The sequence below is a fragment of the Streptomyces sp. NPDC055966 genome (assembly GCF_042269865.1).
Lineage (GTDB): Bacteria > Actinomycetota > Actinomycetes > Streptomycetales > Streptomycetaceae > Streptomyces.
Genome location: NZ_JBHJYK010000014.1, coordinates 113,437 through 289,542 on the forward strand (window position 1 = coordinate 113,437; position 176,106 = coordinate 289,542).

171 protein-coding genes, 1 pseudogene and 1 riboswitch (1 of these 173 only partly in view) are annotated in these 176,106 nt (G+C 72.0%); of the genes and pseudogenes, 94 read left to right on the forward strand and 78 right to left on the reverse strand.

Annotation, left to right across the window (positions count from 1 at the left end; genetic code table 11):
* A protein-coding gene (gene uvrA, locus ACFC8N_RS27975; protein WP_376290807.1) for an excinuclease ABC subunit UvrA crosses the window boundary here: on the forward strand, positions 1 to 162 show its end. The gene continues 2,874 nt to the left of window position 1, outside the view; the window shows 162 of its 3,036 coding nt (coding positions 2,875-3,036); its start codon lies beyond the left edge, outside the window; it ends in the stop codon at positions 160 to 162.
* A gap of 172 nt (positions 163 to 334) precedes the next feature.
* Here the strand turns inward: uvrA and ACFC8N_RS27980 are convergent, their stop codons facing one another.
* The gene (locus ACFC8N_RS27980; RefSeq protein WP_376290810.1) at positions 335 to 1,246 is read right to left on the reverse strand and encodes a carbohydrate kinase; all 912 of its coding nucleotides are present in this window, start codon (positions 1,244 to 1,246) and stop codon (positions 335 to 337) included.
* Complete coding sequence (locus ACFC8N_RS27985) at positions 1,243 to 2,373, reverse strand: LacI family DNA-binding transcriptional regulator (protein ID WP_356021300.1); 1,131 nt, start codon at positions 2,371 to 2,373, stop codon at positions 1,243 to 1,245. The genes ACFC8N_RS27980 and ACFC8N_RS27985 overlap by 4 nt, the downstream gene beginning before the upstream one ends.
* Before the next feature lie 305 nt (positions 2,374 to 2,678).
* Here ACFC8N_RS27985 and ACFC8N_RS27990 point away from each other — a divergent pair, with 305 nt between their 5' ends.
* Positions 2,679 to 3,104 carry a Rieske (2Fe-2S) protein gene (locus tag ACFC8N_RS27990; RefSeq protein ID WP_376290813.1) on the forward strand — a complete coding sequence of 142 codons (426 nt, stop codon included), beginning with the start codon at positions 2,679 to 2,681 and terminating at the stop codon, positions 3,102 to 3,104.
* A 91-nt stretch (positions 3,105 to 3,195) separates the two neighbouring features.
* Here the strand turns inward: ACFC8N_RS27990 and ACFC8N_RS27995 are convergent, their stop codons facing one another.
* Positions 3,196 to 4,143: a hypothetical protein gene (locus tag ACFC8N_RS27995; RefSeq protein WP_362819021.1), complete on the reverse strand. Its 948-nt coding sequence runs from the start codon at positions 4,141 to 4,143 to the stop codon at positions 3,196 to 3,198.
* A 284-nt stretch (positions 4,144 to 4,427) separates the two neighbouring features.
* On the opposite strand from ACFC8N_RS27995, the gene ACFC8N_RS28000 reads away from it, so the two are divergent.
* The 11 genes from ACFC8N_RS28000 to pgi all read left to right on the forward strand — a co-directional run bounded on the left by ACFC8N_RS28000 (position 4,428) and on the right by pgi (position 17,313).
* On the forward strand, positions 4,428 to 4,646 hold the full coding sequence (locus ACFC8N_RS28000) for a hypothetical protein (RefSeq protein ID WP_376290816.1): 219 nt from the start codon (positions 4,428 to 4,430) through the stop codon (positions 4,644 to 4,646).
* A gap of 216 nt (positions 4,647 to 4,862) precedes the next feature.
* On the forward strand, positions 4,863 to 6,947 hold the full coding sequence (uvrC, locus tag ACFC8N_RS28005) for an excinuclease ABC subunit UvrC (protein WP_356021309.1): 2,085 nt from the start codon (positions 4,863 to 4,865) through the stop codon (positions 6,945 to 6,947).
* Complete coding sequence (rapZ, locus tag ACFC8N_RS28010) at positions 6,944 to 7,963, forward strand: RNase adapter RapZ (protein ID WP_356021311.1); 1,020 nt, start codon at positions 6,944 to 6,946, stop codon at positions 7,961 to 7,963. The genes uvrC and rapZ overlap by 4 nt, the downstream gene beginning before the upstream one ends.
* Positions 7,960 to 9,027 carry a uridine diphosphate-N-acetylglucosamine-binding protein YvcK gene (gene yvcK / locus ACFC8N_RS28015; RefSeq protein ID WP_376290820.1) on the forward strand — a complete coding sequence of 356 codons (1,068 nt, stop codon included), beginning with the start codon at positions 7,960 to 7,962 and terminating at the stop codon, positions 9,025 to 9,027. Before rapZ ends, yvcK begins: the two co-directional genes overlap by 4 nt.
* Positions 9,018 to 10,007 carry a DNA-binding protein WhiA gene (whiA, locus tag ACFC8N_RS28020; protein ID WP_356021315.1) on the forward strand — a complete coding sequence of 330 codons (990 nt, stop codon included), beginning with the start codon at positions 9,018 to 9,020 and terminating at the stop codon, positions 10,005 to 10,007. Before yvcK ends, whiA begins: the two co-directional genes overlap by 10 nt.
* Before the next feature lie 1,377 nt (positions 10,008 to 11,384).
* Positions 11,385 to 12,392: a type I glyceraldehyde-3-phosphate dehydrogenase gene (gap, locus tag ACFC8N_RS28025; RefSeq protein WP_071381538.1), complete on the forward strand. Its 1,008-nt coding sequence runs from the start codon at positions 11,385 to 11,387 to the stop codon at positions 12,390 to 12,392.
* Positions 12,393 to 12,526: 134 nt separating this feature from the next.
* Complete coding sequence (locus ACFC8N_RS28030) at positions 12,527 to 13,738, forward strand: phosphoglycerate kinase (RefSeq protein ID WP_362819018.1); 1,212 nt, start codon at positions 12,527 to 12,529, stop codon at positions 13,736 to 13,738.
* A gap of 6 nt (positions 13,739 to 13,744) precedes the next feature.
* Entirely contained in the window at positions 13,745 to 14,521 is a 777-nt protein-coding gene (gene tpiA, locus ACFC8N_RS28035) for a triose-phosphate isomerase (protein ID WP_376290825.1), read from the forward strand.
* 122 nt (positions 14,522 to 14,643) lie between these two features.
* Positions 14,644 to 14,880, forward strand: a complete 237-nt coding sequence (secG, locus tag ACFC8N_RS28040) for a preprotein translocase subunit SecG (RefSeq protein ID WP_356021321.1) — start codon at positions 14,644 to 14,646, stop codon at positions 14,878 to 14,880.
* Between the two features lie 227 nt (positions 14,881 to 15,107).
* Positions 15,108 to 15,443 carry an RNA polymerase-binding protein RbpA gene (locus ACFC8N_RS28045; RefSeq protein WP_003976875.1) on the forward strand — a complete coding sequence of 112 codons (336 nt, stop codon included), beginning with the start codon at positions 15,108 to 15,110 and terminating at the stop codon, positions 15,441 to 15,443.
* Positions 15,444 to 15,660: 217 nt separating this feature from the next.
* The gene (gene pgi, locus ACFC8N_RS28050) at positions 15,661 to 17,313 is read left to right on the forward strand and encodes a glucose-6-phosphate isomerase (RefSeq protein ID WP_356021324.1); all 1,653 of its coding nucleotides are present in this window, start codon (positions 15,661 to 15,663) and stop codon (positions 17,311 to 17,313) included.
* Positions 17,314 to 17,455: 142 nt separating this feature from the next.
* On the opposite strand, the gene ACFC8N_RS28055 is transcribed toward pgi, so the two are convergent.
* The 3 genes from ACFC8N_RS28055 to ACFC8N_RS28065 are packed head-to-tail and all read right to left on the reverse strand — an operon-like array spanning position 17,456 to position 21,011.
* Positions 17,456 to 19,738 (reverse strand): FtsX-like permease family protein, encoded by a 2,283-nt coding sequence (locus ACFC8N_RS28055; protein ID WP_376291006.1) that lies wholly within the window; start codon positions 19,736 to 19,738, stop codon positions 17,456 to 17,458.
* A 20-nt stretch (positions 19,739 to 19,758) separates the two neighbouring features.
* Entirely contained in the window at positions 19,759 to 20,508 is a 750-nt protein-coding gene (locus ACFC8N_RS28060; RefSeq protein WP_362819016.1) for an ABC transporter ATP-binding protein, read from the reverse strand.
* Positions 20,505 to 21,011 (reverse strand): PadR family transcriptional regulator, encoded by a 507-nt coding sequence (locus ACFC8N_RS28065; RefSeq protein WP_356021327.1) that lies wholly within the window; start codon positions 21,009 to 21,011, stop codon positions 20,505 to 20,507. Before ACFC8N_RS28065 ends, ACFC8N_RS28060 begins: the two co-directional genes overlap by 4 nt.
* Positions 21,012 to 21,143: 132 nt before the next feature.
* Between ACFC8N_RS28065 and ACFC8N_RS28070 the strand changes: the two genes are divergently transcribed.
* From ACFC8N_RS28070 to ACFC8N_RS28090, 5 genes are all read left to right on the forward strand, one after another.
* Positions 21,144 to 22,415 (forward strand): ABC transporter substrate-binding protein, encoded by a 1,272-nt coding sequence (locus ACFC8N_RS28070; RefSeq protein ID WP_376290829.1) that lies wholly within the window; start codon positions 21,144 to 21,146, stop codon positions 22,413 to 22,415.
* Between the two features lie 135 nt (positions 22,416 to 22,550).
* On the forward strand, positions 22,551 to 24,395 hold the full coding sequence (locus tag ACFC8N_RS28075; protein ID WP_376290831.1) for a glycoside hydrolase family 13 protein: 1,845 nt from the start codon (positions 22,551 to 22,553) through the stop codon (positions 24,393 to 24,395).
* 39 nt (positions 24,396 to 24,434) lie between these two features.
* On the forward strand, positions 24,435 to 25,760 hold the full coding sequence (locus ACFC8N_RS28080; protein WP_376290834.1) for an ABC transporter substrate-binding protein: 1,326 nt from the start codon (positions 24,435 to 24,437) through the stop codon (positions 25,758 to 25,760).
* A gap of 13 nt (positions 25,761 to 25,773) precedes the next feature.
* Entirely contained in the window at positions 25,774 to 27,126 is a 1,353-nt protein-coding gene (locus tag ACFC8N_RS28085; RefSeq protein WP_356021337.1) for an ABC transporter permease subunit, read from the forward strand.
* Positions 27,123 to 27,962, forward strand: a complete 840-nt coding sequence (locus ACFC8N_RS28090) for a carbohydrate ABC transporter permease (protein WP_356021339.1) — start codon at positions 27,123 to 27,125, stop codon at positions 27,960 to 27,962. Before ACFC8N_RS28085 ends, ACFC8N_RS28090 begins: the two co-directional genes overlap by 4 nt.
* A gap of 48 nt (positions 27,963 to 28,010) precedes the next feature.
* Here the strand turns inward: ACFC8N_RS28090 and pgl are convergent, their stop codons facing one another.
* Genes pgl through tkt form a run of 5 tightly spaced genes read right to left on the reverse strand, consistent with a single transcriptional unit; the run spans position 28,011 to position 34,603 of the window.
* Positions 28,011 to 28,793, reverse strand: a complete 783-nt coding sequence (gene pgl, locus ACFC8N_RS28095; protein WP_362819009.1) for a 6-phosphogluconolactonase — start codon at positions 28,791 to 28,793, stop codon at positions 28,011 to 28,013.
* Complete coding sequence (gene opcA, locus ACFC8N_RS28100) at positions 28,790 to 29,827, reverse strand: glucose-6-phosphate dehydrogenase assembly protein OpcA (protein ID WP_356036395.1); 1,038 nt, start codon at positions 29,825 to 29,827, stop codon at positions 28,790 to 28,792. Before opcA ends, pgl begins: the two co-directional genes overlap by 4 nt.
* Positions 29,824 to 31,362 (reverse strand): glucose-6-phosphate dehydrogenase, encoded by a 1,539-nt coding sequence (gene zwf, locus ACFC8N_RS28105; RefSeq protein ID WP_356036398.1) that lies wholly within the window; start codon positions 31,360 to 31,362, stop codon positions 29,824 to 29,826. The genes opcA and zwf overlap by 4 nt, the downstream gene beginning before the upstream one ends.
* 1 nt (position 31,363) lies before the next feature.
* Positions 31,364 to 32,482: a transaldolase gene (gene tal / locus ACFC8N_RS28110; protein ID WP_362819004.1), complete on the reverse strand. Its 1,119-nt coding sequence runs from the start codon at positions 32,480 to 32,482 to the stop codon at positions 31,364 to 31,366.
* A 33-nt stretch (positions 32,483 to 32,515) separates the two neighbouring features.
* A complete protein-coding gene (gene tkt, locus ACFC8N_RS28115; RefSeq protein WP_356036403.1) occupies positions 32,516 to 34,603 on the reverse strand; it encodes a transketolase in 2,088 nt (695 codons plus the stop codon).
* Between the two features lie 403 nt (positions 34,604 to 35,006).
* Between tkt and ACFC8N_RS28120 the strand changes: the two genes are divergently transcribed.
* The 4 genes from ACFC8N_RS28120 to ACFC8N_RS28135 all read left to right on the forward strand — a co-directional run bounded on the left by ACFC8N_RS28120 (position 35,007) and on the right by ACFC8N_RS28135 (position 38,325).
* Positions 35,007 to 35,963 carry a heme o synthase gene (locus ACFC8N_RS28120; protein WP_356036477.1) on the forward strand — a complete coding sequence of 319 codons (957 nt, stop codon included), beginning with the start codon at positions 35,007 to 35,009 and terminating at the stop codon, positions 35,961 to 35,963.
* Between the two features lie 58 nt (positions 35,964 to 36,021).
* Complete coding sequence (locus ACFC8N_RS28125; protein WP_158919707.1) at positions 36,022 to 36,342, forward strand: hypothetical protein; 321 nt, start codon at positions 36,022 to 36,024, stop codon at positions 36,340 to 36,342.
* 117 nt (positions 36,343 to 36,459) lie between these two features.
* Positions 36,460 to 37,566, forward strand: coding sequence for an amidohydrolase family protein (locus ACFC8N_RS28130; protein WP_356036406.1), 1,107 nt, complete (start codon positions 36,460 to 36,462; stop codon positions 37,564 to 37,566).
* 18 nt (positions 37,567 to 37,584) lie between these two features.
* Entirely contained in the window at positions 37,585 to 38,325 is a 741-nt protein-coding gene (locus tag ACFC8N_RS28135) for a nucleotidyltransferase (protein WP_376290842.1), read from the forward strand.
* Positions 38,326 to 38,380: 55 nt separating this feature from the next.
* Here ACFC8N_RS28135 and ACFC8N_RS28140 read toward each other — a convergent pair whose 3' ends face one another.
* The 4 genes from ACFC8N_RS28140 to ACFC8N_RS28155 all read right to left on the reverse strand — a co-directional run bounded on the left by ACFC8N_RS28140 (position 38,381) and on the right by ACFC8N_RS28155 (position 42,020).
* The gene (locus ACFC8N_RS28140; protein WP_356036412.1) at positions 38,381 to 39,391 is read right to left on the reverse strand and encodes a COX15/CtaA family protein; all 1,011 of its coding nucleotides are present in this window, start codon (positions 39,389 to 39,391) and stop codon (positions 38,381 to 38,383) included.
* An 82-nt stretch (positions 39,392 to 39,473) separates the two neighbouring features.
* A complete protein-coding gene (locus ACFC8N_RS28145) occupies positions 39,474 to 40,253 on the reverse strand; it encodes an ABC transporter permease (protein ID WP_376290844.1) in 780 nt (259 codons plus the stop codon).
* On the reverse strand, positions 40,250 to 41,173 hold the full coding sequence (locus ACFC8N_RS28150) for an ABC transporter ATP-binding protein (RefSeq protein ID WP_362818994.1): 924 nt from the start codon (positions 41,171 to 41,173) through the stop codon (positions 40,250 to 40,252). Before ACFC8N_RS28150 ends, ACFC8N_RS28145 begins: the two co-directional genes overlap by 4 nt.
* A 46-nt stretch (positions 41,174 to 41,219) precedes the next feature.
* Entirely contained in the window at positions 41,220 to 42,020 is an 801-nt protein-coding gene (locus ACFC8N_RS28155) for an aminoglycoside N(3)-acetyltransferase (RefSeq protein ID WP_376290847.1), read from the reverse strand.
* Positions 42,021 to 42,203: 183 nt separating this feature from the next.
* Between ACFC8N_RS28155 and ACFC8N_RS28160 the strand changes: the two genes are divergently transcribed.
* The 8 genes from ACFC8N_RS28160 to ACFC8N_RS28195 are packed head-to-tail and all read left to right on the forward strand — an operon-like array spanning position 42,204 to position 48,776.
* Positions 42,204 to 42,938, forward strand: coding sequence for a metalloregulator ArsR/SmtB family transcription factor (locus ACFC8N_RS28160; protein ID WP_071370874.1), 735 nt, complete (start codon positions 42,204 to 42,206; stop codon positions 42,936 to 42,938).
* The gene (gene sufB, locus ACFC8N_RS28165; protein WP_071381563.1) at positions 42,935 to 44,356 is read left to right on the forward strand and encodes a Fe-S cluster assembly protein SufB; all 1,422 of its coding nucleotides are present in this window, start codon (positions 42,935 to 42,937) and stop codon (positions 44,354 to 44,356) included. The genes ACFC8N_RS28160 and sufB overlap by 4 nt, the downstream gene beginning before the upstream one ends.
* A gap of 57 nt (positions 44,357 to 44,413) precedes the next feature.
* The gene (gene sufD / locus ACFC8N_RS28170) at positions 44,414 to 45,598 is read left to right on the forward strand and encodes a Fe-S cluster assembly protein SufD (RefSeq protein WP_356036423.1); all 1,185 of its coding nucleotides are present in this window, start codon (positions 44,414 to 44,416) and stop codon (positions 45,596 to 45,598) included.
* Positions 45,595 to 45,924 (forward strand): non-heme iron oxygenase ferredoxin subunit, encoded by a 330-nt coding sequence (locus ACFC8N_RS28175; protein WP_356036426.1) that lies wholly within the window; start codon positions 45,595 to 45,597, stop codon positions 45,922 to 45,924. Before sufD ends, ACFC8N_RS28175 begins: the two co-directional genes overlap by 4 nt.
* Positions 45,925 to 45,931: 7 nt before the next feature.
* Entirely contained in the window at positions 45,932 to 46,696 is a 765-nt protein-coding gene (sufC, locus tag ACFC8N_RS28180) for a Fe-S cluster assembly ATPase SufC (RefSeq protein WP_356036429.1), read from the forward strand.
* On the forward strand, positions 46,693 to 47,961 hold the full coding sequence (locus tag ACFC8N_RS28185) for a cysteine desulfurase (protein WP_356036431.1): 1,269 nt from the start codon (positions 46,693 to 46,695) through the stop codon (positions 47,959 to 47,961). The genes sufC and ACFC8N_RS28185 overlap by 4 nt, the downstream gene beginning before the upstream one ends.
* An 18-nt stretch (positions 47,962 to 47,979) precedes the next feature.
* Positions 47,980 to 48,447 (forward strand): Fe-S cluster assembly sulfur transfer protein SufU, encoded by a 468-nt coding sequence (sufU, locus tag ACFC8N_RS28190; RefSeq protein ID WP_356036434.1) that lies wholly within the window; start codon positions 47,980 to 47,982, stop codon positions 48,445 to 48,447.
* Complete coding sequence (locus ACFC8N_RS28195; RefSeq protein ID WP_037743875.1) at positions 48,444 to 48,776, forward strand: metal-sulfur cluster assembly factor; 333 nt, start codon at positions 48,444 to 48,446, stop codon at positions 48,774 to 48,776. The genes sufU and ACFC8N_RS28195 overlap by 4 nt, the downstream gene beginning before the upstream one ends.
* Before the next feature lie 59 nt (positions 48,777 to 48,835).
* Here ACFC8N_RS28195 and ACFC8N_RS28200 read toward each other — a convergent pair whose 3' ends face one another.
* Positions 48,836 to 49,633 carry an AbfB domain-containing protein gene (locus tag ACFC8N_RS28200; protein WP_376290853.1) on the reverse strand — a complete coding sequence of 266 codons (798 nt, stop codon included), beginning with the start codon at positions 49,631 to 49,633 and terminating at the stop codon, positions 48,836 to 48,838.
* Between the two features lie 106 nt (positions 49,634 to 49,739).
* Between ACFC8N_RS28200 and ACFC8N_RS28205 the strand changes: the two genes are divergently transcribed.
* The 3 genes from ACFC8N_RS28205 (at position 49,740) to dapD (ending at position 51,656) form a co-directional block, all read left to right on the forward strand.
* Positions 49,740 to 50,063 (forward strand): multidrug efflux SMR transporter, encoded by a 324-nt coding sequence (locus ACFC8N_RS28205; protein WP_362818982.1) that lies wholly within the window; start codon positions 49,740 to 49,742, stop codon positions 50,061 to 50,063.
* The gene (locus ACFC8N_RS28210; protein ID WP_356036442.1) at positions 50,063 to 50,596 is read left to right on the forward strand and encodes a TetR family transcriptional regulator; all 534 of its coding nucleotides are present in this window, start codon (positions 50,063 to 50,065) and stop codon (positions 50,594 to 50,596) included. Before ACFC8N_RS28205 ends, ACFC8N_RS28210 begins: the two co-directional genes overlap by 1 nt.
* Positions 50,597 to 50,669: 73 nt before the next feature.
* The gene (gene dapD / locus ACFC8N_RS28215; RefSeq protein WP_356036445.1) at positions 50,670 to 51,656 is read left to right on the forward strand and encodes a 2,3,4,5-tetrahydropyridine-2,6-dicarboxylate N-succinyltransferase; all 987 of its coding nucleotides are present in this window, start codon (positions 50,670 to 50,672) and stop codon (positions 51,654 to 51,656) included.
* A gap of 58 nt (positions 51,657 to 51,714) precedes the next feature.
* Here the strand turns inward: dapD and ACFC8N_RS28220 are convergent, their stop codons facing one another.
* Together ACFC8N_RS28220 and dapA are read right to left on the reverse strand one after the other, a co-directional pair.
* Entirely contained in the window at positions 51,715 to 52,236 is a 522-nt protein-coding gene (locus ACFC8N_RS28220; RefSeq protein ID WP_376290858.1) for a hypothetical protein, read from the reverse strand.
* Positions 52,237 to 52,281: 45 nt separating this feature from the next.
* Positions 52,282 to 53,184, reverse strand: coding sequence for a 4-hydroxy-tetrahydrodipicolinate synthase (gene dapA, locus ACFC8N_RS28225; RefSeq protein WP_376290860.1), 903 nt, complete (start codon positions 53,182 to 53,184; stop codon positions 52,282 to 52,284).
* A 188-nt stretch (positions 53,185 to 53,372) separates the two neighbouring features.
* On the opposite strand from dapA, the gene ACFC8N_RS28230 reads away from it, so the two are divergent.
* From ACFC8N_RS28230 to ACFC8N_RS28245, 4 genes are all read left to right on the forward strand, one after another.
* Positions 53,373 to 53,531 (forward strand): hypothetical protein, encoded by a 159-nt coding sequence (locus ACFC8N_RS28230; RefSeq protein ID WP_362818976.1) that lies wholly within the window; start codon positions 53,373 to 53,375, stop codon positions 53,529 to 53,531.
* A complete protein-coding gene (locus tag ACFC8N_RS28235) occupies positions 53,528 to 54,211 on the forward strand; it encodes a hypothetical protein (protein WP_376290862.1) in 684 nt (227 codons plus the stop codon). Before ACFC8N_RS28230 ends, ACFC8N_RS28235 begins: the two co-directional genes overlap by 4 nt.
* Positions 54,212 to 54,292: 81 nt before the next feature.
* Positions 54,293 to 54,925 (forward strand): ArsR/SmtB family transcription factor, encoded by a 633-nt coding sequence (locus ACFC8N_RS28240; protein WP_376290864.1) that lies wholly within the window; start codon positions 54,293 to 54,295, stop codon positions 54,923 to 54,925.
* 14 nt (positions 54,926 to 54,939) lie between these two features.
* Positions 54,940 to 55,692 carry an SRPBCC domain-containing protein gene (locus ACFC8N_RS28245; protein WP_376290867.1) on the forward strand — a complete coding sequence of 251 codons (753 nt, stop codon included), beginning with the start codon at positions 54,940 to 54,942 and terminating at the stop codon, positions 55,690 to 55,692.
* Positions 55,693 to 55,705: 13 nt separating this feature from the next.
* Here the strand turns inward: ACFC8N_RS28245 and ACFC8N_RS28250 are convergent, their stop codons facing one another.
* Entirely contained in the window at positions 55,706 to 57,532 is a 1,827-nt protein-coding gene (locus ACFC8N_RS28250; RefSeq protein WP_362818970.1) for an endonuclease/exonuclease/phosphatase family protein, read from the reverse strand.
* A 275-nt stretch (positions 57,533 to 57,807) separates the two neighbouring features.
* Here ACFC8N_RS28250 and ACFC8N_RS28255 point away from each other — a divergent pair, with 275 nt between their 5' ends.
* From ACFC8N_RS28255 to ACFC8N_RS28265, 3 genes are all read left to right on the forward strand, one after another.
* Positions 57,808 to 59,235: a hypothetical protein gene (locus ACFC8N_RS28255; protein ID WP_356036459.1), complete on the forward strand. Its 1,428-nt coding sequence runs from the start codon at positions 57,808 to 57,810 to the stop codon at positions 59,233 to 59,235.
* 170 nt (positions 59,236 to 59,405) lie between these two features.
* Positions 59,406 to 60,857, forward strand: a complete 1,452-nt coding sequence (locus tag ACFC8N_RS28260; protein ID WP_376290871.1) for an alkaline phosphatase PhoX — start codon at positions 59,406 to 59,408, stop codon at positions 60,855 to 60,857.
* 127 nt (positions 60,858 to 60,984) lie between these two features.
* Positions 60,985 to 61,551 (forward strand): helix-turn-helix domain-containing protein, encoded by a 567-nt coding sequence (locus ACFC8N_RS28265; RefSeq protein ID WP_362818964.1) that lies wholly within the window; start codon positions 60,985 to 60,987, stop codon positions 61,549 to 61,551.
* 48 nt (positions 61,552 to 61,599) lie between these two features.
* Here the strand turns inward: ACFC8N_RS28265 and ACFC8N_RS28270 are convergent, their stop codons facing one another.
* From ACFC8N_RS28270 to ACFC8N_RS28300, 7 genes are all read right to left on the reverse strand, one after another.
* A complete protein-coding gene (locus tag ACFC8N_RS28270) occupies positions 61,600 to 62,793 on the reverse strand; it encodes a TerD family protein (RefSeq protein ID WP_376290874.1) in 1,194 nt (397 codons plus the stop codon).
* Positions 62,794 to 62,857: 64 nt separating this feature from the next.
* Positions 62,858 to 63,847 (reverse strand): zinc-dependent alcohol dehydrogenase family protein, encoded by a 990-nt coding sequence (locus tag ACFC8N_RS28275; protein WP_376290876.1) that lies wholly within the window; start codon positions 63,845 to 63,847, stop codon positions 62,858 to 62,860.
* The gene (locus tag ACFC8N_RS28280) at positions 63,844 to 64,680 is read right to left on the reverse strand and encodes a carbohydrate ABC transporter permease (protein WP_356036469.1); all 837 of its coding nucleotides are present in this window, start codon (positions 64,678 to 64,680) and stop codon (positions 63,844 to 63,846) included. The genes ACFC8N_RS28275 and ACFC8N_RS28280 overlap by 4 nt, the downstream gene beginning before the upstream one ends.
* Positions 64,677 to 65,615, reverse strand: coding sequence for a carbohydrate ABC transporter permease (locus ACFC8N_RS28285; RefSeq protein WP_376290878.1), 939 nt, complete (start codon positions 65,613 to 65,615; stop codon positions 64,677 to 64,679). Before ACFC8N_RS28285 ends, ACFC8N_RS28280 begins: the two co-directional genes overlap by 4 nt.
* Complete coding sequence (locus tag ACFC8N_RS28290) at positions 65,612 to 66,982, reverse strand: sugar ABC transporter substrate-binding protein (protein WP_356036473.1); 1,371 nt, start codon at positions 66,980 to 66,982, stop codon at positions 65,612 to 65,614. Before ACFC8N_RS28290 ends, ACFC8N_RS28285 begins: the two co-directional genes overlap by 4 nt.
* Before the next feature lie 99 nt (positions 66,983 to 67,081).
* On the reverse strand, positions 67,082 to 67,852 hold the full coding sequence (locus tag ACFC8N_RS28295) for a DeoR/GlpR family DNA-binding transcription regulator (protein WP_356036475.1): 771 nt from the start codon (positions 67,850 to 67,852) through the stop codon (positions 67,082 to 67,084).
* Between the two features lie 288 nt (positions 67,853 to 68,140).
* The gene (locus tag ACFC8N_RS28300; protein ID WP_356030976.1) at positions 68,141 to 68,950 is read right to left on the reverse strand and encodes an NAD(P)-dependent oxidoreductase; all 810 of its coding nucleotides are present in this window, start codon (positions 68,948 to 68,950) and stop codon (positions 68,141 to 68,143) included.
* Between the two features lie 212 nt (positions 68,951 to 69,162).
* Between ACFC8N_RS28300 and ACFC8N_RS28305 the strand changes: the two genes are divergently transcribed.
* Both ACFC8N_RS28305 and ACFC8N_RS28310 read left to right on the forward strand, forming a co-directional pair.
* Positions 69,163 to 70,104, forward strand: coding sequence for a 5-dehydro-4-deoxyglucarate dehydratase (locus ACFC8N_RS28305; RefSeq protein ID WP_356030977.1), 942 nt, complete (start codon positions 69,163 to 69,165; stop codon positions 70,102 to 70,104).
* The gene (locus ACFC8N_RS28310) at positions 70,101 to 71,282 is read left to right on the forward strand and encodes a hypothetical protein (RefSeq protein ID WP_362818953.1); all 1,182 of its coding nucleotides are present in this window, start codon (positions 70,101 to 70,103) and stop codon (positions 71,280 to 71,282) included. The genes ACFC8N_RS28305 and ACFC8N_RS28310 overlap by 4 nt, the downstream gene beginning before the upstream one ends.
* Here ACFC8N_RS28310 and ACFC8N_RS28315 read toward each other — a convergent pair.
* The gene (locus ACFC8N_RS28315) at positions 71,201 to 72,451 is read right to left on the reverse strand and encodes an MFS transporter (RefSeq protein ID WP_362818951.1); all 1,251 of its coding nucleotides are present in this window, start codon (positions 72,449 to 72,451) and stop codon (positions 71,201 to 71,203) included. The genes ACFC8N_RS28310 and ACFC8N_RS28315 overlap by 82 nt on opposite strands.
* A gap of 167 nt (positions 72,452 to 72,618) precedes the next feature.
* On the opposite strand from ACFC8N_RS28315, the gene ACFC8N_RS28320 reads away from it, so the two are divergent.
* The 6 genes and pseudogenes from ACFC8N_RS28320 to ACFC8N_RS28345 all read left to right on the forward strand — a co-directional run bounded on the left by ACFC8N_RS28320 (position 72,619) and on the right by ACFC8N_RS28345 (position 78,333).
* Complete coding sequence (locus tag ACFC8N_RS28320) at positions 72,619 to 73,209, forward strand: TIGR03086 family metal-binding protein (RefSeq protein ID WP_356030980.1); 591 nt, start codon at positions 72,619 to 72,621, stop codon at positions 73,207 to 73,209.
* A 62-nt stretch (positions 73,210 to 73,271) separates the two neighbouring features.
* Complete coding sequence (locus ACFC8N_RS28325; RefSeq protein ID WP_376290883.1) at positions 73,272 to 74,024, forward strand: MBL fold metallo-hydrolase; 753 nt, start codon at positions 73,272 to 73,274, stop codon at positions 74,022 to 74,024.
* A 150-nt stretch (positions 74,025 to 74,174) separates the two neighbouring features.
* Positions 74,175 to 74,840: a GntR family transcriptional regulator gene (locus ACFC8N_RS28330; RefSeq protein ID WP_356030982.1), complete on the forward strand. Its 666-nt coding sequence runs from the start codon at positions 74,175 to 74,177 to the stop codon at positions 74,838 to 74,840.
* Complete coding sequence (locus ACFC8N_RS28335; RefSeq protein WP_362818945.1) at positions 74,837 to 75,748, forward strand: dihydrodipicolinate synthase family protein; 912 nt, start codon at positions 74,837 to 74,839, stop codon at positions 75,746 to 75,748. Before ACFC8N_RS28330 ends, ACFC8N_RS28335 begins: the two co-directional genes overlap by 4 nt.
* Positions 75,736 to 77,478 carry an L-arabinonate dehydratase gene (gene araD / locus ACFC8N_RS28340; RefSeq protein WP_376290887.1) on the forward strand — a complete coding sequence of 581 codons (1,743 nt, stop codon included), beginning with the start codon at positions 75,736 to 75,738 and terminating at the stop codon, positions 77,476 to 77,478. Before ACFC8N_RS28335 ends, araD begins: the two co-directional genes overlap by 13 nt.
* An 80-nt stretch (positions 77,479 to 77,558) precedes the next feature.
* Positions 77,559 to 78,333 (forward strand): annotated as a pseudogene (locus ACFC8N_RS28345) (carbohydrate ABC transporter permease).
* A gap of 203 nt (positions 78,334 to 78,536) precedes the next feature.
* Here the strand turns inward: ACFC8N_RS28345 and ACFC8N_RS28350 are convergent.
* Together ACFC8N_RS28350 and ACFC8N_RS28355 are read right to left on the reverse strand one after the other, a co-directional pair.
* A complete protein-coding gene (locus ACFC8N_RS28350; protein WP_376291011.1) occupies positions 78,537 to 78,998 on the reverse strand; it encodes a hypothetical protein in 462 nt (153 codons plus the stop codon).
* Positions 78,968 to 79,438 carry a hypothetical protein gene (locus tag ACFC8N_RS28355; protein ID WP_376290890.1) on the reverse strand — a complete coding sequence of 157 codons (471 nt, stop codon included), beginning with the start codon at positions 79,436 to 79,438 and terminating at the stop codon, positions 78,968 to 78,970. Before ACFC8N_RS28355 ends, ACFC8N_RS28350 begins: the two co-directional genes overlap by 31 nt.
* Before the next feature lie 239 nt (positions 79,439 to 79,677).
* Between ACFC8N_RS28355 and ACFC8N_RS28360 the strand changes: the two genes are divergently transcribed.
* Positions 79,678 to 80,475, forward strand: coding sequence for an HAD family acid phosphatase (locus ACFC8N_RS28360; RefSeq protein WP_376290893.1), 798 nt, complete (start codon positions 79,678 to 79,680; stop codon positions 80,473 to 80,475).
* Between the two features lie 31 nt (positions 80,476 to 80,506).
* Here the strand turns inward: ACFC8N_RS28360 and ACFC8N_RS28365 are convergent, their stop codons facing one another.
* Both ACFC8N_RS28365 and ACFC8N_RS28370 read right to left on the reverse strand, forming a co-directional pair.
* Positions 80,507 to 81,352 carry a hypothetical protein gene (locus tag ACFC8N_RS28365; RefSeq protein WP_376290896.1) on the reverse strand — a complete coding sequence of 282 codons (846 nt, stop codon included), beginning with the start codon at positions 81,350 to 81,352 and terminating at the stop codon, positions 80,507 to 80,509.
* Positions 81,349 to 81,918: a SigE family RNA polymerase sigma factor gene (locus tag ACFC8N_RS28370; protein ID WP_376290899.1), complete on the reverse strand. Its 570-nt coding sequence runs from the start codon at positions 81,916 to 81,918 to the stop codon at positions 81,349 to 81,351. Before ACFC8N_RS28370 ends, ACFC8N_RS28365 begins: the two co-directional genes overlap by 4 nt.
* 168 nt (positions 81,919 to 82,086) lie before the next feature.
* On the opposite strand from ACFC8N_RS28370, the gene ACFC8N_RS28375 reads away from it, so the two are divergent.
* Positions 82,087 to 83,484, forward strand: a complete 1,398-nt coding sequence (locus ACFC8N_RS28375; protein WP_356030991.1) for an NCS2 family permease — start codon at positions 82,087 to 82,089, stop codon at positions 83,482 to 83,484.
* Between the two features lie 18 nt (positions 83,485 to 83,502).
* Here ACFC8N_RS28375 and ACFC8N_RS28380 read toward each other — a convergent pair whose 3' ends face one another.
* Positions 83,503 to 84,957 (reverse strand): penicillin-binding transpeptidase domain-containing protein, encoded by a 1,455-nt coding sequence (locus tag ACFC8N_RS28380; protein ID WP_362818933.1) that lies wholly within the window; start codon positions 84,955 to 84,957, stop codon positions 83,503 to 83,505.
* Positions 84,958 to 85,052: 95 nt separating this feature from the next.
* Entirely contained in the window at positions 85,053 to 85,826 is a 774-nt protein-coding gene (locus tag ACFC8N_RS28385) for an IclR family transcriptional regulator (RefSeq protein WP_356030993.1), read from the reverse strand.
* A gap of 173 nt (positions 85,827 to 85,999) precedes the next feature.
* On the opposite strand from ACFC8N_RS28385, the gene ACFC8N_RS28390 reads away from it, so the two are divergent.
* The 5 genes from ACFC8N_RS28390 (at position 86,000) to ACFC8N_RS28410 (ending at position 90,698) form a co-directional block, all read left to right on the forward strand.
* Positions 86,000 to 87,529: an aldehyde dehydrogenase (NADP(+)) gene (locus ACFC8N_RS28390; protein ID WP_376290902.1), complete on the forward strand. Its 1,530-nt coding sequence runs from the start codon at positions 86,000 to 86,002 to the stop codon at positions 87,527 to 87,529.
* A gap of 47 nt (positions 87,530 to 87,576) precedes the next feature.
* Positions 87,577 to 88,185: a DUF1349 domain-containing protein gene (locus ACFC8N_RS28395; RefSeq protein WP_362818929.1), complete on the forward strand. Its 609-nt coding sequence runs from the start codon at positions 87,577 to 87,579 to the stop codon at positions 88,183 to 88,185.
* 63 nt (positions 88,186 to 88,248) lie between these two features.
* Positions 88,249 to 88,752: a GNAT family N-acetyltransferase gene (locus tag ACFC8N_RS28400; RefSeq protein ID WP_356031109.1), complete on the forward strand. Its 504-nt coding sequence runs from the start codon at positions 88,249 to 88,251 to the stop codon at positions 88,750 to 88,752.
* 78 nt (positions 88,753 to 88,830) lie between these two features.
* Complete coding sequence (locus ACFC8N_RS28405; protein ID WP_356030996.1) at positions 88,831 to 89,550, forward strand: DsbA family oxidoreductase; 720 nt, start codon at positions 88,831 to 88,833, stop codon at positions 89,548 to 89,550.
* A gap of 95 nt (positions 89,551 to 89,645) precedes the next feature.
* The gene (locus ACFC8N_RS28410) at positions 89,646 to 90,698 is read left to right on the forward strand and encodes an aminotransferase class V-fold PLP-dependent enzyme (protein WP_356030997.1); all 1,053 of its coding nucleotides are present in this window, start codon (positions 89,646 to 89,648) and stop codon (positions 90,696 to 90,698) included.
* Between the two features lie 91 nt (positions 90,699 to 90,789).
* Here the strand turns inward: ACFC8N_RS28410 and thpD are convergent, their stop codons facing one another.
* The 6 genes from thpD to ACFC8N_RS28440 all read right to left on the reverse strand — a co-directional run bounded on the left by thpD (position 90,790) and on the right by ACFC8N_RS28440 (position 96,195).
* Positions 90,790 to 91,677: an ectoine hydroxylase gene (gene thpD / locus ACFC8N_RS28415; protein ID WP_356030998.1), complete on the reverse strand. Its 888-nt coding sequence runs from the start codon at positions 91,675 to 91,677 to the stop codon at positions 90,790 to 90,792.
* A gap of 5 nt (positions 91,678 to 91,682) precedes the next feature.
* A complete protein-coding gene (locus ACFC8N_RS28420; protein ID WP_362818925.1) occupies positions 91,683 to 92,087 on the reverse strand; it encodes an ectoine synthase in 405 nt (134 codons plus the stop codon).
* 40 nt (positions 92,088 to 92,127) lie between these two features.
* Positions 92,128 to 93,399, reverse strand: a complete 1,272-nt coding sequence (ectB, locus tag ACFC8N_RS28425; protein ID WP_356031000.1) for a diaminobutyrate--2-oxoglutarate transaminase — start codon at positions 93,397 to 93,399, stop codon at positions 92,128 to 92,130.
* Positions 93,400 to 93,455: 56 nt separating this feature from the next.
* Entirely contained in the window at positions 93,456 to 93,974 is a 519-nt protein-coding gene (gene ectA, locus ACFC8N_RS28430) for a diaminobutyrate acetyltransferase (RefSeq protein WP_356031001.1), read from the reverse strand.
* A 266-nt stretch (positions 93,975 to 94,240) separates the two neighbouring features.
* Positions 94,241 to 94,777, reverse strand: a complete 537-nt coding sequence (locus ACFC8N_RS28435) for a DinB family protein (RefSeq protein WP_356031002.1) — start codon at positions 94,775 to 94,777, stop codon at positions 94,241 to 94,243.
* Between the two features lie 308 nt (positions 94,778 to 95,085).
* The gene (locus tag ACFC8N_RS28440; protein WP_376290907.1) at positions 95,086 to 96,195 is read right to left on the reverse strand and encodes a pyridoxal-phosphate-dependent aminotransferase family protein; all 1,110 of its coding nucleotides are present in this window, start codon (positions 96,193 to 96,195) and stop codon (positions 95,086 to 95,088) included.
* 167 nt (positions 96,196 to 96,362) lie between these two features.
* Between ACFC8N_RS28440 and ACFC8N_RS28445 the strand changes: the two genes are divergently transcribed.
* From ACFC8N_RS28445 to ACFC8N_RS28465, 5 genes are all read left to right on the forward strand, one after another.
* Entirely contained in the window at positions 96,363 to 97,217 is an 855-nt protein-coding gene (locus tag ACFC8N_RS28445) for a basic amino acid ABC transporter substrate-binding protein (RefSeq protein ID WP_356031004.1), read from the forward strand.
* A 4-nt stretch (positions 97,218 to 97,221) separates the two neighbouring features.
* Positions 97,222 to 98,058: an amino acid ABC transporter permease gene (locus ACFC8N_RS28450; RefSeq protein WP_362818917.1), complete on the forward strand. Its 837-nt coding sequence runs from the start codon at positions 97,222 to 97,224 to the stop codon at positions 98,056 to 98,058.
* Positions 98,055 to 98,846 carry an amino acid ABC transporter ATP-binding protein gene (locus ACFC8N_RS28455; RefSeq protein ID WP_356031006.1) on the forward strand — a complete coding sequence of 264 codons (792 nt, stop codon included), beginning with the start codon at positions 98,055 to 98,057 and terminating at the stop codon, positions 98,844 to 98,846. Before ACFC8N_RS28450 ends, ACFC8N_RS28455 begins: the two co-directional genes overlap by 4 nt.
* Positions 98,847 to 98,864: 18 nt before the next feature.
* Entirely contained in the window at positions 98,865 to 99,956 is a 1,092-nt protein-coding gene (locus ACFC8N_RS28460) for an amidohydrolase family protein (RefSeq protein ID WP_376290909.1), read from the forward strand.
* 164 nt (positions 99,957 to 100,120) lie between these two features.
* Positions 100,121 to 101,071: an SCO1860 family LAETG-anchored protein gene (locus ACFC8N_RS28465; RefSeq protein ID WP_356031110.1), complete on the forward strand. Its 951-nt coding sequence runs from the start codon at positions 100,121 to 100,123 to the stop codon at positions 101,069 to 101,071.
* 78 nt (positions 101,072 to 101,149) lie between these two features.
* On the opposite strand, the gene cobC is transcribed toward ACFC8N_RS28465, so the two are convergent.
* Genes cobC through cobM form a run of 6 tightly spaced genes read right to left on the reverse strand, consistent with a single transcriptional unit; the run spans position 101,150 to position 107,617 of the window.
* Positions 101,150 to 102,223, reverse strand: a complete 1,074-nt coding sequence (gene cobC, locus ACFC8N_RS28470; RefSeq protein ID WP_376290912.1) for an Rv2231c family pyridoxal phosphate-dependent protein CobC — start codon at positions 102,221 to 102,223, stop codon at positions 101,150 to 101,152.
* Positions 102,213 to 103,148, reverse strand: coding sequence for a sirohydrochlorin chelatase (locus ACFC8N_RS28475; RefSeq protein ID WP_376290914.1), 936 nt, complete (start codon positions 103,146 to 103,148; stop codon positions 102,213 to 102,215). Before ACFC8N_RS28475 ends, cobC begins: the two co-directional genes overlap by 11 nt.
* Complete coding sequence (locus ACFC8N_RS28480; protein WP_376290916.1) at positions 103,145 to 103,732, reverse strand: precorrin-8X methylmutase; 588 nt, start codon at positions 103,730 to 103,732, stop codon at positions 103,145 to 103,147. The genes ACFC8N_RS28475 and ACFC8N_RS28480 overlap by 4 nt, the downstream gene beginning before the upstream one ends.
* Positions 103,729 to 105,441 (reverse strand): precorrin-3B C(17)-methyltransferase, encoded by a 1,713-nt coding sequence (cobJ, locus tag ACFC8N_RS28485; RefSeq protein ID WP_362818908.1) that lies wholly within the window; start codon positions 105,439 to 105,441, stop codon positions 103,729 to 103,731. Before cobJ ends, ACFC8N_RS28480 begins: the two co-directional genes overlap by 4 nt.
* A complete protein-coding gene (gene cbiE / locus ACFC8N_RS28490) occupies positions 105,438 to 106,790 on the reverse strand; it encodes a precorrin-6y C5,15-methyltransferase (decarboxylating) subunit CbiE (RefSeq protein ID WP_376290918.1) in 1,353 nt (450 codons plus the stop codon). Before cbiE ends, cobJ begins: the two co-directional genes overlap by 4 nt.
* Positions 106,787 to 107,617, reverse strand: coding sequence for a precorrin-4 C(11)-methyltransferase (gene cobM, locus ACFC8N_RS28495; RefSeq protein ID WP_356031013.1), 831 nt, complete (start codon positions 107,615 to 107,617; stop codon positions 106,787 to 106,789). The genes cbiE and cobM overlap by 4 nt, the downstream gene beginning before the upstream one ends.
* Before the next feature lie 117 nt (positions 107,618 to 107,734).
* Between cobM and ACFC8N_RS28500 the strand changes: the two genes are divergently transcribed.
* Positions 107,735 to 108,469, forward strand: coding sequence for a ZIP family metal transporter (locus ACFC8N_RS28500; RefSeq protein WP_362818904.1), 735 nt, complete (start codon positions 107,735 to 107,737; stop codon positions 108,467 to 108,469).
* A 527-nt stretch (positions 108,470 to 108,996) separates the two neighbouring features.
* Here the strand turns inward: ACFC8N_RS28500 and cobI are convergent.
* The 10 genes from cobI to ACFC8N_RS28550 form a co-directional block, all read right to left on the reverse strand.
* Positions 108,997 to 109,746 carry a precorrin-2 C(20)-methyltransferase gene (gene cobI, locus ACFC8N_RS28505; RefSeq protein WP_356031015.1) on the reverse strand — a complete coding sequence of 250 codons (750 nt, stop codon included), beginning with the start codon at positions 109,744 to 109,746 and terminating at the stop codon, positions 108,997 to 108,999.
* Positions 109,743 to 111,119: a cobyrinate a,c-diamide synthase gene (locus tag ACFC8N_RS28510; RefSeq protein ID WP_376290921.1), complete on the reverse strand. Its 1,377-nt coding sequence runs from the start codon at positions 111,117 to 111,119 to the stop codon at positions 109,743 to 109,745. The genes cobI and ACFC8N_RS28510 overlap by 4 nt, the downstream gene beginning before the upstream one ends.
* On the reverse strand, positions 111,119 to 111,718 hold the full coding sequence (gene cobO, locus ACFC8N_RS28515) for a cob(I)yrinic acid a,c-diamide adenosyltransferase (protein WP_356031017.1): 600 nt from the start codon (positions 111,716 to 111,718) through the stop codon (positions 111,119 to 111,121). The genes ACFC8N_RS28510 and cobO overlap by 1 nt, the downstream gene beginning before the upstream one ends.
* Positions 111,718 to 113,727 (reverse strand): putative cobaltochelatase, encoded by a 2,010-nt coding sequence (locus tag ACFC8N_RS28520; RefSeq protein ID WP_376290923.1) that lies wholly within the window; start codon positions 113,725 to 113,727, stop codon positions 111,718 to 111,720. Before ACFC8N_RS28520 ends, cobO begins: the two co-directional genes overlap by 1 nt.
* A complete protein-coding gene (gene cobN, locus ACFC8N_RS28525) occupies positions 113,724 to 117,374 on the reverse strand; it encodes a cobaltochelatase subunit CobN (RefSeq protein ID WP_376290925.1) in 3,651 nt (1,216 codons plus the stop codon). Before cobN ends, ACFC8N_RS28520 begins: the two co-directional genes overlap by 4 nt.
* On the reverse strand, positions 117,371 to 118,879 hold the full coding sequence (locus ACFC8N_RS28530) for a cobyric acid synthase (protein ID WP_362818896.1): 1,509 nt from the start codon (positions 118,877 to 118,879) through the stop codon (positions 117,371 to 117,373). The genes cobN and ACFC8N_RS28530 overlap by 4 nt, the downstream gene beginning before the upstream one ends.
* Positions 118,876 to 119,838, reverse strand: coding sequence for a cobalamin biosynthesis protein (locus ACFC8N_RS28535; RefSeq protein WP_376290928.1), 963 nt, complete (start codon positions 119,836 to 119,838; stop codon positions 118,876 to 118,878). Before ACFC8N_RS28535 ends, ACFC8N_RS28530 begins: the two co-directional genes overlap by 4 nt.
* A gap of 97 nt (positions 119,839 to 119,935) precedes the next feature.
* A riboswitch (cobalamin riboswitch) is annotated at positions 119,936 to 120,070 on the reverse strand.
* 144 nt (positions 120,071 to 120,214) lie between these two features.
* The gene (locus tag ACFC8N_RS28540) at positions 120,215 to 120,442 is read right to left on the reverse strand and encodes a hypothetical protein (RefSeq protein WP_356031024.1); all 228 of its coding nucleotides are present in this window, start codon (positions 120,440 to 120,442) and stop codon (positions 120,215 to 120,217) included.
* Between the two features lie 34 nt (positions 120,443 to 120,476).
* Positions 120,477 to 121,748: an inorganic phosphate transporter gene (locus ACFC8N_RS28545; protein WP_356031025.1), complete on the reverse strand. Its 1,272-nt coding sequence runs from the start codon at positions 121,746 to 121,748 to the stop codon at positions 120,477 to 120,479.
* A gap of 156 nt (positions 121,749 to 121,904) precedes the next feature.
* The gene (locus ACFC8N_RS28550; protein WP_356031027.1) at positions 121,905 to 122,648 is read right to left on the reverse strand and encodes a lysozyme; all 744 of its coding nucleotides are present in this window, start codon (positions 122,646 to 122,648) and stop codon (positions 121,905 to 121,907) included.
* Positions 122,649 to 122,916: 268 nt separating this feature from the next.
* On the opposite strand from ACFC8N_RS28550, the gene ACFC8N_RS28555 reads away from it, so the two are divergent.
* The 3 genes from ACFC8N_RS28555 (at position 122,917) to ACFC8N_RS28565 (ending at position 126,445) form a co-directional block, all read left to right on the forward strand.
* Positions 122,917 to 123,579 (forward strand): class II aldolase/adducin family protein, encoded by a 663-nt coding sequence (locus tag ACFC8N_RS28555; RefSeq protein WP_376290932.1) that lies wholly within the window; start codon positions 122,917 to 122,919, stop codon positions 123,577 to 123,579.
* Positions 123,580 to 123,714: 135 nt separating this feature from the next.
* Complete coding sequence (locus tag ACFC8N_RS28560) at positions 123,715 to 124,842, forward strand: alpha/beta fold hydrolase (RefSeq protein WP_356031030.1); 1,128 nt, start codon at positions 123,715 to 123,717, stop codon at positions 124,840 to 124,842.
* A 181-nt stretch (positions 124,843 to 125,023) separates the two neighbouring features.
* On the forward strand, positions 125,024 to 126,445 hold the full coding sequence (locus tag ACFC8N_RS28565; protein WP_356031031.1) for a hypothetical protein: 1,422 nt from the start codon (positions 125,024 to 125,026) through the stop codon (positions 126,443 to 126,445).
* 32 nt (positions 126,446 to 126,477) lie between these two features.
* Here the strand turns inward: ACFC8N_RS28565 and ACFC8N_RS28570 are convergent, their stop codons facing one another.
* Positions 126,478 to 126,891: a VOC family protein gene (locus ACFC8N_RS28570; RefSeq protein WP_356031033.1), complete on the reverse strand. Its 414-nt coding sequence runs from the start codon at positions 126,889 to 126,891 to the stop codon at positions 126,478 to 126,480.
* 217 nt (positions 126,892 to 127,108) lie between these two features.
* On the opposite strand from ACFC8N_RS28570, the gene ACFC8N_RS28575 reads away from it, so the two are divergent.
* The 3 genes from ACFC8N_RS28575 to ACFC8N_RS28585 all read left to right on the forward strand — a co-directional run bounded on the left by ACFC8N_RS28575 (position 127,109) and on the right by ACFC8N_RS28585 (position 130,190).
* Complete coding sequence (locus ACFC8N_RS28575) at positions 127,109 to 128,707, forward strand: ABC-F family ATP-binding cassette domain-containing protein (RefSeq protein ID WP_376290936.1); 1,599 nt, start codon at positions 127,109 to 127,111, stop codon at positions 128,705 to 128,707.
* Between the two features lie 323 nt (positions 128,708 to 129,030).
* Positions 129,031 to 129,252, forward strand: coding sequence for a helix-turn-helix domain-containing protein (locus tag ACFC8N_RS28580; RefSeq protein ID WP_004002281.1), 222 nt, complete (start codon positions 129,031 to 129,033; stop codon positions 129,250 to 129,252).
* A 134-nt stretch (positions 129,253 to 129,386) separates the two neighbouring features.
* Positions 129,387 to 130,190, forward strand: coding sequence for an enoyl-CoA hydratase/isomerase family protein (locus ACFC8N_RS28585; protein WP_376290938.1), 804 nt, complete (start codon positions 129,387 to 129,389; stop codon positions 130,188 to 130,190).
* 54 nt (positions 130,191 to 130,244) lie between these two features.
* Here ACFC8N_RS28585 and ACFC8N_RS28590 read toward each other — a convergent pair whose 3' ends face one another.
* Positions 130,245 to 130,961, reverse strand: a complete 717-nt coding sequence (locus tag ACFC8N_RS28590) for a nucleopolyhedrovirus P10 family protein (RefSeq protein ID WP_376290941.1) — start codon at positions 130,959 to 130,961, stop codon at positions 130,245 to 130,247.
* An 87-nt stretch (positions 130,962 to 131,048) separates the two neighbouring features.
* Here ACFC8N_RS28590 and ACFC8N_RS28595 point away from each other — a divergent pair, with 87 nt between their 5' ends.
* From ACFC8N_RS28595 to amaP, 5 genes are read left to right on the forward strand one after another with little or no spacing between them, the layout of a single operon-like run.
* A complete protein-coding gene (locus ACFC8N_RS28595; protein WP_356031038.1) occupies positions 131,049 to 131,531 on the forward strand; it encodes an Asp23/Gls24 family envelope stress response protein in 483 nt (160 codons plus the stop codon).
* A gap of 50 nt (positions 131,532 to 131,581) precedes the next feature.
* Complete coding sequence (locus tag ACFC8N_RS28600; RefSeq protein WP_356031039.1) at positions 131,582 to 131,776, forward strand: hypothetical protein; 195 nt, start codon at positions 131,582 to 131,584, stop codon at positions 131,774 to 131,776.
* Between the two features lie 6 nt (positions 131,777 to 131,782).
* Positions 131,783 to 132,154 (forward strand): hypothetical protein, encoded by a 372-nt coding sequence (locus ACFC8N_RS28605; RefSeq protein WP_356031040.1) that lies wholly within the window; start codon positions 131,783 to 131,785, stop codon positions 132,152 to 132,154.
* Entirely contained in the window at positions 132,154 to 132,765 is a 612-nt protein-coding gene (locus ACFC8N_RS28610) for a DUF6286 domain-containing protein (protein WP_376290944.1), read from the forward strand. Before ACFC8N_RS28605 ends, ACFC8N_RS28610 begins: the two co-directional genes overlap by 1 nt.
* A 5-nt stretch (positions 132,766 to 132,770) precedes the next feature.
* Positions 132,771 to 133,352, forward strand: a complete 582-nt coding sequence (gene amaP, locus ACFC8N_RS28615; protein WP_376290946.1) for an alkaline shock response membrane anchor protein AmaP — start codon at positions 132,771 to 132,773, stop codon at positions 133,350 to 133,352.
* A gap of 6 nt (positions 133,353 to 133,358) precedes the next feature.
* Here the strand turns inward: amaP and ACFC8N_RS28620 are convergent, their stop codons facing one another.
* The 5 genes from ACFC8N_RS28620 to ACFC8N_RS28640 all read right to left on the reverse strand — a co-directional run bounded on the left by ACFC8N_RS28620 (position 133,359) and on the right by ACFC8N_RS28640 (position 138,156).
* Positions 133,359 to 134,114, reverse strand: coding sequence for an SDR family oxidoreductase (locus ACFC8N_RS28620; RefSeq protein ID WP_376290948.1), 756 nt, complete (start codon positions 134,112 to 134,114; stop codon positions 133,359 to 133,361).
* A gap of 5 nt (positions 134,115 to 134,119) precedes the next feature.
* Complete coding sequence (locus ACFC8N_RS28625) at positions 134,120 to 135,904, reverse strand: glycoside hydrolase family 15 protein (protein WP_356031047.1); 1,785 nt, start codon at positions 135,902 to 135,904, stop codon at positions 134,120 to 134,122.
* A 78-nt stretch (positions 135,905 to 135,982) separates the two neighbouring features.
* Complete coding sequence (locus ACFC8N_RS28630; RefSeq protein ID WP_376290951.1) at positions 135,983 to 136,777, reverse strand: SURF1 family protein; 795 nt, start codon at positions 136,775 to 136,777, stop codon at positions 135,983 to 135,985.
* 47 nt (positions 136,778 to 136,824) lie between these two features.
* Positions 136,825 to 137,058: a hypothetical protein gene (locus tag ACFC8N_RS28635; RefSeq protein WP_356031049.1), complete on the reverse strand. Its 234-nt coding sequence runs from the start codon at positions 137,056 to 137,058 to the stop codon at positions 136,825 to 136,827.
* Between the two features lie 114 nt (positions 137,059 to 137,172).
* Entirely contained in the window at positions 137,173 to 138,156 is a 984-nt protein-coding gene (locus tag ACFC8N_RS28640) for a DEDDh family exonuclease (protein ID WP_356031051.1), read from the reverse strand.
* A gap of 190 nt (positions 138,157 to 138,346) precedes the next feature.
* Between ACFC8N_RS28640 and ACFC8N_RS28645 the strand changes: the two genes are divergently transcribed.
* Both ACFC8N_RS28645 and ACFC8N_RS28650 read left to right on the forward strand, forming a co-directional pair.
* The gene (locus ACFC8N_RS28645; RefSeq protein ID WP_356031052.1) at positions 138,347 to 139,057 is read left to right on the forward strand and encodes a VIT family protein; all 711 of its coding nucleotides are present in this window, start codon (positions 138,347 to 138,349) and stop codon (positions 139,055 to 139,057) included.
* A gap of 200 nt (positions 139,058 to 139,257) precedes the next feature.
* On the forward strand, positions 139,258 to 140,304 hold the full coding sequence (locus ACFC8N_RS28650; RefSeq protein ID WP_356031054.1) for a zinc-dependent alcohol dehydrogenase family protein: 1,047 nt from the start codon (positions 139,258 to 139,260) through the stop codon (positions 140,302 to 140,304).
* Between the two features lie 51 nt (positions 140,305 to 140,355).
* Here ACFC8N_RS28650 and ACFC8N_RS28655 read toward each other — a convergent pair whose 3' ends face one another.
* The 3 genes from ACFC8N_RS28655 to ACFC8N_RS28665 form a co-directional block, all read right to left on the reverse strand.
* Positions 140,356 to 141,366, reverse strand: coding sequence for a CopD family protein (locus ACFC8N_RS28655; protein ID WP_376290954.1), 1,011 nt, complete (start codon positions 141,364 to 141,366; stop codon positions 140,356 to 140,358).
* A 100-nt stretch (positions 141,367 to 141,466) separates the two neighbouring features.
* Entirely contained in the window at positions 141,467 to 142,879 is a 1,413-nt protein-coding gene (locus ACFC8N_RS28660; RefSeq protein ID WP_376290956.1) for a CoA transferase, read from the reverse strand.
* Positions 142,880 to 142,956: 77 nt separating this feature from the next.
* Positions 142,957 to 144,486, reverse strand: a complete 1,530-nt coding sequence (locus ACFC8N_RS28665; RefSeq protein ID WP_376290958.1) for a S8 family serine peptidase — start codon at positions 144,484 to 144,486, stop codon at positions 142,957 to 142,959.
* Positions 144,487 to 144,749: 263 nt separating this feature from the next.
* On the opposite strand from ACFC8N_RS28665, the gene ACFC8N_RS28670 reads away from it, so the two are divergent.
* The 3 genes from ACFC8N_RS28670 to moaA all read left to right on the forward strand — a co-directional run bounded on the left by ACFC8N_RS28670 (position 144,750) and on the right by moaA (position 147,889).
* On the forward strand, positions 144,750 to 145,106 hold the full coding sequence (locus ACFC8N_RS28670; RefSeq protein ID WP_376290961.1) for a DUF485 domain-containing protein: 357 nt from the start codon (positions 144,750 to 144,752) through the stop codon (positions 145,104 to 145,106).
* Positions 145,103 to 146,728 carry a cation acetate symporter gene (locus ACFC8N_RS28675; protein WP_362818870.1) on the forward strand — a complete coding sequence of 542 codons (1,626 nt, stop codon included), beginning with the start codon at positions 145,103 to 145,105 and terminating at the stop codon, positions 146,726 to 146,728. The genes ACFC8N_RS28670 and ACFC8N_RS28675 overlap by 4 nt, the downstream gene beginning before the upstream one ends.
* Positions 146,729 to 146,899: 171 nt before the next feature.
* Positions 146,900 to 147,889, forward strand: coding sequence for a GTP 3',8-cyclase MoaA (moaA, locus tag ACFC8N_RS28680; protein ID WP_362819174.1), 990 nt, complete (start codon positions 146,900 to 146,902; stop codon positions 147,887 to 147,889).
* Here moaA and ACFC8N_RS28685 read toward each other — a convergent pair whose 3' ends face one another.
* Both ACFC8N_RS28685 and ACFC8N_RS28690 read right to left on the reverse strand, forming a co-directional pair.
* Positions 147,890 to 148,108 (reverse strand): hypothetical protein, encoded by a 219-nt coding sequence (locus ACFC8N_RS28685; protein WP_362818868.1) that lies wholly within the window; start codon positions 148,106 to 148,108, stop codon positions 147,890 to 147,892. It abuts the gene before it with no gap.
* 218 nt (positions 148,109 to 148,326) lie between these two features.
* Positions 148,327 to 148,716, reverse strand: a complete 390-nt coding sequence (locus ACFC8N_RS28690; protein ID WP_356031065.1) for a DUF3099 domain-containing protein — start codon at positions 148,714 to 148,716, stop codon at positions 148,327 to 148,329.
* A gap of 241 nt (positions 148,717 to 148,957) precedes the next feature.
* Here ACFC8N_RS28690 and ACFC8N_RS28695 point away from each other — a divergent pair, with 241 nt between their 5' ends.
* The gene (locus ACFC8N_RS28695) at positions 148,958 to 149,239 is read left to right on the forward strand and encodes a GlsB/YeaQ/YmgE family stress response membrane protein (RefSeq protein WP_356031067.1); all 282 of its coding nucleotides are present in this window, start codon (positions 148,958 to 148,960) and stop codon (positions 149,237 to 149,239) included.
* 96 nt (positions 149,240 to 149,335) lie between these two features.
* On the opposite strand, the gene tyrS is transcribed toward ACFC8N_RS28695, so the two are convergent.
* Genes tyrS through ACFC8N_RS28710 form a run of 3 tightly spaced genes read right to left on the reverse strand, consistent with a single transcriptional unit; the run spans position 149,336 to position 153,575 of the window.
* Positions 149,336 to 150,604, reverse strand: coding sequence for a tyrosine--tRNA ligase (tyrS, locus tag ACFC8N_RS28700; protein WP_356031068.1), 1,269 nt, complete (start codon positions 150,602 to 150,604; stop codon positions 149,336 to 149,338).
* A gap of 56 nt (positions 150,605 to 150,660) precedes the next feature.
* Positions 150,661 to 152,055 carry a metallopeptidase TldD-related protein gene (locus ACFC8N_RS28705; RefSeq protein ID WP_376290965.1) on the reverse strand — a complete coding sequence of 465 codons (1,395 nt, stop codon included), beginning with the start codon at positions 152,053 to 152,055 and terminating at the stop codon, positions 150,661 to 150,663.
* Positions 152,052 to 153,575, reverse strand: coding sequence for a TldD/PmbA family protein (locus tag ACFC8N_RS28710; protein ID WP_362818866.1), 1,524 nt, complete (start codon positions 153,573 to 153,575; stop codon positions 152,052 to 152,054). Before ACFC8N_RS28710 ends, ACFC8N_RS28705 begins: the two co-directional genes overlap by 4 nt.
* A gap of 249 nt (positions 153,576 to 153,824) precedes the next feature.
* Between ACFC8N_RS28710 and fabG the strand changes: the two genes are divergently transcribed.
* The 3 genes from fabG (at position 153,825) to ACFC8N_RS28725 (ending at position 155,860) form a co-directional block, all read left to right on the forward strand.
* On the forward strand, positions 153,825 to 154,529 hold the full coding sequence (gene fabG, locus ACFC8N_RS28715; protein WP_356031073.1) for a 3-oxoacyl-[acyl-carrier-protein] reductase: 705 nt from the start codon (positions 153,825 to 153,827) through the stop codon (positions 154,527 to 154,529).
* A gap of 5 nt (positions 154,530 to 154,534) precedes the next feature.
* Positions 154,535 to 155,302 carry an enoyl-ACP reductase FabI gene (fabI, locus tag ACFC8N_RS28720; RefSeq protein ID WP_356031074.1) on the forward strand — a complete coding sequence of 256 codons (768 nt, stop codon included), beginning with the start codon at positions 154,535 to 154,537 and terminating at the stop codon, positions 155,300 to 155,302.
* A gap of 207 nt (positions 155,303 to 155,509) precedes the next feature.
* Positions 155,510 to 155,860, forward strand: coding sequence for a hypothetical protein (locus ACFC8N_RS28725; protein WP_362818864.1), 351 nt, complete (start codon positions 155,510 to 155,512; stop codon positions 155,858 to 155,860).
* On the opposite strand, the gene ACFC8N_RS28730 is transcribed toward ACFC8N_RS28725, so the two are convergent.
* Positions 155,838 to 156,530, reverse strand: coding sequence for a FadR/GntR family transcriptional regulator (locus tag ACFC8N_RS28730; RefSeq protein WP_356031077.1), 693 nt, complete (start codon positions 156,528 to 156,530; stop codon positions 155,838 to 155,840). The two genes, ACFC8N_RS28725 and ACFC8N_RS28730, sit on opposite strands and share 23 nt — an antisense overlap.
* An 82-nt stretch (positions 156,531 to 156,612) precedes the next feature.
* Between ACFC8N_RS28730 and ACFC8N_RS28735 the strand changes: the two genes are divergently transcribed.
* From ACFC8N_RS28735 to ACFC8N_RS28750, 4 genes are all read left to right on the forward strand, one after another.
* Positions 156,613 to 157,989 carry a CynX/NimT family MFS transporter gene (locus tag ACFC8N_RS28735; protein ID WP_376290970.1) on the forward strand — a complete coding sequence of 459 codons (1,377 nt, stop codon included), beginning with the start codon at positions 156,613 to 156,615 and terminating at the stop codon, positions 157,987 to 157,989.
* A gap of 117 nt (positions 157,990 to 158,106) precedes the next feature.
* Positions 158,107 to 158,226 carry an SGM_5486 family transporter-associated protein gene (locus ACFC8N_RS28740; protein ID WP_256255592.1) on the forward strand — a complete coding sequence of 40 codons (120 nt, stop codon included), beginning with the start codon at positions 158,107 to 158,109 and terminating at the stop codon, positions 158,224 to 158,226.
* 182 nt (positions 158,227 to 158,408) lie between these two features.
* Positions 158,409 to 158,615 (forward strand): hypothetical protein, encoded by a 207-nt coding sequence (locus tag ACFC8N_RS28745; protein WP_376290973.1) that lies wholly within the window; start codon positions 158,409 to 158,411, stop codon positions 158,613 to 158,615.
* 78 nt (positions 158,616 to 158,693) lie between these two features.
* On the forward strand, positions 158,694 to 159,212 hold the full coding sequence (locus ACFC8N_RS28750; RefSeq protein WP_356031082.1) for a histidine phosphatase family protein: 519 nt from the start codon (positions 158,694 to 158,696) through the stop codon (positions 159,210 to 159,212).
* 82 nt (positions 159,213 to 159,294) lie between these two features.
* Here the strand turns inward: ACFC8N_RS28750 and serB are convergent, their stop codons facing one another.
* Together serB and ACFC8N_RS28760 are read right to left on the reverse strand one after the other, a co-directional pair.
* Complete coding sequence (gene serB / locus ACFC8N_RS28755; protein ID WP_356031083.1) at positions 159,295 to 160,518, reverse strand: phosphoserine phosphatase SerB; 1,224 nt, start codon at positions 160,516 to 160,518, stop codon at positions 159,295 to 159,297.
* A gap of 156 nt (positions 160,519 to 160,674) precedes the next feature.
* Entirely contained in the window at positions 160,675 to 162,579 is a 1,905-nt protein-coding gene (locus ACFC8N_RS28760; protein ID WP_376290977.1) for a streptophobe family protein, read from the reverse strand.
* A 262-nt stretch (positions 162,580 to 162,841) separates the two neighbouring features.
* On the opposite strand from ACFC8N_RS28760, the gene ACFC8N_RS28765 reads away from it, so the two are divergent.
* Positions 162,842 to 165,436, forward strand: a complete 2,595-nt coding sequence (locus ACFC8N_RS28765) for an FHA domain-containing protein (protein WP_362818855.1) — start codon at positions 162,842 to 162,844, stop codon at positions 165,434 to 165,436.
* A gap of 83 nt (positions 165,437 to 165,519) precedes the next feature.
* Here ACFC8N_RS28765 and ACFC8N_RS28770 read toward each other — a convergent pair whose 3' ends face one another.
* Positions 165,520 to 166,245: a transglycosylase SLT domain-containing protein gene (locus tag ACFC8N_RS28770; RefSeq protein ID WP_376290980.1), complete on the reverse strand. Its 726-nt coding sequence runs from the start codon at positions 166,243 to 166,245 to the stop codon at positions 165,520 to 165,522.
* Between the two features lie 668 nt (positions 166,246 to 166,913).
* On the opposite strand from ACFC8N_RS28770, the gene ACFC8N_RS28775 reads away from it, so the two are divergent.
* From ACFC8N_RS28775 to ACFC8N_RS28790, 4 genes are all read left to right on the forward strand, one after another.
* Positions 166,914 to 168,059 carry a GAF domain-containing sensor histidine kinase gene (locus tag ACFC8N_RS28775; protein ID WP_356031090.1) on the forward strand — a complete coding sequence of 382 codons (1,146 nt, stop codon included), beginning with the start codon at positions 166,914 to 166,916 and terminating at the stop codon, positions 168,057 to 168,059.
* Positions 168,052 to 168,693, forward strand: a complete 642-nt coding sequence (locus ACFC8N_RS28780; protein WP_356031091.1) for a response regulator transcription factor — start codon at positions 168,052 to 168,054, stop codon at positions 168,691 to 168,693. Before ACFC8N_RS28775 ends, ACFC8N_RS28780 begins: the two co-directional genes overlap by 8 nt.
* A gap of 194 nt (positions 168,694 to 168,887) precedes the next feature.
* A complete protein-coding gene (locus ACFC8N_RS28785; protein WP_356031093.1) occupies positions 168,888 to 169,133 on the forward strand; it encodes a chaplin in 246 nt (81 codons plus the stop codon).
* Between the two features lie 180 nt (positions 169,134 to 169,313).
* Positions 169,314 to 169,553, forward strand: coding sequence for a chaplin (locus ACFC8N_RS28790; protein ID WP_376290982.1), 240 nt, complete (start codon positions 169,314 to 169,316; stop codon positions 169,551 to 169,553).
* A gap of 62 nt (positions 169,554 to 169,615) precedes the next feature.
* Here the strand turns inward: ACFC8N_RS28790 and ACFC8N_RS28795 are convergent, their stop codons facing one another.
* Positions 169,616 to 170,404 carry a hypothetical protein gene (locus ACFC8N_RS28795; protein WP_376290984.1) on the reverse strand — a complete coding sequence of 263 codons (789 nt, stop codon included), beginning with the start codon at positions 170,402 to 170,404 and terminating at the stop codon, positions 169,616 to 169,618.
* Between the two features lie 150 nt (positions 170,405 to 170,554).
* Here ACFC8N_RS28795 and ACFC8N_RS28800 point away from each other — a divergent pair, with 150 nt between their 5' ends.
* The 3 genes from ACFC8N_RS28800 to ACFC8N_RS28810 all read left to right on the forward strand — a co-directional run bounded on the left by ACFC8N_RS28800 (position 170,555) and on the right by ACFC8N_RS28810 (position 172,914).
* Positions 170,555 to 171,352, forward strand: coding sequence for an ABC transporter ATP-binding protein (locus ACFC8N_RS28800; protein WP_356031098.1), 798 nt, complete (start codon positions 170,555 to 170,557; stop codon positions 171,350 to 171,352).
* 61 nt (positions 171,353 to 171,413) lie between these two features.
* Positions 171,414 to 171,845, forward strand: coding sequence for an NfeD family protein (locus tag ACFC8N_RS28805; protein ID WP_356031100.1), 432 nt, complete (start codon positions 171,414 to 171,416; stop codon positions 171,843 to 171,845).
* Positions 171,846 to 171,954: 109 nt separating this feature from the next.
* Positions 171,955 to 172,914 carry an SPFH domain-containing protein gene (locus ACFC8N_RS28810; protein WP_356031101.1) on the forward strand — a complete coding sequence of 320 codons (960 nt, stop codon included), beginning with the start codon at positions 171,955 to 171,957 and terminating at the stop codon, positions 172,912 to 172,914.
* Between the two features lie 39 nt (positions 172,915 to 172,953).
* Here the strand turns inward: ACFC8N_RS28810 and ACFC8N_RS28815 are convergent, their stop codons facing one another.
* The 3 genes from ACFC8N_RS28815 to ACFC8N_RS28825 all read right to left on the reverse strand — a co-directional run bounded on the left by ACFC8N_RS28815 (position 172,954) and on the right by ACFC8N_RS28825 (position 174,995).
* A complete protein-coding gene (locus ACFC8N_RS28815; RefSeq protein WP_356031102.1) occupies positions 172,954 to 173,460 on the reverse strand; it encodes an HNH endonuclease in 507 nt (168 codons plus the stop codon).
* Between the two features lie 167 nt (positions 173,461 to 173,627).
* Positions 173,628 to 174,167 (reverse strand): YbhB/YbcL family Raf kinase inhibitor-like protein, encoded by a 540-nt coding sequence (locus tag ACFC8N_RS28820; RefSeq protein ID WP_376290987.1) that lies wholly within the window; start codon positions 174,165 to 174,167, stop codon positions 173,628 to 173,630.
* Positions 174,168 to 174,212: 45 nt separating this feature from the next.
* Positions 174,213 to 174,995, reverse strand: a complete 783-nt coding sequence (locus ACFC8N_RS28825; RefSeq protein WP_356031105.1) for a sporulation protein — start codon at positions 174,993 to 174,995, stop codon at positions 174,213 to 174,215.
* Between the two features lie 100 nt (positions 174,996 to 175,095).
* Between ACFC8N_RS28825 and ACFC8N_RS28830 the strand changes: the two genes are divergently transcribed.
* Positions 175,096 to 175,746, forward strand: a complete 651-nt coding sequence (locus tag ACFC8N_RS28830; protein WP_376290989.1) for a DNA-3-methyladenine glycosylase — start codon at positions 175,096 to 175,098, stop codon at positions 175,744 to 175,746.
* The last annotated feature ends 360 nt before the right edge of the window (positions 175,747 to 176,106 follow it).

A 176,106-nucleotide genomic window follows, 5' to 3' on the forward strand; every position in this document is an offset into this window, starting at 1 on the left:
CGGAGCACCCCGGCCCGGAAGACGGCCGCGGCCAGGTCGACGGCGAAGAAGACGGTGACGGCCAAGGCCAACAACACGGCGACCAAGAAGGCCGCCGGGGCCGCCAAGAAGGCCCCCGCGGCGAACCCGGCGAAGAAGACGACGCGAGCCCGCAAGGCCTGACGACACATCACCACATGGGCTGACGCAATACCAAAAAAACGGCGCCCCGCGGGAACTCCCCGCGGGGCGCCGTTCGTTCATCCATCAGCCAGCCCGGTTCTGCAGTGCAGCAGGCCCCCGCACATCACAGTCCCGGCCGCACCTTGTCAACAGCACAGAGAAGACGGGGCGTTCACCACTCACCCAGCTCGGCCGCATAGGGCGGCTCGGCCCCGGCCCGTGAGCAGGTGATCGCCGCAGCCCGTGCCGCGAAGCGCAGCAGCCGTGCCCAGCCCTGTGCCCCCAGGGCGGCGAGCGCTTCCGCGGACAACGCGTCCTGGGCGGAAAGCCCGTGCAGCAAGGCCGCGTTCACCGTGTCACCGGCGCCGATGGTGTCCACCACGGCGACCTTCTCACCCGGCACGGAGTGCTCCCCTCCGTCACGGGTGAACACGGTCAGCCCGTCCCCGCCCCGGGTCACCACGACGGCCGACGGTCCCGAGGCCAGCCACTCGCGCGGCGTGCCGCCCAGCCACGCCGCGTCCTCCGCGGACAGCTTCAGCAGCGTCACCGAGGGCAGCCAGCTCTTGAAACGTGCCCGGTAGGCGTCCGCGTCCGGGATCAGTCCCGCCCGGATGTTGGGATCGAGCGCGGTGAACAGCCCCTGCCCGGCCGCCGCGCGCATCAGCTCCTCATAGGCGCTCGCCCCCGGTTCCAGGACGAGCGAGCAGGTGCCGAACGACACCGCGCGCGTGCCGGCAGGCAGTGCGGCGGGCGCGGTGAACAGACGGTCGGCGGTGCCGTCGACATAGAAGGAGTACGCGGCGGAGCCGGTGGCGTCGAGCGTGGCCACCGCGAGGGTCGTCGGCTCCGGCCCGCGCTGGACGGCCGACACATCGACCTCCGCCCGCCGTAGCCCGTCGAACAGCGCCGCACCGAAGGCGTCGTGCGAGGCCCGCGAGCAGAAAGCGGTGCGGGAGCCGAGCCGGCCCAGGGCCACGGCGGTGTTGTACGGGCCGCCGCCGAGCGCCGGCTTCAGGTCCGCGAGGGCACCGGGGCCCTGCGGTACCAGGTCGATCAGTGCCTCACCGGCGACGACGATCACGAGACGGTTCCCTTCTCGGACAGCGTGAATGGTTCGCGGTGCTCGGGTCTCCCGGCCGCGCCGGGCTGCTCCGGGCAGCCGCAGGACGTGCGATGCACGAACGTGCACGGCAGTCGCACCGTCCGGGCCGGACGCCGGGGCTCGCTCAGCCGGTCCAGGAGAACCCGCACGGCCCGCGCGCCCAGTTCTCTGCTGGGCTGGGCGACGGCGGTGAGCCGTGGCGAGAACAGGTCGGCCCAGGCGAAGTCGTCGAAGCAGCACAGGGCGAGGTCGTCCGGGACGGACCGGCCGAGTCGGCGCAGTGCGCGCAGTGCCCCGATGGTCATCGCGTTGTTGGCGGTGACGAGGGCCGTGGGCGGATCGGGCAGCGTGAGCAGGGCCACCGTCGCCTGCTCGGCACCGGCGGACTCCGAGTCGCCGGACACGAGGAGCCGCTCGTCAAGCGCCAGGCCGGCGGCGGCGAGGCCGTCCCGATAGCCGGCGACGCGCTCTTCGGTGGTGCTCAGCCCGGGCAGACCCGCGACCATGCCGATCCGCCGGTGGCCCAGGGCGGCGAGATGAGCGACGAGGCGGGAGGTCGGCCCGGCGCTCTCGGCACAGACCTGGTCGCACCACGACACGCCCCCGTCGGGGGACGCACCCTCGTCACCGCCGGCCGGGGTGCCGTCCAGCACGCGCGCGTCGATCACCCGGTCGAGGAACACGGTGGGGACGGCGTGGCGGCGGAGGTAGCCGACGAGATCGTGCGGATGTGCGGAGGGGGCGACGATCATGCCGTCCACGCGGCGCTCATGGAGGAGCTGAGCGACCTTGCGTTCGTGCCCGGGGTCGTCGTGCGGGTCGGCGATGAGCAGGCTGTACCCCGCTTCCAGGGCGGCCGCCTCGACTCCCTGGAGGATCTCCGTGAAGTAGGGGTTGCTGATCGCCGACACGGCGAGCCCGATGGAGCGGGTACGGGAGGTCACCAGGGAGCGGGCCAGGGTGTTGGGCGTGTAGCCGAGGTTGTCGACGGCGTCCAGCACGGCCTGGCGGGTGTGCGGCAGCACCGGCCGCGTGCCGTTGAGGACGTGGGAGACGGTCGCCACGGAGACACCGGCGCTGCGAGCGACGTCCGCCATGGTGGCCATCGGCTTTTCCTCCCTGAGCCGACGAGGCCGGGCGTTCCCGGCCCCTGTTGCGGGGGCTCCGGCCGGGAACGTATCCCATCGACCGGCCCCGCGTAAACGCTTGCGCAAGCGTTTACGTCCTCCGCCCGGGCAGCCCCGGCCCAGCTCCCTCCCCGGCTCCCCGTCCCCTGGCCTGGCCCCCACCCACCGAGCGTTCCACTCCAGGGCACCCTCGCCGTCCCTCCGGGGTGCCACCCCTGCCGCAGAACCTGCCCCCTTGCCCGGGTATGGTCGCCCTGCCCAGCCCTTGATCCGTGGAGTTCCAGATGCCCGCCCGACCGTCCGCGAGCCGTCGTACCGTCCTTCGAGGGGCCGCCGTGGCCCCGGTCGCCGGGCTCGGCCTGGCCGCGTGCTCGGCGCCGGGCGGTGCCTCGGCGGCGGCCACCCCGACCGCGCCCGTCGACCTCGGTGCCGAGAGCGAGGTCGCCCAGGGCGCAGCCAAGCTCTACCAGGATCACAACGTGGTCGTCAGCCGTGACAGGAACGGCGCGCTGAAGGTGTACAGCACGATCTGCACGCACGCGGGGTGCCCCATCAACAAGCTCCAGGGGACGACCTTGATCTGCCCCTGCCACGGCAGCGAGTTCGACGCCACGACCGGCAAAGTGGTCCAGCAGCCGGCCACCGAGCCCCTCGCCGAGCTGCCGGTGAAGACCACCAACGGCAGGATCGTCGCCGGCCCGGGCGCCTGACCGGAAGCCGACGCCGGCCGAGCCGCCGTCCTGACGGTCGCCAGTGGCCAACAGGCCTACGACTGCCAACAGCCCTACGGCGTAGGGGATTTCACTCCCAGTCCCACGTGATGCCGATGATGCCCGGCCGGATCCGTGGCTCGACCACGTGGACGCAGTGGTGCGGTCCGGTGACCGGCAGTTCCTGCCGGCCGCTGCGGGGGGCCGCCGCCGAGGGCTGGGTGAAGCGGTGGCAGCGCGCCGGGAGTGCGGCCGTGTCGAAGCGCACCTGGAGTGCGTACTGGCCGCCGGGGGAGCAGAACCGGTGAAGATGTTCACGGGAGGTTCCGGCAGTGCCGTCCTCGATGCCGTACCGGAAGAGGAAGGTGTCGCCGGAGCGCAGCCGGGTGCCGAAGAGCAGCTCGGCCACCAGCAGGCCGGCGTCCTGGTCCCAGCGGACGCGTCCCGTGCGGCAGTTCTCCAGGGCCCGCACCCTGATGTCCGGCGGGCGGCAGCCGGGGTCGCCGTGGTGCACGGCGAGGAAGCGGTCGACGCCGTCGTGGTGGGCCCGCACGATGTGCTGGGCCTCGCGGGCCGCCAGTTCGCGCCGGGCGCCGATCCGGACGTATTCGTGATGGCCGAGGGTGTGCAGTCCGCCGTCGGCGGACCAGCCGAGGCCGGCCCGGAGCCGGTCGAGGACGTCCGAGGCCTCGATCAGGGAGCGGTAGGAGCGGGCCCCGGGGCGGCCGGACACCCTGTGCTCGTGGGTGTCGGCGAGCAGCCGGATCAGCGATTCGTCCGGCAGTTGGAGGATCTCCTCCAGCGCGCGCACGGCCCGCAGTGACTCGGGGCGCTGCGGGCGGCGGGCGCCCTGCTGCCAGTAACTCAGGCTGGTCACACCGACCTTGACCCCGTGGCGGGACAGATGGTGCTGGACACGCTGGAGCGGCAGCCCGCGTGCGGCGATGGCGGCGCGCAGCGCCGCATGGAAGGGGCCGCCCCGAAGGACCATGTCCAGTTCCGTGGTGAGGACATCCGCGTGCTCGGTGGCATGCCGCATGCCGAGGCGCCTTTCTATGAGGTGTCGCTACGGCTGGTCGGGCCGTCTGCGCTGGTGTGCGGGACCACCCCCGTGGGCGCTGTGAGCACCCCTGACTGCGCACGCCGCATCCCGTTGTGCGGGCGTGCCCGGCCCCGAGTTCCCCCGCATTGAAGCGTGTTGACCTGGCCCCGACAACACCTCGAACCCGCCATGGCCCCGCCCGGCCGGACTGCGGCGCGCCGCCGGAACCGTCGCACCCCCGGGCCGTGCCGGTGCCCGTCGCGCCATGGGAGGATCGGCGCGTGGCGGAGACCTGGGCATTCGCCGGTGACGACATCGCTGTGCCGCCGGAAGAGGCGGTCGCCGGGCTGCGGCGTCGGATCGCAGCGGGGTGTTTCGGAGCCTGGTTCACCGGTTCCGCCGGACGCCTGCTGAGCGTGCTGACCAACACCGAGCGCGCGCTGGTGATGCTCCTCGACGCGGACGGCGGTCCGCGGTCACCCCTGGGGCCGCGGGCGTGAGGGTGGGGGCTTCCGGCTCGCGAACGGGCAGTGCGACACGTGTCCCGACGAGGACACCGTGCCGCTCGACGAGGCGCTCAGGACCGTCCGGCAGGTGATCGGCACCGGTGCGTCCCCGGCCGGCGTGGGATGGTGCCGGGACGGGTGAACGGCGCGGGCGCGGACGTTGTCCACAGGCCCGACGCGGTGTCGGCGCTCGCCAGTAGGGTGTGAGACATGGCCGACCCCTCCAGCTACCGCCCCAGGCCGGGTGAGATCCCGGACTCTCCGGGGGTGTACAGGTTCCGTGACGAGCACCGCCGGGTGATCTACGTCGGAAAGGCGAAAAGCCTGCGCCAGCGCCTGGCGAACTACTTCCAGGACCTGGCGAACCTGCACCCGCGCACCCGGACGATGGTGACCACCGCCGCGTCCGTGGAGTGGACCGTGGTGTCCACGGAAGTCGAGGCGCTCCAGCTGGAGTACTCCTGGATCAAGGAGTACGACCCCCGGTTCAACGTCAAGTACCGCGACGACAAGAGCTATCCGTACCTCGCGGTGACGATGAACGAGGAGTTCCCGCGTGTGCAGGTGATGCGCGGTCACAAGAAGAAGGGCGTGCGGTACTTCGGGCCCTACGGGCACGCGTGGGCCATCCGGGACACCGTCGACCTGCTGCTGCGCGTCTTCCCGGTGCGCACCTGCTCGGCCGGTGTCTTCAAGAACGCCGAACGCACCGGCCGGCCGTGCCTGCTCGGCTACATCGGCAAATGTTCGGCACCCTGTGTCGACCGGATCAGCCCCGAGGAGCACCGGGAGCTGGCCGAGGAGTTCTGCGACTTCATGGCGGGCCGCACGGGCACGTACCTCCGCCGCCTGGAGAAGCAGATGATGACGGCGGCCGAGGAGATGGAGTACGAGCGGGCCGCCCGGCTGCGCGACGACATCGAGGCCCTGAAGAAGGCCATGGAGAAGAGCGCGGTCGTGCTCGCCGACGCGACCGACGCCGACCTCATCGCCGTCGCGGAGGACGAGCTGGAGGCGGCCGTCCAGATCTTCCACGTGCGCGGGGGCCGGGTGCGCGGCCAGCGCGGCTGGGTGACCGACAAGGTCGAGGACGTCACCACCGCGGCCCTCGTCGAGCACGCGCTCCAGCAGCTGTACGGCGAGGAGACCGGGGACGCGGTCCCCAAGGAGGTCCTGGTCCCGGCGCTGCCCGAGCCCGTCGCACCGGTCCAGGAGTGGCTGGCCGGCCGCCGCGGCTCGAACGTGTCGCTGCGCATCCCGCAGCGTGGCGACAAGAAGGCGCTCATGGAGACCGTGCAGCGCAACGCCCAGCAGGCCCTGGCGCTGCACAAGACCAAGCGCGCCTCCGACCTGACCACACGCTCGCGTGCCCTGGAGGAGATCGCCGAGGCCCTCGACCTGGACAGCGCCCCGCTCCGGATCGAGTGCTACGACATCTCGCACCTCCAGGGGGACGACGTGGTCGCCTCCATGGTCGTCTTCGAGGACGGCCTCCAGCGCAAGAGCGAGTACCGCCGCTTCCAGATCAAGGGCTTCGCGGGCCAGGACGACGTCCGCTCCATGCACGAGGTGATCAGCCGGCGCTTCAGGCGCTACCTCGCCGAGAAGGAGAAGACGGGGGAGTGGTCCGACGGCGAGGAGGCCGCCGCCGACGGGTCTCTCCCCACCGGTGCGGACGAGATCACCGACTCCCTCAAGGACGACGACGGCCGGCCCAAGAAGTTCGCCTACCCGCCGCAGCTCGTCGTCGTAGACGGTGGCCAGCCGCAGGTCGCGGCGGCCCGGCGCGCCCTCGACGAGCTGGGGATCGACGACATCGCCGTCTGCGGCCTCGCCAAGCGCCTGGAGGAGGTCTGGGTGCCGGGCGAGGACGACCCGGTGGTCCTGCCGCGCACCAGCGAGGGCCTCTATCTCCTCCAGCGCGTACGGGACGAGGCCCACCGCTTCGCGATCACCTACCAGCGCGTCAAGCGGGCCAAGCGCTTCCGCGCCGGCCCCCTGGACGACGTGCCCGGCCTCGGCGAAACCCGCAAACAGGCGCTCATCAAGCATTTCGGCTCGGTGAAGAAGCTCCGGTCCGCCACAATCGAACAGATCCAGGAGGTGCCCGGGATAGGCCGGAAGACGGCCGAGACCATCGCCGCGGCCCTCGCCCAGGCGGCCCCGGCCGCACCCGCCGTGAACACGGCGACCGGAGAGATCATTGAAGACGAGGAACCCGACACGACGGGCGGTTCCTCGGGGGAGCCCGCGATCGCGGGTCTCCCGGACGAACGACGGGGGCAGGAGACATGACCGAGCACGAGACACACCCCACGCCCGAGCGAGATCGGGCGCACAAGGAAGCGGGCCGGGACCGGCCACAGCCCGCGGCGGGCGATCAGCACGCGGTCCAGGAAAACGGAGCACAGGTGAGTACGGACGTCACGGCGGCCGCGGCCCCCGAAGCGGCCATCCCCGAACTGGTGATCATCTCCGGCATGTCCGGAGCGGGCCGGTCGACGGCCGCGAAGTGTCTGGAGGACCTCGGCTGGTTCGTCGTGGACAACCTCCCGCCCGCCCTCATCCCCACCATGGTGGAGCTGGGTGCCCGCTCGCAGGGCAACGTGGCGCGGATCGCGGTCGTCGTGGACGTGCGCGGCCGGCGCTTCTTCGACAACCTCCGCGAGTCCCTCGCGGACCTGGACACCCGGGGCGTCACCCGGCGCATCGTGTTCCTGGAGTCCTCCGACGAGGCGCTGGTGCGCCGCTTCGAGTCGGTGCGCCGCCCGCATCCGCTCCAGGGCGACGGCCGCATCGTGGACGGCATCGCCGCCGAGCGAGAGCTGCTGCGCGAGCTGCGCGGGGACGCCGACCTGGTGATCGACACCTCCAGCCTCAACGTGCACGAGCTGCGCGCCAAGATGGACGCCCAGTTCGCCGGCGAGGAGGAGCCCGAGCTGCGGGCCACCGTCATGTCGTTCGGCTTCAAGTACGGTCTGCCGGTCGACGCCGACCTGGTCGCGGACATGCGGTTCCTGCCCAACCCGCACTGGGTCCCCGAGCTGCGCCCGTACTCGGGCCTCAACGAGGAGGTCGCCGCCTACGTCTTCAACCAGCCCGGCGCCAAGGAGTTCCTCGACCGCTACGCCGAGCTGCTGCGCCTCATCGCGGCCGGCTACCGGCGCGAGGGCAAGCGGTATGTGACCATCGCCATCGGCTGTACCGGCGGCAAGCATCGCTCGGTGGCGATGTCGGAGAAGCTCGCCGCGCGCCTCGCGGCCGAGGGCGTGGAGACGGTGATCGTGCACCGGGACATGGGACGGGAATGACGGAACGTACACCGCGGCTGAGCAGACTGCGCCGGATGGTGCCCGAGTCGCGCACCGGCCGCCCGGCCGAGTCGCGCGGCGCCCGGCCCCGCCGCCGGGGCGCCCAGCCCAAGGTCGTCGCGCTCGGCGGCGGCATGGGCCTGTCCGCCTCGCTCGCCGCACTGCGCCGGATCACCGGCGACCTCACCGCCGTCGTCACCGTGGCCGACGACGGCGGCTCCAGCGGCCGGCTGCGTGACGAGCTGGGCGTGCTCCCGCCCGGCGATCTGCGCAAGGCGCTGGCCGCGCTCTGCGGTGACGACGACTGGGGCCAGACCTGGGCCCGGGTCATCCAGCACCGCTTCCAGTCCCAGGGCGACCTGCACGAGCACGCGGTCGGCAATCTGCTGATCGTCGCCCTGTGGGAGCAGCTCGGCGACCATGTGCAGGCCCTGGACCTGGTCGGCAAGCTGCTCGGCGCACACGGCCGCGTGCTGCCCATGTCGGCCGTGCCGCTGGAGCTCCAGGCCCTGGTCAAGGGGCACGACCCGGAGCGCCCGGACGACGTGGACACCGTGCGCGGGCAGGCGACGGTCGCGCTCACGCCCGGGGAGGTGCAGTCGGTGCACGTCGTGCCGAACGACCCGCCGGCCGTGCCCGAGGCCGTGGCGGCGGTCCAGGACGCCGACTGGGTGGTGCTCGGCCCCGGTTCCTGGTTCTCCTCGGTGATCCCGCACCTGCTCGTCCCCGAGCTGCTGGACGCCCTCACCGAGACCAAGGCGCGCAAGGTGCTCTCCTTGAACCTCGCTCCGCAGCCGGGAGAAACCGAGGGCTTCTCCCCGCAGCGTCATTTGGAGGTTTTGGGGCGACACGCCCCTAAACTCGCCCTGGACGTGGTGCTGGCCGACGAGGCCGCCGTACCCGATCGCGACTTGCTCACCGAGGCCGCCAAGCGGCTGGGGGCCGCGGTCGAGCTGGCGCCCGTGGCCCGGGCCGACGGTTCACCGCGGCACGACCCGGAGCTGTTGGCCGCCGCGTACGACCGTATTTTTCGGATGCATGGAAGGATCGGCCCATGGCGATGACGGCAGCGGTGAAGGACGAGATCTCCCGGCTCCCCGTCACCCGGACCTGTTGCAGGAAGGCGGAGGTCTCCGCCATTCTGCGGTTCGCCGGCGGCCTTCACCTGGTGAGCGGGCGCATCGTGATCGAGGCGGAGCTGGACACCGCGATGGCGGCTCGCCGCCTCAAGCGGGACATCCTGGAGATCTTCGGCCACAGTTCCGAGCTGATCGTGATGGCGCCCGGCGGACTGCGCCGCGGCTCGCGCTATGTCGTACGGGTCGTCGCGGGCGGTGACCAGCTGGCCCGCCAGACCGGTCTGGTCGACGGCCGGGGCCGCCCGATCCGGGGTCTGCCTCCGCAGGTGGTCTCCGGGGCCACCTGCGACGCGGAGGCGGCCTGGCGTGGGGCCTTCCTGGCGCACGGCTCGCTGACCGAGCCCGGCCGTTCCTCCTCCCTGGAGGTGACCTGCCCGGGTCCGGAGGCCGCGCTCGCGCTGGTCGGCGCCGCCCGCCGGCTGTCGATCGCCGCGAAGGCCCGTGAGGTGCGGGGCGTGGACCGGGTGGTCGTACGCGACGGTGACGCGATCGGCGCGCTGCTGACCCGGCTCGGCGCGCACGAGTCGGTGCTGGCCTGGGAGGAGCGCCGGATGCGCCGCGAGGTGCGGGCCACGGCGAACCGGCTCGCCAACTTCGACGACGCCAACCTGCGCCGCTCGGCCCGCGCCGCCGTGGCAGCGGGGGCGCGGGTGCAGCGGGCCCTGGAGATCCTCGGCGAGGAGGTGCCCGAGCACCTCGCGGCCGCCGGCCGGCTGCGCATGGAGCACAAGCAGGCCTCGCTGGAGGAGCTGGGCGCGCTCGCCGACCCGCCGCTGACCAAGGACGCGGTCGCGGGCCGGATCCGCCGCCTGTTGGCGATGGCCGACAAGCGCGCCGCCGACCTCGGCATCCCGAGCACGGAGGCCAACCTCAGCGAGGAGCTGGCGGACAACCTGGCCGGCTGACCGGCGCACGCTCAACACGCCGGTGCCGGGCTCCAGTCGAGACCCCGGCACCGGCTTTTTCACACCCACCGACCCGTACGAAACCGCCCCTCGTGAAGTGCCATGACCTTGACGAGTTTGTTCGCCGTCATGGCGGGCCATCGCGGGTCACCGTCGTCCCGGCGAAGGAGCCGGCAAGGAGCGGGATGTCAACGGTGACGAAGTGGGGCTACGACGACGAGGATTCGTCCCCGGACCCCGCAAGTGAGACCTGCCAGGGCGACGACCTCTGCAAGGCGCTCGTCGGCACGCCCGGCGATCCGGCGATCCAGTCATCCCCGGCGCCGTTCCCAGGTCCCCTCGGCGCTTCACACCACCGACGGCGAGGCGGACGGGCACGCCTCCGACGCCAACGGCGTCGCGATGTTCACTACGTCCGCTTCGCGCTCGCCGTCGCCGAGTCCGCCGTACAACCGGACCAGCCGTCCTCCACGGTCGGTCTGAGCGCCGCCGACTTCGCCCCGGCCGCGTTCCCCACGGCGTACGCCCGGGGCGCGCGTCGGCGGCGGCGAGGGCGATCTGTCCTTCGACGAGTACCGGGCCACGGTGCGGGACGGCGTTCCGGGCGACCGGGTGGGTGTGGTTCACGGGGGAGAGCGGCGACGGGCGGAAGGTCTCCAGAGCGCACGGCCCCGGCAGTGCCGTCAACTCAGGCTTCACTCCTTGGAGTGGCGGCGGCGCATCCGTGCGGGCAGCGATGCCTACGTTCGTTTTCCCGGCGCCTGAGCCCCTGAAGGCGCCACCCCGGCCGGCGTCCAACTGCCGCTGTAGCAGAGGGGATTGACCGCACCCCGCACCCGCACGCGCTCGACGCCTGCAAGGGCCTCACCCCCACTGACGACCTCACCGGTGTCAGCGCCGCCGGCGAGACGTCGCCGGGCGCCCGGCACGTTGCCGGACCGCCCGTGGGCAGCCCGGCCGCGTGGAAGGAGCGGACGCGTACCGGGCGCTGTTCCGGACGTAGGCGGCGGCGCTCGGGGCGTGAGGGCCGCCACGTTGACAGATCTCGCTCGCCTTGTTCCAACAGGTGAGCGGAAGTCCTCTCAACGGTGCGCAAACGCGCCCCACGAGGGCGCTGATCAAGTGAGCCGACCCGCTCACGAACGAGTGAAGTCGGAGTAAAAATCGACCGGCATTTCATATCAAATACGGGCGAAACCCCAGTCGATCCGAGGCGGTCCGTACCTCTACTGGCGGGTACGGAACGCCTGCCCGTGTATGGGGCATCTCGATGTCACCCCAGGGCTTCCAGGGAGGTAGGGTCGGTGGTGGTCGGGGACATCCCAAACAGAGCTCGCCGGCACCGCATGGCCGGCGTACCAACGAGGAGATCGGTTCGTGACGATCCGCGTAGGCATCAACGGCTTCGGCCGCATCGGTCGTAACTACTTCCGCGCGCTGCTGGAGCAGGGTGCCGACATCGAGGTTGTGGCTGTCAACGACCTGGGTGACACGGCGACCACCGCGCACCTGCTCAAGTACGACACGATCCTGGGCCGCCTCAAGGCAGAGGTCTCCCACACCGCCGACACCATCACCGTGGACGGCCACACCATCAAGGTGCTCTCCGAGCGCAACCCGGCCGACATCCCCTGGGGCGAGCTGGGCGTCGACATCGTCATCGAGTCGACCGGCATCTTCACCAAGAAGGAAGACGCCGCCAAGCACATCGCCGGCGGCGCGAAGAAGGTCCTCATCTCGGCCCCGGCCAAGGACGAGGACATCACCATCGTGATGGGCGTCAACCAGGACAAGTACGACCCGGCGAACCACCACGTCATCTCCAACGCCTCCTGCACCACCAACTGTGTGGCCCCGATGGCGAAGGTCCTCGACGAGAACTTCGGCATCGTCAAGGGTCTGATGACCACGGTGCACGCGTACACGAACGACCAGCGCATCCTGGACTTCCCGCACAAGGACCTGCGCCGCGCCCGTGCCGCCGCCGAGAACATCATCCCGACCACCACCGGTGCCGCCAAGGCCACCGCCCTGGTGCTCCCGCAGCTCAAGGGCAAGCTGGACGGCATCGCCATGCGCGTCCCGGTCCCGACCGGCTCGGTGACCGACCTGGTCGTCGAGCTCGGCCGCGAGGTCACCAAGGAAGAGGTCAACGCCGCCTTCCAGAAGGCCGCCGAGGGCGAGCTGAAGGGCCTCCTCGACTACACCGAGGACCCGATCGTCTCCTCCGACATCGTCAACGCCCCGGCGTCCTGCACCTTCGACTCCTCCCTGACCATGGTCCAGGAGGGCAAGAACGTGAAGGTCATCGGCTGGTACGACAACGAGTGGGGCTACTCCAACCGCCTCGTGGACCTCACGGTCTTCGTCGGCAACCAGCTCTGATCGTCGAAGCACACCTTGAAGTGAGAGCAGGGCCCGGGCAGCGCAGGGACGCGCTGTCCGGGCCCTGCTCTCACGCCCGGACCGCGTCCTTTTACGATCAGGTGCACCACGAGCCCTCCTTTGGAGTCCACTCAATGAAGACGATCGACGAACTTCTCGCCGCCGGCGTGAGCGGCAAGCGGGTCTTCGTCCGCGCCGACCTCAACGTGCCGCTGGACGGCGTGACCATCACCGACGACGGCCGTATCCGAGCCGTCCTGCCCACCATCAAGGCCCTTGCCGAGGCCGGCGCCAAGGTGGTCGTCGCCTCGCACCTGGGCCGGCCCAAGGGCGCACCGGACCCCGCCTTCTCGCTGCTGCCCGCCGCCGAACGCCTCGGCGAGCTGCTCGGCGCCCCGGTCGCCTTCGCCCAGGACACCGTCGGCCCCGCCGCCCACGACGCGGTCGACGGCCTTCAGCCCGGCCAGGTCGCGGTCATCGAGAACCTGCGCTTCAACCCCGGCGAGACGTCCAAGGACGACGCCGAGCGCGACGCCTTCGCGGACCAGCTGGCCGCCCTCGCCGACGCCTACGTCGGTGACGGCTTCGGCGCCGTGCACCGTAAGCACGCCTCGGTCTACGACCTGCCGGCGAAGCTGCCGCACTACGCCGGCTACCTCATCGCCACCGAGGTCGGCGTCCTGAAGAAGCTCACCGAGGACGTCAGGCGCCCCTACGTCGTCGCGCTCGGCGGCGCCAAGGTCTCCGACAAGCTCGCCGTCATCGACGAGCTCCTCGGCAAGGCCGACCGCCTGCTCATCGGCGGCGGCATGGCGTACACCTTCCTCAAGGCCAAGGGCCACGAGGTCGGCATCTCCCTCCTCCAGGAGGACCAGATCCCGGTCGTCACGGAGTACATGGAGCGCGCCGAGAAGAACGGCGTCGAGCTGGTGCTCCCCGTCGACGTCCTCGTCTCGCCGGAGTTCCCGGACCTGAAGACGAAGGCCCCGGCCAACCCCACCACCGTCGCCGCGGACGCCATCCCCGCCGACCAGGAGGGCCTGGACATCGGTCCGGAGACCCGCAAGCTCTACGCCTCGAAGCTCGCCGACGCGGCCACCGTCTTCTGGAACGGCCCCATGGGCGTCTTCGAGCACCCCGACTACGCCGAGGGCACCAGGGCGGTCGCCCAGGCCCTCGTCGAGTCCAAGGGCTTCACCGTCGTCGGCGGTGGTGACTCCGCCGCGGCCGTGCGTACGCTCGGCTTCGACGAGAACGCGTTCGGCCACATCTCGACCGGTGGCGGCGCCTCCCTCGAATACCTTGAGGGCAAGACGCTCCCCGGTCTCGCCGCACTGGAGGACTGACCCCGTATGACCACCCGCACGCCGCTGATGGCGGGCAACTGGAAGATGAACCTCAACCACCTGGAGGCCATCGCACACGTCCAGAAGCTCGCTTTCGCCCTGGCCGACAAGGACTACGAGGCCGTCGAGGTCGCCGTCCTGCCGCCCTTCACCGACCTGCGCTCCGTGCAGACTCTGGTCGACGGCGACAAGCTCAAGATCAAGTACGGTGCCCAGGACATCTCGCAGCACGACTCCGGTGCCTACACCGGCGAGATCTCCGGCCCGATGCTGTCCAAGCTGAAGTGCACGTACGTGGTCATCGGCCACTCCGAGCGCCGTCAGTACCACGACGAGACCGACGACGTCGTCAACGCCAAGGTCAAGACCGCCTACAAGCACGGCCTCACCCCGATCCTGTGCGTCGGCGAGGAGCTGGACGTCCGTGAGGCGGGCAACCACGTCACCCACACCCTCGCCCAGCTGGAGGGCGGTCTGAAGGACGTCACGGCCGAGCAGGCCGAGACGATCGTGGTCGCCTACGAGCCCGTGTGGGCCATCGGCACCGGCAAGGTCTGCGGCTCGCAGGACGCGCAGGAGGTCTGCGCCGCCATCCGCGCCAAGCTCGCCGAGCTCTACTCGCAGGACGTGGCCGACAAGATCCGCATCCAGTACGGCGGTTCCGTGAAGTCGGGCAACGTCGCCGAGATCATGGCGCAGGCCGACATCGACGGAGCCCTGGTCGGCGGTGCCTCGCTGGACGCCGACGAGTTCGTCAAGATCGTGCGCTTCCGCGATCAGTGACACCCGCTGTGAGTAGGCGGTAGCGGCGATACGTCGTACCCTTGCGGGGGCACAGCCGGTGCGCTGTGCCCCCGTCGTCCCTCCGAAGTCGTCCATCCGTATCCGAGGAAGTTGGTCCAGCCGTGGTTTTGGGGTTCTCGATCGCCCTGATCGTCTTCAGCCTGCTGCTGATGCTGCTGGTGCTGATGCACAAGGGGAAGGGCGGCGGCCTCTCCGACATGTTCGGTGGCGGCATGCAGTCCTCCGTCGGCGGCTCCTCGGTCGCCGAGCGCAACCTCGACCGGATCACCATCGTGGTCGGCGTGTGCTGGTTCGCGTGCATCATCGTCCTCGGCATGCTGATGAAGTCGAACAGCTGACGCGTCCGTGCGCCCGCGCACAGCACACACATCACGCCTATTCGGCAGGTAAGGCCCCATGTTCGGTACGCGCTCCTGAGCGCGGCCTATCATGGGGCTTGCGTCTTGGTGTGGGGCTTGTAACTCCAATCACTGGACGCGCGTTGGGCCTTACGTAGACTGAGGCGCTCGCAGCGAAGCGGAACGCCGACTCGCTTCGCGGCACCATCACGCAGGGAGTTACGACCGTGGCAAGTGGCAACGCGATCCGAGGAAGCCGGGTCGGGGCGGGGCCGATGGGCGAGGCCGAGCGTGGCGAGTCCGCGCCCCGTCTGCGCATCTCCTTCTGGTGCTCCAACGGACACGAGACGCAGCCGAGCTTCGCCAGCGACGCGCAGGTTCCCGAGACTTGGGACTGCCCGCGCTGCGGCTTCCCCGCCGGCCAGGACCGGGACAATCCGCCGGACCCGCCCCGCACCGAGCCCTACAAGACGCACCTCGCCTATGTGCGGGAGCGGCGCAGCGACGCGGACGGCGAGGCGATCCTCGCCGAGGCGCTCGCCAAACTGCGGGGCGAGATCTAGGCATTGCGACCGGCCGGGCACCTGCGCTGGTGCCGGGCCGGAGCTGCCTCCTCCCGCTCTGCCTCCTCCTGTGCCGTCTGTACGCGGTACCGACACCGGCGCGTCGTACGGACGTACCTGTTGTTGACCGTGCGGACAGCGTTGTGTCCGCTCGTCCCATGTCCTGATCAACTAGGTTGGGACGCGACAGGTGCAGGAAAGAAGGCTGAGGTCGGAAATGAACGCAGACGGCCGGACCAGGCTCAACCAGACGCCCGAGTGGACGGCTCTCGCCAAGCACCGGGAGGAGCTGGCCGACACCCATCTCAGGGAGCTGTTCGCCGCGGAACCCGGGCGCGGTGCGGGATACACGCTCCAGGTCGGCGATCTGTACGTCGACTACTCGAAGCACCTGGTCACCGACGAGACGCTGCGGCTGCTGCGCGAGCTGGCCGACGCCACGGACGTCTTCGGCCTGCGGGACGCCATGTTCCGGGGCGAGAAGATCAACGTCACCGAGGACCGTGCCGTGCTGCACACCGCGCTGCGCGCCCCGCGCGACGCGGTGATCGAGGTCGACGGCGAGAACGTCGTCCCCAAGGTGCACGCCGTCCTCGACAAGATGAGCGACTTCGCCGACCGCGTCCGCTCCGGCGCGTGGACCGGCCACACCGGCAAGCGCATCAAGAACGTGGTCAACGTCGGCATCGGCGGCTCCGACCTCGGCCCCGCGATGGCCTACGAGGTGCTGCGCAGCTTCACCGACCGTGATCTCACGGTCCGCTTCGTCTCCAACGTGGACGGCGCCGACCTGCACGAGGCCACCCGCGACCTCGACCCCGCCGAGACGCTGTTCGTCATCGCCTCCAAGACCTTCACCACGATCGAGACGATCACCAACGCCACCTCCGCCCGCAGCTGGCTGGTGGCCGCGCTCGGTGACGATGCGGCGGTGGCCAAGCACTTCGTCGCCCTGTCGACCAATGCCGGGAAGGTCGCCGAGTTCGGCATCGACACGGCCAACATGTTCGAGTTCTGGGACTGGGTCGGCGGCCGTTACTCGTACGACTCCGCGATCGGCCTGTCCCTGATGATCGCGATCGGCCCGGACCGCTTCCGCGAGATGCTCGACGGCTTCCACCTGGTCGACGAGCACTTCCGCACCGCCCCCGCCGAGACCAACGTGCCACTGCTGCTGGGCCTGTTGGGCATCTGGTACGACAACTTCCACGACGCCCAGTCGCACGCCGTCCTGCCCTACAGCCACTACCTCTCGCGGTTCACCGCGTATCTCCAGCAGCTGGACATGGAGTCCAACGGCAAGTACGTGGCGCGCGACGGCAAGGAGGTGGAGTGGCAGACCGGGCCGGTGGTGTGGGGCACGCCGGGCACCAACGGGCAGCACGCCTACTACCAGTTGATCCACCAGGGCACGAAGCTGATCCCGGCGGACTTCATCGGCTTCGCCGAGCCGGTGGCCGAGCTGAGCGGTGAACTCCGGGCGCAGCACGACCTGCTGATGGCCAACTTCTTCGCCCAGACCCAGGCCCTCGCCTTCGGCAAGACCGCCGAGGAGGTCCGCGCGGAGGGGGTGGCCGAGGAACTGGTCGCGCACAAGACCTTCCAGGGCAACCGGCCGACCACGACCATCCTGGCCCGGGCACTCACCCCGTCCGTCCTCGGCCAGCTCGTCGCCCTCTACGAGCACAAGGTCTTCGTGCAGGGCGCGGTGTGGAACATCGACTCCTTCGACCAGTGGGGCGTGGAGCTGGGCAAGGTCCTCGCCAAGCGCGTCGAGCCCGCCCTGACCGAGGGCGCGGAGGTGCCGGGCCTGGACGCCTCGACCAAGGCCCTGGTCGCCAAGTACCGCGCCCTGCGCGGCCGCAGCTGACCGGCGTACAGCCGGCAGGCCCACACAGCTGAACCGGCTACACACAGCCGACCCGGTACGCACGGGAGCCGACCGCGCCGCGGTCGCCCGGCTCCCGTGCGCCCCCGGTGATCGCCGGGTCCGCGCAGGACCGGGCGCCGGCTCAGGCCACCGCGCTCAGCGTGTCCGCGAGTCGTCGGCGTGCCGTGCGGGTGGCGGGGAGTGCGGCGAGTCCGGCTGCTCCCAGGACGGTGGCCGTGCCCAGCGCGAGCAGCAGTCCGGGGGAGGGAAAGCGGGCGATCCCCGCGCCGATTCCGCTGGAGGCGCCCTGGGCGTCGATGAGCCGGCGGGCCAGTGGCAGGCCGAGGGCCGTGGCGGTGAGCGTCGCGGCCAGGGCCGTGGCGCTCGTGGCCGTGACGGTGATCGCGGTGATCTGCCGCGGGGACATGCCGATCGCCTTGAAGGCGAGCACGTCGCGCTCGCCCTCGCGGACGCTGCCGCCGATCGCGGTCAGCAGTTCCACCAGCCCGATGAGGGCGAGTACGGCGATCAGCCCGGCGACGACCGCGCGCAGCGGGGATAGCCCGTCGGCCGGGTTGGTCACGGCGTGCACGTCCAGGTGGCCCCGGCCGGCGGCGGTGAGCGCGGCGGCCACCCGGTGCGGGTCGGCGTCCGGGCGCAGCCGCAGCTCGTAGAAGGCCGGGGCCAGTTGCGGGTCGTTCTCGCGGAGGGTGTCCAGGGAGGCCGTCACGACCCGGCCGGCGTTCTGCGGTTCGATGCTGCGGCCGACGATGTGCAGGATCTGCGGCCGGTCGCCGACCGTCATCCGTACCCAGTCGCCGACCCGCGCGTGCAGCAGGTCCAGCAGCCCCTGCCCGGCCACCGCCTCGTCCGGTCCGTGCGCGGCCCGGCCCTCGGCGAGGGCGTAGGGGTAGGGGCGGGCGTCGGTGCCGAGACCGCGCAGGGCGATGGTCGCGGTCTGCCCGGGTACCAGCGCGGCCAGTTCGACGCCCGGATAGACGGCGGCGACGCGGGAGTCGCCGGCCAGCAGGGACCGCAGGTCCGCCGGCGCCGGTGTGCCGTCCGTGCGGACCGTGAGCGAGGTGGGCAGACCGACCCGGGCCGGGTCGGTGTGGAACCGGTCGATCGTGGTCCATGCGCTGAGCGCCACCACGATCAGCAGCAACGGCAGGGTGAGACGGGCCACGGTGGTCAGCGAGCGTCCGCGCCCTGTCAGCAGCTTGTGAAAGCCGAGGACCAGCGCGGCCGGCAGACGCATTCCGAGCGCCCGCCGGGCCGGGCCGGTGAGCCGTCCGCCTGTCGCCGCGGCCGGGCGCGGCACCGGGACCGGCGGCACCCGTCCGGCCCGCCAGGCCGCGAGGCCCGTGGTCAGGCCGATGAACAGCACCGCGCCGAGGGGCACCGCCAACAGCGCCATGGCGTGTCCGGGCAGCCCCTGCCACACGCCCACGGCGTCGCCGAGCCGCCCGGGGATCCGGCTGCCCAGCGTCCGGGTGAGGGCGGCGGCGGCCACGGCGCCGAGCAGGGCGTAGGCGAGGTGCTGGAGCAGGAAGATCCGGACGACCTGGCCGGGGGTGAAGCCGATCGCCTTCAGCACCGACAGGTCGCGCAGATGGCCACGGATCCGGGTGGCGATCGCCCCGTGCACGGCGAGTCCGGCGGCGATCAGCGCGCCGAGTCCGAACAGGCCGAGCACCTGCCCGAGCAGGCGGTTGTCCCCCTGTGCCGCGGCGCGGGCCTGCTGCCAGGTGGAGACCTCGCCGACCGCGCCCGCGCCCAGCACGGTGACGGCGCGCTGCACCGCGTAGTCCGTGTCGGCCGGATCGCCGAGCCGCAGCCCGATGACCTGGCCGCCGGGCGCCCGCAGCGCGGCCGGCCGGGCCCAGACCAGGCCCGGCTGCTCGCCGGGGCTGTAGGACGGCTCGGCGCTGTCGGCGATGCCCTCAACGGTCAGGGTGCGACGGGTGCCGGGCAGCGTGAGGGTGTCTCCGGGCTCGGCCAGCAGGGCACGGGCGAGGCCGCTCTCCAGCACCACGCCGTCCGGCTCGGCCGGATCCAGCCAGTGTCCGGCGGTGAGCAGCGGCCGGCCGACGGAGGGCAGCTGCGCGGTGCCGCGCAGCTCCACGGAGGCACGGGCGCCGCGCGAGGCGACGGCGACGGACTCGGTGCGATAGGGGCCGGCGACGGACGCGACGCCGTCCAGCCGGGCGAGCCTGCCGGTGTCCGCGGACGACGCGGTGTGGATCCACACGTGCGCCCCGCGCGCCTCGGCGAAGGTCCGCTGCCAGGGGTTGGTCGCATAGCCGAACAGGGCGGCGGCCAGCAGCAGCGAGGCGACGATGCCGGCGGTGGCCAGCACGAGGAACAGCGCCTCGCCGCGATGCGTCCGCAGGTCGGAGTGCGCCCAGCGCAGGGTGGCCCGCACGTCCCTGAGATCGAGCACGGTCAGTCCTTCAGCTCCAGCACGCCGGAGATGCCGGCGCGGCGCGGCGGCGCACCGTCCAGCGCGGCGTCGTCGACTATCCGGCCGTCGAAGAAGCTGATCACCCGGTCCGCGGCGCTCGCCAGCCGGGCGTCATGGGTGACCAGCACGATCGTCTGGCCGCGTGCGTGGAAGCGGGACAGCAGCCGCATCACCTCGCGGGTGCCCTTGCTGTCCAGGCTGCCCGCGGGCTCGTCGGCCAGCAGCAGCGGCGGATGGTTGACCAGGGCCCGGGCGAGGGCGACCCGCTGCTGCTCACCCCCGGACAGCTCGCCCGGCATGCCGCGCTCCTTGCCCGCGAGGCCCAGCTCGGCCAGCAGCGCCTCGCGCTCGGCGCGGGCCTGCTTCGGCGGGGTGCCGGCGAGCAGGGCGGGCAGTTCGACGTTGTCGGCGACGGACAGGTTCGAGACCAGGTTGAAGAACTGGAAGACGATCCCGATGGCCTTGCGGCGTTCCACCGCCCAGCGCGCCTCGCCGAACGAGTCCGTGCACCGGCCGTCCAGCCAGATGCTGCCCTCGTCCGGCCGCTGGAGCCCGCCCAGCAGGTGCAGCAGTGTCGACTTCCCGGCGCCGGACGGACCGGTGATCGCCACGAACTCGCCCCGGGCCACGCTCAGGTCGACCCCGCGGACGGCGTGCGCGGGCGCGCCCTCGCCGTGGTGTGTCTTGACCAGCCCCTCGGCGCGGAGCACCGGAACACGGTCCTCGCTCATTCCAGTTCCTCCTGGCACCGCTCCAGCCAGTCGAGGTCGGCCTGCAGATGCAGCATCGCGCCCTCGATCAGCAACTGGGCGATTCGATTGTCCCGGTTCTCGGCCGCGGCCAGCTTCGACAGGCTGCGCATGGTGTTGAGGTACTGGCGCCGCTGCTTGTTGATGAGGGCGATCTGGTCGGCGAGACCGGTCTGCGGGGCGAGGGCGAGCTTCATGAAGAACTCGTCCCGCACCCGCGGCTCGTCCTCGGTCTCCTCGAACCAGACGTGCAGCGCCTCCCGCCCGGCGTCGGTGAGGTGGTAGACCTTCTTGTTGGGCCGGCTGGACTGCTCGACGTCCTCGCCCTCGATCAGCCCGGACTTCTCCAGGCGGCCGAGGGTGACGTAGATCTGGCCGACGTTGGGCTGAGGGTACGCGGAGCCGAGCAGTTGCTCAAGGTCCTGCTTCAGCTCGTAGCCGTGGGCGGGGCCGCGGGCGAGGAGTGCCAGGAGGGCAAGGCGCACTCGTGCTGTCCTCCTGTCTGCTCACAATGTGCTCCAGGCCCTAGTATCGCCCATACCTAACAGGTATACATGGCCTCTGACTCCCAGGGCGAGGGTGCCCGGAGCCGTGTGTACGTGTTCAGGGAGGAACCTATGCGGTGGATACGCGCCGCCGGTAGGGGCCTCCTCGTTCTCGCCGTGATCACGGCCGGGTACGTCACCTCCGGTGCCCGCGCCGAGGAGGGCACGGACGAGGGGCGCGGCCCGCTCACCCTGGCCACCGCCGGCGACCTCACCGGCTATCTCGGCCCGCTGCTCCAGGGCTGGAACCGCACCCACCCCGGCGAGAAGGTCACCCTCGTCGAGCTGCCGGACTCCGCGGACGAGACCCATGCGCAGATGACGACCGATCTGCGCGGCGGCGACCGCAGCCGCTTCGACGTCCTCAACATCGACGTCAACTGGACCCCGGAGTTCGCGGCGGCCGGCTGGATCCGCCCGCTGCCCCCGGACCGCTTCCCGCTGAAGAGCTTCCTGCCGCCCGTCGTGAACACGGCCACCTACGAGGGACGGCTGTACGCGGTCCCGTACGTCACGAACGCCGGGCTCCTGCTGTACCGCAAGGACGTCCTCGCCGAGGCGGGCGTGCCGCCGCCGCGCACCTGGGCCGAGCTGGAGCGCGACGCGAGGACCATCGCGCCGAAGTACGGGCTCGACGGCTACGCGGGCCAGTTCCTGCCCTACGAGGGCCTCACCGTCAACGCGGCCGAGGCCGTGTACTCGGCGGGCGGCACCATCCTCGGCGACGAGGGCACCCGGGTCACCGTCGACTCGGCCGCCGCCCGCGAGGGCATCGGCTTCCTCGCCCGCGGGGTCCGTGAGGGCTGGATCCCGAAGGCGGCGCTGACCTGGAAGGAGGAGGAGTCCAAGCAGGCCTTCCAGGACGGCAGGCTGCTCTTCCTGCGCAACTGGCCCTACGCCTACGCCGTCGCCTCCGCCAAGGGCTCCCGGGTCGCCGGGAAGATCGGCGCCGTACCCCTGCCCGGCCCCGACGGGCCGGGGACCAGCGTCCTCGGCGGCTCCAATCTCGCGGTCAACTCCCATGCCCGGCACCCCGATTCCGCCGCGCGCCTGATCGCCTACCTCACCAGCGCGCAGGTCCAGCGCCAGGTGCTCGTCCGGGGCGCGCTGCCGCCCGTACGCGCCGCGCTGTACCAGGATCCGGCGCTGATCCGGCGGTTCCCCTATCTGCCGACCCTGCGCACCGCCGTGCTCACCGCCGCGCCGCGCCCCAAGAGCGCGCACTACGACCAGGTCAGCCTGGTGGTGCAGGCGGTGGTGTACAGCGCCCTGACCGGCCGCGAGACGCCCGAGCAGGCCGTGCGCCGGCTGGCCGGCGAACTCGACGCCGTCGCCCGTCGCTAGTTACTTGTTAGGTAACGCCGTCATCACGACTGACGGCTCATTGCGGCGATTTGCCCCATTATCTTCAGGCAACTGGCCAGTAGTTTCCGTTCACTTCGTTGACACCCTCGCGAGACTCCTACCTAACATGCATGCATGTTGAGTAAGTACGACGGCTGGTGGCGTGACGCGGTGATCTACCAGGTCTACGTCCGCAGCTTTCTGGACAGCACCGGCGACGGCATCGGCGATCTCGCCGGGGTCCGCGCGGGGCTGCCGTACCTGAAGAAGCTCGGCGTCGACGGCATCTGGCTGAGCCCGTTCTACCCCTCGCCGCAGCACGACCACGGCTACGACGTGGCCGACTACCGCGCAGTCGACCCGCTCTTCGGTGACCTCGCCGAGTTCGACCTGCTGATGACGGCCGCCCACCGGCTCGGCATCAAGGTGCTCCTCGACATCGTCCCCAACCACTGCTCCAGCGAGCACCCCTGGTTCCGCGAGGCCCTGGACGGCGCACCCGGCAGCCCGGCCCGCGCCCGCTTCCACTTCGCCGACGGCCGCGGCCAGGGTGGCGCCGAGCCGCCCAACAACTGGCACGCCATGTTCGGCGGCCCCGCCTGGAGCAGAGTCGGCGACGGCCAGTGGTACCTGCACATGTTCACGCCCGAACAGCCGGACTGGAACTGGCGTCATCCCGAGATCCCCGCCGAGTTCGACCGGACCCTGCGCTTCTGGCTCGACCGGGGCGTGGACGGCTTCCGCATCGACGTCGCCGCCGGCCTGTTCAAGCACCCCGAACTGCCCGACTCCGACGACCCCGAGGCCGACGCCCGCACCCGCGACTCGGTCAACCCGCTCGCCTGGAACCAGCCCGAGGTGCACGAGGTGTGGCGGCAGTGGCGCGCGACATGCGAGGAGTACACGGCCCGCGACGGCCGCGAACGCCTCCTCGTCGGCGAGGTCTCCGTGCCCACCGCCCGCGAACACGCCCTCTACGTCCGCCCGGACGAACTCCACCAGGCCTTCTTCTTCGACCTGCTCGGCGCCCCCTGGGACGCCGACGCCTTCCGCAAGGTCGTCTCCGAGGCCATGCAGGACATCGCCGGCACCGGCTCCACGGTCACCTGGGTCCTCAACAACCACGACCAGGTCCGCACCGTCACCCGCTACGGCGAACCCGCCACCGAAGGCAGCGGTCCAGGGGCTGCGTCGGAAGTGGCGCCTGCCGGGCGACTCCTTGCACGCTCCCCCACTGCCTCAAGGGCGTGGGAGGTGCCCCCACTCGCCGCACCGGGCGAAAGCCCAAGTACGTCCAGTACGAGTGCTTCCGCCCGGCACGCCGAGAGCACGCTCCCCCACCCTCGAACCGAGCTCCGCCCGGCTCCGGCGGGAGGTACCCCCACGACGACGCCACTTCCGACGCAGCCCCTGGGCGCCGCCCGCGCCCGCGCCGCCGCGCTGCTGATGCTGGCGCTGCCCGGAGCCGCGTACATCTACCAGGGCGAGGAACTGGGACTGCCCGAGGTCGTCGACCTGCCCGACGATGTGCTCACCGACCCGATCTTCCGCCGCACCGGCAGCCGCGCCCGCATCCGCGACGGCTGCCGGGTGCCGCTGCCCTGGTCCGGGCAGGCCTCGCCGTTCGGCTTCACCTCCGGCGCCGAGTCCGCCAAACCCTGGCTGCCGCAGCCGGACTACTTCGCCGCCTACGCCACCGACCGCGCCCTCGCCGACACCCGCTCCTTCTGGCACCTGTACCGCGACGGCCTCCAACTGCGGCGCTCACTGCCCCAGTTGGGCGAGGGAACCCTGCGCTGGCTGGACACCCCGCCCGGCGTCCTCGCCTTCGCCCGCGGCGACGACCTCGTCTGCGCCGTCAACTTCACCACCGCCCCCGTGCCCGCGCCGGTCTCCGGCACCCCTCTGCTGTCCAGCGGCCCCTGCCCGCCCGGCGTCCTGCCCGGCTCCACGGCCGCCTGGTGGCTGAACGACCTGTAGATCCTTCGCCGACTTCCCCGCACGAAAGGCCCGTCAACGATGATGCGACGACGTACGACCCTGCTCACCAGCTGTACCGCCCTCGCCCTCGCGCTCGGCGCCACCGCCTGCGGCGGCGGACCGGTCGCGGCCGGCGGCGGCGACAAGGCGCTCAGCGGCCAGACCGTCACCGTGGCCGGTGTCTGGTCCGGAGCCGAACAGAAGAACTTCCAGAAGGTGCTGGACGCGTTCACCGCGAAGACCGGCGCCAAGACCCAGTTCGTCTCCACCGGCGACAACGTCTCCACCGTCGTCGGCAGCAAGATCGAGGGCGGCAACGCACCCGACGTCGTGATGGTCCCGCAGGTCGGCGTGCTCCAGCAGTTCGCCAAGAAGGGCTGGCTCAAGCCGCTGTCGCCGACGGCCCGGCAGACGATCACCGCCGACTACGCGCCCGTGTGGCAGAACTACGGCAGCGTCGGCGGCACCCTGTACGGCCTCTACTTCAAGGCCGCCCACAAGTCCACCGTGTGGTACAGCCCCGGCGCGCTCGCCCAGGCCGGCGTCAAGCCGCCGAGGACGTACGACGAGATGCTCAAGGACGGGCACACGATCTCCGACTCAGGGCTCGCCGCCTTCGCCGTCGGCGGCGAGGACGGCTGGACCCTCACCGACTGGTTCGAGAACGTCTACCTCTCCCAGGCCGGACCCCGGAAGTACGACGCCCTCGCCACCCACCAGCTCAAGTGGACCGACCCCTCCGTCGTCAGGGCGCTCACCACCCTCGGCACGCTCTTCAAGGACAAGCAGCTCGTCGCGGGCGGCCAGAAGGAGGCACTGAACACGGACTTCCCCGGCTCGGTGGAGAAGGTGTTCGGACCCAAGCCCGAGGCCGGCATGGTCTACGAGGGCGACTTCGTGGCCGGCGTCGCCCACGACCAGTTCGGGAAGAGCATCGGCAAGGACGCGGACTTCTTCCCCTTCCCCGCGGTCGACGGCGGCACGGCACCGGTCGTCAGCGGCGGCGACGCGGCGGTCGTCCTCAAAGACGCCAAGAACGCCACGGCCGGCATGAAGCTGCTGGAGTACCTCGCCACCCCCGAGGCGGCGGCCGTCTGGGCGAAGGCGGGCGGCTTCCTGTCCCCGAACAGGAAACTCGACCCCGCCTCGTACGCCGACGACGTCACCCGCGCCACCGCCAAGTCCCTCGTCGGCGCGGGCGACTCGGTCCGCTTCGACATGTCCGACCAGGCGCCCGCCGCTTTCGGCGGCACCAAGGGCGCGGGGGAGTGGAAGCTGCTCCAGGACTTCCTGCGCGACCCCTCGGACCCGAAGGCGACCGCGGCGCAGCTGGAGTCCGCCGCGGCCAAGGCCTACGGGAACTGAGCGGCGACCGCACATGACCGCCACCACCCTCGTGAAACAGCAGGCGGGCCCGCGGGCCGCCGGCCCGGCGCGCGGGCGCCGCGGCCGGCGGCGCGCCCGGCTGATCGCCCTGCTCTTCGTCTTCCCGGCGCTGCTCCTGCTCGGCGCGCTCGTCGTCTACCCGGTGCTGTTCTCCGTCGGCCGCAGCTTCTTCGACGCCTCCGGCACCCGCTTCGTCGGCGCCGGCAACTACACCGGGATGTTCCGCGACCCGGCCACCCTGAAGGCCATCCGCAACACCGCGATCTGGGTCGTCGTGGCCCCGGCCCTGCTGACCGGGCTCGGCCTGATCCTGGCCGTGCTGGTGGAGAAGGTCCGCTGGGCCACCGCCTTCAAGCTCCTGCTCTTCATGCCGATGGCGGTGTCCTTCCTCGCCGCCGGCATCGTCTTCCGCCTCGCCTACGACGAGGACCCGAACAAGGGCGTGCTCAACGCGGCCGTCGTCTCCGTCCACGACGCCTTCCGGAGCACGTCGGCCTACCCGACGGCCCGCGGGCGCGCGGGTCTGCTGACCGAGGACCGCGACGGCTCCTGGCGGACGACGGCCCGGGCGGGCGAGTCCGTGACGCTCCCGATGGTCGGCGTGCTGCCGGGGGACCTGCCGAAGAACGCCGCGCCCGCGTACCCGGCCGCCGCGAAGCAGGCGGCCCCGGGCGAACTGCGCGGAGTCGTCTACCTGGACTTCACCCCCGGCGGGGGCGGCCGGCAGGGCAAGGTCGACCCGAAGGAGAGCGGCCTGCCCGGGATGACGGTCCAGGCGGTGCGCGACGGCAAGGCGGTCGCGAGCGCGACCACCGCGGCCGACGGCTCCTTCCGCCTGCCCGGGCTCGCCGCCGGGTCGTACACGGTGCGGCTGCCGCAGTCCAACTTCGCCCAGCCCTACCAGGGCGTCTCCTGGCTGGGCCCGGCCCTCGTCACCCCGGCGATCATCGGCGCGTACCTGTGGATCTGGACCGGCTTCGCGATGGTGCTGATCGGCGCGGGGCTCTCCACCCTGCCCCGGGACGCGCTGGAGGCGGCCCGGATGGACGGCGCGAACGAGTGGCAGATCTTCCGCCGCATCACCGTGCCGCTGCTGGCCCCCGTGCTGACCGTGGTCTTCGTGACCCTGGTGATCAATGTGATGAAGGTCTTCGACCTCGTCTACATCATCGCGCCCGGACCGGTGCAGGAGGACGCCACCGTCCTCGCGACCCAGATGTGGCTCGTGTCCTTCGGCGGCGGCAACAACCAGGGCCTCGGCAGTGCCCTCGGCGTGCTCCTGCTGCTCCTGGTCATCCCCGCGATGGTCTTCAACGTCCGCCGATTCAGAAGGAGTCAGCGATGAACGCGGTCAGGAGGGGGCTCGGCAACGGCCTCGTGCAGGCCTTCCTGGTGGTGATCGGCCTGGTCTGGCTGACCCCGCTGGCGGGACTGTTCGTGTCCTCGCTGCGATCGTCCGAGGACAGCGCCAAGGGCGGCTGGTGGACGGCCCTGACGAGTCCCGGCCGGCTGTCCTTCGACAACTACACGGCGCTGCTGAAGAACTCCGGCATCACCCAGGCCTTCTGGAACACGGTGCTGATCTCGGTGCCGGCGACCACCCTGGTCGTCGTCATCGCGGCCCTCGCCGGATACGCCTTCGCCTGGCTGGACTTCCCGCTCAGGGAACCGCTCTTCCTGCTGGTGGTGGCCCTGTTGGTGGTGCCGGTGCAGATCGGTCTGCTCCCGGTGGCCAAACTCTTCGGCGCGCTGGGCCTGTTCGGCACCATCCCCGGAGTCGTCCTCTTCCACGTCGCCTACGGCCTGCCCTTCGCGGTGTTCCTGCTGCGGAACTACTTCGCGGAGATGCCGAAGGAGATGCTGGAGGCGGCACGGATGGACGGCGGCAGCGAATGGCGCATCTTCACCCGGCTGGTCCTGCCGGTCGGGCGCCCGGCGCTCGCCTCGCTCGCCATCTTCCAGTTCCTGTGGGTGTGGAACGACATGCTGGTCGCCCTGCTCTTCGCCGACAGCTCGTCCCAGCCGCTGACCGTTCAACTCCAGTCCCAGATACGCCAGTTCGGCAGCAACATCGACGTCCTGGCCCCGGGTGCGTTCCTGTCCCTGATCGTTCCGGTCGTGGTGTTCTTCGCGTTCCAGCGGCACTTCGTGCAGGGCGTGATGGCGGGTTCCGTGAAATGAGAAGCGGCGGGGACCGAGGTCCCCGCCGCCCCTACCCACAGCCGGTCGTCACGGCGACGACGGCGGATACAGCGACCGGGGCAGCTGCGAAGCCGCCGCGGAGTCCAGCAGCCACAGGGTGCGCTGCCGCCCGTACGCGCCCGCCGCCGGAGCCTGGATCTCGCCCGCGCCCGACAGGGCGATGGCCGCGGCCTCCGCCTTGTCCGCACCGGCCGCGAGCAGCCACACCTCGCGGGCCGCGCGGATCGCGGGCAGGGTCAGACTGATCCGGGTCGGCGGCGGCTTGGGCGCGCCGTGCACGCCGACCACCGTGCGCTCGGTCTCCCGTACGGCCGGCAACTCCGGGAAGAGCGAGGCCACATGGGTGTCCGGGCCGACGCCCAGCATGAGCACGTCGAAGGTGGGCACCGAGCCGTGGTTCTCCGGCCCGGACGCCTTCGCCAGCTCCGCCGCGTACGCCTCCGCAGCCGCCTCGACGTCCCTGCCGTACGGGCCGTCGGAGGCGGGCATGGCGTGCACGCGCTCCGGGTCCAGCGGTACCGAGTCCAGCAGCGCCTCGCGGGCCTGCGTGACATTGCGCTCGGGGTCGCCCTCGGGGAGGTAGCGCTCGTCGCCCCACCACAGGTCGAGCCGGCCCCAGTCGATGGCGTCCCGCGCGGGCGCCGCCGCCAGCGCGGCCAGCAGGCCGTTGCCGTTGCGGCCACCGGTGAGGACCACGGACGCGGTGCCCCGGGAGGCCTGCGCGTCCACGATCTTCGTGATCAGACGGGCCGCGGCGGCCTGCGCCATCAGCTCCTTGTCGCGGTGGACGACCAGCTGCGGAGTGCTCACTTCGCCGCCGCCTTCCGTGCCGGGGCCTTCTTGGCGGTCTTGGCCGCCGCCTTCTTCGCGGGCGCGGGCGCCTCGGCGGCCTCCGGCTCGGAAGCCGTGGGTTCCGGCGCCGTGTTCAGCCGCTCCACGCCGTAGCGCAGCGCCGACGCGTAGGTGTCGTCCGGGTCGAGCCGGCGCAGCTCCTCCGCGATCAGCTCGGCGGTCTCCCGCCGCTTCAGCGCCACCGCGCGGGCCGGCTGGCCCTCGATGGCCAGCGTGGCCAGCGAACCGTCCGCGCGGTCCAGCACGATCGGGCCGCAGGTGGTCTCCATGCGCACGGCCGTCAGACCGGGGCCGGAGGACAGGGAGCGCCGGACGGGGACGTCCAGCCGGTTCGCGAGCCACATCGCCAGCAGCTCACAGCTCGGGTTGAACTCCTCGCCCTCCACCTCGACGCCCCGCACCTCGCAGGTGACCTGGTCCAGGGCCGCCGCGAGCATCGAGCGCCACGGCGTGATCCGGGTCCAGGACAGGTCGGTGTCGCCGGGCGTGTAGGCCTCGGCGCGGGCCGACAGCTCCCGCACCGGCTGCTCGGCGGTATAGGTGTCGGTGACCCGGCGCTGGGCGAGCGCGCCCAGCGGGTCCTTCGCCGGGTCCACCGGGGCGTTCACCGGCCACCACACCACGACCGGGGCGTCCGGCAGCAGCAGCGGCAGCACGACCGAGTCGGCGTGGTCGGACACCTCGCCGTACAGCCGCAGGACGACCGTCTCGCCGGTACCCGCGTCCGCGCCCACCCGCACCTCGGCGTCCAGCCGGGACGTCGTACGGTCGCGCGGGGTGCGGGAAACCCGCTTGATGACCACGAGCGTGCGCGAGGGATGCTCGCGCGACGCGTCGCCCGCGGCCTTCAGCGCGTCGTAGGCGTTCTCCTCGTCGGTCACGATGACGAGGGTCAGGACCATGCCCACGGCCGGCGTGCCGATGGCCCGGCGGCCCCGGACGAGCGCCTTGTTGATGTCGCCGGCGGTGGTGTCGGTCAGGTCTATCTTCATGGCCGCCGCCAGCTCCGTCCGTCTCGTGCGAGCATCTCGTCCGCCTCGGCGGGGCCCCACGTGCCCGACGGGTACTGCGCGGGCCTGCCGTGCTTGTCCCAGTACTGCTCGATCGGGTCGAGGATCTTCCAGGACAGCTCGACCTCCTCCGTGCGCGGGAAGAGGTTGGCGTCGCCCAGCAGCACGTCCAGGATCAGGCGCTCGTACGCCTCCGGGCTCGACTCGGTGAACGACTCGCCGTAGGCGAAGTCCATCGACACGTCCCGGATCTCCATCGAGGTGCCCGGCACCTTGGAGCCGAAGCGGACCGTGATGCCCTCGTCGGGCTGGACACGGATGACGATCGCGTTCTGGCCCAGCTCCTCCGTCGCCGTGTGGTCGAAGGGGGAGTGCGGGGCCCGCTGGAAGACCACCGCGATCTCGGTGACCCGGCGGCCCAGGCGCTTGCCGGTACGCAGATAGAAGGGGACGCCCGCCCAGCGGCGGTTGTCGACCTCCAGCTTGATCGCGGCGTAGGTGTCGGTCTTCGACTTGGCGTCGATGCCGTCCTCTTCGAGGTAGCCGATGACCTTCTCGCCGCCCTGCCAGCCGCCCGCGTACTGCCCGCGCACGGTCGAGGCGCCCAGGTCCTTCGGCAGCCGTACGGCGCCGAGCACCTTCTCCTTCTCGGCGGCCAGCGCGTCCGCGCCGAAGGAGGCGGGCTCCTCCATGGCGGTGAGCGCCATGAGCTGGAGGAGGTGGTTCTGGATGACGTCACGGGCGGCGCCGATGCCGTCGTAGTAGCCGGCGCGGCCGCCGATGCCGATGTCCTCGGCCATGGTGATCTGCACGTGGTCCACGAAGGACCGGTTCCAGATCGGCTCGAACATCGTGTTGGCGAAGCGCAGCGCCAGGATGTTCTGGACGGTCTCCTTGCCGAGGTAGTGGTCGATCCGGAACACCTGGTCCGGCTCGAACACCTCGTGCACGACCTTGTTCAGCTCCTCGGCCGACTTCAGGTCGTGGCCGAAGGGCTTCTCGATGACGGCGCGCCGCCAGGAACCGCCCGACTGGTCGGCCAGCCCGTGCTTCTTCAGCTGCTGGATGACCACCGGGAAGGAGCGCGGCGGTACCGACAGGTAGAAGGCGAAGTTGCCGCCCGTGCCCTGTGCCTTGTCCAGCTCCTCGATGGTGGCGCGCAGCCGCTCGAAGGCGTCGTCGTCGTCGAAGGTGCCCTGGACGAAGCGCATCCCCTGGATGAGCTGCTGCCAGACCTCCTCACGGAACGGCGTGCGGGCGTGCGCCTTGACGGCGTCGTGGACCTCCTGGGCGAAGTCCTCGTTCTCCCACTCGCGGCGGGCGAAGCCCACCAGCGAGAAGCCCGGCGGCAGCAGACCCCGGTTGGCGAGGTCGTACACCGCGGGCATCAGCTTCTTGCGCGACAGGTCGCCCGTGACGCCGAAGATCACCAGGCCCGACGGCCCCGCGATACGCGGGAGCCGTCGGTCGGCGGGGTCACGAAGCGGGTTCGCTCCGGATCCGACGAGGGGTGACAAATCAGCCCTCCGAGGGGGTGAGGCGCTTGAGCTCCGCCTCGGTCGACTTCAGCAGGTCGATCCAGGACGCCTCGAACTTCTCGACGCCCTCGTCCTCCAGCACCTGGACCACGTCGTCGTACGAGATCCCGAGCTTCTCCAGCGCATCGAGGTCGGCGCGGGCCTGCTCGTAGGTGCCGGTGATGGTGTCGCCGGTGATCTCACCGTGGTCCTCGGTGGCCTCCAGGGTGGCCTCCGGCATGGTGTTGACCGTGTTCGGCGCGACCAGGTCGGTGACGTACATCGTGTCCTGGTACGCCGGGTCCTTCACGCCGGTCGACGCCCACAGCGGACGCTGCTTGCGGGCGCCCGCGTTCTCCAGCGCCTGCCAGCGGTCGGAGGAGAAGACCTCCTCGTACGCCTGGTAGGCGAGGCGCGCGTTGGCGACGGCGGCCTTGCCGCGCAGCGCCTTGGCCTCGTCGGTGCCGATGCCGTCCAGCCGCTTGTCGATCTCGGTGTCCACACGGGACACGAAGAACGACGCCACGGAGCGGATGAGCGACAGGTCGAGGCCGCGCTCCTTCGCCTTCTCCAGACCGGTGAGGTAGGCGTCCATCACCGCGCGGTAGCGTTCCAGCGAGAAGATCAGCGTCACGTTGACGCTGATGCCGAGGCCGATGACCTCGGCGATCGCCGGCAGACCCGCCTTGGTGGCCGGGATCTTGATCAGGGTGTTGGGGCGGTCCACCAGCCAGGCCAGCTGCTTGGCCTCGGCGACCGTCGCCCTGGTGTGGTGGGCCAGACGGGGGTCGACCTCGATGGAGACCCGGCCGTCCTGGCCGTCGGTGGCGTCGAAGACCGGGCGCAGGATGTCGGCGGCGTCACGGACGTCCGCCGTCGTGATCATGCGGATGGCCTCGTCGACGGTGACCTTGCGGGCGGCGAGATCCGTGAGCTGCTGCTCGTAGCCGTCGCCGCCGCTGATCGCCTTCTGGAAGATCGTCGGGTTGGTGGTGACGCCCACGACGTGCTGCTGGTCGATCAGCTCGGCGAGGTTGCCGGACGTGATCCGCTTGCGCGACAGGTCGTCCAGCCAGATCGCGACGCCTTCCTCGGAGAGGCGCTTGAGTGCGTCTGTCATGGAATTACATCTCCTACGTGTCGTATATGAGCGTCAGCGCTGGGCGGCGGCGAGGGATTCCCGGGCCTTGGCGGCCACGTTCTCAGGCGTGAAGCCGAACTCGCGGAAGAGCACCTTGCCGTCGGCGGAAGCACCGAAGTGCTCCAGGGAAACGATGCGGCCGGCGTCCCCGACGTACTTGTGCCACGTGAGACCGATACCCGCCTCGACCGACACGCGGGCCCTGACCGACGGCGGCAGGACGGAGTCCTTGTACGCCTGGTCCTGCTCCTCGAACCACTCCACGGACGGCATCGACACCACGCGCGTGGGGACACCGTCGGCCTGGAGCTGCTCACGCGCCTCGACGGCCACGTGCACCTCGGAACCGGTGGCGATCAGGATCACCTGCGGGGTGCCACCGTCCGCCTCGAAGAGGACGTAACCACCCTTCGCCGCATCCTCGTTGGGCTCGTACGTCGGCACGCCCTGGCGGGTGAGGGCGAAGCCGTGCGGCTGTCCCTTGCCGAACTCCTTGGTGTAGCGCCCCAGGATCTCGCGCCACGCGATCGCGGTCTCGTTGGCGTCGGCCGGGCGGACGACGTTCAGGCCCGGGATGGCGCGCAGCGAGGCCAGGTGCTCGACCGGCTGGTGGGTCGGGCCGTCCTCGCCGAGGCCGATCGAGTCGTGCGTCCACACGAACGTCACCGGCAGGTGCATCAGCGCCGACAGACGCACGGCGTTGCGCATGTAGTCGGAGAAGACGAGGAACGTGCCGCCGTAGATACGGGTGTTGCCGTGCAGGGCGATGCCGTTCATCTCGGCGCCCATGGAGTGCTCGCGGATGCCGTAGTGGACGGTGCGGCCGTAGGGGTTGGCCTCCGGCAGCGGGTTGCCCTCGGGCAGGAACGAGCTGTCCTTGTCGATGGTCGTGTTGTTCGACCCCGCGAGGTCGGCGGAGCCGCCCCACAGCTCGGGGACGACCGCGCCGAGCGCCTGGAGCACCTTGCCGGACGCGGCACGCGTCGCGACGCCCTTGCCGGGCTCGAAGACCGGGAGCTTGTCCTCCCAGCCGGCGGGCAGTTCGCCCTTGCTGATGCGGTCGAACTCGGCGGCCCGCTCGGCGTTGTCGTCGCGCCACACCTGGAGCGACTTCTCCCACTCGGCCTTCGCCTGCGCGCCGCGCTCCAGCGCCTTGCGGGTGTGGGCGATGACCTCGTCCGCGACCTCGAAGCTCTTCTCGGGGTCGAAGCCGAGGACGCGCTTGGTGGCCGCGACCTCCTCGTCGCCCAGCGCCGAGCCGTGCGCGGCCTCGGTGTTCTGCGCGTTCGGGGCCGGCCAGGCGATGATCGAACGCATCGCGATGAACGACGGCCGGTCGGTGACGGCCTTGGCCTTCTGGACCGCGTCGTAGATGGCGGCCGGGTCCAGGTCGCCGTTGTCCTGGGCCTCCACGCGCTGCACGTGCCAGCCGTAGGCCTCGTACCGCTTCACGGTGTCCTCGGACACGGCCGTCTCGGTGTCGCCCTCGATCGAGATGTGGTTGTCGTCCCACAGCAGGATCAGGTTGCCGAGCTTCTGGTGGCCGGCCAGCGAGGACGCCTCGGCGGAGATGCCCTCCTGGAGGCAGCCGTCACCGGCGATGCAGTAGACGAAGTGGTCGAACGGGGACTCGCCCTGCGGCGCCTCGGGGTCGAACAGACCGCGCTCGTAGCGGGCGGCCATCGCCATGCCCACCGCGTTGGCGACACCCTGGCCCAGCGGACCGGTCGTGGTCTCCACGCCCTTGGTGTGCCCGTACTCCGGGTGGCCCGGGGTCTTGGAACCCCACGTCCTGAAGGCCTTCAGATCGTCCAGCTCCAGGCCGAAGCCGGCCAGGTACAGCTGGGTGTAGAGGGTCAGGGACGAGTGGCCGGCGGACAGCACGAAACGGTCGCGTCCGACCCATTCGGGGTCGGCCGGGTCGTGCCGCATCACCTTCTGGAAGAGGGTGTACGCGGCCGGAGCCAGGCTCATCGCCGTACCGGGATGGCCGTTGCCGACCTTCTGTACGGCGTCGGCGGCCAGGACACGGGCGGTGTCGACGGCCCGCTGGTCCAGCTCGGTCCACTCAAGGTCTGTGGTGGTCGGCTTGGTGCTCACCCTGGGTCAGGGCTCCTCTCCACATGTCGGTCGCCGGTCTGTCGGGGCATGCGCCCACCCGGCTTCCGGCGGGCTTGCCGCCCACCGGACGCTGTCGAGCCTACCCTCGCGAAGACGTGCGTTTTTTCGACTCATTCCAGACTGCCGGGAGTCCGTGCGATCCGCCTCCCGACTGGCCGAGACGGCATTTGGCACATGAATACGGAGCCGGTCATCTGAGCGCTCAATCGAGGGGTGGGTCCCCTCTTATGGGGGGCCTCCGGGAGGCCTCTCATGCGGGGCCGCCAACACGACCCCACCCCCGCGAAGGTCGGGGTATGGGCAACGTCTAAAGTGGCGTGGTACGCGCGAGCCTTTACCGGGACTTCACAGGGGGAGGCTTGCTGGGATGTCTCTGTCAGGGGTGTGCGTGACGGCCGTCGAATCACGTCCAGCGGGCGTGCTGGGTGGTGCGAGCCAGGGCCCGGTTCACCGGCCGTTCGGGGCCCGTGTCAAGGCGTTCGTGGCTCTGACCAAGCCGAGGATCATCGAGCTGCTGCTCATCACCACCGTTCCGGTGATGTTCCTGGCGCAGAAGGGCGTGCCGGACCTCGGTCTGGTCCTGCTCACCTGCGTCGGCGGCTACCTGTCGGCGGGCGGCGCCAACGCGCTGAACATGTACATCGACCGCGACATCGACGCCCTGATGGACCGCACCTCGCAGCGGCCGCTGGTGACCGGCATGGTCAGCCCGCGCGAGTGCCTCGCCTTCGGCATCACCCTGGCGGTCGTCTCGACGCTGCTGTTCGGGCTCACCGTCAACTGGCTGAGCGCCTGGCTCTCCCTCGGCGCACTCCTCTTCTACGTCGTCGTCTACACGATGATCCTCAAGCGGCGCACGTCGCAGAACATCGTGTGGGGCGGCATCGCCGGCTGCCTGCCGGTGCTGATCGGCTGGTCCTCGGTCACGAACTCGATGTCCTGGGCGCCGGTCATCCTCTTCCTCGTCATGTTCTTCTGGACCCCGCCGCACTACTGGCCGCTGTCCATGAAGGTCAAGGAGGACTACGCGCGCGTGGGCGTGCCGATGCTCCCCGTCATCGCGTCCAACAAGGTCGTCGCCCGGCAGATCGTCATCTACAGCTGGGTGATGGTCGCCGTCTCCCTCCTGCTGACCCCGCTCGGCTACACCGGCTGGTTCTACACGGTGGTCGCCCTCGCGGCCGGCGGCTTCTGGCTCTGGGAGGCGCACGGCCTGCAGAACCGGGCGAAGGCCGAGGTCACCGGCGGGAAGCTGAAGGAGATGCGGCTCTTCCACTGGTCGATCACCTACGTGTCGATCCTCTTCGTCGCGGTCGCGGTGGACCCCTTCCTGCGCTGACGCACGTCACAACGGCCTGCTCTCGCCAGTCGATCTACTCGTGAGTAGCATCGGGGTCATGGCAGACACGCAGCAGGTTGACGCGCGGGCCGAGCGCAAGGTGTCCCGGCTCGCCCACCAGATCAGCGCCTTCGCCAAGGCACACGGCGGGGCCGAGGGCCAGGTGGCCCACATCGGCGAACGCGGCGCCCGCATCGTCCTCGTCGGCGAGGACGGCGGCTGGGGCGACCTGGTGGCCCCCAGCACCGAGATCGCCGAGAAGGCCGTCGAGAAGTCCGGCATCACCGTCCACGAGTCCTTCGACGGCGAATTCGCGGCCAAGGTGAAGACGGGCCCGTACGAGTGGAAGAGGATGGCGGGCATTCAGATCGGGGGTTGACCACATACGGTCCGAAGCCGCCGAATAACCCGCAGTCCCGGGCTGTTCCGCGACCTCGATACCCGTTCCCCCGTTAGGACGTGCAAGGCAGCGCACGTCTTCACGGGGGAGTCCCGGATGATCGAAACGCCGTCCCTGGTGGACCAGTACTGCCACGGAGTGCTCCGCACGGAACTGGGCCTCGGCACCTTCGAGGCCCAACTCGCCCGCACCGAGGGCCCGCCCGCGGCCGGCACCACCCTCTTCGACACCCAGACGGGCTTCGCCGTACGGCGCTGGTGCCCGCCCCTGCTCGGCCTCGAACCCCACTGCGCGCCCGCCCGGTATCTGGCCCGGCGCCGGGAACTGGGCGTCCTGGAAGCGGGCCGGCGGCTGCTGCGCGGCAGCGGCATCACCACCTACCTCGTCGACACCGGCCTGCCCGGCGACCTCACCGGCCCGGCCGAGCTGGCCTCCGCCGGATTCGCCGAGGCCCACGAGATCGTCCGGCTGGAGCTGCTCGCCGAGCAGGTCGCCGACACCTCCGGCACCGTCGAGTCCTTCCTCGCCAACCTCGCCGAGTCCGTGCACGGCGCCGCCGCGCACGCCGTCGCCTTCACCTCCGTCGCCGGCCTGCGCCACGGCCTCGCCCTCGCGCCCGAGCCGCCGGGGCCGGGGGAGGTGCGGGGCGCGGCGGGCCGCTGGCTGGCCGGGCGCCCGGTCGGCGGCGCGCTGCGCGACCCCGTACTGCTGCGGCACCTGCTGTGGATCGCCGTCGCCTCCGGACGGCCCCTGCAACTGCACGCGGGACTCGGCGAGCCCGGCTCCCGCATCGACCGCACCGACCCGGTGCTGCTCACCGACTTCGTGCGGGCCACGGCGGGACTCGGCACCGATCTGATCCTGCTGCACGGCTATCCGTACCACCGGCACGCCGCCCATCTGGCCGGTGTCTTCGCGCACGTCTACACCGACTCCGGCGCCGCGCTCGTGCGCACCGGGGCCCGGGCCGCCACCGTCCTCGCCGAGATCCTGGAGCTGGCCCCCTTCGGCAAGATCCTCTTCTCCACCGGCGCCCACGGCCTGCCCGAGCTGCACGTCGTCGGGGCCCGGCTGTTCCGCGAGGCGCTGGGCCAGGTCCTGGGCGGCTGGGTCGGCGAGGGCGCGTGGTCCCTGGAGGACGCCCAGCGGGTGGCCCGGATGGTCGCGTCGGACAACGCGCGCCGGGTGTACAGGCTGGGCTGAACTGCTCAGACTGAGCGGATGCAGACGGAGTCCCTGCTCGCCCGGTTCCTCACCGGCCTGGCACCCCTGCGCCCCCGCGCCGTCTGGGCGCACGGCTCACTGGCCGGCGGCGACTACCAGGAGGGCCGCAGCGACCTGGACCTCATCGCCGTACTGCCGGACGCGGTGGACCTCACGACCGTACGGCGGGTCGTGGCGTTGCACCGGCGCCTGCGCACGGAGCCGCTCGCCGCGAAGCTCCACTGCAGCTACCTGACGCCAGCGACCCTGGACGATCCGGACCGGTCCCACCTCACCTGGGCGCACCGGCGGGTGATGCGCCGCCCGGTCGCCCCCGTCACCCGGCGCGAGCTGCACGACTTCGGGCGGGTGCTGCACGGGGAGACACCGGCCGGCCTGCTGCCGCCGGTGCCGCAGCGGCAGCTGACCGCCTTCGTCGTCCGCGACCAGCGGGACTTCTGGCGGCCCCATGTCGACAGGGCCCGGTTGTGGAAGCAGGACGTCTGGGTCGACCTGGGCCTGGTGACCTTCGCCCGCGCCACCGTGACCCTGCGGGACGGGCGGCTGATCTCGAAGCGGGAGGCGCTCGCCGAACTCCCCTCGCTCGGCGCTCCGGCCGAGGTCGTCGAGGACATCACCCGAAGGCGGTACGGCGCGGCCGCGCCCACGGCGGACGACGCGTGGCTCACCCGCCGCGCCGAGTCGACCCGTGCCTACCTCGCCCCGGCGATCGACACCCTGGTCACGACGTACGGATGACGCACGCGCGTGCCGCCGAAAAACGCACCACGCGCGCGTACCGATGGGAAACGCGCTACGCGCGCGTGCCCACCGTCACCTCGGCGGCCGGGCCGGGCAGGTCCACGGCGGCATCCGCACGCTCCCGAAGCGCCAGCAGGACACGCAGGACGCCGATCCACACGAGGCAGGAGCCGAGCATGTGGAGGCCGACGAGCAGCTCGGGCAGGTGGGTGAAGTACTGGACGTAGCCGATGACGCCCTGGCCCAGGAGGATCAGGAACAGGTCCCGGGTGCGGTGCAGCGGGCCCTTCGGCGCGTCGACCGCCTTGAGGACGAACCACAGGGCGAAGGTGAGCGTGACGACGATCCAGGCGAGCACGGCGTGCAGCTTGGCGACGGTCTCCCAGTCGATCGGGATGCGCTTGACGTCGCTGGAGTCGCCCGCGTGCGGGCCCGCGCCCGTCACCACCGTGCCGGCCGCGATCAGCAGGACCGAGGCGACGGCGAGGAACCACACCAGCTGCTGCACGGCCTTGCCGACCAGCGGCCGGGGCGCGCCGTCGCCCTCGCGGGTGCGCTGCCACATCACCGCGGCGACCGTCATGAGAACAGTGGCCAGCAGGAAGTGCGCCGCGACCGTGTACGGGTTGAGGCCGACGAGCACCACGATGCCGCCCAGTACCGCGTTGCTCATCACGAGCCAGAACTGCGCCCAGCCCAGCCGGGTCAGGCTGCGCCGGTACGGCTTCTCGGAGCGCGCGGCGATGATCGCCCAGCCGACCGCCGCGCACAGCACGTACGTCAGCATGCGATTGCCGAACTCGATGGCGCTGTGATAGCTCAGCGCGGTCGTCGGCGTCAGCGAGCCGTCGGTGCACTCGGGCCAGGTCGGGCAGCCGAGGCCCGAGCCGGTCAGGCGCACGGCACCGCCGGTGACGACGATGACCACCGACATGACGAGCGCGGCGAGGGCCGCCCGCTGCACGGTCCGGGGTTCCGGCGTCCAGCGTGCGGCGATGAAGGCGAGCGGGTTGCGCAGGGCGGCTACGGCGTCGGCGCGGGTCAGCTTGGGCACGGGCACCATGGTAGGACGCCGCTTGTGCACGCTTTCACGAGGGTCGGCCCCCACGCGTGCGTGCAGGTCGCCGCGCGGCTCACGGCCCGGCTCACTCCCAGCGGAAGAGCTTTCCGGCCGCGGCCAGCCCCACGACCGCCCACACGGCGAGGATCCCGAGGTCGCCCCACGGCATGCCGGCCCCGTGCTGGAGGACGTCCCGAAGACCGCCCGACAGCGCCGAGATCGGCAGCAGCCCCAGGACGTGCTGCCCGGCCGAGCCGAACTTGTCCAGCGGGACGACGACCCCGCCGCCGACGAGCAGCAGCAGGAAGACCAGGTTGGCCGCGGCCAGGGTGGCCTCCGCCTTCAGCGTGCCCGCCATCAGCAGGCCGAGCCCGGAGAACGCGGCCGTGCCGAGGACGAGGAGGAGCAGGACGGCGGCGGGGTTGCCGTGCGGGTGCCAGCCCAGCGCGAACGCGATCACCGTCAGCAGGATGACCTGGAGGACCTCCGTGACCAGCACCGACGCCGTCTTGGCTGCCATCAGCCCCCAGCGGGGCAGCGGCGAGGAGGCGAGCCGCTTGAGCACGCCGTAGCGGCGCTCGAAGCCGGTCGCGATGGCCTGCCCGGTGAACGCGGTCGACATCACGGCGAGGGCCAGGATGCCGGGCGCGAGGAAGTCGACGGCCTTGCCCTTGCCGGTGTCGACGATGTCCACGGAGCTGAACAGCACCAGCAGCAGGGTCGGGATGACGACCGTCAGCAGCAGCTGCTCGCCGTTGCGCAGCAGCATCCTGGTCTCCAGCGCCGCCTGGGCCCCGATCATGCGGGGGAGCGGCGCCGCACCCGGCTCGGGGGTGTAGGTACCGGTACCGGTGGCGGTCGTCATGAGCGCAGCTCCTTGCCCGTGAGCTCCAGAAAGACGTCTTCGAGCGTGTGCCGCTCGACCGAGATCCGGTCCGGCATCACCCCGTGCTGGGCGCACCACGAGGCCACCGTGGCCAGCAGCTGCGGGTCGACCTTGCCGACGACCCGGTAGGCGCCCGGGGTCAGCTCGGCGGCGGTGCAGCCGTCCGGGAGGGCCTTGAGCAGGGAGCCGACGTCGAGGCCGGGGCGGCCGGTGAAGCGCAGGGTGTTCTCGGCGCCGCCCCTGCACAGCTCCTCGGGGGAACCCTGGGCGATGACCCTGCCGCCGTCGATGATCGCCACGTCGTCGGCGAGCTGCTCGGCCTCTTCCATGTAATGCGTGGTGAGGATCACCGAGACGCCGTCGGCGCGCAGGTCCTTCACCAGGTCCCAGGTGGCCCGGCGGGCCTGCGGGTCGAGGCCGGCCGTGGGCTCGTCCAGGAAGACCAGCTCCGGGCGCCCGACGACGGCCATGGCGAGCGCGAGACGCTGCTGCTGGCCGCCCGAGAGCCGGCGGTAGCTCGTCCGTCCGCAACTGCCCAGCCCCAGCCGCTCGATCAGCGCGTCCACGTCCAGCGGATGCGCGTGCAGCCTGGCGACGTGCCGCAGCATCTCGTCGGCCCGCGCGCCGGAGTAGACGCCGCCGGACTGGAGCATCACGCCGATACGGGGACGCAGCTCGGCGGAGTGCCGCACCGGGTCGAGGCCCAGGACGCGCACCGTTCCGGCATCCGGCTTCCGGTACCCCTCGCAGGTCTCGACCGTGGTCGTCTTCCCCGCTCCGTTGGGACCGAGGACGGCGGTCACACCCGCCCGGGCCACCAGGTCGAGGCCGTCCACCGCGGTCTTCGTGCCGTACCGCTTCACCAGGGCCTGGACCTGGACCACAGGGTCGCTTCGCATGGATCCAGAGTCTAGGGAGAGCGCGGGGCGCCGCGGAGCCGGGGTGCTAGAACTCCTCCGCACGGGGCCGGTGCAGCGGCAGCCAGCGTTCGGCGTAGGCCACGGCGTCCGCCACCGGGAACAGCCGTACGTCCGCCGCGCCCGCTCTGCCCCGTACGACGTCCCGGTCCCGCTCGAAGTCGTGCCCCAGCTCGTCGAAGCGGTCCGAGGTGATCGAGACCTCGGTCACGGTCTCCCAGCCGCCGCCGGGCGCGGGCCGGCCGACCGGCACGCGGGGCGCGGGTATGCGGTACTCGGCGAGGTGGAAGCTCGTGCAGGCCTCGTATCCGGCGCCCAGCAGCAGGACCCGGGCACCGCGTTTCTCCAGGCGGGCCAGCGGGCTGTGCTCGCCGAGGCGGCAGTCGGGCGCGTGGCCGTCGGTGATCTCGCGCGCGTGCGGGCCGACGGCCGCGAAGGACGTCTGCGGGTGGGCGCTGCGCAGCGCGCCGGGCCAGGTCCGCACGGTCTCCGGGATCACCCCGACCCCGCGCGTGGGCGTGATCAGCGGGTCGTAGGCGGGCATGGTGGCCCGGATCCGGTCCCACCACTGCGCGGGCACCGGCGGGTTCGACCACACCGCCGGGTCGGACAGATCGCCGGTCTGCGTCGGGACGACGAGCGTGCCGTCCGGGCCGAGGGCGTCGAGCAGGCCCTGCACGACGGCGACCGCGCCTCCGTTGACCCAGCCGAGCGCGCTGAGCGAGGAGTGGACGAGGAGGATCTCGCCGGGTTCGACGCCGAGCAGCCGCAGCTGGGCGGCGAGGGTGTCGCGGGTGACGAGCGGGCCGGTCGGAGCGGGTGTCGGCATGGTGGGTGAGTCTTCCGGACGGACCCGCACGGCGCCACCGAATTGCCTGTTCAGCACCCTGTGGATGATCGATCAAAGATCGTTTGCGCAGGTCGGATTAGGTATGCCTAAGTGATGCAGGGCACCGTCCGATGATCCGGACGGCGCTTGTCAGGCCCCGCGGAATTACGCAACAATGGCGTTGTGAAAAACGTCGACGAGGCTCGGGAGACCCCCCTGGGGGCCCCGCAGGAGGAACTCGCGACCGGTGAGCGCTCCACGCGCAACCGCGTCGCCCGCTCCATCCTGGACCACGGCCCGTCGACCGTCGCCGAGCTGGCCGGCCGGCTGGGACTGACCCAGGCCGCCGTCCGGCGCCACCTGGACGCCCTCGTCGCCGACGACGTCGTGGAGGCGCGCGAGCAGCGGGTGTACGGCACGCGCACGCGTGGCCGCCCCGCCAAGGTCTTCGCGCTCACCGACTGCGGCCGCGACGCCTTCGACCAGTCGTACGACAAGCTGGCCGCCGACGCGCTGCGCTGGATCGCCGAGCAGGGCGGTGGCCCCGAGGCCGTCGCCGCGTTCGCCCGCGCGCGGATCACCGCCCAGGCGAGCGCCTACCGCAGGGCGATCGAGGCGGTCACGCCCGACAAGCGCGCCGAAGCACTGGCCAAGGCCCTGAGCGTGGACGGGTACGCTGCAACGGCGCGCACCGCACCGGTCGGCGAGCAGCTGTGCCAGCACCACTGCCCGGTCGCCCACGTCGCGGAGCAGTTCCCCCAGCTGTGCGAGGCGGAGACGGAGATCTTCGCCGAACTGCTGGGGACACACGTCCAGCGACTGGCGACCATCGCGCACGGCGACGGCGTCTGCACGACGTTCATTCCCAAGATTTCCACTGACGCACCTGCAAGCACGGCCGGGAGGAACCCCGCATGACTCTCCCCACGGAGACTGCCCACCCTGAGCTCGAGGGCCTGGGCAAGTACGAATACGGCTGGGCCGACTCCGACGTGGCCGGTGCGTCCGCGCGCCGTGGCCTGAACGAGGACGTCGTCCGGGACATCTCCGGCAAGAAGTCCGAGCCGGAGTGGATGACCAAGCTCCGCCTCAAGGGTCTGAAGCTGTTCGAGAAGAAGCCGATGCCCAACTGGGGCTCGGACCTCTCGGGCATCGACTTCGACAACATCAAGTACTTCGTGCGCTCCACGGAGAAGCAGGCGGAGTCCTGGGAGGACCTGCCCGAGGACATCAAGAACACCTACGACAAGCTGGGCATCCCGGAGGCCGAGAAGCAGCGCCTCGTCGCCGGTGTCGCCGCCCAGTACGAGTCGGAGGTCGTCTACCACCAGATCCGCGAGGACCTGGAGGAGCAGGGCGTCATCTTCCTCGACACCGACACCGCGCTGAAGGAGCACCCGGAGCTCTTCAAGGAGTACTTCGGCACGGTCATCCCCGCCGGCGACAACAAGTTCGCGTCGCTGAACACCGCCGTCTGGTCGGGCGGCTCCTTCATCTACGTCCCGCCGGGCGTCCACGTCGAGATCCCGCTCCAGGCCTACTTCCGCATCAACACGGAGAACATGGGCCAGTTCGAGCGGACCCTGATCATCGTCGACGAGGGTGCCTACGTGCACTACGTCGAGGGCTGCACCGCCCCGATCTACAAGTCGGACTCGCTGCACTCCGCGGTCGTCGAGATCATCGTCAAGAAGAACGCCCGCTGCCGCTACACGACCATCCAGAACTGGTCGAACAACGTCTACAACCTGGTCACCAAGCGCGCCGTGGCCTACGAGGGCGCGACCATGGAGTGGATCGACGGCAACATCGGCTCCAAGGTGACGATGAAGTACCCGGCCGTCTACCTGATGGGCGAGCACGCCAAGGGCGAGACCCTCTCCATCGCCTTCGCGGGCGAGGGCCAGCACCAGGACGCCGGCTCCAAGATGGTCCACATGGCGCCGAACACGTCGTCCAACATCGTCTCGAAGTCCGTGGCGCGTGGCGGCGGCCGCACGTCCTACCGCGGTCTCGTCGAGATCGGCGAGGGCGCCGCCGGATCCAAGTCCAACGTGCTGTGCGACGCGCTGCTCGTCGACACCATCTCCCGCTCGGACACGTACCCCTACGTGGACGTCCGCGAGGACGACGTGTCGATGGGCCACGAGGCGACCGTCTCCAAGGTCTCCGAGGACCAGCTCTTCTACCTGATGAGCCGCGGTCTCACCGAGTTCGAGGCGATGGCGATGATCGTGCGCGGCTTCGTCGAGCCGATCGCCAAGGAGCTGCCCATGGAGTACGCCCTCGAACTCAACCGGCTGATCGAGCTCCAGATGGAAGGCGCGGTCGGCTGAGCGCCAACCGCCCACCCCATCAAGCCACTTACGCAAGAAAGCGAGCAGACCGCAGCCATGGCTGAGGCTCAGAACATCCCCGTGGGCTCCACCACCGCGGGCCAGATCGCGGTGGCCGCCGAGTCGACCGTCGCCACACGCATGAGCGCGCCCCCGTCCTTCGACGTGGCGGACTTCCCGGTCCCGCACGGCCGCGAGGAGGAGTGGCGGTTCACCCCGCTGGAGCGGCTGCGCGGGCTGCACGACGGCACCGCCGTCGTCACCGGCGCGGGCGTGAAGGTGGTCGTGGAGGCCCCGGAGGGCGTCACCGTCGAGACCGTCGACCGTGACGACGCCCGGATCGGCAGGGCGGGCACCCCGGTGGACCGCGTCGCCGCCCAGGCGTACTCGGCGTTCGAGAAGGCCGGCGTGGTCACCGTCCCCAAGGAGACGGTGCTCGGCGAGCCGATCCGCATCGCCGTGCACGGCGAGGGCGGGGTCGCCTACGGCCACCAGGTCGTCGAGCTGGGAGCCTTCGCCGAGGCCGTCGTCGTCATCGACCACACCGGTGACGCGGTCCTCGCCGCCAACGTCGACTACGTCCTGGGCGACGGCGCCAAGCTGACCGTCGTCTCGGTGCAGGACTGGGACGACAAGGCCGTGCACGTGGCCCAGCACAACGCCCTCGTCGGGCGCGACGCGAGCTTCAAGTCGGTCGTCGTCACCTTCGGCGGCGACGTCGTCCGCCTGCACCCGCGCGTCGCGTACGCCGGCACCGGCGGCGAGGCCGAGCTGCTCGGGCTGTACTTCACGGACGCCGGCCAGCACCAGGAGCACCGCCTCCTGGTCGACCACAACGTCCCGCACTGCAAGTCCAACGTCGTCTACAAGGGCGCGCTCCAGGGCGACGAGGCGCACGCGGTGTGGATCGGCGACGTGCTCATCGAGGCCGCGGCCGAGGGCACGGACACCTACGAGATGAACCGCAACCTGGTCCTCACGGACGGCGCGCGCGTCGACTCCGTGCCGAACCTGGAGATCGAGACCGGCGAGATCGTCGGCGCCGGCCACGCCTCCGCCACCGGCCGCTTCGACGACGAGCAGCTCTTCTACCTGATGGCCCGCGGCATCCCGGAGCACGAGGCCCGCCGCCTCGTGGTCCGCGGCTTCTTCGCCGAGCTGGTCCAGCAGATCGGTGTCGCCGACATCGAGGAGCGCCTGCTCGCCAAGATCGAGGAGGAGCTGGAGGCGTCGGTCGCATGACAGCTTCGTCCACGTTCGTCCGCGCCTGTGCGCTCAGCGAGCTGGAGACGGACACCCCGAAGCGGGTGGAACTCGACGGCACGCCGGTCTCGGTCGTCAAGACCGACGGCGAGGTCTTCGCGATCTACGACATCTGCTCGCACGCGAACGTCTCCCTCTCCGAGGGCGAGGTGGAGGACTGCCAGATCGAGTGCTGGCTGCACGGCTCCTCCTTCGACCTCCGCACCGGCAAGCCGTCCGGCCTCCCCGCGACGCGCCCCGTCCCCGTATACCCCGTAAAGATCGAAGGGGACGACGTTCTCGTCTCCCTCACCCAGGAGTCCTGAGGCACCCATGGCAACGCTTGAAATCCGAGACCTGCACGTCACCGTCGAGGCCGACAACGCCACGAAGGAGATCCTCAAGGGCGTCGACCTCACCGTGAAGCAGGGCGAGACGCACGCCATCATGGGCCCCAACGGCTCCGGCAAGTCGACTCTCGCCTACTCCCTCGCGGGTCACCCGAAGTACACGGTCACCAGCGGCACCGTGCTGCTCGACGGCGAGGACGTCCTGGAGATGTCCGTCGACGAGCGCGCCCGCGCGGGCCTGTTCCTGGCGATGCAGTACCCGGTCGAGGTCCCCGGCGTCTCGGTCTCCAACTTCCTGCGCACCTCCGCCACCGCCGTCCGCGGCGAGGCCCCCAAGCTGCGCACCTGGGTGAAGGAGGTCAAGGAGGCCATGGAGCGCCTCAACATGGACCCGGCCTTCGCCGAGCGCAACGTCAACGAGGGCTTCTCCGGCGGTGAGAAGAAGCGCCACGAGATCCTCCAGCTCGAACTGCTCAAGCCGAAGGTCGCGATCCTCGACGAGACCGACTCCGGCCTCGACGTCGACGCGCTCCGCATCGTCTCCGAGGGCGTCAACCGCGTCCGCGAGACCGGCGAGGTCGGCACCCTGCTGATCACGCACTACACGCGCATCCTGCGCTACATCAAGCCCGACTTCGTCCACGTCTTCTCCGGCGGCCGGATCGTCGAGTCCGGCGGTGCCGAGCTCGCCGACAAGCTGGAGGACGAGGGCTACGAGGCGTACACGAAGGGTGGCGTATCCGCGTGACCCCTTCCCGCCATGGGCTCCCCGGCCTCCTCGACACCGAGGCGATCCGCAAGGACTTCCCCGTCCTGGACCGACTGGTCCACGACGGCAAGAAGCTCGTGTACCTGGACAACGCGGCGACCTCGCAGAAGCCGCGCCAGGTACTGGACGCCCTGAGCGAGTACTACGAGCGCTACAACGCCAACGTCCACCGCGGTGTGCATGTGCTCGCCGAGGAGGCCACGGCGCTGTACGAGGGCGCGCGCGACAAGGTCGCCGAGTTCATCAACGCGCCCAGCCGCGACGAGGTGATCTTCACCAAGAACGCCTCCGAGTCGCTGAACCTCGTGGCGAACATGCTGGGCTGGGCCGACGAGCCCTACCGCGTGGACCACGAGACCGAGATCGTCATCACGGAGATGGAGCACCACTCCAACATCGTGCCCTGGCAGCTGCTCGCGCAGCGCACGGGCGCGAAGCTGAAGTGGTTCGGCCTGACGGACGACGGCCGTCTCGACCTCTCGAACATCAACGAGATCATCACCGAGAAGACGAAGATCGTCTCCTTCGTGCTGGTGTCGAACATCCTGGGCACCGTCAACCCGGTCGAGGCGATAGTGCGCCGCGCCCAGGAGGTCGGCGCGCTGGTCTGCATCGACGCCTCCCAGGCCGCCCCGCACATGCCGCTGGACGTGCAGGCCCTCCAGGCCGACTTCGTGGCCTTCACCGGCCACAAGATGTGCGGCCCGACCGGCATCGGCGTCCTGTGGGGCCGCCAGGAGCTGCTGGAGGACCTGCCTCCGTTCCTGGGCGGCGGCGAGATGATCGAGACGGTGTCGATGCACTCCTCGACCTACGCTCCCGCTCCCCACAAGTTCGAGGCGGGCACGCCCCCGATCGCCCAGGCGGTCGGTCTCGGCGCGGCGATCGACTACCTCAACTCCATCGGCATGGACAAGATCCTCGCCCATGAGCACGCGCTCACGGAGTACGCGGTCAAGCGCCTCGCCGAGGTTCCGGACCTGAGGATCATCGGCCCGACCACGGCCGAGGACCGGGGCGCGGCGATCTCCTTCACGCTCGGCGACATCCACCCGCACGACGTGGGCCAGGTCCTCGACGAGCAGGGCATCGCGGTCCGCGTCGGCCACCACTGCGCGCGCCCCGTCTGCCTGCGCTACGGAATTCCTGCGACCACGCGAGCGTCGTTCTATCTGTACTCCACGCCGGCCGAGATCGACGCACTGGTCGACGGCTTGGAGCACGTACGGAACTTCTTCGGCTGAGAGGCGTGAGCTGAGACCGTGAAGCTGGATTCGATGTACCAGGAAGTCATCCTGGACCACTACAAGAACCCGCACGGGCGTGGTCTTCGGGATGGCGACGCCGAGGTGCACCACGTGAACCCGACGTGCGGCGACGAGATCACCCTTCGCGTGAAGTACGACGGCACGACGATCAAGGACGTGTCGTACGAGGGCCAGGGCTGCTCCATCAGCCAGGCGAGCGCGTCGGTCCTCAACGAACTCCTCGTCGGCAGGGAACTGGCCGAGGCGCAGAAGATCCAGGAGACCTTCCTGGAGCTGATGCAGTCCAAGGGCAGGATCGAGCCCGACGACGCCATGGAGGAGGTCCTGGAGGACGCGGTCGCGTTCGCGGGCGTCTCCAAGTACCCCGCGCGGGTCAAGTGCGCCCTCCTGAGCTGGATGGCGTGGAAGGACGCGACGGCCCAGGCGCTGGGTGGCGCCGAAGCCGAAAGGAAGACGGCATGAGCGAGACCGTTGAGATGAAGCCGGCCTCGGAGGAAGAACTCCGCGAGGCGCTGTACGACGTCGTAGACCCCGAGCTGGGCATCGACGTCGTCAACCTCGGCCTGATCTACGGCATCCACATCGACGACGCGAACATCGCGACGATCGACATGACCCTGACCTCGGCGGCCTGCCCGCTGACCGACGTCATCGAGGACCAGGCCAAGTCCGCCACGGACGGCCTCGTCAACGAGCTGCGCATCAACTGGGTCTGGATGCCGCCGTGGGGCCCCGACAAGATCACCGACGACGGCCGCGAGCAGCTGCGGGCGCTGGGGTTCAACGTCTGACGTCACCGTGTGCGTGAAGCGGCGGCACCCGATGCGGGTGCCGCCGCTCTTTCGTGCGGTCAGGCCGGTGTGTCCACGAGCAGGAACGCCGAGTCCGCCCGGTACAGATCGGTGTTCTGGTACGGGTCCAGCTTCAGCCGGAAGTTCTGGTGGCGCAGGAAGCGGCCGGGGTAGTTGACCGACTCCAGCATGGTCGCGCCGGGGCAGGGGGACGGGCGGGGGCAGAAGGTGGCGTCCTGGCGGAACAGGGCGGTGCCGTCGTCCTGTTCCGCACGCAGCAGGAAGTTCCGGTGGCGGAGGTAGCCGCCGTCCGAGGTCGTGAACGAGTAACAGGAGCTGTCCGCGAGGCCCTTGACGACCGTGAAGCTCGCGGCGCTGCGGTCGGCGGCGGGGACGACGGGGTCGAGGTTCACGTAGTCACCGCTGATGTGCCAGTAGCGGTCCGGGTAGTTGACGGAGCGGACGGAGGTCCCCCTCGCGGCCGACTTCGGCGGATGCTGTGAACTTCCATGGCCGGGCGGGGACTTGGCGGGGGAGGCCGGCGGTTCGGCGGAGGGGGAGACGGCCGACTGCGGGGCCGTCGAGGGCGCGGTGCCCGTGCCCTTCGGCGGTGAGGCCGTGCGCGCCGACGGGGAGGCGAAGGAGAGCAGCCCCGGACCGTGGTCGGTCGGCGCCCCGGCCGCAGCCGGGGCCGTCGCCGGACCGGGGTCCGTGCCGTCCAGGGCTATGGCCGTCACGCAGGCGACGACCGTCGCGAGTGCCAGCGCGCCGGCCAGCCAGAGTCTTCGGGTGCCAGGGGTCCGGGAGGTGTCGGCGTTCCAGCCGTTCTCCCAGGGGCGGGGGGTGTGGTCGGGCATGAGCCCGCACATTAGTGGCCCGAGGGCTCCTAGTGAGCGGTTTCTGTGAAAGTGAAACTTTCTCGTTGTGTACGCCCGTACGCATGCGTTGTGTACGCTCGTACACATGGGATATCTCTTGCTCGCCGGCGCCATAGCCGCCGAGGTCGCCGCGACGACGGCGATGAAGTACAGCGCCGGGTTCAGCCGGCTGTGGCCCTCGCTCGCGACGACGCTGGGCTACGTCGTCTCCTTCGCGCTGCTCGCCCAGACGCTGAAGACCGTGCAGATCGGCACCGCGTACGCGATCTGGTCCGGGGTGGGCACCGCGACCATCGCCGTCCTCGGGCTGCTGCTGTTCGGCGAGGGGCTGAGCGCCACCAAGGTCGCCGGGATCCTGCTGATCATCGGGGGCGTGGTCGTGCTGAACCTCGGCGGGGCGAGCCACTGATGGCCCGGCGCTACGACCCCGAGCGGCGCCAGCGGATCATCGACGCCGCGATCCGCGTGGTCGGCCGGGACGGCATCGCCGGGCTGAGCCATCGCAGCGTCGCCGCCGAGGCGGACGTGCCGCTCGGCTCCACCACGTACCACTTCGCCACCCTCGAAGAGCTGATGGTGGCCGCGCTGCGGCAGGCCAACGAGGGCTTCGGCCGCAGGCTCGCCGAGCGGCTGCCGGAGGGCGGCCAGGGGGATCTCGCCGCCGAACTGGCCGCCGAGCTCGGTGCGTGGCTGGCCGGCGAGCGCAGCGGCGTGGAGCTGGAGTACGAGCTGTATCTGGCCGCGCTGCGGCGCCCCGCGCTGCGTCCCGTCGCCGCCGAGTGGACCGAGGACGCGGCCGCCCTGCTCGCCCGGCGCACCGACCCGGTCACCGCCCGCGCGCTGCTCGCGCTCATGGACGGCATCGGTCTCCAGGTGCTGCTGACCGGCGGTTCGTACGACGAGGAGTACGCGCGCACCGCGCTCGCCCGTCTGATCCCCTGAAGCCGCGCCCGGCACGTGAGACGCCCCGGTGCCGGTTCGCCTCCGCGAGGCCGCTCACGTTAGGTTTTGGTACATGACCGACACCGCTTCCCGCACCACCGGCGCCGTCGCCGCCGGCCTCGCCACGATCGCCTCCGACGGCACCGTCCTCGACACCTGGTTCCCGGCCCCCGAACTGGTCGAGCAGCCCGGCCCGGCCGGCACCGAGCGGCTCACCGCCGAGCAGGCGGCACAGCTGCTGGGCGACGGCGCGACCAAGGCGGTCGGCCCGGACGCCCGCCGGGGCGTCGAGGTGGTCGCGGTCCGCACGGTCATCGCCTCGCTGGACGAGAAGCCGATCGACGCGCACGACACCTACCTGCGCCTGCACCTGCTCTCGCACCGCCTGGTCAAGCCGCACGGCCAGAGCCTGGACGGCATCTTCGGCCACCTCGCCAACGTCGCCTGGACCTCGCTCGGCCCGGTCGCCGTGGACGACATCGAGAAGGTGCGTCTGAACGCCCGCGCCGAGGGCCTGCACCTCCAGGTCACCTCGATCGACAAGTTCCCGCGCATGACGGACTACGTCGCCCCGAAGGGCGTCCGCATCGCCGACGCCGACCGGGTCCGCCTCGGCGCGCACCTGGCCGAGGGCACCACGGTCATGCACGAGGGCTTCGTCAACTTCAACGCCGGCACGCTCGGCACCTCGATGGTCGAGGGCCGCATCTCCGCCGGTGTCGTGGTCGGCAACGGCTCGGACATCGGCGGTGGCGCCTCCACGATGGGCACCCTGTCCGGCGGTGGCAACGTGATCATCTCGATCGGCGAGCGCTGCCTCATCGGCGCCGAGGCGGGCGTCGGCATCGCGCTCGGCGACGAGTGCGTGGTCGAGGCCGGACTCTACGTCACCGCGGGCACCCGGGTCACCATGCCCGACGGCCAGATCGTCAAGGCCCGCGAGCTGAACGGCGCCTCCAACATCCTCTTCCGCCGCAACTCCGTCACCGGCGTGGTCGAGGCCCGCCCGAACAACGCGGTCTGGGGCGGCCTGAACGACATCCTGCACAGCCACAACTGACGCGCGCAGCATGCCCGGTAGCGCCCTTCACCCTCCGGTGAGGGGCGCTTCTCTTCTGTCAGGTGCCGGTCTCTCCTGTGCCGACGCCCGCCGCGAACTTGCGCAGCACCGCGAAGTCGCCCTCCCGCAGACCGACCCGCGGATCGACGTGGTGCAGCAGGGCCGGACCGGGGTGACGGGCCCTGACGTACAGCGTGTCCGCCGGGCTCTGCTCGTCGTCCACCCAGGCGAACGGCCGGCCCGCGGCGTACGCCACGATCGCCTCCGTCTTCCAGTGGACGCCGTCCGGGCGCTCGGCGAACAGGCCGTGGCCGAAGTCGACGTACGGCAGGTCGGCGGGCAGGCCGACGACCGGCGCGATCCACACGTTGGCCTCCGCCATCCAGCTCGTCGCCCAGACCAGCTCGTAGCCGAGCCGGAGCAGCGCCGGGCCGTGGGCCGGGTTCAGCCAGACCCGCAGGGGCCGCCGGTAGGCGAGGGGCACCCGGATGGTCGTGTAGCCCGCGGGCCGGCGTTCCGGCTTCGCCGCGTACGGGTTCAGGGGGCCGTCGATGTCCAGGAACAGCAGGGGGCGGCTCACGGGGACACCGTACGGCAGTCCCCGGCCGGGTCCGCCGGCCGCTGATCAGGCCGCCGCCAGCTCCTCGTACCGGGCCAGCAGCCCGTCGGCGGTCTCCCGGCCGGCGGGCAGCAGCGGGGGGCGGACCGGGCCCGCGGGCAGGCCGAGCCGGGAGAGGAGGGCCTTGGCGGTGACCGTGCCCGGCAGGCCCGCGCCCGTCATCGCCTCGATCAACGGCGTGGCGCGCAGCTGGAGTTCGCGCGCCCGCGCGGTGTCGCCCGCGTCGAAGGCGTCGAGGATCGCCGCGATGTGGCCGGGGACGGCGTTGCCGACCGTGCTCACACAGCCCGCAGCGCCGATCGCGTACAGCGCCAGCACGTGCTCGTCGCAGCCCGCGTAGTACGCCAACTCCGTGCGGGCCAGCACCTTCTGGGTGCCGAGGAAGTCGTAGGAGCAGTCCTTGACCGCCACGATCCGCGGGTGTGCGGCCAGCCGGATCATCGTGTCCGGCTCGATCCGGGTGCCGGTGCGGCCCGGGATGTCGTAGAGCATCACGGGCAGCCCGCTCGCGTCGGCGACCTGGCGGAAGTGCGCCTCGACCGCTTCCTGCGGGGGCCGGCTGTAGTACGGCGTCACCACCAGCACCCCGTCGGCGCCCGCCTTCTGCGCCCCGAGCGCCAGCTCGACGGTGTGCCGGGTGTCGGCGCTGCCGACACCCGCGACCAGGGCCACCCGGTCGCCGACCGCGTCCCGTACGGCCGCGACCAGTTCCGCCTTCTCGGCGTCCGAGGTGGTGGGCGACTCGCCCGTGGTGCCGTTCAGCACCAGGCCGTCGCAGCCCTCGGCCACCAGGCGCACGGCCAGACTCCGGGCCCCGTCCAGATCGAGGGCGCCCGCCTCGGTGAACGGCGTGATCATCGCGCAGAGGGTGCGGCCGAAGGGCCGGGCGGTGTCGCGTGTGCTCGTCATGGGAGTAGTCTCGGCAGCGCGATCGCGAAGCTCTACTTAATTCTTCTAAGGGGTATTTCTAAGTATCTCTGATGAATGGGTGGGCGGCCGAAGGCACGGTGTCCAACTCGGGCCCTCATGGGTCACTATGGCCGAAGGGGCACAGTGACGTCCGTCAGTCCGTCAGTCAGTCCGTCATGGGAGGCACCATGAAGCTCGGCAAGGCACTGGCCACCGGGGTCGCCGAGGAGCGGCCGCTCGTCGGCGAAGAAGAGATCCCGCTCCCCGAGGACACCGCCACCGGCACCGCCACCGTCCACGTCGAACCGGCCGAGCCGGCCCGCGAAGAGGTCCCGGCCGCCCGATGAGACTGCGGCTCCCGGCGGAACGCCCGACGGAGCCGCCGACCGGATACAAGATCGCCCACCCGGTGCTGTCCCAGGACGGCACCCGGGCCGGGTTCACCGGGGTGTCGCTCGGCGGCGCGCTGCCGTACGGCGTGCTCGACGACGCCTCCTGTGTCTACGGCCGACGGCACCGCCCGCCCGCGCGGCTGTGCGACTGCGGCTTCCACTGCGTCCACGACCGCGCGGCCGCCGAGGCCATGCTGTGCACCGCCGAGCACCGCACCGCGCTCCTGCTGGAGATCACCGTGCTCGGCGCCTACATCCGCTTCGAGCGCGGATTCCGCTACGCCCGCCAGCGGGTGCGCACGGCCGCCGCCGGTCCCTGCGCCTGCGGGGCCGGGGCCGTCGCGCTCGCCGACGCCGGCTGGGGCCGCCCCGGCTGGCTCGCCCTCGTCCCCGTCTGCGCCGGCTGCGTGCGCGGGCGTACGTCCGTCTCGCTCGCCGGGTTCGCGCGGCTGGCCGGGGAGGGGCTGAAGGTCGTGGCGCGCGGCGGCACTGCGGCGCTCCCGGAGCCCGCCCCGGTATCCGGCGCGGAGCCGGGCGTGCCCGAACTCGTCGCCGAGGCCGCGCTGTTGCAGGCACGCCTCGACTGGTTCCAGACCCAGCTCGCCCGGCTCGGCGAACAGGGGGACACCCCCTAGCCGTCAGGTGCCGTGCGCCGCCTTCTCACCGAAAACTCGATCCGTCTGGACAAAAAAAGTTTTCGGTGCGAGGGTGGACGCATGCTGGACGTGACCGTGATCGAGGACCCCGAGGCGGCGGCCGTGTCGCTGGACCCCGTGCGGGCCCGGCTGCTCGCCGAGCTGGCCGCCGAGCCCGCGTCGGCGGCGATGCTGGCCGGCAAGGTCGGACTGCCCCGGCAGAAGGTGAACTACCACCTCAAGGCGCTGGAGCGGCACGGCCTGGTCGAACTGGCCGGGGAGCGCCGCAAGGGCAATGTCACCGAGCGGGTGATGCGCGCGACCGCCGCGTCGTACGTCATCTCGCCGGCCGCCCTGCCCGCCGTGCAGCCGGACCCGGAGCGCTTCCGGGACCAGCTGTCCGCGCGCTGGCTGCTCGCGCTCGGCGCGCGTCTGGTGCGGGACGTCGGCGCGCTGATCACCGGCGCCGCCAAGGCCCGGCAGCAGCTGGCGACCTATGCCCTGGACGGCCAGGTCCGCTTCGCCTCGGTCGCCGACCGTGCGGCCTTCGTGCAGGAGCTGACGGCGGGCGTGAGCGCCCTCGTCCGCAAGTACGACGCCCCGGGCGCCGAGGGCGGCCGGGACCACCGGATCGTCGTCGCCCTCCATCCCGCGCTCAAGGACCCCACGGTCAAGGACCCCATGGTCAAGGACCAGCCCCCTACAGAGAGTTGAGCAGGAGTCCCGTCATGTCCCAGGAATCGCCCAAGGAATTCGAGATCGTCCGCGAGTTCGAGGTCGACGTCCCGCCCGAGCAGGTGTGGGACGCGGTCGTCAACGCGCCCGGCGCCTACCTCTGGCCGATGGACCCGCCCGAGCCGCGTGTCGGCGGCTCGGGACCCTTCGGCTCCACCGTCACCGCCTGGGACCCGCCCCACCGCTACACCAACCGCAGCGAGAACGTGGGCATGCCCACCCAGTCGGCCAACCAGCTCGACTACACCATCGAGCCCCGCGACGAGGGCCGCCGCGCCTGGGTGCGCTACGTCCACAGCGGCGTCTTCACCGACGACTGGAACAACCAGTACGACGGCGCGAGCAAGCACACCAACTTCTATCTGCACACCCTGTGCGAGTACCTCACGCACTTCGCGCCCCGCCCGGTCACCTTCGCCCAGGTCGACGGGCCCGCGGCCTCGGCGACCCAGCAGGCGCTCGCCGCCGTCGCCCACGCCCTCGGCCTGCCGGACGACGCGGCCGCGGGCACGAAGACCGGCCTCCGGGGGCCCGGCGGGCGGACCCTGGACGCCGTGGTCGACTACCGCAACCCGTATTTCCTCGGCCTGCGCACCGAGGGCGCGCTCATCAGGTTCTTCGGGCGCGGTCACTGGGGCGCCCCGCTCGGCATCAGCGTTCACGACTTCGCGCCGGACGCCGATGCCGAGGCGAACGAGACCGCCTGGCAGGCCTGGCTGAACGGGGTGTTCAGCCGCCAGGCCTGAAACCCCTGGCGGCTTACGGGCGGAAGCGCAGCACCTGCGGGTCGTGGTCGCTGATCTGGTCGTTGAACTCCGAGTTGATGTGCACGCTGTCGTACGCGAAGTCGCCGTCGCGCCGGATCCGCGGGCTGATCAGGATCTGGTCCAGGACCTGCTCGTTGCCCTGGTAGTCGTAGGTGTAACGCTCGCTCCTCGGCAGGGACTTGATCGCCGACCACAGCTCGCCGTCGCCTTCGAGGATCTTGGCGGTGCCGGAGAACTCGAAGTCGTTCATGTCGCCGAGCGCGAGGACGTCCGCGTTCTTCTGGACCTTCAGGATGTCCTTGACGAACGCGTTCACCGCCGTGGCCTGCGCGTGGCGCTGGACCTCGGAGCTGCGCGTCACCGGCTGGTACTGCGCGGTCAGCGGCTGGTCGCCGCCCTTGGAGACCAGGTGGTTGGCGATCACGAAGACGGTCTTGCCGTGGAAGACGAACTGGCCGGCCAGCGGCTTGCGGCTGTCCTTCCATGCCGCGTTCGCCGGGTCGACCCGGCCCGGCGAGGCCGTCAGCTCCGCCTTGCCGTTCACCTTGGTGACGCCGACCGCGGTGGTGGAGTCGCCGCCCGCGCGGTCCACGAAGGACACCCGCGCGGGGTTGAACAGGAACACCTGGCGGATGTTGCCGCCCGGCTCGCCGCCGTCCTGGTCGTTGACCGGATTGATGGAGCGCCAGTCGTACTTCGGGCCGCCCGCCGCGACGATCGCGTCGATCAGCTTGTTCACGGTGACGCTCGCGTCGACGGTGCCGTCGTCGGTGGCGCCGTTGTCGTCCTGGATCTCCTCCAGGGACACGATGTCCGGCGACCGGAGGTTGTTGACGATCGCGGCGGCGTGCTGGTCGAAGGTGTGGTCGGACGGGTCGAGGTTCTCGACGTTGTACGTCGCCACCGCCAGCTCGCGGCCCGACTGCCTGCGCGTGGTCTCGCGCTCCAGGCCGCCGCTCCTCAGCGTGCCGAGCCTGCTCGCGACCAGCGTGTAGCCGCCGTACTGGTTGAAGTCCAGCGGGCCGGTGGTGGCGCCGGTGAGCGTGTCGCCGACGTTCGCCTTCGGGAAGTCGGCGGTCGCGCCCAGCGACTGTATCTGGAGCCGGCCGGTGTTCTGGGAGTCGTAGGAGCCGTAGACCGTGCCGCCGCGGCGGTTGCGGTGCTCGTGCGGCTTCACCGTGACCCACAGCTCGCTGTACGGGTCGGTGCGGCCGACCACGCGGGCGTCGGCGACCTGGACGTTCATGCCCTCCAGGGACTCGTAGTAGTCCAGGGCGTACGTCGACGGCTCCAGCGTCAGGCCGTTGACCGAGCCGTTCGCGGCCGTGTCACCCGCCGGGGTGTACCGGCTCGGGACCGACTTCGCGTCGATCACGACCGGCGCCGGGACCGGGTTGCCGGTGGAGACCGTGGTGACCGTCGGCCTGGTGATCTCCGTCAGGGACTGGTTGCCGGACGAGGTGCCGCCCGGGACGTACTCGGAGACCGTGCCGGTCACCGTCACCGAGTCGCCGACCGCGACCTTCGGCGTGGAGCCGGTGAAGACGAACACGCCCTCGCTGGTGCGCGGGTCGTCGTCCGGGTTCGGATCCTGCATCCAGAAGCCTCTGGAGGAGCCGTACGCGCGCGTGGCCGTGACGATGCCGGGCACGTCCGCCACCTGCTGGCCGGCGAGCGGCGAGATCCGGGTGGTGCCCTGGATGTCGTGGATGCGCACGGAGTCGGCGTGCGCGGGGGAGGTGAGCACCACGGCGGACGCGGCGGAACAGACGGCGGCGACGGTGAGCGCGGCGAGGCGCGCGGAAGACCTGCTCGGCAAGGGATCCCTCCGGGGATGTGACGAAGCGCCGGGACGAGGTGGGGCACGGGCGGATCGGGAGCGTGGGGGGCCGGTCGCCCTCCGTGACACGCGTAGAGCCGAGTGAACAGTTGTCCCCCCAACTTCTACGCGCGTCAATCTCCAGCTTGTGCAAGGGAGTTGTCAAGGTTTCAGCCATGTACGACGGCCGACGGGGAGATGAACCGGGCGGCATGGGTGGAAATCCGTCTAGGCTGAGCGGTCGAGCCCGTTCACGGTCCGAGGAGAACCAGCCGATGTCAGACAGCTCCCCCCTGCCGCCCGTACGGCTGCGTCCCGAAGCGGAGCTGGCGCGCGCCGCGCTGTCCACGCCGTTGCTCTCCCGCGCCGCCCGCCTCGCCCGCTGGGCCGGGCCCGACACCCGTGTGGACGCCGGCGGCGGACTGGCCGAGGAGCAGCTTCCGGCCGCCGCCGAACTGCTCGGACTGACCGGGGACGACGCCGCCGCCCACGCCGGGGAGGCCTGGCGGGTCGCGGTGGACACCGGGCTGGTCGAGATCGTGGACGAGGAGGAGGGAACGGTCCGGGCGGGGGAGGAGCTGACGCTGCTCACCGGCGGTTCCCCGCACGACGTGCTCACCGTGTGGCTCACCGCCGTCGAGACCGTCCTCGCCGACGCCGCCGTGCCCGACCTGGACGATCTGGTCGGCGCGCTGGACGAGGGCGGCGAGGTCGATTTCTCGTCACTCGACTGGGACCCCGAGGCCGAGGCGGAGTTCCTCGACGGCGTCCTGGGCAACCTCTACCTGCTGACCGTGAGTGAGGACGGTCCCGGCGACGGTCCCGTCCCGCTGCCCGCCCTCGCCGCCTCGATGATCGTCCCCGACGACATGGGCGAGCCCACCAACGACGTCCTGGAGCAGGTCTCGGACGCGATGATGCGGCTGGACGACCAGTTCCGGGTGCTGGAGCCGGTCGGGCTCGTGGAGTACCAGCCCGTCGACGAGGCCCTCATGGCCGACGCCGAGGAGGAACCGGCGGAGCCGGTCGACGACACCGACGTCTCCCGCTACGGCATGGTCCGGCTCACCCCGCTCGGCGCGTACGGGCTGCGGGCGCGGCTGCTGGACGCCGGGTTCGAGGCGCCTGCCGTCGGGGAGCTGGCCGACAAGGGCGCGGACGCGCTGCTCGACGGCACGGCCGGATTCGGTCCGTCGGCGGCCCAGGCCGAGACCGAGCAGTGGCTGACGCGGCGTGAAGCGCTGGTCGCGGCACGGGAGTTGCTCGCCGCCGCGCGCGGCGGCGACGAGGGCGCGCCGCTGCGCCGGCTGCGCTGCCAGCAGGCTCTGTCGCTGATCGGCGGGGACGCCGAGCCGGCGCTGCGCGAGGTGCTGGACGATCCGGAGCTGGGCGGCCTCGCCCGGGTGTGGCTGACCGAGCAGGGCGCCGCCGGGGTGCCGGCGCCGTCCGAGGACATGGTCTTCTGGCTGACCATCGACACGGTTGCCGCACAGCTCGCCGCCGAGGGCAACTCCGAGGAACTGCAGGCCCTGGTCGAGGGGCTGGCCGCACAGCACAGCGGGTTCTTCGCGGCAGCGTGGCGGGTGGAGCACCCGGCCACCGCCGACGTGCTGGAGGCGATGGGGCGGCTGCACCCGGACAAGAAGGTGGCGAAGGAGGCCCGGAAGGCGGCGTTCAAGGCGCGTTCCCAGCAAGGGAGTTGAGGACGGCCGAAGAAGCCCTTGGGTTCGGCATGGGGCAGTGCATACGGATTCTTGAACAAAGGGCTTCGAAGTCGCCCGGTGTTCAGCCGGTGTTCAGAAGCGGGCGTGAGCGTGGGCGCCGGACCGAGGACGCCACCCTCCACGGCACTCCCACCGTCTCAGGAGACACCATGTCGCTCACCCGCAGGGACTTCGCCAGGACATCCGCGATCACCGGCGCCGGGGTGGCGCTGGCGGGCAGCGTCGGCGCCCTCGCCAGCGCCCCCGGCGCCCTCGCCGCCACGGACGACGCCGAGACCGCGGCTGCGGACGGCACGGCGGCAGGCGGCCGGCGCGGCATCGGCTACGGCCCCCTGATCGCCGACCCGGCCGGCCTCCTCGCCCTGCCCGAGGGCTTCACCTACCGCGTCATCACCTACAGCGGCCGCACCACGCTGGAGTCGGGCGAGTTCACCCCGTCCAACCACGACGGCACCGCCACCTTCGACGGCCCGCGCGGCGCCACCCTGCTCGTCAACAACCACGAGCTGGCGGGCCCCCGCGCCAAGTGGCCCCACCCGGTGCCGCTCACCGAGGGCCTGGTCTACGACCCGGCGGCGGCCGGCGGCTGCACGGTGGTCGAGGTCCGCCGCGACCACGTGGCCGAGTGGGTCGGCATCGCGGGCACCGCCACCAACTGCGCGGGCGGCAGCACCCCGTGGGGCACCTGGCTGACCTGCGAGGAGACCGAGGACAAGGCCGGCCAGAACGGTATGACCAAGGACCACGGCTACGTCTTCGAGGTCGACCCCGCCGACCGCCGGGCGGGCCGCGACCCCAAGCCGATCAAGGCGCTCGGCCGCTACGCCCACGAGGCCGTCGTGACCGACCCCGGGCGCGGCCACCTCTACCTCACCGAGGACGCCTCCGGCCCCAACGGCCTGCTGTACCGCTGGACTCCGCCGGAGGGCTTCCGCCACGGCCGCGGCAGGCTGCGCACCCTCGCCGACGACGCGGGCGTGCTCCAGGCGTTCAAGTGCTTCGACTCCGGCGGGAAGTTCGTCGACGACCTCTCCCGCGCCACGAGGACCGGCACGGTCTACGGCGTCGACTGGGCGGACGTCCCCGACCGCGACGCCAGGTCCGTCTCCGTCCGCAAGCAGTTCACCACCGGCCAGGTCACCCGCGCCCGCAAGCTGGAGGGCATGTGGTGGGGCGACGGCGGTGCCTACGTCGTCTCCTCCTACGCCCGCGAGGAGAGCCCGGTCCCCCACGACGGCCAGGTCTGGTTCTACGACCCGAAGCGCCGCACCCTCACCCTCAAGGTGCTGCTCGGCGTCAACCCCGCCCCCGCCGAGGACGGCCCCTTCGACGGTCCCGACAACATCACCGTCTCCCCCTACGGCGGCCTCGTCATCGCCGAGGACGGCGAGGGCGTCCAGCACCTGTTCGGCGCCACCGAGAGCGGGCGCACGTACCCGATCGCCCGCAACGAACTCAACATCGGCACCGAGGCGTCCCCGGAATACAGCGAGTTCACCGGCGTCACCTTCTCGCCCGACGGCAGGACCCTGTACGCCAACATCCAGACCCCGGGCATCATGCTGGCCATCACGGGGCCGTGGAAGCGGCAGAAGCGGTAACCCGTTCCTTCGCTCGCACCGCGGCTGCCTGCCGCGACTCCACACGCATGCCGCTGAGGCGCGGCCGACTCCGACCTGGCGTTCGGTAGCATGCGCGGAGAGTCCCCGGTGGGCGAGGAGTAGCTGGATGGCGCAGGTCAGGCCCATGCGCGCGGACGCTCGGCGCAACTATGAGCGGTTGCTGAAGGTGGCGGCGCAGGCCTTCGCCGAACATGGGGAGAGCGCGTCGCTGGACGACATCGCCAAGCGGGCGGGTGTCGGCACCGGCACGCTCTACCGGCACTTCCCCACGCGGCAGGCGCTGCTGGAGGCCGCGTACGTGGACCGCATCGAGGCGCTCGGGGCACGGGCCGACGAGCTGGCGGCGCAACTGCCGCCGGGCGAGGCGCTGATGGAGTGGCTGTACGAGCTGTGCGTCGGCACGATCCAGGTGCGCGGACTGAAGGCGCTGCTCGGATCGGCGGTCACGGACGGCAGCACGGCGGCGCTGCCCGCGTGCGGGACGCCCGTGCGCGGCGCCGCGGGCCGGCTGATCGAGGCCGCGCGGGCGGAGGGCTTCCTGCGGGCCGACCTGGAGCCGGTCGAACTGCTGCGGCTGGCCCACGGGGTGGCCACGGCATCGGAGCTGGCGGACGGGGAGGGCACGCAGATCCGGCGCTATCTGGCGCTGTTGACAGAAGGGCTGCGGGCGTAGGGGGTGCCCCGCGCCCTGGAGGGCGCGGTGGCTGCGTCGCGACAGGGACTACAGGGCCCTCGCCCCCGGGTCCACCATGTTCCGGACCGTGCGGGCCTTGACGAAGTCGCCCAGCGCCGTCATGTCCCACTCGCCGGAGAACTGGCGGACGAGCTTGGCCATCATGACGCCCGTCTGGGGCTCGGCGTTGGTCAGGTCGAAGCGGACCAGCTCCTCGTCGGTGGCCGCGTCGACCAGGCGGCAGTAGGCCTTGGCGACCTCGGTGAACTTCTGGCCGGAGAAGGAGTTGACCGTGAAGACCAGGCCGGTGACCTCCGGCGGGACGCGGCCGAGGTCGACCACGATCACCTCGTCGTCGCCCCCGCCCTCACCGGTGAGGTTGTCGCCCGAGTGCTTGATCGCGCCGTTCAGGATCGTCAGCTTGCCGAAGTAGCAGCTGTCGATGTGGTTGCGCTGCGGGCCGTACGCGATGACCGAGGCGTCCAGGTCGATGTCCGCGCCGCGGAACGCCGGCTCCCAGCCGAGGCCCATCCTCACCTGCGAGAGCAGCGGGCGGCCGGACTTGACCAGGGACACCGTCTCGTTCTTCCGGAGGCTGACGCGGCCCTTGTCCAGGTTCACCTTCCCGGCGCCGGGGACGGGCGCGGGCGGCGTGGGCGGGGCCGGAGGCATCGGGGGAGCCGCCGGGGCGGACATCGGCGGGGCCGCCGGGGTCACCGGCTGCGGCGGGGCCGCGGGCGCCGCGGCCGGTTCCTCCACCGTCACGCCGAAGTCCGTCGCGATGCCGGCCAGGCCGTCGGCGTACCCCTGGCCCACGGCGCGGGCCTTCCAGGCGCCGCCCCGGCGGTAGAGCTCCACGACGACCAGCGCCGTCTCCGCGCCGAGCCGGGGCGGGGTGAACGTGGCCAGCGCGGCGCCGGTGTCCGCGTCGCGGATCGTGGCCGTCGGCTCGACGCCCTGGAAGGTCTGGCCGGCCGCGTCCGGGCTGGCGGTGACCACGATCTTCTCGATGTCCGGCGGGACGGCGGGGGTGTCGACCGTGATCGAGTCGGGGGCCGCGCCCCCGCCGGACGTGTAGGTCACGCCCGGGCCCGTCGGCTGGTTGTAGAAGATGAAGTCGTCGTCCGAGCGCACCTTGCCGTCGCCCGTGAGCAGCAGGCCCGATACGTCGAGCCGCACGGGCGCGGACACGTCCACCGTGACACGGGCGGCCGACAGAGGGATGTTCGAGCCAGGGGTCATAGCTGTCATACCGGGTGAACGAACGACATCGCTTTACCGTTCCCTTACCCAGCCCCCAAGTGGCTCAGGGCACCACCACGATCTTCCGGCCCACCCCCGCCGCGAACTGCTCCAGCGCCTGCGGGTAGCGCTCCAGCGGGATCCGGTCGCTGATGAAGACCTGCGGGTCCAGCACGCCGTTGGCGAACAGCTCCGCCGCCCGCTCGAAGCTGTGCAGCACCGCCATGGAGCCGGTGATGGTGATCTCCTGGTTGTAGATGCGGTACGGGTCGATGGTCACCCGGGTCGCGTAGTCGGCCACCCCGAACTGCAGGAAGGTGCCCGCCTTCGCCACCCGGTCCAGGCCGTCCTGGATCGCCGCCGCGTTGCCGGTCGCGTCCACGACCACGTCCCAGCCCTGCGGCCGCTCCAGCTCGTCCGCGTTCGCCGCCGAGCCGGACACGCCCAGCCGCCGAGCCGTCTCCAGCCGCGCCGGGTTCACGTCCACCACGTCCACGCTCGCCGCGCCCGTGCGCTTGGCCAGCTCCAGCATCATCAGACCCATGGTCCCGGAGCCGTAGATCAGGACGTGGGCGCCGAGGCGGCTGCTGAGGATGTCGTAGCCCCGCACCGCGCAGGACAGCGGTTCCACCAGGGCCGCGTCCTCGGTGCGCACGTGCTCCGGCAGTTTCACGCAGTTCGCCACGGGGGCGACCGCGTACTGCGCCGCCCCGCCCGCCGTGGTCACGCCGATCGCGGCCCACCGCTCGCACAGGTTGTTGTGGCCGCTGCGGCAGTGACGGCACTCGTAGCAGTACAGCGAGGGGTCCACGGCCACCCGGTCGCCGATCGCGACCTCGGTGACCTGGCCGCCGACCGCGACCACCTCGCCCGCGAACTCGTGTCCGGGGACGATCGGCAGCTTGGGCGCGAACTCGCCCTGGAGGATGTGCAGATCGGTGCCGCACAGGCCGCAGGCCGCCACCTCCACGACGACCTCGCGCGGGCCCGGTGTCGGGTCGGGCACCTCCGTGACCACGGCGCGGCCCACGGACTCGATGACGGCGGCCTTCATTTCACGGCTCCCAACGACAAGCCCTGGACCAGTTTGTCCTGGGCGGCGAATCCTGCGGCGAGCACCGGCAGGGAGATGACGAGCGACGCGGCGCACACCTTGGCCAGGAACAGGCCCTGGCTGGTGATGAAGCCGGTCAGGAAGACGGGGGCGGTCTCGGCGACCACGCCCGTCAGCACCCGGGCGAAGAGCAGCTCGTTCCAGCTGAAGATGAAGCAGATCAGGGCGGTGGCGGCGATGCCGGGCAGGGCGATCGGGGCGACCACGCGCGCGAGGATGGTCGGCAGCCGGGCGCCGTCCACGCGCGCGGCCTCGATGACGGCGACCGGCACCTCGGCGAGGAAGGACTGCATCATCCACACCGCGATCGGCAGGTTCATGGAGGTGTAGAGGACGACCAGGAGCCAGATGTTGTCGAGCATCCCGGTGTTCCTGGCGAACAGGTAGATCGGCAGCAGGCCCGCCACGGCCGGCAGCATCTTCGTGGACAGGAAGAAGAACAGCACGTCCGTCCACTTCTTCACCGGCCGGATCGACAGCGCGTAGGCCGCCGGGAGGGCCAGGAGGAGGACACAGAGCGTGGAGACCACCGACGCCACCGTGGAGTTGATCAGCGCGGGCCACGGGCTGGCCCCGCCGCCGCTGCCGAAGAACTCGCGGTAGCCGTCGAGCGTCAACGACGCCGCGAAGGACGGCGGGTTGGTCGCCGCGTCCGCCTCCGAGTGGAAGGAGGTGAGGGCCATCCAGGCGATCGGCAGGAAGAACACGATCCCGGCCAGCCAGGCCACGAGGCCCAGTCCGTTCCGGCGCAGTATGCGCGATACGGCGGTCATGCGCGGGACACCTCCTCGCGGAACAGGGACGACACCACGCGCAGCGCGAAGGTCGCGATGATGATCGAGCCGATGACGACCAGCACGCCGGCCGCCGAGGCGAGGCCGTTCTCGTGGGCCTGGTAGAAGCTCTGGTAGACGGTGTAGGGGAGGTTCGCCGTCCCCAGGCCTCCCGAGGTGATCGTGAAGACCGCGTCGAAGTTCTGCACGATGTAGATCGAGCCGAGCAGGGCGCCGAGTTCGAGGTAGCGGCGCAGGTGGGGGAGGGTCAGATGGCGGAAGACCTGCCAGTCGTTCGCGCCGTCGACCCGCGCGGCCTCGATCTGCTGCTGGTCCCGGCTCTGCAGCCCGGCGAGCAGGATCAGCATCATGAACGGCGTCCACTGCCACACCAGGGAGGCCTCGACCGCGAGCAGCGGGGTCTGGGAGATCCAGTCCGGCTGGGGGCCGCCCACATAGTGCAACAACCCATTGAGCAGGCCGTATTCAGGGTTGTAGAGCACATGCTTCCAGAGCAGCGCCGCGGCCACCGGCACCACCAGGAAGGGTGCGATCAGCAGGGTGCGGACGATGCCCCGGCCGCGGAACCTCCGGTCCAGCAGCAGGGCGAGCACCAGCCCCAGCACCAGGCTGGCCAGCACCACCGCCACCGTGAGCAGCACGGTCGTCCAGACCGACTGGCGCAGGTCGGCGTCGGTCAGCACCTGGCGGTAGTTGTCCAGGCCGGTGAAGTGACGGGCCTTGGGGTAGAGGGCGTTCCAGTCGAAGAAGGAGATCACCAGCGTGGCCACGAACGGCAGTTGGGTCACGGCGATCATGAAGACGAGGGCCGGCAGCAGCGGGGCCCGGGTGGCCCAGGCGCGCAGCCGGGCCGAGGGTTGTTTCACCATGTGTGCGGGGGAGGCCGCGAGGGCGGCCGTGGTCGTGGCTGTCATCGTCCCTCGTACTCCTTGGAGATCTTCTCGGCGAGCTGTTGGGACTTCTTCAGGGCCGAGCCGACGGACTGGCGTCCGGCGATGGCCGCGCTGATCTCCTGGGAGACCTTGGTGCCGAGGTCGGTGAACTCCGGGATGCCGACGAACTGGATGCCGGGTGCGGGCCGCGGCTGCACCCCGGGGTCGTCCGGACGGGCGCTCTCGATGGCCTGCCTGGTCATCTCCTGGAAGGAGGCGGCCGACGCGCGGTAGTCGGCGTTCTCGTACGTCGACGCCCGCTTGCCCGCCGGGACGTTCGGCCAGCCGCTGGTCCGGCCGACCAGTTGCTCATAGCCCTTGCTCGACGCCCAGGAGACGAACTTCCAGGCCTTGTCGGGGTTGCGGGAGGCCTGCTGGATGCCCCAGGCCCAGGTGTAGAGCCAGCCGGAGGACGGGGTCCTCTCGACGGGAGCCGGGGCGTAACCGAGCTTGCCCTTGACCGGTGAGCCGTCGGCCTCCAGCAGTCCGGCGGCGCTCGTGGCGTCGTACCACATGGCGACCTTGCCCTGGGTCATGTCGTTCAGGCACTCGGCGAAGCCGGACTGGGCGGCGCCGGACTCGCCGTGCGCACGGACGAGATCGACATAGAACTTTGTCGCCTTCTCGAACTCGGGCGCGTCCAGGTGGGCCTTCCACTTCGTGTCGAACCAGGTGCCGCCGAAGGTGTTCACGACCGTCGTCAGCGGCGCCATCAGCTCGCCCCAGCCGGGCAGTCCGCGCAGACAGATGCCCTTCATCCCGGGCGTCGCGCCGTCCGCCTTCGCGGCGAGGCCGGCGACCTGCTGCCAGGTGGGGTGGGCGGGCATGGTGAGGCCCTTCGCCGCGAAGACGTCCTTGCGGTACATCAGGAACGACGACTCGCCGTAGAAGGGCTGCCCGTAGAGCTTGCCGTCGTCGGCGGTGAGGGACTGGCGCATCGGTTTCAGCACGTCGTTCTCGTCGTACGACGGGTCCTTCGCGACGTACGAGTCCATCTCGTGCAGCCAGCCGTTGCGGGCGTAGATCGGTATCTCGTAGTTGGACAGGGTGGCCACGTCGTACTGCCCGGCCTGGTTGGCGAAGTCCTGGCTGATCTTGTCGCGGACGTCGTTCTCGGGCAGGACCGTGAAGTTGACCTTGATGCCGGTCTCCTTGGTGAAGTGCGCGGCGGTCAGCTTCTGCAGCTCGGTCATCTGCGGGTTGTTGACCATCAGGACGTTGATGGAGTCGCCGCCGGAACCGGTCCCGCCCGCGCCGGCCCAGCAGCCGGAGAGCAGCGGGGCGAGCAGCGTTCCCGCGGCGGCCATGGCGAGCGTGGCTCGCGGCCTCCGTCGGCTCGGGGTGCGCATGGGTCGCTCCTGGAGGTATGGGGAGATAAGGGGCACTCCTCGGCGTGAAGAGCCCCTGGAGGAGGAGAGTTTGATTTTCGGACCTGGACGGTTTGTTTTTCAGACCCTGATGACCTGTGGGCCCAGCAGGGAGTAGCGGTGGGCCTCGGCGGCCGGGAGCAGGGTGCTCGTCACGATCGCCTCCAGCGCGCCGACCTCGGCGAACCGGCAGAAGCTGACCGCGCCGAACTTGGTGTGCACACCCGCGAACACGGTGCGCCGGGCGGCTCGCAGCGCCTGTGCCTTGACCTCGCTGACCGCCGGGTCGGGCGTGGTCAGGCCGTACTCGCGGGAGATGCCGTTGGCGCCGATGAAGGCCAAGTCGAGGACGAAGCCGGCGAGCATCTTCGTCGTCCAGTGGTCGACGGTGGCCAGCGTGCCCGCCCGGACCCGGCCGCCGAGCAGCAGCACCGAGACCTGTTCGGCCTCGGCGAGGGCGGCCGCGACCGGCAGCGAGGCGGTGACCACGGTGAGCGGCCGGTCGGTGGGCAGGGCCTCGGCGATGAGCTGCGGGGTGAAGCCCTCGTCGACGAAGACCGTCTCGGCGTCCCCGAGCAGCCCGGCCGCGGCGGCCGCGATCCGGCGTTTCTCGGGCACATGGCTGGTGGCCCGGAAAGCGAGCGTCGTCTCGAAGCCGGCGCTCTCCACCGGATAGGCGCCGCCGTGCGTACGGCGGACCAGACCGTGGTCCTCCAGGGCCCGCAGATCGCGCCGGATGGTCTCCTTGGCCACGCCCAGCTCCTCGGCGAGCGCGGCGACGTCGACCGAGCCGGTGGCCCGCGCCGCCAGCACGATCTCGCGCTGGCGCTCCTCGGCCGTCCTCGTGCTCATGTCGTCACCCGCTTTCCCGTGGGACTGCCCGTTCGGGCCCATGGGGGAAGTTCTACAGCGGGGGCGCGGTGCCGACCAAGCCTGTCGCGGGCCCGTTTCTGCCCGTGTGGGCCCGTTTGCCGGGCGTGGTGCCCGCCGTGGACCTGCGAGGCCGTGTCCGGCGGGGTGGGAGCGGGCGGCCCGGATGCCCGGACACGGCGGCGGGCGGGCCCGTTCGGTGCCCGCCCGCGCGCGTGGGCGACGGTTTTCCGCCGCCGGGAGCCTTCGTTCCGGACACCTTGCCCGGGGTCAGTACGGCCAGATCGGCGGGTCGCTCACGAAGTGCCCGCCCAGGTGGCCGTGGGCCGGGTTCGCCGGGTCCAGCTCGCCCTGCTCGGCGATCAGCTTGCCGGCGTACGGCTCGGAGTCGTCCTGCGGCGCGTAACCGAGCGCCCGCGCGGTGCTCAGGTCCCACCACAGCCGGGTGTTGGCGGAGGAGCCGTAGACGACCGTGTGGCCGACCTCCTCGGCGGTCAGGGCCGCGTGGAAGAGACGGGCGCCGTCGGCCGGGCTCATCCACACCGAGAGCATGCGCACGCTGGTCGGCTCCGGGAAGCAGGAGCCGATGCGCACCGAGACGGTCTCCAGGCCGTGCTTGTCCCAGTACAGCTGGGCGAGATCCTCACCGAAGGACTTGGACAGGCCGTAGAAGGTGTCAGGGCGGCGCGGGGTGTCGACCGGGATGAGCGGCTCGCCCGCGCGTGGGGCGGGGGTGAAGCCGACGGCGTGGTTGGAGGAGGCGAAGACGATCCGGGGCACCCCTTCCTGGCGGGCCGCCTCGTAGAGGTTGTAGGTGCCCTCGATGTTCGCCTTCAGGATCTTCTCGAACGGGGCTTCCAGGGAGATGCCCGCGAGGTGGAGGACCGCGTCCACGCCCCGCACCGCCTCGCGCACCGCCGCCGTGTCGGCGAGGTCGGCGGTGATCGCGTCCGGCGCGCCCTCGACGGGGCGCACGTCGAACAGGCGCAGCGTGTAGCCGTACTCCGGCAGCAGGGACCGCATCAGGGTGCCGAGCCCGCCGGCGGCGCCGGTGAGCAGGACGGTGCGGGGAGCGGGCATCCTGGGTTCTCCTTGTGGCCGACATTCACATACATGGACAAGTTAGAGAGCCGTAACCGTCAGCGTCAAGTGTCGCGTGAACGCGGCGAATCCACCCCGGAGTTGCGCGTTTGGCTGCTTGACCTGCCGTAAGAGGGCCCCTTAGCGTGGTCGCGTTCAGAAATGTAGACGTTAATCAGAAACATGCACCGGTGTTTCTCAAGGGAGAGCTCGTGACGCCAGCCCCTCTCACCGAACGGCTCAGCGACCCGAGCGGGCCGCTCTTCTTCCCCGTCACGGCCTACGGCCCGGGCGGCGCCCTCGACCTCGACGTCTACCGCACCCATGTACGCCGCGGTGTCGAGGCCGGCGGCGCCGCCGTGTTCGCCTGCTGCGGCACCGGAGAGTTCCACGCGCTGCTGCCGGAGGAGTTCCGGGACTGCGTCCGGGCGGCCGTCGAAGCCGCCGAGGGGCGCGTGCCGGTGGTCGCGGGCGCCGGGTACGGCACCGCGCTCGCCGTCCGCTACGCGCGCCTGGCCGAGGAGGCGGGCGCCGACGGCCTGCTCGCCATGCCGCCGTACCTCGTCAGGGCCGGCCAGGAGGGCCTGCTGCGGCACTACCGCGAGGTCGCCGCCGCCACGGCCCTGCCGGTCATCGTCTACCAGCGCGACAACGCCGTCTTCACCCCGCCCACGGTGGTCGCACTCGCCCGCACCGACGGGATCATCGGCCTCAAGGACGGCCTCGGCGACCTCGACCTCATGCAGCGCATCGTCAGCGCCGTGCGCACCGAGGCCCCCGGCGACTTCCTCTACTTCAACGGCCTGCCCACCGCCGAGCAGACCCAGCTCGCGTACCGCGCGCTCGGCATCACCCTGTACTCCTCGGCCGTCTTCTGCTTCGCCCCCGAGATCGCCCGCGCCTTCCACCGCGCCCTCGCACAGGGCGACACGGGGACCGTGCGGCGCCTCCTGGACGGCTTCTACCGCCCGTTCGTGGAACTGCGCGCCCAGGGCCACGGCTACGCCGTCTCCCTCGTCAAGGCGGGCGTACGACTGCGCGGCCTGGACGTCGGCGAGGTCCGGCCCCCGCTGCACGAACCGTCGGAGGACCACGTCAAGCAGCTCGCCCAGCTGATCGAGCGCGGGTACGCACTCCTGGAGGAGGGCCGGTGAAGGCGTCGGCGTTCGTCTACCCCTGGGACGTCAACGGCGACCCCGCGGCCCCCGCGCGCGTGGCCGGGCTCGGGGTGGAGCAGGTGACCCTCGCCGCCGCCTACCACTCCACCCGCACCCTGACCCCCCGCCACCCCCGCCACCGCATCGTCACCGCCGAGTACGCGGCCGCCCTCTACCCGCCCGGCGACCGCTGGACGGGCCGCGGCCTGCGCCCCTACCCCGCCGGCCGCTGGGCCCCGGGCGACGCCTACGGCGAGGCGGCACGGGCCCTGGCCGCGACCGGGCTGGAGGTGCACACCTGGGTCGTGCTCGCGCACAACTCCCGCCTGGGCGCCGAGCATCCGGACATCTCCGTCGTCAACGCCTACGGCGACCGCTACCCCTGGGCGCCCTGCATCGCCCAGCCCGCCACGCGCGCGTACCTGGTCGACCTCGCCGCCGAGGCCGCCGTACGTCCGGGTGCGCACGGCACCGAGCTGGAGTCCCTCGGCTGGTACGGGCTCCAGCATCTGCACGCCCACGACAAGACCGGCGGGGTCGGCCTCGGCGAGGCCGGGCAGTACCTGATGGCCCTGTGCTTCTGCCCGGCCTGCCGCGACGGGTACGGCGAACAGGGCCTCGCCCCCGACCGGTTGGCGGCATCCGTGCGCGACGCCCTGGAGCCGCTGTGGCGGGGCACGGCGGACGACGAGGGCTGGCCGACTGTCGTCAAGCTGCTCGGCGAGGAGCCGGCCGCCCGCACGCGCGCGTGGCGCGAGGAGACCGCCGGCAGCCTTCAGGAGGAGGCCGTCGCCGCCGTCCGCGCCGCCGCACCGGCCGGCTTCCGGATCCTGCTGCACGCCGACCCGGTCTCCCACCACTGCGGCGCCAACGCCGGCGTCGACCCCGCGCGCGTGCTCGCCGTCGCCGACGGCGTCGTGGTGCCGTGCACCGGCGGCACCGGCCTGCTGGCGCCCTTCGCCGCACACGCCCGCGAGGGGACGGTGATCGCCGCCAACCTCACCGTGGTGTCCGGGATGGGCGGCAGCCCCGGCACCCTCGCGCAGGACGCGGCACGCGCGCGTGCGCAGGGCGCGACGGAACTGCGGCTGTATCACGCCGGGTTGGCGTCGGACGACGACCTCGACGCGGTACGGGAGGCGCTGTCCGCGCTGTCCGGGCCGGCCGCGCGCTGAGCCGTCGCGGCCGCCGTCAGCAGCAGCGCGAGGCCGTAGAGGGGCAACAGCAGTGCGGGGGAGGCCAGTTCGACCAGGCCCGCGCCGACGCCCAGCCCGATGACGTTGGGCGTGAAGACGAGGGTGTTGGCGGTGGCCGTCGCCCGGCCCAGCAGCGGGCCGGGCGTCTCCCGCTGGACGGCGGTGAACACCGCGACGAGCACACAGGGCAGCGCCAGCCCGGTCGCCGCGGCGGACACGAGGGCCACCGCGTCCGAGGGCACCGCCCGCGCGGCCACCGCGACCGCGTTCAGCGCGATGCCCGCCGCCGCGAGCCGGCGTCCGCCGAGGCGCCGCAGCGCGGCCCCCGCCACGAGCCCGGCCGCCACCGACCCCGCGCCCTGGACGGCGTACAGCACGCCCGTGTAGGCGGGGGAGCGGCCGAGCCGGTCCACGACGGCGTACACCGTCGTGGCGCTCAGCGAGCCGAGCAGCATCGTCGTACCGCCGGCCGCGACGAGCGGACGCAGCCCGGGGTGCCCCCACAGGTGCCGCGCCCCGTCGGCGGTCTCCCGCCACCAGCCCTGCCCGGACCGTACGGGCCGCTCCTCGCGCACCCGCAGCAGGGCGACCAGACCGGCGCAGACCACGAAGGTGGCCGCGTCCAGACAGGCGACCGCCGGACCGCCGAGGGCCGCGTACAGGCCCGCCCCGGTCAGCGGGGCGACCAGCTTCATGCCCTCCGTGACGGTCATCCGCAGCCCGTTGAAATCGCCGAGGAGGTCCTCGTCGACGGCGGCGGTCACCAGCCCCGCCACGGCGGCCTCGGCGACGACCGCCACCGTGCCGTACAGCAGCAGGACGGTGAACAGCAGCCACAGCCCGCCGGGGGAGCGGACGGCGAAGAGCGTGAGGAGGACGGCGGCGAGTCCCAGGTCCATGCGGACCAGCAGGGGCCCCCGGCGCACCCGGTCGGCGACGGTGCCGAGCACCGGGCCCGCGAGGGTGGGCGCCCACATGGCGAGCATGCACAGGGCGGCCAGGCCGTCGGACCCGGTGAGGTCCTTGACCCACACACCCGAGGCCAGCCACAGCGAGGAGGTGCCGAAGGCGGACACCGTCAGGGCGGTGAGATACAGCCCCGCGTTGCGGTCCCGCAGGACGCGCGGCAGGGTCCAGGAAGTCGTCATGCCTGGTCATCGTGGAGCTAAGGGGGGTCGGCGGGGATCGGTGAGGTGCCCTATTTCCCTCGCGGACGCGAACGGGAACGGGCGGGACCGATGAGTTTCCGCGCGCCGGCCGGTCTGTCCTTCGTACGGGAGCACAGGTATCGCGACCCTGAAGGAGTGAGGCAGACATGACCACGTTCGACCTCGGACCCCAGACCAGAGCCGTGGCGCGGCTCGCCGAGTCCGTGACCGACGAGCAGCTGGCCGGCCCGACCCCCTGCCCGGACCTGGCGGTGCGCAACCTGCTGGGCCACCTGCTGGGACTGTCCGTGGCCTTCCGCGACGCGGCGCGCAAGGACCTCGGCCCCACGACCGACACCAACCCGAACGCCGCCGTCCCGGACATCGGCCCCGGCTGGCGCGAGGAACTGCCCAAGGCGCTGGACGAGCTGGCCGACGCCTGGCGCGACCCGGCCGCGTGGACCGGGGACACCCGGGCCGGTGGCGTGGACCTGCCGGCGGCGGTCGCGGGCGCGGTCGTCGCCGACGAACTGGTCGTCCACGGGTGGGACCTGGCGCGCGCCACGGGCCAGGACTACGCCCCCGACCCGGCCGCGCTGGGCTCGGCGCTCACGTTCCTGCGCGCCGCCGCGAATGATCCGAACCGCGGGAACGGGCTGTTCGGGCCGGTGGTCGAGGTGCCGGAGTCCGCGACGCTGCTGGACCGGACGATCGGGCTGAGCGGCCGGGACCCCGGGTGGCGGCCGGTACCGGCCTGACAACACGCAGGAGGGCCCGAGTTGCCGCGTGTCCGGTTCACCCGGCGCCGTACTCTCGTCCCATGCCCCTCACCCTCACCGTCCTCGGCACCGCCTCCCCGCACCCCGGGCCCGACCGGCCGTGCTCGGGGTACCTGCTGGCCGGTGGGGGCGCGGAGGTGTGGGTGGATGCGGGGCCCGGGTCGTTCGCGGAATTGCAGCGGCACACGGATCCGGCGCGGCTGACCGCGATCTGGATCTCCCATCTGCACGCGGACCACAGCGCCGATCTGCTCGCCGCCGCCTACGCCTTCGCCTTCGGCGGGGCGACCCCGCACGCGCCGGTCCCCGTGTACGCCCCGCAGGACTGCGCCCAGAGGCTGGCCGGCTTCCTCGGGCGGGCGGACGTCGACTTCCTCAAGGGCGTCCTCGACTTCCGCGCCCTGTACGACGGCCACGACGTCCGGCACTGGAACCTGCGGCTGACCGCCCGTGCCGTCGCCCACGACACCGAGGCGTACGGACTGCGCGCCGAGTGCCAGGGCAGTGTCCTCGCGTACTCCGGGGACAGCGGGCCGTGCGCGGCGCTCGGTGAACTCGCCTCCCGCGCCGACCTGTTCCTGTGCGAGGCCGACATCGACGTCCATCGCGAAGGCGAACAGGTGCACCTCACGCCGGAGGACGCCGGGCGCATCGCCCGGGAGGCGCGGGTGCGCGAGCTGCTCGTCACCCACGTCGGTCCCACGCTCACCCGCGAGGCGGCCACCGCGCGCGCCGCCGCGGTGGCGGGCCGGCCCACCCGCGCCGCCGTCGAGGGCGACACCCGCACCTGCTGAGGCACCCCGGCCCGGAACCCCGACGTCCTCCGAGGCCCCCGGCTTCCTTTGTCAGAAGCATTGACGAAACACGGGCCCCCTCCTACCTTCAACGCGTCGTACTTCATACGTCATATATGAGACGCGATATGTGAGATCCGAGAGGGCCGCATGACCTCAGTGCCCACCCCGATCCCGTCCCGCACGCAGTACGTGCTGGACGCGATCAAACACCGCATCCTCACCGGGCAGTTGACGCCCGGTCAGGCTCTGGTCGAGACGGAGCTGGCCGCGCAGTTCGGGGTGTCCAAGACCCCGGTGCGCGAGGCGCTGAAGACCCTCGCCGGGACCGGGCTGGTCGTGATGAGCCAGTACAAGGGCGTCACGGTGCGCATGGTGGACGCGGACATGGCACGCGAGGTCTACGACGTACGGCTCCTGCTGGAGCCCGAGGCGCTGCGCAGGGCCGTCCGGCGCGGCGCCCGTCTCGACGCCGCGCGCGACGCGCTGGCCCGTGCCGACGGCGCCACCGACACCGCCGAACGCTCCCTGGCCAACCGGGAGTTCCACCGCGCGCTGTACCTGCCGTGCGGCAACCCGCTGCTCGGCCGGATGCTCGACGAGGTCCGCGACCAGGCCGCCCTCGTCTCCGCCGTCGCCTGGGCCACCGACCCCTCCTGGGAGCGGGAGGCCGCCGAGCACCGGGAGATCCTGCGGCTCGCGCTCGCCGGCGACGCCGACGCGGCCGCCGGCGCCCTGCACGCCCACATCGCGTCCTTCGTCCAGCGCGCGTTCCCCTCGGACGGCGACCCCCACTCAGAGGAAGGCCATGCATGAGCAGCGTGACGTTCGAGAGCAGGCGGGCGGCCCTGGCCGACGTGGTGGCCATCCCGGTGACCCCGTTCGCCGCGGACGGCTCCGTCGACACCGGCGCCCACCGGGCCCTGCTGCGCCGCCTGCTCGGCGGCGGGATCACGACCCTCACCCCGAACGGCAACACCGGCGAGTTCTACGCCCTCGCCCCCGAAGAACGCCGTCTGGTCGCCGAGCTGACCGTCGAGGAGGCCGGGGAGCGCGCGGCGGTCCTCGTCGGCGTCGGACACGACCTGCCCACCGCCATCGCCTCCGCCCGGCACGCGCGCGACCTCGGCGCCGGGATGGTCATGGTCCACCAGCCCGTGCACCCCTACGTCTCGCCGGCCGGCTGGGTCGACTACCACCGAGCCATCGCCGAGTCCGTGCCCGAGCTGGGCGTGGTGCCGTACCTGCGCAGCGCCCAGCTGCCCGGCGCCCGGCTCGCCGAACTCGCCGACCACTGCCCGAACGTCATCGGCGTGAAGTACGCCGTACCGGACGCCGCCCGCTTCGCCGCCTTCGCGCGCGACGCCGGTCTCGACCGCTTCGTCTGGGTCGCCGGACTAGCCGAGCCGTACGCCCCCTCCTACTTCTCGGCGGGCGCCACCGGCTTCACCTCCGGCCTCGTGAACGTCGCCCCGGCCGTCTCGCTGAACATGCTCGAAGCGCTGAGATCCGGCGACCACCCGGCCGCCATGAAGGTCTGGGAGCAGATCCGCCGCTTCGAGGAACTGCGCGCCGCCCACGGCTCGGCCAACAACGTCACCGTCGTCAAGGAGGCCCTCGCCTCGCTCGGCCTGTGCCGCCGCGACGTGCGCCCGCCGAGCCGGCCGCTGCCCGAGGACGAGCGTGCCGAGGTCGCCGCCATCGCCGCCGGATGGCCGATATGAGCGCCCCGCGCAAGCGCCCCGAGGACCTGAGAAGCCACCGGTGGTACGGCACCGACGGCCTGCGCTCCTTCAGTCACCGCGCCCGCACCCGCCAGCTCGGCTACCTCCCCGAGGAGCACCTCGGCAAGCCGGTCATCGCGATCCTCAACACCTGGTCCGACATCAACCCGTGCCATGCGCACCTGCGCGACCGTGCGCAGGCCGTGAAGCGGGGGGTGTGGCAGGCGGGGGGCTTCCCGCTCGAATTCCCGGTCTCCACGCTCAGCGAGACCTTCCAGAAGCCGACCCCGATGCTCTACCGCAACCTCCTCGCGATGGAGACCGAGGAGCTGCTGCGCTCCTACCCCGTCGACGGCGCGGTCCTCATGGGCGGCTGCGACAAGTCGACGCCCGCCCTGCTCATGGGCGCGGCGAGCGTCGACCTCCCGGCCGTCTTCGTCCCGGCCGGGCCCATGCTCCCGGGCCACTGGCGCGGCGAGGTCCTCGGCTCCGGCACCGACATGTGGAAGTACTGGGACGACAAGCGCGCCGGCCTCATCGGCGACTGCGAGATGGCCGAGCTGGAGAGCGGTCTGGCCCGCTCGCCCGGCCACTGCATGACCATGGGCACGGCGTCCACGCTGACGGCCGCCGCCGAGGCCCTCGGCGTGACCGTGCCGGGCGCGTCCAGCATTCCGGCGGTGGACTCGGGGCACGACCGGATGGCGGCGCGGGCGGGCCTGACCGCCGTCGAACTCGTGCACCGGGACCGCCGGTTGAGCCACCTCCTCACCCGGGACGCCTTCGAGGACGCCGTCACCACCGTGCTCGGGCTCGGCGGCTCCACCAACGCCGTGATCCATCTGATCGCCATGGCCGGCCGGGCGGGCGTGCGGCTCACCCTGGACGACTTCGACCGGATCGCCCGCACGGTGCCCGTCCTCGCCAACGTCCGCCCCGGCGGCCGGACCTACCTCATGGAGGACTTCCACTTCGCCGGCGGGCTGCCCGGCTTCCTCTCCCGGATCCCGGACCTGCTCCACCTCGACCGGCCGACGGTCGCGTACGACACCCTGCGCGAGCAGCTCGACGGCGCCCGGGTGCACCACGACGACGTCATCCGGACCCGCGACAACCCGGTCGCGCGCGAGGGCGGGGTCGCCGTACTGCGCGGCAACCTCTGCCCGGACGGCGCGGTCATCAAGCACATCGCCGCCGAGCCCCACCTGCTCAAGCACACCGGCCCGGCGGTCGTCTTCGACGACTACCGGACCATGCAGCGCACCATCAACGACCCCGCGCTCGGCATCACCGCCGACAGCGTGCTGGTGCTGCGCGGCTCGGGCCCCAAGGGCGGTCCGGGCATGCCCGAGTACGGCATGCTGCCCATCCCGGACCACCTGCTGAAGCAGGGGGTGCGCGACATGGTCCGGATCTCCGACGCCCGGATGAGCGGCACGAGTTACGGCGCCTGCGTGCTGCACGTCGCCCCGGAGTCGTACGTCGGCGGACCGCTGGCGCTGGTGCGCACCGGCGACCTCATCACCCTCGACGTCGCGGCACGCACCCTCCGACTCGACGTCGACGACGAGGAGTTGGCGCGCCGCCGGGCGCAGTGGACAGCGCCGCCCGTGCGCCACGAGCGCGGATACGGCGCGCTCTACGCCGAGCAGATCACCCAGGCGGACACCGGCTGCGACTTCGAGTTCCTCGCGCGGCCGGGCACGGTGCGGGAACCGTACGCGGGCTGAGCCCGGCCTCGTTCACGCCTTTCCGTGGCCGAGATCTCGAACAACGATCGGCAAGCGCTTACTCGGAACGGAGAACAGTCATGGCCCAAGCCGCAGCCGTGGCGAAACCGCCCGCGCCACCCCGGCGGCGCCGTGCCTCCGCGACCCCGCGCAGGCTGCCGTACCTGCTGATCGCCCCGGCGGCCCTGCTGATGCTGGGCTTCATCGCCTACCCGGTGCTCAGCGTCTTCTCCTACAGCCTGCAGAACGACAACCCCACCAAGCCGTGACGGAACGGCTTCGCGGGCCTCGGCAACTTCACCCAGGCCTTCGCCCACGACCCCCAGTTCTGGGACACGCTGACCTTCAGCGCCAAGTGGGTCGTGGTGGAAGTCGGGTTGCAGCTGCTGTTCGTACTCGCGCTCGCCCTCATCGTCAACCAGACCTTCGTCGGACGGTCGCTGGGCCGCGCCCTGGTCTTCTCCCCGTGGGCCGTCTCCGGCGTGCTGACCTCCGCGATCTGGGTGATGCTCTACAACTCCCAGACGGGCACCACCCGTTACCTCGCCGACGCGGGGCTCGGGTCGTACGGCACCAGCTGGCCCTCGGACACCTAGACCGTCTTCCCGGCGGCGGTCGTCGCCGACCTCTGGCGGGGCGTGCCCTTCTTCGCGATCCTCATCCTCGCCGACCTCCAGTCCGTCTCCGAGGACCTGCTCTACACCCTGACCGGCGGCGGCCCGGCGGGGGGGGAGAGAGACCACGACCCTTCCCGTCTGCATCGCCCGCACCAGCGTCGACGTGGCGTTCGTGATCCTGCGCTTCTGCTCGATCGTCTATCTGCGGCTGAGCAAGTTCGGAGGTGAGACCAAGTGATCACCGAGATCGCTCCCGCGGCGGAGCAGCGCACGGCGCCCGCGCCGGCCCGGCCCCGCGGCGGACGCCGCGCCTGGGACGAGGTCCCGCGTCGGCAGAACCGTCTACAACGCCCGTAAGCCGGACGGCTCACTGCCGGCCACGACGTTCCTGACGACGGGCGGCACGGCGATCGGCGCGACCATGAACTGAACGCCTGAGGACTACCGGGACGCCACGAAGGGGCGGAACCGCGCCAGGGCGTCCCGGTAGTCCCCGGCGACGGGATCGCCGGGAGGCAGGGGGTGGACCCGCAGAAGGTCCTCGGCGGCGTCCAGTGCCGCGGCGGCGAGTTCGGGCCCGGTGGTCCGACCGAGGAGCCCGTCCCGCCCGGACACGGACACATGGTGCTCGGCCCGCCGCAGAACGAGCGTGAACGACGTGTCGACCCCGTTGTACCGGAGGTACCGGACGTCGCCCCGCAGAAAGCCGCGGAGCTGGTCCAGCAGGGTGACGACCGACAGGTGGATCATCATGCCCTGATCCGGAACACGGCCGGCCGAGTCGGCCGTGCCGAGGTCCCCGGTGACGACCATGTCCCCCAGGTCGAAGCCGGTGGCCTCCCCCTGCCCCGGCCGCACACTGCACCGCACGGTCACCGGGCCCAGCCCGTGTCGCCGCCCCACACCGCCTCCAGATCGTCGCACCGCACCGTGACGGTAGCGTCGGTCAACTCGATCTCGTGGACGCAGCCGCCGTTCTCGTCGGGAAGCACCTCGTCCAGGAGCACCGTGTCGACCGCCATCCAGTCGATGGCACGGTGGTAGTCGACGGCGAAGTGCCGCACCCCCGAGTAGCTGACGCGCAGCCCGGAGTCGTGCTTCCACCGGTTGGGCGCGAACTCCAGCACCAGCCCCCCGCTCCTGTCGGTCGCGAGCCGCACCCCGGCCAGTTCCAGGTCCTTCACACAGCGGGCGGCACCGGGAATGTCGTAGTGCCCGGGATCGGACACGAAGGCCCAGGCGCCGGGCGGCAACTCGCCTCGCAGGCGCGGCAGTTCATGGAGATAGGCGCGGGGGTCGAGGAAGAACCCGTGCTGTTCCCAGTGCACGTCGACGAATTTCATGCTCACGATCCTCCCCCCTCGACCGGACCGCTCGGGTCACCCCGAGGGCGCTCGGCGGTCACCTCCGTGACCTGGGCCCGGAGTTGGCGCGCGGCGGGGAAGTCCGCCGCAAGGAGGGTGGCGTGTCGTGGGACCGTCATCGTATCGATCGGGTAACACCGCTCGCCCAGCAGGGTGTGATGCGCGTAGACAGTCCGTGACCTGGTACATCACTCTCAACAACCGGATCCGGAGTTTTCATGCGGAAGTCCCACAGAGTCGCCGCCGTCGGAGCCGCCTGCGCCATCGCCGGTGCCGCGCTGTACGGCGCGGGTGCGGCCGGTGCCCGGCAGTCGACCGCCGACTCGACCCACGAGCCCTACAACATCGGGCAGTTGGTGAAGGACATCGACACCTACTACGGCACCACCGCCGACAGCAACGGTGTCTACCAGGCGTCGCCCGACAGCCCGTACGCCAAGGACCTGGCGCGCATCGACGCCGACGCCAGGGCCTACATCGACAGGGCCGCCCGCAAGGCGCACCGGCACGGCGAGAAGCCGGCCGTCATGTTCGACATCGACGACACACTGCTGCTCAGCCTGGACTACGAGAAGCGGTACAACTACACGTACAACTCCACCACGTGGAACGACTACGTGAACCGCGCCGACCGGCCGGCCGTCTTCGGCAGCCCCGAACTGGTCCGCTACGCGCAGTCCAGGGGCGTCGAGGTCTTCTACAACTCCGGTCTCACCGAGGCCCAGCGCACCGCCGCCGTCGCCAACCTGAAGAGGGTCGGCGCCGATGTGAACCTCGACGCCGACCACATGTTCCTCAAGAACGCCGCCAACCCGCCCGCTTACCTGAGCGGTTGCGCCACGCAGGGCAGCTGGAAGTGCACGACCGTGCAGTACAAGTCCGGCACCCGCCGGCACATCGAGGACGACCTCGGCTACGAGATCATCGCCAACTTCGGCGACCAGTACTCGGACCTGGACGGCGGCTTCGCCGACCGGACGTACAAGCTGCCGAACCCGACGTACTTCGTGTCCTGACGGCCGTACCGCGTTTCTCCCGGGGGCGCGGTCAGCCGTGCTTCGCGAAGTCGCCCTTCACCGCATAGCCGGTGCCGTCCGCGGTGCCCGTGACGGTGTAGCCGTCGGCCTTCGCGTCCCGGCCGCCGCGCCCGTGGTCGTACTGTCCCGCGAACACCCACTCGCCCGCCGGGACCGTACGGCCCTCCTTGAGGGTCCAGGTGTAGACGAGGAAGCCGCCCCGCTCCTCGACCGTCTGCGTGAAGTCCGTCTCCGGCAGGGAGCGCCAGTCGCCCGTGGAGGACACTCCACCGGTCTGAGCAACCTTCAACTCGACCGTGAGCGAGCTCAGTTGCTTCGACGTCCTCAGGGTCAGATCGCTCTGTGCCCAGAAGTCGTTGCTGTGCGGGTCGACCGAGCCGTCCGACCACAGGGGGCCCTGCTGTTCGCTGCGGGCCACGGGCGGCCGCGCGGAGGCGTCCGGCGTGCGGGACGGGGAGGAAACCGGCGCGCGCGTCGCGTGGGTGGCGCCCGCGCCGGGCGCCGGGTTCGTGGTGCCCGCCGACGGGTGAGCGGTCGTCGCGTGCGGCGTCGGCGTCGGGGTCGGGGTCGGCGAGACCGCGACCGTCTGTTGCGCGGGAGACCTGTCCCGCACGGCGGACGCCACCGCGTACCCGCCGACCGTCAGCACGCTCGCGACCGCCGCGGTGGCCCCGACCACCCGGGCCCAGCCCCACGCCGGCGGGCGGGTGGCCCGGCGGTCGGGGCGGGGGGAGCCGGCGGGCGCGGTCATGCCGCGCTCCACGCGGGCCAGGATGCGCGCACGGTCCGGCTCGTGGACCCCGGCCGCCTCGTGCAGCCGGGCGCGCAGCTCGTCGTGCACGTCCTGCTGCCTCATCGGTTTCTTCCTCCGCTCTCGCCGGTCCGGGCGGCCGTCGCCGCGTGCACCCGCCGCGGATCGCCCCGGGGGCCGAGCAGCCGTTGCAGCTCGGCCATGCCCTTGGACGTCTGGCTCTTCACCGTACCCACCGACACCCCGAGTGCGAGGGCGGTGTCCTTCTCCGAGAGGTCGAACGCGTGCCGCAGCACCACACAAACCCGTTTGCGGAACGGCAGTCCCCGCAGCGCCTCCCGCACGTCCACCACACCGGCCACGTCCGGGTCCTCGGTCCGCTCCTCGCGGTGCGACCAGAACAGCGCGATCCGGCGCCGCTCGCGCACGGCGCTGCGGATCCGGGTGCGGGCCAGGTTGGCGACCACGCCGCGCGCGTACGCCACCGGGTGGTCGGCGGCGCGGACCCGGTCCCAGCGGTGCCACAGCGCCAGCAGCGCTTCCGCCGCGAGATCGTCCGCGGCGTCGGACTCGCCGGTCAACAGGTAGGCCAGACGGGAGAGTTCGGCGTAGTGCTGTTCGAAGAAGGCGCGGAACTCCACGGAGGCGGCGTCGTCGACGACTGTGCCCACGGGTGACCTCTTCTCGGTGCGGCTCTCGGGTGACGGTACGGGGTGTCGGACAACGTATGGTCCACCGAACCAGATTCCGTAACACAGGGAAAACCTGAAACAGGTTGAACAGGGGAACAATCCAGCCAGCATCCGCAAGCCGATCACCAGGTCACGAGGAGTGGCACGATGTCAGTGGACCGGTATTTCCGGATCTCCGAGCGGGGATCCACGTTCGGCCGGGAGATACGCGGCGGCTTCGCCACGTTCTTCACCATGGCCTACATCCTTGTCCTGAATCCGATCATCCTGGGAAGCGCCAAGGACAAGTACGGGCACACGCTCGACACCGGCCAACTCGTCACCGCCACCGCGCTGGTGGCGTGTGTGATGACGATCATCATGGGCGTCGGCGGCAACCTGCCGCTCGCGATCGCCGCCGGCCTCGGCCTGAACGCCGTCGTCGCCTTCCAGCTCGCCCCGCTGATGAGCTGGCCCGACGCGATGGGCCTCGTCGTCCTGGAAGGCCTGATCATCTGCCTCCTGGTCCTCACCGGGCTCCGGGAAGCGATCATGAACGCGATCCCGCACCAGCTGAAGCAGGCCATCGGCGTCGGCATCGGCCTGTTCATCGCGTTCATCGGCTTCGTCGACGCCGGGTTCGTCAGCCGCATCCCGGACGCCGCGAACACCACCGTGCCCGTGCAGCTCGGCGCCGTCGGACGCCTCACCGGCTGGCCCGTGCTGGTCTTCTGCCTCGGTGTGCTGCTGACCATCGCCCTGCTCGCCCGCAAGGTGAAGGGCGCGATCCTCATCAGCATCGTGACGATGACCGTTGTCGCGATCGTCATCGACTCCGTCGCCGGCATCAAGAGCTGGGGCCTGACCACGCCCAAGGTCCCGGACCGGATCGTCGCCGCCCCGGACTTCGGACTCATCGGTCACTTCAGCGTGTTCGGCGGCTTCGGCAAGGCCGGCGTGCTCACCGCCGTCCTGCTCGTCTTCACCCTGATCCTGTCGGACTTCTTCGACGCCATGGGCACGATCGTCGGCATCAGCGCCGAGGCCGGGCTGCTGGACGAGCGGGGCCAGGTGCCCGGCATCGGCCGCGTGCTGTTCATCGACGGCGCCGCCGCCGTCGCGGGCGGCCTCGGCTCCGCCTCCTCCAACACCGCCTACATCGAGTCGGCGGCCGGCGTCGGGGAGGGCGCCCGCACCGGCCTCGCCAACCTCGTCACCGGCGGCCTCTTCGGCCTCGCCCTCTTCCTCACCCCGCTGCTCACCATCGTCCCGCTCCAGGCGGCGGCGCCCGCGCTGATCGCGGTGGGCTTCCTGATGATGACCCACGTCAAGCACATCGACTGGGACCGGTACGAGATCGCGATCCCGGCGTTCCTCACGATCGCCGCGATGCCGTTCACCTACTCCATCACCGACGGCATCGGAGCCGGTTTCGTGGCCTACGTGCTCATCAAGACGGTGCTGGGGAAGGCGAAGGAGGTCAACTGGCTGCTGTGGGGGGTCTCGGCGCTGTTCCTCGTGTACTTCGCCATCGACCCCGTGGAGCAGATCCTCGGGGTGAAGTGAGGGGTGAGGCGCGGCGGCCTACGTCAGCGCCGCCCGCATCATCGCCTTCGCCACCGGTGCCGCCAGGCCGTTGCCGCTGACTTCCGACCTCGCCGCGTCCGACTGCTCGACCAGCACCGCGACGGCGACTTCCTTGCCGCTGCTGTCGGACGTGCCGAAGGACGTGAACCAGGCGTACGGCGTCTTGCTGTTGTTCGGGCCGTGCTGGGCGGTGCCGGTCTTGCCGCCGACGGTGACGCCGTCGATCAGGGCGTTCGTGCCGGTGCCGTCCTTGACCACCGTCTCCATCGCCGACTGGAGCTGCTCGGCGGTGGAGGAGCTGACGATCTCCTTGGTCCCGGCGTCGGAGTCGTAGTCCTTCACCACATCGCCGCCGCTGTCGGTGATCTGGGACACCATGTGCGGCGAGACCAGCTTGCCGCCGTTGGCTATGGCCGCGGACACCATGGCCATCTGGAGCGGGGTCGCCGTGACGTCGAACTGGCCGATGCCGGACAGTCCGGTCTGCGCCTTGTCCATGTGCGACGGGTAGACGCTGGCGTAGGCCCGCACCGGCACATCGAGCTTGTCGTCGTTGAAGCCGAACTTCTCGGCCATGGCCCTCACCTTGTCCTGCCCGAGGTCGACGGCCATCTTGCCGAAGACGTTGTTGCAGGAGTACTGCAGGGCGACCCGGATGGAGGCGTTCTCGCACGGGGCCGACGGGTTCTCGTTGGCCAGCGGCCGCACCGTGCCCGGCAGGGTGTACGGGTTGGGGCTGGCGGTGTGTTCGTCCACGTTCTTGTAGAGCCCGTCCTCCAGCGCGGCAGCCGCCACGACCAGCTTGAACGTCGAACCCGGCGGCAGCGGCTGGCGCAGCGCCCGGTTGGTCAGCGGCTTGTTCTTGTCCGCGTTGAGCTGCTTCCAGGCGGCACCGGCCGTGTCGGCGTCGGTCAGCGAGGAGGGGTCGTACGACGGCGTCGACACCGCCGCGAGGATCTTGCCGGTCTTCGGGTCGATCGCGACGGCCGCGCCCTTCTTGTCACCGAGGGCCTGGTAGGCGGCCTTCTGGACGGCCGGGTCGATCGTGGTGAGCACGTTGCCCGGGTCGGCCCGCTCGCCGGTGAGCGTGCTCAGCACGGTCTTCAGCTTGGGATCCGTGCCGTTGAGCAGGTCCTGGTAGATGCCCTCCAGTTGGGTGGGGGCGTAGGCCTGCGAGGCGTAGCCCGTCACCGCGGCGTAGAGCTTGCCGTCCGTGTACGTCCGCTTGTAAGCGAGATCGCTCCCTGTCGTCCGCGTCGAGCCGGTGATCGCGTTTCCGGCCACGATGATGTTCCCGAGCGGCCGCGAGTACGTCTCGATCGCGCCCCGTCGGTTGTCGTTGTCGTCCGCGAGGGCCTTGCCGTCGTAGAACTGCACCCACGTCGCCCTGACCAGCAGAGCGAGTACGAGCAGCATCGTGAAGACGGACGCCCGCCTGATCGTCTTGTTCATCCCGCTCAGGAGGACGAGCGAGAAGGGGCCGATCGTTCCCGTACGCCCGATTTCTTATCGAACGCTCAGGAACACCGGCCCCGCACGGCGTCCGGTCAGAGCCTGCGCGTCGCGAGCGTCAGCCGGTCGCGGGCGTCGAACAGCGCGTCCTTGATCATCTGCTCGTGGGCGGGCGTGAGCCGGGCCACCGGCACCGAGCAGCTGATCGCGTCCCGGGCCGGGGTGCGGTACGGGATCGCCACGCCGAAGCAGCGCAGGCCGAGCGTGTTCTCCTCGCGGTCGACCGCGAAGCCCTGCTCCCGCACCTGGTGCAGCTCCTCGATGAGCCTCTCGCGGTCGGTGATCGTGTGCTCGGTCAGCGCCGGGAGGGTCTCCGGGAGGAGCTTGCGTACCTGCTCGTCGGCGTACGTGGCGAGGATCGCCTTGCCGAGCGAGGTGGAGTGCGCGGGCAGCCGGCGGCCGACCCGGGTGAAGGGGCGCAGATAGTGCTGGGACTGGCGGGTGGCCAGATAGACGACGTTCGTGCCGTCGAGACGCGCCAGGTGGATCGTCTCCGTGGTGTCGTCCGACAGCCGGTCCAGCGTCGGGCGGGCCGCGGCCACCACCTCGTCGCCGTCGATGTACGACGTGCCGACCAGCAGCGCCCGCACCCCGATGCCGTACCGCGTGCCCGTCGCGTCCGTCTCCACCCAGCCCAGCTCCACGAGGGTGCGCAGCAGCATGTACAGGCTGGACTTGGGGTATCCCACGGCCTCCTGGACCGCCGCGAGGGAGTGCATGCCAGGGCGGCCGGCGAAGTACTCGAGCAGCTCAACGGTCCGTACCGCGGACTTGACCTGCGCCCCGCCCCCTGCGTCGCCTGCCGTCATCGCCCTTGACCCCTTCGTTCGACGAGACCTGGATGTTCGGGGCCCTGGATATTCAGGACCCGGGATATGTAGTCTCCGAGCATTGAATTCATCATCAGAGACAGCGTTCAGTATATCGAACGCGGCTGATGGGTGACCCAGTTAAGCGCAGTCTCGTCTGGAGAGGACCCGCGGTGGCAGCAGCACCAGTCTGGAGTGTCGACCCGCGCACCGGGAAGCAGCGTGAACAGGTTGCGGTGGAGGCCACAGCCCAGGAGGTGGACGCCGTGGTCCGGGCGGCACACGCCGCGCGCGGCGCCCTCACCGACCGCACGGTCCGCGCCGCCTTCCTGCGCTCCGCCGCCGACGGCCTGGACGCGGCCAGGGACGGCCTCGTCGAGACCGCCGACGCCGAGACCGCGCTCGGCCCGGTCCGGCTCACCGGCGAACTCGCCCGCACCAGCTACCAGTTGCGGGCCTTCGCCGGCATCGTCGACGAGGGCGCCTTCCTCGACGTCGTCATCGACCACCCCGACGACACCGCCACCCCGCCCGTCCCGGACCTGCGCCGCTACAAGGTGCCGCTCGGCGTCGTCGCCGTCTACTCGGCCTCCAACTTCCCCTTCGCCTTCTCCGTCGCCGGCGGCGACACCGCGAGCGCGCTCGCCGCGGGCTGCCCCGTCGTCGTCAAGGCCCACCCCGACCACCCGGCCCTGTCCGAGCTGGTCGCCAAGGTGCTGCGCCGGGCCGCCGCCGGACACGGCATCCCCGAAGGCGTCGTCGGCCTCGTGCACGGCTTCGAGGCGGGCATCGAGCTGATCAGGCACCCGCAGATCGCGGCCGCGGGCTTCACCGGTTCCGTACGGGGCGGGCGGGCGCTCTTCGACGCCGCCGCCGCGCGCCCGGTGCCGATCCCGTTCCACGGCGAACTCGGCTCGCTCAACCCGGTCCTCGTGACCGAGGCGGCCGTCGCCGAGCGCGCCGAGGCGATCGGCACCGGGCTCGCCGGCTCCATGACCCTCGGGGCCGGGCAGTTCTGCGTCAAGCCCGGCCTGGTGCTCGTACCGTCCGGCGCGGCCGGGGACCGGCTGGTCAAGTCCCTCACCGACGCGGTCAGCGACACCGACGCGGGGGTCCTGCTCGACCACCGCATGCGGGACAACTTCGTCGCCGGGGTCGAGGAGCGGGCCCGCCTCGCGGACGTCGACTCGCCCGTCACACCCGGCGCGGGCGGCGAGCACACGGTCAGCGCGGGGTTCCTCACGGTGCCGGCGGCGAAGCTGACCGAGGAGGGCGCCTACGACCTGCTGCTGGAGGAGTGCTTCGGGCCGGTCTCGGTCGTGGCCCGCTACGCGGACGAGGCCGAGGCGAGCGCCGTGCTCTCGCGGCTGCCGGGCAACCTGACCGCCACGGTCCAGGTGTCCGCGGAGGAGGCCGCCGGGCAGGGCCGGGGACCGGAGCTGCTCGCCTCGCTGACCCCGCTGGCCGGGCGCGTGGTCGTGAACGCGTGGCCGACGGGCGTCGCCGTGGCGCCGGCCCAGCACCACGGCGGACCGTACCCGGCCACGACCTCCACGTCCACGTCCGTGGGCGGTACGGCCATCGAGCGCTGGCTGCGCCCGGTGGCCTACCAGAACGCGCCCACCGCACTGCTGCCCGCCGAGCTGACGGACGAGAACCCGCTGGGGCTTCCCCGGCGGTTCAACGGGGTCCTGGAGCGGTAGGCGGGAAGACCCGGGCCGGCTCGGAAGTCCCCTGACACAATCGGACGATGGACGTGGAACTCCCCGAACTCCCCTTCCCCCTGCGCACCTACGGCCCCGAAGGACACTGGTCCTACGAGGACGGCGTGCTGACCGGCTGGGCCGGTCCCCGCCAGGACCGGTTCGTCCCGCCCACCGGTGCGGCCCTCGACCCCGCCGCCGACGCGCCCCGGCTGCTGGGGGCACCCGAGGGGGACTTCCAGCTGATCGCCCGGGTGACCGTGGGGTTCCGGGCGGCCTTCGACGCCGGCGTGCTGTACGTGCACGTCGGCGAACGGGCCTGGGCCAAGCTGTGCCTGGAGTACTCCCCGGACGTGCCCACCGTCTGCACGGTGGTCACCCGGGGACACTCCGACGACTGCAACTCCTTCACGGTGGACGGAAGTTCGGTCTGGCTGCGGATCAGCCGCACCGGCCGGGCCTTCGCCTTCCACGCCTCCCGGGACGGCGAGACCTGGACCTTCGTCCGGCTCTTCACCCTGGGCGACGAGAAGGAGACCGGCGACGCGCTGGTCGGGTTCATGACGCAGTCGCCGATGGGGGAGGGGTGTGTGGTGACGTACGACCACATCGAGGTCAGACCGAGCTGGCCCCAGGACCTGAGGGACGGGAGTTAGCGGGCACCTCCGGCGTGCCGGCGGGCACGGAACCGCACCGTGGGAGAGCGCGTCCTCAACGGCATGATCAGTGACCGAGTGACGGGCGCCCGCGTGATCCGCACCGCCCTGCCCGCCGAGGCCGAGGTGATCGCCGCACTGCATCACCGGGCGCGCTCGACGTACTACCCGGACGGTCTCCCGGACGACGGCATCGACTGGACCGCCGCCTGGCGCGGCGCCGTCGAGCGCCCCGACGGGCAGGTGCTGTGCCTCGTCGACCGGGGCGCCATCACCGCCGTCGCCTCCTTCCGGCCCCCGGCGGACGGCCCCGACGGCACGGTCAAGCTGTTCCAGTTCCACGTCGACCCCGACCGCTGGCGCTCCGGAATCGGCACCGATCTGCACGCGGCCTGCGTGGAGCAGTGGCGCGCCGATCGCAGGCGGAGCGCGGTGCTCGACGTGCACGTGGACAACGCGCGCGCCCAGTCCTTCTACGCCCGTCAGGGCTGGCTCCCCGACCCGGAGAACCCGCCGGCCGACGGCGACCACCATCTGTTCCTGCGCTTCTCCGTGCCCGGGGAATGAAACGGGCTGTTTGAACGTTCACGTACCGGGAGCGGGGAGAGCCCTCGCGCCCGTACGACCCGGAGAAGAGCCGTGAGCATGCGCGTCGAGATCTGGACGGACATCGCCTGTCCCTGGTGCTACGTCGGAAAGGCACGGTTCGACAAGGCCCTCGCCGCCTTCCCGCACCGCGACGAGGTCGAGGTGGTGCACCGCTCCTTCGAACTGGACCCGGGCCGCGCCAAGGGCGACGTCCAGCCGGTGATCACCATGCTCACCAGGAAGTACGGCATGAGCGAGGCGCAGGCCGAGGCCGGCGAGGACAACCTGGGCGCCCAGGCCGCCGCCGAGGGCCTGGACTACCGCACGCGCGGCCGCGACCACGGCAACACCTTCGACATGCACCGCCTGCTGCACTTCGCCAGGGAACAGGGCGTCCAGGACCAGCTGATCCAGATCCTGTACCGGGCGAACTTCGCCGAGGAGCGGTCCGTCTTCACCGAGGGCGACGAGCGCCTGGTCGAGCTGGCCGTGGAGGCGGGGCTGGACGCGGAGGCCGTCCGCGCCGTGCTCGCCGACCCGGCCCGCTACGCCGACGAGGTCCGCGCCGACGAGCGCGAGGCCGCCCAGCTCGGCGCGAACGGCGTGCCGTTCTTTGTCCTCGACCGCACCTACGGCGTCTCCGGCGCCCAGCCCGCCGAGGTCTTCGCGCAGGCCCTCAGCCAGGCCTGGGGCGAGCGGTCCCCGCTGAAGCTGGTGGACCAGGGCGGGGCGCAGGCCTGCGGGCCGGACGGGTGCGCCGTACCGCAGCAGGACTGAAACCGCAGGTCGGGGCGGACGTATAAGGCTTCCTAAGCGAATCCACGTACATTTTCGCAATGGACGGGGGATGCCCTGCCCCGCACAGTAGGGGCATGGAGACCTTCGAGAGCCTCGTCCGTGCCGAGTTCAGCCCGAAGAACACCTTTCTGAACACCGCGAGCAGCGGCCTGCTGCCCGCCCGTACCGTCGCCGCCCTGCACGAGGCGGTGGCGATCAGGGCGGCGGGCCGGCCGCTGGACCCGCTGTTCGAGGACGTGGAGCTGGCCCGCGCCGCGTTCGCCCGGCTCGCCGGGGTGCCGGTGGCCCGGGTGGCGGCCGGTGCGTCGGTCGCCTCCCAGACCGGGCTGGTCGCCGCCTCGCTGCCCGCCGGCGCCGAAGTCCTCACCGCCGAGAACGACTTCACCTCCGTGCTCAACCCCTTCTACACGCGCGGCGACCTCAAGGTCCGTGCCGTACCGCTGGAGCGGCTCGCCGAGTCCGTGCGGCCCGGCACCGCGCTCGTCGCGGTCAGCGCCGCCCAGTCCGCCGACGGACGGATCGCCGACCTGCCCGCCCTGCGCGAGGCGGCCCGGGCGCACGGCACGCGCACCTACGTCGACTTCTCCCAGGCCGCGGGCTGGCTGCCGATGGCGGCCGGGGCCTACGACTTCACCGTCTCCACGACCTTCAAGTGGCTGCTCGGCCCGCACGGCGCCGCCTTCCTCGTCGTCCCCGAGGACTTCGGGGGCCTCGCCCCGCTGCTGGCGGGCTGGGTCGCGGCCGAGGAACCCTGGGACAGCTGCTACGGCCCGGTGGCCGAACTCGCCCGCTCGGCACGGCGGTTCGACGTCAGCCCCGCCCTGTTCACCTACACCGGCGTGCGCCACTCCCTCGCCCTGATCGAGGAGCTGGGCGTGGCCGCCGTGCAGGCCCACGACCTGGCCCTCGCCGACCGGTTCCGGGCCGGACTCGCCTCGCTCGGCCACGCGCCCCTGCCCGCCCCCGGCTCGGCGATCGTCTCCGTCCCCGGACTGGGCGGGCGGCAGGGCGAGTTGAGCCGCGCGGGCATCGAGGTGTCCGACCGGGCCGGCAACCTGCGGGCCTCGTTCCACCTCTACAACACGCCCGCGGACGTGGACCGGCTGCTGGACGTGCTGGCCGGCTGACGGCGCCGGTGACATGACCGGGCCGGAGCCTCCCGTCCCACACAGGAGGCCCCGGCCCGGGGTTCGCAGGCGTACTCCGGTACGCCGGGGGCTACTTCACCGGCGTGAAGTCCCGCGCCCCGATGAACTCCGGCCGCCGCACCGGTGCCGCGAAGGGCTCGACGGCCGCGTTGTCCACGCTGTTGAACACGATGAAGACGTTGCTGCGCGGGAACGGCGTGATGTTGTCGCCGGAGCCGTGCATGCAGTTGCAGTCGAACCAGGTCGCCGAACCGGCCCTGCCCGTGAAGAGCTTGATGCCGTACGCGCCCGCCATCTTCGTCAGCGCCTCGTCGGACGGCGTGCCCGCGTCCTGCATCTGGAGGGACTTCTTGTAGTTGTCCTTGGGCGTGGCGCCGGCGCAGCCCAGGAACGTGCGGTGCGAGCCCGGCATGATCATCAGGCCGCCGTTGGTGTCGTGGTTCTCGGTCAGCGCGATCGAGACGGACACCGTGCGCATGTTCGGCAGGCCGTCCTCGGCGTGCCAGGTCTCGAAGTCCGAGTGCCAGTAGAAGCCGCTCGCGCCGAAGCCCGGCTTGACGTTGATCCGGGACTGGTGGACGTACACGTCCGAGCCGAGGATCTGCCGGGCCCGGCCGACGACGCGCTCGTCGCGCACCAGGTTCGCGAACAGCTCGCTGATCCGGTGCACCTCGAAGACCGAGCGGATCTCCTGCGACGTCGGCTCGATGATCGAGCGCTCGTCGGCGCGGATCGCCGGGTCGGCGATCAGCCGGTCCAGCTCCTGCCGGTAGACCTCGACCTCGTCGGGGGTGATCAGCTGGTCGATCGCGAGGAAGCCGTCACGCTCGTACGACTGGAGGTCGCCGGTCGCGATCGGACCGGGCGTGTCCGGGGAGCCCCAGACGACCGGGTCCTGCCGGGGGACGCTCACCTCGGTGGCTCCGCGGCTGGGGTACAGATCGGTCAGGGTGGTCATGTCTGTCACACCTCCTCGGGCTCCGTCAGGAGCGGGTAGACGCCGTTCTCGTCGTGGTCCTCCCGCCCGGTCACGGGCGGGTTGAACACGCAGAGGCAGTGGAAGTCCTCCTTGACCTTCAGCGTGTGCCGCTCGTGGCCGTCGAGGAGGTACATGGTGCCGGGCGTGATCGTGTACGACGTCCCGGTCTCGTGGTCGGTGAGTTCGGCCTCGCCCCGGGTGCAGACGACGGCCTCGATGTGGTTGGCGTACCACATCGACGTCTCCGTGCCGGCGTAGAGGATGGTCTCGTGCAGGGAGAAGCCGACCCGCTCCTTGGCGAGGACGATCCGCTTGCTCTCCCAGGTGCCGGACTTCGCCTTCACGTGCCGGTCGGTGCCTTCGATGTCCTTGAACGATCGGACGATCACGGTGCTGTTCTTCCTCCTGGTTCGTGCGCTGGCGCGCCGGTCAGACGGTCTCGCGGACGGCGCGGGCGAGGATCCGCAGGCCCTCGTCCAGCTCGTCCGGTGTGATGGTGAGCGCGGGCAGCAGCTTGACGACCTCGCCCTCGGGGCCGGACGTCTCGATGAGCAGCCCGAGTTCGAAGGCCCGCTTGGCGACCCGGCCGGCCCGCGCCTTGTCGTGGAACTCCATGCCCCACACCAGGCCGCGCCCGCGGTACTCCTTGACGTCGGCGAGGTTCTCCTCGGTGATCGAGATCAGCGCCTGCTCGACCTGCTCGCCCCGGGACCGGGTCTGCTTCTCCATCGCCGAGCCGTCGGCCCAGTACGTCTCCAGCGCCGCGGTCGCGGTGACGAACGCGGGGTTGTTGCCGCGGAAGGTGCCGTTGTGCTCGCCGGGCTCCCACACGTCCAGCTCCGGCTTGAACAGGCACAGCGACATCGGCAGCCCGTAGCCGCTGATCGACTTGGAGACGGTGACGATGTCCGGGGTGATGCCCGCCTCCTCGAAGGAGAAGAAGGCGCCGGTGCGGCCGCAGCCCATCTGGATGTCGTCGACGATCAGCAGCATGTCCTGCCGCTCGCACAACTCCGCCAGCGCGCGCAGCCATTCGGGCCGGGCCACGTTGATGCCGCCCTCGCCCTGCACGGTCTCCACGATCACCGCGGCGGGCTTGTTGAGCCCGGAGCCCTGGTCCTCCAGCAGCCGCTCGAACCACAGGAAGTCCGGGACCGTGCCGTCGAAGTAGTTGTCGAACGGCATCGGGGTGCCGTGCACCAGCGGAATGCCGGCGCCGGCCCGCTTGAAGGCGTTGCCGGTGACGGCGAGGGAGCCCAGGGACATCCCGTGGAAGGCGTTCGTGAACGACACGATCGCCTCCCGGCCCTTCACCTTGCGGGCCAGCTTCAGCGCCGACTCCACGGCGTTGGTGCCGGTCGGGCCCGGGAACATGACCTTGTACGGCAGGTCGCGCGGGCGCAGCACCAGATCCTGGAAGGCCTGGAGGAAGGACCGCTTGGCCGTGGTCGACATGTCCAGGCCGTGGGTGACCCCGTCCCGGTCCAGATAGTCGATCAGCGCCCGTTTGAGCACCGGGTTGTTGTGGCCGTAGTTGAGTGATCCGGCACCGGCGAAGAAGTCGAGGTACACATGGCCGTCCTCGTCGAACATCCGGCTGCCCTGTGCGCGGTCGAAGACCGTGGGCCAGCCGCGGCAGTAGCTGCGCACCTCGGACTCGAGGGTCTCGAAGACACTGAGGTCGGGCTGGGTGATGGTCACGGTGAATCGCTCCTCGGGAGGGGGCTCGGTGGGGGGCTCGGCGGGAGGTACGGGGATCAGCGGGCGGTGACGCCGGTCAACGGGCTGATGCGGTACAGGACTTCGGGGTCGTGCGGGCCGTCCGGGAACAGCTCGGTGGGGAACAGCACCTCGCGTGCGAGGCGCGCCCCGTGCCGCTCGGCGAACGACGTGAACAGCCGCTCGGAGGCCGTGTTGCCGGGGGTGATGGTGGTCTCCACCTCGGTGACGCCGCGCTCGGCGGTCAGCCGGGCGGTCAGCCCGTCCAGCAGTGCGGCGGCGATGCCGAGACCCCGGTGGGCGGAGTCCACCGCCACCTGCCAGACGAGCAGGGTGTGCGGGCGGTCGGGCCGCACGTAGCCGGTGACGAAGCCGACCGGCGCCCCGCCCGCGCCGCGCGCCACCGCCGAGGTGCCGGCGAAGTCCCGGCACCACAGCAGATAGCTGTACGAGGAGTTCAGGTCGAGGGTTTTCGAGTCCTTGGCGAGACGCCAGAGCGCGGCTCCGTCGGTCACCGCCGGCTGGTCGATGAGCAGGTCTGCGGGTGCGGCAGTCATGCGGCACGAATTTAGCGAGGCGAATTAGGAAATGCACGGCGGCCGTTGCCGGGCTGCGCAGAGAGCTCGGCGTTTTGCCCGGATTGCCCCACGGCAAATCCGGGCAAATCTACCTCGGTGTGGAGTGCGTCACAGCTAGGAATCCGTCAAGTGGCCGTACGAAACCTGTTGGAAAACTCCCCCGTTTAGCCTTGAAAAAAGCGGGCAGAAGAAGACGGGAAGCTGTCGTCCGGGAAATAGGAGGGAATTGTGAAAGGAAATTGAATTCAGGCGCCGGTGGTTCCGTCGATTCGTTCACGCAGAATGTCGGCGTGTCCGTTGTGCCGGGCGTACTCCTCGATGAGATGGATGAGCACCCAGCGCACACTGACCTCGGCGCCGGTCATCGGCCCGTCGGCGATCCGCCCGGTGTCCTCCAGGCTCCGCCCGGCGAGCAGCTCCCGCCCGCGCGCGATCTCCCGTCGCCAGACGCCCAGGGCCTCCTCCAGCCCGCGCCCGGGATCGAGCGCGTACCCCGCCCCCGCCTCGTCCCCGAACACCAGCGGCACGTCCAGCCCGCCCACCACCCGCTGGAACCAGTTCCGTTCGACCTCGGCGAGGTGCTGCACGAGCCCGAGCAGCGTCAGGGACGACGGCTCCGCCGGGGCGAGCCGGACCTGCTCGTCGTCCAGCCCGCGGCACTTCAGCTCCAGCGTGCCCCGGTGGAAGTCCAGCCAGCTTTCCAGCATGGGTAGTTCGGGCCCGGTCAACAGGGGGACGGGCCGGCCGTCGGGAAGGGTCTGCGGTGCCTGAGGTGTGGTCATGGCGGCAGCATGCCAGGCGGGTACGACAACGCCCCGCACGCGGCACGCGGTTGCGCCGGACACGGCCTTCGGCCGGGCCTCCTGCCTCGCTCGGCGTGGCGGTGAGAGGCGGGCCGGGCGCCGGTGCCGCGGGGCGGCCGGGGCCGGGTTCCTGTGGGCGGTCCGGAGATTCGGTACGTCGGCGGTCGGCCGTGGGTGGTCGGCGCAGGCGGAGGGCTGGGGCGTGGAGGTGTCGGGGGTGCGGTGTGACCGTCGGCTGCCGTGAGGAAGCTTGTGGCCGCGCGGCGGAGCAACGCGGCGGCGGAGCGCTACCGTCCCTCGGTCCAGGCCTTGTCCACGGCCCGCCGTGCCGCCTCCAGGTCCACGCCCAGGCCCTGCTCGGCGAGCGCCCCGCCCAGGGCCGCGAGGGAGCCCTGGACCGCGCCCGGCGTGGCATCCGCCCCGTAGTGGTTGACCCGGATCATCTCCTTCGCCAGCGCGCCCCCGCCCGCGACCAGCGGCAGCGTGGGGTCGCTCGCCAGCGCCCGGGCCACCAGCTCGGAGGCCACCACGCCCGCCGGCACCCGCAGGGTCGTCGCGACCGGCGCCGCGTCCCTCTCCTCGTACACGTACGGCTCCAGGCCGCCGCCCAGCGCCACCGCACCGGCCCGCGTGGCCAGCGCCGCGCCGCGGTGCCGGCCCATCACGGCGTCGAGGCCCGCCGACTCGATCCGCTCCAGGCACGCCTGAAGCGCCAGCATCTCCAGCTGGGCCGGAGCGTGCGGCAGCACCGCGCGGCCCGCGTCGGTCCAGCGCTCCTTCCAGTCCAGCAGGGACAGGTAGGAACGGCGCGGCGCGTGCGGGTTGGCCGCCATCCGGGTCCAGGCCCGCTCGCTCACCGAGATCGCCGACACGCCGGCCGGACCGCCCATCGCCTTCTGCGCCCCGATCACGCACAGGTCCACGCCCCACGCGTCCGGCAGCACCGGCTCCGCGCCCACCGAGGCGACCGCGTCCAGGTAGAAGAGCGCGCCGTGCTCCCGTACCACCTCGCCGATCTCCGCGACCGGGTTGGTGTTGCCGGTCGCCGCCTCGGCGTGGACGAGGGACACGAAGTCGATCCCGGGGTGCTCGGCGAACGCCTCGCGGACCTGCTCGGCCGTGACCGCCGTGTGGAAGGGGACCGTGATGTCGTGCACGGTCGCGCCGCAGGAGCGCAGCCAGTCGCCGAAGGTCTGCCCGTAGGGGCCTGTGATCACGTTCAGGGCCACCGTGCCCGGACCGGCCGCGCCGCGGATCGCGCCCTCCAGCGGCAGCAGCGCCTCGCCCTGGGTGACCAGCACGTCCTGTCGGGTGTCCAGCAGCCGGGCCACCCCGTCCTCGATGGCGGCGAAGCGCTCGGCACTCAGCGGGGGCAGGTCGAGGAAGGGGTGCGTCACGGCGGGCTCTCTCTTCGTTCTCGGGTGGTTCCCGGATCTTCGGCCGGTGGGGTCGACTCCATCGATCTTAAGTGGAATGCCCCCGTTACCATCAGTTTGGTTTGAGGTACTCAAACTCTTCCTTATAATCGGAACCCAAAGGTCCCCCACAGAGAAGATCACTCCCCATGAAGACGTTCCTCGGGCGCCGGTCCCGCTTCCTGGCCGCCACCACCGCGACCGCCGCGCTGGCGCTCGTGGTCGCCGGCTGCTCCTCCAGCGGCTCGGGGGGCGGTCCGACGACCGTCAAGGGGGTCCACCTCGTCAAGGGCGGCCAGCTGACCACCTGCACCCACCTGCCGTACCCGCCGTTCCAGTCGGAGGTCGACGGCAAGGTGCAGGGCTTCGACGTCTCCCTGATCGACCTCGTCGCCAAGAACCTGGGCGTCAAGCAGCAGATCCTGGACACGCCGTTCGAGAACTTCAAGACCGGCGCCTTCCTGAACTCCGGCCAGTGCGACCTGGCCGCCGCCGGCATGACGATCACCGCCGAGCGCAAGAAGAACGTCGACTTCTCCGACCCGTACTTCGAGGCCACGCAGGCCGTGCTCGTCGCCAAGAACAGCGGCATCACCTCGTTCGCCGGCCTCAAGGGCAAGAAGCTCGGCGCGCAGGCGCAGACCACCGGTGAGGACTACGCCCGCGGCAAGGGCTACGACCCGGTCTCCTTCGCCTCCTCCGACGCGGTCCTCAACGGCCTGCGCACCGGCCAGGTCCAGGCCGTCGTCATCGACTACCCGGTGGTCCAGGGCTGGCTGAAGGACAAGGCCAACGCGAACGCGTTCAAGGTCGTCGACAACCTCAAGACCGGCGAGCAGTACGGCTTCACGGTCAAGAAGGGCAACAAGGCCCTGCTCGACGCCATCAACACGGCCCTGAAGGACGCCAAGGCCGACGGCACGTACAAGAAGATCTACGAGAAGTGGATCGGCCCGTACAACGCCTCCGTCGCCTCCCCGGCCGCCTCCGCCTCCGCGTCCTGACCCCATGGCCATCGACACGGACGCAGAACTCCAGCCGAGGAGAAGCGGTCTGACGCCCCGTCAGAGGCGTCGGCTGTCGCGCGGGGCGCAGTACGTCGTCTTCGTCGCCGCGGTGGTCGCGCTCGCGGCCGGCGCGGACTGGGGGCGGCTGAAGAACCAGTTCGCGCAGGCCCACATCGCGCGCCAGCTGTTCCCGGACCTCATCACGGTGGCCCTGAAGAACACCGTGCTGTTCACCCTGTCCGGGTTCGTGGTCGGCCTCGCCCTCGGCATGGTCATCGCCCTGATGCGCCTGTCGTCCGTGGGGCCGTACCGCTGGCTCGCCGGCGTCTACATCGAGATCTTCCGCGGCCTGCCCGCGCTGCTGATCTTCATCTTCGTGGGCACCGGCGTGCCGCTGGCCTTCCCGAGCATCGAGTACCCGGGCGGCATCTACGGCAAGGTCGCCGTCGCGCTCGGACTGGTCTCGGCCGCCTACATGGCGGAGACGATCCGCGCGGGCATCCAGGCCGTGCCCAGGGGGCAGATGGAGGCGGCCCGCTCGCTCGGGTTCTCGCCCGCCAGGGCCATGGTCTCCATCATCCTGCCGCAGGCCTTCCGCATCATCCTGCCGCCGCTGACCAACGAACTCGTCCTGCTCTTCAAGGACTCCTCGCTGGTGCTGTTCCTCGGTGTCACCCTGGAGCAGCGCGAGCTGTCCAAGTTCGGCAACGACCTGGCCAGTACGACGGCCAACTCCACGCCGATCCTGGTCGCGGGCCTGTGCTACCTGCTGATCACGATCCCGCTCAGCCTCGTCGTGCGCAGGATGGAATCCAAGGCCAAGAGGGAGATCAGGTGAGCCGCCCCGAGATCCGCGTCCGGGATCTGCACAAGTCCTTCGGCGACAACCAGGTGCTCAAGGGCATCGACCTGGAGATCGACCAGGGCGAGGTCGTCTGCGTCATCGGCCCCTCCGGCTCCGGCAAGTCCACGCTGCTGCGCTGTGTGAACCTGCTGGAGGAGCCCACCAAGGGGCAGGTCTTCGTCGGCGGCACCGAGATCACCGACCCCGACGTGGACATCGACGCCGTACGCCGCCGGATCGGCATGGTCTTCCAGCAGTTCAACCTCTTCCCGCACCTCAGCGTCACCGAGAACCTCACGCTGCCCCAGCGCCGGGTCCTCGGGCGGGACAAGGCGAGCGCGGCGAGGACCGCCGCCGAGAACCTCGCCCGCGTCGGCCTGTCCGAGAAGGCGGAGGCGTATCCCGCCTCCCTCTCCGGCGGCCAGCAGCAGCGCGTGGCCATCGCCCGGGCCCTCGCCATGGGCCCCCAGGTGATGCTGTTCGACGAGCCGACCTCCGCGCTCGACCCGGAACTGGTCGGCGACGTCCTCGCGGTCATGCGCCGGCTCGCCCGCGAGGGCATGACCATGATGGTCGTCACGCACGAGATGACCTTCGCCCGCGAGGTCGCCGACCGGGTCGTCTTCATGGACGGCGGCGTGATCGTCGAGGACGGCACCCCGGCCCAGGTCATCGGCAACCCGCGGCACGAGCGCACCCGCCACTTCCTGTCCCGGCTGCTCGACCCGGCGATGGCCGAGGTGGAGGAGACCTCCGACCAGGTGGGCGGGCCCGCGCAGTAGCTCATTAAGGTGCAGTACATGAGCGATGGCGCCGTGCTGCACGTGAAGGGGCGGGTCCTCGTCGGGCCCGAGGACGTCCGCGACGAGCTGTGGGTGGTCGGGGGCAGGATCTGCCACGACCGCCCCGTCGGGGCCCGGGACGTCACCACCGTCGAGGGCTGGGTGCTGCCCGGCCTCGTCGACGCGCACTGCCACGTCGGCCTCGACGCGCACGGCCCGGTCGACGCGGACACCGCCGAGAAGCAGGCGCGCACCGACCGGGAGGCGGGCGCCCTGCTGCTGCGGGACGCCGGCTCGCCCTCCGGCACCCGCTGGATCGACGACCGCGCCGACCTGCCGAAGATCATCCGGGCCGGCCGGCACATCGCCCGTACCCGCCGCTACATCCGCAACTACGCGTGGGAGATCGAGCCCGAGGACCTGGTCGCCTACGTCGCCCAGGAGGCGAAGCGCGGCGACGGCTGGGTCAAGCTCGTCGGTGACTGGATCGACCGCGACCTCGGCGACCTGTCCGCCTGCTGGCCGCGCGAGGCGGTTGAGGCCGGTATCGCGGAAGCCCACCGCCTCGGCGCCCGCGTCACCGCGCACTGCTTCGCCACGGACTCCCTGCGCGACCTGGTGGAGTCGGGCATCGACTGCGTCGAGCACGCCACGGGCCTCACCGACGACCTGATCCCGCTCTTCGCCGAGCGGGGCGTCGCGATCGTCCCCACCCTCGTCAACATCGCCACCTTCCCGCAGCTCGCGACCGGCGGCGAGAGCAAGTTCCCGCGCTGGTCCGCGCACATGCGCCGGCTGCACGAACGCCGCTACGACACCGTGCGCAGTGCCTACGACGCCGGCATCCCGGTCTACGTCGGCACCGACGCCGGCGGCTCACTGGCCCACGGTCTGGTGGGCGCCGAGGTCGCCGAACTGGTCACCGCCGGCATACCGCCCGTGGCCGCCCTGTCCGCCACGACCTGGGGCGCCCGCGCCTGGCTCGGCCGGCCCGGACTGGAGGAGGGCGCACCGGCCGACCTGGTGGTGTACGAGGGCGACCCGCGCGCCGACGTACGGGTGCTGGCGGCGCCGCGCCGGGTCGTGCTGAACGGGAAGGTTGTGGAGTAGGAGAGGCGCCGGGGAACGCATGTGCTTCACGATTCGAAGAGGCGTGCGGAAACGGCCCGATTGAGTGAAGTAACCGGGGAACGCTGACCGTTCACCCGTAGTGCGTACAAGGTTGACGGGTCCCAAGCACGTTTCTTCCGGGGAGTCCCACCGCCTTGAACACCTTGACCAGAGCGAACTTCCGCATGCCCGCCCGTCGTCTCGCCGCCGTGGCGACGGTCACGGCCCTCGCCGCGGCACCCGCGGTCCTGGGCGCGGGCGCCGCGCACGCGACCGGTGACCACGGTCGCGCCTCCGCCGTCGTCCTGCGCACCGGGCTCGACGTGTCCCTGCTCAACAAGACCGTTGACGTTCCGCTCGCCCTCTCCCTCAACGAGGTCCGGGCGCCGCAGAGCGCCGACAGGACCGCGCTGTCCGCCCGGCTCGACGGGGTGGACGGCGGCCGGCCGTTCACCGTCCTCGGCGCGGACGTGGCCTCGGCGAAGGCCACGGTGACCGCGCGGCGCGCCGAGGGCTCGGTCCGGCTCGCCCACGCCCGGCTGCACGTCCCCGGCCTGCCCCTGCTGTCCCTGATCGAGGCCGACGCGGTCACCGCACAGGCGGTCTGCGAGGCGGGCAGGACGCCCGTCGCCGCCGCGAACGTCCTCGGCGTCACGGTCCTCGGCAAGCGCGTCACCCTCACCGCCGACGGCCCGACCGAGGTGAAGGTGCCCGGCGTCGGCGAGGTCCGCCTCGATCTGTCCCAGCGGCGCACCACGACCCGTACGGCCGCCGCCACCGCCCTCCAACTCAAGGTCTCCGTCAACCCGTTGAAGCTCAACGTCGCCGACGTCGAGGGCACGGTCACGCTCGCCGGGGCGACCTGCGAGTCCCCGACCGCCGCGTCCTCGGGCGACCCGGCGCCGAGCCACGACCCGGCCGCGGGCACGACGTCCGAGGACGCGCCCGGCAAGGCCGCCCCCGCCTCCGACGTGAAGCCCCAGGGCGGCACGTCGAAGAGCGACCTCGCCGAGACCGGCGGCAGTTCGGCGACCCCTTACCTGGCGGGCGGCGCGCTGGCGCTCGTCCTGGCGGGCGGGGGAGCGGTGGCCGTGGCCCGGCGCCGCAGGAGCTGACGCAGGGCTGAGGCAGGGCTGACGCCCTGGTGCCGCCCCCTTCCCGGCTGTCCCACCGGGAAGGGGGCGGAGCCCCGCTCACGGGAGTGCGGCGGACAGGGCCGAGAGGAACCCGTTGGCCGTGGCCCGGTCGCGCACGGCCACCCGCACCCACTGATCGCCGAGCCCCGGAAACGTGTCACCCCGGCGCACGGCGTAGCCGGCCTCGCGCAGCCGTCGTCGTACCTCCGCCGCCCCCGCCATCCGGACCAGCACGAACGACCCCTCCGCCGGACCGGCCACCGAGACACCCCGGTCGGCGAGCGCCGTCAGCCCCGCCACCAGGTGGGCCCGGTCGGCCGCGATGCGATGCGCCGCGTGCCCCGCCTCCGCCAGCGCCCGCGGTGCCACGCACGCCTCGGCGGCGGCCAGCGCCGGCGTCGACACCGGCCACAGCGGCTGGGCCTGCTCCAGCGAGGCGATGATCTCCGGCGCGGCCAGGACGTACCCGATCCGCAGCCCGGCCAGCCCCCAGGTCTTGGTCAGGCTGCGCAGGACGACCAGCCCGGGCACGTCCGTGCGCCCGGCCAGCGCCTCCCGCTCGCCCGGCACCGCGTCCATGAACGCCTCGTCGACCACCAACGTCCGTCCGGGACGGGCGAGTCGGGCGATCCCGTCCGCCGGATGCAGGACCGACGTGGGGTTGGTCGGATTCCCGATCACCACCAGATCGGCGTCCTCCGGCACCGCCGCCGGATCCAGCCGGAACCCGTCCGCCTCCCGCAGCAGCACCCGGTCCACGGTGTGCCCCGCGTCCCGCAGCGCGGCCTCCGGCTCGGTGAACTGCGGGTGCACGACCACCGGCCGGTTCAGCTTCAGGGCCCGGGCCAGCAGCACGAACGCCTCCGCCGCCCCGGCCGTCAGCAGCACCCGCTCCACCGGCAGCCCGTGCCGCGCCGCCACCGCCGCCCGCGCGGCCCGCCCGTCCGGGTAGGCCGCGAGCGAGCCCAGCGACGCGGCGATCCGCTCCCGCAGCCAGGCCGGGGGCGTGTCCGCGCGCACGTTGACGGCGAGGTCGACCAGCTCCGATCCGTCGTCCCGCACCTCGGCGTCGCCGTGATGCCGCAGATCGTGCCCGGTGTCCCCGGTCTCCCCGGTGTCCTCAGTGCGCATGGCTGTGCGTGTGCCCCCCGTGATGGTGATGCCCGTGTCCGTGGTCGTGCCCGTCGTCGTCCGGGTGGAAGTGCGGCTGCTGCGGCAGCCCCACCTTGTCCTCGAAGCCGGGCAGCGCGATCCGGTACACGCACGAGTCGCAGTTCATCCGCAGATCGCCCTCGACCGCCTCCGCGTACCGCTCCATCACCAGGTCCAGCAGTTCCGGCTCGGGCCCGATGACATCGGCGGACCGCACCTCGACCTCCGGGTGCGCGGCCGCCCAGCCCTCGGTCTGCTGTCGCACCCGGTCCGGCAGGATCCCGGTGAACAGGAAGTAGGGCAGGACGACGATCCGCTTCGCCCCCAGCCGCGCGCACCGGTCCAGCCCGCTCGGCACGTCCGGGGCCGCCAGCGACACGAACGCCGTCTCCACCCCGGCGTACCCCCGGCCCTCCCACAGCAGCCGCGCCGCCTTGTGCACCTCGGCGTTGGCGTCCGGGTCCGTCGAGCCGCGCCCGACCAGCAGCACGGTCACATCGGCCCGGTCCCCGGGCGTACGGGCGCCGCCCCCGAGGGCCTCGTCCAGCCGCCGCTCCAGCACGCCCAGCAGCGAGGGGTGCGGGCCCAGCGGACGGCCGTAGGTGTACGAGATCCCCGGGTGCCGTTCCTTCTCGCGGGCCAGTGCGGCCGGGATGTCGCCCTTGGCGTGCCCGGCGGACACCAGCATCAGCGGCACGGCCGCGAACCGGCGTACGCCCTGCTCGACCAGCTCGGTGACGGCGTCGCCGAGCGGCGGCGGGGACAGCTCGATGAAGCCGCCCGCGACGGGCAGTTCGGGGTGGCGGCGGCCCAGCTCCCGCACGAAGTCGCGGAACGCCTCGGCTCCGGCCTCGTCCCGGGTGCCGTGGCCGGCGATGAGCAGGGCGGGCGGCGGGGTGGTCACGGGGTCTCCTCGGGTGAAGTGGGGTGGTACAACAGGGCGTTGAGCGCGGCGGCGGCGACCGCCGACCCGCCCTTCTCGGACACGTTGCTCACGGCGGGCAGCCCGCTCTCGCGCAGCGCGGCCTTGGACTCGACCGCGCCGACGAAGCCGACGGGCAGCCCGATGACGAGCGCCGGGGCGGCGTCCAGGGTGAGCAGCTCCTCCAGCGCGGTGGGGGCGTTGCCGATCACCCACAGGGCGCCGGGCCCGACCTGCTCGTACGCCAGCCGGATCGCGTGGGCGGAGCGGGTGAGCCCCGCGACGGACCCGGCGTCCCTGAGCCGGCACACGGTCTCGCGGCGGGTGATCCCGGCGCCGACCATCTCCACGTCCACGACGACGGGCGCCCCGGCGTGCAGTGCGGCATGCGACCTGACCAGGTCGTCCTCGTCGGTCACGAGGTCGGTCGCGTACTCCAGGTCGGCGGCGGAGTGGATGACCCGCTCCACCACCGCCCGGGTCAGCGGCGGGAAGTGCGACGTGTCCAGGCGGGCGCGCAGCCGCCGGTAGGACTCCTGCTCGATGGGGTGGACGATCCGGTTCACTCGGCTTCCTCCTGCTCGCCGGGCTGCGCCGCCTGCCAGCGGTAACCGCGCGGGGTCACCATGCGGCCCGCGACGATCCGGGTCGCGGTGTTGCCCACCGTCACGACCGTCATCATGTCGACCGTCGCCGGGTCGAGCGCACCGAGCGTGGTCACCCGGCTCGACTCGTCCGGCCGGGTCGCGCTCCGGACGACACCGACCGGCGTCGCCGGCTCCCGGTGTCCGCCGAGGATCGCGAGCGCCTCGGGCAGCTGCCAGTCGCGGCCCCGCGAGCGCGGGTTGTAGAAGGTGACGACGAGGTCCGCCTCGGCCGCCGCCCGCACCCGCCGCTCGATGACCTCCCACGGCGTGTGCAGGTCGGACAGGCTGATGGACACGTGGTCGTGGCCCAGCGGCGCGCCCAGGATCGCCCCGGCGGCCAGCGCGGCCGTCACACCGGGCACCCCGACCACGTCGATGTCGTCGGACGCCTCGGCCAGCGCCGGGGACGCCATCGCGTACACACCGGCGTCCCCGCTGCCGATCAGGGCCACCGCCTGCCCCTTGCGGGCCTCCGCGACCGCCGTACGGGCCCGCTCCTCCTCGGCGCCGAGCCCGGACTCCAGCACCCGGGTGCCCGGCCGCAGCAGATCGCGGATCTGGTCGACGTACTGGTCGAGCCCCACCAGCACGGAGGCGCGCCGGAGTTCGGCCGTGGCGCGCGGGGTCAGCAGGTCCCGGGCGCCCGGCCCGAGCCCGACCACCGCGAGCCGCCCGCGCCCCGGACGCCGTACGACGGCACAGGTGGCCATGGCGGGCCGGCCGTCGGCGCGCACCGACTTCCGCTTGGGGACGAGGAGTTCACCGCCGCGCACCAGAGCGGCCGCCTCCGCCACGGAGGGCGTGCCGACCGCCGCGAGCGGCGCGTTCGACGGATGGGGCACCTCGACGCCCGCCAGCTCCCCGGCCGCGTACGTCACCAGCGGGACCCCCAGCCGCTCGGCGGCCGCGACGATCCCCGGCTCCGCCGACTTGGCGTCCACGGTGGCCAGTTCGGCGACCGACCGCGCCGAGAGTCCCGCCTGCGCGAGCGCCTCCTCGACCAGCCCGAGCACCTCCTCGACCGGCGCCCCCGCGGACGCGCCGACGCCGACCACCAGCGACGGCGGCCGCAGCAGCACCTCGCGCTCGCCGGGCACGACGGCCCGGTCGGTCAGCCGGACGGTGTACGCCCCGTGCGCGGAGGTGGGCAGGGGCGGCAGCGGCCAGGCGACCTCGGCCTCCAGCGCGACCGGCTCGCCGTCCAGCAGGGCCCGCGAGACCACGGCCACCGAACCCTCGTACGGCAGCCCGAGCGTGTCCAGCCCCGGCAGCCCGGCGGAGTCCGTCGCGGTCGTCACGACGGGCTCCGCGCCCAGCAACTCGCCTACTTCGCGGGCGAGTTCGTTGGCGCCGCCGCCGTGTCCGCCGACGAGCGACACCGCGTACCGGCCGCCCTCGTCCACGCACACCACGCCCGGGTCGGCGGTCTTGTCGCCGAGCAGCGGCGCGAGCAGCCGCACGGTCGCGCCCGTCGCGAGGAAGCACACCAGCTGCTCGCACTCCGCGAACGCCGCCCGCACCGCCTCCCCGACGGGACCCTCGTACACCCGCGTCCGCTCCGGCCACGCCGCGGCCAGCCGGTCCCGCGCCGCCGCCCCCGCCGCGGTGGCGGAAATGAGGCCGATCACTCGTCAACTCCCTTACTCGATGTCTGGGTTCGCACGCCCCAGAGCAGAAACACAGGATTGGCCGCCGCCAGCCGGGACACCTCGCCCGGCAGCGGTGCCAGGCGCGACGACTGCAACAGCACCCCGTCGCAGCCGAACCCGGCGGCCGTGAGCGCAGCGCGCGCCGCCGGTACCCGGTCGAGCGCGGCCATGGCGACGACGACGGTCCGCCGCGCCCGCCGCGCGCAGGCGCCGATGATGTCCGGCAGCTCCCGGCCGCCACCGCCGACGAACACCGCGTCGGGATCGTCGAGCCCGTCCAGCGCCGTCGGCGCCGCGCCGTGCACCACGGCCACGTCCACGCCGTGGGCGCGGGCGTTGGCCCGCACGCGCTCCACACCGTCCGCCGTCTTCTCCACGGCGACGACGGCCGCGCCGAGCCGCGCGCACTCCACGGCGACCGAGCCCGACCCGGCGCCCACGTCCCAGACCAGGTCGCCGAGCCGGGGCCCGAGCCGGGCCAGGGCCAGCGCGCGCACCTCGAACTTGGTGATCATCGAGTCCCGGTGCGTGAACGCGTCCTCGTCCAGCGCCCACCCGCCGGGCTGCTCCGGCACCCCGGCGACCGTGCGCACCGCGCCGAGCGCACGCGTCTCGTCCAGGCAGAGCACCACGCTGACGTCCGTGCCCCAGTCCCGGGCGGCGGCCTCGGCGGGCGTGACCCGTTCGACGCGCTCGTCCACGGAGCCGAGGGCGGAGGCGACGACCAGGACACGCCCGCCGGACGGGTGAGCCGACGCCGACGCAGACGCCGTCTCCGGTCCGGGGGAGTCGTGCGCGGCCACCGGCTCGGCCGACATGCTCCCCGGCACCCGTGGGCCGTGCCGCAGCAGCGCCGCCCCCAGTTCCGCCGGACCCGCGCCCGGACCCGTCAGCACCGCCACCTTGGGCCGCGCCCGGCAGACGTTGACGGCCGTGCGCAGATCCCGGCCGTGCGCGCTGACCACGACCGCGTCGTCCCAGGGCAGCCCGGTCCGCGCGAACGCCGTCGCCACGGAGGAGACGCCCGGCCGTACGTCCAGCCGCCCGGCCCCGAACCGCTCGGCCAGCGCCCGCACGATCCCGAAGAACCCGGGATCCCCGGAGGCCAGCACGAGTACCGGCAGCTCCTTGCCGACGTACTCCGCGATCGTGTCCAGGGCGGGCGCCAGCGGCCCGAGGACGACGCGCTCGGCGCCGTCGGGCAGCCGTACGGCGTCCAGGTGCCGCCGCCCGCCGACGACGAGCGCGGCCCCGGCGAGGACCTCTTCGGCAAGCGGCGCGCCCGTCCCCGTCGCTGTCCCCGTCCCGGTCCCGACGACCGTGATCAACTCTTCGCCCTCTGCTCGCGCAGGGCCCGCCGGGCCTCCGGGTCGGCCTTGCGGAAGCCGTGGAAGTGCCCGGGGTGGTACAGGTGCGAGCGGGTGCCGTGGGCGTCGAGCGCCGGGCCGACCAGGAAGAGCGTGTGCTTCCAGAGCTTGTGCTCCTTGACCGTCTCCTCCAGCGTGCCGATCGTGCACTTCACGACCAGCTCCTCCGGCCAGGTCGCCTGGTGGGCGATGACCACCGGGGTGTCGGTCGGGTAGCCGCCCTCCAGCAGTTCGCGCACCAGCTGGCCGCTGCGGGCGGCCGAGAGGAAGATCGCCATCGTCGTGCCGTGCCGGGCGAACTCCCGGACCTCCTCCCCGGGCGGCATCGGCGTCTTGCCGCCGCCCAGCCGGGTGAGGACGACGGACTGCGCGACCTCGGGGATCGTCAGCTCGCGCTGCGCGAGGGCGGCCACGGCGGAGAAGGAGGAGACACCGGGGACGACCTCGGTGGCGATCCCGATCTCCGCGCACCGGTCGAGCTGCTCCTGCGTGCCGCCCCACAGCGCAGGGTCGCCGGAGTGGATCCGGGCCACCTTCAGGCCCTCGGCGTGGGCCCGCGCGTAGACGGCGACGACGTCCTCCAGGGACATGGCCGCCGAGTCCAGGATCTCCGCCTCCGCGCGCGCGTGTTCGAGGACCTCCGCCTGGACCAGGCTGGCCGCCCAGATCACCACGTCCGCGTCCGCGATGGCGCGCGCGGCGCGGAACGTCAGCAGGTCGGCGGCGCCGGGGCCGGCACCGACGAACGTCACCTTGCCGGTGGTGGCATCGATGGGGGCATCGGCCATGAGAAAGATCCTCTCGTACGGAAAACACACAGCAGAAGCAGTGAAATGTCAGGGTGTGAGGCGATATGGGAGGTGCCGGATGTGCGCGAAGGCGCCTCGATCGGATAGCAAGTCCCTATGGCGGTCTTCGTCGCGCTCGGCGCGTTCCTGATGACGCTGGCCGGCGGCTGGACGGCTCAGCGCGTGACCGACCGTCGGCACCTGGTCCTGGGCCTCGCCGGCGGTCTGATGCTGGGCGTGGTCGGCCTGGACCTGCTGCCGGAGGCGCTGCACGCCGCCAACCGCGAGATCTTCGGCGTACCCGCCGCCCTGCTGCTCTTCGTGGCCGGCTTCCTGCTGGCCCATCTGGTGGAACGCACCCTGGCCGCGCGCCAGGCCGCCCACGGAGGCGACGAGTCTCACCACCACCGGGCGCCCGAGGTGGGCCTGGCGGCGGCCGGCGCGATGGTGGGACACAGCGCCATGGACGGCGTGGCGATCGGCGCGGCCTTCCAGGTGGGCGGCGGCATGGGCGCGGCCGTCGCGCTCGCCGTGATCGCGCACGACTTCGCCGACGGCTTCAACACCTTCACCCTCACGAGCCTGTACGGCAACGCCCGCCGCCGGGCCGTGGCGATGCTGGTGGCCGACGCCTGCGCACCGCTGGTGGGCGCGCTGTCGACGGCCTTCGTCCACATCCCCGAACCGGTGCTCGGCGGCTATCTGGGCCTCTTCGGCGGCGTGCTGCTGTATCTCGCCGCCGCCGAGATCCTGCCCGAGGCCCACCACGAGCACCCGGCGCCCGCCACCCTGCTGTGCACGGTGGCGGGCGCGGCCTTCATCTGGCTGGTGGTCGGCATCTCCGCCGGCTGACCCGACGCCCGCCCCACCGGGACGTGCGAACGGCCGACCGCCTGCCGGGTTGACCGGGTGTCCGGTGGCTGGGTCGGCCGGGTGTCCGTCGGAGGGGACGGCCGGGTGCGCGTCGGCCTGGCAGGCCGGGTTTCCGGTGGCCTGGTGAGCGACGTTCGGGCTGACCGGATGACCGACGGCTCGGTTGACCGGGTGTGCGTCGGCCTGGCGGACTGGGTGCCCGGCGTGCTGGTGATCGAGGTCTCGGCCGGGCCGGTGTCCGGTAGGGCCGACGGCTTGGCAGACCGGGTGCTCGTCGGCCTGGCCACCGACGTCCGTGCTGTCCGAGTGCCCGCCGGCCGGGCCGACCGGGTGTCCGGCGGCACGGTGGCCGACGTCGAGGCTGTCCGAGTGCCCGCCGGCCCAGCCGCCCGTGCGTCCGGCGGCCTGCCGACCGACAGCCCGGCAGGCCCCGCAGGCCCGGCTGGCCCCGCCGATCCGGCTGGCCCCGCAGGATCGGTGGTCGGGCCGGTGGCCGGCCGGAGGGGTCACAGTTTGCCGCCTCGGCCGGCGTCGCGGCGCGGGGGCGCGATCAGCGTGGAGAGGTACGGCAGCGGCTCCGCGCCCAGCTCGGCGGCCGGCCGCACCGACTCCTCCGGCAGCCCGAGCGCCGAGCCCCACACGGCGTCCCCGATCCGCCCGGTCTCCGCGAGGGCCTCGGCCACCTCCGCGGCCTGCCGGCCGAACTTGTACGCCACGACCGTTCCCGGCCCGGCCAGCGCGTCCTTGAGCACGGCGGACCCGGCCGTGACCGGTACGAGGGTCAGCGGCTCGGTGCCCTCGGTCAGCACCGCACCCGAGCGCGCCGCGAGATCCTGCATCGCGGTGATCCCGGGCACGGTCTCCACGATCACCTCCGGCACCAGCTCCACGATGGTCTGCGCGAGATACGTGAACGTCGAGTACACGTTGGGATCGCCGATCGTGGCGAAGGCGACGGAACCGTGTTCCCGCAGCAGCGCGGCGACCCGCCCGCCCGCCGCGTCCCAGGCCGCCTCCCGGCGCGCCCGGTCGGTCCGCTCGTTCAGCGCGAACACCACCCGGACGACCTTCTCGACGGGCACGTAGTGCAACACGGTCGCCTCGGCGCGGCCCGGCTCGCCCACGTCCCTTCCGTCAGGCGCAGCCATGACGGGTACGACGACGACGTCGGCCGCACGCAGCGCGTTGACCCCCTTGACCGTCACCAGCTCCGGGTCACCCGGACCGACCCCGACTCCGATCAGCCTGCTGCTCATGACGTCCGGCACCTCTCCACGAACCGATGGGCCACACCGGGCTCGGCCGCCCAGTGCGTGTGCAGATAACTCGCGTGCACGCCCCGCTGTACGAAACCTTCCACCCGCCGCACGGGCGTCCTGACCCCCCACGCGGGAGCCGCACCGGCACCCGGCTCGACGACCGTGCGATGGAACTCGTGTCCCCGCATCCGTGTCCCGGCGACGGCCAGCACACTGTCGCCGACGGCCACGGCGTCCCGGTAGCCGAGGGTGAGCCGCTCCGACATCCGCGCGGTGGCATCGAGCACCCCGCACATGGGCTGCCCGTCCAACTCCCGGCAGAGGTAGAGGAATCCGGCGCACTCGGCCGCGACGGGGGCACCGCCGAGGGCCAGTTCCGCCACGGCCTTCCGCAGCGGCTCGTTGGCCGACAGCTCACCGGCGTACACCTCGGGGAACCCGCCGCCGATCACCAACCCGGCGGTGCCTTCGGGCAGTTGCCCGTCCCGCAGCGGGTCGAAGGTGACGACCTCGGCGCCGGCGGCGGTGAGGAGTTCGGTGTGCTCGGCGTAGGAGAAGGTGAAGGCGGGACCGCCGGCGACGGCCACGACAGGCGTCCGCTTCTCAGCCGGGCGAGTCGGGTGGACGTGGCTGGGCAGGGCGGGGGTCCAGGGGGCGGAGTCCCCCGGTACGGCTCCGGCAGCCCGGGCAAGCCCCTCCAGCGCCGCCAGGTCACAGCCCGCCGCCACCTGCGCGGCCATCGCGGCCACGGCCTCGACCGCCGCGCCGCGCCGCTCGGCAACCGGCACCAGTCCCAGATGCCGCGACGGCGTATCCACCTGGGCAACCCGCCGCAGCACACCCAGCACCGGCACACCGGCCGAGTCCAACGCCTCCCGCAGCAGCTCCTCATGGCGGTCGGAGGCGACCTTGTTGAGGATCGCGCCCCCGACCCGCACCTCCGGATCCCACGAAGCGAACCCGTGCACCAGCGCCGCCACCGACCGGGACTGCGACGACGCGTCGACCACCAGCACCACCGGCGCCCGCAGCAGCTTCGCGACATGGGCGGTGGAGGCCAGCTCGCCTTCCCCCGCCGCCCCGTCGTACAGCCCCATCACACCCTCGACCACGGCCAGGTCGCACCCCCGCGCCCCGTGCAGGAACAGCGGAGCGACCAGCTCCGGCCCGCACAGATAGGCGTCCAGGTTCCGCCCGACCCGGCCGGTCGCGAGCGCGTGGTACCCGGGGTCGATGTAGTCCGGTCCGACCTTGTGCGGGGACACGGCGAGCCCCCGCGCGGCGAACGCGGCCATCAGCCCCGTGGCCACGGTGGTCTTGCCGCTGCCCGAGGAGGGCGCGGCGACGACCAGCCGTGGCATCGACGACATCACCACTCGATGCCCTTCTGGCCCTTCTGCCCCACGTCCATGGGGTGCTTGACCTTGGACATGTCGGTGACGAGATCCGCGAGGTCCACCAGCTTCTCCGGCGCGTTCCGCCCGGTGATCACCACGTGCTGGGTGCCCGGCCGGTTCCGCAGCACGTCCACGACCTCGTCGGTGTCCACCCAGCCCCAGTGCATGGGATACGCGAACTCGTCCAGCACGTACAGCCGGTACGTCTCGGCCGCCAGGTCCCGCTTGACCTGCTCCCAGCCCTCCCGGGCCTTCTCCTCGTTGTCCATCTGGGCGTCGCGCTGGACCCACGACCAGCCCTCGCCCATCTTGTGCCAGTCGACGGTGCCGCCCTCGCCGGAGGCGCCGAGCACGCGCAGCGCGTTCTCCTCGCCGACCTTCCACTTCGCCGACTTGACGAACTGGAACACCCCGATCGGCCACCCCTGGTTCCAGGCGCGCAGCGCGAGCCCGAACGCGGCGGTGGACTTGCCCTTGCCGACCCCGGTGTGCACGACGACCAGCGGGCGATTGCGCCGCTGACGGGTCGTCAGACCGTCGTCCGGCACGACACTCGGCTGTCCCTGTGGCACTACGCGGCCCTCCTCGACGTCCCGTGCGTCCCCTGCACATCCCTGACCAGCCCGGCGATCGAGTCCGCCCGCAGCTCGTCCAGCGTGACGGCCGCACCGCCCAGCTCACCCGCGAGCTGCCCGGCGAGCCCGAGCCGCACCGGCCCCGACTCGCAGTCCACGACCACCGACGCGACCCCCTCGGCCGCGAACAGCCGCGCCGCCCGCCCGGCCAGCGCCACCGGCTCCGGACCACCCGTCGCCCGCCCGTCGGTCACCACGACCACCAGCGCCCTGCGCGCCGGATCCCGCAGCCGCTCCACCCGCAGCACCTCGTGCGCCTTGAGCAGCCCGGCCGCCAGCGGCGTACGACCGCCCGTCGGCAGCGACTCCAGCCGTACGGCGGCCGCGTCCACGGACGAGGTCGGCGGCAGCGCGACATCCGCTCCCGCCCCCCGGAACGTCACCAGTCCCACCTTGTCCCGCCGCTGATACGCGTCCAGCAGCAGCGACAGCACCGCGCCCTTCACCGCGCCCATCCGCTGCCGCGCCGCCATCGAGCCCGAGGCGTCGACCACGAACAGCACGAGGTTGCCCTCGCGCCCCTCCCGCGTCGCCTGCCGCAGATCGTCCCGGCGGATCACCAGCCCCGGTCCGGACCGGCCGCGCGCCCGCTGGTACGGGGCCGCGGCCTGCACGGTGGCGGCCAGGTGCAGCTTGGTCAGCGCGCCCCGCGGCCGCCGGGACCCGGTGGTCCGGCCGTGCTCGGTGCGCGCCCGCGAGCGCCGCCCGGCGGCACCCTCGCCGATCCCGGGCACGCTCAGCACCTTGGTGCGGAACGGCTCGGCGGCCCGTACGGCCGACTGCTCCCGGGGCGACCCGGACGCCTGTGGTTCCCCGTCCTCACCCGTCTCCGGGCGCGCGGACGTGTCCCCGCCCCCGTGCGGACCGGAGTCGGGCCGAGGCCGGCCACCGCCCCCACCGGGACCGTCGGGGTCGGGATCGTCCTCGGGGGACTCGCCGGAGAACTCCTCCAGCGTCTCGTCGAGCTTGTCCTCGTCCAGACCGGGCGCGTCGAAGGGGTTACGGCGCCTGCGGTGCGGCAGCGCGAGCAGCGCCGCCTGCCGTACGTCCTCCGCCAGCACGTCCGTCCGCCCGGCCCACGCGGCCAGCGCGGTCGCCGTACGGGCCATCACGATGTCGGCCCGCATGCCGTCCACCTCGAAGGCCGCGCAGGTCGCCGCGATCTGCCGCAGCGCGCCGTCGCCGAGGCGCACCTGCGGCAGCAACTCCCGTGCCGCCACGATCCGCCCGCGGACCGCGGCCTCCTCGTCCGCCCACCGTGCGGCGAAGCCGGCCGGGTCGTCGTCGTACGCCAGCCGGCGCCGTACGACCTCCACCCGCTGGTCGGGCTCGCGGGAGGCCGCGACCTCCACGGTCAGCCCGAACCGGTCCAGCAGCTGCGGCCGCAGCTCGCCCTCCTCGGGGTTCATCGTGCCGACGAGCAGGAACCGGGCCGCGTGCCGCACGGAGACGCCCTCGCGCTCCACGTACGAGGCACCCATCGCCGCCGCGTCCAGCAGCAGGTCGACCAGGTGGTCGTGGAGGAGGTTGACCTCGTCGACGTACAGGATGCCCCGGTGCGCGTCGGCCAGCAGGCCCGGCTCGAACGCCTTCACGCCCTCCGCGAGGGCCCGCTCGATGTCGAGCGCGCCGACCAGCCGGTCCTCGGAGGCGCCGACGGGCAGCTCGACCATCCGGGCCGGCCGTGCCGTACCCGGTGCCGGCTCGTGCGGGCCGTCGGGGCAGTCCGGGTCCGGTGCCGCCGGGGCGCAGGAGAACCGGCAGCCGGGGACGACGGCCACGTCGGGCAGCAGCGCCGAAAGGGCGCGTACGGCCGTCGACTTGGCCGTGCCCTTCTCGCCGCGCACCAGCACACCGCCGACCGCCGGGGACACGGCGTTCAGCAGCAGCGCGAGCCGCAGGTCGTCCTGGCCGACAACGGCCGTAAAGGGGAAGGGGGTGCTCACTGGTCTCCCTCCAGGTCGCCTTCCAGCTCCAGATAGGTGGCGCGCAGCCGCTCCAGCGTGTCCGCGTCCGGCTCGGCCCACAGGCCCCGGTCCGCGGCCTCCAGGAGCCGCTCGGTGATGCCCCGCAGCGCCCACGGGTTGGACTTCTTCATGAAGTCCCGGTTCTCCGGGTCGAAGACGTACTCCGCGCTGAGCTTCTCGTACATCCAGTCGTCCACCACGCCGGCCGTGGCGTCGTAGCCGAACAGGTAGTCCACGGTCGCCGCCATCTCGAAGGCGCCCTTGTAGCCGTGCCGGCGCATGGCCGCCATCCAGCGCGGGTTGACCACCCGGGCCCGGAAGACGCGGTGCGTCTCCTCGCCCAGCGTCCGCGTCCGCACCTGGTCGGGTACGGCCGAATCGCCCACGTACGCCTCGGGGTTGGCGCCGGTCAGATGCCGGACCATGGCGACCATGCCGCCGTGGTACTGGAAGTAGTCGTCCGCGTCGACCAGGTCGTGCTCGCGGGTGTCGACGTTCTTCGCCGCCACCGCGATCCGCCTGAACGCGGTCTCCATGTCGCCGCGCGCCGCCCGTCCGTCCAGCCCGCGCCCGTAGGCGTAGCCGCCCCAGACCGCGTACACCTCCGCGAGGTCCGCGTCGGAGCGCCAGTTGCGGGCGTCGATCAGCGGGAGCAGACCGGCGCCGTACGCGCCCGGCTTCGAGCCGAAGACGCGGGCCGTCGCGCGGCGCCGGTCGCCGTGCTCGGCGGTGTCCTCGTCGGCGTGCGCCTTCACGTAGTTGCTCCCGGCGGGCTCGTCCAGCTCCGCCACGGCCCGCACCGCGTCGTCGATCAGCCCGACGACGTGCGGGAACGCGTCCCGGAAGAAGCCGGAGATGCGGACCGTGACGTCGATGCGCGGCCGGCCCAGCTCCGCCGGGGGCACGATCTCGAAGCCCGTCACCCGGCGCGAGGCGTCGTCCCACACCGGGCGGCAGCCCAGCAGCGCCAGGATCTCGGCGATGTCGTCGCCCTGGGTGCGCATCGCGGAGGTGCCCCAGACCGTCAGGCCGACGGACTTCGGGTACTCGCCCGTGTCCTGGAGGTACCGCTGCACCAGCGAGTCGGCCAGCGACTGGCCGACCTCCCAACTCAGCCTGGACGGAATGGCCTTGGGGTCGACCGAGTAGAAGTTACGGCCGGTCGGCAGGACGTTCACGAGGCCACGGGTCGGCGAGCCCGACGGACCCGCCGGGACGTAACCGCCGTCCAGCGCCCGCAGGATGTGCCCGATCTCGTCCGTGGTGCGCGCGAGCCGGGGGACGACCTCGTCGCACGCGAACTCCAACACCCGCACGGCGTCCGGGAGTTCGGTGCCGAGCACGCCCCGCAGGACGGCGGGGACCACCGCGCGGTCCCACGCCCGCGCCTCCATCCCCTCCGCGATCCCCCGGCACAGCTGCTCCAGCAGGTCGATCGCGTCGGCGGCCGTACGGGACGGACCCTCGGCCAGGTCCGTCAGCTCCACCGGCACCTTCACCGGTGCGCCCGGCTCGGCCAGCAGCTCCTTCTCGACCAGCCCGAAGTGTGCCGCCAGCGCGGCCCTGAGGCCCGGCAGGGCGTTCGCCTGCCCGCCCCACACCTGGGACGCCCGCAGCACGGCCAGCACCAGGTTCACGCGCGGCTCGCCGACCGGGCCGCCGCCCAGGATGTGCAGACCGTCGCGGATCTGCACGTCCTTGATCTCGCACAGATAGCCGTCGATGTGCATGACGAACTCGTCGAAGGCGGCGTCGTCCGGCTGCTCGTCCACATGCAGGTCGTGGTGCAGCTCGGCCGCCTTGACCAGTGTCCAGATCTGGGCCCGCACGGCCGGGGCCTTGGCCGGGTCCAGATCGGAGACGAGCGCGTACTCGTCCAGCAGCTGCTCCAGCTTGGCCAGGTCGCCGTAGGTGTCGGCGCGGGCCATCGGCGGCACCAGGTGGTCGACGACCGTGGCGTGCCCGCGCCGCTTGGCCTGGGTGCCCTCACCGGGGTCGTTGACGATGAACGGGTAGACGAGGGGGAGATCGCCGAGGACCGCGTCCGGGGCGCAGCCGGCGCTCAGGCCAAGGCCCTTGCCCGGCAGCCACTCCATCGTGCCGTGCTTGCCCATGTGCACGATCGCGTCCGCGCCGAACGAGTTTTCGAGCCACCTGTACGCCGCCATGTAGTGGTGCGAGGGCGGCATGTCGGGGTCGTGGTAGATCGCGATCGGGTTCTCCCCGAAGCCGCGCGGCGGCTGGATCATCACGACGACGTTCCCGAACCGAAGGGACGCCAGCACGATGTCCTCACCGTCGACGTACAGGCTGCCCGGCGGCTCGCCCCACGCCTCGGTCATCGCGTCTCGCAACTGCGGGTCCAGCTTCTCGAACCACGCCCGGTAGTCCGCCAGCGGTACCCGGGCGGGCGCGGCGGCCAGCTGCTCCTCGGTCAGCCACTCCACGTCATGGCCGCCGGCCTCGATCAGCCGGTGGATCAACTCATCGCCGTTGTCGGGGTATTCGGCGAGCCCGTACCCGGCGTCCCGCAACGCGTCCAGCACCCGCACCGCCGACGCGGGCGTGTCCAGACCGACCGCGTTGCCGACCCGCGAGTGCTTGGTCGGGTACGCGGTGAAGACCAGCGCGACCTTCTTCTCGGCGTTCGGCTTGTGCTTCAACCGGGCGTGGCGCAGGGCGATCCCGGCCACCCGCGCGGCCCGCTCGGGGTCGGCGACGTACACCGGGACCTCGTCCGGACCCTGCTCCTTGAAGGAGAAGGGCACGGTGATCAGCCGGCCGTCGAACTCCGGGATGGCGACCTGCATGGCCGCGTCCATGGGGGACAGGGCGGCGTCCGACTCGTCCCAGGCCTTCTTCGACGAGGTGAGGCACAGGCCCTGCAGCACCGGGATGTCCAGGTCGGCGAGGGCACCGATGTCCCAGGACTCCTCGTCGCCGCCCGCCGAGGCCTGCGACGCGTGCGTGCCGCCCGCCGCCAGCACGGTCGCGACCAGCGCGTCGGCCCGGCCCAGCAGCTCGTACAGCCCGGCGTCCGCGCCGCGCAGCGAACCGCAGTACACCGGCAGGGCGTTCGCGCCCTTCGCCTCGATCGCCTCGCACAGGGTGTCCACGAAGGCGGTGTTGCCGCTCAGTTCGTGCGCCCGGTAGAAGAGCACGCCCACGGTCGGCCGGCCGTCCCGAGCCGCGTACGAGCCGTGGACGCCGTACTCCGGCATCCTGTGCGGCTCCTCGAAGCCCTCGCCGGTCAGCAGCACGGTGTCCGACAGGAACCGGGACAGCTCCAGCAGGTTCGCCGGGCCGCCCTCGACCAGGTACTTCAGCGCCTCCGCGACCACACCGGCCGGCACCGAGGACTCGGCCATCAGCTCCGCGTCCGGCACGGCCTCGCCGCCCAGCAGCACCGTCGGGATCCCGGCCGCCTTCAGCGCGGCGAGCCCGTCCTCCCAGGCGCGCTTGCCGCCGAGCAGCCGTACGACGGCGAGGTCCGCGCCGTCCAGCAGCCCCGGCAGCTCCTGCCGGACGTCCACCCGGGTCGGGTTGCCGATGCGGAAGTCCGCGCCGGAGGCCCGGGCCGCCAGCAGGTCCGTGTCGGCGGTGGACAACAACAACACTGTGCTCATGCGGGCGCTCCCGGTGGAATGAAAGGCAGTCCTTGCGGCGCGCCCGACTCGATGAGCCGCCACAGCGCGTCCGTGTCCGCGTGCTGTTCGATCAGGTCGCCGAGCCGGTCGAGCTGCTCCTCGCGCAGCGCGGCGAAGGAGGTGTCCGGCGCGGGCACGAAGCGGCGGCCCGCGGCGGCGGCCACCTCGCGCAGGAAGGCCCGCCGGAAGCCGTCCGACTCCAGCGAGCCGTGCCAGTGGGTGCCCCAGGTCTGGCCGACCCGGCAGCCGTCGAGGAAGGGTTCTCCCCCCTCCATGGAGGCGACGCCGTGGTGGATCTCGTACCCCTCGACCCGCTCGCCGAGGGCCTCCCCTTCCGGCCGGGTCAGGGTCTTCTCGGGGGCGAACCGCACCCGTACGGGCAGGATCCCCAGGCCGGCCACATGCCCCTCGCGGCTCTCGACCTCGTCCTCGATGTGCTCGCCGAGGATCTGGAAGCCGCCGCAGATGCCGAGAACGGGGCGGCCTTCGGCGGCCCTTGCGACGAGCGCCTCCGCCAGTCCGCGCTCCCGCAGCCACTGAAGAGCCCGTACGGTCCCGCGCGTGCCCGGGATCACCGCCAGGTCCGCGTCCGCCAGCTCCTCCGGGCGGTCCACGAACCGCACCACGACGCCCGGTTCGGCGGCGAGCGCGTCCACGTCCGTGAAGTTGGACATCAGCGGGATCGCGCACACGGCGACGCGCAGCACGTCCTCGCCGACCGGGGGAGCGACGGCCGACTCGCGGACCGTGCCGCGCAGCGACACGCGCAGGCCGTCCTCCTCGTCGATGCCGAGGCCGTGCCGGAAGGGGAGAACGCCGTAGGTGCGCCGCCCGGTGAGGTTCCGGAGCATGTCCAACCCCGGTGCCAGCAGCGAGACATCGCCCCGGAACTTGTTCACCAGGAATCCGGCGACCAGCTCCTGGTCCTCGGGCGAGAGCAGCGCGACGGTGCCGAAGAAGGAGGCGAAGACGCCCCCGCGGTCGATGTCGCCGACCACGAGCACGGGCAGTCGCGCGTTCCGCGCGATCCCCATGTTCACGATGTCGGTCCGGCGCAGGTTGATCTCGGCCGGGCTGCCCGCCCCCTCACAGATCACCGCGTCATACGTGCCCCGCAACTCGGCGAGGCAGTCCAGCACCGTGCCGAGCAGCTTCTGCTGCCGCCCGCCGTGGTAGCCGCGTGCGCTCAGCTCGCCCACCGGCCGGCCCAGCAGCACGACCTGGCTGCTCTGTTCGCCCCCCGGCTTCAGCAGCACCGGGTTCATCAGCGCGGTCGGCTCGACCCGGCACGCCTGCGCCTGCATGGCCTGCGCCCGGCCGATCTCCGCGCCCTCCCGGGTCACGAAGGAGTTGAGCGACATGTTCTGCGCCTTGAACGGCGCGACCTTCACGCCCTGGCGCACCAGCCACCGGCAGATCCCGGCCGTCACGACGCTCTTGCCGGCGTCCGAGGTGGTGCCGGCGACGAGGAGTCCCCCGTTCACTTCCCACGTCCCTTCGGGCTCTTGAAGCTGCTGACGATCAGGCGCGCGGCGACCGTCGTGCCGAGCGCGAGCAGGCCGACGCGGCGGGAGAGCCGGGCGGCCCGGTCGATGTCGGCGACCCGGACGGCCCGCCCGGTGTCCCCGCCCAGCACGGGCCGGTGCTCGACGCGTCCGCCGTAGGAGAGCGTCCCGCCCAGGCGGACGCCGAGCGCTCCCGCGAACGATGCCTCCACGGGCCCGGCGTTGGGGCTCGGGTGCTTGCGGGCGTCGGCCCGCCAGGCGCGCAGGGCACCGCGCGGGTCGGGTCCGGCGACGGCGGCGAGCACGGCGGTCAGCCGGGCCCCCGGCCAGCCGGCCACGTCGTCGAGGCGGGCGGAGGCCCAGCCGTAGCGGCGGTGGCGCGGGGACCTGTGACCCACCATCGCGTCCAGGGTGTTGACGGCCCGGAAGCCGAGCAGCCCCGGCACCCCGGCCACGGCGCCCCAGACCAGGGCGCCCACGACGGCGTCGGAGGTGTTCTCGGCGACGGACTCGACCACGGCCCGGGCGATCCCGTCGGCGTCCAGCGACTGGGGGTCCCGGCCGCACAGGTGGGGCAGCCGGGCGCGGGCCGCCTCGACGTCCCCGCGCTCCAGCGCCCGGCCGATCGTGCGGGCCTCGCGGGCGAGCGAGGTGCCGCCCACGACGGACCAGACGGCGGAGGCGGTCAGCGCGGCGGAGGCGGCGGGGCAGGGGCGTACGGCGCGTGCGGCGGCCGCGCCGAGTGCGACGGCGCCGCCCGCGCACACGACGGTGTGCAGCGTGCCCCAGCCGCGGTGGTCGCGCCACAACACGCCTTCCACGGCAGCGGCCGCCCGCCCGAACGCGGCGACCGGATGCCCGCGGCGGGGGTCGCCGAGGAGCAGGTCACCGAGGAGGCCGGCGGCGGCGCCGTACGCGTAGGAGCGATCGGCACCCATGGGCTCAGCCGGCCGTGGGTGCGGGAGCGGGCCTGGTACGGGTCCTTCGGCAGCCGGGCATGGCGATCGGTGTCCTCACTCAGGGTGTCCGCGCCCTGGTTCGACGAGATTCGGCGGTGAGAGTTCCTGGCTCCCGGGGGTTCTTCCCCGGTGACAGTGGCGGGACCGCGCCGGATTCGCACCGGCTTCCTCTCCTGCCGCCGTACATGGCCCCGGCAGTCCACCACGGGCCCGGAACGGCCGTCAACTTGCTGTTGACCTGCACGGGGAGAGTGTGCCGATCCCCACATCGCGGGGCGCGCGTGACCGACCGACCGGCACGGCGAAGGCTCCCCCGCGTCCAGGACGCGGGGGAGCCTTCGCCGGTGTCGTTGTGTCAGCTCTTGGAGACGATCAGGACGATGCCGTACGCCACCGCCGCCGCGCAGGCCGCGAAGCAGACGTAGGCGCCGGTGACGGCGAGGGCGGCGGAGTCGCCCTGGGCCGCGGCCCGCTCGCGCCGGGTCAGGCCCCTGATGCCGAGGGTGAACAGGACCACGAGGCCCACCGTGAACACGAGGCTGACGCCGAAGACGGAGCCGATGGCCGACCAGTCGATCTTCATGGGGATGCTTCCTTGGTAACCGAGGGGGCCGGGGTCAGACGGTGGCGGCCGGGGGAGCGGCCTGGGCGGCGGCGGCCGCGGTCTCGGTGGCGGCCGGGGCGGGGATCGTGGCCGTCAGGTCCTCGCCGATCGTCCCCGAGGGGGGCGGGGCCACCGCGGCGATGGCGGTGGTCACCACACCGGCCGGCTCCGCGGTCTCCTCGACGACGTTGGTGTGGTCGACGACCTCGCGGCGGGAGATCTTCCAGATCGCGGCGCTGGACGCGACCAGGAAGACGGCGACCGCGGCGGTGCCCCAGTCGCCGAGGTCCGTGACGGACTCGGCGCCCGCGCCGACCAGCGCGGCGGCCGGGAGCGTGAGGATCCAGGCGACCAGCATGCGGGTCGCGGTGGACCAGCGGACCACACCGCCCTTGCGGCCGACGCCGGTGCCCATCACCGCGCCGGAGACGACGTGCGTGGTGGACAGGGAGAAGCCCAGGTGGGAGGAGGCCAGGATGGCGGTCGCGGCGCTGGTCTGGGCGGCGAATCCCTGGCGCGGCTCCAGGTCGGTCAGGCCCGTGCCCATGGTGCGGATGATGCGCCAGCCGCCGATGTAGGTGCCGAGCGCGATGGCCAGGCCGGCGGAGAGGATCACCCAGGTGGGAGGGTTCGAGCCGGGCGCGATGGCGCCGCCCGCGATCAGCGCGAGGGTGATGATGCCCATCGTCTTCTGGGCGTCGTTGGTGCCGTGGGCCAGGGAGACCAGACCGGCGGAGGCGATCTGGCCGACGCGGTAGCCCTTGCGGGAGGACTCGCTCTCGGCCCTGCCCTCGGTCGTGCTGTCGACGCCGTACGACAGCCGGGTGGCGATCATGGCCGCGAGGCCCGCGACGATCGGCGCGGCGATCGCCGGGAGCAGCACCTTGGTCACCAGCACGTCGCCGTGCACGGCACCGAGGCCGGCGGAGGCGATCGTGGCGCCGATCAGACCGCCCATCAGGGCGTGCGAGGAACTGGACGGGAGGCCCACCAGCCAGGTCACCAGGTTCCAGAGGATCGCGCCGACCAGTGCGGCGAAGATGACCTCGGGCCGGATGCCCTTCTCGTCGACGAGTCCCTTGGAGATCGTGTTCGCGACCTCCACGGACAGGAAGGCGCCGACCAGGTTCAGGGTGGCCGACATGGCAACTGCGATCTTGGGCTTCAGGGCGCCTGTCGAGATGGTGGTGGCCATCGCGTTGGCGGTGTCGTGGAAACCGTTCGTGAAATCAAACGCGAGTGCGGTTACCACCACAATCGCGAGGATCAGCGAGAAGCTTTCCATTTACCCAGGCAATCGTTCGAGGTCATTGGCTGGACGAACGTAGGCAACCTGGATGAACGGAAGGTGAACTGAGGCGGGCGTGGCGGTGTCCTGGGCGGGCGGATGAGGTTCCGTTCGTCTCCGCCCGTCGCCCGCACCCCCGGCGCCCCATGGCTGTCAGCCGCGCGCGAAGGTCCGCAGCCGGCCGGCCGAGCCGTTGAAGAGATCCTGGTCACCCGGCAGGGCGCCGTCGGTGGCGTGCTGCCAGAACGTCCAGTACTGCCAGCCGCCCGGCAGCGCCCCCGGTCCGGAGGTGCCGTGCCCGGCGATCCACAGCGGGTTGCTGGACGAGAACGCGGCGCTGTCGCCGGTGCACAGCCTCCACCACTGGGCGGTGGTGTAGATCACCGGACGGCGCCCGGTCTCGTTCCTCACCTCGTCGCTGAAGGACCGGATCCAGCGGACCATCTGCTTCTTCGTCAGCCCGTAGCACTTGCGCTTCTTGCTGTACGGGTTGTATTCGACGTCGAGCGCGGGCGGCAGGGTCCAGCCGTCCGCCCGCCAGTCGCCGCCGTGCCGCACGAAGTACCGGGCCTGCGCCGTGCCGGAGGAGCTGTCCGGCAGCGCGAAGTGGTACGCGCCCCGCACCAGGCCCGCCGCGCGGGCGCCGCCGTACTGCTCGTCGAAGTAGGGGTTGCGGTAGCTCGTCGCCTCGGTCGCCTTGACGTAGACGAACCGCGCGCCGTTGTCCCGGGCCGCGTTCCAGCCGACGTGCTTCTGGTGCGAGGAGACGTCGTGCCCCCGGGGCAGGCCCGAGGCCGCGGCCGGGGGGCCGGCCGCGGACACCGCGAGGGCGAGTGCCGCCGTGATCGCGGCGAGGGCACCGGCGCGGCGACGGAGAAGAGTGCGTACACGGGCCATGTGTCTCCCCGGGTCGGCGGACGGCGTGGCGTCCGGCGAGCAAGAGGGATCATTCAAGGCCTGACGAGCGTCAAATTTGTGCCATTTCCGAGCGATTCGATATGAACTCCGCCCATTCGGGGGTAGGTGATTCCGGCCGCGGGCGCCTTCCGGGCGACCCCCGGTGCGTCCTTCGCGCGCCCCTCACGCGCCCGTCACGGGTCGCTCGCGGGTCCCCGTGCGCTCCGGAATCGCCACGTCCGGGCCGTGCGGCTGGCAGGATCACGGCATGGCTGAGCAGCGGTGGGACGAGGAACTGGAACACACGTGGACGGAGCTGGTCGCGACGGCGCGGCGAACCGTAACCGACGGACTCGTGGTCGGCACCTCGGGCAACGTCTCGGCGCGCGTCGGGGACCACGTGCTGGTGACCCCGTCGGGCGTCCCCTACGACCGGCTCACCCCGGACGACCTCACCTGCGTCGACCTCACCGGCCGCCAGGTGCTCGGCACCCTGGTGCCGACCAGCGAGCTGCCCCTGCATCTCGCCGTCTACCGCACGACCGACGCCCGCGCGATCGTCCACACCCACGCCGTGCACGCCACCGCGGTCTCCACGCTCGTCCCCGAACTCCCGCTCGTCCACTACATGGCCGGCGCCCTCGGCGGCCCCGTCCGGGTCGCCCCCTACGCCACCTACGGCACCGACGAACTGGCCGGGAACATGCTCCGCGCCCTCACCGACCGCTCCGGCTGCCTCCTCCAGAACCACGGCACGATCACCTACGGCACCACCCTCGGCCAGGCCTACGACCGCACCGCCCAACTGGAGTGGATGTGCCGCCTGTGGCTGACGGCGTCCAGCGTGCCGGGCCTGACCCCGTCCCTGCTGACCGGGGCCCAACTGGCCGAGGCGAGCGAGAAGTTGCGCGGGTACGGGCAGCGGAAGTGAGCACGGCGCGCGCCGCCCCCGGCCCCGCCCGCCCGATTCCGCCCGGTCTTCCGCAGCCGCCTCCCGGCACCGCTCACCTCGATCCGCCCCGCCGCTCCACTGGCCGGTGGCCGTGACCCCTACGACACTGGACAGGTGCGCCCCGTCCGAGCGACCGCCACGGCAGTCACCGCGGTCCTGGCGGCCGGCGCGGCGTCCGTCGCCGCCGGCCGGTACGCCAGCGACGCCGCGCTGAAGGCGCCCGCGGGCCGGCCGCTGCCCACCGAACCCCGCCTGACCGTGCACGGCACGGCCGCCGGCCGGATCGCGCTGACCCGCGCCCTCGCCTCCCTGCGCCCCGGCACCTACGGCCTCGCCGGCGACGGCTCCCACGCGGTCGTCGGCCCCGTCCTGGCGGGGGCGGAGCACAGCGCCGACACCGTCGTACGCCGCCTGGAGCGCGTCACGCACGGCACCCTCGCCTCCGGCGACGCGGTGTGGCTCACCCCGAACCTGTACGTCGGCAACCCGGGCGACGCCCTCGGCCTCGACCACGCCGACATCGACGTGCCCGGCGAACTCGGCAACCTCCCTGCCTGGTTCGTGCCCGCGGCCCGGGACACCTGGGTGATCGCCGTGCACGGCCTCGGCACCACCCGGGAACAGGCCCTGAACCTCATGGGCCCCCTGCACTCCCGCCGCGTGCCCGTCCTCGCCCTCGCCTACCGCGGCGACCTCGGCGCCCCGCGCCCGCCGGACGGCCTGAACCACCTCGGCGAGACCGAGTGGCGCGACGTGGACGCGGCGATCCGCTACGCCGTCCGCTACGGCGCCCGCCGCGTCGTGCTGCTCGGCTGGTCCACCGGCGCCACCATGGCCCTGCGCGCCGCCGAGCACTCCCCGGTGCGCGAGCGCATCGCCGGGCTGGTCCTCGACTCGCCGGTGCTGAGCTGGGAGGCCACGCTGCGCGCCCTCGCCCGGGCCCGGCACACCCCGCCGCCCCTGCTGCCGCTCGCCGTGCGCGCCGCTCAGGGCCGCACCGGCCTGTACGCCGACCGGGCCGCCGAGCCCACCGACCCCGACCTGCTCACCGTGCCGACCCTGATCTTCCACGGCCCCGACGACCAGGTGGCCCCCTGGGAGTACTCCCGCCGCCTCGCCGCCCGCCGCCCCGATCTCGTCGCCCTGCACACCGTGGCCCGGGCCCCGCACGCGGCGATGTGGAACGCCGGCCCGCGGGAGTACCAGGAACGGCTGCGCCGGTTCATGACCCCACTGGTGTGACCGGGGTCCCGGCTGTCCGGCATGCACCGAAAGCCCCGGTGCCAGGCATTCCGTTTAAGGCCGTACGACTGGCCTGATCCCCCCTCCTCGCCCCGCGCCGGACCCCGTGCGTTGGCCAGCCCCGTCGCCCGCCGTGACATTCCGTTTGGGTTTTCGGACCGTCAACCGGAAGACTGCACCCGTGACGTCCCGTATCCCGCGCGACTCCAGGCTTCGACTCGTCCGACCGCGACCCCTGGCCGCCGCCCCCAGAGCCGTGAACCAGCGGCACCCGCAGCGCCCCGCACCCCGGCCGCCGGAGGGCACCCCCGCCCCGGCCGAACTGGCCAGAATGGCGCGCACCGGCCTCGCGGGCGCGGTCCGCGTCGCCCGCTGGGCCGACACCGCCCTCGGCTCCGGCAGCCCCGGCGCCACCGCCGACGGCAAGGCCACCCTCTCCGATCCGACGGCCGACCGCGCCGCCGCCGACCTCGGCCTGAACGCCGCTCAGGTCCGCGCCGACTGGGACACCGCCCGACTCGCCGGACTCGTCGAGGTGCACGGCGACAGCGCGCGGCCCGGCTGGCGGCTGCGCGCCTGGGACCGCGACGACAGCGCCGTGCTGCGCGGCTGGGTCGCCCTCTTCGACGCCTGGTCGCTGGCCTCCCCGGAGCCGGAGGAGCACGAGCCGGCCGCCGTCGCCGAGGTCGTCTCGGCCATGCCCCAGGTGCTCTCCTTCCTCCAGCTGTCCGCCGGGCCCGTCCCGCGCGCGCAGCTGCTCGACCTGCTCCAGCAGCGGGTCACCGAACTGCGCACCGAGCGCTGCGAGATCTCCTACGAGCCCGGCACCGAGCGGCCCGCGGGAACCGTCGCCGAGCCCGCGGACCCCGCGCCCGCCGCCGACACCCCGCTGCCCCCGCTCCTCGACTGGGCACTGCGGGCCCTCGGCGCCGTCGGCGCCCTGACCTACGGCGACGACCAGGCCACCCTCACCCCGCTGGGCAGCTGGGCGGTGTGGGTCAAGCTGGAGCAGATCTGCGTGGCCGCGCAGAGCCCCGCCGGCAACATCGAGCAGTCCGCCGAGGACATGCTGCGCGGCTGCGCCCAGCTCCGGCCGAACGCGGCCCGCGCCGAGTACCGGGCCTGGCTCGCCGCCCGGACCGTCGGCGGCGCCGTCACCGAGCTGATCGACGCCGCGCGCGGCGAGGACGCCCTGCTGCGCGGCCTGGCCTTCGAGGCGCTGCGCGTCGTCGGCGGCCCCGCCGAGCCCGACGTGCACGCGGTCGTGGACGAGCCGGCCCTGCGGCCGTACGCCCTGCTGTGGCTCGCCGAGCACGACGGCGCCGACCCGGAGGACGCCCACGAGGTCCTCACCCGCGAGGAGGCGACCTGGCTGTGGGTCGACACCGCCGCCGCCGTCGCCGACCACGGGGAGGCGCCGATGCTGGTCCGGCATCTGGAATCCGCGGTGCAGCCCACCGTCCCCCAGCTGCTCGACGAGGTCCGCGCCGTCGGTCACCCGCGCACCGTGCAGGTCCTCGTCGCGCTCGCCGCCGCCCACCCCGACCCGGCCCTGGCCAAGGCCGTGCGCCGGGCCGCGTTCCAGGTGCACACCGGCGGCTGAGCGGCACGGCGGCGCCGGCCGCCTCCGACGGCTCAGACGCCGATCTCGGGGGCGTACGTCCCGAAGCTCCAGATGTTGCCCTCAAGGTCCCGGGCCAGGTAGTCCCGCGCGCCGTAGTCCTGGTCCGTCGGGGGCACGAGGATCTCCACGCCGTGCTCCAGGGCCCGCTCGTGGTGGGCGTCCACGTCGTCCACGACGACATACACGCCGGCGGGCCCGGCGTCCTTCATCGCCGCGTCGAAACGGCCGCCCCGGCCCTTGGAGCCGATCATCACCGCGCCGTGGCCCTGGACGAGCTCGGCGTGCATCACCGTGCCGCCCTCCGTCTCGTACACCGACAGCTCCGTGAAGCCCAGGGCCTCCGTCAGCTGTCTGATCGCCGCCTTCGCGTCCGCGTACAGCAGCGAGGGGTAGACGCTCGGCCGTCCACCGCCCATGCCCGCCATGCCGATCACTCCTTCGTACGCCTTCGTACGCCGGTTCCGTGGCGTCCCGCCCAGTCTCGCAGCCACCACTGACAGCGCTGCCCGAACGCACGGACGTAGAAAAACCGCTTGCACCGTCCCGTTAGACTTGTCCTATGGCCATTCTCCTCGCGCATTAGACGGCGCGAACGCCCTCAGCCGTCCGCCCGCCCCTTCCTGTACGCCCTGGAGTCTGTCCGTGATCTCCGCCTCCGGTATCGAGCTGCGCGCCGGTGCGCGCGTCCTCATCGAGAACGCCACCTTCCGTGTCGCCAAGGGCGACCGCATCGGCCTCGTCGGCCGCAACGGCGCCGGCAAGACCACCCTGACCAAGTGCCTCGCCGGTGAGGGCATCCCGGCCGGCGGCCAGATCGCCCGCTCCGGCGAGGTCGGCTACCTCCCGCAGGACCCCCGCACCGGAGACCTCGACGTCCTCGCCCGGGACCGGATCCTGTCCGCGCGCGGGCTCGACGTGCTGATCCGCAAGATGCGCGAGAACGAACAGCGCATCGCCAACGGCCAGGGCGCCACCCGCGAGAAGGCACTCAAGCAGTACGAGCGCCAGGAGACCGAGTTCCTCACCAAGGGCGGGTACGCCGCCGAGGCCGAGGCCGCCACCATCGCCGCCGCGCTCAACCTGCCCGACCGCGTCCTCGGCCAGCCCCTGCACACGCTCTCCGGCGGTCAGCGCCGCCGTATCGAGCTGGCCCGGATCCTGTTCTCCGACGCGGACACCCTGCTCCTCGACGAGCCGACCAACCACCTCGACGCGGACTCGATCATCTGGCTGCGCGACTACCTGAAGACCTACCGCGGCGGCTTCATCGTGATCAGCCACGACGTCGACCTGGTCGAGACGGTCGTCAACAAGGTGTTCTACCTGGACGCCAACCGCGCCCAGATCGACATCTACAACATGGGCTGGAAGCTCTACCAGCAGCAGCGCGAGGCCGACGAGAAGCGCCGCAAGCGTGAGCGCGCCAACGCCGAGAAGAAGGCCGCCGCGCTCAACGCGCAGGCCGACAAGATGCGCGCCAAGGCCACCAAGACGGTCGCCGCGCAGAACATGGCCCGCCGCGCCGACAAGCTGCTCTCCGGCCTGGAGGCGGTCCGCCAGTCCGACAAGGTCGCCAAGCTCCGCTTCCCGGAGCCCGCGCCCTGCGGCAAGACCCCGCTGATGGCCGAGGGCCTGTCGAAGTCGTACGGCTCGCTGGAGATCTTCACCGACGTCGACCTCGCCATCGACAAGGGCTCCCGGGTCGTCATCCTCGGCCTCAACGGCGCCGGCAAGACGACCCTGCTGCGCCTGCTCGGCGGGGTCGAGACGCCCGACACCGGCGAGGTCGTCCCCGGCCACGGCCTCAAGCTGGGCTACTACGCGCAGGAGCACGAGACCCTGGACCCCGAGCGCACCGTCCTGGAGAACATGCGCTCCTCCGCCCCCGACATGGACCTGGTCGAGGTCCGCAAGGTGCTCGGCTCGTTCCTGTTCTCCGGCGACGACGTCGACAAGCCCGCCGGTGTCCTGTCCGGCGGCGAGAAGACCCGGCTCGCGCTGGCGACCCTGGTGGTCTCCTCGGCGAACGTGCTCCTGCTCGACGAGCCGACCAACAACCTCGACCCCGCGAGCCGCGAGGAGATCCTCGGCGCGCTGCGCACCTACAAGGGCGCGGTCGTCCTCGTCACGCACGACGAGGGCGCCGTCGAGGCGCTGCAGCCGGAGCGGATCATCCTGCTCCCGGACGGCGTCGAGGACCTGTGGGGCTCCGGCTACGCGGACCTCGTCGCCCTCGCGTGATCCACTGCGGATGGATCATTCGGCTCATCGGTGATCCATCATCTGTGTGAGATCTCCTCGTATCGGGGTGTGTCGTACACGGATTTTCCGGCCGATCCCTTCATCGCCAAGGGGTCGGCCGTTTCGCGTCGCTGACCTGGTACTTCGTGAATCCACCCGTTCGGTCGCACGGGTGCCACCTCCTGGAACATCAAATTCCGCTTGTGGGGATCCACTCCTGTCGTCACAACGATGTCCCACCGACCTTGCCGAATGGGTGGCCATAGCGCCCAGGAGGGGTGATCATGAGGAGACCAGAGCGCACTTCCCATGAGGAGGCACGGGTGGCCGAGACTCTGAAGAAGGGCAGCCGGGTGACCGGCGCCGCGCGCGACAAGCTCGCGGCAGACCTGAAGAAGAAGTACGACTCCGGTGCGAGCATCCGGGCGCTGGCCGAGGAGACCGGCCGCTCGTATGGCTTCGTACACCGGATGCTCAGCGAGTCGGGCGTCACGCTTCGTGGGCGTGGCGGAGCGACCCGGGGCAAGAAGGCCGCATCGTCCTGACTCCGGGCGGCCATCGGCTTCGATGGTGGCCACCCGGTCGGCGGTCTGACCGGCCGGGTGGTTACTGTGCAGTCACTTAAGCGTGCCCAGCACGGCTGGCATGCCTGACCGACCGCACCCATCGGAGGCGCCCCATGGCTTCGCCCGACCAGGACCTCGCTCCTGTACTCGACAAGGACGGCGTACGGCTCACCGTCGACGACGCGCTCGCCACGGTGACGCTGGCCAACCCGGCCAAGCGCAACGCGCAGAGCCCCGCCCTGTGGCGGGCGCTCACCGAGGCCGGCCGGCTGCTGCCGGGCGCCGTCCGTGTCGTCGTGCTGCGCGGCGAGGGCATGTCCTTCTCCGCCGGGCTGGACCGACAGATGTTCACCCCGGAGGGGATCCCGGGCGAGCCGACCTTCATCGATCTCGCGCGTCGTGACGACGCCGGGCTCGACGCGAGCATCGCCGAGTTCCAGGAGGCGTTCACCTGGTGGCGGCGCAACGACCTCGTGTCCATCGCCGCCGTCCAGGGGCATGCCATCGGGGCCGGCTTCCAACTCGCGCTCGCGTGCGACCTGCGCGTCGTCGCGGACGACGTGCAGTTCGCCATGCGCGAGACCAGCCTCGGCCTCGTACCCGACCTGACCGGCACGCACCCGCTGGTCGGTCTCGTCGGGTACGCCCGCGCGCTGGAGATCTGCGCCACCGGACGGTTCGTCGGCGCCGAGGAGTCGGTGGCGTCCGGGCTGGCCAACCTCGCCGTGCCCGCCGGCCAACTGGACGCGGCCGCACGGGACTTGGCCGCGGCGCTGCTGGCCGCACCGCGGGACGCGGTCGTGGAGACCAAGGCGTTGCTGCGCGGTGCCGCAGACCGTACCTACGACGAGCAGCGGGCCGCCGAGCGGGCCGCTCAGGCACGCCGGCTCCGGGACCTGGCCGGCCTCGGCGAATAGCAGGCGAAGGGCACCCGGCCCGGGGACGCGAGGACGGCGGGTCGCGTGCGCCGGTCAGCCGACCGCCGTGATCGACACCGTCACCGTCGGCCTGTCCTCCAGCGCCTCCCGTACGGCCGTGCGGACCCGCCGGGCCACGTCGACGGCCCGGTGATCCGCGCCGGTCGCCACCTCCACGCGCGCGTGGAGGCGCGGCAGGGCCGTCGTACCGGTCGCGCGCTCCTCCAGGCGGATCCCGCGCCCGAGGGAGGCGGTCAGCCCCGTCACCCCCGGGACCGACAGCACGGCCGCGGCCGCCCGGGCCTCGTCCGGGTCCGTGGGCTCCGCGGCCGCCGTCGGCCGGGGCGGACGTACCTCCCGGGGCGGCTCCGCCACCTCCAGCAGATCGGTCACCCGCAGGTCCACCTCCCGCACCAGCAGGCCGAGTCCGTCCGTCGCGGCCGTGGCCAGGGCCTGCCGCAGCCGGGACGCCACCACCGGCAGCGGTTCGGCGGCCGTCGCCGCGAAATCCGCCGCCACCCGCAGCGGGCCCGGCGGCAGCGCACCCGGCGGGGGCGGTACGACGGGGTCGTGCGCCTCCTGCGGATCGGCGAGCCCGATGCGCAGCGCGCCCAGCCGCACCCCGGGCACCCCGTCCGCCGCCGCACGCTCCAGCACGGCCGCGGCCGCCCCCTCCGCGATCCACGCGCCGTCGCGCACCCCGCCGAGCGGCAGCAGCCTGCCCAGCCCCACAAGCTGCCGCGCGGTCTGTGTCCACCGGTCCGCCGTCATTCCACCAGCCTGCCGTATCCCCGGTGTGCGGGCGGGGAACCATGCGTACGGTGGTCCGGAGACGACGACCGAAAGGGACGTACGGCGATGACCGACATGACGACGGCCCCCGAGGGCGATCACGAGGGCGAACAGTGGGAGCGGCTGTCGGCCCGCAAGGCCACCCGGCGCGGCGGCGGCGACCCGGCCGGTCGCGGCCGGACGACCATCGCCGACGGCGTCGTGGAGAAGATCGCCGGGCTCGCGGCCCGGGACGTGGTCGGCGTGCACACCATGGGCAGCGGCCTGGCCCGCACCTTCGGCGCCGTGCGCGACCGGGTGCCGGGCGGCTCCAGGTCGGTGACGCGCGGCGTCAAGGCCGAGGTCGGCGAGGTGCAGACCGCGCTCGACCTGGAGATCGTCGTGGACTACGGCGTCTCGATCGCCGACGTCGCCCGGGCCGTGCGCGAGAACGTGATCGCCGCCGTGGAGCGCATGACGGGACTTGAGGTCGTCGAGGTCAACATCGCCGTCAGCGACGTCAAGCTGCCCGAGGAAGAGGACGAGGAGCCCGAGCCCCGGATCCAGTGATCCGACCGCACGGCCCCGGACCCGCACGCTGACGAGCTGAGGAGCGCTGCATGAGCATGGCCCTGGTCGGCATGATCGCCGGAATGGCGCTGGGATTCGCCGGGTACTTCGGCGGGTTCGGGGCCTTTTTGCTGGTGGCGGCGTTGGGTGCGATCGGGTTCGTCGCCGGCCGGTTCGCGGAGGGCGACCTGGAGCTGGGCGACTTCTTCCGCACCCGCGACGACCGGCGCGACCGGCGGCGGTGACGGGCGGTGAGCGCCGAGACCGGCGTGGTGCGCCCGCGCCCGGCCCTCGCACCGCCGGGTGAGCGCGGCGCCCTGCGGATCGCCGACCGGGTCGTGGCGAAGATCGCCGCGCAGGCCGCCCGCGAGGCACTGCCACCCCCGCCCGCCGACGCCGCCGCCCCGCACGCCACCGTCGTCTGCCACGGCGACACGGCCCGCATCCAGGTGCACCTCGAACTCGCCTACCCCTGCGACATCGGCGCCCACAGCGCGGCCGTGCGTCGCCATGTCGCCCAGCGGGTAAGCGCGTTGGTGGAGATGGAGGTGACCGAGGTCGTCGTCCGGATCGAGCGGCTGCATCCGGCACCGGCACCCGGCGCGGTCCACGGGAGGGCCTGATGAGCGAGCCACCGACGAGCACCCCGACCCTCGACAAACCCCCGCCCGCCGCCCTGCCCGCACCCCGGGGCAGCCGGCGCTTCTGGGCGCCGCGCCGCGTCCCGGCCGCCGTCGTCGCCGTCCTGCTCGTGGCCGGCTCCGGCCTGCTGCTCTACGACGTCGCCGCCGTCCGCGCCCACCGCCCGGCGATGCGCTGGCGCCGCGCCCTGGCCCGGCAGCTGGCCGAACGGCACCTGGACGACACCTGGGTGCTGGTGGGCGCGGGCGTCGCCGCAGCCCTCGGCCTGTGGCTGATCGTCCTCGCGGTCACGCCCGGCCGGCGCGGCCTGCTGCCGATGCGGCGTCCGCACCCCGATGTCCGCGCCGCGCTCCGGCGCGAGGCCGCGGCGCTGCTGCTGCGCGACCGGGCCCTGGACGTGTCCGGGGTCCGCTCGGTACGGGTGCGGATGCGCCGGAGCAAGGCCGACGTCCGCGCCGTCTCGCACTTCCGCGACCTGGCCGACGTCCGTGCCGACCTCGCCCTCACGCTCGGCGAGGCGATCGGGGGCCTCGGCCTGGACCGGCCGCCCACGCTGACGCTGCGGGTGGCACGGCCCGGAGGGAAGGGGTGACGGCGATGCGCGCGGGCCGCCTCAACCGTGTCGTGCTGGGCCTCGTCGGCCTGCTCCTGCTCGTGCTCGGCGGCTCGGTGCTGGCCGTCGGCCTGGGCGCGCCGGTGCCCTCCTGGTGGCCGTACACCGGCCCGCACGACGTCCTGCTGAGCCGGGCCGGGCGCATCCGCTGGCGGCACACCGACTGGTGGTGGCCGGCCGTCCTCGCCGGCCTGGCCGTCCTGGTGCTGCTCGCCCTGTGGTGGCTGACCACGGTCCTGCGCCGCCGTCGGCCGGCCGAGATCGTCGTCGACACCGGCGACGGCGCGTACGCGCTCCTGCGGGGCAGGGCCCTGGAGGCGGCGCTCGCCCAGGAGGCCGTCCGGCAGGACGGCGTGGCCCACGCCGAGGCCGTCCTGCGCGGCCGCCGTACGGCACCCACGGCACGGATCTGGCTCCAACTGGAGCCGCACACGGACCCGTCGGCGGCCCTGGCCGCCTTCACGGCCGGGGCACTGGCGCACGCCCGCGACTCGGCCCGGCTGGCGTCCCTCCCGGCGGAGGTACGCCTGCGGGCGGTCAAACACCCTGCCGAGAGGGTCACGTGACGACGGTCAGAACCCGTGCCGCATGCCGCCGTCCACCGGCAGCATGATCCCCGTCAGATAGGAGGCCGCCGGCGACAGCAGGAACGCCGCGGCCTTCCCGAACTCCTCCGGCGTCCCGTACCGCCGCAGCGGGATCCGGGACTCGTTGGCGGCCCGGGTGGCCTCGGGGTCGGCGGAGAGCCCGTCCAGTTCGCGCACGCGGTCCGTGTCGATGCGCGACGGCAGCAGACCGAGCACCCGGATCCCGCGCGGTCCGAGCTCGTCCGCGAGGGACTTGGCGAACCCGGCGAGACCGGGCCGCAGCCCGTTGGAGATGGTCAGCGCGGGGATCGGCTCGTACACCGACGCGGACAGCACGAAGCCGATGACCCCGCCGGGCTCCAGCTCGGCCGCCGCCGCGCGCGCGAGCCGTACCGCGCCGAGGAACACCGACTCGAACGCGCCGCGCCACTGCTCGTCGGTGTTGTCCGCGACGAACCCGGGCGGCGGACCGCCCACGCTCACCAGCACGCCGTGGAAGCCCCCGAAGTGCTCACGGGCGGCCGCGATCAGCCGCTCGGGAGCCCGCTCGTCGGAGTTGTCCACGGCCACGCCCAGCGCGTTCGGGCCCAGTTCGGCGGCGGCGTCGGCGACCCGCTTGTCGTCCCGGCCGCTGATCACGACCTTCGCGCCGTCGGCGACGAGTTCCCGCGCGGCGGCGTTGCCCAGCCCGCGCGTCGCCCCGGTGACGATGTACACCCGGTCCTTCAGTCCAAGATCCATGCGCTCTATCCTGCCTGTTCGTCGCCGAACAGCGTGAGGGCGGTGTTCACCAGGGCGATGTGGCTGAAGGCCTGCGGGAAGTTGCCCACCTGGCCGCCCAGCGCCGGGTCGTACTCCTCCGCCAGCAGCCCCACGTCGTTGACCAACGCGACCAGCCGCGCGAAGAGTTCCCGGGCCTCGTCCCTCCGGCCCGTCATGTGCAGGGCGTCCGCGAGCCAGAACGAGCAGGCGAGGAAGGCGCCTTCGCCGCCCGGCATGCCGTCGACGCCGACGGCGTCCGTGTCGTAGCGGCGCACGAAGCCGCCGTGGCCGAGGTCCGCGCGGATCGCGTCGACCGTGCCGATCACGCGCGGATCGTCGGGCGGCAGGAAGCCGACCCGGGGGATCAGCAGCAGGGCGGCGTCCAGTTCGCGCGAGCCGTAGTACTGGGTGAAGGTCCCGCGCCGGGAGTCGTAGCCCTGCTCGCACACCTCCCGGTGCACCTCGTCGCGCATCGCCCGCCAGCCGTCCGCGTCGCCCGTCAGCTCCGGGTGCTCCTCCAGGGTCCGTACGGCGCGGTCGGCGGCCACCCACACCAGCACCTTCGAGTGCACGAACTGGCGCCGCCCGCCGCGCACCTCCCACAGGCCCTCGTCGGGCTGGCGCCACGCCGACTGGAGGAACGTCATCAGCGCCCGCTGGAGCGCCCACATGTGCGGCTTGGTGGACAGCCCCGTGGTGCGGGCCAGGTACAGCGAGTCCATGACCTCGCCGTACACGTCCAGCTGGAGCTGGTCGACGGCGCCGTTGCCGACGCGCACGGGCGCGGACTCGGCGAAGCCGGGCAGCCAGGCCAGCTCCCACTCCGGCAGCCGGCGCTCGCCGGCCAGGCCGTACATGATCTGGAGGTCCGCCGGGTCGCCCGCGACCGCGCGCAGCAGCCAGTCGCGCCAGGCCTCGGCCTCCTTGTGGTAGCCGGCGGTGAGCAGGGCGCCGAGGGTGAGGGTGGAGTCGCGCAGCCAGCAGTAGCGGTAGTCCCAGTTGCGCACCCCGCCCAGCTCCTCGGGCAGCGAGGTGGTGGCCGCGGCGACGATCCCGCCCGTCGGGGCGTAGGTGAGCGCCTTGAGCGTGATCAGGGACCGTACGACCGCGTCCCGGTACGGCCCGCCGTAGCGGCAGCGGGCGGCCCAGCGCCGCCAGTCGCTGACGCTGGCGCTCAGCGCCTTGTAGGGGTCGACGAGCGGGGGACGCGGCTCGTGCGAGGGGTGCCAGGTCAGCACGAACGCGACCCGCATGCCCTCGGCGACGGTGAACTCGGAGTGGGTGCCGAGGTCTTCGCCCCACATCTCCACGGCGGGCTCGGTGCGCAGCCACACCGAGTCCGGTCCGGCGACGGCGACCCGGTGGCCGTCGGCGCGGCGCATCCACGGCACGATCGATCCGTAGTCGAAGCGCAGCCGGAGGGTGCTGCGGACGGTGACGTGCCCGCTGACGCCCTCCACGATCCGTACGACGTCGGGGGCGCGGTCGCGCTGCGGCATCAGGTCGGTGATCCGCACGGTGCCGTCGGCGGTCTCCCACTCGGTGTCGAGGACGAGGGTGTCGGGCCGGTAGGCGCGCCGGGTGCAGACCCCGGCCCCCTTGGGCGCGAGCCGCCAGTACCCGTGGTCCTCGTCGCCCAGCAGCTTCGCGAAGCAGGCCCCGGAGTCGAAGCGGGGCAGGCACAGCCAGTCGATCGAACCGTCCCTGCCGACCAGGGCCGCGGTCTGCTCGTCACCGATGAGGGCGTAGTCCTCGATGCGCGCGTTCACGGGATGCGGGTTCCCGGCGGGCACGGGGGCCAACCAGGGGGTGCGCCGGGGGAGTGACCTGCCCCCGCACGCCCGGGGTCACACGGCGGCCGGCGCCGTCTCCTCGGGCGTCTCCTTCGCGGCCTCGGCCGCCGCCCGGTCGCGGAGCTCGCGCCGGACCAGGGACCACCAGCCGAACGGGACGGCCGCGGCGAACAGCCACCACTGGATCATGTACGCGTAGTTCAGCGGGGCGTCCTCGGTGCCCGGGTCGGAGATCTGCTCCGGGGAGTCGGTCTGGGGCCCGGTCTGCTCGACGTAACCGCCGAGCACCTGGGCGCCGAGCCGGTGCGCCTCCTGCGTGCTGTCGATCAGCATGACCTGCCGGGCGGGCAGGCCCTGGATGTTCTTGATGCCGCTCGCCGCGGTGGTCTCGTCGGCCATCAGCCGCCCGGTGATCGTGGTCTTCCCGGCCGGCGGGGCGGGGATCTTCGGGAAGGCGGTCTGGACGCCGTTCGCGGGGATCCAGCCGCGGTTGACGAGCAGTACCTTGCCGTCGGCCAGGACGAACGGGGTGAGCACATGGAAGCCGACCTCGTCGTCGGAGTTGGTCCGGCGCCGGACCACTTCCTCGCGGGCGGTGTCGAAGGTGCCCGTCGCGGTGACCGTGCGGTACCTCTCGGCGCGGGTCACGGCGTGCCCCGGGGCGGAGAGCCGCTCGACCGGGACCGGCTTGGCGTGCAGCGCGGAGGAGACCAGGTCGTTGCGCGCGGTGCGCTGCTCGTACCGGTGCTGCTGCCAGAAGCCGAGCCGGATCATCGTCGGGATCAGGGCGATCGAGACGAGCGTGAGGATGACCCACTGGACGGACAAAAGGAAGCGGTAGCGACGCACCCCACGACGGTACCCCCGCGCCGTGGGGTGCCTTCAGCCGGGTCGGATCACACCCGGTCGACGATCCCCACCTTCCCCGCTTCCCGGGCGCAGTGGGCGCCGCAGTAGAAGTTGCCGTCGGCCTCCACGCCCTGGCCGATGATCGAGACCTCGCAGCGCTCGCAGAGCGGTGCCATGCGCTGGATCGCGCAGGAGAAGCAGTCGAAGACGTGCACCGCGCCCTGGGCGTGGACCTCGAAGGTCATTCCGTAGTCATTGCCGCAAACTTCACATTTCGCCATGCGCCTCAGGGTGAGCCGTCGCCGGGGCCCGGGCGAGCGGCCGGCGGGTGAGTCTCCCGTCAATCACCCGTTCGTACGGTCACCCGTCCGCCGGTCACCGATCGGCCCGTACGGTCACTCGTCGGCGGGCTCGACGTCGCGCAGCAGCTGTCCGAAGGCGGCCTCGTCCACCACCGGCGTGCCGAACTGGCGGGCCTTGACCACCTTCGACGTGCCCGAGTCGGGATCGTTGGTCACCAGCAGGCTGGTCAGCCGCGAGATGCTGGACGCCACGTGCAGCCCGGCCTCGGTCGCCCGGTCCTCCAGCAGCTCGCGCTCGGTCGAGGTGTCCCCGGAGAACGCCACCCGCATGCCCTGTTTGAGGTGTTTGCCGTCTTCGTACCGGCCGGGGTTGGGGTAGGGGCAGGCGGGCCGCCTGCGGGACGGGCGCCAACTGCTCGGCCGGTAACCGCCGTAGCCGCCGGAGGGCTGGCGGGGCACCGGGCGGTCCGACCACTCCGTCAGCGGCCGGCACTCCAGCAGCGGAAGCCGTACCTCGCCCGCCGCCGCGGCCGCGAGGCTCGGCCGGAACGCCTCCGCCAGCACACGCGCGTCGTCCAGCGCGTGGTGCGCCCGCTGCTGCACGACGCCGTAGTGCGCCGCCAGCGACTCCAGCTTGAAGTTGGGCAGCGGCAGCCCCAGCTCCTTCGACAGCGCGATGGTGCACAGCCGCTGACGCACCGGCGCCTCGCGCTTCGCGCGCGCGTACTCCCGCGCGATCATCTGCCAGTCGAAGACGGCGTTGTGCGCCACGAGCACCCTGCCGTCCAGCCGGGCGGCGAACTCCTCCGCGATGTCCGCGAAGAGCGGCGCGCCTTCGAGCGTCTCGCTCGTCAGACCGTGTATCCACACCGGTCCCGGATCGCGCTCCGGGTTGACCAGCGTGTACCAGTGGTCCTCGACCTCGCCGCGCTCGTCCAGCCGGTACACGGCGGCCGAGATGATCCGGTCGTCCCGGGCCAGGCCGGTGGTCTCCACGTCAACGACCGCGTATCCCTTCGGATACGCGGCCGGCCACTGGGTGGGGGAGGACACTGCGGTCGCACGGTCTTCGAGCATGGTCATTGAGGATACGGGCCGGGACTGACACCGCGGTCCCACAGGTCCCGGTGGGTGCCGTCCTCGCCGCACACGCGTGCGTGCGTCAAGGCGCCACCCGAACACGGTTCCGCCAACCCCCGCCCCCGGCAGTGGTGTCGGCGGGCGTCGGTGCGGCGCGAGCGGCTCCGGGAGTGCGATCCTCCCTGCTGTGACGGAACCAACGCACGACGAGGCACACGGGGGCGCGCTCGGGGCGAGGCTGAACTGGCTGCGGGCCGCCGTGCTCGGCGCGAACGACGGCATCGTCTCCACCGCGGGCATCGTCGTCGGCGTGGCCGGCGCGACCCAGAGCCGGTCCGCCCTGCTCACCGCCGGACTCGCCGGGCTGCTCGCCGGATCGATGTCCATGGCGGCCGGCGAGTACGTCTCCGTCTCCACCCAGCGGGACTCCGAGGTGGCCGCGCTGGCTGTGGAGAAGCGCGAACTGCGGGACCAGCCGGAGGCCGAACTGCGCGAGCTGACCGGCCTGTTGGAGGAGCGCGGGCTGACCCGTGACGTGGCCCGGGAGGCCGCGCAGCAGCTCACCGCGCGGGACGCGCTGCGGGCGCACGCGCGCGTGGAGCTGGGCATCAACCCGGACGAGCTGACCAACCCCTGGCACGCGGCGTGGGCGAGCTTCTCCGCCTTCACGGTGGGCGCGCTGCTGCCGCTGCTCGCCATCGTGCTGCCCCCGGCCGGCCGGCGGCTCCCGGTCACCGTCGTCTCCGTCCTGGCCGCCCTCGTCCTCACCGGCTGGACCAGCGCCCGCCTCGGCGCGGCCCGCCCCGGGCGGGCGGTGCTGCGCAACGTGGTGGGCGGAGCCCTGGCGATGGGCGTCACCTACGCGGCCGGCAGCCTGCTGGGCGCGGCCGGTGTCTGACGGGCGGGCCACGAGGGCCGTACGGGCGTCGCCGGCGGGCCGTACGGGTGGCCGGGGCGTGCCGGGCGGGCCGTACGGGCTGCGGGGTGCCGGTCGGGGGCACCCTGGGCGCGCCGCCGGTGGTGACCACGGCGTACCGTGAGGTGCGCCCGCACACCCCCGCGGGCGCCGCACGACCCCGCACGAGAAGGACCCTCGCCATGCGCGCCACCACCATCCACGCCCCGTACGACATGCGCGTGGAGGACGTCCCCGAGCCCGTGGTGCAGCTGCCCACCGACGCCGTCGTCCGAGTGCTGCGCGCCTGCATCTGCGGCAGCGACCTGTGGGCCTACCGCGGCGAGGCGGCCCGGCAGCCGGGCCAGCGCATCGGGCACGAGTTCCTCGGCGTGGTCGAGGAGACCGGCTCCGAGGTGGGCACCGTCCGGCGCGGTGACCTGGTCGTCGCGCCCTTCATGTGGTCCGACGGCGTCTGCGACTACTGCCGCGAGGGTCTGACGACGTCCTGCGAGCACGGCGGCTTCTGGGGCTCCGTCGGCTACGACGGCGGCCAGGGCGAGGCCGTGCGCGTGCCCTTCGCCGACGGCACCCTGGTCCGGCTGCCCAAGGACGCGGCCTCCGACGACCACCTGCTGTCCGCCCTGCTGACCCTCTCCGACGTCCTCGGCACCGGCCACCACGCCGCCCTCGGCGCGGGCGCCCGGCCCGGCGCCACGGTCGCGGTCGTCGGGGACGGCGCGGTCGGCCTGTGCGCCGTGCTCGCCGCCAAGCGGCTCGGTGCCGAACGGATCATCGCCCTCGGCCGGCACGAGGTCCGTACCGACATCGCGCGCCGCTTCGGCGCCACCGACGTCGTCGCCGAGCGCGGGGACGCCGCCGTGGAGGCCGTCCGCGAACTCACCCGCGGGCAGGGCGCGCACGCCGTGGTCGAGGCCGTCGGCACGGAACAGTCCATGCGTACGGCCGTCAACATCACCCGCGACGGCGGCGCCATCGGTTTCGTCGGCGTGCCGCACGGCAGCGGCACCGGTCTGGACCTCGGCGTCATGTTCGACCGGAACATCGCCCTGCGCGGCGGTGTCGCCCCGGTCCGGGCCTACATCCCCGACCTGCTCCCCGACGTCCTCGACGGCACGATCGACCCCTCGCCGGTGTTCGACCTGACCGTCGGCATCGAGGGCGTGCCGGACGGCTACAAGGCGATGGACGAGCGCACCGCCCTCAAGGTGCTCGTCACCAACGACTGAATCAACGACGACTGAATCAACGTCACGATCAAAAGTTGATCCGGGCAGTCATCACGTCCAGCGGATCGGCAGCGGCAGCGCCGTGAGCAGGCCCGAGACCGCGACCACCAAGCCCAGGGCGATCACCTCGCCCCGCGCGGGCGCCGACGCGGCCAGCGGGTCCGGCGCGCGGCGCAGCCGGATCCGCGCCCACAGGGCGAGCACGGCGACGACGGCGACCAGGACGACCTTGGCCAGCAGGGTGCGCCCGTACGCCGTCGTCGTCAGCTGGTCCAGGATCGTGGCCGCCGGCATCCGCCGCAGCGAACTGCACACGCCCGTCGCGGTGATGACCGCGAGCAGCACGAGCGCCACACGCGCGTAGCGGCCGAGCAGCGCTGCCCCCGCCGGGTCGCCGCGCCACTGCCCGAGCGTGCGCAGGGCGTACGGCAGACCGCCGGTCCACAGCGCCGCGCAGGTCAGGTGCACCAGGGTCAGCGCCGCACCGGTGAGCGGGCCGTGCTCGGTGGCCGGGTGCGCGCGCAGCGCCTCGGCGACCACCACCGCGGCCAGCGGCCACGCCTGCGCCGCCGGACGCCGCGAGAGTGCGCAGAACCCCGCCAGCAGAAAGCCGTTGACCTCCAGCAGGGCCAGCTTGCCGTCGCGGGAGCAGTACAGCCCGCCCACGTCGATCTGGCCCAGGCCGTGCGGGATCAGATCGCCGGCCGACACCACCGAGGCGAGCGCCAGCGCGGCGACGAAACCGGCCCCGGCGGCCGGCGGCGCCCAGCTGCGCGGCCGCCCGGCCGGCGCGCCGGGTACGCGCCCGGCGAGCCCCCGCACGAACAGCTCGCCCAGCGGCACGCTCAGCGCGGCGAACAGCACCGCGCGCAGCAGTCCGATGCCGCCCACGCCCGGCGCGGCGGCCTCCCCGGTGCCGTGCAGCGCTGCCGCCGGCCCGAGCAGCGGGATCAGGGCGCCCAGCGCCGTCAGGACGAGGAGGGCGACGGCCCGGCCGGCGCCGGACCGCCGGTCGGGGCCGCCCTCGCCGGCGGCCTCGGCGGCCGGTCGTGTCGCGCTCACCCCGGGATCTTCGCCAGTCGCCGCAGAACCGGGCAAGTCCCGGAAAACAACTGGGGCTACGGCATTCCACCCATACGTACGTTTCCGGCCGCCCGTGCGCTCACCGCCAGCGGGCCGGGGACGACCCCCAGGGCACCGGGGACGCCGCCCAGTCCCCGGGGCCGTCCGCGAAGGCCACCGGTGGCAGGGCGTGGCGCAGCCGACCGAGCGGGCCGTCCGCCTCGGCCAGCCAGGCGTCCGGGCCCGGGTACGGCGCGCCCGTGGCCGCGGTCGGCCGGATCCCGTCCGTCAGCCAGTGCGCCGTGCGGGCCAGCGCCAGCCGCACCGACCGGCCGCCGCCGTCGTACGACTGCTCGGTCAGCGCCCGCAGCACGGCCGCCGCCAGCAGATAACCGGTGCCGTGGTCCAGGGCCTGCGCGGGCAGCGCACCGGGCTCCTCGGCCGAGCCCTCGGTCACGGCGATGCCGGTCGCGACCTGGACCAGGCTGTCGAAGCCGCGCCGCCCGCCCCACGGCCCGTACGCCCCCCACGCCGAGACCTGCGCCACCACCAGCCCGGGCCGGCGCTCGGCCAGGGCCTGCGGCGAGAGCCCGAACGCGTCGAGGGAGCCGGGCCGGTAGCCGGTGACGACGACGTCCGCCGACGCCAGCAGCTCCTCGAAGGTGTCCCGGTCCGTGCGCAGGTCGAGGGCGGCGGACCGCTTGCCGAACCCCGTGTCGGCGTGCTGGTCGGGCAGTTCGGGCAGCCAGGGGGCGTCCACCCGCAGGACGTCCGCGCCCAGCAGGGCGAGGGTGCGGGTGGCGACGGGACCGGCGAGGACCCGGGTCAGGTCCAGCACGCGCAGCCCCGCGGCGGGCAGCAGCGGAGCGGTGGCGGGGTCGAGCGGCGCGAGCACGCGCGCGGGTGCACAGTCCAGGCGTGCCCGCTCGACCAGCGGGCGCGCGGCCACCTCGGCGGCCTGCTCGGTGGCCGCCCACTCCTGCCGGGTGCGCAGGGCCACGGCGAGACCGCCGGCGCCGAGGACCGCCTCCTCGACCTCCAGGGCCGGCCGCTCGGCGAGCCGGGCGGCCGCCCGGTCCGCCGGGGCGTCCTCGGGCAGGCCCAGCGCACCGAGCAACCGGGCCCGGTGGTGCGGGTAGTTGGCGTGGGTGCGCACCCAGCCGTCGGCCGTCCGCCAGAACCGCGACAGCGGCGCGAAGGCGACCGGGGCCCGGCCGTCGACCCGCAGGTGCCGCTCGCTGTGGAAGGCGGTCGCGACGGCGCCGTCGTCGACCCGGGCGCCGGGCACCTCGGCGAGCCCGGCCCGGCGGGCCGCCAGTTCCGCGGCGGCCAGTGCGCAGGCACCGGCACACGCGCGGGCCAGCTGCCGTACGGGCAGGCGCGCCGGGAGGGCGTCCGGGCGCTCGACCGTCGTCACCCGGGCGAGGAGGGCGGGATCGCCGCCCAGTGCGGTCCACGCGGACGCGATGTCCGCCGAGATGCCGGACGCGATGTCTGACGCGGTATCTGTCATGACTACACTATGCATTATTGATGAATCAATATTGATCCGATCAACTCTGCTTCCCGTCCGGCCCCGCGGTCAATGGGTCACCAGGTCACCGCGGCCAGTGCGTCCGCCGTGCCCCGGCCGTAGAAGCCGTTGTGGTTCTTCGTCCCCTCGCACACCGCGTCGACCTTCCCGTCACCATTGATGTCGTACGGGTCCGTGCACGGCACGGCGTCGGCCTCCGCGTAGAGCAGTGCCTTCACCAGGCTCGCCGGAGCGTGCGGATGGGTTGACTTGATCAATGCGGCGACACCCGCGACATGCGGGGTCGCCATCGAGGTGCCCGCCATGTACCCCCACCTGCCGCCGGGCAGCGGGCCGAGGATGAGGCCGCTCGTCGCCGGGGGTTCCGGCTTCTGGTAGGCCGTCGAGTCGCCGCCCGGCGCGGCGATGTCGATCACGCCGAGGCCGTAGTTGGAGAACGACGACTTCAGGCCCTTCGCGCCGGTCGCCGCGACCGTCACGACACCCGGCAGCTGGGTCGGTATGTCGTAGCACCTGTGCGGATCGATCACGCGGTCCGACGGGGTGCCGTCGTTCGGGGAGGCCTTGTCGGTGATCGAGTCGGACGCGAGGTCGTAGCTCTCGTTGCCCGCCGCCGCGACGTTGACCGTGCCCTTCTTCTCCGCGTACCGCGAGGCCCGGGTGACGGCGTCGACCAGCGCCCTCTGGTCCGGGTCGCCGGTGCAGTTGAAGTACCACGGGTCGGTGTAGTAGCTGTTGTTGGTCACGTCGACGTGGTGCTCGGCCGCCCACATGAAGCCGCAGACCACGGCCTCGGTGTAGAAGTAGCCCTTCGGATCGGCCACCTTGATGCCGGCCACCTTGACGCCCGGCGCGACGCCCGTGATGCCGACACCGTTCTTCGCGGCCGCGATCTCGCCTGCCACATGGGTGCCGTGCGGGCTCTCCGACGCGCTCGGCCGCCAGGCGCCGTCCGTCGTGTCGGGCTTGCCGGACACGCAGTTGACCGAGTCCGCGCGGTCGAAGTTGGGCGCGATGTCCGGGTGGGTGTCGTCCACGCCGGTGTCGATGACGGCGACCGTGACGTCCGGGCTGCCCAGGGTCTTCTCGTGCGCCTTGTCCGCCTTGATGGCCGGCAGGTCCCACTGCAACGGCTCCAGTGGATCCTGGCCCCCCGTCGCCTTCGCGCCGGCCGCGGCGATCTCCTGGGCGCTGAGCGCCTTCGGCGTGCCCATGTCCGCGGTGGACTGGGCGGGCAGCGGCGCGTTGCGCGTGGCACCGGCCGAGTCCACCCCGCGTACCGCACGCATCCGCGCGCCGAACTCGGGGTCCGAGGAGTGGACGACGAACACCCCGATCCCGTCGTAACCGGCCACGAGGGAACCGCCGTTGCGCGTGATCTCCCGGCGTACCGACTCGATCGTGCGGCGGTCGGTCCGGGTGTTGACCACGTACGAGAGGTTCGGGCCGTTCTCCGCCGCCCGCGCCGCCGGTGTCGTGGCGGGCGCCGCCGAGGCCGCCGCCGGGAGGAGGCCGAGCGAGGCGGTCAGGGACAGCACGACGGGCACGGCGAGCGCGAGCCTGCGTCTGGAGTGCGAATGAGGCACGGGGTCTCCACATCATCCGGATACGGAACCGCCCGAGACACGGATGGCGCTCGGGCAGGTACATGACGGGTCGGTTGTGCATGGTGAAGCTATCCCGTCGGTTGCTGATCATCAATGACTTGGCAATGACTCGACAAGACCGCTTGCGGATCAACTCATAAGACTTGAACCGGTCCTGGCGTGGCGCCGTGGACCTTGGGCAGGGAGCACGAGCACCATCAAGCCCCCCGTCGTCATGGCAACCGCGAACGCGAGGAGACTCCGTGGCCACCGAGACACCGCCCCCCGCACCGTCGGGGACATCCCTTCCCTCCACCGAGGAGTTCGCAGAGGTGCAGCAGAGCGCGGAGTTCGGTGAACTGCGCCGCGCCCACCGCTCCTTCGCCTTTCCCCTGACCGTCGCCTTCATCGCCTGGTACCTGCTCTACGTGCTGCTCTCCAACTACGCGGACGGATTCATGGGCACCAAGGTGGCCGGCAACATCAACGTCGCCCTCGTCCTCGGCCTCGCCCAGTTCGTCACCACGTTCCTCATCGCCTGGTGGTACGCACGGCGCGCGTCCGCGCAGCTCGACCCCAAGGCGGAGGCCATCAAGTCCCGGATGGAGGGCGGCGCATGAGCCCCGCACAGCACACCCTGCTCGCCGCCGGCGAGGCGAGCCAGCACCGGACGCTGATCGTCACCCTGTTCGCGGTGTTCGTCGCCGTGACCCTCGTCATCACCGTCTGGGCCGGCCGCCAGACCAAGGACGCCGCCGACTTCTACGCCGGCGGACGGCAGTTCACCGGCTTCCAGAACGGCCTCGCCGTCTCCGGCGACTACATGTCCGCCGCGTCCTTCCTCGGCATCGCGGGCGCCATCGCCCTCTTCGGCTACGACGGCTTCCTGTACTCCATCGGCTTCCTCGTCGCCTGGCTGGTCGCCCTGCTCCTGGTCGCCGAGCCACTGCGCAACTCCGGCCGCTACACCATGGGCGACGTCCTCGCGTACCGCATGCGCCAGCGTCCCGTCCGCACGGCGGCGGGCACGTCCACCATCGTCGTCTCGATCTTCTACCTGCTCGCCCAGATGGCCGGCGCGGGTGTCCTCGTCTCGCTCCTGCTGGGCATCACCAGCGACGGCGGCAAGATCGGCATCGTCGCCCTGGTCGGCGTCCTGATGATCGTCTACGTCACCGTCGGCGGCATGAAGGGCACCACCTGGGTCCAGATGGTCAAGGCCGTCCTGCTGATCCTCGGCGCCCTGCTGCTGACCTTCCTGGTCCTGCTGAAGTTCCACTTCAACGTCTCCGATCTGCTCGGCAAGGCGGCCGACAACAGCGGCAAGGGCACGGCGTTCCTGGAGCCCGGCCTGAAGTACGGCGCCACCGGCACCACCAAGCTGGACTTCCTCTCGCTCGGCCTCGCCCTGGTCCTCGGCACCGCGGGTCTGCCGCACATCCTGATCCGCTTCTACACCGTCCCCACCGCCAAGGCCGCCCGTAAGTCGGTCATCTGGGCCATCGGCCTGATCGGCGCCTTCTACCTGATGACCCTCGCGCTCGGCTTCGGCGCGGCGGCCCTCATCAAACCGGCCGAGATCATCGCCTCCAACAAGGCGGGCAACACCGCGGCCCCCCTCCTCGCCCTGCACCTCGGCGGCGTCGACTCCACCTGGGGCGCCGTCATGCTCGCCACCATCTCCGCGGTCGCCTTCGCCACGATCCTCGCGGTCGTCGCGGGCCTGACCCTGGCCTCGTCCTCGTCGTTCGCGCACGACATCTACGCCAACGTCATCAAGAAGGGACAGGCCACCGAGAAGCAGGAGCTCGGCGCGGCCCGCTGGGCGACCGTCGGCATCGGCGCGGTCTCCATCGTCCTCGGCGCCCTCGCCCGCGACCTGAACGTGGCCGGCCTCGTCGCGCTCGCCTTCGCCGTCGCCGCCTCGGCAAACCTGCCGACCATCCTCTACAGCCTGTTCTGGAAGCGGTTCACCACCGCAGGCGCCCTGTGGTCGATCTACGGCGGCCTGGTCACCGCGGTCGGCCTCGTGCTCTTCTCGCCGGTGGTCTCCGGCAGCCCGGCCTCGATGTTCCCCGAGGTCGACTTCCACTGGTTCCCGCTGGAGAACCCCGGCATCATCTCCATCCCCGTCGGCTTCCTGCTCGGCGCCCTCGGCACCCTGCTGTCGAAGGAGACCCCGGACGCCGGCAAGTACGCCGAACTGGAGGTGCGCTCGCTGACCGGCACCGGAGCGCACTGACACCTTCCTACGACGGCCGCGCCGTACCGGACTGTACGGTCCTACGACGCGGCCTCGTCGTAGCTCGTGGGATCGGGCCGCTGTCGTTGTCAGTGGCGTCACGTAGGCTCGCCAGCGACGGACGACTCATCCGCGACGGACAATTGAGTGACCGAGAGGGAGGGGGCCCACGTGCTCATCGACACCTACGGCCGGGTGGCCACCGACCTGAGGGTCTCGCTGACCGACCGATGCAACCTGCGCTGCACCTACTGCATGCCCGAGGAGGGCCTGCAGTGGCTGGCCAAGCCCGACCTGCTCACGGACGACGAGATCGTCCGCCTCGTCGACATCGCCGTACGGCTGCTCGGCATCGAGGAGGTCCGCTTCACCGGCGGCGAGCCCCTGCTGCGCCCGGGCCTGGTCGGCATCGTCGAGCGCGTCACGGCCCTCGCCCCCCGCCCCCGGACGTCACTGACGACCAACGGCATCGGCCTCAAGCGCACCGCGGCGGCCCTGAAGGCGGCCGGCCTGGACCGGGTCAACGTCTCCCTGGACACCCTGCGCCCCGACGTCTTCAAGACCCTGACCCGCCGTGACCGGCACAAGGACGTCATCGAGGGCCTGGAAGCCGCCCACGCGGCCGGCCTCACCCCCGTGAAGATCAACTCTGTCCTGATGCCCGGCCTGAACGAGGACGAGGCCCCCGACCTGCTGGCCTGGGCGATCGAGCACGGCTACGAGCAGCGCTTCATCGAGCAGATGCCCCTCGACGCCCAGCACGGCTGGAAGCGCGAGGGCATGGTCACCGCCGGGGACATCCTCGCCTCCCTGCGCACCCGCTTCGACCTCACCCCAGAGGGCGCGGAGGAGCGCGGCTCGGCCCCGGCCGAGCGCTGGCTGGTCGACGGCGGCCCGCACCGCGTCGGCGTCATCGCCTCGGTCACCCGCCCGTTCTGCGCGGCCTGCGACCGCACCCGCCTCACGGCCGACGGCCAGATACGCACCTGCCTGTTCGCCACCGAGGAGACCGACCTGCGCGCCGCCCTGCGCGGCGACGCGTCCGACGAGGAGATCGCCCGCATCTGGAAGCTGGCGATGTGGGGGAAGAAGGCGGGGGCGGGCCTGGACGACCCGTCGTTCGTACAGCCGGACCGACCGATGTCGGCGATCGGCGGCTAGCTAGCTCCCTTCGGGCGCTTCCCACTCGTCGAACGTCACGACGTCCTTCAGGAAACCCCGCATCCCGAGAAACTGCGAAAGATGCTCGCGGTGCTCCTCGCACGCGAGCCATGTCTTGCGCCGCTCCGGCGTGTGGATCTTCGGGTTGTTCCACGCCAGTACCCACACGGCGGCGGCACGGCAGCCCTTGGCGGAGCAGATCGGGATCTCTTCAGTCACGGGTTCGTCTCACAGAAAAGGGGCCGGAACAAGGCGACGCCGGGCAGCCACGGGGGGAGCTGCCCGGCGTCGGTCCGTCGCTCCGACGGGGGATGCGGAGCGCGTACGCAGTATGTCACGGGTACCCCACGACCCGGCACCGGAACTGCACGATTGATCTGAGCTTTTCTTGAGCTTCATGGGTGGGCCGAATTCCGCTTCCACCACTGCTCTGCGGGTCACATCGGGTCGGGCCGCTCACCGCGCGCGCCGGCCGGACGCGCCGAGGCGCCCTCCGCGGCGGACTGCTCCCGGGTGTCCTCGGTGCGCGGCGGCGTGATCATCGGCTTCGCCGGCATGCTCACGAACGTCGACGGCAGGGATGGCGGCCGCTCGCGGCCGGCGTTCGCGATCACCACGGCGACATAGGGGAGCAGCGCACCGAGCACCAGCGCCACGACGGCGACGTACCGCTCGACGTTCCACAGGGCGACCGCGAGGATCACCGACACCGTGCGCACGGTCATCGAGATCACGTACCGCCGCTGCCGGCCCCGCACGTCCTCGGCGAGGCCCGTCCGGGCTCCGGTGATCCGGAACACCTGGACGCCGCCGTGCTGTTTCCGCATCACAGTCCACCATCCGCCCGCATCGGACTCTCCCCGGCCCGCCGTCGTCCGCACCCGGCCGGGAACCGGGCGGGGACACGTTCCACGGTACGCCGCGGCCGGGTCACCGACGAGACCGGGGCACCCACTGCCTGCGGCAACGCCCCCGCACCGCCCGCACGGGTGATCCCGACATGCGCCGTACGGCCCACCCGCCGACACTGGCCCTAATGCTCACGTCGAGCCGTTCGAGGAGGCAGCCATGGGCTGGTTGTGGGCGATCATCGTGGGATTCGTGCTCGGCATCATCGCCAAGGCCGTCATCCCGGGCAAGCAGCACAGTCCACTGTGGCTGACCACCATCTGCGGCATGCTCGGCGCCATCGTGGGCAACGCCGTCGCCCGCGCACTCGGCGTCGCGGCGACCCGGGGCATCGACTGGAGCCGGCACATCTTCCAGATCGTGGCAGCGATCATCATCGTGGCCGCGGTGGACGCCCTCTACATGGCGACGCTGGGGAAGAAGAAGGCCCAGAGAGCCTGAGAACCCCCTGTGGAAAGCACCCCGAATGGGGCGCGGTGAACTGCGCGACACGCCACGACACAGCCGCAGCCCGCAGACCACCGCGCCCCGACGGCACTACCCGGCGACAACCTCCACCGCGGCCAGGTTCTTCTTCCCGCGCCGCAGCACCAGCCACCGTCCGTCCAGCAGATCCTCCTTCGCCGGGACGGCGTCCTCGGAGGCGACCTTCGCGTTGTTCACGTAGGCACCGCCCTCCTTCACCGTCCGCCGCGCGGCGGACTTGCTGGCGACCAGACCGACCTCCGCGAGCAGATCGACCACCGGGCCCAGCTCGGTGACCCGGATGTGCGGCACCTCGGACAGCGCGGCGGCCAGCGTCGCACCGTCCAGCTCCGCCAGCTCGCCCTGACCGAAGAGGGCGCGGCTCGCGGCGATCACCGCGGCCGTCTGGCCGGCGCCGTGCACCAGCGTCGTCAGCTCCTCGGCGAGCGCGCGCTGCGCCGCCCGGGCCTGCGGACGCTCCTGCGTCTGCTGCTCCAGCTCCTCGATCTCCTCGCGGGACCTGAAGCTGAAGATGCGCAGGAACTTCGAGACGTCCCGGTCGTCCGCGTTCAGCCAGAACTGGTAGAACGCGTACGGCGTCGTCATCTCGGGGTCGAGCCACACGGTGCCGGACTCGGTCTTGCCGAACTTGGTGCCGTCCGCCTTGGTGATCAGCGGCGTGCCGAGCGCGTGCACCACGGCGTGCGGCTCGACCCGGTGGATCAGGTCGGTGCCCGACGTGAGGTTGCCCCACTGGTCGCTGCCACCGGTCTGCAGGGTGCAGCCGTACCGCCGGTACAGCTCCAGGAAGTCCATGCCCTGGAGGATCTGGTAGCTGAACTCGGTGTAGCTGATGCCCGCGTCGGAATTGAGCCGCCGCGCGACGGCCTCCTTCGCGATCATCTTGTTGACCCGGAAGTACTTGCCGATGTCACGCAGGAACTCGATGGCCGACAGGCTCTGCGTCCAGTCGAGGTTGTTGACCATCACCGCGGCGTTCGGGCCCTCGAAGTCCAGCAGCGGCTCGATCTGCGCGCGCAGCCGCTCCACCCACTGGGCGACGATCTCGGGTGCGTTGAGCGTGCGCTCCGCGGTGGGCTTCGGGTCACCGATCAGACCGGTGGCACCCCCGACCAGGCCCAGCGGGCGGTTGCCCGCCTGCTGGATGCGGCGCATCGTCAGGATCTGCACGAGGTTGCCGAGGTGCAGGCTGGGCGCGGTCGGGTCGAAGCCGCAATAGAACGTGACGGGGCCGTCCGCGAACGCCTTGCGCAGTGCGTCCTCGTCCGTGGAGAGGGCGATGAGCCCGCGCCACTTCAGCTCGTCGACGATGTCCGTCACGGTTCTCGTATCTCCTTGCTGGTCTTCGGGCAGTCGAGCGACTGCCGCCTACGAGGTTATACGCCCTGACTGACAGAGCTCATATTGAAATCCGGGATGCGCAGCGCGGGCATCGCGGCCCGGGTGAACCAGTCGCTCCACTCGCGCGGCAGCGTCTTCTCGGTGCGCCCGGCCTCCGCGGCCCGCCCCAGCAGGTCCACCGGCGACTCGTTGAACCGGAAGTTGTTCACCTGCCCGGTCACCTCGCCGTTCTCCACGAGGTAGACGCCGTCCCGGGTCAGACCGGTCAGCAGCAGCGTCGCCGGGTCGACCTCGCGGATGTACCACAGGCACGTCAGCAGCAGCCCGCGCTCGGTGTCCGCGACCATGTCCTCCAGGGAGCGGTCGGTGCCGCCGTCCAGGATCAGGTTCCCGAGCGCCGGGGCGACCGGCAGCCCCGTCAGCGCCGCGCTGTGCCGGGTGGTCGTCAGATGCCTCAGCACGCCCTCGCCGACCCACTCGGTGGTGTGCGCCGGCAGTCCGTTGTCGAACACCGACTGGTCGCCGCCCGAGGAGTGGGCGACCACGAACGGCGCGCACTCCAGACCCGGCTCGTGCGGATCGCTGCGCAGCGTCAGCGACAGGCCGCTCAGCCTGTCGCCCACGCGCGTGCCCCCGCCCGGCTTGGAGAACACCGTCCGGCCCTCGGCCGCGTCCCGGCCCGACGCCGACCACAGCTGGTAGATCAGCAGGTCCGCGACCGCCGTCGGCGGCAGCAGGGTCTCGTACCGGCCCGCGGGCAGCTCCACGCGCCGCTCGGCCCAGCCGAGCCGTACGGCCAGCTCCGCGTCCATGGCGGCCGGGTCGACGTCCTTGAAGTCACGCGTGGAACGGCCGGCCCAGGCCGAGCGCAGCCGGTCGGGCGACTTGGCGTTCAGCTCCAGCGTGCCGGTGGGCTGGTCGTGGCGCAGGCGCAGTCCCGTGGACGTGCCCAGGTACGTCGACACCAGCTCGTGGTTGGCGAAGCCGTACAACTCGCGGCCGCCCGCACGGGCGCGTGCGAACGCCTCGCCGAGCGCCGGGGCGAAGTCGGCGAACACCGCCGAGGAGGTCTCGGCGGGCGCGTCCGTGAAGTCGGGGGACTCCGGCACCCCGCCGACCAGGGGCTGCGCGTCCTCGGCGGGCCCGGCACCGCGCGCGGCGGCCTCGGCGGCCCGCACCAGAGGCTCCAACTCGTCCGCCGTGACGGCCGACCGGGACACGACACCCGAGGCCGTGCCCTCTTTGCCGGCCACGGTCGCGATCACGGTGAGCGTACGGCCGCGCGTCACGCCGTTGGTGGTGAGCGAGTTGCCCGCCCAGCGCAGGTTGGCCGTCGAGTGCTCGTCGGCGATGACGACACAGCCGTCGGCCCGGGACAGCGCGAGCGCCTGCTCCACGACCTCGTGCGGCTTGTTGCTGCGGGCGCTCATCGACCGGCCTCCTGCGTGGTGTTCAGAATGTTGACGCCCTTGAAGAGGGCGGAAGGACATCCGTGCGACACGGCCGCCACCTGGCCGGGCTGTGCCTTGCCGCAGTTGAAGGCGCCACCGAGGACGTAGGTCTGCGGACCGCCCACGGCCGCCATCGAGCCCCAGAAGTCCGTCGTGGTCGCCTGGTACGCCACGTCCTTCAGCTGCCCGGTGATCCGCCCGTTCTCGATCCTGAAGAAGCGCTGCCCGGTGAACTGGAAGTTGTACCGCTGCATGTCGATCGACCAGGACCGGTCACCGACGACGTAGATGCCCCGGTCGACGCTCCCGATCAGGTCCTCCGTGGACAGCCCGGCGGGATCCGGCTGGAGCGAGACGTTGGCCATGCGCTGCACCGGCACATGCCCGGGGGAGTCGGCGTAGGCGCAGCCGTTGGAGCGGTCGAACCCGGTCAGCTTCGCGATCCTGCGGTCCAGCTGGTAGCCGACCAGCGTGCCGTCCCTCACCAGGTCCCAGGACTGCGCGGCGACGCCCTCGTCGTCGTAGCCGACGGTCGCGAGGCCGTGCTCGGCGGTGCGGTCGCCGGTGACGTTCATCAGCTCGGAGCCGTAACGCAGCTTGCCCAGCTGGTCGAAGGTGGCGAAGGAGGTGCCGGCGTAGGCGGCCTCGTAGCCGAGGGCGCGGTCCAGCTCGGTGGCGTGACCGATGGACTCGTGGATCGTCAGCCACAGGTTGGAGGGATCGACCACCAGGTCGTACAGGCCCGGCTCCACGCTCGGCGCCCGCATCTTCTCGGCGAGCAGCTCCGGGATCCGCTCCAGCTCGCCGTCCCAGTCCCAGCCGGTACCGGTCAGGTACTCCCAGCCGCGTCCGACCGGCGGCGCGATGGTCCGCATCGAGTCGAACTCACCGCTGGACTCGTCCACCGAGACCGCCGTCAGCTCCGGATGCAGCCGCACCCGCTGCTGGGTGGTCACGGTCCCCGCCGTATCGGCGTAGAACTTGTTCTCGTGCACGGTGAGCAGCGAGGCGTCGACGTGGCTGACGCCCGGTGCGGCCAGCAGCCGCGTGCTCCACTCGGCCAGCAGCGCCGCCTTCTCCTCGTCCGGCACGGAGAAGGGATCGATCTCGTACGACGAGATCCACGTCCTGTCGGCGTGCACGGGTTCGTCGGCCAGTTCCACCCGCTCCGTCGACCCGGCGGCCTTGATCACCTGGGCGGACAGCCTGGCCATCGCCACCGCCTGCGAGGCGACCTTGGCCGCCGCGTCCAGGGTCAGGTCGACTCCGGAGGCGAAGCCCCACGTACCGCCGTGCACGACCCGGACCGCGTACCCGAGGTCGGTGGTGTCCGACGAGCCGGCGGGCCTGGCGTCCCGCAGCCGCCAGGACGCGCTGCGCACCCGCTCGAACCGGAAGTCCGCGTGCTCGGCCCCCAGCGCACGCGCGCGTGCCAGCGCGGCGTCGGCGAGGGCGCGCAGGGGAAGCGCTGTGAAGGCTTCGTCGATGGAATGGGGCACGGAGGTCTCCCTGCTGTCGTGGCCTGTCTGGTCCGATCATGTCGTGGACGCGCCCCCGGGGACTACACGGTTTCGGTCCCGTCCCGGTCCTTTCTGTAGGGATCCGACAGGGACTTCCCCGTGCCACTGTCGGTGCCCGCTTGCCCGAGCGCGCGGCGCTACCGATAGGTTTTCGATGAAGCCGCCTGTCATCGACGTGTTCGGGCGGGTGGGCCCCACGCTTCAGACCGCTATCGAAAGGGTGATCCGTTGAGCCGCTCGGTTCTCGTCACCGGAGGAAACCGGGGCATCGGCCTCGCCATCGCCCGCGCATTCGCCGACGCGGGCGACAAGGTCGCGATCACGTACCGCTCGGGCGAACCGCCGGCCGGCTTCTTCGCCGTCAAGTGCGACATCACCGACCCGGAGCAGGTGGAGCAGGCCTACAAGGAGATCGAGGACCAGCACGGTCCGGTCGAGGTCCTGATCGCCAACGCCGGCGTGACCAAGGACCAGCTCCTGATGCGCATGTCCGAGGAGGACTTCACCTCGGTCATCGACACCAACCTCACCGGCACCTTCCGTGTCGTCAAGCGCGCGAACCGCGGCATGCTGCGCGCCAAGAAGGGCCGCGTCGTCCTGATCTCGTCCGTGGTCGGCCTGCTCGGCTCGGCAGGGCAGGCGAACTACGCCGCCTCCAAGGCCGCCCTCGTCGGCTTCGCGCGTTCCCTCGCCCGTGAGCTGGGCTCGCGCAACATCACCTTCAACGTCGTCGCGCCCGGCTTCGTCGACACCGACATGACCAAGGCGCTCACCGACGAGCAGCGCGAGAACATCGTGTCTCAGGTGCCGCTCGGCCGTTACGCGCAGCCCGAGGAGATCGCCGCGACGGTGCGGTTCCTCGCCTCGGACGACGCCTCGTACATCACTGGAGCCGTCATCCCCGTTGACGGCGGACTGGGAATGGGTCACTGATCACCATGAGCGGAATCCTCGAGGGCAAGCGCGTTCTGATCACGGGCGTGCTGATGGAGTCCTCCATCGCCTTCCACGCGGCCAAGCTGGCCCAGGAGCAGGGCGCGGAGATCATCCTGACCGCGTTCCCGCGACCCACGCTGACCGAGCGCATCGCCAAGAAGCTGCCGAAGCCCACCAAGGTCATCGAGCTGGACGTGACGAACGAGGAGCACCTCGCGCGGCTGGCCGACGTCGTGGGCGAGGAGCTGGGCGGCCTCGACGGCGTCGTGCACTCCATCGGCTTCGCTCCGCAGGACGCGCTCGGCGGCAACTTCCTCAACACCCCGTTCGAGTCCGTGGCCACCGCCATGCACGTCTCGGCGTTCTCCCTGAAGTCGCTGACCATGGCCTGCCTGCCGCTGATGCAGAACGGCGGCTCTGTCGTCGGCCTCACCTTCGACGCGCAGTACGCCTGGCCGCAGTACGACTGGATGGGCCCGGCCAAGGCCGCCCTGGAGGCGACCAGCCGCTACATGGCGCGTGACCTGGGCAAGCAGAACATCCGGTGCAACCTCATCTCCGCGGGCCCGATCGGCTCCATGGCCGCCAAGTCCATCCCGGGCTTCGCCGACCTGGCCTCCGTGTGGGACTCCCGCTCCCCGCTGGAGTGGGACCTGAAGGACCCGGAGCCGGCCGGCCGCGGCATCGTCGCCCTGCTGAGCGACTGGTTCCCGAAGACCACCGGCGAGATCATCCACGTCGACGGCGGTCTGCACGCGATCGGCGCGTGACCGCCGCCGCTGAGGCGTAGCAGGCGGCCGAGGCCCGCACCCCTGAAGGGGCTGCGGGCCTCGGCCGTATCCGGGACGAGCACGCCCCTGGGGCGGCCGGCGTCACCCGTTCGGCCCACCCGTCGGGCGGCCGGACCGCCCAACGGCGCACTCTGATTACGCGTTCACCTCGCGCGATCCTCCCCGGCCCGGCAGAGGAGGCCCCTTGTGCGCCTGCCCGGACGCCTGGCTCCGGTGACCGTGGCCGTGGCCCTCGTGCTCTGTCTGCCGTACGACGCGATGCCCTACGCGCGCGTGGACGGCGGAAAGCCGCCCGCGCCGAACCTCTTCGGCGCCGCCTGCCGGACCGACGTCCACGGCTCCCACGTGGTGGCCTACTGCCACAACCCCTACGTCGACACCGACCGCGTACGCCTGCACATCAAGTGCGCGCAGTGGTGGGACATCGGCACCGACAGCGCACCGGTGGACACCCCGCCCGCCCTGACCGTACGGCTCACGGGCCGGTGCTGGAAGGCCGTCCGCGCGGTCTGGATCAGCCACCAGAGGGAGCGCTGAACCGGCCCGGGCGGCACAGGAACGGATAGCTCGCCGCCTCGGTCGCGGCCGCCTCCCTGTCGCCGTTGCGGATCGCGTCCATCAGCCGGGTGTGGTCCATGTGCGTCTCCGGGGTCAGCTCCGCCCCCACGTCCGCGCGCAGCCAGTCCCGCAGGACCTCGCCCAGGTCGGCGTACATCGCCGTCATGGCGTCGTTGTGGGAGGCGGCCACGACGGCCAGGTGGAAGGTGGCGTCGGCGGCCACGAACGCCTCCGCCTCGCCCGTCTCCCAGGCCTCCTCGCGCCGCCGCATGAGCGCGTCCAGGTGCTTGAGGTCCTTCTCGGTACGCCGCTCGGCGGCCAGCTTGGCCGCGGCCGACTCCAGCGCGGCGCGCAGTTCGGCGATGTGCCGCGGGTCGGCGTCGGCGAACCGGCGGTGCATCACCCCGGCCAGCTCACTCGTCGCCACCACGTACGTGCCCGAGCCCTGCCGGATGTCCAGCAGCCCGTTGTGCGCCAGCGCGCGCACGGCCTCGCGGACGGTGTTGCGGGCGACCCCCAGCTGCTCGACCAGCTCCGGTTCCGTCGGGATGCGTGAGCCGACGGGCCACTCGCCGGAGGTGATCTGGTTGCGCAGTTCGGCGATGACCTGCTCGGACAGCGCCGAACGGCGCGGATGGCTCAGGGGCATGGCACACCTTCGCACGACGGGCCCGGGTCCGTACGACCCGGGAATGGACAGTCAATCATCCCATCATTCTATGATGGGTCTCATGGCTAGTGAGGAAACCCGGACAGCGGAAACCCGGACGGCGGACACGCGTACGGCGATGTCATCCACGTCCACGTCGTCCACCGGACGCGGTGCCGCCGCGGCGAGTACCCCCGAGACGCCCCCCGGCGCAGGCCGCACGCGCGCGTGGGCGACGCGGCTGGTCGTCCTCGGCATCGTGCTGTCCGCACTGAACCTCCGCCCGGCCATCACGAGCCTCGGCGCCCTCCTGGAGGAGGTGCGCGACGGGCTCGGCATGAGCGGCAGCGTGGCCGGTCTGCTCACCTCCGTGCCCCCGCTCTGCTTCGCCGTCTTCGGCGTCACCGCCCCCCGCCTGGCCCGCCGCTTCGGCCCGGCCGCCGTGGTCTGCGCCGGCATGGTCGCCATCACGGCGGGCCTGCTGATACGGCCGTACGTCGGCGGCACCGCCGGATTCCTGGCCGCCACCGCGCTCGCCCTCATGGGCATCGCGGTCAGCAACGTGCTCATGCCCGTCATCGTCAAGCGCTGGTTCCCCGACCGCGTCGGCTCCATGACCGGTCTCTACTCGATGGCTCTCGCCCTGGGCACCTCCCTCGCCGCCGCGGTCACCGTGCCGCTGACGGACGCGATGGGCGGCGACTGGCAGTCCGGCCTCGCCGTGTGGGCCGGCCTCGCGGCCGCCGCCGTCCTGCCCTGGCTGCCGCTCGTCCGCGACCGCGGCGCCGCCCCCGGGCAGCAGCGGCCGGAGCAGGCGCGGCCGGAGCGGGCGCGCACGGCCGGAGCGGCGGCCGAGGAGCAGTCCGTGCCCCTGCGCATCACCCGCAGCCGCACCGCGTGGGCGCTCGCCGTCTTCTTCGGTCTCCAGGCCACCGCCGCCTACATCACCATGGGCTGGATGGCGCAGATCTTCCGGGACGCCGGTGTCGCGGCCGGCACCGCCGGCCTGCTGCTCGCCGTCACCATGGTGATGGGCGTGCCGCTGGCCTTCGTCATCCCGCGCGTCGCCACGCGGCTGCCCCACCAGGGGCCGATCGTGCTGGTCCTCGGTGTGTGCGGGCTCGCCGGATACGCCGGCCTGTACCTCGCGCCGGCCGGCGGCGCCTGGGCCTGGGCGGTGCTGCTCGGCATCTCCAACTGCGCCTTCCCGTTGGCCCTGACCATGGTCGGCATGCGCGCCCGGAGCGGTGCGGGCGTGGCCCAGCTGTCCGCGTTCGCGCAGAGCACCGGCTATCTGATCTCCATTCCGGGCCCGCTGCTGGTCGGCGTGCTCTACCAGCAGAGCGGTGGCTGGGGGCTGCCGATCGCCCTCATGGCGGGCCTGATGGTGCCGCAGATGCTGGTCGGCTTCCTGGCGGGCCGCAACCGCACGGTGGAGGAAGAGGCGGCGGCCCACTGAGCGGACCGCCCCCGCGCGCGTGCCACCCCGGAGCCACGGAGTCACCCAGCCACGGCGCCACGCTGAGCGGACCACCCCGGCCGCACGCGCGCGGGGAACCGGTGCGAGACTGACGGCATGCAGCCTGTGCTCGACCCGAACCCGCAGAACGGCCAGAAGAAGATGCTGATCGTCTTCGGCTCGTTCTTCGCCATCTTCGCCGTCATCGCCGTCATCGCGATCATCGCCTCCCCGTGAGGGCCGCACCCGGGCCCTCCGTCCCGGCGGATGGTGGGGCTGGCCCCACCATCCCCTAGGGGGTAAGGGTCAGGGTGAAGTGGGTGGATCTCCGGATGGGCCGCAGGACGCGGATTCCGTAGCTTCGAGTGGTGACCGCGCGAGGCGGTCACGGACCCGCTCGAAGACCCGCGGAGGCGATCATGTCGGCCCGTACCCACTCCCGGCCCCACGCGGCGCCCACGAGCGGCGTCGACATCCGGCTGCCCTGGTGGGCCCTCGCCCTGCCCGCGCTCGCGTTCATCTCGCTGCTGCTGCTCATACTGAACCCGTCGGACGCACACGCGGCGGGCGGCGACCCCACGATCACGCACCTCTTCGAACGCGCCCAGCAACTCCTCGCGCGCTGATCCGGAGCCCCGTGCGCGGGTGAACCCCCACATCAACTCCCTGCACCACCTGGCTTGTTTCATGCGAAGCTGGGTTTCATGAGCGTTGAAGAACCTCGCAAGATCGTCCTCCTCCGGCATGCGAAGGCCGACTGGGGCCAGGAAGCCGACCACGAACGGCCCCTCGCCGAGCGCGGCCGTCAGGACGCCCCCGTCGCGGGCCGCAAGCTGGCCGACGCAGGGATCACCTTCGACCTGGCCCTCTGCTCCACCGCCGCCCGGACCCGTGAGACCTGGAAGCTCGCCGTCCACGAGCTCGCGGAGCGACCGAGGACCGTCTACGAGGAGCGGGTCTACGAGGCATCCCTGGGCGAGCTGATCGCCCTGCTCAACGAGACCCCGGACGACGTGCGCAACCTCGTCCTGATCGGCCACAACCCCGGGATCCACGCCCTCGCCGACGCCCTCGCGGGCGAGACCGAGGGCGAGTGCCTCCCGCGGATGAACCGCACCGGCTTCCCGACCGCCGCCTTCGCGGTGCTCACCTTCGAGGGCTCCTGGAAGTCCGTGGAGCACGGCGTGGCCAAGCTGGTCGACTTCTGGGCCCCGCACAGCTGACGCGGAGCGGAAGACGAAGGGCCCGGCGCCGCGCGGGCGGTACCGGGCCCTTCTCCGTACGCGGGCCGTTGTGCGGGCCCGCTCAGTCTTCGTCGTGCGTGTCGGCCGCCTCGACCTCTTCGCGGGTGATGCCCAGCAGGTACAGCACGGTGTCGAGGAAGGGGAAGTTCACCGCCGTGTGCGCCGCCTCGCGGACCACCGGCTTGGCGTTGAAGGCCACGCCCAGGCCGGCCGCGTTCAGCATGTCCAGATCGTTGGCACCGTCGCCGATCGCCACGGTCTGTGACAGCGGCACCCCCGCCTCCGCGGCGAACCGCCGCAGCAGCCGCGCCTTGCCGGCCCGGTCCACGATCTCGCCGGTGACCCGGCCGGTGAGCTTCCCGTCGACGATCTCCAGCGTGTTGGCCTGCGCGAAGTCCAGGCCCAGCCGTTCCTTCAGATCGTCCGTGACCTGGGTGAAGCCGCCGGAGACCACACCGACCTGGTAGCCGAGTCGTTTCAGCGTGCGGATCAGGGTGCGCGCGCCCGGTGTCAGCCGGACCTCGTTGCGCACCTTCTCCACGACGGAGGCGTCCAGCCCCTTCAGCAGCGCCACGCGCGCGTGCAGTGACTGCTCGAAGTCCAGCTCCCCGCGCATCGCCGCCGCCGTCACCTCGGCGACCTTGTCCGCGCAGTCGGCGTGCGCCGCGAACAGCTCGATGACCTCGTCCTGGATCAGCGTGGAGTCCACGTCCATGACCACCAGTCGCTGGGCGCGCCGGTGCAGGCCCGCCGAGACGACCGCGATGTCGACACCCAGTGCCGCCGCGTCGGACGCCAGGGCCGTGCGCAGCGGCTCGGTCTCCACCCCGGAGATCGCGAACTCCACAGCCGTCACCGGGTACTTGGCGAGCCGGAAGATACGGTCGATGTTGCCGCCGGTCTTCGCGATCCGCCCGGCCACGGCGGCCGTCGACTCGGCGGTGAGCGGATGGCCGAGCACGGTCACCAGGGAGCGCCCGAGACCACGCGGCCGGTTGTCGCCGTGCCCCGAGATGATCTCCGCCTGCATCTTCACCGACTCGGCCCAGCTGTGCACGGTGGCCCGCAGGTCGCCCTCCAGACCGGCCGGCGGCTGGGTCACCAGCGCGCACAGCACCAGCCGGCCCCGGGTGACGACCTGCTCGATGTCGACCACGTCGACCAGGTAGGCGGCGAGGGTGTCGAAGAGCCCGGCCGTGATGCCCGGCCTGTCCTTGCCGAAGATCTTGACGAGGAGGGTGGGGGCCTCAGGGGTCTGCGAAGCGGCGGTCTGCGAAGCGCTCATGGTGTCACCACCGTATCCGGCACCCAGTGCCCGGCGCCGCAGAGGTCCGCCTGACGGACACGGAACAATGGATGTCGGGCGGGTGTCAGGGATCTTGCCGCCACACGAAGGACGGCGGCGAGAGCGCCGCGCCGGGCCGGGCGACGGAGCCACCGGTCATCCCGTGCGCTTCGGTTTCCCCGGCGGTGGCGGTGGTGGCAGGGGAGGCGGGGGTGGCGGTGGCCACTGCGTGCGCTCCGGCCCCGGCGAGGAGCCGTCCGGCCGTGGGGCGGGACGGCGCCGAGAGCCCGGGGGAGCGGGGCCGACGGGCCCGTCGATGGTCGGTGCGCCGTACATGCCGTACGTCCCGCCCTGAGCCCCCGGCGGACCGCCCCCGGCCCGCGACGCGTCGTCCGCGGCCCCCGGCGGCCGTGCGTCCTGCGGCTCCTCGCCCGCTTCCCCCGGCACCCGCAGGTACGGATTGGTGTCCGGGTTCGGCGGCCGGTACGGCACGCTCGGCACATACGGTCCCGCGCCGTCGCCGTGCCCCGTCGGCCGCGCCTCTTCGTCGTACCCCGCGCCCCCGCCCGCCTGCGCACCGTTCCCCCACCCCGCGACGTCCCGAGCCGCCCACACCGCCCCGGACCCCGCCGCCCCCGCGCCCCACGCCAGCAGCGCTCCCGTCGCCCCGGCCCCGGCCCCCCACGCCGCCCCCAGCAGGAGCGCGGCGCCGAGGTGCCCGTGCAGGGCGATGCCCGCGCCGAAGGCGTCGAAGCCGAGCACGGACAGGGACGCGGTCACGGAGACATCCGTCAGCCGGGCGAGCAGCGGGAGAGCGAGCGCCGTCACGACGGCCAGGCGCAGCGCACAGCGGGCGGCCAGGCCGAGAGCGCCACCGGGTGGCGTCTTCCCGCGACCGGGAGCGCCACCGGGTGCCGGTACCTCGTGGCCCTCGCCGGGCCGGCGTGCCACCGGCGTACGGACCGCCGTCAGTACGCCGGCCAGCAGCATCGCCAGGGCCGCCGCCACCCCCAGCAGCCACACGCGGCCGTCCAGGCCGGCCAGCCGATCCAGGGTCACCGGCCGGTCGGCGGTCGTGCCGAGGAACTGGTCCAGCGGATGGGGGAGGAAGGCGCGGAGCAGCCCCGTGGCGTGACCGTCCCAGGGGACGAACAGGCCGAGGGGCAGGCCGAGCCAGACGCCGTTCGGGGTGCCGAGCAGGGCCGCTCCGGCGATCCTGCGCGGATGGTCGTCGCCGATCGCCGCGTACACCGCCGCCGCGAGCCCGGCCGCCACGGTCAGCAGGAGCACGGTGACGAGCGCCGAGACCGCCGGCCGGACCACCCGGTGCACGGCGGACCAGCCCGGGGGCAGCGGCGCGCGGCGCGCGGCCAGCAGCGCGAGCAGCAGGACGCCGGCGCACCAGCCGAGGCCGCCCAGCAGCGTGGCCGGGGTGTCCACGGTGAAACCGACGCCGGCCCGGGCGTGGATCAGACCGCCGATCCCGTGCGGCAGCAGTCCGCCCACGTCGCCGATGCCGGGCAGGGTGAGCCCGCCGCCCCCCTTTCCGCCCGCGCCGCCCGTGCCGAGCAGGCCGCCCGTGCCGAGCGAGCCGCCGTCCACGGTGATGACGTCGTGCCCCGCCCAGGCGAGCCCGCCCAGCAGCGCGACGAAGAGCGCGACCACCGTGCCCGCACGCGCGAGGAGTTCGGCGGGCGTGATCACAACTCCCGCCGTGCGTAAGGACCGTAGGAAGAACCACGACAACAGCAGGGCACCGACCAGGCTCACCCCGAGTGGCGTGATCTCGATGGCCGCGTGCGCCGCCTCGCCTTTGAGTCCGAAAGCGGACACATCGCCCGACGGTACGACCGAACCACCCGCCCCTAGTGCCACAACGGCCGCCGTCATGGGGCCCAGTGAGCCGGCCGCGTCCGCCCGGAGCAGATGCAGCCCGAGCGCGGCCGTGCCGGCCATCCCGGCCAGCGCCCAGCTCACCGCCGCGATCGCGGACAACAGCGCGTCGGCCCAGGGCACCTTTCCGGCGCGCCGTGCGGTCCCGGCACGCGTGGCAGACCTCATGTCAGCCCCCGATCCCCTCCTGGCGGATCCCGTCGAACCGCGGCGCGACGGCCCGGCCGCGCGTGTCCCCCTCGCCGGGATTACCACTCTCCGGGGGGATTTCAACCCCGTCAACGGCGCCTGTTGCAGCGCACGGACGCATTCGTGACAAGGCCCGGGTTTCGGTCAGGGGCCGGAGCCTGAAATAGTTCCCCCCGATGTTCGACATCCCTAGACTCCCTGCGATGGGGGTAATTCGGGGGACAACTCAGTGGGGCATGGAGTGCCTGAACTCGTTCTGGAATCAAACGGACGGACCTGGACGCTGGATCCGTCCAGGCCGTACACCCTCGGCCGCGATCCGCAGGGTGACATCGTCTTCGACGACGCCAGGGTGTCCTGGCGACACGCCACGGTCAGTTTCGACGGCCGTAGTTGGGTCATCGAGGACCACGGCAGCACCAACGGCACGTTCGTGCAGGGCCGGCGGATCCAGCAGGTGGAGATCGGCCCGGGCACGGCGCTGCATCTCGGCAACGCGACCGACGGACCGCGGCTGAATCTGTCCGGTGCCGCGGCGGGCCGGCAGCAGCCCGCGCCGTACGCCGCGCAGGGCGCCGGTGCGCCGGGCTGGGCCCAGCAGGCCCCGCAGCAGGCAGCCGCCGCACCGCAGGCAGCGGTACCGCAGCAGGCACCGGCCCAGCAGGCGCCGACGCCGCAGCAGGCCGCGCCGGCCGGGTGGCAGCAGCAGCCGCAGGCGTCGGCGTTCCCGCAGCAGGCGGGGCCCGCCGACCCGTACGCGCAAGCGCATCCCGGTGGTGGCGCGGGGGCGCCGCCGGCCTACGGCGACCGCAGCCCGACCACGTTCCACCAGTTCGCGGTCGGCCGCGTCATGCGCATCGGCCGTGCCCTGGAGAACGAGCTGGTCGTCTCCGACCTGCAGGTCTCGCGGCACCACGCCGAGTTCCACTCGACGCCCGACGGCCGCTTCGAGATCCGCGACCTCGGCTCGCACAACGGCACGTACGTCAACGGCCAGCCGATCGCCAAGGGCGGCTCGGTGCTGCTCGGCCCGGCCGACATCGTCGGTGTCGGCCACTCCACCTTCCGGATCGTCGGCGACCGGCTGGAGGAGTTCGTCGACACCGGTGAGGTCTCCTTCTCCGCGCGCCATCTGACCGTCACGGTCGACGGCGGCAAGCAGATCCTGAAGGACGTCTCCTTCGGTGTCCCGGAGAAGTCGCTGATCGCGGTCATCGGCCCGTCCGGCTCCGGCAAGTCGACCCTGCTCAAGGCGCTCACCGGCTACCGGCCCGCCAACCAGGGCGAGGTGCTGTACGACAACCGGAACCTGTACAAGCAGTTCGCCGAGCTGCGCCAGCGCATCGGTCTGGTCCCGCAGGACGACATCCTGCACAAGGAGCTGACCGTCAAGAAGGCCCTGAAGTACGCGGCCAAGCTGCGCTTCCCGGCCGACACCACGGCGCAGGAGCGCGACGCCCGCATCGACGAGGTGCTCCGCGAGCTGAAGCTCGACATCCACAAGGACAAGAAGGTCACCTCGCTCTCCGGCGGCCAGCGCAAGCGCGTCTCGGTGGCGCTGGAGCTGCTCACCAAGCCGTCGCTGATCTTCCTGGACGAGCCGACCTCCGGTCTCGACCCGGGCATGGACCGTGACGTCATGCAGCTGCTGCGCGGCCTCGCCGACGACGGCCGCACCGTCCTCGTCGTCACCCACTCGGTGGCCGAGCTGGCACTGTGCGACAAGCTGCTGGTGATGGCGCCGGGCGGCGCGGTGGCGTACTTCGGCCCGCCGGAGGAGGCGCTGAACTTCTTCGGCTACGACAGCTGGGCCGACGTCTTCTCCGCCTTCGAGAACTACCGCGACTACGACTGGGCGGGCCGCTGGAAGGGCTCGCAGCACTACCAGATGTACGCGGCGGACGTCGACGCGGCGGCCCCGCAGTCCGTACAGCACATGCCTCCGATGCAGGCCATCAGGCCGCCGAAGCCCCAGCCGTGGGGTTCGCAGCTGCTGACCCTGATCCGGCGCTATGTGTCGGTGATCGTCTCCGACAAGGGCTTCCTGGCGCTGACGGTGATCCTGCCCGCGGTGCTCGGCTCGGTCAGCCTCCTGATCGACCACAAGCGGGGTCTGCTGGTGAACCCGATGATCAACAAGATCACCGGCGCGCACATCCCGAACGGCACGGCCACCACGGTGCTGCTGATCCTCGCCGTCGGCGCGTGCTTCGCGGGCGCCGCGAACTCGGTCCGCGAGCTGATCAAGGAACGGGTCATCTACGAGCGGGAACGCGCGACGGGTCTGTCCCGGTCGGCGTACCTGATGTCCAAGGTGGTCGTGCTCGGCGCCGTCACCGTGCTCCAGGGCCTGCTGGTCGGCGTGATCGGCTTCGCCAGCCGGACGATCCCGGACCAGGGCGTGGTGCTCGGCGGCTCGACGCTGTTCGAGCTGTGTCTGCCGATCATGGCGCTCGGCTTCACCTCGATGATGTTCGGCCTGGTGATCTCCTCGCTGGTGAAGACCGCCGAGAAGACCATGCCGCTGCTGGTGATGTTCGCGATCATCCAGGTCGTCTTCACCGGCTGCCTGTTCACCCTGCACGGCACGCTCGGCGTCAACGAGTTCTCGTACCTGATGCCGTCGCGCTGGGCGGTGGCCGCGGCCGGCGCCACGCTGGACTTCAACAACATCTCCCCGAACACCGACAACCCGTCCAGCACCGACCCGCTGTGGAACCACACGGCAGGGGCCTGGACCCTGGACATGATCGCGCTGATCGCGCTCGGTGTGATCTGCGGCTTCTTCGTGGCCCGCTTCCTGCGCCGCCACGAGCCGGAGGTCATGCGCAAGTAACCGCGCCCGTACGACACCGAAGGGCGGCCCCCGTTTCCGGGGTGCCGCCCTTCGGCTTACGTAGCTGAGGTCCGCGCCAGGCCTCAGTACGCGCTGTTGACGTTGTCCATCGAGCCGTAACGGTGCGCCGCGTAGTTGGCGGCGGCGGTGATGTTGGCGACCGGGTTGTAGATGTCCCAGGACGTGCCCGACACGTGGTACGCGTTGAAGGTGGGCTGGATCACCTGGAGCAGACCCTTGGAGGGGATGCCGTTGATGGCGTTGATGTCCCAGTTGTTGATGGCCATCGGGTTGCCCGAGGACTCACGGAGGATGTTGCGGTACAGACCGTTGTAGGAGCCGGGGATGCCCTTGGAGCGCATGATGTCCAGGGACTCGCGGATCCAGCCGTCGAGGTTGTTGGCGTACGTCTTCGTGGCGGCGACCGTCTCCATCTGGGGGCGCTGGACGGAGCGGTTCGCGGCCTGGGAGGCGGCGCGGTCCTGGGCGGCCTTCTTCGCGGCGGCCTGGTCGGCGGCCTTCTTGGCCGCGGCGGCCTCGTCGGCCTTCTTCTGCGCGGCGATGCGGTCGAGCTTGACCGTGTCGGTGGCGGCCTGGTCGGTGACCGTGCCCTTGACGTTCTTCAGCGCCGTGCTGCTGCCCGCGACCTGGGCGTGAGCGGCCGGGGCGCCGGTGACGGTGCCGGAGTGGCCGGGGGCGGCCGAGAAGGCGAGGGCGGCGGTGCCCAGAGCGGCGACACCGGCGACGGCGATCTTGCCCTGCTTGGTCAGGGCGCGGGTATGAACTCGGGTGAGAACGTTCTTGGGCATGGCTGATGGACCTCTCGTGAGCGCGGAGGTCGCTCCTGCGTCCGCCGGGGGAATCGGTTCCTCCCGCACGAACGCCGCGGGCCTCAGGACCACGGCGCTGAGCGACGAGAGCAATTCTTAGCTGGCGCAAAATGTGCAGGCAAAGGTGTGACCTACGATCCCCGGTAGTGGAGGCGCGAAGGGCAAAACCGGACAGACTGGAACGTCTTTCCCGTTCGCGCGGGGAAGGTTTATCTCCTATGTCCCTTCGTACGTGATGTGGACCCTATGCGCGGGCTCACATCGCATCCGCGGAATTCTCACGAGGAGTTGCCCTCGCAACGCTATGCGTGAGGGTTCTCCTCCTGGAGGACGAGAGCGACGGCGCCGCACTCGTGCCACAGGTAGAGCCCGGTCAGCCTCTCCTCGTAGGCGCGGTCGCCCGCGGCCCGTGCAGCCCGGTCGGCAGCCCGTCCACCACCCGCACCCGGCACTCCGGCATGCCGACCAGGTCCGCCCCGGCAGCACCGCCTCTGTCCCCGCACACGTGCCCGTACGCGCGCGCGTGGTGACCGCTCTGCACCGCGCGACACCGCTGGGCCCAGACCGGCGGTCCTAGGCCCAGGGGACCGGGGCGGGGCGGCGGCGGTCCGATCCGCGGTGTCACACCCCGCCGGTACCGTGAGGACATGAGTGAAGGCCCCCGGTCCGGCCTCGCCGCGGTGAGTGCCGCGTTGCTGGCCATGAGCAGGCACCTGGAGGTGCGCGACGTCCTCAAGACGATCGTCGCCTCCGCCCGCGAACTGCTCGACGCGCAGTACGCCGCCCTCGGCGTCCCCGACGATCACGGCGGCTTCGCCCAGTTCGTCGTCGACGGCGTCAGCGACGCCCAGTGGAAGGCCATCGGCCCGCTGCCCCGCCAGCACGGCATCCTCGCCGCGATGCTGCGCGACGCCCGCCCCGAGCGCCTCGCCGACGTGCGCAAGGACCCCCGCTTCGAGGGCTGGCCGACCGCCCACCCCGACCTGGTCGACTTCCTGGGCCTGCCCATCCGCGACGGCGACGAGGTCATCGGCGCCCTCTTCCTCGCGAACAAGAACTGCCCCAAGCCCGAGGGGAGTTGCGGTTTCACCGCCGAGGACCAGGAACTGCTCTCCATCCTCGCCCAGCACGCCGCCATCGCCCTCACCAACGCCCGGCTCTACGAACGCAGCCGCGAACTCACCATCGCCGAGGAACGCTCCCGCCTCGCCCACGAGCTGCACGACGCTGTCAGCCAGAAGCTCTTCTCACTGCGCCTGACCGCCCAGGCCGCCGCCGCACTGGTCGACCGCGACCCCGTGCGCGCGAAGGGCGAGCTCCAGCAGGTCGCCGCGCTCGCCGCCGAGGCGGTCGACGAACTGCGCGCCGCCGTCGTGGAGTTGCGCCCCGCCGCCCTCGACGAGGACGGCCTGATCGCCACCCTGCGCACCCAGACCCAGGTCCTCGACCGCGCCCACACCGCGCGCGTGACCTTCACCAGCACCGGCTTCCGCGCCCTGCCCGCGGCCCAGGAGGAGGCACTGCTCCGGGTCGCCCAGGAGGCCCTGCACAACGCGCTGCGCCACTCCGGCGCCGAGCGCGTCGCGGTGAGCGTGGACCGGCGCGGCGCCGGCGCCGCGCTGCGCGTCAGCGACGACGGCACCGGCTTCGACCCGCAGGCCGTCCGCCGCGCCGGCCGGCATCTGGGCCTGGTCTCGATGCGGGACCGGGCGAGCGGGGTCGGCGGCACACTGACCGTGGAATCGGTGCCCGGCAAGGGCACCACGATCGAGCTGGAGGTCCCCGGTGGCTGACCCGATCAAGGTGCTGCTCGTCGACGACCACCAGGTCGTCCGCCGGGGCCTGCGCACCTTCCTGGAGGTCCAGGACGACATCGAGGTGGTCGGCGAGGCCGCCGACGGCGCCGAGGGAGTCGCCCGCGCCGAGGAACTGCGCCCGGACGTCGTCCTGATGGACGTCAAGATGCCGGGCATGGACGGCATCGAGGCGCTGCGCAAGCTCCGCGAACTCGCCAACCCCGCACGCGTGCTCATCGTCACCAGCTTCACCGAACAGCGCACGGTCGTCCCGGCCCTGCGCGCGGGCGCCGCCGGGTACGTCTACAAGGACGTGGACCCCGACGCGCTCGCCGGCGCCATCCGCTCCGTGCACGCCGGCCACGTCCTGCTGCAGCCGGAGGTCGCGGGCGCGCTGCTCTCCCAGGAGGACTCCAACTCCGGCCAGGGCAGAGGAGGTTCGCTCACCGAGCGGGAGAGCGAGGTGCTCGGCCTGATCGCGGACGGCCGCTCCAACCGCGAGATAGCCCGCGCCCTCGTCCTGTCCGAGAAGACCGTCAAGACCCACGTCTCCAACATCCTGATGAAACTCGACCTCGCCGACCGCACCCAGGCGGCGCTGTGGGCCGTGCGCCACGGTGTGAGCGGCTGAAACGCCCGCTCCGGCGTCTCCCCGCCACGCCACCACGGCCGTCACGCACGGCAACCTCAAGGGTCATGTTCCGGACTGAGATTCATACCGTCGTGGGAATGTCACCCGGCTGGCGCATCCTCCGGCGCGCCACGCCGTTCTCCAGTGCGTGCCGCGGCGAACCGCCGTGGTGAACGCCTAGGAGGGGTTGGAAAGTGAAGAACCTGAAGAAGGCAGCGGCCGTGACGATTGCCGCCGGTGGTCTGGTGGCGGCCGGTGCGGGCCTGGCCTCCGCCCACGGTGGCTCCCAGGCCTCCGGCGAGGCCCAGGGCTCCCCGGGTGTCGTCTCGGGCAATGTCGTTCAGGTGCCGGTGCACATCCCGGTGAACGCGGTCGGCAACAGCGTGAGCGTCATCGGCGCGCTGAACCCGGCCTTCGGCAACCTCGGCGTCAACCACTGAGTCCTGCCGAACACTGACCACAGGCCTCCCGTGTGCACCGGGAGGCCTTTCAGTTTGTCGTGCGACTGCACCGAACGGGCCCTCGAACCGCCGCGGCCGTACCCCTTCGGGGCCTTCGCCGTTGGGCAACGCACGATCCACGGCCGGGTCGTACCAGCACACGCAGGAGGTACCCGCCCCATGAACATCGCCAAGAAGGCCGTATTCGCCGTGGCCCTCGCCGGTATCGCCGCGAGCGCGTCCGCCGGTGTCGCCGCCGCGGACGCCGGCGCCCAAGGAGCGGCCGTGAAGTCTCCTGGCGTCATCGCCGGCAACCTCGGTCAGCTGCCGGTGCACGTCCCGGTGAACGCGGTCGGCAACAGCGGCAACGTGATCGGCGCCCTGAACCCGGCCTTCCACAACGGCGCCGCCAACCTCTGACGACCGGCTGACCACGGCAGAGGGCTCCCCCCGGCACCGCCGCCCGGGGGAGCCCTTCGCGTTCAGCGCGCGCCGCGCTCCCGCTCCTCCAGGATCGAGTTGTACGCGGCCACCTGCGCCCGCCGTGCCGTTCGCTCCACGGGCCGCAAGGCCTCGGCCCGCGCGGCCATCTCACCGGCGCTGACCGCACCCCCGTGCCCTTTGCCGTACGCCAGCGACACCAGCAGCGCGACCCGCCGCGCCAGCTCCAGCACCCGCACCGCGCGCGGCGGATACCCCGGCGCCAGCACCTCCCGGCCGTGCTCGGCCCGCGCCCGGTACGCGTCGATCGCCGCCTCCGCCACCGGACCGGACGCGGCGACATCGAGCTTCGACAGCACCTCGGTCGCCTCGCGCAGCGCCTCCGCCAGCTCCCGCTCGGCCTCGCCCAGCGACGGCACGTCGGCGGGCGGCGCCTCCCGCACCGGCAGTACGTGCCAGACCACCTCGGCATGCACATCACCCGCGGGCCCGACCTCGTACACCTCCGGCACCAGCCCCAACGCCGCACCGAAGCAGACCACCGCCTCCTCGGCCTCCAGCGCCCGCGCGTTGAACTCCGGCGGACCGCTCAGCCCCAGCGGATGGCCGGACGCCGGCAGCGCCACCCGCAGCCCCGTCGCCCCCAGCGTCCGCAGCCGGCCCAGCGCGAGCGTGAGCCCGACCGGAGCGGACTCGCCGGGCAGCCCCTCCACCCGGTGCACCGCGTCCTCGCCGACGATGGCGAGAGCGGCATCGTCCGGAGAGACAAGTCCGGCCAAAAGGGCATTTCCCCAAGCGGCGAGGCGTCCTGAACGCGGTTCCGAGAGCATGCCCCCACCCTAAGGACCGGACCGATGGAATGGAGCCGGGCACTCGTGGCGTAGATTTCATGAGGGCCTCGCCCACAAGCGCGGCGGCCCGAGCCACAGGCGTACGCGACAGCCGAGACCGGCCACACTGCAAGGGGAGACAACGCGCTCATGAGCGATGTTCTGGAGCTTCAGGACGTATCCGTGGTCCGTGAGGGCCGGGCTCTGGTGGACCAGGTCTCCTGGTCGGTGAAGGAGGGCGAGCGCTGGGTCATCCTCGGCCCCAACGGCGCGGGCAAGACCACCCTCCTGAACGTCGCCTCCAGCTACCTCTACCCCAGCCAGGGCACCGCCACGATCCTCGGCGAGACCCTCGGCAGGCCCGGCACCGACGTCTTCGAGCTGCGCCCCCGCATCGGCGTGGCCGGCATCGCCCTCGCCGAGAAGCTCCCCAAGCGCCAGACCGTTCTCCAGACCGTCCTCACCGCCGCCTACGGCATGACCGCCGGCTGGCAGGAGGAGTACGAGGACGTCGACGAGCAGCGCGCCCGCGCCTTCCTCGACCGCCTCGGCATGAGCGACTACCTCGACCGGAGGTTCGGCACCCTCTCCGAGGGCGAGCGCAAGCGCACCCTCATCGCCCGCGCCCTCATGACCGACCCGGAGCTGCTCCTCCTCGACGAGCCCGCCGCCGGCCTCGACCTCGGCGGCCGCGAGGACCTGGTCCGCCGCCTCGGCCGGCTCGCCCGCGACCCGATCGCCCCCTCCATGATCATGGTCACGCACCACGTCGAGGAGATCGCCCCCGGCTTCACCCACGTCCTCATGATCCGCCAGGGCAAGGTCCTCGCCGCCGGCCCGATCGAGCTGGAGCTCAGCTCCCGCAACCTCTCCCGCTGCTTCGGCCTCCCGCTCGTCGTCGAGCAGGTCGGCGACCGCTGGACCGCCCAGGGCCTGCCCCTGTCCTGACCCCGTCGCACTTCCCTTTTGCGCCCTGTCCGCCGTCCGACCGCCGCCCTACCATGACCGTGTGAACGACATCGACGCATGGGTGTGGTGGCTCGTCGGCGCGGCGGCACTCGGGATCCCGCTCGTCGTCACCGCGATGCCGGAGTTCGGCATGCTCGCGGTGGGAGCCGTCGCGGCCGCGGTCGCCGCCGCACTCGGCTTCGACGCCGTCGCCCAGGTCCTCGCGTTCGTCATCGTCTCCGTCGCGCTCATCGCCGTCGTCCGGCCCATCGCCGCCCGGCACACCAGGCAGAGCCCCCGACTCGCCACCGGAATCGACGCGTTGAGAGGCAAGCAAGCCGTCGTGCTGGAGCGGGTCGACGGCTCCGGCGGCCGCATCAAACTCGCCGGCGAAGTCTGGTCGGCCCGCGCCCTGGACACCGAACGCGCCTACGAAGTCGGCCAGGAGGTGGACGTCGTGGAGATCGAGGGAGCCACCGCGATCGTCATCTGAGCCATCCGACAAGCGAGTTGGGCGCCAGTCTGTCAGACTCGACCAGCAAGATCTTCCACAGTCATGAATCTGCCGAAGAGGCGCGGCGGAGAGGGGTACGGGGAACACGATGGAACCGGTCATCATCGTCCTGGTCATTCTGGTGGTGTTGGTCTTCATCGCCCTGATCAAGACCATCCAGGTCATCCCACAGGCCAGCGCCGCCATCGTCGAGCGCTTCGGCCGCTACACGCGCACCCTCAATGCGGGCCTCAACATCGTGGTCCCGTTCATCGACACCATCCGCAACCGCATCGACCTGCGCGAACAGGTCGTACCGTTCCCGCCCCAGCCGGTGATCACCCAGGACAACCTGGTCGTCAACATCGACACGGTGATCTACTACCAGGTGACGGACGCCCGCGCCGCCACCTACGAGGTCGCCAGCTACATCCAGGCGATCGAGCAGCTGACCGTCACCACGCTCCGCAACATCATCGGCGGCATGGACCTCGAACGCACCCTCACCTCCCGCGAGGAGATCAACGCGGCCCTGCGCGGCGTCCTCGACGAGGCCACCGGCAAATGGGGCATCCGCGTCAACCGCGTCGAGCTGAAGGCCATCGAACCACCGACCTCCATCCAGGACTCGATGGAGAAGCAGATGCGCGCCGACCGTGACAAGCGCGCCGCGATCCTCACCGCCGAAGGTACGCGCCAGGCCGCCATCCTCACCGCCGAGGGCGAGAAGCAGTCCCAGATCCTGCGCGCCGAGGGTGAGGCCAAGGCCGCCGCCCTGCGCGCCGAGGGCGAGGCCCAGGCGGTCCGTACGGTCTTCGAGGCCATCCACGCCGGCGACCCGGACCAGAAGCTCCTGTCCTACCAGTACCTCCAGATGCTCCCGAAGATCGCCGAAGGCGACGCCAACAAGCTCTGGATCGTCCCGAGCGAGATCGGCGACGCCCTCAAGGGCCTCTCCGGCGCGATGGGCAACTTCGGCCCCCTGGGCGGCGGTTCGGGAGGCGGCGGCAACTCCATCCCGCCCCAGAACAACGGCACGGAACGCCGGGAGAAGCCCAGCATCGACTAGCGGCACACGGGATGCCGCCGAAGCGAACTCGGCAGACGCTCAGGCGGCATCCCGGGCAAGCCACTCCGGCAGCGCCGCGAAGTCCTCCTGGCCCAGCGCCAGGAGCATCGCGTCCGCCGGCGTCGGCTCGAACGGCTCCCGCAGCAGCTCCATCCCCGCCTGCTCCGGAGTCCTGTCGGCCTTCCGGTGATTGTCCTCCGCACACGCGGCGACGGTATTCAGCCAGGTGTCCTGCCCACCCTGCGCCCGCGGCAGCACATGGTCCACCGTCGTCGCCCTGCGCCCGCAGTACGCGCACCGGTGCCGGTCCCGGACCAGCACCCCCCGCCTCGACCACGGAGCTTGTCTTCGGAACGGCACCCGTACATACCTGCACAGTCTGATCACCCGCGGCGCGGGTATGTCCACAGCGGCACCGCGCATGCGCAGTTCGGGATGGGCCTGCTCGACGACGGCCTTGTCCTGGAGCACCAGGACGACAGCTCGGTTCAAGGTCACCGTCGACAGCGGCTCGAAGCTCGCGTTCAGCACCAGCGTGTCCCGCATCCAGCCCACCTCCCGTGTGCACCTGCCCAGCCCCGGCGGGCTTGGATCAACTCTGGACGGGCGCGCCGAGATGGACAACGCAATAAAAAATGCCCGCCTCCGATCACTTCCAAGACCGGAGGCGGGCAAACGTTCAATGAACGCTCGACTGAATCCCGGCGCCGCGCTCAGCCCTGCCGGCGGTTCTCGTACTCACCGATGAGCTGGGCACGCGCGATCGCGTGGAACCGCAGATTGAATCCGACGACGGCCGGCGACACATCGCCGTCCGGGCCGAGCTTCTCCTGGTCCACCGCGTACACCGTGAAGACGTACCGGTGCGGCCCGTCCCCGGGCGGCGGCGCGGCACCGCCGAAGTCCTTCGACCCGTAGTCGTTGCGCACGTGCACCGCACCCGTCGGCAGCCCCTTGAAGCCGGCGCTGCCCGCACCCGCCGGCAACTCCGTCACCGAGGCCGGGATGTCGAACAGGACCCAGTGCCAGAACCCGCTGCCGGTCGGCGCGTCGGGGTCGTAGCAGGTCACGGCGAAGCTCTTGGTCTCCGGCGGGAAGCCCTCCCAGCGCAGCTGCGGCGAGGTGTTGCCCCCCGCGTAGACCTGAGCGTCCTTGAGCGTCGCGCCCTCCCGGACGTCCTCGCTCGTCACCGTGAACGACGGCACGGGCGGATGGAAATCGTGGGGGAGCGGCCGCCGCTTCAGCTCGGTCACCTCGGTACCTCCTGATCGATGATCTGGAACCAGCAGTTCCCGAGCCTAGAACCAGTTGCGCTTGCTGCCGACCTCGGACAGCCACTGGTTGAGGTAAGCAGCCCAGTCGGTCCCCTGCCAGTCGTTCAGCCCCACCTGGAAGGACCGGAAGGTGTCCGAACCCTCGCTGAACAGACCCGGCTTCTTGTCCATCTCCAGTACGACGTCCATCGCGTGCGCGTCGGCCACGAAGCTCAGCTCGACCTGGTTCAGCCCCCGGTACTGGGACGGCGGGTAGAACTCGATCTCCTGGTAGAAGGGGAGCGTCTGCCGCGTACCCCGGATGTGGCCGCGCTCCATGTCCGCGTTCTTGAACCGGAAGCCCAGCTGGATGAAGGCGTCCAGGATCGCCTTCTGCGCCGGCAGCGGATGGACGTTGATCGGGTCCAGGTCGCCGGAGTCCACGGCCCGCGCGATCGCCAGCTCGGTCGTCACCCCGATGTGCATCCCGCGCAGCGCCTGCCCGTCGATCATCGTGACCGGCGTCTCCCAGGGGATCTCCAGTCCGAACGGCACCGCGTGCACTGCGCCCGCCTGCAGCTCGAAGGCCCCGCCGAGCCGCACCTTGGTGAACTCGATGTCCTGCTTGTACTCCTGGTCGCCGCTCTCCACCTCGACCTTGGCCTGGAGCCCGACCGACAACCCCTCGATGTTCTGGTTCACGGACCCGCCCTGGATACGCACCTCACCCTGGACGACGCCACCAGGCACCGTGTTGACCTCCGTCAGCACGGTCTCGACCGAAGCCCCACCGGCACCGAGGCTCGCGAGCAGCTTCTTGAACGCCATTGACTCTCCCTTTACGAACGGACCTCGACCCCTACAAACGCGCTCCACCCCCGACCGGTTCCGCCGGCGCCACGCCGCGCCTGCACTAATCTCGGTCGGCATGATCGCGTCCCCGGACCGTACGCCGTTGCCCAGAGCATTCTTCGACCGCCCGATCCTGGAGGTGGCGCCCGATCTCCTCGGCCGCATCCTCGTCCGTACGACCCCCGACGGCCCGATCGCCCTCCGCCTCACGGAGGTGGAGGCGTACGACGGCCCGAACGACCCCGGCTCACACGCCTATCGAGGCCGCACCGCTCGCAACGAGGTGATGTTCGGACCCCCGGGACACGTGTACGTCTACTTCACCTACGGCATGTGGCACTGCATGAACCTCGTCTGCGGCCCCGAGGGCCGGGCGAGCGCCGTCCTGCTCCGCGCAGGCGAGGTGATCGAGGGCGCCGACCTCGCCCGCAAACGTCGACTTTCGGCCCGTAACGACAAGGAACTGGCCAAAGGCCCGGCCCGCCTGGCCACTGCCCTGGAGGTCGACCGCGCCCTGAACGGCACGGACGCGTGCGCCACCGGCGAGACGCCTCTGCGCATGCTGACCGGCAGGAAGATCCCCGCTCACCAGGTACGGAACGGCCCGCGCACCGGAGTCGCCGGCGAAGGCGGCAACGGCGAGGTCCATCCCTGGCGTTACTGGGTCGACGGCGACCCGACGGTGAGCCCCTACCGGGCCCATGTACCGAGGCGCCGCTCAAGTTGACGCGTCCTGGGGAAGTGCGTAACGTATCCCGAGCCGCTGAACCGGGTACGGCAATCGCCAGCAGCCGGAGCGGCCACCCCACTACCTAGTTACACCCCCTTTGCGGGGTCGATTTCGGCGCGCCCGCGTGCCCGAAATTCGAACTCGCGGGACTCGATTATGAGTCGCCGAGGGAATGAGCTAACGTAGTGAATGTCGAAAGGCCGACGGACGAAAATCCAAAAGCCCAAAGACAACCCGCCGACTGGGAGTCAGACGCCGAAAGGATCTGATAGAGTCGGAAACACCGAAGGGAAGCCCGGAGGAAAGCCCGAGAGGGTGAGTACAAAGGAAGCGACCGTTCCTTGAGAACTCAACAGC

Excerpts from the sequence above, each read along its gene's own strand:
- ACFC8N_RS28735 (WP_376290970.1), top strand. The coding sequence starts at position 156,613 with ATGGCTAGTGAGGAAACCCGGACAGCGGAAACCCGGACGGCGGACACG.
- ACFC8N_RS28265 (WP_362818964.1), top strand. The coding sequence starts at position 60,985 with ATGGCGCAGGTCAGGCCCATGCGCGCGGACGCTCGGCGCAACTATGAG.
- sufD (WP_356036423.1), top strand. The coding sequence starts at position 44,414 with ATGGCTGAGGCTCAGAACATCCCCGTGGGCTCCACCACCGCGGGCCAG.
- opcA (WP_356036395.1), bottom strand. The coding sequence starts at position 29,827 with ATGAAGATAGACCTGACCGACACCACCGCCGGCGACATCAACAAGGCG.
- araD (WP_376290887.1), top strand. The coding sequence starts at position 75,736 with ATGGCCGATATGAGCGCCCCGCGCAAGCGCCCCGAGGACCTGAGAAGC.
- ACFC8N_RS28810 (WP_356031101.1), top strand. The coding sequence starts at position 171,955 with ATGGAACCGGTCATCATCGTCCTGGTCATTCTGGTGGTGTTGGTCTTC.
- ACFC8N_RS28405 (WP_356030996.1), top strand. The coding sequence starts at position 88,831 with ATGCGCGTCGAGATCTGGACGGACATCGCCTGTCCCTGGTGCTACGTC.
- ACFC8N_RS28175 (WP_356036426.1), top strand. The coding sequence starts at position 45,595 with ATGACAGCTTCGTCCACGTTCGTCCGCGCCTGTGCGCTCAGCGAGCTG.
- ACFC8N_RS28325 (WP_376290883.1), top strand. The coding sequence starts at position 73,272 with ATGCCCCTCACCCTCACCGTCCTCGGCACCGCCTCCCCGCACCCCGGG.
- uvrC (WP_356021309.1), top strand. The coding sequence starts at position 4,863 with ATGGCCGACCCCTCCAGCTACCGCCCCAGGCCGGGTGAGATCCCGGAC.
- ACFC8N_RS28600 (WP_356031039.1), top strand. The coding sequence starts at position 131,582 with ATGAGCATGGCCCTGGTCGGCATGATCGCCGGAATGGCGCTGGGATTC.
- ACFC8N_RS28760 (WP_376290977.1), bottom strand. The coding sequence starts at position 162,579 with ATGAGGTCTGCCACGCGTGCCGGGACCGCACGGCGCGCCGGAAAGGTG.
- cobI (WP_356031015.1), bottom strand. The coding sequence starts at position 109,746 with ATGAGCAGCAGGCTGATCGGAGTCGGGGTCGGTCCGGGTGACCCGGAG.
- whiA (WP_356021315.1), top strand. The coding sequence starts at position 9,018 with ATGGCGATGACGGCAGCGGTGAAGGACGAGATCTCCCGGCTCCCCGTC.
- ACFC8N_RS28140 (WP_356036412.1), bottom strand. The coding sequence starts at position 39,391 with ATGGTGCCCGTGCCCAAGCTGACCCGCGCCGACGCCGTAGCCGCCCTG.
- ACFC8N_RS28090 (WP_356021339.1), top strand. The coding sequence starts at position 27,123 with ATGAACGCGGTCAGGAGGGGGCTCGGCAACGGCCTCGTGCAGGCCTTC.
- ACFC8N_RS28660 (WP_376290956.1), bottom strand. The coding sequence starts at position 142,879 with ATGACAGATACCGCGTCAGACATCGCGTCCGGCATCTCGGCGGACATC.
- tal (WP_362819004.1), bottom strand. The coding sequence starts at position 32,482 with ATGACAGACGCACTCAAGCGCCTCTCCGAGGAAGGCGTCGCGATCTGG.
- ACFC8N_RS28650 (WP_356031054.1), top strand. The coding sequence starts at position 139,258 with ATGCGCGCCACCACCATCCACGCCCCGTACGACATGCGCGTGGAGGAC.
- ACFC8N_RS28570 (WP_356031033.1), bottom strand. The coding sequence starts at position 126,891 with ATGGCGGGCATGGGCGGTGGACGGCCGAGCGTCTACCCCTCGCTGCTG.
- sufC (WP_356036429.1), top strand. The coding sequence starts at position 45,932 with ATGGCAACGCTTGAAATCCGAGACCTGCACGTCACCGTCGAGGCCGAC.
- ACFC8N_RS28790 (WP_376290982.1), top strand. The coding sequence starts at position 169,314 with ATGAACATCGCCAAGAAGGCCGTATTCGCCGTGGCCCTCGCCGGTATC.
- ACFC8N_RS28285 (WP_376290878.1), bottom strand. The coding sequence starts at position 65,615 with ATGACAGCCACGACCACGGCCGCCCTCGCGGCCTCCCCCGCACACATG.
- ACFC8N_RS28775 (WP_356031090.1), top strand. The coding sequence starts at position 166,914 with ATGAGTGAAGGCCCCCGGTCCGGCCTCGCCGCGGTGAGTGCCGCGTTG.
- ACFC8N_RS28640 (WP_356031051.1), bottom strand. The coding sequence starts at position 138,156 with ATGCTCGAAGACCGTGCGACCGCAGTGTCCTCCCCCACCCAGTGGCCG.
- ACFC8N_RS28610 (WP_376290944.1), top strand. The coding sequence starts at position 132,154 with ATGAGCGAGCCACCGACGAGCACCCCGACCCTCGACAAACCCCCGCCC.
- ACFC8N_RS28740 (WP_256255592.1), top strand. The coding sequence starts at position 158,107 with ATGCAGCCTGTGCTCGACCCGAACCCGCAGAACGGCCAGAAGAAGATG.
- ACFC8N_RS28830 (WP_376290989.1), top strand. The coding sequence starts at position 175,096 with ATGATCGCGTCCCCGGACCGTACGCCGTTGCCCAGAGCATTCTTCGAC.
- ACFC8N_RS28545 (WP_356031025.1), bottom strand. The coding sequence starts at position 121,748 with ATGGAAAGCTTCTCGCTGATCCTCGCGATTGTGGTGGTAACCGCACTC.
- ACFC8N_RS28320 (WP_356030980.1), top strand. The coding sequence starts at position 72,619 with ATGACCACGTTCGACCTCGGACCCCAGACCAGAGCCGTGGCGCGGCTC.
- ACFC8N_RS28385 (WP_356030993.1), bottom strand. The coding sequence starts at position 85,826 with ATGACGGCAGGCGACGCAGGGGGCGGGGCGCAGGTCAAGTCCGCGGTA.
- ACFC8N_RS28795 (WP_376290984.1), bottom strand. The coding sequence starts at position 170,404 with ATGCTCTCGGAACCGCGTTCAGGACGCCTCGCCGCTTGGGGAAATGCC.
- ACFC8N_RS28355 (WP_376290890.1), bottom strand. The coding sequence starts at position 79,438 with ATGAAATTCGTCGACGTGCACTGGGAACAGCACGGGTTCTTCCTCGAC.
- ACFC8N_RS28080 (WP_376290834.1), top strand. The coding sequence starts at position 24,435 with ATGATGCGACGACGTACGACCCTGCTCACCAGCTGTACCGCCCTCGCC.
- ACFC8N_RS28395 (WP_362818929.1), top strand. The coding sequence starts at position 87,577 with ATGGACGTGGAACTCCCCGAACTCCCCTTCCCCCTGCGCACCTACGGC.
- ACFC8N_RS28460 (WP_376290909.1), top strand. The coding sequence starts at position 98,865 with ATGAGCGATGGCGCCGTGCTGCACGTGAAGGGGCGGGTCCTCGTCGGG.
- ACFC8N_RS28620 (WP_376290948.1), bottom strand. The coding sequence starts at position 134,114 with ATGGATCTTGGACTGAAGGACCGGGTGTACATCGTCACCGGGGCGACG.
- ACFC8N_RS28070 (WP_376290829.1), top strand. The coding sequence starts at position 21,144 with ATGCGGTGGATACGCGCCGCCGGTAGGGGCCTCCTCGTTCTCGCCGTG.
- cobN (WP_376290925.1), bottom strand. The coding sequence starts at position 117,374 with ATGAGCACAGTGTTGTTGTTGTCCACCGCCGACACGGACCTGCTGGCG.
- yvcK (WP_376290820.1), top strand. The coding sequence starts at position 7,960 with ATGACGGAACGTACACCGCGGCTGAGCAGACTGCGCCGGATGGTGCCC.
- ACFC8N_RS28675 (WP_362818870.1), top strand. The coding sequence starts at position 145,103 with ATGAGCCCCGCACAGCACACCCTGCTCGCCGCCGGCGAGGCGAGCCAG.
- ACFC8N_RS28550 (WP_356031027.1), bottom strand. The coding sequence starts at position 122,648 with ATGGCCCGTGTACGCACTCTTCTCCGTCGCCGCGCCGGTGCCCTCGCC.
- ACFC8N_RS28290 (WP_356036473.1), bottom strand. The coding sequence starts at position 66,982 with ATGCGCACCCCGAGCCGACGGAGGCCGCGAGCCACGCTCGCCATGGCC.
- ACFC8N_RS28375 (WP_356030991.1), top strand. The coding sequence starts at position 82,087 with ATGTCAGTGGACCGGTATTTCCGGATCTCCGAGCGGGGATCCACGTTC.
- ACFC8N_RS28205 (WP_362818982.1), top strand. The coding sequence starts at position 49,740 with ATGGGATATCTCTTGCTCGCCGGCGCCATAGCCGCCGAGGTCGCCGCG.
- dapD (WP_356036445.1), top strand. The coding sequence starts at position 50,670 with ATGACCGACACCGCTTCCCGCACCACCGGCGCCGTCGCCGCCGGCCTC.
- ACFC8N_RS28130 (WP_356036406.1), top strand. The coding sequence starts at position 36,460 with ATGATCGAAACGCCGTCCCTGGTGGACCAGTACTGCCACGGAGTGCTC.
- ACFC8N_RS28800 (WP_356031098.1), top strand. The coding sequence starts at position 170,555 with ATGAGCGATGTTCTGGAGCTTCAGGACGTATCCGTGGTCCGTGAGGGC.
- ACFC8N_RS28330 (WP_356030982.1), top strand. The coding sequence starts at position 74,175 with ATGACCTCAGTGCCCACCCCGATCCCGTCCCGCACGCAGTACGTGCTG.
- ACFC8N_RS28085 (WP_356021337.1), top strand. The coding sequence starts at position 25,774 with ATGACCGCCACCACCCTCGTGAAACAGCAGGCGGGCCCGCGGGCCGCC.
- ACFC8N_RS28750 (WP_356031082.1), top strand. The coding sequence starts at position 158,694 with ATGAGCGTTGAAGAACCTCGCAAGATCGTCCTCCTCCGGCATGCGAAG.
- ACFC8N_RS28590 (WP_376290941.1), bottom strand. The coding sequence starts at position 130,961 with ATGACGGCGGACCGGTGGACACAGACCGCGCGGCAGCTTGTGGGGCTG.
- ACFC8N_RS28260 (WP_376290871.1), top strand. The coding sequence starts at position 59,406 with ATGTCGCTCACCCGCAGGGACTTCGCCAGGACATCCGCGATCACCGGC.
- sufB (WP_071381563.1), top strand. The coding sequence starts at position 42,935 with ATGACTCTCCCCACGGAGACTGCCCACCCTGAGCTCGAGGGCCTGGGC.
- ACFC8N_RS28210 (WP_356036442.1), top strand. The coding sequence starts at position 50,063 with ATGGCCCGGCGCTACGACCCCGAGCGGCGCCAGCGGATCATCGACGCC.
- dapA (WP_376290860.1), bottom strand. The coding sequence starts at position 53,184 with ATGACGAGCACACGCGACACCGCCCGGCCCTTCGGCCGCACCCTCTGC.
- ACFC8N_RS28335 (WP_362818945.1), top strand. The coding sequence starts at position 74,837 with ATGAGCAGCGTGACGTTCGAGAGCAGGCGGGCGGCCCTGGCCGACGTG.
- ACFC8N_RS27990 (WP_376290813.1), top strand. The coding sequence starts at position 2,679 with ATGCCCGCCCGACCGTCCGCGAGCCGTCGTACCGTCCTTCGAGGGGCC.
- ACFC8N_RS28125 (WP_158919707.1), top strand. The coding sequence starts at position 36,022 with ATGGCAGACACGCAGCAGGTTGACGCGCGGGCCGAGCGCAAGGTGTCC.
- ACFC8N_RS28435 (WP_356031002.1), bottom strand. The coding sequence starts at position 94,777 with ATGACCACACCTCAGGCACCGCAGACCCTTCCCGACGGCCGGCCCGTC.
- ACFC8N_RS27985 (WP_356021300.1), bottom strand. The coding sequence starts at position 2,373 with ATGGCCACCATGGCGGACGTCGCTCGCAGCGCCGGTGTCTCCGTGGCG.
- ACFC8N_RS28380 (WP_362818933.1), bottom strand. The coding sequence starts at position 84,957 with ATGAACAAGACGATCAGGCGGGCGTCCGTCTTCACGATGCTGCTCGTA.
- ACFC8N_RS28270 (WP_376290874.1), bottom strand. The coding sequence starts at position 62,793 with ATGACCCCTGGCTCGAACATCCCTCTGTCGGCCGCCCGTGTCACGGTG.
- ACFC8N_RS28445 (WP_356031004.1), top strand. The coding sequence starts at position 96,363 with ATGAAGACGTTCCTCGGGCGCCGGTCCCGCTTCCTGGCCGCCACCACC.
- ACFC8N_RS28240 (WP_376290864.1), top strand. The coding sequence starts at position 54,293 with ATGCTGGACGTGACCGTGATCGAGGACCCCGAGGCGGCGGCCGTGTCG.
- tpiA (WP_376290825.1), top strand. The coding sequence starts at position 13,745 with ATGACCACCCGCACGCCGCTGATGGCGGGCAACTGGAAGATGAACCTC.
- ACFC8N_RS28825 (WP_356031105.1), bottom strand. The coding sequence starts at position 174,995 with ATGGCGTTCAAGAAGCTGCTCGCGAGCCTCGGTGCCGGTGGGGCTTCG.
- ACFC8N_RS27995 (WP_362819021.1), bottom strand. The coding sequence starts at position 4,143 with ATGCGGCATGCCACCGAGCACGCGGATGTCCTCACCACGGAACTGGAC.
- cobM (WP_356031013.1), bottom strand. The coding sequence starts at position 107,617 with ATGGCCGATGCCCCCATCGATGCCACCACCGGCAAGGTGACGTTCGTC.
- ectA (WP_356031001.1), bottom strand. The coding sequence starts at position 93,974 with ATGACTGCCGCACCCGCAGACCTGCTCATCGACCAGCCGGCGGTGACC.
- thpD (WP_356030998.1), bottom strand. The coding sequence starts at position 91,677 with ATGACCACCCTGACCGATCTGTACCCCAGCCGCGGAGCCACCGAGGTG.
- ACFC8N_RS28540 (WP_356031024.1), bottom strand. The coding sequence starts at position 120,442 with ATGAAGATCGACTGGTCGGCCATCGGCTCCGTCTTCGGCGTCAGCCTC.
- ACFC8N_RS28510 (WP_376290921.1), bottom strand. The coding sequence starts at position 111,119 with ATGTCGTCGATGCCACGGCTGGTCGTCGCCGCGCCCTCCTCGGGCAGC.
- ACFC8N_RS28075 (WP_376290831.1), top strand. The coding sequence starts at position 22,551 with ATGTTGAGTAAGTACGACGGCTGGTGGCGTGACGCGGTGATCTACCAG.
- ACFC8N_RS28730 (WP_356031077.1), bottom strand. The coding sequence starts at position 156,530 with ATGCCCCTGAGCCATCCGCGCCGTTCGGCGCTGTCCGAGCAGGTCATC.
- ACFC8N_RS28410 (WP_356030997.1), top strand. The coding sequence starts at position 89,646 with ATGGAGACCTTCGAGAGCCTCGTCCGTGCCGAGTTCAGCCCGAAGAAC.
- ACFC8N_RS28155 (WP_376290847.1), bottom strand. The coding sequence starts at position 42,020 with ATGCCGACACCCGCTCCGACCGGCCCGCTCGTCACCCGCGACACCCTC.
- ACFC8N_RS28535 (WP_376290928.1), bottom strand. The coding sequence starts at position 119,838 with ATGGGTGCCGATCGCTCCTACGCGTACGGCGCCGCCGCCGGCCTCCTC.
- ACFC8N_RS28500 (WP_362818904.1), top strand. The coding sequence starts at position 107,735 with ATGGCGGTCTTCGTCGCGCTCGGCGCGTTCCTGATGACGCTGGCCGGC.
- ACFC8N_RS28200 (WP_376290853.1), bottom strand. The coding sequence starts at position 49,633 with ATGCCCGACCACACCCCCCGCCCCTGGGAGAACGGCTGGAACGCCGAC.
- ACFC8N_RS28230 (WP_362818976.1), top strand. The coding sequence starts at position 53,373 with ATGAAGCTCGGCAAGGCACTGGCCACCGGGGTCGCCGAGGAGCGGCCG.
- ACFC8N_RS28060 (WP_362819016.1), bottom strand. The coding sequence starts at position 20,508 with ATGAGCGAGGACCGTGTTCCGGTGCTCCGCGCCGAGGGGCTGGTCAAG.
- ACFC8N_RS28690 (WP_356031065.1), bottom strand. The coding sequence starts at position 148,716 with ATGCGGAAACAGCACGGCGGCGTCCAGGTGTTCCGGATCACCGGAGCC.
- ACFC8N_RS28315 (WP_362818951.1), bottom strand. The coding sequence starts at position 72,451 with ATGACGACTTCCTGGACCCTGCCGCGCGTCCTGCGGGACCGCAACGCG.
- ACFC8N_RS28635 (WP_356031049.1), bottom strand. The coding sequence starts at position 137,058 with ATGGCGAAATGTGAAGTTTGCGGCAATGACTACGGAATGACCTTCGAG.
- ACFC8N_RS28235 (WP_376290862.1), top strand. The coding sequence starts at position 53,528 with ATGAGACTGCGGCTCCCGGCGGAACGCCCGACGGAGCCGCCGACCGGA.
- ACFC8N_RS28770 (WP_376290980.1), bottom strand. The coding sequence starts at position 166,245 with ATGCCCAAGAACGTTCTCACCCGAGTTCATACCCGCGCCCTGACCAAG.
- ACFC8N_RS28030 (WP_362819018.1), top strand. The coding sequence starts at position 12,527 with ATGAAGACGATCGACGAACTTCTCGCCGCCGGCGTGAGCGGCAAGCGG.
- ACFC8N_RS28295 (WP_356036475.1), bottom strand. The coding sequence starts at position 67,852 with ATGAGCACGAGGACGGCCGAGGAGCGCCAGCGCGAGATCGTGCTGGCG.
- ACFC8N_RS28275 (WP_376290876.1), bottom strand. The coding sequence starts at position 63,847 with ATGAAGGCCGCCGTCATCGAGTCCGTGGGCCGCGCCGTGGTCACGGAG.
- ACFC8N_RS28135 (WP_376290842.1), top strand. The coding sequence starts at position 37,585 with ATGCAGACGGAGTCCCTGCTCGCCCGGTTCCTCACCGGCCTGGCACCC.
- cobC (WP_376290912.1), bottom strand. The coding sequence starts at position 102,223 with ATGCGCACTGAGGACACCGGGGAGACCGGGGACACCGGGCACGATCTG.
- ACFC8N_RS28195 (WP_037743875.1), top strand. The coding sequence starts at position 48,444 with ATGAGCGAGACCGTTGAGATGAAGCCGGCCTCGGAGGAAGAACTCCGC.
- ACFC8N_RS28595 (WP_356031038.1), top strand. The coding sequence starts at position 131,049 with ATGACCGACATGACGACGGCCCCCGAGGGCGATCACGAGGGCGAACAG.
- fabI (WP_356031074.1), top strand. The coding sequence starts at position 154,535 with ATGAGCGGAATCCTCGAGGGCAAGCGCGTTCTGATCACGGGCGTGCTG.
- ACFC8N_RS28555 (WP_376290932.1), top strand. The coding sequence starts at position 122,917 with ATGGCTGAGCAGCGGTGGGACGAGGAACTGGAACACACGTGGACGGAG.
- ACFC8N_RS28450 (WP_362818917.1), top strand. The coding sequence starts at position 97,222 with ATGGCCATCGACACGGACGCAGAACTCCAGCCGAGGAGAAGCGGTCTG.
- ACFC8N_RS28705 (WP_376290965.1), bottom strand. The coding sequence starts at position 152,055 with ATGAGCGCCCGCAGCAACAAGCCGCACGAGGTCGTGGAGCAGGCGCTC.
- ACFC8N_RS28360 (WP_376290893.1), top strand. The coding sequence starts at position 79,678 with ATGCGGAAGTCCCACAGAGTCGCCGCCGTCGGAGCCGCCTGCGCCATC.
- ACFC8N_RS28300 (WP_356030976.1), bottom strand. The coding sequence starts at position 68,950 with ATGCCCGCTCCCCGCACCGTCCTGCTCACCGGCGCCGCCGGCGGGCTC.
- ACFC8N_RS28745 (WP_376290973.1), top strand. The coding sequence starts at position 158,409 with ATGTCGGCCCGTACCCACTCCCGGCCCCACGCGGCGCCCACGAGCGGC.
- pgi (WP_356021324.1), top strand. The coding sequence starts at position 15,661 with ATGAACGCAGACGGCCGGACCAGGCTCAACCAGACGCCCGAGTGGACG.
- ACFC8N_RS28150 (WP_362818994.1), bottom strand. The coding sequence starts at position 41,173 with ATGCGAAGCGACCCTGTGGTCCAGGTCCAGGCCCTGGTGAAGCGGTAC.
- ACFC8N_RS28365 (WP_376290896.1), bottom strand. The coding sequence starts at position 81,352 with ATGAGGCAGCAGGACGTGCACGACGAGCTGCGCGCCCGGCTGCACGAG.
- ACFC8N_RS28255 (WP_356036459.1), top strand. The coding sequence starts at position 57,808 with ATGTCAGACAGCTCCCCCCTGCCGCCCGTACGGCTGCGTCCCGAAGCG.
- ACFC8N_RS28585 (WP_376290938.1), top strand. The coding sequence starts at position 129,387 with ATGGCTTCGCCCGACCAGGACCTCGCTCCTGTACTCGACAAGGACGGC.
- ACFC8N_RS28245 (WP_376290867.1), top strand. The coding sequence starts at position 54,940 with ATGTCCCAGGAATCGCCCAAGGAATTCGAGATCGTCCGCGAGTTCGAG.
- ACFC8N_RS28145 (WP_376290844.1), bottom strand. The coding sequence starts at position 40,253 with ATGACGACCGCCACCGGTACCGGTACCTACACCCCCGAGCCGGGTGCG.
- amaP (WP_376290946.1), top strand. The coding sequence starts at position 132,771 with ATGCGCGCGGGCCGCCTCAACCGTGTCGTGCTGGGCCTCGTCGGCCTG.
- serB (WP_356031083.1), bottom strand. The coding sequence starts at position 160,518 with ATGAGCGCTTCGCAGACCGCCGCTTCGCAGACCCCTGAGGCCCCCACC.
- ACFC8N_RS28280 (WP_356036469.1), bottom strand. The coding sequence starts at position 64,680 with ATGACCGCCGTATCGCGCATACTGCGCCGGAACGGACTGGGCCTCGTG.
- ACFC8N_RS28815 (WP_356031102.1), bottom strand. The coding sequence starts at position 173,460 with ATGCGGGACACGCTGGTGCTGAACGCGAGCTTCGAGCCGCTGTCGACG.
- ACFC8N_RS28400 (WP_356031109.1), top strand. The coding sequence starts at position 88,249 with ATGATCAGTGACCGAGTGACGGGCGCCCGCGTGATCCGCACCGCCCTG.
- ACFC8N_RS28695 (WP_356031067.1), top strand. The coding sequence starts at position 148,958 with ATGGGCTGGTTGTGGGCGATCATCGTGGGATTCGTGCTCGGCATCATC.
- rapZ (WP_356021311.1), top strand. The coding sequence starts at position 6,944 with ATGACCGAGCACGAGACACACCCCACGCCCGAGCGAGATCGGGCGCAC.